Below are 220,629 nucleotides of genomic sequence, written 5' to 3'. Positions count from 1 at the left end.
AAAGGATTCGGCGGAATCGAAACAGCGGACTCTGTAGTCCTTGCCTTCGAGCAGCCATTGCAGCGAATCGCGTACGGCTTCGTCATCGTCGACGACGTAGACCGTGCCCTTCTTCGGAATCAAACTCATGCAGGTACCTTTGCCTCGTCGCTAGCTACGGAACTGATAGCGTCCAACACCGGAATCCAGAAGGAAAAACGGCATCCGATCACATCCGGACCATTGTAGATGTTCTCCGCCTGCATCCGGCCGCGGTGCGACTCGACGATGGTGCGGCACAGATTCAGCCCGATGCCCATGCCTTCGGGCTTGGTCGAGAAGAAAGCTTCGTAGAGCCGGTCCATCACCTCCGGCGCCAGGCCCTTGCCCGTGTCCTGCACCGAGAACTCGATGGCGTTGTGCCCCTCGATGACCTTGGGCAGCACGCGCAGCTCGACGCTGCGGCGCGCCAGCGGCCGGTCGGCGATGTCGATGGATTCGGCCGCGTTCTTCAGCAGGTTGACCATCACCTGCTCGATCAGGATCGGGTCGACCCGCACCACCGGCAGCCGCGCGGCCACGTAGTGGTTCAGGCGCACGTTGCGCCGGCGCAGCTCGATGCCCGCCAGCTCGACGGCCTCGCTCACCATGGTCGCCACGTCGGCCGGCGTGCGGTTGGGCTCGCTGCGCTTCACGAAGGAGCGGATGCGCTGGATGATCTGGCCCGCGCGCTGCGCCTGCTTCGAGGTCTTCTCCAGCGCCGCGAGCAGGGCGTCGTTGTCGATCGACTGGCCCTTGATGCGCGACATCATCCCGTTGCAGTAGTTGGTGATGGCGGTCAGCGGCTGGTTGAGTTCGTGCGCCACGCTGGAGGCCATCTCGCCCATGGTGATGAGGCGGCTCGCGGCCTGCGCCTTGTCGGCCTGCGCGGCGGCCTGCTCTTCGGCGTCGCGGCGCGGCGTGATGTCGGTGGCGATCACCAGCTGCGCGAGGCGGCCGTCGACCCAGGTCAGGTAGCGCGAGCGCACTTCGAGCCACTTGCCCAGGTGCGGCACGAAGATTTCGTTGTTGGCGGTCTGCGCGGCGGTGAGCGTGTCGATCGGCAGGCCGGCGTAGGGGTCGACGTCGTCCAGGCCCTCGTCGTGCGCGTTCGAGGCCGGTACGCCGGCCTGCGCCACCATGCCCAGGTGGCCCACGGTGTCCGAGCCGAACCACAGGCGGTACAGCTTGTTGGCGAACAGCAGTTCCTCGCTGCCGATGGGCGCCACCGACACGGCCGCGTCGAGCGCTTCCAGCACGGTGGTGAAGCGTTCGTACGAGGCCGACAGCTGTTCGCGGATGCGCGTGGGCTCGGTGATGTCGGTCATCGAGGTCATCCACCCGGTCTGGTGGCCGCGCGCATCGATCAGCGGCGACACGTACAGGCGCGCATTGAACACGCTGCCGTTCTTGCGCTTCACGCGCACCTGGAAACCGCCGGGCAGGGCGCGGCCGTGCAGTTCCTCTTCGAGCCGCTCGTTCATCACCTCGCGGTCGGACTCGAGCCAGTAGGGGAAGGGCGGCGACTGGCCGACCAGTTCTTCCTCGCTCCAGCCGGTCATCGCGCAGAAGGCCGCGTTCACGTAAGTGATGCGCCCTTGCAGGTCGAGCACGCGCATGCCGGTCAGCATGGAGTTTTCCATCGCGCGGCGGAAGTTGGTCTCGGCCACCAGCCGCTGCTGGGCCTGCAGGCGGCGGCGCGTGTGGCGCCAGGTGCCGATCAGCATCCAGCTCGTGAGCACGCTGAGCGCGCACACCAGCCAGAAGAGGCCGTTGCCGACCACGCCTTGCGAGGTGCGGTAGGCCTGGGCGCGCAGCACCAGCGCATTGCCCACTGGCGACACCGGCACTTCGTATTCGTTGGTCCGCTCGGTCCAGGGCAGCAGGCGCGTGCCGCTGTCCTTCAGGTTGGTGGTGTTGCCGGCAATCACGTGGCCCTTGGCGTCGAGCAGCGACACCGCGTAGCGCGCCTGCACCTCGGAAGGCATGCCGTAGCGCAGCAGCCCGTCGACCGAGAACTCGCCGAGCACCACGCCCGCGAACAGGCCCTGGTCGAACAGAGGAATGTGCAGCTGCAGCATCGCCGCCGGGTCGCCGCCGGCCACGGGCTGCGAATACACCGGCTGGCGCAGTTCGCGCGCCAGGGCGTAGTTGCTTTCGATGTCGCCGGGGCGCAGCACGTCGCCGATGAGGTGCTGCTGCGCCGGGTGCACGCTGGGCGCCGCATAGCCGGCCTTGAAACGGCGGCGGTCGTCGATCCAGGTGATGGTCTGCAGCTCGGGGAACTGGCTGACCAGCGACTCGGCGCGGCTGGTGAACTCGACCGGGTCGATCTCGCGATTGGAGGCATCGCGCGCGATGCGCATCAGCTGCTCCTGGCGTTCCAGCAGGCGCAGGCGCATGCGCTGCTGCGCGTATTCGACGTCGCGGCGCACCGACTCCTGCTCGCGCTCGACTTCCTCGGTGCGCAGGTACCAGAAGGCCGAGACGATGGCGGCAAGAAAGAGAAGCACGGCCGCCATCGGCGCGAGCATGGCGACGGCGTCCTGCAGCACCGGCGTCTGCCGGCGCCACCACTTGCGCCACCAGGACAGGGGCGACGCTTTCACGGCACTGCGGGCAACCGCCAGCGGGGAGGAGAGGGGCATGGTCCGAGTTTAGGTGAAGCCCCTACGCAGACAACGCGAAAAGCTGCAGTGGCACCGGCCCTGGCATGGTTGCAGTCTGGAAACATTTAAGCATTGAAATATCACATTAAGAAATGAATGCGCACTATTTGAAATCGCGATGTTTCTATGAGAAACTCCGCCGCGCTGATCGCATAGCGCACTAAATTACCGCCACAGCCCTAAAAGGAGAGACAAGCATGTCGGCAAATCCCGAGAACCTGTTCGGCTCGGCCGCGAATGACGCGGACGCCCAGGAGACCCGTGAATGGATGGATGCACTGTCCTCCGTCATCCAGAGCGAAGGGCCCGAGCGGGCGCACTTCCTTCTCGAGCAGCTGCTCGAGCATGCCCGCCAGAACACGGTCGACATGCCGTTCTCGGCCAACACCGGCTATGTCAACACCATCGAACCCTCGCAGGAAGCCCGCAGTCCCGGCAACCTGGAGATCGAACAGCGCCTGCGCGCCTACATGCGCTGGAACGCCATGGCGATGGTGGTCAAGGCCAACCGCCATCACCCCGCCGAAGGCGGTGACCTGGGCGGCCACATCGGCTCGTTCGCCTCGCTGGCCAGCATGTTCGGCGCGGGCTTCAACCACTTCTGGCGCGCCGAGAGCGAAAGCCACGGCGGCGACCTGCTCTACATCCAGGGCCACGTCTCGCCCGGCATCTACGCCCGCGCCTACCTCGAAGGCCGTCTCTCCGAAGAGCAACTGCTGAACTTCCGCCAGGAAGTGGACGGCAAGGGCTTGTCGAGCTACCCGCATCCGAAGTTGATGCCCGAGTTCTGGCAGTTCCCCACCGTCTCGATGGGCCTGGGCCCGCTGATGGCGATCTACCAGGCGCGCTTTCTCAAGTACCTGCACGCACGCGGCATCGCCAACACCGAGAACCGCAAGGTGTGGGTGTTCTGCGGCGACGGCGAAATGGACGAAGTGGAATCGCTGGGCGCCATCGGCCTGGCGGCGCGCGAGAACCTCGACAACCTGATCTTCGTCATCAACTGCAACCTGCAGCGCCTGGACGGCCCGGTGCGCGGCAACGGCAAGATCATCCAGGAGCTCGAAGGCGAGTTCCGCGGCGCCGGCTGGAACGTCGTCAAGCTGGTCTGGGGCAAGGGCTGGGACGCCCTGCTCGAGAAGGACCATGACGGCGCGCTGCGCAAGATCATGATGGAGTGCAACGACGGCGACTACCAGTCGTTCAAGGCCAACGACGGCGCCTACGTGCGCAAGAACTTCTTCGGCCGCGATCCGCGCACGCTGAAGATGGTCGAGCACATGACCGACGACGAGGTCTGGGGCCTGCAGCGCGGCGGCCACGACTCGCAGAAGGTGTACGCCGCCTTCCATTCCGCGCAAGAGCACAAGGGCCAGCCCACGGTGCTGCTCGTGAAGACCGTCAAGGGCTTCGGCATGGGCAAGATCGGCGAGGGCAAGAACAACGTGCACCAGACCAAGAAGCTCAGCGACGAGGACATCATGACCTTCCGCGACCGCTTCAACATCCCGATTCCCGACAGCCAGATCGCCGAGCTGCCGTTCTACAAGCCGGCCGACGACACGCCTGAAATGAAGTACCTGCACGAGCGCCGCAAGGCCCTCGGCGGCTACTTGCCGCATCGCCGCACCAAGGCCGACGAGAGCTTCACGGTGCCCTCGCTGGACACCTTCAAGTCGGTGATGGAGCCCACGGCCGAAGGCCGCGAGATATCGACCACGCAGGCCTACGTGCGCTTCCTCACGCAGCTGCTGCGCGACAAGGCGCTGGGTCCGCGCGTCGTGCCCATCCTGGTGGACGAAGCCCGCACTTTCGGCATGGAAGGCCTGTTCCGCCAGATCGGCATCTACAACCCGCACGGTCAGCAGTACACCCCGGTCGACAAGGACCAGGTCATGTACTACAAGGAAGACAAGGCTGGCCAGATCCTGCAGGAAGGCATCAACGAGGCCGGCGGCATGTCGAGCTGGATCGCTGCGGCCACGTCGTACAGCACGAACAACCGCATCATGGTGCCGTTCTACGTGTACTACTCGATGTTTGGCTTCCAGCGCATCGGCGACCTGGCCTGGGCGGCCGGCGACATGCAGGCCCGCGGCTTCCTGCTGGGCGGCACGTCGGGGCGTACCACGCTGAACGGCGAAGGCCTGCAGCACGAAGACGGTCACAGCCACATCCTGGCCAACACCATCCCGAACTGCGTGAGCTACGACCCGACCTTCGCGCACGAAGTCGGCGTCATCCTTCACCACGGCCTGAAGCGCATGGTCGAGAAGCAGGACAACGTCTACTACTACCTGACGCTGCTCAACGAGAACTACCCGATGCCCGGCCTGCAGCCCGGCACCGAAGAGCAGATCATCAAGGGCATGTACCTGTCCAGGCAGGGCCCGGCGCTCAAGGCCAAGGCCCCCACGGTGCAACTGCTGGGCAGCGGCACCATCCTGCGCGAGAGCTTCGCCGCGCAAGAGCTGCTCGAGAAGGACTGGGGCGTGTCGGCTTCCGTGTGGAGCTGCCCGAGCTTCAACGAACTCACGCGTGACGGCCAGGACGCCGACCGCTGGAACCTGCTGCACCCCGACCAGACGCCGCGCGTGCCCTTCGTGGCCGAGCAGCTAGGCGCCTCGAGCGGCCCGGTGGTCGCCTCGACCGACTACATGAAGGCCTACGCCGAGCAGATCCGTCCCTTCATCCCGAAGGGCCGCACCTACAAGGTCCTGGGCACCGACGGCTTCGGCCGCAGCGACTTCCGCAACAAGCTGCGCGAGCACTTCGAGATCAACCGCCACTACATCGTGGTGGCCGCGCTCAAGGCGCTGAGCGAAGATGGCACGGTGCCGGTCGCCAAGGTGGTGGAAGCCATCAAGAAGTACGGCATCAACGTCGACAAGGTCAACCCGCTCTACGCCTGAGCCTCGCCAGGCAATCAACAACCAACGAACGAAACGGCGCCTCACGGCGGGAGACAAACGATATGGCAGCAGTGGAAGTGAAAGTGCCCGACATCGGCGATTTCGATGAAGTCGCGGTGATCGAGGTGCTCGTGAAGGTGGGCGACACGGTCAAGGCCGAGCAGTCGCTCATCACGGTCGAATCGGACAAGGCGTCGATGGAAATCCCGTCGTCGACCGCCGGTGTGGTCAAGGAACTGAAGGTCGAGATCGGCGCCAAGGTGAAGCAGGGCTCGGTGGTGCTCGTGCTCGAGGCCGAAGGTGCCGGTGCTGCGGCAGCGCCTGCCCCGGCGCCCGCTGCGGCTCCCGCGGCCGCCGCATCGGCCCCGGCCGCGCCTGCACCCGCTGCAGCACCTGCCGCCTCGGGCCCGATCGACGTCAAGGTGCCGGACATCGGCGACTTCAAGGACGTCGCGGTCATCGAACTGCTGGTGAAGGTGGGCGACACGATCGCGGCCGAGCAGTCGCTGATCACGGTCGAGTCGGACAAGGCCTCGATGGAAATCCCGTCGTCGGCCGCCGGCGTGTTGAAGGAACTGAAGGTCAAGGTTGGCGACACCGTCAACATCGGCGACCTGATCGCGGTGCTCGAAGGCTCCGTGGCTGCTGCGGCCGCACCGGCTGCGGCCCCCGCGCCTGCACAGGCAGCGGCCGCAGCGCCCGCGACGGCATCGGCCAGCGCGCCGGCGCCCGCGCCCGCAGCGGCTGCCGCCGCACCGGCCGCGGCCCACCAGCCCACGGCCGCCCCCAGCGGCAACCTGCCGCACGCCTCGCCCTCGGTGCGCAAGTTCGCCCGCGAACTCGGCGTGCCGCTCGAAGAGGTCAAGGGCTCGGGCCCCAAGGGCCGCATCACGCAGGACGACATCCAGAACTTCACCAAGGCCGTGATGAGCGGCCAGGCCAGCACCAAGGCGTCCGCAGCCAAGGCCCCGGCCGGTGGCGGCGATGGCGCGGCGCTGGGCCTCATTCCGTGGCCCAAGGTCGACTTCACGAAGTTCGGCGCGGTCGAGCGCAAGGACCTGTCGCGCATCAAGAAGCTCAGCGGCGCCAACCTGCACCGCAACTGGGTGATGATTCCGCACGTCACCAACAACGACGACGCCGACATCACCGAGCTCGAGGCCTTCCGCGTCTCCACCAACAAGGAGAACGAGAAGTCGGGCGTGAAGGTCACGATGCTGGCCTTCGTGATCAAGGCGGTGGTCGCGGCGCTGAAGAAGTTCCCAGAGTTCAACACCAGCCTGGACGGCGACCAGCTCGTCTACAAGCAGTACTACAACGTCGGCTTCGCGGCGGACACGCCCAACGGCCTCGTGGTGCCGGTGCTCAAGGATGCCGACAAGAAGGGCATCCTGCAGATCAGCGCCGAGATGGGCGAACTCGCCAAGAAGGCGCGCGACGGCAAGCTCGGCTCGGCCGACATGCAGGGCGGCTGCTTCTCGATCAGCTCGCTCGGCGGCATCGGCGGCACGCACTTCACGCCCATCATCAACGCACCCGAAGTGGCCATCCTCGGCCTGTCGAAGAGCGCGATGAAGCCGGTGTGGGACGGCAAGCAATTCGTGCCGCGTCTCACGCTGCCGATGTCGCTGTCCTACGACCACCGCGTGATCGACGGCGCCCTGGCTGCGCGTTTCAACGCCTACCTGGGCCAGGTGCTCGCGGACTATCGCCGTATTCTTCTATGACCCCCCGAGCACCTTCGGTGCTCCCCCCCGAGGGGGGCGGCTGCCTTGGGGCGGCCCGGCGGGAGCAGCTATGACCACGGTGGTGGCCGTCCGCAAGGGCGGCCAGGTCACGATGGCAGCCGATTCTCTGGTGACCTTCGGCGACACGCGCCTGTCGCACAACGCCGAAGCGAACCAGAAGATCTTCACCGTCGAGGACGCGGCGGGCAGCAGTCTGTTCGCCATGGCCGGTGCCGCCGCGCACTTCCTGGTGCTGCAGCACGCGCTGGCCGTGCAGCCGCGCGAGCAGCTGCTGTTCGGCAGCAAGCACGAGATCTTCCGCACCTTCACGATGCTGCATCCGGTGCTGAAGGACTCGTTCTTCATGCAGACCAAGGAAGACGACCACGAGCCCTACGAGTCGAGCCAGTTCACGATGCTGATGGCCAACCGCAGCGGCATCTACGGCATCTACAGCTACCGCGAGGTGTTCGAGTTCAAGCAGTTCTGGGCCATCGGCTCGGGGCGCGGCTTTGCACTCGGCGCCATGCACGCGGCCTATGACATCAAGTCGCGCAGCGCGCGCGACGTGGCGCAGGCCGGCATTGCCGCCGCCTGCGAATTCGATCGCAATTCGGCCCTACCGGTCGACGTTCTCACACTCAAACTGAAAGTGTCCAAATGAGCGAACAACAAATCAAGGTGCCCGACATCGGCGACTTCGACGAAGTGGCAGTGATCGAGGTGCTGGTCAACGTCGGAGACACGGTCAAGGCCGAGCAGTCGCTGATCACGGTCGAATCGGACAAGGCCTCGATGGAAATCCCGTCGTCGGCCGGCGGCGTGGTGAAGGCCATTGCCGTGAAGGTGGGCGACAACGTCAAGCAAGGCTCGGTGGTCCTGACGCTCGAGGTGGACGGTGCCGCGGCATCCGCGCCCGCAGCGGCTGCACCGGCGCCTGCCGCCACGGCAGCCCCGGCACCGGCCACGCCGAAGGCCGCGCCTGCACCGGCCCCCGCTTCGGCGGCAGTGGCCGTGTCGAGCTACGGCGGCAAGGTCGACGTCGAATGCGACGTGATCGTGATCGGCGCGGGCCCCGGCGGCTACTCGGCGGCGTTCCGCGCGGCCGACCTCGGCCTGAAGGTCGTGCTGATCGAGCGCTACGCCACCCTGGGCGGCGTGTGCCTGAACGTCGGCTGCATCCCGTCGAAGGCGCTGCTGCACGTGGCCTCCGTGATGGACGAGGTGAAGCATTTCGCCGACCTCGGCGTGAGCTTTGCCGCACCCACGGTCGACCGCGCCAAGCTGCTCGGCCACAAGAACAAGGTGGTGGGCAAGCTCACCGGCGGCCTCACGGCCATGGCCAAGATGCGCAAGGTGACGGTGCTGCGCGGCGTCGGCAACTTCGTCGATCCGTACCACGTCGAGGTGGAAGAAACCTCGGGTACCAGCTGGGACACCACGGGCAAGAAGCAGACCGTGAAGTTCCGCAACGCCATCATCGCGGCCGGCTCGCAGGCCGTGAGCCTGCCCTTCATGCCCAAGGACCCGCGCGTGGTCGATTCGACCGGCGCGCTGGAAATGGGCACCGACCCCAAGCGCATGCTGATCCTGGGCGGCGGCATCATCGGCCTCGAAATGGGCACGGTGTATTCCACGCTGGGCGCGCGCCTGGACGTGGTCGAGATGCTCGACGGCCTGATGCAGGGCGCCGACCGCGACCTGGTGAAGGTCTGGCAGAAGATGAACACGCCGCGCTTCGACAACATCATGTTGAAGACCAAGACGGTGGGCGCCGAGGCGACCAAGGAAGGCATCAAGGTCACCTTCGAGGGCGAGAACGCGCCGAAGGAACCGCAGGTGTACGACCTGGTGCTGCAGGCCGTGGGCCGCAGCCCGAACGGCAAGAAGATCGGTGCCGAGAAGGCCGGCGTTGCCGTGACCGACCGCGGGTTCATCAACGTCGACATCCAGATGCGCACCAACGTGCCGCACATCTTCGCCATCGGCGACATCGTGGGCCAGCCGATGCTGGCGCACAAGGCGGTGCACGAGGCACACGTGGCGGCCGAAGTCATCGCCGGCGAGCAGAAGGGCGACAAGGAGCTGTCCAGCGCCGCCTTCAACGCCCGCGTGATCCCCAGCGTGGCCTACACCGACCCCGAGGTGGCGTGGGTCGGCCTGACGGAAGACCAGGCCAAGGCCGAAGGCATCAAGGTCAAGAAGGGGCACTTCCCCTGGACGGCCTCGGGCCGCGCCATTGCCAACGGCCGCGACGAAGGCTTCACCAAGCTGCTGTTCGACGCCGAGACGCACCGCATCCTGGGCGGCGGCATCGTCGGCACGCATGCCGGCGACATGATCGGCGAGATCGCGCTGGCCATCGAGATGGGTGCGGACGAGATCGACATCGGCAAGACCATCCACCCGCACCCGACGCTGGGCGAAAGCATCGGCATGGCGGCGGAAGTGGCGCACGGCACCTGCACCGACCTGCCGCCTGCGAAGAAGAGCTGATAAGCCGAGGAGGGCGCTCGCCGAGCGCCCATGAAAAAATCCCGCCGAGGCGGGATTTTTTTCGTTCCGGGGGCGGTGCCCCCAGGAGAGATCAGTTGCCGGTGACGGGCAGGTTGGCGACGGCTGCGGCCTTGACTTCGTCCGTCGGGCCGCCGAGCACGCGGCGGGCGCCGTCGAAGCGGCGTTGCCAGTAGCTGCCGTTCATGTCTTCCACGCGAACCTGGGCGCCGGTGCGGGGGGAGTGGATGAACTTGCCTTCGCCGACATAGATGCCGACATGGCTGAAGGCGCGGCGCATGGTGTTGAAGAACACGAGGTCGCCGGGCTTGAGCTGGCTGGCGTCGATCTTCTCGGTGGCGGCTGCCTGCTCTTCGGCGCGGCGGGGGAGCATGTGGCCGACCGTCTGGTTGTACATGGCGCGGACGAAGCCGCTGCAGTCGAAACCCGATTCGGCGGTGTTGCCGCCGCGGCGGTAAGGCACGCCGAGGAACCCGATGGCCGTGACCACGAGGTCGGACGTGCGCTCGGTCACGGTCTGGCGAACTTGCTTGAGCTGCCCGATCAGGCCCTTGTCGGCCAGCAGGCGTGCCAACTCGTCATCGGTTTTTTCCTGTTGAGGGGCTGCATGGACAGCGACGGCAAATAGGAGGGACGCGGGTAGGACGAAAAAACGCATGCCGCGTAGGATATTGATGACGCGCGGTTATGTCAATTTAAAAAGAATTAGCAAATGTCTTTGTAAGTCATTGATTTACATCGAGATTTTCGATTCGGCCGAAGAAAAAATGTAACGGCGAACGTTTATTGACCATAAGTGGTTGACCGTCAGTGAGCCTTTGGCGCGCGGGTGGATTGGTGGTGAAGCGGACCCGGGTCGTTATCTTTCGTCAAGATCGCGTCAACTCTCCGGAAAAGTTATGAACTTTCAAAAACAACCGCTTCTCAACTGTCTCGGCGCACTTTTTGCGCTCTTGGGAACCGGTTTCTGCAGCGTCGCGCTGGCCGAAGCCGCGCCGCAAACGGTGGCGTCGGGTCTCCAGAACCCGTGGGGCGTCAGCTTCTTGCCGGATGGGCGCTTCGTGGTCACCGAGAAGCCGGGCCGGTTGCGCCTGGTCGACGCGAGCGGCAAGGTGGGCGCGCCCATCGCGGGCCTGCCGGCCGTTGCGGCCAGCGGGCAGGGCGGCCTGCTCGACGTGCTGGCCGACTCGGGGTTCGAAAAAAACCGCACGCTCTACTTCTGCTTTTCCGAACCAGCCGCCAGCGGCGCGGCCAACAGCACGGCGCTGGCACGCGCCAGCCTGTCGGCGGACGGCACGAAGCTCGAGGCGCTCAAGATCATCTTCAGCCAGCAGCCCAAGGTGGCGAGCAGCGCGCATTTCGGCTGCCGCATCGTCGAGGCGCGCGACGGCACCTTGTTCCTCACGCTGGGCGACCGCTTCAGCCGCAAGGAAGACGCGCAGAAGCTGGACAACCACCTCGGCAAGGTGATCCGCATCGCCAAGGACGGCACGGTGCCCAAGGACAACCCCTTCGTCGGCAAGGCGAGTGCGCTGCCCGAGATCTGGAGCTACGGCCACCGCAACGCGCAGGGCGCCACGCTCGCGCCCGATGGCCGCTTCTGGATGCACGAGCACGGGCCGCAAGGCGGCGATGAAATCAACATGCCGCTGGCCGGCCGCAACCATGGCTGGCCCGTCATCACCTATGGCGAGAACTACGGCGGCGGGAAGATCGGCGACGGCATCACCGCCAAGGACGGCATGGAGCAGCCGCTGCACTACTGGGTGCCGTCGATCGCGCCGTCGGGCATGGCCTTCCTGACCAGCGACCGCTACGGCGCGGCGTGGAAGGGCAACCTGTTCGTCGGCTCGCTCAAGTTCGGCTACCTCGACCGCATCGAACTGAAAGACGGCAAGGTCGTGGCCGAGCACAAGCTGCTGGCCGACGGCCGCGCGCGCATCCGCGACGTGAAGCAGGGGCCCGACGGGCTGCTCTACGTGCTGACCGACGAGGGCGACGGCAAGCTGCTGCGCCTGAAGCCGAACTGATCTGGGTCCGCTTCAACCCGTCTCAGCCCGTCTCAGCCCGTTTCAGCCCGGGGTCGCCGGGCAAGTGGGCAGCGGCAGCGTCGGCAGCATGCGCAGCCACAGGCGCGTCCACTCGGGCCAGTCGTGGCCGCCTTCGGTCATGAAGACGCGTTCGGCCGGCAAGGCCGCGGCCAGCAGGCGATGGCTGAACGCGAAGCGGTCGTCCACGCCGTAGCCCAGGTAAAGCGGCGGCCGCGCGGCCGCCGTCTGCGTGAAACCCACGTAGCCGCGCAGCCATTGCCAGAGCTGGGTTTCGTTCGGCGTGCGCGGGTTGCTGCCGGGCGGGTCTTCCAGCGGCCCGTTCCATCTGGCGAGCCCGCCCGCATTGGCGATGTCGGTGCTGAGCACGCGCTCGCCGAGGTACGGCGCGATCGTCACCACGCCGGCCAGTTCGCCGGGATGCGTTTGCGCATACAGCAGGCTGCCGAAGCCGCCGACGGAAATGCCGACCAGCCAGATGTGGCGGTAGCCGTGGCTGCGCGCCGGGGCGACCACGTCGGCGCTCAGGCGCTCGAGGATGGTCTTGTCGTTGTAGTAGCCGAGGTGCGCGTCGACCAGCATCACGTCGGCCGCGACGCGGTTGTCCTGCACCGCGCGCACGAAGCCCTCGCGCTCGAACTCGCCGGGCGCCGAGTACGCGCCGGGCAGCATCACCAGCAGCGTGTCGGCATTGCGCGTGCATCTGCTTTTCTCGAGCGAGGTCGCCAGCGGTGCCGTGGTCTTGCGCACGCCGCCGCACGCGGCGACGAGGAGCGCGGCGGCGCCCACGCCCAGCGCCGCCAAGCACACCCGTTTCGAGAAGAAGAGCTTCATGTGCCGCAGTCTAGGTGCGCCGCGTCGCCGGCAGGTCGACCATCACGGGCTGGCCCGGCGTGGTGCAGCCCGTGTCGCAGCACTTGCCGGGCTGGCGGTTGCGGGTGATGGCGCGGCCCGGGTCGTGCGGCGCGGCGGCGGGCGAGCCGTCGGCCACAATGCCGCGTTCGAGAATGCGCTCGACCAGTTCCACTTTCGAGCCGACCGGGTAGTTGCGCCAGATTTCCTGCTTCATGGCTGCCGGCGAGCCGCCGCCGTGCAGGCTGATCACGCTGTACCAGCCGCCCTGGTAGCCGGCCGTCAGGTCCTCGATGAAGCGGGCCGTCTCGATGCGCTGTTCGTACGGAATGGCCGGGTTGGCGCGCAGCACGTCCGACAGGCGCGCGGCGGTCTCGGGGTTGTGGTCTTCGTCGGGGCCGGGCAGGGTGACGATGAGGCCGCCGCTCACGTAGTGCGCGATGCGGTGCATGTCGTAGATCTTGGTGGCCAGCAGCAGCTTGCCGATGTTGCTGAACACGGGGTCGGGCATGAAGATGCCGCAGTGTTCATCGGCCTTGCCGTACACGCTGGCCGCCACGCCGCAGGCGAAGAAGCTTTCGGTGATGGTGATGAGCTCGACCATCTGCTCGCGCAGGTGGCTTTCCTTGCCCGGGTCGAAGCCGTTGGCCTCGCACATCAATGCGCCAGCGCCGATCAGCAAATCACCGAAGCCGGCGCGCGCGCCGATGCAGCTGTGGCGGTGGTGCGTGGCGTAGCTGTAGGTCAGGTGGCCGGAGTGCTCCCAGGTGCCGTTGTCGCCGGCGTAGAACACGCGCTCCCACGGCACGAACACCTTGTCGAACATGCACACGCCGGTGCTCTGGCCGTACTTGCGGCTGAACAGCGCGTCGCCGTGTTCGAGCTTCTCGCCGGGCCGGCCCGCCGGGCGCGCGACGATGGTGAGGCCCGGCGCGTCCAGCGGCACGGCGCAGCACACGGCGAAGTCGGCGTCTTCCTTGCCCATGTTGCGGCAGGGCATGACCAGCAGCTCGTGCACGTAGGGCGCGCCGGTCACGATCGCCTTGGTGCCCGAGATGACGATGCCGCGCGCGTTGCGCTCCACCACGTGCAGGTAGCTGTCGATGTTGGCCTGCTCGTGCGGGCGCCGGCTGCGGTCGCCCTTGGCGTCGGTCATGGCCACGCCGAGCGTCAGGTCCTGGTCCTGCACGCGGTGCAGGTACTCGTGGAAGCGCGCGGTGTGCTCGGTGCTGCCGCGCGCGTCGTCGATGCGCGCCGACACCTGGCCGATGGCGTTGAGCGCGTCGTGCGTCAGGTAGCGCTGGGCGCAGCCGGTTTCCTGGCACACCAGCCGCACGGCCTCGAGCTTGTTGAGCAGGTCGCCCGCGCCGGTGTTGAGGTGCGACAGCCGGTTCACCCGCTTGCCGCTGGTGTGCTGCACCGCGGTCATGAGCGGCTCGTATTCCTTCTTCAGCGCGTGGTCGTAGGTGAGCGCGATGGCATTGATGCCGGGCTGGAACGCGGGCTCGTCGGCCACGCTGTCGACGCGGCGGCCGTCCACGAACACCGTGGGGCGGTAGCGGCGCAGGGATTCGCGGTAATCGGCGCCGGACATGAGGGCTGCGGCGGGCAGTGGGGCATTCATCGGGCTGTCTCCGTGGGTGTTTTGTGCTGGAATTTAAACACTGTTCAATTTTTAGATCAATGATCAAAAAATTGCATCGGCGATCAATTCAAGGGCTATAGTGCCGCCCATGCAAGCCAATCTCCAGCGCCGCCAGGCGCTCACCGACGCCCGTCGCGCGCTCGTGCTCGACGCCGCGCGCGCGGTCTTCCTGGAGGCCGGCATCGAGGGCGCGAGCATTCGCGAGATCGCCCGCAAGGCCGGCTACACGCCGGGCGCCATCTATTCGTACTTCGAGAGCAAGGAGGCGATCTACGCGGCCTTGCTCGACGAATCCATCCAGCGGCTGCAGGCCGCGGTGACCGACGCACCGGTGTTCGACGGCCACCCCGAGCGCACGCTCGCCGCCAAGGCGCAGGCATGGTTCGACTTCTATGCCGCGAACCCGCGCGAGCTCGACCTGGGCTTCTACCTGGTGCAAGGGATGCGCCCGCGCGGCCTGACCAGCGAGCTCGACAACGAACTCAACGACCACCTGCGCCAGGCGCTACGCCCCTGCGAAGACGCGCTGCAGGCCATGGGGCTCGACGCCGACGGCGCTCTGCAGGAGAACACCTCGCTGTTCGCGCACGGCGTGGGCCTGCTGCTGATGCAGCACACCGGGCGCATCCGCATGTTCAGGCAGTCGGCCGACGCGCTGTTCAAGACCTACGTGGCGCAACTCGTTCAGCGCGTTGCGGCCCATGCGGGCCAACTCGGTCTTTTCGGTGGTACGGTTTAGCCCAATCCAAACCTCCAGAAGAAAGAAACTGTTCATGCTGCTCGACGCCTCGCAATCCCAACTCGTGCTGGTCGACTACCAGGCCCGCCTGATGCCGGCCATCTTCGAGAACGAGGCCGTGGCAGCGAACGCGGTGCGCCTCGGCAAGATGGCGGCAATGGTCGACGTGCCCGTCTGGGGCACCGAACAGAACCCGTCCAAGCTCGGCGAAAACCTGCCCGACATTCGTGCGCTGTGTCGCAAGACGCTCGCGAAGATGCACTTCAGCGGCGTGGAAGAGGGGCTCGGCGAATGGCTGCGCGCACCGGCCAAGGCCGCGCCGCAAGGCAACGCCCGCAGCCTGCCCAAGCACCTGCAGAAGCCCCAGGCCGCGGCCGAAGAGCGCAACACCATCGTCATTGCCGGCTGCGAAGCCCATGTCTGCCTGATGCAGACGGCGCTCGACCTGCTGGAAGACGAGTTCGACGTCTGGGTGGTCACCGATGCCTGCGGCTCGCGCACCGAGCGCAACCGCGACGCCGCCTTCGACCGCCTGGCGGGTGCCGGCGCCGAACTCGTGACGACCGAGATGGTCGGTTTCGAGTGGCTGCGCACCGCGGAGCACCCGGCCTTTCGTGATTTGCAAGCGCTGATTCGCTGAGCCGGAAGCGGCGCGGCGTGGCGTGGCGCCGGGATGAAGCTGGGATGGGCTGGCCCGGGTTGTCCCGGTCGTCAGCTTCCTGCAAGATCGGTCTCCATAATTATGAATTCAGTTTTGGCGCTGCCGCCGGAACCGAATACATCACAGGAGACAAGCCCAGATGAGCCGCTACGAAGAGTTCCATCGCCAGTCCGTCGACGCGCCCGAAGCCTTCTGGGCCGAACAGGCGAAGCTGATCGATTGGCAGACGCCCGCGCAGCAGATCCTCGACGCCGGCAACCCGCCCTTTGCGCGCTGGTTCGTCGGCGGCACGACCAACCTGTGCCACAACGCCGTCGACCGGCACCTGGCGGCGCGCGGCGACCAGCCCGCGCTGATCTTCGTTTCCACCGAGACCGGCGTGGAGAAGAGCTACAGCTTCGCCGAGCTGCATGCCGAGGTGCAGCGCACCGCGGCCAGCCTGCTGGAACTGGGCGTGGGCAAGGGCGACTGCGTGCTCATCTACATGCCGATGATTCCCGAGGCCGCGTTCGCCATGCTGGCTTGCGCGCGCATCGGCGCGATCCATTGCGTGGTGTTCGGCGGCTTCGCCAGCGGCTCGCTGGCCACGCGCATCGAGGACGCCGCGCCGAAGGTGATCGTGAGCGCCGACGCTGGCGCGCGCGCGGGCAAGGTCATCGCGTACAAGCCGCTGCTGGACGAGGCGATCAGGCTGTCGGCGCACAAGCCCTCGGCCGTGCTGCTGACCGACCGAGGTCTTGCTGCTATGAATATGGTAGCGGGACGCGACCATCTGGCGGCCGAGTTGCGCCAGAAACACCTGGACGCCGAGGTGCCCTGCACCTGGCTGGCCTCGACCGACATCAGCTACACCATCTACACCAGTGGCACCACCGGCAAGCCCAAGGGCGTGCAGCGCGACGTGGGCGGCTATGCGGTGGCGCTGGCGGCCAGCATGAAGCACATCTTTGACGGCCGGCCCGGCGAAACCTACTTCTCGACCAGCGACATCGGCTGGGTGGTGGGCCACAGCTACATCGTCTACGGCCCGTTGATCGCCGGCATGGCGACGATCATGTACGAGGGCCTGCCCACGCAGGGCATCGACGGGCAGCCCGACGGCGGCATCTGGTGGCGGCTGGTGGAGAAGTACAAGGTGACGGTGATGTTCAGCGCGCCCACGGCGGTGCGCGTGCTCAAGAAGCAGGACCCGGCGCTGCTGAAGAAATACGACCTGTCGACCCTGCGCGCGCTGTTCCTGGCCGGTGAGCCGCTGGACGAACCCACGGCGCGATGGATCAGCGAAGGGCTGGGCGTGCCGATCATCGACAACTACTGGCAGACCGAATCGGGCTGGCCGATGATCACCATCGCCAACGGCGTGGAGGCCAAGGCCAGCAAGTTCGGCAGCCCGGGCGTGCCGATGTACGGCTACCGCATCAAGATCCTGCACGAGTCGACTGGTGAGGAATTGACCGGCGCGAACGAGAAGGGCGTCGTCGTGGTCGAGGGGCCGACCCCGCCGGGCTTCATGCAGACCGTGTGGAAGGACGACGCGCGCTTCGTGAACACCTACTGGAAGAGCGTGCCCGGCAAGATGGTCTATTCGACCTTCGACTGGGGCATTCGCGATGAAGACGGGTACTTCTACATCCTCGGGCGCACCGACGACGTAATCAATGTGGCGGGCCACCGGCTGGGCACGCGCGAGATCGAGGAGAGCATCTCTGGCCACGCCAACGTGGCCGAGGTGGCGGTGGTCGGCGTGGCCGATGCGCTGAAGGGCCAGGTCGCGATGGCCTTCGTCGTGCCCAAGGACGGCAAGGCCGCGGGCGATGCCGACGTGGCGCTCGAGCTCGAAGGCGAGATCATGAAGCTGGTGGCCGACCAACTCGGCGCGCTGGCGCGGCCGGCCCGCGTGCGCTTTGTAAGTGGCCTGCCCAAGACCCGCAGCGGCAAGCTGCTGCGCCGCGCCATCCAGGCCGTGTGCGAGCAGCGCGACCCGGGCGACCTGACCACCATCGACGACCCGTCGACGCTGGAGCAGATCAAACAGTTACTAAGTCACGGCTGAGATCTCCCCGATGGGGGTTGCACAGGCCCTTCGAACCGTCATATGGTTGACGTGGCACAATGCCAAGGTACTCAGGCCCTTCCCCAGCCACAGTCGCATCCGCCAACCGGTTCAGCCGTGTCGCGGAAGGTTTCTTAACCAGCTAGTGCTTCCTTCAGGGAAGCGAAGGTCAGCGGATCATGAGCGATTCATCGACGCCCTCGGCGTATACCGCCTATCAAGGCAACACGTACCTCTTCGGCGGCAATGCGCCCTATGTCGAAGAGATGTATGAAAACTACCTCTCCAACCCCGGCAGCGTGCCTGACAACTGGCGTTCGTATTTCGACGCCCTGCAGAACGTTCCCGCTGGCGACGGCACGAACACCCGCGACGTTCCCCACCTGCCCGTCATCAATGCCTTCGCCGAACGCGCGAAGCAGGGCACGACCAAGGTCGTGGTGGCCAGCGGCGCCGACTCCGAACTCGGCCGCAAGCGCACCGCCGTCCAGCAGCTGATTGCCGCTTACCGCAACGTCGGTGCCCGCTGGGCCGACCTCGACCCGCTCAAGCGCGCCGAGCGTCCTTCCATTCCGGAACTCGAACCCTCGTTCTACGGCTTCACCGACGCCGACCTCGAGACGGTGTTCAACACCAGCAACACATTCTTCGGCAAGGACACCATGTCCTTGCGCGACCTGCTCAACGCACTGCGTGAAACGTACTGCGGCACGATGGGTGCCGAGTACATGTACACCACCGACCAGAACCACAAGCGCTGGTGGCAGCAGCGGCTCGAAAGCGCCCGCACCAACCCCAAGCTGAGCGCCGAGCAGAAGAAGCACGTGCTCAACCGCCTCACGGCCGCCGAAGGCCTCGAGCGCTTCCTGCACACCAAGTACGTCGGCCAGAAGCGCTTCTCGCTCGAAGGCGGCGAGAGCTTCATCGTCTCGATGGACGAGCTGATCAACCAGGCCGGCGCCAAGGGCGTGCAGGAAATCGTGATCGGCATGGCCCACCGCGGCCGCCTGAACGTGCTGGTGAACTCGCTGGGCAAGATGCCCGCTGACCTGTTCGCCGAGTTCGACCACACCGCGCCCGAAGACCTGCCCAGCGGCGACGTCAAGTACCACCAGGGCTTCAGCTCGGACGTGACCACCCCCGGCGGCCCGGTGCACCTGAGCCTCGCGTTCAACCCCTCGCACCTTGAAATCGTGAACCCCGTGGTCGAAGGCTCGGTGCGCGCGCGCATGGACCGCCGCGGCGACCCGCTGGGCAAGCAGGTGCTGCCCGTGATCGTTCACGGCGACGCCGCCTTCGCAGGCCAGGGCGTCGTGATGGAAACGCTGGCACTGGCCGAGACCCGTGGCTATTCCACCGGCGGCACGGTGCACATCGTCATCAACAACCAGATCGGCTTCACCACCAGCGACCCGCGCGACAGCCGCTCGACGCTGTACTGCTCGGACATCGTCAAGATGATCGAGGCACCGGTGCTGCACGTGAACGGCGACGACCCCGAAGCCGTGGTGCTCGCCACCCAGCTCGCGCTGGACTTCCGCATGGAATTCCAGAAGGACGTGGTCGTGGACATCATCTGCTTCCGCAAGCTGGGCCACAACGAGCAGGACACGCCTTCGCTCACCCAGCCGCTGATGTACAAGAAGATTGCCCAACACCCCGGCACGCGCAAGCTGTACGCCGACAAGCTGGCCACGCAGGGCCTGGGCGAAACGCTCGGCGACGACATGGTCAAGGCGCAGCGCGCCGCCTTCGACGAAGGCAAGAACACCGTCGACCCCGTGCTCACCAACTTCAAGAGCAAGTACGCCGTCGACTGGAGCCCGTACCTCAACAAGAAGTGGACCGACGCCGGCGACACCGCCATTCCGTCCACCGAATGGAAGCGCCTGGCCGAGAAGATCACCACCGTGCCGCAAGGCTTCACGGTGCACCCGCTGGTGAAGAAGGTGCTGGACGACCGCGCCAACATGGGCCGCGGCGACGTCAACGTCGACTGGGGCATGGGCGAGCACATGGCCTTCGCCTCGCTGGTGGCCAGCGGCTATCCGATCCGCCTGTCGGGCGAAGACTCGGGCCGCGGCACGTTCACGCACCGCCACGCCGTGCTGCACGACCAGAACCGCGAGAAGTTCGACACCGGCACCTATACGCCGCTGCAGAACGTCGCCGAGAACCAGGCTCCGTTCGTCGTGATCGACTCGATCCTGTCGGAAGAAGCCGTGCTCGCGTTCGAATACGGCTACGCCTCGAACGACCCGAACACGCTCGTGATCTGGGAAGCCCAGTTCGGCGACTTCGTGAACGGCGCGCAAGTGGTGATCGACCAGTTCATCGCCTCGGGCGAAGTGAAGTGGGGCCGCGTCAACGGCCTGACCATGATGCTGCCGCACGGCTACGAAGGCCAGGGCCCCGAGCACAGCTCGGCACGCCTGGAGCGCTTCATGCAGCTGAGCGCGGACACCAACATGCAGGTGGTCCAGCCCACCACGGCCAGCCAGATCTTCCACGTGCTGCGCCGCCAGATGGTGCGCAACCTGCGCAAGCCGCTGATCATCCTCACGCCCAAGTCGCTGCTGCGCAACAAGGACGCGACGTCCCCGTTGGCCGAGTTCACCAAGGGCAGTTTCCAGACGGTGATTCCGGACAGCAAGGGCCTGAAGGCCGAGAAGGTCAAGCGCCTGATCGCCTGCTCGGGCAAGGTCTACTACGACCTGGCCAAGAAGCGCGAGGAGCAGGGCAACGACGACGTGGCGATCATCCGCGTCGAGCAGCTCTATCCGTTCCCGCACAAGGCGTTTGCCGCGGAAATCAAGAAGTACCCGAACCTCGTGGACGTGGTGTGGTGTCAGGACGAGCCGCAGAACCAGGGCGCCTGGTTCTTCGTGCAGCACTACATCCACGAAAACATGCAGGACGGCCAGAAGCTCGGCTACTCCGGCCGCGCCGCTTCGGCATCGCCGGCGGTGGGCTACTCGCACCTGCACCAGGAACAGCAGAAGGCGCTCGTCGATGGCGCGTTTGGCAAGCTCAAGGGCTTCGTGCTGACCAAGTAAAACCTGTCCCTTTCACACGAATACCTCAAGAACAAATCGGAGCTCACTCCAAATGTCTATCGTAGAAGTCAAAGTCCCCCAGCTTTCCGAATCCGTGGCCGAAGCCACCATGCTCACGTGGAAGAAGAAGGCCGGCGAAGCCGTCGCCGTCGATGAAATCCTGATCGAGATCGAGACCGACAAGGTCGTGCTCGAAGTGCCCGCGCCTTCGGCTGGCGTGCTGGTCGAAATCGTGCAGCCCGACGGCGCCACCGTGATCGCCGAACAGCTGATCGCCAGGATCGACACCGAAGGCAAGGCTTCGGCCGCCGCGCCCGCCGCCGCCGCCCCGGCAGCTGCCGCGCCTGCCCCGGCAGCCGCTGCCGCCGCCACCGGCGGTTCGAAGGCCGACGTGGCCATGCCCGCCGCCGCCAAGCTGCTGGCCGACAACAACCTGAAGACCGGCGACGTGGCCGGTACCGGCAAGGACGGCCGCGTCACCAAGGGCGACGTGCTCGGCGCCGTGGCCTCGGGTGCCAAGCCCGCAGCCGCTGCCACCGTGGCCGCACCGGCCGCCAAGCCCGCGCTGCCGCAGGTGAGCGCACCGGCCGGCGCGCCCGACCTGGGCGAGCGTCCGGAACAGCGCGTGCCGATGAGCCGCCTGCGCGCGCGCATCGCCGAGCGCCTGCTGCAATCGCAGTCGACCAACGCCATCCTGACGACGTTCAACGAAGTCAACATGGCGCCGGTCATGGACCTGCGCAAGCGCTTCCAGGACAGCTTCACCAAGGAACACGGCGTGAAGCTCGGCTTCATGTCCTTCTTCGTGAAGGCCGCCGTGCACGCGCTGAAGAAGTACCCGGTGATCAACGCCTCGGTCGACGGCAACGACATCCTGTACCACGGCTACTTCGACATCGGCATCGCTGTCGGTTCGCCGCGTGGCCTGGTGGTGCCGATCCTGCGCAACGCCGACCAGATGAGCTTTGCCGACATCGAGAAGAAGATCGCCGAGTTCGGCAAGAAGGCGCAAGACGGCAAGCTGGGCATCGAAGACATGACCGGCGGCACGTTCTCCATCTCGAACGGCGGCACCTTCGGCTCGATGCTCTCGACCCCGATCATCAACCCGCCCCAGTCGGCCATTCTTGGCGTGCACGCCACGAAGGACCGCGCGGTGGTGGAAAACGGCCAGATCGTGATCCGCCCGATGAACTACCTGGCCATGAGCTACGACCACCGCATCATCGACGGCCGCGAAGCCGTGCTGGGCCTGGTCGCCATGAAGGAAGCGCTGGAAGATCCGTCGCGCCTGCTGTTCGACATCTGACCCACCCCCGTTGCTTGCTCACTTCGTACAGCCGCCTGCCCCTTTGAGACCACTTGAGCCGTCTTGAGGGGGCGCACCCGGCGGCCCGGCAAAGCCGGTTGCCCGGGTGCTCGCCGACGGGCCTTGCCTCGAACGCCCTCGACCGACAGGGTCCGGCTGTACGAAACCTTAGAAAGAATCCATGTCCAAACAATTCGACGTGATCGTCATCGGCGGCGGCCCCGGCGGCTACATTGCCGCCATCCGCGCCGCTCAACTCGGCTTCAACGTGGCCTGCATCGACGAGTGGAAGAACGCCAAGGGCGGTCCCGCACTCGGCGGCACCTGCACCAACGTCGGCTGCATCCCCTCGAAGGCACTGCTGCAATCGTCGGAGCACTTCGACCACGCCGGCCACGGCTTTGCGGACCACGGCATCAACGTGTCGGGCCTGTCGCTCGACATCGGCAAGATGCTGGCCCGCAAGGACCAGGTCGTGAAGCAGAACAACGACGGCATCACCTACCTGTTCAAGAAGAACAAGATTTCGTCGTTCCACGGCCGTGGCTCGTTCGTGAAGGCCGCTGAAGGCGGCTACGAGATCAAGGTGGCTGGCGCCGCCGAGGAAACCATCGTCGGCAAGCACATCATCGTGGCCACGGGCTCCAACGCCCGCGCGCTGCCCGGTGCGGCCTTCGACGAGGAAAACATCCTCTCCAACGACGGCGCGCTGCGCATGGGCGCCGTGCCGAAGAAGCTGGCGCTGATCGGCTCGGGCGTCATCGGCCTCGAAATGGGTTCGGTGTGGCGCCGCCTCGGCTCGGAAGTCACGGTGCTGGAAGCACTGCCGACCTTCCTGGGCGCGGTGGACGAGCAGATCGCCAAGGAAGCCAAGAAGGCTTTCGACAAGCAAGGCCTGAAGATCGAACTCGGCGTGAAGGTCGGCGAGATCAAGTCGGGCAAGAAGGGCGTGTCGATCGCCTGGACCAACGCCAAGGGCGAAGCGCAGACGCTGGACGTGGACAAGCTGATCGTGTCGATCGGCCGCGTGCCCAACACCATCGGCCTGAACCCCGAAGCCGTGGGCCTCGCGCTCGACGAGCGCGGTGCGATCAACGTCGACGGCGACTGCAAGACCAACCTGCCCAACGTGTGGGCGATCGGTGACGTGGTGCGCGGCCCGATGCTGGCGCACAAGGCCGAGGAAGAGGGCGTTGCCGTGGCCGAGCGCATTGCCGGCCAGCACGGTCACGTCAACTTCAACACGGTTCCGTGGGTGATCTACACGCACCCCGAAATCGCGTGGGTCGGCCAGACCGAACAGCAGCTCAAGGCCGAAGGCCGCGCCTACAAGGCCGGCACCTTCCCGTTCCTGGCGAACGGCCGCGCGCGCGCGTTGGGCGACACGACCGGCATGGTCAAGTTCCTGGCCGACGCCACGACCGACGAGATCCTGGGCGTGCACATGGTGGGCCCGCAGGTCAGCGAGCTGATCTCCGAAGCCGTGGTGGCGATGGAGTTCAAGGCCAGCGCCGAGGACATCGCACGCATCTGCCACGCGCACCCGTCGCTGTCGGAAGCCACGAAGGAAGCGGCACTCGCCGTGGACAAGCGCACGCTGAACTTCTGAGCTCCCGTTTCTCTTGACCAGCGTCAAACAGGCCTATGAGGCGGAACTCGCTGCGCGCGGGTTCCATGCCGATCCCGCGCAGCTGCACGCCGTGGAGGCGCTGGATCGCTGCGCCAACGAATGGGCCGCATACAAGGCCCAGCGTTCGAATGCGCTGAAGAAGTTCATCAACCGGCCGGAGCTTCCGCGCGGCGTCTACATGTACGGTGGCGTCGGGCGGGGCAAGAGCTTCCTGATGGACCTCTTCTTCAACGCCGTGCCGCTGCGGCGCAAGACGCGCCTGCACTTCCACGAGTTCATGCGCGAGGTGCACCGCGAACTGCGCGAACTGCAGGGCACGGTCAATCCGCTCGACGAGCTCGGCCTGCGCATTTCCAAGCGCTACAAGCTGATCTGCTTCGACGAGTTCCACGTGGCGGACATCACCGACGCGATGATTCTTCATCGGCTGCTGGTGTCGCTGTTCGAGAACGGCGTGGGTTTCGTCACCACCTCGAACTTCAAGCCCGACGATCTTTACCCGGGTGGGCTGCACCGCGACCGCATCCTGCCCGCCATCGCGCTTCTGAACGAGAAGCTCGAGGTACTGAGCGTGGACAACGGCACCGACTACCGGCGCCGCACGCTCGAGCAACTGCGCATGTACCTCACGCCGAACGACGCGTCGGCCGAGAAGGAAATGCGCAAGGCCTTCGACAAGCTGGCCGAGACGGCCGACGAAAGCCCCATTCTTCACATCGAGCAGCGCGAGATCCGCGCGCTGCGCAAGGCCGGCGGCGTGGTCTGGTTCGACTTCAAGACGCTGTGCGGCGGCCCTCGCTCGCAGAATGACTACCTGGAGATCGCCAGCCAGTACCACACGGTGCTGCTGTCCGACGTGCCGCACATGCCGGTGCGCATGGCCTCCGAAGCACGCCGTTTCACCTGGCTGGTGGACGTCTTGTACGACCGGCGCTGCAAGCTCATCATGTCGGCCGAGGTTCCGCCCGAGGCGTTGTACACCGAGGGGCCGCTGTCGCACGAGTTTCCGCGCACGGTCTCCCGGCTCACTGAAATGCAGTCGAGCGAGTTTCTTGCCCTGGAACGCCGCATCGTCGACACCCGACTCACATGAAAAAATTCGCCCTTGCCCTGCTCATGACGCTGGCCAGCCTGCCGTTGTGGGCGCAGTCCAACGCCGCGACGGGCAATGCCGATCTCGAGGGGGAGAAGCGCAGGCTCTCCACCGAGCGCGAGACCATCGAGAAGCGTTTCGTCGAAGAGCGGGCCGCCTGCTACAAGAAGTTCGCGGTGGAAGACTGCCTGCGCGAAAGCCGCAGCCGCCGCCGCAAGGAAACAGACAACATCAAGCGGCAGGAAACCGCGATCAATGACATCCAGCGCCAGCGCAGCGGCGCGGCGGAACTGCAGAAGCTCGACCAGAAGGCCGGCACGCAACGCTCGGTCGACGTGCCCGAAAAGCAGGAGCAATCGGCGCAGAACCAGAAGGAACGCGAACAGCGCGCCGCCGACCATGCCACCAGCCGTGCCGCCACCGCGGCCGAAGGGGCCGAGCGCGAGCGCCAGTTCCAGTCCAAGCAGCAGACCCATGCCACCGAGCAGGCCAAGGCGGCGCAACGCCAGGCCGATGCGCCGGCGGTCGCCAATCGCTTCGAGGAAAAACAGCGGCGCGCCGAGGAGCACAGGGCCAGCCGCGAGCGCCAGAACGCGAACCGCGACAAGCCGCGTGGGGCGCCCCTGCCGCCACCGCCGCCGGCATCGGCGGCATCCGCACCCGCCCGCTGATCGCGCTGATGGGGTGACGCCGAACGGGTGGGGCGGCGGGCTTTCGCCGTTCAGGCGGGGGCGGGGATCGCGTCCAGTTTCAGGATGGCAATCGAGAGGTTGTCGCCGGTGCCGCGGGCCCGTCGCCGCGCTTCACCCACCAGGATTTCGGCCGCATCGCGCGGCGGCTGCGAATACAGCACGCTGGCCATCTCTTCCGGGCTGAAGTAGTGCCAAAGGCCGTCGCTGCAGGCCATCAGCAGGTCGCCGGCCTGCAGTTTCGGGATGTAGTACGGGTCGACGGGCGGCGGCGTGGTCGCCATGCCCAGGCAGCCGAGCAGGATGTTGCCCTGCGGATGGATGTTGGCCTCGGCCTCGGTGATCTCGCCGCGGTCGATCAGCACCTGCACGTACGAATGGTCGCGCGTGCGCATGACGAGCTGCCCGTCATGGAAGTGGTAGATGCGCGAGTCGCCCGCGTGGATCCAGGCGCAGTCGCCCTTCGGGGTCATCAGGAAGGCCGCCAGCGTGCTGTGCGGCTCCTGCTCGCTGGAGACGGCGGTGAGCTTGATGACCGTGTGCGAGTCTTCCAGGATCTGCCGGAGCACGGCCTGCGGGTCGTCGCGGCCAGGCTGGTAGCGGGTGAAGAGCTGGCGCGCCGTCATCAGCACCTGGTCGGACGCCTTGCGCCCGCCGCTGCGGCCGCCCATGCCGTCGGCCACGAGGCCGAGCACGCAGCCAGGCACGCGCGGGTGGCTCATCATGAGCACCTGGTCCTGTTGGTAGGGGCGGTCTCCCTTGTGGAGTCCGGTGGCCGCTGCAAGTCGAAAGCCTTGAGTCATGAGGCATGGGCGCCTGAAGCGCGTGTTTCTGTCTTCTCGGGGATTCGTGTCAGGACGTATTATCGAATGAACAAGCGCCGCGAAAACACAGCGTGCGCGCCCCACCGTTGGACTCCAATCTTCACTCCCTCTCCCGCCAGCTGATCGAGCTGCGCATCGAGCATGCCGACCTCGACGCCACCATCGACCGGCTGTCCGAAGGCTCGCCGCAAGACGAGCTGCTGCTGCGGCGCCTGAAAAAGCGCCGCCTCGCGCTGCGCGACCAGATCACGCGCCTCGAAAACGACCTCGACCCGAAAGAACCGGCCTGATGGGCGCGCTCGAAGACAAGGTGCGCGACGCTTTCGCGCAAGACGGTGTGCTGTCGCGCGCCGCCGAACAATTCCGTGAACGCTCGGGCCAGACCGAAATGGCCATCGCCGTGGCCCGCACCATCGACCAGGGCGGTGTGCTCGTGGTCGAGGCGGGCACCGGGGTGGGCAAGACCTTCTCGTACCTCGTGCCGGCCCTGCTGAGCGGCGAACGCGTGCTGCTGTCGACCGCCACCAAGACCTTGCAGGACCAGCTGTTTGGCCGTGACCTGCCGCGGCTGGTGGAGGCCTTCGGCCTGCCGGTGCGCACGGCCCTCCTCAAGGGGCGCGGCAGCTACCTGTGCCTGCACCGGCTCGACATGGCGCGCCACGACGCCTCGCTGCCCGAGCGCGGCAGCCTGCGCACGCTGGCCAAGATCGAGCAGTGGTCGAAGGCCACGCGCACCGGCGACCTGGCCGAGCTGCCGGGGCTGGACGAACGCTCGCCGCTGATTCCGCTGATCACCTCCACGCGCGAGAACTGCCTGGGCGCGCAGTGCCCGCAATTCAAGTCGTGCCACGTCAACCTGGCGCGGCGAGAAGCGCTGGCGGCCGACATCGTCGTCATCAACCACCACCTGTTCTTTGCCGACCTCGCGGTGCGCGAGACCGGCATGGCGGAACTGCTGCCGACCGTGAGCGTGGTCGTCTTCGACGAAGCGCACCAGCTCAACGAGACCGGCGTGCAGTTCCTGGGCGCGCAACTCGGCAGCGGCCAGGCGCTCGATTTCGCGCGCGACATGCTCGGCGCGGGCCTGCAGCACGCGCGCGGGCTGGTCGACTGGCAGCAACTGGTGGGCGGCGTCGAACGCGCCGCGCGCGAGCTGCGCCTGGTGGTCGGCAAGCAATGGCCCGGGGCCAAGCTGCGCTGGCTCGGCGCATCGCCGGAAGGTGTCGATGCCGACGCCTGGCAGCGCGCGCTCGACGACCTGCAGCATTCGTTCGAGCTGGCGGCCGAAGGGATTGCCACCGTCAGCGAGATCTCGCCCGACTTCGTGCGCCTGCACGAGCGGGCGCGGCAGCTCGCAAAACGCGCCGCGCGTTTCGCCTTGCCCTGCGAGGTCGATTCGGTGCGCTGGGTCGACGTGGGTTCGCAGCTGCGGCTGATCGAATCGCCGCTGGACATTGCCGATGCCATGCGCAAGCGCGTGCTCAAGATCGTCGAGGCTGGGGCCGATGACGGCGATGGCATGGACGACGACCTCGACGCCTATGGCGAGCGGCAGGAACAGGGCCTGGACCAGGGCCAGGGCCGTTCAGCAGGCCAGGAAGTGCCATCGCACGAAAACGGTGGGCGCGCCTGGGTCTTCACTTCCGCCACGCTGGGCGACGAGCCCACGCTGCGCTGGTTCACCGAGCCCTGCGGCCTGCACGACGCGGAAGTGCTGCGCGTGCAGAGTCCGTTCGACTACGCCTCGCAGGCCGCGCTCTATGTGCCGCGCGCTTTTCCGAAGCCCAACGATCCCTCGCACAGTCAAAAGGTCGCCCAACTGGCGGCACGCGGCGCCACCGAGCTTGGCGGACGCACGCTGGTGCTGACCACCACGCTGCGCGCGTTGCGCACCATCGGCGACACCATGAAGCAGCACTTCGAGCTGCTCGATGCCGCATCGAGGCCCGAGGTGCTGGTGCAGGGCGAGCTGCCCAAGCGCGTGTTGATGGACCGCTTCCGCGAGGGTGCGAGCGCCGGGCGCGCGGGCTGCGTGCTCGTGGCGTCGGCATCGTTCTGGGAGGGGTTCGACGCGCCGGGCGACGCGCTGCAGCTGGTGGTGATCGACAAGCTGCCGTTCCCGCCGCCGAACGATCCGCTGGTCGAGGCACGCTCGCAGCGGCTCGAATCGCAAGGCAGGAGTTCGTTTGCCGACTACTCGCTGCCGGAGGCGGCGGTTGCGCTCAAGCAGGGGGCGGGGCGTTTGATTCGCCGGGAAACCGACAGCGGCGTACTCGCCATCTGCGACACGCGCCTGGTCGCCATGGGCTATGGCCGCCGGTTGCTGGCGGCGCTGCCGCCGATGCGGCGGCTCGAGAGCGAAGCGGACTTCGACGCCGCGCTGGACGCGCTCAGGAACTGAGCGGCGCGCGCCGAGCGCGCCGCGCGGGTTCTGGACTTACCAGAGCTTCCACCAAGGGTCGTCCTTGCCCTTGAAGCCGTTGGCGAGGTAGGTGCTCTGCGGGTAGTTCGTGGTCAGCACGCGTTGCGTGTCGTCGCGCAGGTCCTTCATGCCGAGCGCGTCGTACGACTTGACCATGATGAACAGCGCTTCTTCGAGTGCGGGCACTTCGCGGTAGTCGGACAGTGCAACCTGCGCGCGGTTGATGGCGGCCAGGTAGGCGCCGCGCGAGTAGTAGTAGCGAGCCACGTGAACTTCGTACTGCGCGAGCGAGTTCACGATGTAGTTCATGCGCTGGCGCGCGTCGGGGGCGTAGCGCGAATCGGGGAAGCGCGTCACGAGTTCCTTGAAGGACTCGAACGATTCCTTGGCGGCCTTCTGGTCGCGCTCGGACAGGTCCTGGCGCGTCATGAAGGCGAACATGCCGAGGTCGTCGTTGAAGTTGATCACGCCCTTCAGGTAGAGCGCATAGTCGAGCGCGGGGCTTGCCGGGTGCAACTTCAGGAAGCGGTCGATGGTGGAAATGGCGCTGGCCTTTTCACCCGACTTGTACTGGGCATAGGCCTTTTCGAGCTGGGCCTGCTGGGCGAGCGGCGTGCCGGCGGCGCGGCCTTCGAGCTTCTCGTAGAGCGGCACGGCCTTGTCGTAGGCGCCCGAGCCGGCTTCGTCCTTGGCTTCCGCGTAGATGCGGTTGGGGCTCCAGTTCGCGGTCTTGTCGACGGAGGTCGACGAGCAGCCAGCTGCTAGCAGAGCCGCCGCGCTGAGCGCGATCCAGGTGGGGACCGATAATTTGGCGCGAAACATCACATACGGCTTTCGTGAAACAGTTACCCTCAATTATATCGACCGACCCTTCGGGCCCGATCCCCGAAGGCCCCGAGTCCGCCGAGACGGCCGAACTCGAGGAGGGCGCCGACCCCATCGAGCCCAGCGAACTGCGCCCCTTCACCATTGACGCGGCGCAGCATGGCCAGCGGCTGGACCGCGCGCTCGCCGCGCTGGTGCCCGAATTTTCCCGCAGCTACCTGCAGCAGTTGATCGAGGCCGGAGCGGTCGAGCTCCAGGGCCGCACGCTCAAGAAGGTCTCCGCCGCGGTGAAAGCTGGGCAGGCCGGCCGCATCGAATTGCGCCCCACGCCCCAGAGCCAGGCCTTCCGGCCCGAGGCGATGGACATCGTCACCGTGCATGAGGACGAGCACCTGCGCATCATCGACAAGCCCGCGGGGCTGGTCGTGCATCCCGCGCCGGGGCACTGGAGCGGCACGCTGCTCAACGGCCTGCTGGCGCTGGACCCGAAGGCCGTGCTGCTGCCGCGCGCCGGCATCGTGCACCGGCTCGACCGCGACACCAGCGGGCTGATGGTGGTGGCGCGCACCCGGGCGGCCATGGATGCGATGGTGGGGCTCATTGCCGCGCGCGAGGTCAAGCGCCAGTACCTTGCAATCGGTCACAAGCCCTGGGAGGGCGCCGCCGCACGGCAGGTCGACGCGCCCATCGGCCGCGATCCGCGCAACCGGCTGCGCATGGCCGTGGTCGATCTGGAGCGCCATGCGGGCAAGACGGCACGCACCCTGATCGAGCGGCTGGACAGCCATTCCGAAGGCTGCGCCGTGCGCTGCACGCTCGAAACGGGCCGCACCCACCAGATCCGCGTGCACATGGCGTCGATCGGTCATCCGCTGGTTGGCGACGCGCTGTATGGCGGCGCCCCGGCCGTCGGCCTGTCACGCCAGGCGCTGCATGCCTTCAGGCTGGCTTTCGTGCACCCCGTCACGCAAGCGCCGATGGAGTTCCGCTCGGCGCCGCCGGCCGACCTGGCCCAGGCTTTGCAGACCTGGGGGCTGGATTACAATCGCGCCTGACGGCCCGAGAGCCGCGCTGGTCACCCAAGACCGGCCTTGCGTTGCATTTGCCGCGTGCCTGCAACGCCTACTCCTTTCATCCTTCTGAACAAGCGCCCCCGAGGCGCCTTTTCCCGGATAACGCGAACCATGAATACGGCGGATGCCAAGCGCATTCTCGAAACCGCCTTGATCTGTTCGAGCCAGCCGCTGCCGGTGCGCGACATGCGCGTGCTGTTCGACGACGAACTGGGTGTGGACACCATCAAGGTGCTGTTGCTTGAATTGCAGGAAGACTGGGCGCAGCGCGGCCTGGAGCTTGTGAGCGTCGGCAGCGGCTGGCGCTTTCAGAGCCGGCCCGAGATGCGCGACCACCTCGATCGCCTGCACCCCGAGAAGCCGCCGCGCTACACGCGCGCCGCGCTCGAGACGCTGGCCATCATTGCGTACCGCCAGCCGGCGACGCGCGGCGACATGGAAGACATCCGCGGCGTCACGATCAACTCGATGATCCTGAAGCAGCTCGAGGACCGCGGCTGGGTCGAGGTCATCGGGCACCGTGAAACGGTGGGCCGACCGGCGCTGTTCGCGACCACGCGCCAGTTCCTGGACGACCTGGGCCTGGCCTCGCTCGACCAGTTGCCGCTGATCGAGACGCCCGCGCAGCAGGCGGCCCTGGTCGATGCGCTGGAGCGGGCCTCTGGCGAGCAGCAGGGGCTGCCGATGGACGCCGCGCCGCAAGCCGAGGCGGTCGCCATCGAAGGCGATGCGGACGCCACGGGGCAGGACGCTTCGGATCCGGGCGCGCTGCTGGGTGAAGAGGCCGCCGTCGCCGAGGTCCTGCCGGAATCCGCCCAGGCCGCTGAAGCAGCGGAAGTGGCTGAAGCAGCGGAAGTGGCTGAAGCAGCGGAAGTGGCTGAACCGGCCGAAGCAGCTGAAGCGGCCGAGGCCGTCGAAGCCGCGCAAGCGCAATTTGCCGAGGATGCCGCCGCCGAAGACGACGTGCCGCAAGCCTCGCCCACCGTTGACATTGAAGGCGCCGCCGAACCCGCCGCCGAGCCGGAACCCGATTCCGCGCAGGCCCCGGCCCCGGCGCCAGAACCCGATGCCCCGTCCCCGGACGAGGCCGACCCTCACGCTCCTTCCTCCGGAAAAACCTCATGAGCACAACCGACACCGAAGACGCGGCAATGCTGCCTGCCGAGCCCGAAGTCAAAAAGAAGAAAAGGGCGACCACGCCCAAGAAGGCTGCGGGTGCTGCTACTGAATCGGTAGCGCCGGAGGCCGTGGAGCCAGCGCCGGAAGTCGTTGCGCCCGTCGAGGCCGAAGCGCCGAAGAAACCGCGTGCGCCACGCAAGAAGAAGGTGGTGGTCGATGAGGCCGCTGCAGCGGCCGAAGCGCCTGAAGCCCCAGCGGTGGTGGATGCTCCTGAAGCTGCAGAACCCGTGGTGGCCGCGGCCGCTGCTGTCGAGGTGCAAGCGCCCGTCGCCGAAGAGCCCGCGCAAGAGCCGGCACCCGCGCCGGTGGCTCCGCAAGCCCGCCAGGAGCAGCGCGCCGAGCAAGCCGGTCGCGACGACGAGGACGACGAAGAGGACGAAGAAGACGAAGAGGAGCCCGACGAGGAAGAGGACGACCTCGACCGTGCCCGCCGTGCCGCCGAGCGCGAGCAGCGCAATGCGCTGCCGCCCGAGCCGATCCGCTTCGCCGACGTCATCTCCGGCCAGTTCGACGCCGACGAGGAAAGCCCCGAGGTCCCGCCGCTCAAGCGCGTGCTGCTGCCCGAGGCCGATTCGCCCAAGCTGCACAAGGTGCTGGCGCAGGCCGGCCTCGGCTCGCGGCTCGAAATGGAGCAGCTGATCCTCCAGGGCCGCATCTCCGTCAACAACGAGCCGGCCCACATCGGCCAGCGCATCCAGTTCGGCGATCAGGTCAAGATCAACGGCAAGCCGATCCGCTTCCGTATCGCGCCCCCGCCGCCGCGCGTCATCGCGTACCACAAGCCGGTGGGCGAAGTCGTCACGCACGACGACCCGCAGAACCGGCCGACGGTGTTCCGCAAGCTGCCGCGCCTGCAACAGGGCAAGTGGCAGTCGGTCGGTCGCCTCGACCTGAACACCGAAGGCCTGCTGCTGTTCAGCAGCTCGGGCGACCTGGCCAACCAGCTCATGCACCCGCGCTTCGGCCTGGAGCGTGAGTACGCGGTGCGCGTGCTGGGCGCGCTCACCAGCGAGGAAAAGCAGAAGCTGCTCGACGGCGTGCGCCTGGACGACGGCATGGCGCAGTTTGGCGCCATCGAAGACGGTGGCGGCGAAGGCTCCAACTGCTGGTACCGCGTGACCATTTCCGAAGGCCGCAACCGCGAGGTGCGCCGCCTGTTCGAGTCGGTGGGCCATGCGGTCAGCCGGCTGATCCGCATCCGCTACGGCGCGATGGTGCTGCCGCGCGGCCTGAAGCGCGGCGCCTGGATGGAGCTCGACGAGCGCGACATCCGCGCGCTGTTCCAGGCCTCGGGCGGTGCCGCGGCGCGTCCGGCCCCGCAGCAGCGCGGTCCAGGACAGGACGGTGGCGGCAACAACGGCCGCAACGGACGCAACAAGAAGCGCCGCGGCAACCGCAACGCCGGCGGCGGCCAGGCGCCGCGCGAGATGCGCGACGACGGCGGGCGCGAGGCGCCGATCCCGAATCCGCTGGGCGACGGTCGTCCGCCGCGCGGCGATCGGGGCGGGCGCGCCAATCGCGGTGGCGGCAACGGCGGTCCGCCGCAAGGCCAGGGCCGCCGCGGCAATGCCGGCAACAGCGGTGGTGGTGGTGGCGGTGGTGGCGGCAATCGCCAAGGGCAGGGCGGTGGCAATCGCCAGGGCGAAGACCGCCAGCCCACCGGCGCCAACCAGCCCGATCCGATGAAGACCTCGCTGGGCTACATCGGCGCCGACAGCTTCTCGCGTCAGCGCAAGGAGCAGCGCGGAGGCCCGGGTGGGCGCCGCGGTGGCGGCGGCGGTGGTGGCGGCTACGGTGGTCCGGCCGGGCAGGGTGGCGGACGGCGCCGCGGGCGCTGAAAGCCTGCCGCCACAGCGCGGCCTTTCGCGGGGTTTTCACCAATCCGCAAGGCCGCGCCGGTTAAAATCAGAGGCTTTGTCGACATGCGACGCAACAAGAGTGTTGCGGTTGTGACAAAACACTTCAAAATCAAGCTCCAGGAAGCACTCAATGGCTATCGAACGTACCCTCTCCATCATCAAGCCCGACGCAGTTGCCAAGAACGTGATCGGCAAGATCGTTTCCCGTTTTGAAGCCGCCGGCCTCAAGGTCGTGGCCGCCAAGCTGGTGCACCTGTCGCGCAACGAAGCCGAACAGTTCTACGCCGTGCACAAGGAACGTCCCTTCTTCAAGGACCTGGTCGAGTTCATGATCTCGGGCCCGGTGTTCGTGCAAGCGCTCGAAGGCGACAACGCCATCGCCAAGAACCGTGACCTGATGGGCGCGACCGATCCCAAGAAGGCAGCCGCCGGCACCATCCGCGCCGACTTCGCCGACAGCATCGACGCCAACGCCGTTCACGGTTCGGACGCTCCCGAAACCGCAGCGAACGAAATCGCTTTCTTCTTCGCCGGCCTCAACGTCTACGCACGCTGAAGCCGCATCTCGACCGATTCCATGACCACGGCCAATCTGCTCGAATTCGATCTCGAGGGGTTGGCTGCGTTCTGCGAAAAACTCGGCGAGAAGAAATTCCGCGCCACGCAGCTGTTCCGCTGGATCCACCAGCGTGGCGCCAGCGACTTCACCCAGATGACCGATCTGGCGAAGTCGCTTCGCGAGAAGCTCGCGACCACCGCGCGCGTGGAGGCCTTGCAGGTCCTCACGCAGCACGAATCCAAGGACGGCACGATCAAGTGGCTGTTCGACGTCGGTGACGGCAATGCCGTCGAAGCCGTATTCATTCCCGAGGACGACCGCGGCACGTTGTGCGTGTCGTCCCAAGCCGGCTGTGCGGTCGGTTGCCGCTTCTGCTCCACGGGGCACCAGGGCTTCAGCCGCAACCTCAGCACGGGCGAAATCGTCGCCCAGCTGTGGTTTGCCGAACACTTCCTTCGCAAGCACCTCAAGCGCAGCGAGCGCGTCATCTCCAACGTGGTGATGATGGGCATGGGCGAGCCGCTGCAGAACTACTCGGCGCTCGTGCCCGCGCTGCGCACCATGCTCGACGACAACGCCTACGGGCTGTCGCGCCGCCGCGTGACGGTGTCGACCTCCGGCGTGGTGCCCATGATCGACCGCCTGGGCACCGATTGCGCCGTGGCCATGGCCGTCTCGCTGCACGCGCCCAACGACGCGCTGCGCGACGACCTGGTGCCGCTCAACCGCAAGTACCCCATTGCCGAGCTGCTCGAGGCCTGCAAGCGCTACCTGGTGCATGCGCCGCGCGACTTCATCACCTTCGAGTACTGCATGCTCGACGGCGTCAACGACCAGCCCGAACACGCCCGCCAGCTCATCGAGCTGGTGCGCAAGCACGACGTGTCGTGCAAGTTCAACCTGATTCCGTTCAATCCGTTTCCGGCGTCGGGCCTGCTGCGCTCGCCGCAACCGCGCGTGCTGGCGTTCGCCAAGACGCTGAGCGAAGCCGGACTCGTGACCACCGTGCGCAAGACGCGCGGCGACGACATCGATGCCGCCTGCGGCCAGCTCGCCGGCGACGTCAAGGACCGCACCCGCGCGGCCGAACGCATGGCCCAGCGCCGCGCCACGGAGCGCCCCATCGTTTTGCATCCCGTTCGCAAGACCACCCCCCAGGAGCACTGAAACAATGAGCATGGCCTTTCCGATGACGACCGTGAATGCGCAGCGGCTGCTTGCCGTGGGCCTTGCCGGTGTCGCCGTGGCGTTACTGCTCTCGGGCTGCGTGAATACGCGGACCACCACCACCAGCCTTGCCGACAACAGCTCGAGCAAGGGCAATGAAATCGTGACCGAGTCCGACGAGAGTTCCCGCCAGCGCCGTGCGCGCCTGCGCATGGAGCTCGCTTCGGGCTACTTCGAGCAGGGCCAGACGACCGTGGCGCTCGACGAGATCAAGCAGGCGCTGGTCGCCGACCCGAACAACGCCGACGCCTACAACCTGCGCGGCCTGGTCTACATGCGGCTGGATGACGCCGGCATGGCCGAAGACAGCTTCCGCCGCGCCATCGCCATCAGTCCGCGCGACGCGAATGCACGCCACAACTACGGCTGGCTGCTGTGCCAGCAGAACCGTTTCGGCGACGCGGCCGCGCAGTTCAACGAAGCGCTTGCCGTGCCCAGCTACGCCGACCGCGCCAAGACGCTGATGACGCAGGGCGTGTGCGAGCTCAAGGCCGGCCAGCGGGTGCAGGCCGAGCGCAGCCTCATGCAGGCCTACGAGATCGACGCCGGCAACCCGGTGGTCGGCTTCAACCTGGCTTCGGTGCTGGCGCAGCGCGAAGAGTGGACGCGCGCGCAGTTCTACATTCGCCGGGTCAACAACAGCGCAGCGGCCAGTTCGGAAACGCTCTGGCTCGGCATCAGGGTCGAACGAAAGCTCAACAACCGCGAGGCCGCAGCGCAGTTGGGAGGCCAACTGCAACGACGTTTCCCCCAATCGCGGGAGGCATCAGCGTACGAGCGCGGGAATTTCAATGATTGATCGGGTTTCGGAGTTCGGCACTTCCGTGGCACAGCCGCTGGCGGAAGGCGACAACACGCACAAGACGGCCGGCGACCTGCTTCGCGAGGCACGCGAGGCCCATGGCCTGCACATCGAAATGGTGGCGGCCGCGCTGAAGGTGCCGCCGCAAAAACTGCTGGCGCTCGAGGCGGACGACATCGGGTCGCTGCCCGACCCGGTCTTTGCACGCGCGCTGGCCAGCAGCGTGTGCCGCGCGTTGCGCATCGACCCGGCGCCGGTGCTGGCGAAGCTGCCCACCACGCAGCGGGTGTCGTTGGCCGAAGCCGACCGCACGCTCAAGACCAATATCTCGTCGGGCACGCCGCGCTGGAGCAGCAACAGCAGCCGTTCGAGCGGCCTGCCGTCGCGCGCGCTGCTCACCGTCGTGTTGCTGCTGCTGATCGGCGCGGGCGCTTTGTTCTGGCTGCCTCAGTCGGTGTTCGACCAGATCGGCGCCACCGTGGCGCGTCTGACGGCGCACAGCGGCTCCGACAACACCAATTCGACCGGCGAAGCGCCGGCGGGCGGCTCCGCTGCGCCGAGCGCTCCCGGCACCGTTGCGGAAAGCGTTCCCGCGCAGATCGTGGCGCCGAGCGGGCCCGTGGGCGCTGCGGGTGCCGCTGCGCCCGCAACTGCACCCGGGGCCGTCGGCGCGGGCGCTGCCGCGGCGCCGCTGGCCGCAGCTTCTGCACCCGCGGCAGCCGCCGCGAACAGCAGCCAGCAACTCGTCTTCGTGGCACGCGAGGAATGCTGGGTCACCGTGAGCGAAGCCGGCGGCAAGCAACTGCTTCGCCGCAGCCTCAAGGCCGGCGAGACGCTCGGCCTGTCGGGCACGTTGCCGCTCTCGGTCGTGATCGGCCGCGCGTCGAGCGTCGATGTGCAGGTTCGCGGCCAGCCGTTCGACCTGAAGCCCGTCACCAAGGGCGGTGGCGTGGCGCGTTTCGAGGTGAAGTGATGACCAACGAGAGCCTTCCCGTGCCCATCGAATCGGCCGCGCCCAAGGCGCGCCGCTCGCGCCAGGCCAACGTGGTCTGGGGCCCGCGCGTGGTCACGGTGGGTGGCGACGCGCCGGTGCGCGTGCAGTCCATGACCAACACCGACACGGTCGATGCCATCGGCACCGCCATCCAGGTGAAGGAACTGGCCATTGCCGGCTCGGAAATGGTCCGCATCACGGTCAACACGCCGGAGGCCGCCGCGCAGGTGCCCTACATCCGCGAGCAGCTCGACCGCATGGGCATCGACGTGCCGCTGGTCGGCGACTTCCACTACAACGGCCACCGCCTGCTCACCGATTTCCCGGCCTGCGCCGAGGCGCTGAGCAAGTACCGCATCAACCCCGGCAACGTGGGCAAGGGCGACAAGAAGGACAAGCAGTTCGGCCAGATGATCGAGGCGGCCATGCGCTGGAACAAGCCGGTGCGCATCGGCGTGAACTGGGGCAGCCTCGACCAGGAGCTGCTCGCCAGCCTGATGGACGTCAACAGTGGGCGCGCCCAGCCCTGGGACGCCAAGCAGGTGATGTACGAGGCGCTCATCACCTCGGCCATCGAGTCCGCCAAACTGGCCGAGTCGATGGGCATGGACGGCAACCAGATCATCCTGTCGTGCAAGGTGAGCGGCGTGCAGGACCTGATCTCGGTCTACCGCGAACTGGCCCGCCGCTGCGACTACGCGCTGCACCTGGGCCTGACCGAAGCCGGCATGGCCACCAAGGGCACGGTGGCGTCGGCCACGGCGCTGTCGATCCTGCTGCAGGAGGGCATCGGCGACACCATTCGCGTGTCGCTCACGCCGCAGCCGGGCGAGTCGCGCACGCAGGAGGTGGTCATCGCCTCAGAGATCCTGCAGGCGCTGGGCCTGCGCGTGTTCGTGCCGAGCGTCACCGCCTGCCCGGGCTGCGGCCGCACCACCAGCACCACCTTCCAGGAACTGGCCAAGCAGATCGACGACTACCTGCGCATGCAGATGCCGGTCTGGCGCAAGAAATACCCCGGCGTCGAGACGATGAAGGTGGCCGTCATGGGCTGCATCGTCAACGGCCCCGGCGAGAGCAAGCATGCCGACATCGGCATCAGCCTGCCCGGCACCGGCGAATCGCCTGCCGCGCCGGTCTTCATCGACGGCGAAAAGGCCCTCACGCTGCGCGGCGACAATATCGCCAACGAGTTCCACCAGCTCGTCGAAACCTACATCGAAAAGCGCTTCGGCGGCGAACACGCTGTCGCGGCCTGACACCTCCGCAGATCCATGGCTGAAAAATTGAATGCCGTCAAAGGCATGAACGACATATTGCCGCCCGAATCGGCGCGCTGGGAGTGGCTCGAGGCCACCGTGCGCGACCTGATGGGGCGCTTCGCGTACCGCAACGTCCGCACGCCCATCCTGGAGCACACGGCGCTCTTCGTGCGTGGCATCGGCGAGGTGACCGACATCGTCGAGAAGGAGATGTACTCCTTCCAGGACCGCTCGGACAAGTACGGTGACAACGACCACTTGACGTTGCGGCCCGAGAACACGGCCGGCCTCGTGCGTGCAGTGATCGAGCACAACATGCTGTACGACGGCGGCAAGCGCCTCTGGTACACGGGCCCGATGTTCCGTCGCGAGAAGCCGCAGCGCGGACGCTTCCGCCAGTTCCACCAGATCGGTGCCGAGGCGCTGGGCTTTGCCGGTCCCGACGTCGACGCCGAACTGATCCTGCTGGCCAACGCGCTCTGGAAGACCATCGGCCTGACCGACGTGCGCCTCGAACTCAACAGCCTGGGCCAGCCCGCCGAGCGGGCGCTGCACCGCGCCGAGCTCATCGCGCACTTCGAGAAGCACGCCGACAAGCTCGACGAGGACGGCAAGCGCCGCCTGCACAGCAACCCGCTGCGCATCCTCGACACGAAGAACCCGGCCATGAAGGACGTGGTCGAGTCGGCGCCGAAGCTGATCGACTTCCTCGGTGCCGAGTCGCTCGCGCACTTCGAAGGGCTGCAGGCCATCCTCAAGGCCAACAACGTCGCCTACACGATCAATCCGCGTCTGGTGCGCGGGTTGGACTACTACAACCTCTCGGTGTTCGAGTTCGTGACCGACCGCCTGGGCTCGCAGGGCACGGTGTGCGCAGGGGGCCGCTACGACGACCTGATCGCGCAGATCGGCGGCAAGCCCGCTCCGGCCGTGGGTTGGGCCATGGGCGTGGAGCGTGTGCTCGACCTGATGAAAGAGCAGGGCACCGACATTCCATTGCCGACACCCGATGTCTATGCCGTCGTGCCCGACGCCGCTGCCATGCCCGTGGTGCTGCGCACGCTGCAGGAGTTGCGCGACGCTGGCGTGCGAGTGCAGATGCATGCGGCCACCGCGGACGGGCTCGGCAGCTTCAAGTCGCAATTCAAGCGGGCCGACAACAGCGGCGCCACGTTCGCTCTGATCTTCGGCGCCGATGAACTTGCGCGCGGCGAAGTGACTCTCAAGGCCCTGCGCGACGCCAACGTCCCGCAGACCGCACGGCCTCTCGCAGAAGTGGCCGCCTGGGCCGCCACCCTACAATCGCCGGCTCCCAACACCTGACAGCGCATGGCAACCCATCTCGACCTCGAAGAACAGGAACAGCTCGACCAGCTCAAGCATTTCTGGAACACCTACGGCACCCTGATCACCTGGGTCGTGCTGCTTGTCGCCGGCGCCTTCGTGGCCTGGAACGGCTGGCAGTACTACCAGCGCAGCCAGGCAGCCCAGGCAGCGGCCCTTTACGACGAGGTCGAACGCAGCACGCAGTCCGGCGACGTCGAGCGCATCCAGCGTGTGATGGGCGACATGAAGGAGCGCTTCGCCCGCACCACCTACGCGCAACAGGCCGGCCTGCTGGTCGCCAAGACGCTGTATGAAAAGGGCAATGCCGACGGCTCGCGCGCCGCGCTCACGTGGGTGGCGCAAAGTGCCGTCGACCCGGGGTACCAGGCGGTCGCGAAGCTGCGCCTCTCGGCCGAACTGCTCGAGAGCAAGTCTTATGACGACGCGCTCAAACAGCTCGACGGCAGCGTGCCCAAGGAATTCGAACCGCTGGTGGCCGACCGCAAGGGCGACATCTACCTGGCCCAGGGCAAGCGCGCCGAAGCGCAGGCCGAATACCGCAAGGCCTGGACCGGCCTCGGCGCCACCTCCGACTACCGCCGCCTGATCGAGATCAAGCTCAACGCGGTCGGCGTCGACCCGAAGAGCCTGGCGCCTGTCGTCACCGTCACACCCGCAGCCCCCAAAACTCCCTGACCGCATCATGAATTTCAAGCGTCTCATGCCTGAATCGACCGCCCTGCGTGCGGGATCAGCTCTTGTTTTGGTCGCGTTGCTTGCCGCCTGCTCTGGCAGCGGCAAGCCGAAGCCCGAAGAACTCGCGGCCAACCCGTCCTTGCTCGGCGTGCGCCAAGCCTGGACCGTGCGCATTCCCGATGTCAAGTTCCCGCTCACCACCGACGTCAGCGGCGACACGGTCACCGTGGCCGGCAGCGACGGCACGGTGGTGGCCATCGACGCCCGCGCCGGCCGTGAAACCTGGCGCGTCAGCGCCGGCGCTCCGCTGGCGGCAGGTGTAGGCAGCGACGGCTCCATGGCCGCCGTCGTCACCACCAACAACGAACTGGTCGCGATCGAGAAGGGCAAGGTCCTGTGGAAGCAGAAGCTGTCCGCGCAAGCCTTCACCGCACCGCTGGTGGCGGGCCGCCGCGTGTTCGTGCAGACCGCCGACCGCAGCATCAGCGCATGGGACGGCCAGAGCGGCCGCCGCCTCTGGATCCAGCAGCGCACGGGTGAAAACCTGGTGCTGCGCAAGTCGGGCGTGCTGCTCGCCGTGGGCGACACGCTGGTAGCCGGCATCGGCGGCCGGCTGGTCGGCATCAATCCGGCCAATGGCACGTCGCGCTGGGAGTCTCCCATTGCGGCACCGCGCGGCACCAACGATGTCGAACGCCTGGTCGACCTGACCGGCAGCGTGAGCCGCTTCGGCGACACGCTCTGCGCCCGTGCGTACTACGCCAGCGTGGGCTGCGTCGAAACCGTTCGCGGTTCGCTGGTCTGGAGCAAGCCCGCTTCGGGCGCCGACGGCGTCAGTGGCGACGAGCGCTTCGTCTATGGCACCGAGTCCGACGGCAGCGTCACCGCATGGCGCCGCGCCGACGGCGAACGCGCCTGGCAGATGAGCCGCCTGAAGAACCGCAACCTGACCGCGCCGCTGGCCGTGGGCCGCTCGCTGGTCATCGGCGAGGACACCGGCACGCTGCACTTCGTGTCGCGCGAAGACGGTGCGCTGCTCAACCGCGTCGCGCCCGATGGCTCGGCGATCACCGTCACGCCGGTGCTGGCGGGCAACACCGTCGTTGTCGTGACCGCCAAGGGTGGTGTGTTTGGCTACCGTCCTGAATAATTCTTTCTTTTTCCTCCAAGGCCCGACCATGAAAACCGTGCCATCGAAAGGCCGGCCATGAAGCCGGTCGTGGCCCTGGTCGGGCGGCCCAACGTCGGCAAGTCGACGCTCTTCAACCGCCTGACCCAGACGCGTGACGCCATCGTCGCGGACTTTGCCGGACTCACCCGCGACCGCCACTACGGCAACGGCCGCCTGGGCAAGCACGAGTTCATCGTCATCGACACCGGCGGCTTCGAGCCCGACGCGGGCAGCGGCATCTACAAGGAGATGGCCAAGCAGACGCGCCAGGCCGTGGCCGAGGCCGATGTGGTGATCTTCGTGGTCGACGCCCGCGAGGGCCTGTCGGCGCAGGACCATGACATCGCCAACGAGCTGCGCCGTCTGGGCAAGCCCTGCGTGCTGGCGGCCAACAAGGCCGAAGGCATGCACGACGGCACCAAGCTCGTGGACTTCTACGAACTCGGCTTCGGCGACGTGCACGGCGTGTCGGCGGCGCACGGGCAGGGCATGCGTGACCTGGTCGAGCTCGCGCTCGCCCCGCTGAACCTGCCCGACCCCGACGACGAGGCCGAAGAAGACGACGTCAACAAGCCGATCAAGCTGGCCGTGGCCGGCCGCCCCAACGTGGGCAAGTCGACGCTGATCAACACCTGGCTGGGTGAAGAGCGCCTCGTGGCCTTCGACATGCCGGGCACCACGCGCGACGCCATCTCGGTGCCGTTCGAGCGCAACGGGCAACGTTTCGAGCTGATCGACACGGCCGGGTTGCGCCGCAAGGGCAAGGTGTTCGAGGCGATCGAGAAGTTCTCGGTGGTCAAGACGCTGCAGGCCATCGAGTCGGCCAACGTCGTGCTGCTGCTGCTGGACGCCACGCAGGGCGTGACCGACCAGGACGCGCACATTGCGGGCTACATCCTCGAAAGCGGACGGGCCGTGGTGATCGCCATCAACAAGTGGGACGCGGTCGACAGCTACCAGCGCGAACAGATCCAGCGCCAGATCGAGACCCGGCTGCCGTTCCTGAAGTTCGCGGCGCTGCATTTCATCTCGGCCATCAAGCGCCAGGGCCTGGGCCCCGTGTGGCAGGCGATTGCGCAGGCCCACAAGTCGGCCACGCGCAAGATGTCGACGCCAGTGCTGACCCGGCTGCTGCTGGAGGCAGTGCAGTTCCAGGCGCCCAAGCGCGGTGGCATGTACCGGCCCAAGCTGCGCTACGCGCACCAGGGCGGCATGAACCCGCCGGTGATCGTGATCCACGGCAATTCGCTGGAGCACGTGACCGAGGCGTACAAGCGCTTCCTCGAAGGGCGCTTCCGCAAGGAGTTCGACCTGGTGGGCACGCCGTTGCGCATCCAGTTCAAGAGCTCCGCGAATCCGTTCGCCGACAAGGACGACTGAGGGCAGGGCGGGTCTTGGCTGCCGATGGCGGCTGTTGACTTGCTCCTGTCATGGAAGTTCCGTCTTTTGAGAGCCGTTATTTTCTCAAGGCTTTTGACCCCGGTTGCTGCAGCGCGGAAACCCTGTGTTAAGGTCATCTCTCCAACAACTACTCTTGAACACGGAGAATATCGTGAGCAATAAAGGGCAACTTCTGCAAGACCCGTTTCTGAACACCTTGCGTCGCGAGCATGTGCCGGTTTCCATTTATTTGGTGAACGGTATCAAGCTGCAAGGCCAGATCGAGTCTTTTGACCAGTACGTCGTGTTGCTTCGCAACACGGTGACACAAATGGTCTACAAGCACGCCATTTCCACCATCGTGCCGGGTCGCGCCGTCAACTTCTCGGCTGCCGAGAACGACGACACCGCCGCCTGATCGCGCGGAGCGCGGCGGCCCCGGCTGCCGCGCTTTTTCCCTATTCTGATCCCGCTTGTCTGAACTGATCCCCCGCCAGGAAGGCGCCGCCGTTCTCGTCGGCGTAGATTTCGGGCTGCCCCATTTCGACAACGAACTCGAGGAACTCGGCCTGCTCGCGCAGACCGCGGGCCTGACGCCCGTCGCCCGGCTTGCGTGCAAGCGCAAGGCGCCCGACGCGGCACTGTTCGTTGGCAGTGGCAAGGCCGAAGAAATCAAGGAACTGGCTGCCCTGTACAGGGCGAGCGAAGTCATCTTCGACCAGTCCCTGAGCCCCGCGCAGCAGCGCAACCTCGAGCGCCAGCTCGACGTCGCCGTCTACGACCGCACCTTTCTCATCCTCGAGATCTTTGCCCAGCGCGCGCGTTCGCACGAAGGCAAGCTGCAGGTCGAGCTCGCTCGCCTGCAGTACCTCAGCACGCGGCTGGTCCGCCGCTGGTCGCACCTGGAGCGCCAGACCGGCGGTGCAGGTGTGCGCGGCGGCCCGGGCGAGAAGCAGATCGAGCTCGACCGCCGGATGATCAACGAGTCGATCAAGCGCACGCGCGAACGGCTTGCCAAGGTGCAGAAGCAGCGCGGCACGCAACGCCGCCAGCGCGAGCGCCGCGAGACCTTCAACATCTCGCTGGTGGGCTACACCAATGCGGGCAAGTCGTCGCTGTTCAACGCCATGGTCAAGGCCCGCGCGTATGCGGCCGACCAGCTGTTCGCCACGCTCGACACCACCACGCGCAACCTCTACCTGGGCGACGCGCGGCGGCAGGTGTCCATCTCCGACACGGTCGGTTTCATCCGCGATCTGCCGCACGGGCTGGTCGACGCCTTCAAGGCCACGCTGCAGGAGGCGGTCGATGCCGACTTGCTGCTGCACGTGATCGACGCCTCCAACCCCCACTACCCCGAGCAGATGGCCGAGGTGCAGTCGGTGCTGCGCGACATCGGCGCCGAGGCCGTGCCGCAGTTGTTGGTGTTCAACAAGCTCGACGCTCTTGAAAGCACGCAACGTCCGCTGCATCTGCAGGACGAGATGGAAATCGACGGCGTGCAGGTTCCCCGTATCTTCCTCAGCGCCAAGAGCGGCGAGGGAGTGCCGTTGCTGCGCGCGGAGCTCGCCCGGCAGTCGGGCTCCGTAGCCGATACGATGACCCCTGAGGCAGACGCTGAATTGCACGATGCCGCCGATGGATTGGGCACAATCCCGCCACTGACAAGAGAACGAAGCGAATGAATTCAAAGCCAGCGCGGAGAGGGTTTCTGGGCATGTTCAATCTGAACGACGGCCGATGGGGTCGCGGCGACGAGCCGTCCTCCAACGGCGACCGCCCGGCCGGCAACCGGCCACCCGACGCCAATCCTCCAGGCGCACCGACACCCCCGCCCTCGGGCAACAACAACGACAACCGCCCCCGCGGCCAAGGCCCCAACCAGGGTCCTCCCGACCTCGATGAACTCTGGCGCGACCTCAATCGCAAGCTCGGCGGTTTCTTCGGCGGCAAGGGTGGCGGCAACCGTCCCAACGGCGGAAGCAGCGGCGGCGGCAACGGCTACAGACCCGACATGAAAAACGCAGGATTCGGCCTCGGCCTCGTGGCTGCCGTGGCGATCCTCATCTGGCTCGGCACCGGTTTCTTCATCGTGAATGAAGGCCAGCAGGCCGTGGTCACGCAATTCGGCCGTTACAAGACGACCGTGGGCGCCGGTTTCAACTGGCGCCTGCCGTACCCCATTCAGCGCCACGAGCTGGTGGTGGTCACGCAGATCCGCTCCACCGACGTGGGCCGTGACGCCATCGTGCGTTCCACTGGCCTGCGCGAGTCGGCCATGCTGACCGAAGACGAGAACATCGTCGAGATCAAGTTCGCCGTGCAGTACCGCCTGAGCGATGCGCGCGCCTGGCTCTACGAGAGCAAGTCGCCCGCCGAGACGGTGGTGCAGGTGGCCGAGACCTCGGTGCGCGAGGTCGTGGGCAAGATGAAGATGGACGCCGCGCTCGCTGAAGAGCGCGACCAGATCGCACCGCGCGTGCGCACGCTGATGCAGACCATCCTGGACCGCTACAAGATCGGCGTCGAAGTCGTGGGCATCAACCTGCAGCAGGGCGGCGTGCGTCCGCCCGAGCAGGTGCAGGCCGCGTTCGACGACGTGCTCAAGGCCGGCCAGGAACGCGAGCGCACCAAGAACGATGCGCAGGCCTACGCCAACAACGTGGTGCCGCTGGCCACCGGTACGGCGTCGCGCCTGAAGGAAGAGTCCGAGGCCTACAAGGCGCGGATCGTCGCCCAGGCACAAGGTGATGCCGGCCGTTTCGCCGCGGTGCTCGCCGAGTACCAGAAGGCGCCGCAGGTCACGCGTGACCGCATGTACACCGACGCCATGCAGCAGATCTACGCCAGCACCACCAAGGTGCTGGTCGACAGCAAGCAGGGCTCCAACCTGCTGTACCTGCCGCTGGACAAGCTCATGCAGGCAACCGGCAACAACGCGGCCACGCCGGTCGACGCAGCCAGCCCGAGCGTTGCCGGCACCGCGCCGGCCCAGTCCTCGGTGATCCCGGTGGCGCCCACGACCAGCGACGTGCGTGCACGCGACGGCCGTTCGCGCGACCGCGACGTGCGTTGATGAAAAAGGCCTAGAAGAACATGAACAGAATCGGATTCATCGCCTCGTCGATCCTCGTCTTGCTCGTGCTGTTGAGCTCGACCCTCTTCGTGGTCGACCAGCGCCAGTTCGGCGTGGTCTATGCCCTCGGCCAGATCAAGCAGGTCATCACCGAGCCCGGCCTGAACTTCAAGCTGCCGCCGCCGTTCCAGAACGTGTCGTACATCGACAAGCGCCTGCTGACGCTCTCGAGCGTCGACACCGAGCCGATGCTCACCGCCGAAAAGCAGCGCGTGGTCATCGACTGGTACGTGCGCTGGCGCATCAGCGACCCGCAGGCCTACATCCGCAACGTCGGCCTCGATGAGAACGCCGGTGCCATGCAGCTCAACCGCGTGGTGCGCAATGCGTTCCAGGAAAACATCAACAAGCGCACCGTGCGCGACCTGATCTCGGTGCGCCGCGAAGCCCTGATGGCCGACGTGCAGCGCGAAGTGCTGTCGGTGGTGAAGGGTGCCAAGCCCTGGGGCGTGGACGTCGTCGACGTGCGCATCACCCGCGTCGACTACGTCGAGGCGATCACCGAATCGGTCTACCGCCGCATGGAAGCCGAGCGCAAGCGCGTGGCCAACGAACTGCGCTCGACCGGTACCGCCGAAGGTGAAAAGATCCGCGCCGACGCCGACCGCCAGCGCGAAGTGATCGTGGCGAATGCCTACCGCGACGCGCAGAAGATCAAGGGCGAGGGCGATGCCCAGGCCGCCGCCGCGTATTCCGAGTCGTTCGGCCGCGATCCGCAGTTCGCCCAGTTCTATCGCAGCCTCGAGGCCTACAAGCAGAGCTTCAACAAGAAGAGCGACGTGATGGTGCTCGACCCGTCGTCGGACTTCTTCCGCGCCATGCAGGGCTCGGGATCGAACACCAGCGCGCCTCGCCGCTGATTCGTCTTCCGGAGCCGTGAGCGCCGACACCTTCTGGAGCGCCTTGGCGCTCGTCCTGGTCATCGAAGGCATCCTGCCTTTCGTCTCGCCAGGAGGGTGGCGGCGCGGCTTCGGGCAGCTCATGCAGTTGCGCGACGGCCAGCTCCGTTTCTTTGGACTTTGCAGCATCCTGCTGGGTTTGGCACTGCTCTGGATCTTGGGGTAGCGCGGTCCCGGTAGAATCCCGGTTTAACCACGCCCCCGATCCCCATGTCCGCCTGGGTCCTCCCGGATCACATTGCCGATGTGCTGCCTTCCGAGGCGCGCCACATCGAAGAACTTCGACGCCAGCTGCTCGATACCGCCCGTGGCTATGGCTACGAGCTGGTGATGCCGCCGCTGCTCGAGCACCTCGAGTCGTTGCTTTCGGGCACCGGCGAGGCACTCGACCTCCAAACCTTCAAGCTCGTCGACCAGCTCTCCGGCCGCAGCATGGGCCTTCGTGCCGACACCACCCCCCAGGTGGCGCGCATCGATGCCCACCTGCTCAACCGCGACGGCGTGGCCCGCCTGTGCTACTGCGGCCCGGTGCTTCACACCCGGCCCGACCGGCCGCACGCCACGCGCGAGCCGCTGCAGTTCGGCGCCGAGATCTACGGCCATGCCGGCCTCGAGGCCGACACCGAAACCCTGCTGTTGGCGCTCGACTGCCTCCAGGCCGCCGGCCTGGAAGAGGGCGTGATCGTCGACCTGGCCGATGCCCGCATCGTGCGTGCCCTGTTCGCCGACGTGCCGATCGACGCCGCCGGGCTGGCCCGTGTGCATGCCGCGCTGGCCGCCAAGGATGCGAGCGAGCTCGACGCGCTCACCAAGGACTTTCCTGCCGCCTCCCGTGACGGGTTGCGCGCGCTGGTCGGGCTGTACGGCGACGCGTCGGTGCTCGACGAGGCCGCCAAGGCGCTCAAGGGCACGCCCGCCGTGGCCGCGGCGCTGGCCGACCTGAAGCAGCTGGCCGCCGGCCTGCAGGGCGTGCCGGGCCGCCAGATCAGCTTCGACCTGGCCGACCTGCGCGGCTACGCCTACTACAGCGGCATGCGCTTCGGCATCTACGTGCCCGGCGCGGCCGATTCGCTGGTGCGCGGCGGCCGCTACGACGAGGTGGGGGCCGTGTTCGGCCGCAACCGCCCGGCCGTCGGCTTCAGCCTGGACGTGCGCGAGCTGGTCGGCGTGCTGCCGGCCCGCCCGCTGCGCGCCGCCATCCGCGCGCCCTGGAGCGACGCGGCGGGGCTGCGTCAGGCAATTGCCCAATTGCGCAAGGCCGGCGAAACGGTAGTCTGCGTGCTGCCGGGCCATGGCAGCGAAATCGATGAATTCCATTGCGACCGCGAGCTCGTCGAGCAAGCGGGCCAGTGGAATGTCCGAGCGATCTGAATTTTTGAAGTAATGGAACGAGCATGAGCGTAACCACCGGAAGAAACGTGGTCGTCGTCGGTACCCAGTGGGGCGACGAAGGCAAAGGCAAGCTGGTCGACTGGCTGACGGAAAGCGCCCAGGGCGTGGTCCGTTTCCAGGGCGGCCACAACGCGGGCCACACGCTGGTCATCAACGGCGTGAAAACCGCGTTGCACCTGATCCCGAGCGGCATCATGCGCCCCGGCGTCAAGTGCTACATCGGCAACGGCGTGGTGCTGTCCGCCGCCAAGCTGTTCGAGGAAATCGAAGGGCTGGAGAAGGCCGGCGTGGAAGTGCTTTCGCGCCTGCGCATCAGCGAGGCCTGCCCGCTGATCCTGCCGTTCCACGCCGCGCTGGACATCGCCCGCGAGGCCTACCGCGAAAAGGGTGGCATCGAGAAGATCGGCACCACCGGCCGCGGCATCGGCCCGGCCTACGAAGACAAGATCGCCCGCCGCGCGCTGCGCGTGCAGGACCTGAAGCACCCCGAGCGCTTTGCGGCCAAGCTGCGCGTGCTGCTCGACCTGCACAACCACGTGCTGACGCAGGTGCTGAACGCGCCGGCCATCGACTACGACGAAGTCTTCGACGAAGCGATGAAGCATGCCGAGCTGCTCAAGCCCATGATGGCCGACGTTTCGCGCGAGCTGAACGACGCCCACAGGAACGGCGCCAACCTGCTGTTCGAAGGCGCGCAGGGCACGCTGCTCGACGTGGACCACGGCACCTACCCGTACGTCACCTCCAGCAACTGCGTGGCCGGCAATGCCGCCGCCGGTTCGGGCGTGGGCCCGGGCATGCTGCATTACATCCTGGGCATCACCAAGGCCTACTGCACGCGCGTGGGCGGCGGTCCGTTCCCGACCGAGCTCGAGTGGGAAAAGCCAGGCACCCCCGGCTACCACATGAGCACCGTGGGCGCCGAAAAGGGCGTGACCACCGGCCGCAGCCGCCGTTGCGGCTGGTTCGACGCCGCGCTGCTCAAGCGCTCGGCGCAGGTCAACGGCCTGTCGGGCCTGTGCATCACCAAGCTCGACGTGCTGGACGGCCTCGAGACGCTCGAGCTGTGCACCGGCTACGAGCTCGACGGCGAGATCACCGACATCCTGCCGATGGGCGCGGACGAGATCGAGCGCTGCACGCCGATCTACGAAACCCTCGAAGGCTGGACCGAAAGCACCGTGGGCGTGACGCAATACGAGAAGCTGCCGGTCAACGCGCGCCTGTACCTGCAGCGCATCGAACAGGTCACCGGCGTGCCGATCCACATGGTGTCGACCAGCCCCGACCGCGATCACACGATCATGATGCGCCACCCCTACCTGGCCGACTGAAGAGGAAAAGAAGAACCATGTTGACCGAAGACGGCAAGCATCTCTACGTCAGCTACGACGAGTACCACAACCTGATCGAGAAGCTCGCGATCAAGGTGCACCAGTCGGGTTGGGAGTTCGACACGATCCTGTGCCTGGCGCGTGGCGGCATGCGCCCCGGCGACGTGCTCTCGCGCATCTTCGACAAGCCGCTGGCCATCATGTCGACCAGCTCGTACCGCGCCGACGCCGGCACGGTGCAGGGCCACCTCGACATTGCCCGCTTCATCACCACGCCCAAGGGCGAGATCGCGGGCAAGGTGCTGCTGGTCGACGACCTGGCCGACTCGGGCCACACGCTGCACGCGGTGATGGACATGCTGCGCAACAACTACCCGCCCATCACCGAGCTGCGCAGCGCGGTGATCTGGACCAAGGCGCTGTCGACCTTCACGCCCGACTACCAGGTGGAGTTCCTGGCCACGAACCCGTGGATTCACCAGCCCTTCGAAGGCTACGACTCGATGGGCGCCGAGAAGCTCATCGAGAAGTGGTCGGTCTGAGCCTTCGCGCCTGAAGGCCCCCCGGCCGGCTCACTCTGCCGGTCAACTTTGCCGGTTCACTCGGCGGGGTTCAGCAGCATCGCGGTGTAGCGCCGCTGCATTTCCTCCGGCGTCAGCTTCTCGATGCTGTGCCCCACGTTCCAGCGATGGCCGAAGGGGTCGCGAAAGACGCCGGAGCGTTCCCCATAGAACTGGTCCTGCGGCGCCATGTCGAGCGTGGCGCCCGCCGCCACGGCGCGCGCCACCACCGCATCGGCATCGTCCACATGCAGGTGCAGCGAGACAGGCGTGCCGCCCAGCGTCTTCGCGCTGTGGATGTTGAACTCGGCGAACTCGTCCGAAATCATCAGGATGGCGCCGTTGTGGAAGTCCAGCTCCGCGTGGCCGATGCGCCCGCTGGGCTCGGTGAGCCGAAAGATCTCCTTCACCTCGAAGACCTCGCAATAGAAGCCGATGGCTGCGCCGGCATCGTGCACGCAGAGGTAGGGAAACAGTTCGTGGATGGCCATGGTCTTGTCCGTTCGTGGTTGGAATGGGCGCGATTCTGGTGTCGGCGGCGCTTCAGGTCTTGGACAAATTTGACCTGTGGGAAGGGGCGCGCATCGGGACGTGCCGCGAGGCTGTCGGTGCCGCGCGCCGGTAGGCTTGCGGCGACATGCCGGCTATCGCCAGGAAGTCCCGGTTGAAGTGCGCCTGGTCGCTGTAGCCGGCCTGCAGCGCCAGCTCAACCCAGGGCTGGTGGGGTTCGAGCGCGAACTGCGACAGCACCCGGTCGAAGCGCAGCATGCGCGTGTACTGCTTGGGCGCCAGGCCCGTCATGCCGCGAAAGAGCGCAATGAAGCGCCGGTGGCTGTAGCCGCTGTGCTTCACCAGTTCGCCGATGACGCTGCCGCCCGACAGCCCGGCCAGCGCATGGGCCACCGCCGGGTGCAGGCCGTGCAGCGCGCGCAGTGCCAGGCGCGCCGTCAGCAGGGCCTCGACGACGGCCAGCTGTGCGGCCAGCGAGCCGGCGCCGTGGAGCTGTTCGAGCGCGAAGCCCGCGTCGGCGCCCCAGAGCGCGTCGAGCGGCGTGTGGCAATCGGCCAGCGCGCCTTCAGGCGCGCCGAGCAGCGCCCGGGCCGCGCCCGGCTGCAGCATGACGCCGACCGAAGGCGTTTCCACCGACACGTCGCGCACGAAGAAGGCCGGGCGCGTCCCGCCCACCATCGCGTAGCCCACCGTGAAGCCTTGCGCATCGGCGTCGTCGCGAAACAGCCGCAGCGGCGGACCGCCGAGCCGGAACACGAGGTGCATGCCACCCGTGGGCAGCACGTGCTCGCGCGCGCCGGGCTGCGGCGTGGGCGCGTCGTCGGGCGTGGAGGCCCACAGCAGCCGCACGAAGGGCCGCAGGTGGTGAGCGGGGGGGCGCGTCAGCTGCATCGGCGCATTCTGCGCGGCCGCCGGCCAATGATCAGAAGCTGTGGTTTTGCTGCAGCCAGCGGGCCACGGCCAGCGGCGTCCGGTCCTCGAAGCGAGGCCCGATGATCTGGAGCCCGATCGGCAGCCCTTGCGCAGTCTTTCCGGCAGGCGCGACGGTAGCCGGCAGGCCCGCGACCGTGGCGAGGCCGGACCAGGCGAGCTGGTCGCGATACAGCGAAGCATCACCGTCGATGGTCAACGTCGTGTGGCCCCAGTCGGGCGCGTCCATGTGCGCGAAGGCGGCCGAGCCGAAGGCCGGCGCGATGACGATGTCGAAGCTCCGAAAGAGGCGGCCCCAGTCTCGCTGCAGTCCCATGCGCCGGTCCAGCAGGCGCAGCCACTCGTGCGCCGAGATCGACGGCGGGGAACTCGGACCGCCGCGCGTCGTGATCGTGCGCAGGATGTTCACATAGTCGACCTGGATGGCGGCCAGATCGGGCAGCAGCACGCTGGTGCGCTCGACGCGGGCACCAGCCGCGACAAGGGTGCGTGTAACCGCATCGACCGCATGACGTACCTCCGCGCTGGCGCATGCCGAGGGGTGCTCGCTGAGCGCCAGGGCACGCAGCTCGCGGATGTGGGCATGCCGCGCGCGCGGCAATGTGAGCTGGAAGGCCGTGGCCTCGTCGCCATCGGGGCCGGCCAGTACGTCCAGCGCCAGTTCGAGGTCGCTGGCGCTGCGCGCCATCGGGCCGATGACTGACAGCACGTCCGGAGCCGCTTGGTAGCCACCTGGGAAGTCGTGGCCACGCGCAGGCAGCAGCCCATGCGTCGGCTTGTGGCCGTAGACCCCGCAGAAATGGGCCGGTACCCGGAGCGAGCCGCCGACGTCCGAGCCCAGCTCCAGCGTCACCATGCCGGCCGCCAGGGCCGCTGCCGAGCCGCCCGAGGAGCCACCGGGTGTGCGCTCCGGGTCCAGCGGATGAAGTGTGCGGCCGTAGACGGGGTTGTTGCTTTCGTAGTCCCCGAGCCCGAGCGCGAGGTTGGTCTTGCCCAGGATCACCGCGCCCGCGGCCTTCAGGCGGCGCACAGCCACCGCATCCTCGGCCGCCGGCGGTAGCGAGCGCGCGAACTCGAAGCCCCAGGTTGTGGGCAAGCCCGCCACGTTGAACGATTCTTTCACTGTCATGGGCAGCCCGAGCAGAGGACGGCGTTCGCCTCGGGCCAGGGCGGCGTCCGCGGTGCGCGCCTGCTCGCGTGCGCGCTCGAAGTCGCGTACGACGACGGCGTTGATCTTCGGGTCGCAAGCCTCGATGCGCGCGATGGCGGCGTCGCAAGCCTCAAGCGCGCCGATCCGTCGCGCGGCGAGTGCTTCGATCAGCAGGCCGGCCGTCTGGCGTTCAGGGGAGGATGGATTCATGGCTCTATTGCAGTGGGAGGTAGAGATGCGTGCGCCAACCGTCGCCCAGCGGCTCGCGCGGATCGTTGGCGTAGTGGATGAAGCAGGGCGCATCGCGCAGCACGTAGCCAGTGGCCGGCAGCCAGTCGCGATAGATGGCGGTCCAGACGGTGTGCAGCAGCGTGTGCGCTCCTCGGTGCGTGAACACGGCATGGCGGCCCGCCGGCAGATGGCTCCAGGCGAGCGTGCCGCTGAGCGGTGCGGCCGGTTGTCCAGGCGCGCCGGTGCGTTCGGCCAGCGAATGATCGAAGACGACGCCACAGAGCATGCGCGCCTCCTGGTCGTCGGGTCCCTGCGGCTCGTCGGGGAAAACAGCGACCCAACTGCGCGTGCGTGGCAGCAGGCCGGCCGCACGCACGACGGGGACCAGCTCGGCAAATGCGCGTTGCGCGGCTCCGGTGCGCACGCCATCCACCATGCCGCGCCCGGTGGCCGTCAGCACCGCGAGTGCGGGCACGTCGAGCATTTGCGGGCGCAGCATCGGGTTCTGGCGTGCCGTCTCGGGATCGGGCGCCGACCGGCGATCGAACAATTGCTGCCAGCGAGGCGCCTGGCCGCCGCGCACAGCCGCTGGCGTGGTGTCGAGCTCGCGCCTCATGGCCTTGGCCAGTGCCTGCGCCGACTCGTAGCCGACTTTCAGGGCCACGTCGTTCACGGAGGCCGGGTTGTCCGTCAGCAGCTCGCAGGCGCGCTGCATGCGCCGCCACGTGATGTAGCCGCCGACCGTGATGCCGAAGTAGGCTCGAAAGATGCGGTGGAAGTGGTAGCGCGACATGGCCGCCATGTCCGCCAGCAGGGCACCATCGAGAGGCTTGCCGAGGTGTCCGTCGATGTAGGCGGCCGCGCGCGACAGCAGGTCAAGGTAGCGCACGGTCTGCGTGCGAGTGCTGGCAAAGGCATCGATGGTCATGAGCCGTCGATTGTTTCGCACATGGTCCGCAAGGGCGTGTCCGGGCTTGCTCGATCGTGCCGCGCTAGCATCTCCCCCATGAGCAAGCCCTCCACCAACCTGATCCACCACCCCTACACCCCGCCCGCCACCTTCGCCGCGCCGCAGCCCGGCGTGTTCAAGGCATCGACCGTGTTCTTCGCCGACGTGGCGGCCATGCGCGCGCGCGACTGGAAGACCAAGGCCGGCTACACCTACGGCCTGCATGGCACGCCGACCACCTTCACGCTCGAGGAGCGGCTGGCCACGCTCGAGGGCGGCACCGAATGCCTGCTGGTGCCCAGCGGCCTCGCGGCCATCGCGCTGGTGTCCTTCGCCTTCCTGAAGACGGGCGACGAGGTGCTCATCCCCGACAACGCCTACGGCCCCAACAAGGCGCTGGCCACCGGCGAGCTCGCGAACTTCGGCATCACGCACCGCATGTACGACGCGATGAACCCCGCCGACCTCGCGGCCAAGCTGTCGGACCGCACCAAGCTGGTATGGGTCGAGGCGGCCGGCTCGGTGACGATGGAGTTCCCCGACCTGCCGGCCCTGGTGGACATCTGCCGCGCGCGCGGCGTGATGACCGCACTCGACAACACCTGGGGCGCGGGCCTGGCCTTCGCGCCCTTCGACTTCAACGGCACGGGGCAGGGCGTCGACATCTCCGTGCACGCGCTCACCAAGTACCCCAGCGGCGGCGGCGACGTGCTCATGGGCAGCGTGGTCACGCGCGACGAGCGCCTGCATCGCGCGCTCAAGCTCACGCACATGCGCATGGGCTTCGGCATTGGCGTGGGCGACGTCGAGACGCTGCTGCGTTCGCTGCCCAGCATCGCGCTGCGCTACGCCGCGCACGACCGCGCGGCGCGCGAACTGGCGGGCTGGCTCAACGGCTGCGACGAGATCGCTCAGGTGCTGCACCCCGCGCTCGAGGATTCGCCCGGCCACGTGCACTGGCGCGCGCTGTGCGGCCAGGCCGACCTGGCGGCGGGACTGTTCTCGGTGGTGTTCGACGAGCGCTTCAGCACCGAGCAGGTCGACCGCTTCTGCGACAGCCTGAAGCTCTTCCGTCTCGGCTATTCGTGGGGCGGGCCCATCAGCCTCGTGGTGCCCTACGACATCGGCCTGATGCGCGACGCCAGCGTGGCGCGCTGGCCCTACAAGGGCACGCTCGTTCGTTTTTCGATCGGGCTCGAGGACGTCGGGGACCTGCGCGCCGATCTGCAGCAGGCGCTGGGGCGGTTGTAAAAAATCGCTTCCCGCTCCTTGGGAGCACCGCGGGGTACCGTCTTGAGAGTGCGGCGTTATCGCTTACAGTAGGCGACGCGCAGTCACCCTGACTGCCTCGCCCAAGGAGAAGCAGTGGCAACACCAAATTACGGCTACGAGAAGCGCCAGAAAGAGCTGGCCAAGAAGAAGAAAAAGGAAGAGAAGCTCCGGGAAAAGGCGAATCGCAAACTCTCACCGAGCAGCGATGGCCTGGCCCCCGGGGACCCGGAAACCGATGTGGCCTCGCTCGAACACGATGCCCCCACGGTGCCCGAGTTGCCCACCAAGAACGGTTGATCCGCTCCTGGCGTACCCATCAAGAAGCCGCCGCAGGCCCGCGCCTGCGGCGGTTTTTTTTTATTTCGGCAGCAGCTTGCGCAGCTCGGGCCAGACGTTGTCCAGCAACTGGGGCTGCGCCGCGGCGGTCGGGTGGATGCGGTCGGCCTGGAACAGCGTCAGCGCATCGGGCGCGTCGGCCACGCCCTTGAGCAGGAAGGGCACGAGCGCCGACCTGGTCTCGCCCGCCACTTTCGAGAACACGGCCTCGAAGCGCCGCGTGTAGTCGCCGCCGTAGTTGGGCGGCACCTGGATGCCGACGATCAGCACCTTCGCGCCCGCGGCCTGCGCGGCCTTGGTGATCTGCAGCAGGTTGCTCTCGGTGTCCGCCAGCGGCAGGCCGCGCAGCGCGTCGTTGGCGCCGAGCTCCACCACCACGTGCGTGGGTTTGTGCTGCGTGAGCAGCGAGGCGAAGCGCGAGCGTCCGCCCGAGCTGGTGTCGCCGCTGATGCTGGCGTTGACGACGCTGGCCGCGACCTTCTGCTGCGCAAGCCTTTTCTCCAGCAAGGGTACCCAGCCTTCGCCGCGCTTCAGCCCGTACTCTGCGCTCAGCGAATCGCCCAGCACCAGGATCACCGGCTTGCCGGCCTGGGCTTGCGCCGCGGTCGTCCATATCCCCGCGCTGCCGAGCGCGGCGGTGGTCAAGATAAAGTCACGTCGATTCAAAACCAAAGCCTTTCCATGTCCCAACCCCCGTCCGATGTAATTGTTGCCGTCGAGCATGTCTTCAAGTCCGTCACCGACTCGACCGGTACGCTGGACATTCTGCAGGACATCGATTTCACCCTCGGGGCACGGGAGACCGCCGCCATCGTCGGTGCCTCGGGCTCCGGCAAGAGCACCTTGCTGTCGATCATTGCCGGGCTGGACACCCCCACGCGTGGGACGGTGCGCATTGCCGGCGAGGACATCTTCGCCATCGACGAGGACGAACGCGCCGCGGTGCGCGCCCAGCGCGTGGGCTTCGTGTTCCAGAGCTTCCAGCTGCTGGGCAACCTCAGCGCGCTGGAGAACGTGATGCTCCCGCTGGAGCTGGCCAACCGCAAGGACGCGCGCAAGGCCGCCACCGAGATGCTCGCTCGCGTGGGCCTCGGGCAGCGGCTGGGCCACTACCCGAAGGTGCTCTCGGGCGGCGAGCAGCAGCGCGTGGCGCTGGCCCGTGCCTTCGTGGTGCAGCCGGCCCTGCTGCTGGCCGACGAGCCCACCGGCAGCCTCGACTTCGCCACCGGCGAGCAGGTCATGCGGCTGATGTTCGACCTCAACCGCGAACTGGGCACCACGCTCGTGCTGGTCACCCACGACCGCGGCATTGCGGCGCAGTGCGAACGGCGCATCACCATCGAGGCCGGCCGCGTGGCTTTTAATGAAAAAGCTGCCGTAGCGCCCGTCTGACAAGCGCGATAAGCTATTAAATAAATAGCAAACCAATCCGAGGAGCCTGAATGGAAGAACTTCCCCCCGACGCTGTCCGCGCGCTCCAGAGCGGCAGGCTGATCGAGGCCATCAAGATCGTGCGCGACCGCACCGGCCTGGACCTCAAGTCGGCCAAGGAAGCCGTCGAGCGGTATGCCGCGCGCATGGACGAGGGGGACGAAGACACCGCCACCGGGCGCAGCGCGCCCGATGTCGCCATGCAGGACCGCGGCTTCGCGTCGATGCCGTCCACCGCGCTGAAGGCGCTGGCGCAGGGCAACAAGGTCGAGGCGGTCCGCCTCACGCGCGAGGCCACCGGCCTGAGCCTGGCCGCCGCCAAGCGGCTGGTCGAGAAGCACGACGACCCGTCGGTGGGCGACTTCGCTGCCTTGCCTTCGCACATGCCGCGCCGGCCCATGGACGAGCCCGGCCGTGTGCACGGCGGCGGCTACAAGTGGCTGCCGGCGGTCATCGTCGTGCTGGCCGCGCTGATGGTCTGGCTGTATTTCGGCGGGACGTTCTGACCCGATGATCGTTCCGCAGTTCTGGGCCGAAGGCCGCATCCAGGAGCGCGTGGCCGGCAAGCAGGTGACCGTGCGCCGCTACGGCTGGTCCGACGACAGCCCGCTGGCCGCGCAGGCCCACGCCGACCAGCGCACGCGCGAGGCCTTCGAGCGCATCGTGCAGGGCGAGAAGCTAGAGCGCCGCGAGCGCAAGCTGGCCTACAACGGCGCCAATGGCGTGCCCATCCGCGAGGAGATCGTCGAGCGCCAGGGCGACACCGTCATCACCCGCAACGGCTACGGCGCGCGCTGCCTCAACACGCCCGACGTTCTGTTCGTCGACATCGACTTCGAGGAGCCGCTGCGCGGCAGCGTGTTCGCTTTTGCGCTGGTGCCGGCGCTCATTGCCGGCGTGGTCGGCGGCTGGGCCGCCAAGACCTGGCTGGGCGGGCTGATCGCGTTCTTCGTGGTGTTCGCCGTGGCCTGGGTCATCGGCCAGCGCAAGAAGCGCGGCCAGCCCAGCGGCAACCCCGCGCCCGAGAAGCTCGCGGCGGAGCGCATCGGCCGCTTCATGCACCAGCACCCCGACTGGCACCTGCGCATCTACCGCACGCCCGCGGGCTTTCGCGTGCTGGCCATGCACGACGTGTTCAGCCCCGGCGACATGAGCGTGGCCGACTGCTTCCAGGCCATGGGCGTGGACAAGGTCTACGCGCGCATGTGCCGCAACCAGAACTGCTTTCGCGCCCGCGTGAGCGCCAAGCCATGGCGCGTGGGCATCGGCGAGCACATGCGCCCGCAACCCGGCGTGTGGCCGGTGTCGCCCGACAAGCTGCCCGTGCGCGACGCCTGGATCGCCCGCTACGAAAAGGCCGCCGAAGGCCACGCCGCCTGCCAGTACCTGGAGAGCGTGGGCAACAGCGAGCGGGTGCATCCGAATGCGCGCGCGGTGCAGGAGCTGCACGACGAACGCACCCGCGCATTGAGCGGCCTGCCCCTGGCCTGAGCACCCAAAGCGGGCAGGGGCCCCGGCGGTGGGGATAATCGGGGGATGTCTTCTCCTAAAGTGATCTTCGGCTTCCATGCCGTGGGCGTGCGCATCAAGACCGCGCCGAAATCGGTGCTCGAAGTGATGTTCGACGCCAGCCGGCGCGATGCGCGCATGAAACAGTTCATTGCGCGTGCGCAGGAAGCCGGTGTGCGGCTGGTCGAGGCCGACGGCCTGCGGCTGTCCAAGCTCAGCGGCAGCCACGGCCACCAGGGCGTGGTGGCGCGCGTGGAACCCGCCGCGCAGATCCATTCGCTCGACGAATTGCTCGAAGGCCTCGAAGAGGCCGGCACCGTGCCCCTGCTGCTGGTGCTCGACGGCGTCACCGACCCGCACAACCTCGGCGCCTGCCTGCGCGTGGCCGACGGTTCCGGTGCGCACGCGGTCATCGCGCCCAAGGACCATGCGGCCGGCATCAACGCCACCGTGGCCAAGGTGGCCAGCGGCGCGGCGGAGACCGTGCCGTACTTCATGGTCACCAACCTTGCGCGCACGCTCAACGAGCTCAAGGAGCGCAGCATCTGGTGCGTGGGCACCAGCGACGACGCGCCAGGCACCATCTACCAGAGCGACTTCAAGCGCCCGCTGGCGCTGGTGCTGGGCGCCGAGGGCGAAGGCATGCGGCAACTCACGCGCAAGACCTGCGACGAGCTGGTGAGCATTCCGATGGCCGGCGCGGTCGAGAGCCTGAACGTGTCGGTGGCCAGCGGCGTGTGCCTGTACGAGGCGATGCGCCAACGCGGCGCCTGAGCGAGGGCGCGTTTTTCGCGTCTTCGCTTTTTCGCTTCTTCGTCGTTCAGTCCTGCCGGGCGGGCAAGGCCGTGCCCTTGCGGTGAAAGTAGACCAGCTCCGCCATGCGCCGCATCTGCGGTGTGCCCAGCAGGCGGTTGAACATCCAATCGCTCTGGAAGTGGTCGAAGGCCCAGCGCAGCGTGCGCTTGAGGCGAAAGCCCGGGTAGCCGCGCACGAACCAGGTGGCCGGGTCGCCGACCTCGCGGCGAACGAAGCGCGCCACGGCCTCGCCCGCGCGCTGGCCGTGCAGCAGGGCGGTGTGGATGCCGCCGGCCGTCACCGGCGAAACCATGCCGGCCGCATCGCCCACCAGCAACGCCCGCTCCCTTGAAACCCGCGGCAGCACGCCGCCGCAAGGGATCATGCCGGCGCGCACCGCAACCGGCGGTGCATTGCCAGGCGTCACCACCGGCGCGATCTTGCGCAGCAGCGGGTCGAGCTTCAGCGCAGCGGCATCGTGGCGCCCCATGCGGCGCGCCAGCCCGATCTGGCTCACGCCCACGCCCTCGAGTGCCCAGCCGATGTAGCCGGACGCGAGCTGCCGGTCGACGAAGCAATGCAGCAGGTCGGGCGCCATGCGTGCGCCCTGGTATTCATGCTCGACGCCGTACAGAAAGCGCGTGTTGCGCGAGAGGCCCAGCGCCTTCGCCACGCGCGAATGCGGGCCATCGGCGCCGACCAGGTAAGTGGCGGTGATGCAGGGGCCCTGCGTCACCGGCACCTCCCAGCGCCCATTGATCCACAGCGCCTGCTCGAACAGCGTGCCCAGCCGCACGTCGACGCCGCATGCGCGCGCCGAATCCGTCATCCAGTCGAGCAGCGCCGGCGCGTCGGTGGCCCAGAACCAGTAGCCCGGCGCGTGCAGGTCGACACTGCGCATGTTGGGCGCGTAGAGCCGAACCCCTTCGATGCGGCGCACCAGCGAGGGCGGCACTTCTGCAAGCCAGGGCACGGTGTCCACCGCGTCCTTGACGATGATGCCGGTGGTGTGGAGCTTGGCTCCGGCGCTGGTCTTCTTCTCCAGCACCATCACGCTGAGGCCCGCCAGGGCCGCGGCGCGCGCGCAGGCGAGACCGGCAAAGCTGGCGCCCACGACAAGCAAATCGACCTTGATGCTGCCCAAGCCGTTGCCGGCCGATGCAGCCGGGGCTGGCTCCGGTGCGGCGCAGGAAGCGGAGGAAGAAGAAGCGAGGGGAGTGAAGAAACTGGAAGAAGGGGTGTGCATGGGCGCCAACGGTTCGATGCGCACTGCGTCGTGCAGTGCGCATGCGAAGTTAGCTAGCGCCTGTGCGGGCGGCGTGAAGCCTGTGTGAACTCAATGAACTCAGGACGGGTCCTTGCCGCGCGTGCGGCCCACCGCGCTGAAGATGCCGATGCCCAGCAGGATCACCGCACCGATGCCGATGTACAGCGTGGGCACGCCGGCCACCGAGGCGCCCCAGATGAGGCCGCCCAGGAAAATCACGAAACCGATCATGTAGAGCGCAAAGGACATCGTCGTTCCTCCGGAAGCTGAGATGCCTTGCAGTATCCCGAGCGGTGCCGGCCGCCGCACCGGCGCGTGCCGCCTGTGCATGTGGGAGCCTGCCTACCCTTCGCAGCCGTTCACGGCGGGCACATTCACTCGGGGCTGGCCACCAGCAGGTAGCGGCAGCCGGTGCGCCCCAGTGCCTTGAAGACCAGCGGCCGGTCGACGCCGAAGTCCAGGCAGTCGCCGGGTGCGAGCTCGAAGCGCTCGTCGCCGTAGTCCACCCGCAGCGCGCCTTCCAGCATCCACAGGCATTGCCGGTAGGGCTTGCCGCTCCATCGCGGGTAGCCGACCTGGGCCGAGCGCGGCAGCTCCACCTCGACCAGCTCCACCCCGCTGCCCGCCTGGCGCTCGGCGACCTGGCGCCGAAGGTAGCCCGCCTCGGGGTCGCGCCACACTTCCTGCGCGGCGCGCGGGCGCAGCCGTTGCGGTTGCGTCTTCTCCTCGGTCAGCAGCTGCGCCAGCGGCACGCCGAGCCCGGCGGCCAGCCGGCCCAGCAGCACGGCGGTGGGGCTGCTCTGCGCCCGCTCGACCTTCGAGATCATCGCCTTGCTGACACCCGAGCGTTCGGCCAGCTCGCTCAGGCTGAGCTCTTGCGCCTGCCGCAGCGCCAGCAGCCGCGAGGCGATGAGCGTGTCGATGTTCTCGCCGGGCGCTTCGGCAACGGGAGGCGGCAGAGAACGTGAAGCAAGAGAACGTGAAGGGCGAGAATGTGAAGGGGATGAATCGTTTCTCATATGAGATTATTATTCTCCTATATTGAACAGCATTCCGATGAGGAACACCATGCGTCTGATCCCTTGCACCGAAGAAGCGCACGCCGCCGCGATCCTTGCCATCCTCAACGAAGCCATCGCCACGTCCACCGCGCTGTACGACTACAAGCCGCGCACGGCCGAGAACATGGTGGCGTGGTTCGCCACCAAGCGCGCCAACGGCTTCCCGGTGATCGGCGCCGTGGACGACGCCGGCAAGCTGCTCGGCTTCGCGAGCTACGGTGCGTTCCGCGCCTTTCCCGCCTACAAGTACACGGTGGAGCACTCGGTGTATGTCGACAGCGCGCACCGCGGCGAAGGCCTGGGCCGCACGCTGATGGAGGCGATCGTTGCCGAAGCCGTTGCGCGCGACGTGCACGTGATGGTCGGCGCCATCGACGCGGCCAACGCCGGCAGCATCGCGCTGCATGAGCGCCTGGGCTTCGAGCACTCGGGCACCGTGCGCCAGGCCGGCTTCAAGTTCGGCCGCTGGCTCGACGTGGCCTTCTACCAGCGCATTCTGGCGACGCCGCTGCAGCCGGTCGACGGCTGAAGAAGGCTTTTCAGGCCAGCAGGTAGAACCGCATCACCACCTCGGCGGGGTGGCGCATGCCGGCGCCGACGAACATGCGCTCGGTGATCCACTTCAGCGAGGCCGACGCGGTCTCGAAGCGCGGGCTGCAGCGAAAGTACACCTGCGACGGATCGACCGGCTCGCCGCGCAGCAGCCGGCCCATGACCTCGGGCGAGGCCGAGCGCACGGCGCGGTTCTGCACGTACAGCAGGTCGCCCGCGTCCGTCTCGAGCCCGTAGCGCGCGTCGAGCTCGGAGAGCGTGTCGCTCACGATCAGCTGGAAGTCGCTGCCGCCCGGCAGCACGCGCGCCCGCCAGCCGTGGCCGACGGCCTCGCCGCCCGTGATCGGCACGGTGCGGCGCAACCCGCGCGTGCTGTTGCCCAGCACCTGCGGCACGCCCACCTCGACCCGCAGGTCGGCGAAGTGCTCGAGGGTGGGCGCGGCGATGGAATCGAAGAGGCTCATCGCCGGCTTCCGCTTCAGGCCGCGGCGTTCTCGGCGCTGGCGCGGTCGAGCATCTCGATCGTGCCCGTGTCCAGCTTCAGCTGCGTCGCAACCACGAGCTCCTCGAGCTGCGCGATGGAGGTGGCGCTGGCAATCGGCGCCGTCACGCCCGGGCGCGCGATCTGCCAGGCGATGGCGACCTGGCCCGGCTTGGCGTTGTACTGCTGGGCCACCTTGTCGAGCGCGTCGAGGATGCGCAGGCCGCGCTCGTTCAGGTACTTCTTGGTGGTGTTGGCGCCGCGCGCGCTCTTGGCCGCATCGGCCTCGGTGCGGTACTTGCCGGTAAGGAAGCCGGCGGCCAGCGCGTAGAAGTTGATCACGCCCACCTCGCGCTTCACGCACAGCGGCTCCAGCGCGTCCTCGAACACCGCGCGGTCGTACAGGTTGTACAGCGGCTGCAGGCTTTCGTAGCGCGCAATGCCCAGGCGCTCCGACACGTCGAGCGCTTCCTCCAGCCGCGGTGCCGTGTAGTTCGACGCACCGATGGCGCGCACCTTGCCCTCCTTGATCAGCTCGTCGAACGCGCCCAGCGATTCCTCCAGCGGCGTGCCGGCGTCGTCGTCGTGCGACTGGTACAGGTCGATGTAGTCCGACTGCAGGCGCTTGAGCGAGGCCTCGACAGCCTCGCGGATGTACTTGGGCGACAGGCCCACCTTGCCTTCACCCATCGGCTTGCCGACCTTGGTGGCCAGCACCACGCGGTTGCGCTTGCCGCTCTGCTTGAGCCACTTGCCGATGATGGTTTCCGACTCGCCGCCCGTGTGGCCCGGCACCCAGGCCGAGTAGACGTCGGCCGTGTCCACGAAGTTGAAGCCCGCGTCCAGCCAGGCGTCGAGCAGCTTGAACGAGGCCGCCTCGTCCACGGTCCAGCCGAACACGTTGCCGCCGAAGGCGAGCGGGGAAACCAGGAGGCCGGAGCGGCCCAGCGGGCGAAGTTGCGACATGTCGATGCGTCCCTGAAGGTGAAGGAGAAAAAAGTGAGGTACTGAAGATTAGACGAAGCCCACGGCGCCGAGCACCGCGCCGGCACCGAGCAGCCAGAGCAGGTGGATGCGCGTGCGCCAGACGACCAGCGCGGCCACGCCGCTGAGCAGCCACAGGTGCCATGCGGGCGCATCGCCGGCATGGTTGCCCGCCGCCAGCACCCAGCCGGTGGCGATCAGCAGGCCCACCACCACCGGTGCCATGCCCTGCTTGAAGGCGCGCACCCCACGCCGCGTGCGGTTGCGGTGGCCCCAGCGCGTGGCGAAGTAGGTGAGGGTGGTGCTGGGCAGCATGATGCCCACCATGGTGACCAGCAGGCCGAAGAGCCCGAGCAGCCAGGCGCCCGGCCCGGCGCCGATGCCGCCGCCCGCGTTGAGCCCGACGTTCCAGCCCATCAGCGCCACGAACAGCACGTTGGGCCCCGGCGCGGCCTGGGCAATGGCCACCGAGGAACTGAACTGCGCGTCGGTGAGCCAGCCGTGCTGGGCGACCAGGTAGCGGTGCATGTCGGGCACCGTGGTGATGGCGCCGCTGATCGACAGCAGCGACAGCAGCATGTACTGCCCGAGCAGGGCCAGCCAGTCGTGCCATTGCATCGCGATGGTCATGCGGGAATCCTCTTCCAGGTCCAAACGCAGGCGACGCCGCCGACCACCAGCAGCACCCAGCCCAGCGGTATCTTGAACACCGCGATGGCCAGGAACACCAGCGCCATGAAGACCAGGCAGGTGGCAAAGCCCAGCGGGTGCTTGCGCAGCTGCGGCACCAGCTTGATGCCGGTCGCGGCAATCAGCCCGCCAGAGACTGCGCCCATGCCGCGCAGCGCGGCGGCCACCTGCGGGTTGCCCGCGTAGTGGGCGTAGAGCACGGCCAGCGCCAGGATCACCACCAGCGGAACGGTCAGCATGCCCGCCACCGCGGCCACCGCGCCGCGCAGGCCGAAGTAGCGGTCGCCGATCATCAGGGCCAGGTTGATCACGTTGGGGCCGGGCATCACCTGGGCCACGGCCCAGTCTTCGAGGAACTGCTCGGGGGTGAGCCATTTCTTCTTCTCGACCATCTCGCGCTGGACGATGGCGAGGACCCCGCCGAAGCCCTGCAGTGCCAGAAAGGTGAACGAGACGAACAGGTCGCGCGGCGACTGCGGGTGCGCAACGGCAGGCGCGGCAGCTGCAGCGGTTGCCGCGGGCGCGGCAGGTGCATCGGGCGGCTGGGACGGCGCCGCCGCGCCGGTGGCAGGGGGAGACGGGTGCATGTGATGCGATTATCGTAGGCAGGCCTGCAACGTGCCGGGCGCCGCGCTGACAAGATGCGGCCCGGCCCCGCACCGACACTTCAGCACAGGGAACACTTCAGCATGCTCTTGAAACTGCGCGCACTCTTCGACCTCTGCCAAAGGGCCTTCAACTCCTGGTCGAACGACTACGCGCCGAGCATGGGCGCGGCGCTGGCCTACTACACGGTGTTCTCGATCGCGCCGCTGCTGCTGATCGTGATCGCGGTGGCGGGCCTGGTGTTCGGCCAGGAGGCCGCGCGCGGCGAGATCTTCGCGCAGCTCTCGGGCCTCATGGGCGACCAGGGGGCGGCGGCGGTGCAGGGCATGCTGCAGGCCGTGAACAAGCCGGCCGAGGGCATCGTGGCCACGGTGGTCGGCATCGGGCTGCTGGTGGTGGGCGCCACCACCGTCTTCGGCGAGCTGCAGGACGCGCTCGACCGCATCTGGCGCGCGCCCGCGCGCATCAAGAACAAAGGCCTGTTCAACATGCTGCGGGTGCGCCTGCTGTCGTTCAGCATGATCATGGGCATCGGCTTCCTGCTGATGGTGTCGCTGGTGGCCAGCGCGGCGCTGGCGGCGCTGGGCAAGTGGTGGTCGCCGATGTTCGGCGCCTGGGAGACCACGGCGCAGGTGGTGAACTTCGTCTTCAGCTTCGCGATGGTCACCGTGATCTTCGCGATGATCTACAAGATCATGCCGCGCGCCAGGGTGCAGTGGCGCGACGTGTGGGTGGGCGCGGCGGTGACGGCGCTGCTGTTCACCGTGGGCAAGCACCTCATCGGGCTGTACATCGGCAAGAGCAGCGTGGCCTCGGGCTACGGCGCGGCGGGCTCGCTGGTGGTGGTGCTGGTGTGGGTCTACTACTCGGCGCAGATCTTCCTGCTGGGGGCCGAGTTCACATGGGTCTATGCGCGCACCTACGGTTCCATGAAGGACACGAAGGGCATCGCCGACCTGAACCCCTCGCCGACGCGCGAGGTGCCGCTGCCGGAGAACGACAGCTGAGCGCCGGGGCGGGCCGAGCGGCTGGCGGCGAAACCGTCAGCCCGTGAAGCCGCCTTCGTCGAGGTACTTCTGTTCCTCGGCGCTCGATTCGCGCCCCAGCAGCGTGTTGCGGTGCGGAAAGCGCCCGAAGCGCGCCACGAGGTCGCGGTGCATCACGGCAAAGCGCTGCGTGTTGGCGTCCACCGCCGCATTGAGCGCCACCGAGCGTTCCTGCTCGGCCAGCACCTCCGAGTGCATGAAGGGCATGTAGAAGAAGGGGCGCAGCACCGCTTCCAGCTGCCGGTCGAAGCCTGCCTCGACGGCCTGCTTCGCCACCGCGAGCGCCTTGCCGTCGGTGGCCAGCATGTGCGGGTTGTTGCGCCAGGCGTTGCGCGGGAACTGGTCGAGCAGCACCAAGAGGGCGAGCGTGCCTTCGGCGTCGGCCAGCCAGTGGTCGAGTTCGCCGCGGGCGGCCGCCTGGTGGGCCTGCGCGAAGCGGGCGATGAAATCGGCGTCGAAGGCGTCGTTCTTGGCGAACCAGCGCTTGGGGCCGGCCTGGCGCCAGAAATCGACGACGTCGCGGGCCGACGCAAGTGCTTGGGAGGTCATCGGCGCATTCTCTTTCAGCACGCGTTTTCACCCATGCCCGAGGGCCGAAGTCGGGGCGATGGCCGACAAGACAACTTTCCCCGCGCTGCCTATGCTGTGGACGCTTCCACAACTCAGGAGATCAAGCTCATGACCAAATATGGCACCTTTTTGCGCGCAGCCCTCATCACCGGGGTGGCCAGTGCCGCGCTGGTCGGCTGCGGAATGATGTCGAAGTCGAACGTCGCCACCTTCAGCGGCGCGATGAACGCGGCCAGCGAAGTCCCGCCGAACATGACGCGCGGCAGCGGCATGGCCGAAGCCTGGTTGAACCGCGACACCAACGTGCTTAAGTACAAGATCACCTACAGCGGCCTGAGCGGCCCGGCCACCATGGCGCACTTCCACGGCCCCGCGGCCGCAGGCGCCAATGCCGGCGTGGTGCTGCCCTTCGCCAACCCGGCGAGCCCGATCGAAGGCCAGGCCACGCTCACGCCGGCGCAGGCCGCCGACCTGTCCGCGGGCAAGTGGTACGCCAACGTGCACACGGCCGCCAACCCCGGCGGCGAGATCCGCGGACAGATGCTGCCGAAGATGTGACCACGGTGTGACCTTGTACCGGGAGCCCGCGCGGTTGCGGGCGCCCGGTAATTCCCTGGTCAGGTTGGATGTCGCACGGCTGGTGTCAAATGAACGCATGACGACACCTTCGAAGAAGAAACCCCGTGCCGCCGCCCAACCCCTCAACCCTTTTGCTTCGCGACGCGAAGACATGCGCAGTGCCCGCAAGGCACTGGTGCTGCAGGGTGGAGGCGCGCTTGGCGCTTACCAGGCCGGCGTGTATGCCGCACTCAGCGAGACCGAACTCGAGCCGCACTGGATTGCCGGTGTGTCCATCGGTGCCATCAACGCGGCATTGATCGCGGGCAATGCGCGCGAGCACCGGGTCGACCGGCTGCGCGAGTTCTGGCACCTGGTGTCTTCCGGCCCTTCGCAGCGCCTGCCTTCCTGGATGGGCGACCGCGCCACGCAGAACCAGTACAGCGCGACGATGGCCTCTCTGGTGGGTATTCCGGGCTTCTTCGAGCCGCGTTACTCGCCGGCCTTTCTCATGGGCGGCGCCGCGCCGCTGCTGAGCTACTACGACACCTCGGCGCTGAAGGCCACGCTTGAACGGCTGGTGGACTTCGACCGCATCAACGCGTGCGAGGCCCGCTTCAGCGTGGGCGCGGTGAACGTGCGCACCGGCAACTCGGTGTACTTCGACAACACGCGCCAGCGCATCGGCCCCGAGCACATCATGGCCAGCGGCGCGCTGCCGCCGGGCTTCGCGCCCATCGGCATCGACGGCGACGACTACTGGGACGGCGGCATCGTGTCGAACACGCCGCTGCAGTACGTGCTGGACATGCACCCGCGCAACGAGCCGCTGGTGGTGCTGCAGGTCGACCTGTTCAACGCGCGCGGCGAAATGCCGCGCACCATGGCGGGCGTGCTGGAGCGGCAGAAGGACATCACCTACTCGAGCCGCACCCGCGCGAACACCGACGCCCTGGCCGCCAACATGAACCTGCAGCAGGCCATTGCCGACCTCATCACCAAGCTGCCGGCCAGCCTGCGCAACGACCCGAGCGTGCTCGCGGTGCAGTCGCAGCTCACGCACGAGCCCATCGACATCTTTCACCTGATCTACCGCGACAAGCCCTACGAACTCGAATCGAAAGACTACGAGTTCTCGCGCGCCGCGGTGGAAGAGCACTGGGATTCGGGCGCGCGCGACATGCGCGTGACGCTCGCGCATCCGGAGACGCTGCGCGCCGATGCCACCGTGAACGGCGTGACCACCTTCGACCTTGGCGAGCATGGCTCGGGGCGCGTCAAGCGGCCTGGCCTGTCCCGGTAGCCGGGGATTCAGCTTCGACTAAGAAACCAGCGCCAGACTGGGCCATCACTTCAACAGGAGGAAATGTTCATGAACATTGAAGATGTGCGCCGAACGGCATTCGCGATGCCGCTGACCAGTCCCGCGTTTCCGCCCGGCCCGTACCGGTTCGTGCGGCGCGAATTTCTCATCGTCACCTACCGCACCGACATGGACGCCCTGCGCGCCGTGGTGCCCGCGCCGCTCGAGGTCGTCGAGCCGCTCGTGAAGTACGAATTCATCCGCATGCCCGACTCCACCGGCTTCGGCGACTACACCGAGTCGGGACAGGTCATTCCGGTGCAGCTGCGCACCGCCAAGGGCGTGGAGAAGGGCGCGTACGTGCACGCGATGTACCTCAACGACCATCCGCCCATTGCCGGCGGGCGCGAGCTCTGGGGCTTTCCGAAGAAGCTGGCCTCGCCGGTGCTCGACTACGAGACCGACGTGGTGGTCGGCACGCTCGACTACGGCAAGGTGCGCGTGGCCAAGGCCACCATGGGCTTCAAGCACCGCGCGCTCGACCCCGAGCCCATCCTCGCGGGCATCGCGCAGCCCAACTTTCTGCTGAAGATCATTCCGCACGTCGACGGCACGGCGCGCATCTGCGAGCTGGTGCGCTATCACATGGTCGACGTGACGCTGCATGGCGCGTGGGGCGGACCGGCATCGCTCGAGCTGCATCCGCATGCGCTGGCGCCGGTGGCCGACCTGCCGGTGCTGAAGGTCGAATCGGCGGTGCACTACATCGCCGACATGACGCTGGCGCTGGGCACCGTCGAGCACGACTACCTCGCCTGATTCCCGCGGCCTCCATTCACCCCTGACTTTCACCCAACCCTCACCCAAGGAACATCACCATGCAACTCAAGGACAAGGTCGCCTACATCACCGGCTCGGCCAGCGGCATCGGCAAGGAGATCGCCATCCTGTTCGCGCAGGAAGGCGCGAAGATCATCATTGCCGACCTGAACAAGGAAGCCGCCGACGCCACCGCGGCCGAGCTCAAGGCCACGGGCGCGCAAGCCATCGGCGTGGCGGTCGACGTGACGAACGAAGACCAGGTCAATGCCTCGGTGGAAGAGGGCGCCGCGGCCTTCGGCGGCATCGACATCCTGATCAGCAACGCCGGCATCCAGATCGTTCACCCGGTCGAAGAGTTCAGCTTCGCCGACTGGAAGAAGATGCTCGCCATTCACCTGGACGGCGCCTTCCTCACCACCAAGGCCTGCCTGAAGCACATGTACGCGCAGGGCCGCGGCGGCAGCGTGATCTACATGGGCTCGGTGCATTCGAAGGAAGCGTCGCTGCTGAAGGCGCCCTACGTGACGGCCAAGCACGGCCTCATCGGGCTGGCCAAGACCGTGGCCAAGGAAGGCGCCAAGCACGGCGTGCGCGCCAACGTGATCTGCCCGGGCTTCGTTCGCACGCCGCTGGTCGAGAAGCAGATTCCCGAGCAGGCCAAGACGCTGGGCATCAGCGAAGAGGAAGTCATCAAGAACGTGATGCTGAAGGAAACCGTCGACGGCGAGTTCACCACCACCGAAGACGTGGCGCGCGTGGCGCTGCTGTTCGCGGGCTTCCCGACGAACGCGCTGACGGGCCAGTCGCTGGTGGTGAGCCACGGCTGGTTCATGCAGTAACGGTCTCTGGTTTTTCTCCCTCCCCTCCGGGGGGAGGGCAAGGGTGGGGGCACGACGGCCTCGACCCCACGCGGACGCTGGTTGGGCGCCGCCCCCATCTCAACCTTCCCCCAAAAGGGGGAAGGAGCCAGGCGCCGGCTACAGCTTCAGCTCCCACGTCTCCCCTACAAGCGACTTGCCGTAGCCCTCGTGCGGCTGCGACTCCATCAGCTTGAAGCCCCGCTTGGCGTAGATGCCGCGCGCGGCCAGCAGGCAGCTGTTGGTCCACAGCACCATCTTCTTGTAGCCCTTCAGGCGCGCGAAGGCGATGCATTCTTCCACCAGCTTGCCGCCCAGGCCCAGCCCGCGCGCACCGGACGCCAGGATCAGCATGCGCAGCTGCGCCACAGTGGCCGACTTGCGCACCACGAAGATCGCGCCGACCCGCTCGCCGTTGAGCTCGGCGATCCAGCAGCGCTCCCATTCGGGCTGGAACTTGAGCAGGAACTCGCTCGCAATGCCGGCCACCAGCGCCTCGAACTGGCTGTTCCAGCCGTATTCGCGCGCATAGATCTCGCCGTGCTGCTGCACCACCCAGCCGATGTCGCCGGGCGCCGGGTCGCGCAGCACCGCGGCCTGGGGCCTGGCCGGCGGCGCTTCGGGGTCGAGCAGCGACTGCATCGTGCCCATGGCCTGCACCAGCTGCTCGCGCTGCGCCGGCGCGAGCGGGGCGAGCAGCGCGGCGGCTTCCTCGCGCGATTTCTGTTGCAGCGGCGCAAATGCGGCATGGCCGGATCCGGTCAGGCGCAGCACGCTCTGGCGCGCGTCGCGCGGGTGCGGCTCGCGCGTGAGCCAGCCTTCGGTTTCGAAGCGCCGCAGGATGCGGCTCATGTAGCCCGCGTCGAGCCCGAGGTCGCGCCCGATCTCGCTGGCAACCGCCGTCTCGCGGTGCGCCAGCTCGTACAGCACGCGCACGTCGGTCAGCGACATGGGGCTGCCGAGGTAGGGGTCGAGCGCCCCGATGCGGCTCGTGTAGAAGCGGTTGAACTGCCGGATCGCCTTGACGGCGGCGGGGTCGACGGGGGGCGTGGGCGTGGACATGGTTGCCATTGTCATCAAGTTGTTTGACTTTGGCAATCAATTGAAGTCCTGCTGCGCGTGCGGTCACAGGATGTTTGTCGCGACAGGGATGGTGGAAAACCCTAAAATCGAGGGTTGCCCACAACGGCGCCGGCATGGCGCTGTCAACTCCCACCGATGAACGCCCCCGTCGACGTCTCCTTTTTCGCTCGTGCCGCCAAGCCGCTGACCAGCTACCGCAAGTACTGGGCCGCCCGCTTCGGCACGGCCAAGTTCCTGCCGACCTCGCGCAAGGAAATGGAAGCGCTCGGCTGGGACAGCTGCGACATCATCGTGGTCACGGGCGACGCCTACGTCGACCACCCCAGCTTCGGCATGTCGGTGATCGGCCGCATGCTCGAGGCGCAGGGCTTTCGCGTGGGCATCATCGCGCAGCCCGACTGGCAGAGCGCCGAGCCCTTCAAGGCGCTGGGCAAGCCGAACCTGTTCTTCGGCGTGACCGCCGGCAACATGGATTCGATGATCAACCGCTACACCGCGGACCGCAAGATCCGCAGCGACGACGCCTACACCCCCGGCGACATCGGCGGCTCGCGCCCCGACCGCGCGGCCATCGTGTATTCGCAGCGCTGCAAGGAAGCCTGGAACGACGTGCCGATCATCCTCGGCGGCATCGAAGGCAGCCTGCGCCGCATCGCCCACTACGACTACTGGTCGGACAAGGTGCGCCGCTCGGTGGTCGTCGACTCCAAGTGCGACCTGCTGCTGTACGGCAACGCCGAGCGCGCCATCGTCGAGATCGCGCACCGCCTGGCCGCCAAGGAGCCGGTGCAGCAGATCACCGACGTGCGCGGCACCGCCTATGTGCGGCGCGAAACGCCCGAAGGCTGGTTCGAGATCAACTCCACCAGCGTGGACGAACCCGGCCGCGTCGAGGCGCACGTCAACCCGTACCTGATGGTGTCGGACCAGGCCAAGGCCAACGGCGCCACCTGCGCGAAGGAAGACGAGGCGAAGGACGTGGCCAAGGCGGCGGAAGCCGCTGGCTCGCCGGTGCTCCAGTCGGTGGTCAATCCGGCGATCAAGCCGCTGACCTTCATGCCCAACCCCGCGCTGGTTTCGCGCACCAAGATCAAGGTGCCGCCGCGCGACCACTCGGTGATCCGCCTGCCTTCGTACGAACAGGTGCGCAGCGACCCGGTGCTCTACGCCCACGCCAACCGCGTGCTGCACCTGGAAACCAACCCCGGCAACGCCCGCGCGCTCGTGCAGGCGCACGGCGAGGGCACCACGGCGCGCGACGTGTGGATCAACCCGCCGCCGATTCCGCTCACCACGGCCGAGATGGACCTGGTGTTCGACCTGCCGTATGCCCGCAGCCCGCATCCGAGCTACGCCGACGAGAACGGCAGCCACGACGGCGCCACCAAGATCCCCGCGTGGGAAATGATCCGCTTCAGCGTGAACATCATGCGCGGCTGTTTCGGCGGCTGCACCTTCTGCTCGATCACCGAGCACGAGGGCCGCATCATCCAGAGCCGCTCGGAAGAATCGATCATCAAGGAGGTCGAGGCCATCCGCGACTCGGTGAAGGGCTTCACCGGCACCATCTCCGACCTGGGCGGCCCCACGGCCAACATGTACCGCGTGGGCTGCAAGTCGCCCGAGATCGAGTCGGCCTGCCGCAAGCCCAGCTGCGTGTACCCGGGCATCTGCCCGAACCTGAACACCAGCCACGACCCGCTCATCAAGATCTACCGCCGGGCGCGTGCGCTGAAGGGCATCAAGAAGATCCTGATCAGCTCCGGCCTGCGCTACGACCTGGCCGTGCAGTCGCCCGAGTACGTGAAGGAGCTGGTGCAGCACCACGTGGGCGGCTACCTGAAGATCGCGCCCGAGCACACCGAGCAGGGCCCGCTCACCAAGATGATGAAGCCGGGCATCGGCAGCTATGACAAGTTCAAGCAGATGTTCGAGAAGTTCTCGGCCGAGGCGGGCAAGAAGCAGTACCTCATTCCGTACTTCATTGCCGCGCACCCGGGCACCAGCGACGAGGACATGATGAACCTCGCGATCTGGCTCAAGAAGAACGGTTTCCGCGCCGACCAGGTGCAGACCTTCTACCCGAGCCCGATGGCCACGGCCACGACGATGTACCACACCAACAAGAACCCGCTGCGCAAGATCACGCGCGAGAGCGAGACGGTGGACATCGTGCGCGGCGACAAGCGCCGCCGCCTGCACAAGGCCTTCCTGCGCTACCACGACGCCAACAACTGGCCGCTGCTGCGCGAGGCACTGAAGAGCATGGGCCGCGCCGACCTCATCGGCAACGGCAAGCACCACCTCATTCCGACGTGGCAGCCACTGACCGACGGTGGCTACACCAGCGCGCGGCGCAAGAACTCGACGGTTGCACCGGCCGCCAAGGCCGCGCCGGTCAAGCTGACGCCGGTGAAGCCGTCGAAGGGCCGCATCCTCACGCAGCACACCGGCCTGCCGCCGCGCGACAACGGTTCGGCACCGGCATCGCGCAAGGCCGCCGGCCCCGTGCGCGGCAGCATCCGCAAGCCGCGCTGAGGCCTCGGCACCTCAAGAAGCGAACGCCAGCAGGTCCGCTGGCAGCAGCTTGCCCACCCAGGCGCCCACGGCCGCCATGTGGGCCAGCACCGTCGCCCAGTAAGCCGCCATGAAGCTCGCCTTGCGCACCTTGTGGCGGAACAGCCGCTGCGCCGCCCAGGCGCCCGGCCATCCTCCGACCAGAGAGAGCATGTGCAGCGTGTTCTCCGGCGTGCGCCAGCGGCCCGCCTCGGCGGCGTTCTTGTCGAAGCCGTAGGCGAAGAAGGTCAGCAGGCTCAGCAGCAGCAACACGCCGAGCGCGATGGCCGGCAGGCGCGCCGTCCACACGCCGTAGCCGAGCAGCGCGGCATACACGGCGAGCAGCAGCACCATCGCTTGCGGGAACGAGGCGTCCCGGCCGCCGCTACCGCCACCGCGGTTACCGCCGCCACCCCGACTACCGCTCGCGCGAACGGGCCGCTGGCGAGGCGCCGCGGCAATGCGCCGCTGCCGACGCTGCTGCGGCGCTTCCGCCTGGCGCGCTTCCACCTGGCGCGCTGCGCCCACGGCCTGCACCGCCACGGCGCGCGGCCCCTTGCCGCCCACGTGGATCTCCTCGAACGTCAGCTTCATGCCGACCTGCGGCGTGCTGCCGCGGTCGGCGAAGTCGCGCAGGTGCACGAACACGTCGGCGGAAATCTCCGCGCAGCGGATGAAGCCGAAGCCCCGGTCTTTTTCCCATCGAACGAGCGTGCCCTGGCGTTTCATCGGCGGGATTCTCGCCGCTGGGCTAGGCGTACTGCATTTCCCCGTTGCCGAACGACCAGTTCTCCTTGGCCACCTCGACGAGGTTGATGAACACGTCCTCGCGCCGGATGCCCAGCTGGCCGTGCAGGTCGTCGGCCACGCGCCGGTAGAACGCCTTCTTCAGCTCGACCGAGCGCCCGTGGTTCAGCGTGACCTGGAGCATCACCAGGCCCGGCGAATACGCGATGCCGAGGTAGCTTGCCGGGCGCACCAGCTCGCGCACGTCGTGCCGCGTGACGATCTGGAACTTGTCGTCTTCCGGCACGTTGATGGTGTCGCGCATGGCCTGGTAGACGAGGTCGCCGATGGCGTGGCCCAGGCTGTCGGGGCTGTCGCTGGAAATGTCGATTCGAACGAGTGGCATGGGTGTTCCTTGGTTTGCTGCGATGGGGCGCCTGCGAAAGATAAGCGACGGGGCGTTCCCGCGCTGGTGCGGCGCAGCAGGCGCGAGCCGACCGACCGGCACCACGGGCAGGGCGCTCCGTTGTATCGTGTGGTCCCATGAGCAGTTCGCCCCATCCGTCGGTTTCATGGACGCGCATCCTGGCGGGCGCGTTGCTGCTCGCGGCCTCGGTGCAGGGGCTGGCCGCGCCGGCGGACGGTGCCGCCGCACCGCCCGCGCCAGCACCCATATCGACACCAACACCGGTCCCGGCTGCATCCGCCCCCTCGACCTCCGCCGCCCAGGCGCTGCGCGCCACCCACCAGCGGCTGAGCGCCAGGCTCGACCACAGCAGTTTCGGGCGGCCCGTGCAGCTCGATTCCATGGAAACGCCCGACGGCCTGCAGGGCGACGTGTACGCGGTGGTCGAGCATCCGCTCTCCGAAATCAGCGCCACGCTCAAAGGCTCGGCCCACTGGTGCGACGTGCTGACGCTGCACATCAACAACCGGCGCTGCGTGGTGGCCGGCGGCGCGCAGGGCCGCGAGACGCTCACGCTGTACGTGGTGCGGCGCTACGACAAGCCGCTGGACGATGCCTTCGAGCTGCCCTTCGCCTACCGCGTGGCCAGCGCCACGCCCGAGCACCTGTCGGTCGAGCTGACCGCGGAGAGCGGGCCGCTGGGCACCAGCAACTACCGCGTCACGCTGGAGGCCGTGGCGCTCGACGAGCGCAAGAGCTTCCTGCACTTCAGCTACAGCTACGACCACAACGCGATGGTGCGGCTGGGCACCATGGCCTACCTGGCCACCTTCGGCAGCGACAAGGTGGGCTTCACCGTGATGGGCAAGACACCGGAAGGCCAGCCCGACTACATCCGCGGCCTGCGCGGGCTGGTCGAGCGCAACGCGATGCGCTACTTCCTGACGCTGGACGCCTACCTGGCCGCGCCGGGCGCGGACCAGGCCGAGCGCCGGCAGCGCCGCTGGTTCGCCGGGGCCGAGCAGTATCCGCGGCAGCTGCACGAGGTCGACCTCGACACCTACCTGGCGCTCAAGCGCGAAGACAAGCAGCGCAACAGCGCCACCAGGTAGCGCCTTACCCAGGTCGCCACCGGTGCGATCAATCCCTCGGTGCGATCAATCGGCCAGCGTGAGCAGCGGCACGTCGCGTTCGCGTGCCATGGCGTCGAGCTCGGCGCGCGTGCGGGCCGCGATCCATGCGGCCAGCGCCTCGTGCGTGGCGGGTGCCATCATGTCGCGCGATGCGAGTTCGGCCGCCTCGCACAGGCGCGCCGCGAAATGCGGCTCCAGCGCGGCCACGGCCACGCGGCCGTCTGCGCACGGGTACACGCGGTAGCCGGCATGCGCGCCGCCCACCGCGCCCGCGGGCTGCGTCAGGCCCCAGGTGCGGGGCAGGGCGAGCCAGTCGGCCGACGCGTTCAGCGCCACCTCGAGGTACACGCCGCCCGCCTTGCGCGACTGCAGCAGCACGGCCTTCAGCACCGCTTCGCTCGCGAGCAGCGCGCCGCCCATGTCGGCGTACAGCGTCGGCGGCAGGTCGGTGCCGGTGACGAGGCCGCTTTCGGCGAGGTAGGTCAGGTCGTGGCCCGGCTCCTCGGCGCGCGCGCCCGGCGCGCCGACGATGGCGACCTGCGACAGCGACGGGTAGCGCGCATGCAACGTGGCCCAGTCGAGCCGCAGCTTGTCGAGCGCGGAAGGGCGGAAGGAGGTGAGCAGCACGTCGGTGGTCGCGAGCTCGGCGTGCAGTTGCTGCTGGCCGGCGTCGCTCTTGAGGTCGACCGCGCGAACCTCGACGCCCTCGTGCAGCGCGGCGTAGGCGGGCCGGTTGTACAGCGCCATCGGGTCGCCGCCCGGCGGCTCGAGCTTGAGGCAGGTGGCGCCCATCGCGCGGCAGCGCAGCAGCGCGGCGGGGCCGGGCAGGTTGAGTGCGAGGCTCACGACGCGCACGCCCTCGAGCGGCGCGGCTTGGTCGTCGACAGCGTTTGCGGCGGTTGCTGGGCTGGCGGAACTCGGCATGGGTCTGGTCTCCAGGGAACTTGTTTCGAACATTCTGCCCCGCGGCGCGAAGCCAGTTCCCGCAAGCCGCCGGCGCGCCGCGCGCGTAGCATGCGCCGGTGGCAGCCACCACCTTGGCGCTGCCCGCACAGACAAGGAGACCCCCATGTTCGACACTTCCCTGATGCGCGGCCAGCGCATCCTCGTGACCGGCGGCGGCACCGGCCTGGGCCGCGCGATGGCCGAGCGCTTCCTGGGCCTGGGCGCCGACGTTGCCATCTGCGGGCGGCGCCAGGCGGTCTGCGAAGAAACGGCCGCCGGGTGGCGCCAGCAGTTTCCGGCGCGGCGCATCGACACCTTCGGCGTTGACATCCGCATCGCGCAGCAGGTCGACGAGATGGTCGAGAGCCTGTTCCAGAGCGGTGGCCTCACGGGCCTGGTCAACAACGCGGCGGGCAACTTCGTCTCGCCCACCGAGAACCTGTCGCCGCGCGCCTTCGACGCCGTCGCCAACATCGTGTTCCACGGCAGCTTCTACGTGACGCAGGCGGTGGGCAAGCGCTGGGTCGCGCAGTCGAAGGCGGGCGAGTGGAAGGGCGGCGACGCGTTTCGCAGCGTCATGAGCATCATCACCACCTGGGTCGACAACGGCAGCCCCTATGTGGTGCCCTCGGCCATGAGCAAGGCCGGCATCGACGTGATGACCAAGTCGCTCGCGGTCGAGTGGGCGCGCCACGGCATCCGCCTGAATGCGGTGGGCCCCGGCGAGATTCCCACCGAAGGCATGAGCAAGCGCCTGAACCCCGGCGAGGAGCCCGGCGCGCGCAGCAAGCTGAACAACCCGATGGCGCGCACCGGCCGCATGAGCGAGCTGCAGAACCTCGCGGCCTTCCTGATGGCGCCGGGCCAATGCGACTGGCTCACGGGCCAGAGCATCATGATGGACGGCGGCAACGCGCTGGCCACCGGCGGCAACTTCTACGAACTGCGCCAGTGGAGCGACGCCGACTGGCTGGCCGCGCGCGAACGCATCGAGGCGCAGAACCAGAAGGACAAGGCGCAGCGCTGACCGGGCCGGGCTGTCGCGGGCCTGCGGCTACTTCTTTGGAGCCTTCGCCGCGTGTACCGTGACGTGCTTGTTCACGGGGCTCGACAACACCAGCGACGTGGTCACCGCGCCGTCGACCGCCAGCGCATCCACCACGCGCTCCAGGTCCGAAGGCTCGGGGATCGCGCAGCGCACGAAGAAGCAGTCTTCGCCGGTCACGCGGTCGGCGCTCAGCACCTCGGGCATGGCCTCGAACAGCTTCAGGTACCTGGCGATGCCCGCGTGCGTGGTGTCGATGCGGATGATGGCCTGCAGGCCCACGCCCAGCGCGCGCAGGTTCACGCGCGCGCCGTAGCCCTCGATCACGCCGGCCTCCTCGAGCTTGCGCACGCGCTCGCTCATGGCCGGCTGCGACAGGCCGATGCGCTTGCCGATGGCGGCCAGGCTCTGGCGCGCATCGGTCTGCAGCGCTTCGAGGATCAGGCGGTCTTTCTTGTCGATGTTCATGGTGCGCAGGCAGGGCTGTCAGGGCCTTCAGGGCCGATGGTTGATCGGTTTGCGGCCGTGATTTTCAATGGATTGCACTTCAGCGCGCGCCGCGCGGCCGCTATCGTGGGCGCCCATCTTCCGGAGAAACAGCCAATGCAACTCGTCGGCATGCTCGATTCACCCTTCGTGCGGCGCACCGCCATTTCGCTGCGCCTGCTCGGCGTTCCCTTCGAGCACCGCTCGCTCTCGGTGTTCAGCACCTTCGAGCAGTTCCGCGCCATCAACCCGGTGGTGAAGGCGCCCACGCTGGTCTGCGACGACGGCCATGTGCTGATGGACTCGACGCTGATCGTCGACTACGCCGAAGCGCTGAGCGGGCGCAGCCTGATGCCGGCCGACCGCACCGAACGGCTGCGCGCGCTGCGCCTCACGGGGCTCGCGCTGGCGGCCTGCGAGAAGACCGTGCAGATCGCCTACGAGCACAACCTGCGCCCGGCCGACAAGCGCCACCCGCCGTGGCTGGACCGCGTGCGCGGCCAGCTTGCCGCGGCCTGTTCGGCACTCGAGCAAGAGGTCGTCGCCGCGCCGCTGGCGGCCGACGAAAAGACGATGACGCAGGCCGGCGTATCGGCCGCCGTGGCCTGGGCCTTCACGCAACTGATGGCGCCCGACGCCATCTCGCCGGCCGACCATCCCGCGCTGGCGGCGTACTCGGCGAAGGCGGAGCGCCTGCCGGTGTTCGTCGGCGCGCCGATGGTCTGAGCGGCATTCGCCGATCGGCTGGTCAGTCCGAGATCTTCGCGCCGCGCTCGGCCAGCAGGCTGCGCAGCACCGAGCGGTGGCAGCGCGACTCGTCCTCGCAGTAGCAGCCGACGGCCAGCGCCGTGCCGTGCGACAGCGCGGCCAGCAGGTCGAGGCTGCGGCTCGCGTCGGGCTCGGCCATCTCCGACTTGAACTTGCGCACGAAGGCGTTCCACTGCGTGGCCGATTGCGTCTTCTGCGCTTCCTGCGCCTCCTTCATCGCCTCGACCGAGGGCGCCAGGTTCGGGTACCACACGTCGTACCAGTCCTGCGAGGCGAACTCGGCCTTCGGCACGCCGCGCGGCGGACGGCGCACGGTGCCCACGCGCAGGCCTTCGCCGGGTGCGCGGGGTGTGCCGAGGCGGACGATGCGGATGCTCATGGGGTCTGCCTTTCTCTTTCTTCGAACGCGTTCTTGCGTGCGTTTCAGGTGCCGACGATGCCGCCGTCGCGCCGCCTGATCGCCAGCGTGGCGGAGCGCGGCCGCGCGCTGCCCGGCGCGCCGGCGTCGGGCCAGGCGCTGTTGTGCCCGCCGTCGCCGTCGTCGCGCGCCTCGCCCGGATGCTGGATGTTCACGAACAGCGTGCGCCGGTCGGGCGTGACCACGCAGCCCGTGATCTCGCAGCCGTTCGGCCCGGTGAGAAAGCGCTTGATGCGCCCCGACGCCGGGTCGGCGCACAGCATCTGGTTGTTGCCCAGCGAGGTGTAGGGCGGCCGGCCGATGACCTGGCCGCTCATGTCGGTCTGGATCCACAGCAGGCCGCCGCGGTCGAAATGCAGGCCGTCCGGCGCGCCGAACATGTCGGCGTCGGCGCACGGGTAGCGCGCGCCGCTGCCGGGCTGCGCCGGGTCGCCGGCCATGGCGAAATGGTCCCAGCCGAAGCCGGTGGCCGCGGCGTCCCCTGCGTCCTCGCGCCAGCGCAGGATGCCGCCGAAGAAATTGTTCGCGCGCGGATTGGCCGCGTCGGTGCCGGGCTTGCCCGCGTCGCCGCGCTGGCTGTTGTTGGTGAGCGTGACGTACACCTCGCCCGTTTGCGGGTGCACCGCGATCCACTCGGGCCGGTCCATCTTCGTGCCGCCGACGACGTCGCCCGCCAGGCGCGCGTGGATCAGCACGTCCGCCTGGTCCTCGAAGCCGGCGGCCGCGTCGAGCCCGTCGCGGCCGTGCACCAGGGGCAGCCAGCGGCCGCGGCCGCCCGTGTCGTAGCGCGCCACGTGGAGCGTGCCTTCGTCCAGCAGGTGGCGGTTGGCGGTGCGCGCGGTGGCGTCGGTGCCGGGGTGCACCTTGTCGCGGCTCACGAACTTGTAGATGTATTCGAAGCGCGAGTCGTCGCCCATGTAGACCACCAGCCGCCCGTCCTTCGCGACGGTGCAGGTCGCGCTTTCCTGGCGCTTGCGGCCCAGCGCGGTGCGCTTGACGGGCGTGGCGCTGGGATCGAACGGGTCGATCTCGACCACCCAGCCGAAGCGGTGCGGCTCGTTGGGGTGGCGGCTCAGGTCGAAGCGCTCGTCGAAGCGCCAGTACTCGACCCACTGCGAGCCCGCCACCGTGCCGTAGCGGCGCTGCGCGGCTGTTACGGCCTGTGCGGCCTCCTTCGGGCCGCCGAAGTAGCCGTGAAAATTCTCCTCACAGGTCAGGTATGTGCCCCAGGGCGTCACGCCCATGGCGCAGTTGGCGAAGGTGCCGAACACCGCGTCGCCCGCCGGGTTGGCCGCGGTGCGCATGCGCGGCGTGCCAGCGGCCGGGCCCGAGATGCGCATCGGCGTGTGGCCGTGCACGCGCCGCGCGAACGGGGAGGGCTGCACCTGCTGCCAGCCTTCGGGCGTGCGGCGGATCTCGATGACCGAGACGCCCATCGCGTGCAGCGACTTGCGCACCTTCTCGGCGGTCCAGCCGGAGGGCTTGATGCCGTCGGTGTGCAGCAGCTCCTCGTCGGTGTATTCGTGGTTCATGACCAGCAGGCCGCGCTCGCCGCTTGCGTCCAGCGCGAAGAAGTGCATGCCGTCATGGTGCATGCCGGCCTGCACGGCCTGGTCTTCGGCGCTGTTGCCGGCGTCCGGCGCAAAGGCCGGCATGCGGCCCGCCACGCCGGTGGGCGTGCCCCAGGGGTAGAGCAGCTGCCATTGGTATTCGGGCGGAATCACCACGCCGTCGCGCAGCGAGGCCGGCACGCCCGTGAAGCCGAGCGCCTGGCCTTGCCCGGCGGGCACGGACGCCGGCGCTGCGCAGCCCTGGCCGAACAGCGCCACCACGGCCGCGGCCGAACCCGATTGAAGAAGAAACTGGCGGCGGTCCAAAGGCATGGCGAAGAGGCTCGAGCGGTGTTGTGTAGGCGACAGCCGCGATCATCGCCGAGCGCCGCCGCGCGCGATACTGCCGCGAACAACGCCACGACCCCGCCCAGGAGACACCGAATGAACGACCGCATCGAATCGATCCGCCATGCCGACGGCGTGGTGGAACTGCAGCTCGCCCGCGCCGACAAGATGAACGCGCTCGACCCCGCGATGTTCGACGCGCTCATTGCCGCCGGCGAGGCGCTGCGCGACGACAAGACCGTGCGCGCCGTGGTCATCGCGGGCCGCGGCAAGGCCTTTTGCGCGGGGCTCGACATGGCCTCGTTCCAGCGCATGCAGGAAGGCGCCGGCTCCGGCGTGCTGGGCGAGGGCGCGGCGGGCGCCGACCTGGTCGCGCGCACGCACGGCATCTCGAACGCGGCGCAGCAGGTCGCCATGGTCTGGCGCGAAGTGCCGGTGCCGGTGATTGCCGCGGTGCACGGCGTGGCCTTCGGCGGCGGCCTGCAGGTGGCGCTGGGTGCGGACATCCGCCTGGTGGCGCCGGACACGCGCATGTCGGTCATGGAGATCAAGTGGGGCCTGGTGCCCGACATGGCCGGCATGGTGCTCATGCGCGAGCTGGCCCGTGACGACGTGGTGCGCGAGCTCACCTACACGGGCCGCATCTTCTCGGGCGAGGAGGCGCTGCAGATCGGCTTTGCCACCCGCGTGTGCGCCGACCCGCTGGCCGAGGCCCTGCAGATGGCGCACGACATCGCCCAGAAGAGCCCCGACGCCATCCGCGCGGGCAAGCGGCTGCTCAACGGCTCGGCCTCTCAAACAGCGGCCGAACTGCTCATGGCCGAGTCGGTGGAGCAGAAGGCGCTGATCGGCAGCGCGAACCAGGCCGAGGCAGTGAAGGCCAACATGGAGCGCCGCGCGCCCCGTTTTTCAGCGCCGGCCTGAGGTTTTTCCGGCTCGGCCCTGTGGCCCCGTGGCCCTGTGTCGCCGCGTGTGGCGGCGGGCCGACGTTTCCGGGTAATCCTGCGGTCCGCTGACGCCGGATTCCGCGCAATCTCGCCCCCTGTCTGTCTCTTTTAAGCCAAGGCGCCGGTGCGCGCCGGCTTCCCCGTGTCCGGGCGAATTGCACCCGTCTGCAACATCCAAAACGATTCAAAGTGCTTTTTGGATGTTGTTGTGTAAGAATAAAGTAGTTGTTTTATGGGGAAGATCCATGAGTTTGGAGACAATTTGTGTGCAGAACGTCACGTCTTCCTCTCCGATGACACCTGGGGAGGATGGCTCCTGAAGCCGCACTCATCAACAATTGGATGCTTTCGTTTCGCGACGGCGATCCTGCATGTCGACCACCACGTTTTTTTGTAACCTCAGCGTGCCCATCCTGGTGGGCGAGGATCGCTACAAGTACATCCCCATCGTCGGGGTCTTTCGCAGCATTCCGTTCGACCAGGTCGACGAGTGGGTGATGGACGCCGACGGTGCGCCACGCAGCGACCGCGAGCTCGCGGCCGAAGTCCTTGTCGAGATCCGCAAGCCGCTCGGCGCGAGCGGACGCACGGCGCCGCACGCTTTCGACGTGGCGGACATCCTGCAGCTCGATCGCGCCGCAGCCATCGTCGTGTCCACGTTCCTGGCCGCACTGCCGCGCGTCTGAGCGCGCGCCACGCTGGCGGGCGGGTTCAACCGCCCAGGCTCAACAGGCTCAATCGCACCTGAACAGCACGCCGCTGCCCGGCGTGGTGGGCGCATCGGACTGTTCCAGGAAGCGGATCGGATTCCCGTCCTTGCGGCAATACGCCTCGGCCTCCTGCGGGCTGGCCGCGCGGAAGATGCCGTCGTTGAGCCGCAGCACGCCCGTCAGGGGAACGGCACAGGCGGCGATGGCGAAGGGAACGAGGGCGAGCAGCAGTCGGCGCATGAAAGTAGAGGTCCGGTCGGAAGACCCGAGACTTTAAGCGCTCCGCTCCCGCCCGGCCTGTCAGCCGCCCGCAGCTTCAGGACGCGATCGCGCCCACCGCCCAATAGAAGGTCGGCTTCGCCCCGTTCAGCAGGTGGTCGCCCACCACGCGGCCCTTGTAGATCGTCGGGTTGTGCGACGCCAGCGTGCGCGCATTGCGCCAGTGCCGGTCGAGCCGGCGGTCTTCCTGCAGCGCCGACGCGCCGCCGATGTCGAACAGCCGCGTGCCCGCCTGCAGCACCGCATCGACGATGCCGGCCTGCGCCTTGGCGGCGTTCAGTTCCACTTCGAACAACAGGCTTTCCGGTGCCGCTTCGCCGCGTGCGCGGTAGCGGTCGATGTCGCCCAGCCCGCGCGCCACCGCCTGCACCGTCGACGCCGCGATGAACGCCGTGCTCGCGAGCTGCCCGATGACCTGCTGCACCAGCGGATCCTCGCGCGGCGTGCTGCCGCTGCCGTGGCTGTAGACGCGCTTGCGCGGCTGCACGAAGGCCACCGCGTCGCGCACGATGGCGCGCGCAATGCCCGCCAGCGTGGCCAGGTGCGTGAGCTGGAAGTGCGCGGTCAGCGGCGTGGGCTGGTCGCGCACATAGAGCAGCACGTTCTCGGCCTTCACCCGCACGTTGCGAAAGCGCGTGGTGCCCGAGGCGGTCAGCCGCTGGCCGAAGCCGGCCCAGTCGTCCACGCGCTCCACGCCCTGTGCCTCGGCGGGCACGAGCGCGATCACGCGCTCGCTGCTGCCGTCGTTGTTCAGGCGCTGGGCCGACACCGAGATCCAGTCGGCGTACAGCGTGCCGGTGCTGTAGTACTTGTCGCCGTCGAGCCGCCATGCATCGCCTTGGGCGGCATCGTCACGCTTGAGCGTCGTTTGCATTGTGGTGAGCGAGCCGTCGCCCAGCTCGGTGGTGGCATTGCCGAACACCACGCCTTCGGCGGCCAGCCGCATCCACGGGCCGTGCAGCGCGGGGTCGATCTCGGCGAGCAGCCGCTCGATGAAGCCGAAGTGCGCGCGCAAGATCTGCGGCAGGTTGGAGTCGGCCTCGCCGAGCTCGATCAGCAGGTCGTACAGCTGCTCGACCGAGGCGCCGATGCCGCCGTGCGCGAGCGGCACGCGCAGCGCGCCGAAGCGCTCGGCGTTGAGCCAGGCCACGGGTTCGTAGGCCAGCTCGCGTTCGATCTCGCGGCGCGTCGCACGCTCGGCGATGCGCTGGAACACGGGGCGAAAACGCTCGAAGAGCTGTTGCGAGGAGGGCGCGTGAACGCCCGCGACATGCGCCGCGGGGCGCGTCGTTTCTTGGATGGATGACATGGGGCGGGGCGGCGTCGGAACGCGCGCTGAAAGAAGAGGGACAGGCACAGACAGGCGCTGACTGTCCCCCGCGCTCCCGCTCTTGTGAAATACGCTTTTCGCGTTTTCTTATGCCGTGCGCGAGGAGCGCCGGCGGCGCCGGTGCGTGCGAACCTGCGCGTTCAGCGCAGTCCGCGCAGTCCGCGCAGTCCACGCGGTCCGCGCGTTCGGCCCATTCAACGCTTGCCGCGCGCGTCCACCGGCCAGATCGCCACCAGCGTACCGCCCTCGACCACGTGGTACGCGTCGTGCAGGTTCACGGTCGGGTCGCAGTGCGGCGTCACGAACTCCACGCGCGCGCCCAGTGCGGGGCGGCTGCCCTGCACGGGCATCAGCTTGCCGTGCTCGTCGCCGAAGAAGGCGTAGCGGCTCGCCGTGTCGGCGCCCTTGGCCACCAGCGGCACGCCGCTGTCGGTCGAGAAGCACTTGGTGCCGCCGTCCACCGTGACCCAGTCGGCGGCGTTGGTGCTGACCACCGCCGTCTGCACGAACAGCGAGACCTCGAAGGGCGAGGGCTGGCCGCCGCTGGCCAGCACGTTCGTGTACTCGGCGTCCATGAACACATACGAGCCGGCCTGCAGCTCGGTGAACGCGTTCTCCTGCGCGTCGAGGTCGTGCGTGCCGGTGCCCGCACCCGTCACGATGTCGAAGTTCAGGCCCTGCCGGCGCGCCGCCGCCACGATGCCCGCCACCGTCTCGCGCAGCCCGGCCGCCGCGGCGCTGCGCTCGTCGCGCGCCACGATGTGCTGCAGGTTGCCCGCGTACGACTGCAGCCCGCGCAGCCGCAGGCGCGGCTCGGCCGCCACCAGCGCCGCGAGCTCGAGCACCTTGGCCTGCGTGGCGGCGCCGGTGCGGTTGTAGCCCGCGCCGTAGTCGACCAGCACGTCCAGCGGGTGCGTGAGCTGGCTGGCGGCGCGCGCCAGCTCGGCCACGTTCTGCGGGTTGTCGACCACCACCATCACGTCGCCGGGGCGCGCGCGCTGTGCCAGCTTGATGAGCCGCGCGATCTTGCTCGGCGTGACCGCCGGCGAGGTGATGAGCACGCCCGGAATGCCGCCTTGCACCATCACCTCGGCCTCGCCCATCGTCACGCAGCTCACGCCGATGGCGCCGGCGGCCACCTGGCGCCGCGCGATCTCGACCGACTTGTGCGTCTTCACGTGCGGGCGCAGGTTGATGCCGCGCGCCTTGGCAAAGGCCGCCATGCGTTCGATGTTGCGCGCCATGGCGGGCAGGTCGATCAGCAGGGCGGGCGTGTCGAGCAGGTGGCGGCCGCCGGGAACGCCGATCAGTGGCGCGTTGACTTGCTGCAGGTCTTGGGGCATCGGGAAAAAGCCTTTGTGGGGGAGGGTGGGCCTGGGGTGAGGCGATGCAGGAACGAAATCGCGCGAGATGATCGCATCGAAATGTTCGCCAGACCCTCGTAGTTTCCCAAATGGCCCCGCCGCGGCCCCCACGGCAACGCCTCAGCGCTCGGCCGGCGGATTCGCCTTCAGCGAAGCCATCAGGAGCCGCCCGGTGGTCCGCAGGTGCTCCGAAATCAAGGTCTGCGCGGCCAGGATGTCGCGGTTGAGCACCGCGTCCAGCAGCGCCTGGTGCTCGGCGCCCACGTCGCGCGATTCCTTCGACAGCGGCGCCGACAGCTGCCGGTAGCGCTCGCTCTGCTGGTACAGCATCTGGTGCATGCGCAGCAGCCAGCCGTTGGGGCAACCCGCGACCAGCGCGTTGTGGAACTCCGCATGGCTGTCGGTCCATTCGGTGCTCAGCACCGTGGGCATGGCCGCGTCGCGCTCGGCCAGCCGCGACAGGCGGTGGTGCGCCGACACCACGCTGCCTTCCCATGCCAGGTCGCCGTGGCGGATGGCCTCGGCCAGGCACAGCTTCTCGATCTCGATGCGCGCCTTCACCAGGTCCTCGAGGTCGGTCTGCGAAATCGGGCTCACGCGAAAACCGCGCGCCGGCTCCGACACCACCAGCGCCTCGGCCTCCAGCATGGCCAGGCCTTCTCGCACCGCGCCGGCGCTCACGTCCAGCTCCTCGGCCAGCGCGGCGATGTTGAGCTTCGACCCCGGCAGCAGCCGCCCGCCCACGATGGCCGTGCGCAGCTCCGTGAACACCTGGCGCGTCTGGCTCATGCCTTTTGTTTTTTCGTTCATTGCACTCCCGTCTCACCGCGAAAAACGGCTGATGTTACTTGTTAACCCTAATGATGGATAAACCGGCGAACAATAGACTAACAACAAAAGAATATATTATTTGTTCGAACGTGGATAGCCGATTGGAGACACACGACATGGCCGAGACCCAGCTTCGCACCCGAAAAGATCCGCATCGCGCGGCGCTGCACAGCGTCCATTCGCTCGATGCCTTCGTCTTCACCGTGCCCGACCTCGACGAGGCCGCGCGCTTCTACGAGGCCTTCGGGCTCGAACCGAAGCGGGAGGGCGACCGGCTCGACCTGTACACCGTGGGCCATCCGCATGCCTGGGGTTCGCTCTACCAGGGTCACCAAGGTCAGGGCCAGGGCAGCGGCGTGAAGAAGAAGCTGCAGTACCTGCGCTTCGCCTGCTTCGCGGAAGACTTCGACGCCATTGCCGCGCGCATCGAACGCCTGGGCGTGCCGCGCTGCTCGCCGCACGCGCTCGGCGACGGCAACGGTTTGTGGGTGCTGCACCCCGACGGCTTTCCGGTGCAGATCGTGGTGGCCGCCAAGAGCGCGCCCGACGCGGGCAGCGAGCCCGTCGTGGCGCCGCGCCCCCCCGTGGGCACCGGCGCGTCGCCCAACCGCGCGCGCATTCCCAAGGTGCATCCGCGCCGGCTCTCGCACATCCTGATGTTCTGCGCCAAGGTGCCCGAGGCCGTGCGCTTCTACGAAGACGCGCTGGGCCTGCGCATCACCGACCGCTCGGGCGACCTCATCGTCTTCATGCACGGCGTGCACGGCAGCGACCACCACCTGATCGCCATGGCGAAGTCCAACGGCCCGGGCCTGCACCACCTGAGCTGGGACGTGGCCAACATCGACGAGGTCGGCCGCGGCATGGAGCAGATGTACGCCGCCGGCCACGTGCGCGGCTGGGGCGTGGGGCGCCACGTGCTGGGCTCCAATTACTTCCACTACGTGCGCGACCCGTGGGGCAGCTACTCGGAGTACTCCTGCGACATGGACTTCGTGCCCGGCGACTTCGACTGGGCCAGTGCAGACCACCCGCCCGAGGACTCCTTCTACGCCTGGGGCCCCAAGGTGCCCGAAGACTTCGTCACCAATTTCGAGGTCGAGGTCGAGGCCGAGGCGCAAGCCAAGGCCTGAGGCCGATTTTTTCTTTCTACCCAATCCGCATCACAAGGAACTCCCATGCGACTTCTCGCCTTTCAACACAACGGCCAGCCGGCCCTCGGCCTGCGCCTCGGCCAGGAGGTGGTCAACCTCAGCGCCGAAGGCCTGCCCGCCACGCTCGACGAACTGCTGCGCGCCGGCCCCGACGCCATGGCTGCTGCCAAGAAGGCGGGCGACAGCGCGCGCACGCGGCTGCCGCTGTCCGGCATCGACTGGCTGCCGCCCGTGCAGTCGCCCTCCAAGGCCATTGCGGTGGGCCTCAACTACATCGACCATGCGGCCGAAAGCAAGTTCGACCCGCCGACCTACCCGGTGCTGTTCCATCGCTTCCCGTCGTCGTGGGTCGGCCACAACCAGCCGATCGTGCGACCGCACGTGTCCACGCAGTTCGACTACGAGGGCGAGCTGCTGGTGGTCATCGGCAAGGCCGGGCGCTACATCAGGAAGGGCGACGCGCTGAACCACGTGGCGGGCTACTCGGTGTTCAACGACGGCTCCATCCGCGACTACCAGTTCAAGTCGGCGCAATGGATGATGGGCAAGAACTTCGACCGCTCGGGCTCCTTCGGCCCCGAGTTCGTCACCGCCGACGAGCTGCCCGCGGGCGCCACCGGCCTCAAGCTGCAGACGCGCCTGAACGGAGTCGTGCTGCAGGACGCCAACACGCGCGACATGATCTTCGACGTGGCCACGCTGGTGTCGGTGTGCTCCGAGCCGTTCGCGCTGCAGCCGGGCGACATCATCATCGCCGGCACGCCCTCGGGCGTGGGCCTGGCGCGCAAGCCGCAGGTCTTCATGAAGGCCGGCGACGTGTGCGAGGTCGAGATCGAAGGCGTGGGCCTGCTGTCGAACCCCGTGGTCGACGGCGAATAAGGAAAGCGACGGGCCGCAGAGCCCGCGCCGGTTCGATAACTATCAGGAGACAAGACATGAGCATCGATCGTCGTTCTTTCGTCGCGGCTGCGGGCGCCCTGGGCGCGCTCGGCAGCGGCACGCTGTTCAGCACCGCGGCCCGGGCGCAGCAGCCCGCGGGCCAGCCGATCCGCGTGGGTGGCACGCTGGCGTTGACGGGGCCGCTGTCGGCCACGGGCCTCGTGCACAAGCTCACCGGAGAGATCTACGTGGACGGCCTCAACAAGCGCGGCGGCCTGCTGGGCCGCCCCGTGGAGTGGGTGCTGAAGGACGACCAGTCCAAGCCCGACCTCGCGCGCACGCTGTACGAGCAACTGGTCACGGCCGACAAGGTCGACCTGCTCATCGGCCCGTATGCCACGGGCAACATCCTGTCCGCCATGGGCGTGGCCCAGCGCTACAACAAGACGCTGGTGCACCACACCTTCGGCATTCCGAGCCTGGCCAAGTACGAGCAGCAGTTTCCCGCGTGGTCGCTCGGCCCCGACCCCGAGAAGACCATGCCCGCCATGGTGCTCGACGCACTCGCCACTTCGCCCAAGCCGCCCAAGACCATCGCCATCGTCACCAGCAAGTTCCCGTCGGTGCACTTCGTGGCGCTGGGCGCGCGCGAGGTGGCCAAGCAGCGCGGCCTGAAGGAGGTGCTGTTCCTCGAGTGGGACTTCGGCAACCGTGACTTCGGCCCCATTGCGGGCCGGCTGAAAGAGGCCAACCCCGACTTCATCTGGAACGGCGCCATCGGCCTCGAAGGCAACCAGCTGCTCGATGCGATGAAGAAGATCGACTACGCGCCGCTGCACCACTTCTATCACGTGCCCGCGCCCGCGCCGATGCTCAAGGCGCCCGAGGCCAACGGTGCGCTGGCCACCACCATCTTCGAAGACCATCCGCCGTTCACCGACAACCCCGTGGCCGCCGAGTTCGTGAAGGTCTACCGCGAGCGCGCGGCCAAGGCCGGCCTGCCCGACACCGCGGTGGAAACGCAGGCCGCCGCCTCGTATTCCGCATGGCAGATCATCGAGGCCGCCGTGGTCGCCACCAAGGGCCTGGACGACAAGGCCATGGCCACCTGGCTGCGCGCCAACAAGGTCGACACCATCCAGGGCAAGCTGCGCTTCAACGAGCGCGGCAACTTCGGCGACGACCTGGGCAAGGTCAAGCAGGTGCAGAACGGCAAGTGGGTGGTGGTGTGGCCCAAGGAATGGGCCGCCCCCGGCGCCAGGCTGCAAACGCGCGGGGTGGCCAGCTGATGAGCTTCCCCAGTGCCACGCTGCTGGCCCAGTCCGTTCTGGCGGGCCTGTTCACCGGGGCACTCTACGGCTTGCTGGGGCTCGGCCTCAGCCTGTCGTGGGGGATGCTGCGGCAGATCAACCTTGCGCATTTCGCGCTCGCCTTCCTGGGCGCCTACCTCACCTACGAACTGTCGAGCCACCGCGGCGTCGACCCGCTGCTCACGCTGGTGGTGATCGTGCCGCTGTTCTTCGTGCTGGGCGTGGCCCTGCACTGGGTGCTCACGCGCTTTCGGGTGAGCCCGTTCAACTCGCTGCTGGTCACCTTCGGCATCACCGTGATCATCGAGGCGCTGCTGCAGTGGACCTGGACGGCCGACTACCGCAAGCTGGAGTCGAGCTACGCGGAGCACAAGCTGCAGATCGGTCCGCTCTACCTGCCGGTGCCCGAGCTCATCACGCTGGGGCTGGGCGTGGGCATTTCGCTGGCGGTGTGGCTCGCGCTGCGCCGCACCGACCTGGGCAAGGCCATGCGCGCCGCTGCTGAAGACGCACCCATTGCCGCCGCCTTCGGCGTGAACCAGCACGCGCTGGCGCTGATGCTCTCGGGCCTCAACGCGGCGCTGGCCGGCGTGGCGGGCGTGTGCATTGCACTGGCCTACACGCTGTCGCCCTCGCAGATCTACGCGTGGATCGGCGTGGTGTTCGCGGCCGTGATGCTGGGCGGCCTGGGCCGCCCGCTCGGCCCGCTCATTGCGGGCTGCATCATCGGCGTGACCGAGGCCGTGACCATGACGGTGACCGCGCCTTCGTGGGCACCGCTGGTGTCGTTCTCGCTGCTGATGTTCGTGCTGCTGGTGCGGCCGGGGAGGGTGGCATGAAGCGCTCGTTCCTGCTGATTCTTGCGGCCGGCGCGGGGCTGGCCGTGGTGCCGTGGCTCGGGCTGCCGGCGTTCTACGAATCCATCCTGTACCTGGTGCTGCACTGGGTGGCGCTGGCCACCTCGTGGAACCTGCTGTCGGGCTACTCGGGGTACTTCTCGTTCGGGCACGGAGCGTTCTTCGGCATCGGCATGTACACCACGGCCACGCTGGCAACGCGCTTGGACATCCCGTTCCTCTGGACGCTGCCGGCCGCCGCCGCGGTGGCCGCGCTGGTCGGCACGCTGCTGGGCGCGGTGGCGTTTCGCGTGCAGGCGGTGCGCGCCGAGCTGTTCTCGCTGCTCACGCTGGCCGCCACCTTCGTGGTGGCGACCATCATCCTCAACACGCCCATCGACGGCGGGCCGGGCGTGTACATGAGCGCGGTGGCGGTGCCGCAGATCGGGCCCTCCGCCTCGGGCACCTTCTACCTGTTGGCGCTGGGCGTGGCGGTGCTCACGGTGCTGGCCGCGCTGGCGGTGTACCACTCGCGCTTCGGCACGGGGCTGTTCGCGATCCATGACGACGAGGACGTGGCCGAGGTCATGGGCGTGCCCACCTACCGCTACAAGCTCGGCGCCTTCGCGCTCTCGTGCGGGCTGGCGGGCGTGGTCGGCGGCGTGCATGCGCTGTTCATCTCGTACGTGACCACGGGCGACACCTTCACCATCGCGATGCCGCTCACCGTGGTGCTGATGGCGGTGCTCGGCGGCACGCGGCACTGGGCCGGGCCGATCGTCGGTGCGACGGCCATCACGCTGCTGCTCTATGCCTTCACGGGCGGCGACAGCGCGATCATCGGCAAGGGCATGACGGGGCTGGTGCTGATCGTGGTGATCCTGTTCATGCCCGAAGGGCTGCTGGGGCAGGTGCTGAAGTGGTGGAAAGCACGGCGCGGTGCGCCGGCGGCTTCGACGGCACCGGTGCCGGCGCATGTGGCCGTGGGTGCGGGTGCGGGTGCGGGTGCGGGTGCGACGGCGCCCGCCGCCATCACCGGCGAAGTGCTGCTGCGTGCCGAAGGCGTGCGCAAGTCCTTCAAGGGCGTGCATGCGCTGCGCGGCGTGAGCCTGGAAGTGCGGCGCGGCGAGATCCTCGGCCTGCTCGGGCCCAACGGCTCGGGCAAGTCGACCTTCATCAATGTGGCGAGCGGCCATTACGCGGTGACGGCCGGCCGCATCGAGTTCGCGGGCCGCCGCATCTCGGGCATTCCGGCGCACCGCATCGCGCAGGGCGGCATCGCGCGCACGTACCAGATCCCGCGGCCCTTCGCGCACCTCACGGTGCTGGAGAACGTGGCGCTGCCCGCGATGTTCGGCGCCGCCGCGCTCGACCGGCAGACCGCCGAGGCCGAAGCCTGGCAGTGGCTCGCCTTCACCGGCCTCACCGAGCGCGCGCAAGCGTTGCCGGCCGACCTGAACCTGCACCAGCGCAAGTTCCTGGAGTTCGCGCGCGCGCTGGCGTCGCGCCCGCAGGTGCTGATGCTCGACGAGGTGCTCTCGGGCCTCACGCCGTCGGAAATCGACGAGGCCGTGGCGCTCATCCGCCGCATTCGCGACCAGGGCGCGACCATCGTCTTCGTCGAGCACGTGATGCGCGCGGTGATGGCGCTGTGCGACCGCATCGTGGTGTTCAACCGCGGCGAGGTGCTGGCCGAAGGCGCGCCGCACGACGTGATGCAGCGGCCCGAAGTGGTGTCGGCCTACCTGGGCCAGGCCATGGAACCGGAGGCGCCCGCCGCGCCGGCCGCGGCGGTGTCCGTGGCGGCAGACAGGGAGCTGGCCCATGCTTGAACTCGAATCGATCCGCGTCGCCTACGGGCAGGCCACCGCGCTGTGGGACGTGTCGCTGTCCATCGGCAAGGGCGAGCTGCTGTGCATCGTCGGGCCCAACAGCGCGGGCAAGAGCACGCTCATCAACGCCGTGGCCGGGCTGCACCGCATCAGCGCGGGCCGCATGCGCTTCGAGGGGCAGGACATCTCGCGCCTGGCGCCGCACCGCTTCTGCGCGCAGGGCATTGCGCTGGTGCCCGAGGGGCGGCGCCTGTTCACCGAGATGACGGTGCGCGAGAACCTCGAGCTCGGCAGCTACCTGCGCGCGGCGCGGCTGGAGCGCGCGCGCTCGATGGAGCATGTGTGCACGCTGTTCCCCGCGCTGAAGGAAAAGCTGGAGCAGCCGGCCGGCTCGCTCTCGGGCGGCCAGCAGCAGATGGTGGCCATCGGCCGCGCGCTCATGGCGCGGCCCAAGCTGCTGCTGCTCGACGAGCCTTCGCTGGGGCTGGCGCCGAGCATCGTGCTGGACATGTTCACCGCCATCCGCCGCATCCATGCCGACGGCATCGCGGTGCTGCTGGTGGAGCAGAACGTGGGCATGGCGCTGGACGTGGCCGAGCGTGCGGCGGTGCTGGAAGAAGGGCGCATCGTGGCGCTGGGCCGGCCTGAAGAGCTGATGGCGCGGCCGGAGTTGCGGCGCGCCTACCTGGGGCTGGACGCGGAGCTTGGGGAAGAGGGCGAAGAAGGCGAAGACGGCGAAGAGGGCGGCCCTACGCCGGGTGCGACGGCTCGCGGCGCTCCTGCAGCGCCATCGGCTTCGGCCGCCGCAGCGCCAGCCACCACAGCAGCGCGGCATTGACCGCCCAGCTGCCCGCCAGCAACAGCAGCGCGGTGGTCGCGACGCCCGGCGAGAGGCCCAGCGTGAGCAGGCTCAGCGACCACGGCAGCCCGCCCGCAATGGCGACCAGCATGCCGACCTCGCTGTCGGGCACCACGGCGCTGGCCAGGATGCACACCACCCCGCCGATCGTGTAGATCAGCGCGGCGGTGCGCCATCCGGCGCGCGGTCCGGGGCGTTTTTGCAAATGTGAATTCGCAATGGGCATGCACCGAGCATCGCCGATCCCGCACCCCGGCGTGAAGGCCTGTTACGCGAAGGGTCGTAGTGTTTTGGCGACGCTGTCAGCCGCCGTTTGCCAACTTCTGCACGAAGGGCGCAACTGGTGCTAGCGGCAGCGCTTTTTCAGCGCCAAGCGCCAACGCGAGCAAGGCCGTGTCGCTGCCTTCCGCGCCCGTCAACTCCAGCCCGGCCGGCAGGCCGTTCGACGCCAGTCCCATCGGCAGGCTCACGGCCGGCAGCCCCGCCATGCCGGCCGGGCCGGTGTTGCGGATGTAGGCCGAGAAGGCCGACACACGGCGCCCGCACAGCGTCACCTCGACGTCGTCGCCGATGCGCGCGGCGGTCAGTGGGCTGGTGGGAAAGACCAGCGCGGCCAGCTGGTGCCGCGCAAAGCACTCGCGGTACGCCGCCTGCATGCGCGGGCGCAGCGTGTGCCGTGCGTGGGCATAGGCCTCGGGCGTGACGGCGGTGTCGCCGAACAGCCGCTCGAACAGTGGGCGCACGTCGGGGCTGACCACGGCCGCGGTGAGCGCGCGGGCGTCGAAGGGGCGGCCGTGGCGCGCGAAGTAGGCGGCCAGCGCCGGCAGGATCTCGTGCAGCGAGATCGACATCGACGCTTCCTGGAACAGCGCACCGGCTTCGGCCAGGTCGCAAGGCACCAGCACCGCGCCCGCCGCGCGCAGCCGTTCCATGCTGTCGCGCGCCAGCTCGGCCACGGGCGGATCGACGTCTTCCCAGAAATAAGCCGCCGGCACACCCAGCCGCACGCCCGCGAGCGGCGTGGCGGCCAGGTGCGCGGGGCTGCCGGTCACGGCATGGTCGACCAGCACGCAGTCGTCCACGCAGCGCGCCATCACGCCGGCCGTGTCGAAGGTCGGCGAGATCGGTACCAGCCCGTCGTCCGGCCAGCGGTGCACCGTGGGCCGAAAGCCCACCAGTCCGCACAGCGCGGCCGGCACCCGCACCGAGCCGCCCGTGTCGGTGCCGATGGCCGCCGGCGCGGCGCGCAGGCCGAGCAGCGCCGCATTGCCGCCGCTGGAGCCGCCCGTGACGTGCGCGGCATCGAACGGGTTGCGCGACGGCCCGAAGGCATGGTTGTGGCCGGTGACGCCTTGGGACCACTCGTGCAGGTTGGTCTTGCCGAGCACGAGCGCGCCCGCATCGAGCAGGCGCTGCGTCACGCCGGCATGCATGCGTGGCGTGTGGTCCGCCATCCACGGGCTGCCGGCGGTGGTCGGCATGCCGGCCACGTCGATGTTGTCCTTGAAGGCCAGCGGCACGCCATGCAGGGGACGCGTGCCGGCGGCGGGCCTGGGTCCGGCATCGAGCGCGGCGGCGGCCGAAAGAAGCTGTTCGGGGTCGAGGTGGCGCAGGGCGCCGAAGGGCGCGATGGCTTCGGCGCGGGCTAGCAGGGCGCGTGCGTAGTCGGTGGCGCGAAGGTCGCCGCTGGCCATCCGGTGCGCGGCGTCGCGGGCGGAAAGGTCGGTGAGCGTGGTGAGCGTGGTGGGGGCGGCGGGTGCGGAGGGAACGGCAGGGGCGGCGGAATCGGTCAGCGCATGCATTCGGTTCATGAGGGGCTCGAGCAGGTTCGAAATTGGGGCAGAAGCTGCACTCGGGTGCATGTTCCGGGCCAATTCACGCTTCCGAAGGCGGAAAACACATGAAAAAAAGGCTGGCATGGATACTGCTTAAAGAGTTTTTTGTATTCAAGAGGCTTTCAACATGTCTTTCAAGTCCTTGCGTCTCCTGGCTGCCGTCGCCGCGTCGATGGCCCTTCTGCAGGCGCTGCCCGCATCCGCCGCTGAAAAGGTGTCCTTGCGCCTGAAGTGGCTGGCGCAGGCGCAGTTCGCCGGCTTCTACGTGGCCAAGGCCAAGGGCTTCTACGACCAGGCCGGCCTCGACCTCACCATCAACCCCGGCGGCCCCAACCTCAACGTCGAGACGCTCGTGGCCTCGGGCAACGACACCTTCGGCCTGGCCGGCGGCACCGAGACCGTGCTGCTCGCCCGCGAAAAGGGCCTGCCGCTGGTGTGCATCGGCGTGACCGTGCAGAAGACGCCGTTCACCTATGTGGCCTACAAGGACTCCGGCATCACCAAGGTGCAGGACTTCGCGGGCAAGAAGGTCGCCACCTGGTTCACCGGCACGCAGTACACGCTGTACTCCATGCTCGCCTCGGGCGGCGTGAAGCAGAGCGACCTCACCATCGTTCCGCAGTCGGGCTCGATGGCGCCCTTCGTCGAGAAGCAGTTCGACGTGGCCGCCGCCACCTACTACAACGAACTCAACACGCTGAAAGAGCAGGGCCTGGGCGACAAGCTCACGCTCATCAAGCCCGACGACTACGGCGTGGTCGTGCAGCAGGACACCGTGCTGGTGTCCGAGAAGTACCGCAACGAGAAGCCGCAGCAGGTGCAGGCCTTCATGAACGCCACCATCAAGGGCTGGAAGTACGCGCTGCAGAACAAGAAGGAAGCCATCGACATCGTCATGGCCGCTTCGCCCAGCCTGAACCGTCCGCACCAGGAAGCCATGCTGGAGGAGTTCGAGAAGCTCGTGAAGGCCGGCAAGGGCGGCACCGACGGCATCCTGGCCATCGACCTGCCCACCGTCGAGAAGATGCAGACCCAGCTCGTGGGCTACAAGGCGCTGAAGGCACCGGCCGACCTGTCCAAGGCGTACGACGCCAGCTTCTGGACGCAGGTGCCCGCCGCCGACAAGAAGTTCTGAGCCGCATCACTGCCAAGACCATGAAATTCATGCCTCACGAAGTGATGCCGCCCGCCGTGGCCCCAGCGGGCGACGCGGCGCCGCCCATGCTCGAACTGGTCAACGTGTGGAAGCGCTTCGGTGAAGCGCAGGCACAGACCGTCGCGGTGTCGGGCGTCAACCTGCGGATCGCGAAGAGCGAGTTCGTCACGCTCGTGGGCCCTTCGGGTTGCGGCAAGTCGACGCTCTTCAACATGATCGCGGGCCTGCTGCCGCCCGACGACGACGGCTCGCTGCTGTTCGGCGGCGCGCCGCAGCGCGACGGCCAGCTGCTGGGCAAGGTGTCGTTCATGCCGCAGCGCGACCTGCTGTTTCCGTGGCGCACCGTGCTGGACAACGCCATCCTCGCGCTCGAGGTGGAAGGCGTGCCCCGCAAGGAAGCGCGCGAGCGTGCCCGCAGCATGCTGCCCGAGTTCGGCCTGGCCGGCTTCGCCAACCACTATCCGCACCAGCTCTCCGGCGGCATGCGCCAGCGCGTGGCGCTGATGCGCACCTTCTTGTTCGAGCGCGACCTGATGCTGCTCGACGAACCCTTCGGCGCGCTCGACGCGCTCACCCGCACCCGCATGCAGCACTGGCTGCTGGAGCTGTGGGCCAGGCACCGCCGCACGGTGCTCTTCATCACGCACGACATCGACGAAGCCATCCTGCTGGGCGACAAGGTGCTGGTGATGACGGCGCGCCCCGGCACCGTGAAGAGCGAGACCGTGATCGACCTGCCGCGCCCGCGCGACCCGTCGGTGGTGCTCACGCCCGAGTTCATCGGCCTCAAGCAGCGCCTGCTGGCCGAGATCGAGGAAGAAAGCCAGAAGACCTTCGCGCAGGAGGGCACCGCCTCGTGAACGCTCTCTTGCAGCGCGCCGTGCGCTCGCCCGCGTTGGCCTTCATCGGGCTGGCGCTGGTGTGGGAGCTCTGCGTGCACGCCTTCGCGCCGTCGCCGCGCTATCTGCCGGCGCTCAGCGCCATCGCGCAGGACGCCTGGTCGGTGTGGCCGCAACTGGCGCGCGGCTTCGGCCGCACGCTGCTCGAAACCGTGCTCGGCTTTGCCATGGGCGCGCTCTTCGGCTGCTTCTGCGGCACGGTGTTCACCTACTCGCGCTGGATGGAGCGCTCGGTGTTCCCGCTGTTCGTGGTCTCGCAGACCGTGCCGGTGGTGGCCTTCGGCGCGCTCATCGTCATCTGGTTCGGCAACTCGCTGCTGGCCAAGGTGATGACCGCGTTCTTCCTGACTTTCTTCCCGGTCACGGTGAACACGTTGCGCGGGCTGAAGTCGTGCGATCCGCAACGCATGGCGCTGATGCGCAGCTTCGGCGCCAACCGCCTCGTGATGTTCTTCAAGCTGGCCGTGCCGTCAGCGCTGCCGCAGATCATGGTGGGGCTGCGCGTGGCCATCGGCCTGAGCCTCATCGGCTCGGTGGTGGGCGAGTGGTTCGGCGAAACCGTGGGCCTGGGCGTGATGCTGATGGAGGCGATGAACGCCGACCTGGTGGTGCGCCTGTGGGTGGTGATGTTTGCCTGCGGGCTGATGGGTGCGCTGCTCTACGGGCTGCTCACCTTCGTGGAAAGGAGGCTCGTATGGTGGCGCAGCGAAAGTTGATTGCTTCTCCGGTGGTGCCGGTGGTGCTGAGCATCGTCGTGCTGCTGGTGGTGTGGGAAGGCGCGATCCTTCTCTTCAAGATTCCGCCGTTCGTGCTGCCCAGCCTGGGCGCGATCGTGCAGCACGCGTTCACCGACACCGGCCGCCTCATGGCCGCGTTGCTGGCCACGCTGGGCGAGGCGCTCGGCGGCTATGCGCTGGGCAGCGTGCTCGGCCTGCTGCTGGCCGTGGTGCTGCTGCTGGCACCGCCGCTGGAGCGCATCGTGATGCCGCTGGCCGTGGCGGTGAACGCGGTGCCCACCGTGGCCTATGCGCCGCTGTTCCTCATCTGGTTCGGGCTTGGCGCCGCATCGAAGATCGCGCTGGTGGCCTTGGCCGTGGGCTTCACGATGCTGGTCAACGCACTGCACGGCCTGAAGCAGGCCGACCTTGCCGCGGTGAACCTCATGCGCAGCTTCGGCGCCGGGCAGATGAAGATCGTGTGGTGCCTGCGCCTGCCGGTGGCCATGCCCTCGGTGGTGACGGCGCTGCGCATCGGCGTGCCGCGCAGCATGATCGTCGCGATCGTCGGCGAGATGCTGGGCGCCTACGCGGGGCTCGGGCGAATGATCTATGAATCGACGCAGCAGGTCGACCTGCTGAGCGTGTGGTCGGCGGTGCTGGTTGCGTCGCTCGCGAGCATGGTCTTCTACGGCCTGCTGATCTGGATCGACCAGAAACTGGTGTGGTGGCGCTGATGACGAGCAAGAGCAATCCCGCGGCGTACCCGCAGACCGAAGCCGAGCTGCGCGTGCAGCTTGCCGCCTGCTACCGGCTGGTGGCGCACTTCGGCATGGACGACCTCATCTACAACCACATCTCGGCGCGCGTGCCGGGGCCGGAGCACCACTTCCTCATCAACCCCTACGGGCTGCTGTTCTCGGAAGTGACGGCTTCGTCGCTGGTGAAGATCGACCTCGAAGGCCACAAGGTGGACGCCACCGAGGCAGAGGTGAACCGCGCGGGCTTCGTGATCCACAGCGCCATTCATGCGGGCCGGCCCGACGCGCTGTGCGTGCTGCACACGCACTCCGAAGCCGGCACCGCCATCGCGGCCATGCCCCACGGCCTCTCGCCGCTGAGCCAGTTCGCCATGCGCTACCAGGGCCACACCGCGTTCCACGACTACGAAGGCGTGGCGCTGGAAACCGGCGAGCGCGAGCGGCTGGTGCGCGACCTGGGGCCGCACCACACGCTGGTGCTGCGCAACCACGGCATCCTGACGGTGGGGCGCACCATTCCCGAGGCCTTCATCCTCATGTACTACTTCGAGAAGGCCGCCAAGGTGCAGCTGCTCGCGCAGGGCGGCATCGCGTCCGGCCAGTCGCTGGTATACCCGCAGCCCGAAGTGAGCGACCTGGCCGCGCGCCAGTTCACCGAATTTGCCGGCGACATCCTGCCGCCCGGCACGCGCGAATGGCCCGCGTTCCTGCGCATGCTGGAGCGCACCCAGCCCGACTACCGGCTCTGACAGCGGTTCCCTTCATCTTTCCCCTGAGTCACGTTCTACACGTCCTACACATTCCGACCATGCAACTCGAGAACCTCACCTCCTTCATCGGCACCGAAGTCAAGGGCATCGACCTGCGCGAACCCGTGAGCGACGCCGACTTCGCCGTGCTGCGCGACACGCTCAACCAGCGCTCCGTGCTGCTGTTTCGCGGCCAGCACATCGACGAGTCGCAGCACGTGGCGTTCTCGCGCCGCTTCGGCACGCTGCTGGGCCACGTGCTCACGCAGTTCCTGAAGAAGGAGCACCCCGAGGTCTACGTGCTGTCGAACGTGTCGGAAAACGGCAAGCCCATCGGCAACCACAAGGAAGGCTGGAACTGGCACTCCGACCTGTCGTACAAGGCCGAGCCCTCGATGGGCGCGCTGCTCTACGCACTCGAAGTGCCGCCGGTGGAAGGCGACACCTTCTTCGCCTCGATGCATGCGGCCTACGACGCACTCGACGAAGAAACCAAGGCGCGCATCCGCCCCATGACCGCCACGCACAGCTATGCCAACTACTACGGCAAGGCCTTCGCCGACCGCAACCCGCTCACGCCGGAGCAGCTGGCCGCCACGCCCGACGTGGTGCACCCGCTGGTGCGCACGCACCCCGAGACCGGCCGCCTCTCGCTCTACGTGGGCGAAGACGTGGTGAAGGAAATCGACGGGCTGCCCGCCGAAGAAAGCGTGGCGCTGCTGGCCGAGCTGAACGCGCACGCCATCTCGCCCGCGTTCAGCTACCGCCACAAGTGGCTCGCGGGCGACCTGCTGGTGTGGGACAACCGCTGCACCATGCACCGCGCCACGCCGTACGACGACAACGTGTACCGCCGCGTGATGCACCGCACCACCGTGGCCGGCGACCGCCCGTTCTGACACCGCGCCAGGAACCGCCCGAGCCCGCCGAACAGGCCCCGCGTTTGAAGACCGACAAAGACAAGCACAACAAGGAAGGCAAGCACATGGAACCGAACGAACCCGAGATGGCGGCAGAACCGTCGGCCCTGCGCGGACGAGATCGCCAGCGCGGCAAGGGCGCCACGCTGTCCGACGAGCTGAAGGACACGCTCGAAGACCTCATCGTCAGCGGCGTGATGAAGCCCGGCGCGCGGCTCGACGAGGCCGAGCTGGCCGAGCGCTTCAAGGTGTCGCGCACGCCGGTGCGGGAGGCGCTGAAGGCGCTGGCCGCCACCGGCCTGGTCGACCTGCGCAGCCGCCAGGGCGGCGTGTGCGTGGCGCGCATCTCGCTGCCCATGCTCATCGAGATGTTCCAGATGATGGCCGTCATGGAAGGCCTGTGCGCCAAGTTCGCGGCGCGCCGCGCCACCGAGGCGCAGAAGCTGCGCATGAGCACGCTGCACGACGAGCTCACCCGCATCCTGGCCTCGGGCGACCACTCGCGCTTCTACGACGTGAACCAGGACTTCCACGACGCGCTGTACGAGGCCTCCAACACGCACTACCTGGCCGAGCAGACGCGCGCGCTGCGCAAGCGGGTGCGCGTGTACCGCCGCTACGTCACCTTCCAGCCCGGGCGCATGACCGCCACCATCGGCGAGCACGGCGCCATCCTGGACGCCATCCGGCGCAACGACCCGGCGGCTGCGTTCTCTTCCGCCATCGACCACGTGAGCCTGCTCGAGGACGACATCGTCGACCTGATCGCGGCGCTGTCCGAGCAGGACGGCGGCGCGCCCTGAGCCTCTCTTTCAAGCATTCCAATTTTTTCCGACCGAATTTTTCGACCGTATTCCAGGACATCACTTCATCATGAAACTCGAACTCGAAGGCAAGACCGTTCTCATCACCGGCGCCTCCAAAGGCATCGGCCTTGCAGCCGCCCACTCGTTCGCGGCCGAAGGCTGCCACCTGCAACTGGCCGCGCGCGACGGCGTGGCGCTGGCCGCGGCCAAGGAAGAGATCGAGAAGATCTACCCCATCAGCGTGCGCATCCACCCGATGGACCTGGCCGCGCCGGGCGCCATGCAGCAACTGGCCGAAGCGGCCGGGCACGTCGACATCTTGGTGAACAACGCGGGCGACATTCCGGCCGGCCCCATCGAGTCGCTCGACTTCGCCGTGGTGCGCCGCGGCTTCCAGCTCAAGGTGCTGGGCTACATGGAACTCACGCAGATCTACTACGCGCGCATGAAGGCCGCGGGCGGCGGCGTGATCGTGAACGACATCGGCAACTCCGGCGAGAACTGGGACGCCAACTACATCGCCGGCTCCACCGGCAACGCGGCCGTGATGGCCTTCACGCGCGCCCTGGGCGGCGTGAGCCTGGACGACGGCATTCGCGTGGTGGGCGTGAACCCCGGCCCCGTGGCCACCGACCGCATGGTCAAGCTCATGAAGCGCCGGGCGCTCGACACCCACGGCGACGAAGGCCGCTGGGAAGAGCTGTTCGACAACTACCCCGGCGGCCGCCCAGCCACGCCGGAAGAAGTGGCCGAGCTGATGGTGTTCCTGGCCTCGCCGCGCGCGGGCTACATCACCGGCACCGTGGTGACCATCGACGGCGGCATTGCCGCACGCGGCTCGATCATCAAGACCAGCAAGAAGGCCATGGCCGCCGAACAGCAAAGGCTCGCGGCATGAGCGCGGTACTCAAGCCCGTCGAGGCACCCAAGGCCGCGGCCTCGTCGGTGACCGCCGACGCCGAAACCCGCAACCAGTATTTCGACCGCCTGTTCACCAACCCCGAGCTGATGTGGCTCGGCCAGAACACCAACCATTACCCGCTGCACCCCGCGGTGAAGAAGGCGCTGCACGACGCCATCGACGACGAGAGCTTTCACGCCTACGCGCCGCCGCTGGGCATGGAAGCGCTGCGCTCGGCCATCGTGGCCGACCTGGGCGTGGCCGGCCAGTCGGCCGTGGTGACCGACGGTGCGGTGTCCGCGCTGGCGTTGGCCTGCCGTGCCTTCTGCGTGGCGGGCAAGGGCTTCGTCACCACCGATCCGGGCTGGAAGTGGCCGCTGCAGTTCGCGGCCAAGGCCGGCTCGGTGATCACCGAGATTCCGATCTACGGGCCCGAGTACGGCTTCAAGCTCTCGGCCGAGGCGCTGGCCGCGTCGACCGACGAGAACACCGCCGTCATCTACCTGGTCGACCCCAACAACCCGCTGGGCACCACCTACACCGAAGACGAGATTCGCGCTTTTGCCGACCGCGCCCGCGAGATCGGCGCCGTGCTGATCCACGACTGCACCTACCGCGACTTTGCCGACAGCCACACGCTGGCCTCGCGCTTCTACCCGGAAGGCACCGTGACCATCGTGAGCTTCTCGAAGTGGCTCGGCCTGGCCGGCCTGCGCCTGGGCGCGCTCGTGGCCTCGCCCGAGCTGCTCGCGCGCATCCTGCCGCATTCGCAGGCCCCGCTGGGCGCCAGCGTGCTGGCACAGCGCGCCGCCATTGCGGGCCTGGCCGTGAAGGACGAGTGGATGGCCGAGGTCATCACGCAGCAGCGCGCCAACCAGCAGATGATCGTCGACGCCTTCGCGAAGCTGCCGGGCTTCGAGGTGCCGGTGTTCCCCTCGCAGGCCAACTTCATCGTGGTCGAGTGCAGCAAGGCGGGCGTGACGCCCGAGGCGCTGGTCACCGCGCTGGGCGAGCACGACATCATGGTGCGGCAGGGCACGTACCACACGCCGCGCTTCGGCCACCGCTTCATCAAGATCTCGACCACCGTGCCCAAGGCCTGGGCGCAAGCCCTGTGCGACGTGCTGCCGCAGGCCGTGGAACGCGCACGCAGCCTGCCGGCCACGGCGGCCCTGTTCTGAGGAAGGACGAACGATGAGCTTCGCCACCACCCCCGACGGCACCCGCCTGTACTACGAGAGCGCCGGCAGCGGCACGCCGATCGTGTTCGTGCACGAGTTCGGCGGCGACCACCGCAGCTGGGAGCCGCAGATGCGCTACTTCGCGCGGCGCCACCAGTGCGTGACCTTCGGCGCGCGCGGCTATCCGCCGTCGGACGTGCCGCAGGACCTGGAGCGCTATTCGCAGGCCACCGCGGCCGACGACATCGTTGCCGTGATGGACGCGCTGGAGCTGGAGCGCGCGCACATCGTGGGCCTGTCGATGGGCGGCTTCGCCACGCTGCATTTCGGCCTGCGCCACGCGAAGCGCGCGGCCTCGCTGGTGATTGCCGGCGCCGGCTACGGCGCGGAGAAGGAACACGAAGACTACTTTCGCGGTGTCTCGCTCGAAGTGGCCAGGCAGTTCGAGGCGCAAGGCGCCGAGAAATTCGCGCGCACCTATTCGCTGGGCGCGAGCCGCGTGCAGTTCCAGAACAAGGACCCGCGCGGCTGGCAGGAGTTTGCGGCCTGGCTCGGCGAGCACGACGCCGTGGGCGCGGCCAACACGATGCGCGGCGTGCAGGTTCGCCGCCCGTCGATCTACGACCTGGAGAGCGACCTGAGCGCGATGGCCGTGCCTTCGCTGGTGGTGGTCGGCGACGAGGACGACCACTGCCTGCAGCCCGGCATCTTCCTGAAGAAGACCGTGCCCGCCTGCGGCCTTGCCGTGATGCCCAAGACCGGCCACACGCTCAACCTGGAAGAGCCCGCCGCGTTCAACGCCTTGCTGGCCGAGTTCTTCGCGCAGGTCGAGGCCGGCCAGTGGAAGCCGCGCGATCCGCGTGCGCTGCCCAGCCAGATCATGAAGACCGACTGATGAACGCCGAAGCAGCCACCGATCAGACCGCGCGGACCGAGAAGCCAGAGCAGGCCGGGCACGGCACCGCGGGCGAGAAGGGCATCTGGCGCATCGACGCCGACCGCCTGTGGGACCGCCTCATGACGCTCGCGCGCATCGGCGCCACGCCCGGCGGCGGTGTCGACCGGCAGGCGCTGAGCGCGGAAGAAATCGCCTCGTGGCACACGATGATCGACTGGGCGCTGTCGGCGGGGCTGGAGCCTTCGACCGACGCGGTGGGCAACCTCTTCATCGCGCTGCCCGGCATCGACCGCAACGCGCCGCCCGTGCTGGCCGGCAGCCACCTCGACAGCCAGCCCGGCGGCGGGCGCTTCGACGGCGCGTACGGCGTGGCGGCTGCGCTGGAGGTGCTCACCACCATGGCCGCGCGCGGCGTGCGCCCGCCGGTGGACATCGTCTGCGTGGCGTGGATGAACGAGGAGGGCTCGCGCTTCGCGCCCGGCATGATGGGCTCCGAAGCCTTTGCCGGCGTGCGCAGCCTGGAAGACGTGCGCGCGGTGCGCGACGCCAAGGGCGTGTCGGTGGCCGACGCACTCGACGCCTTGCATGCCGCGTTCCCCGCGCTGCGCAGGCGCCCGCTGGGCTTTGCGCTGGCGGCGTATGTCGAGGCGCACATCGAGCAGGGGCCCATCCTGGAGGCGCAGGACCACGTGATCGGCGTGGTCACCGGCATCCAGGGCAAGAAGACATTCGACATCGTCATCGAGGGCGAGCGCGGCCACGCCGGCACGCTGGCCATGGCCGACAGGCGCGATGCGCTCGCAGCCTTCTCGCGCATCGCCGTGGCGCTGTATGCGCAGGTCGGCGGGCATGACGACATCGTGAAGTTCACCATCGGCCGCCTGCAGGTCGAGCCCAACGCGCCGTCGGTGGTGCCCGAGCGCGCCACGCTGCGCATCGACCTGCGCCACCCCGACAACGCCGTGCTCGAGCTGCTGGGCCAGCGCCTGGTGACGCTGTGCGAGACGCTGGCCGCGCCGTGCCACGTGAGCGTGACGCCGCTGGTCGACGCGCCTTCCAACGTGTTCGACCCCGCGTTGCAGCAAGCCATTGCGCAGGCCGCCGAGCGCATCGGCGAGCCGCACATGCCCATTCTTTCGGCCGCCGGCCACGACGCGCGCCACATGGCGCCGCTGTGCCCGAGCGCGATGATCTTCATTCCCTGCCGCGACGGCGTGAGCCATGCGGAACACGAGTGGGCCGAGCCCACGCACGTGGCGGCCGGGGCGAACGTGCTGCTGCGCGTGTTGCTGCCGTATGCAGGAGAGGGCGCACAGCCATGAACTCGACAGCCACCGCCGCAGTGCATGACGAGGCCGCCATGCCCGCCATGCCCGCCACGCTCGACATGGCAGACCTGCCCATGCAGCACCCGCGCGCGCCCGCCAGCGCCGCGCAGGCGCGGGCGCGCTTCTTCAACTCGGGCAACGCCTTCAACGTGAAGCTGCCCGTGGTGCCCGCGCAGATGTTCGCGCCGCCGCAGGAAGGCCGCTTCGGCGTGTTCGACTGCGACCAGTCGCGCGCCTTGGGCTGCGGCTTCGCGGCCACCACGCCGCTGATGCTCGCGCGCTATGTGCGCGTTGCGGCGCGCGATGCGCTGCTGCCGCTCGACGTGAACGCCACCGGCTCGGTCTGGTACGTGATTGCCGGCAGCGGCCGCCTGGCCGGCGGTGCCGACAGCTTCGCCTTCGGCACGGGCGATGTGTTCCTGCTGCCCGGCGCCGCGGGCTACCGGCTGGAGGCCGGCCCTGAAGATCTCCTGCTGTGGACCGTGGGCAACGAGCCGCAGCTGGCCTTCGAGCGCGCGCAGCCCGCACCGCTGGCCAAGGCGACCATCGACGCGGTGCACTACACGGCCGAGGAAATCGAGCGCCAGTTCGCGCTGATCTTCTCCACCGCCACGCGCGACGAAACCTCGGGCCGCGCGCTGATCTTCTCGTCGGACCGCCAATCGGCCGCGCGCAACCTCACGCCCACGCTCACCCTGAGCTTCAACACGCTCCAGCCGCACACCCACCAGCGCACCCACCGCCACAACTCCGCCGCCATCACGCTGGTGGTGCAGGGCGAGGGCTGCCATTCGATGGTGGGCGATGCCAGGTGCCCGTGGGCGCCGTGGTCCACGCTGGTCACGCCGCCGGGCGCGCCGCACTCGCACCACAACGCGGGCGTGCAAGGCGCTCGCTTTCTCATCGTGCAGGACGGTGGCCTGCACTACCACGCACGCACCATGGGGTTCGAGTTTCTGGAGTCCGTGGCTTCCGTGGAGTCCCTCGAATAGAGGAGTCGGGAGATCGCGACATGGGCCTTGCACCTGCGCGTCTTCGATCTGTAATTTGAGCGGGCCACCATGCGCGCATGTCTGGTCAACTTATCTCCATCGCCCTGACCGTCGATCAACACGACGGCGGCGATTACTTCTGGGTGCTGCTCGAGTCCTTCGACAACTCGATGGAGTTCGAGTCGCTCATGGAAGCCGCCAAGGGCTTCCACACCTATGCCGAAGCGCTGCAGGCGGGCTACGCCGTGCTGCGCGGCCTGTCGGAAGACCTGAACGTCGGCCCGCGCGAGGAGGCCGACGAATCGGCCTTCACGGAAGACAGCGCGGTCGGCGAGTTCGACTGAGCGCACGCCGGCATTGGTGGGCCGCGCAGCCGCGCGGCCTGCTGCATCGCGCCGCCGGAGCCCGCCGAGGCATGCCGACCCATCGCTGCATGCTGCGCGCCTATGCCGATTGGCGGAAGCCACAAACATGGGGTGCGTCCGCCAAATGGCGGATGTCCAATGGCTGTCACCAAGCGTAGGCTCTGACCGACACGCCTCCCCATGGCGGACCGGAGACATTGCACCTGCACAGGCGGCCACACCCGGTGTGGGCCGCTTCTGTGCGTTGCGGCCTGTGCACATGCACACCATGGCCGTGCTCACAAGATGTCGGGGAGTTTCGATGGTCGAGTATTTCCGTGTAGGCCTGCCCTACATCCGAGTGCGTTTCAAGGTTCCCGCGCGGCGCGGCGGGCGGGTCGAACTGCAAGGCAAATTCGGTGTGATCACCGGTGCCAGCGGTGAGTACCTGCTCGTGAAGTTCGACGGCGAGTTTGCCGCGGTGATCATTCACCCGGTCGAACTCAACTACGTGGAGGCGGGCGAGGCTGTCGAGCCTGCGCCGCCTGTTCAGATGCCGGGCACGAGGCCTTGCACCGAGTAGCACTCGCACATCTCTCCTGCTTTCTTCGACGCGGTTTCGAATCGATCAACCACGGTTTCGAATTGCCGCCTTCCCGGGGCTATGCTCGTGCGAGTTATTTGCGCGATAGAAACGACATGAAGAAACCAAAACCCCCGGCCAAGTCTTCAGCCAAGGGCACCTACGACCTCAAGAAGCAATGGCATTGGGGCCGCGCCATGCGCGAACTGCGCATTGCCGATTTCCAGAAAGACGGCCGCGTGCTGGTGCCTGGCGAATACACCGGCGAGGGCCCGGCCACCGACGACGGCACGGGCGCGTTGCGCACCGTGGGCGGCATCCAGGTGGGCGCGGCCAACTACGAGACCGGAATGATGTGGGTGGGCCGCAAGCTGCGCGAAGGCGATCTGCCTACAAAAGCCGCCTGATCGCACGGCCGATCGGCCGAATTTCTTCAGGGTAAATCCCGGCGATTTTTGTCTGCGGCAGGTCTATCTTGGGCTTGTGACCAACTGCTGGAGACGATCATGTTGATGGTTGCGAAGGTGATGGTTGTCGGCGCAACGGCCCTTGTCATGGGCGGCGTGCCTTCACCGGGCAGCGACCCTGCCGACCTTTCTGTCTCGGCCTCACCCGTGGTGGCTGCCGCGAACACCAGCCAGACAACCCCTGCATGCCCGAGCGGCTGCAATGTCTGGCGGATGATCTACGACGGCCGCTGAACGCGCGGTGCAAAGGCTTCGAGCCGCGGCCTCGCGGGCCGCAGGGGCGCTTCGCGCTCTTTCTTTCGTCACGCCGCCGAACACCTTTCGCACTCTCCGCGAGCGCCTTGTGGGCTTCATGCCGAAGCCCATGCATCGAGGGCTGGTTTACTGTTCTTAAAAACTGTATATTCATACAGTCTTTTTTGGCAACTGGCCTTTGATGAGCGCGCTACGCGCGTGGGGGCGATGAACCATGAATCAATCTGAGCTTTTCTTTCCGCGGGCTGCCGCAGCGGCGATGCCCATGGCAATGCCGATGCAGGTGCCTGTATCACCAGCCGTGCGGCACATGCCCGCGCCCTCGCTCGCGTCGACGCCAGCACCCGCGCGCGCGGTGCAGCGCGACGAGCCGTTCCGGTTCGAGAACGTCGAGGTCGAGGCGCGCGTCACCTACACCGTTCGGCTGGCCGACTACCCGCACCCCGCCGCGGACGCGGTGAAGGTCGCGGAGCAGCGCTTTCGCCGCGAGATCGACAAGCAACTGGGCGGCGATGTGGTCGCTGCGCTGCGCGCGTTCCAGAACGCGAGCGAGTCGAGCGAGAGCGATCTGTCGAAGGCCGAGATCGCGATGGCCAAGCGCTGGGCCAAGGCCTACGACGCGGCGCGCACCGCGGGCTTTCGCGACCTGGGCGACACCGACGAAGCGTTCTTCGACGTGCGGCCGATCTGAAGCTGGAGCGCGCCGTTTCAGCGGCGCGCCAGGTGCGGTGGCAGTGGTTGCCGTCGCCGCTATGGGCGAGGGCGCCAGAGCTGGCCCTCGAGGATCAGGTGCTGCACCGACTGCAGCGCGTCGCCCGACGCGCTCATCATCATCGCGTTGAGCTGCTCCAGCCGCGGCAGCATGCCGAGCACCAGATGCGGGAGGCCTTCGGCGTTTTCTTCCGCGGCGTGACGCATGGCAAGCAGCAACTGCTCGACCTGGTAAGTGGCGTGAAGCGTCACGTCGAGCCTGGCCGGTGCGCCCAGCGCGTTCGAGGTGGAGCGGGCAGGGCGCTGCGATACATTTCTGGTAGCCATGATGTGCGGTTCTTTCTACAGGGGTGCACGTTGTGGTCAGACGGCTGCAGGGGTCCTACCCCCTGTGGCCGTCGCCTTTTGTGCCTCACTGCGGACAACGCGGCTTGCGTTGTCCCCGCCATGAGGCGCGGCGGTGGTGGCTCATGGCTTTGGCTTGGGCAACCCCGCCTTGGCAATGCAGGCCCGAACCCAACGGGCACCGCGCAGCAAAGCGAACTTCTCCTTCTGCGCCGGCGTCATGCGAACCGTGATGGGGATGGACGCGACGCCCTCCTGGAGCGGAGCACGACCGGGTCTTGCCTTGGGGGATTTCTTGAGGGCCATGAACCTCGATGATCAGCGAGCGAGTGCTGTTGCGGGCGCGCGGGGTGTGCGGCTTGCGCAAGGAAATGGCGCAAGGCGTGCGCTATTTCATGAGCTTCCAATTGGTTTGAAAAGTGTCTTGTCGCGAGACAATTTCAGCTCGAAGAAATCGCGTGAAGACGCTGCATGCAACGTGTGAGAGGCAGGAAGAAATGAGCGTCGAGACTGACTACAAGGGCTTGCTGGACACGTCGTTCGACCCGACCTTCGCTTCGCTCGCATTGCCTTCGCTGCCGTGGGTGGGAAGCCGCTACGCGAGCTCGCAGAAGAAGACCATCGTGCTCGGAGAAAGCGTGTACGCCTTCGGCAAGAACGACGCGCATGCCGCCAGCCTGGCCTACGTGGCGAGCAGCGGCGCGCTGCGCAAGATGCACCTGAATCGCGCGCTTGCGTTGAACTCGAAGAAGGTGGGGCGCGCGACCTATGTTCGCAACTTCGAACGGGCCGTTTACCTGAAGCGCAAGACATCGCCGGCGGAGCGGCAGCGCCTGTGGTCGGAGCTTGCGTTTTTCAACCTGGTTCATCGCCCGATGAAGACGCGCAAGCATCGCCCGGACGACACCGACTACCTGCACGGGTGGGCGTCGTTCTTCACCGTGGCGGCTGCCCTGGGCGCCGAGCGTTGCGTTGTCTACGGCACCGAGGGGCCGAAGATCGACGCGCTGCGCGGCCTGTGCGGCGCCGAGAACGTGACCCGCCGAAAGTGCGACCCCATCGCGGGCGTTCAGCCGTCGGAGCTCACCGCGACGCACGAGGGTCGCTCGATGGCGTTCCTGTTCATTCGCCACCCCAGCGCCTTCTTTCCGTGGAGCGACTGGGGCGCGTGGATGCGCAGCAAGAACTGGCACCTGGCGCCGGCTGCCTAAGGCCATGGCCCGGCGCGGCCGTTCTGGGCATAGTCGGGTTTTCGAAGGAGATGCCATGTCCATCCAGCAGGACGAATTCTTCGCGGCCTTCCAGGCCCTGGAGGCCAAGCGCGAGTCCCACCGCAACCTGATGGCCCAGATTGCTGCCGGCGAGCCTTACGACCGGCAGGCGCTGAAGCGGGAGCTGGAAGAGCTCGACGTTCTGTACAAGGTCTTCCAGGAGAAAGCCAAGCCGTTCGTGCACTAAACGGCGAAAAAGGCAAAAAAAGCAAAAAAAGTGAATCTGTTTGTGAGGTTGCTGCGTAGAGCCGTCGGATGGCCCGAATTTTTCAGCGGGGCCACGCCGTTTTCCCACTTGGCGCAGGAGAAAAGCCATGGCGACCTACGAAAGAGTGATCCGCGAAACCGGCAGGTTCAACGTGGTGGACGCAGAAGACCGTCAGAGCACGGTCATCGAGTACACGACGTTCTTCCTGCGCGTGAGCCTGCACAAGGAGTACAGCCCGAAGAAGGGGGATGTGTCCTATCGGCTGGCGGACGGTCGGGCGGTGAACCGCACGCAGGGCGGGCACTTCGATGTGGGCAATGGGCTGTGCAGGTTCTTTGCGGTGGGGGACGGGGCGGGCGATGCCCGGCTGGGGTGGGCGACGCGGGGGATGGCGTCGGACGCGGGCGTGCAGTGCGGCTTGCACTAGGGGCAGCGTTCCACCGGGCACGGCCCTTTTGACGGGGCATTGAAGAGACTTGCCGGGACTTGCCGAGGCTTGTCGAGAACCGGGCATTGCGCGCCGCGGTTCTCGACTGCCTGGGGTCGAAACAATGTCCGCATGAGACGGCTGAGGCTGGCCTGTGCGCGAGTTGCTGGTGCGGGGCGCTCACGCTCGAGTGAGGTCTCGACGCGGTGCATCATTCGTTTCCTGACTATTTGGGGGAAGCGAGATGGGGAAGCCCGAACCGAAGGTGATCCGACTGCAGATGCAGCGGGATGCGCAAAGCGCTTTTGCCGTGATGCATCAAGATGGTCAAGCCGTGTCGATCCATGCGATCGAGGGCCCTGGTCTCGAGTCTCTTCCTGGTGACGGTGAGACATATCGCAGCATCACCGAGGCGCACAACCGGGCCTGGTGGCTGTGGGTGGATGCGCTGAGGTCTTAGGTGAAACAGATGACAAAGCCGACACGCACCGCCGCCCAGCTTCGGTCCCTGCTGCTCGAGCGCATCGAGACGATTCCCGACCTGCGCGGCGTGCCGACCGATGTGCACGGCGCTGGCGTCGTGTGGGCAGACCCGGGCGGCGAGGGCGGCGCGAACTGGACGGTGCCGGTGCGCACCGACCGGGGCACGCACCGCGTCGACATCGCGCGCATCGTGCGCGAGCTGCAGATGCGCTTCGACCTGGAGGATTGATCGGCGCGATACTCCGCGCTCCAAAGAATGGAGGCGGCGATGAACGGACTCGTGGTGCTCGGTCTGTGGACGCTGGTCGGTGCGGTCATTGCGCTGCTTGCGGGTTGGTCTCCTGCCTTGAAATGGGCAAACGAAAACGCGGGGTTTTCCTCTTGGGTACAGGCCGTTGGTTCGGTCGCTGCAATCGGTCTCGCCGTCTGGGTTGTACAGCGCCAGCATCGGCTGGAACTCCGGCGGAAAGCAATTGCAGACTGGCAAACCAAGCGCGCAGCTCTGCAGGGCGCGTTGCAGGTGATGAGCGGCGTGTACAGCGTCGCCGAGAAGATCGCAAGCATCGGGTGCGTTCGACCTCCCGTGCTGATGGACCTCTTCCATCTTGCGATTGAGCTTGAGGTGTTGGTGAGTGCGCTGTCACGCACTGACTACCTCCGATTCGAAACGCACAGCGCTATCGAAGGGCTCTCTGTTTCTGAAAGTTTGGGCAAAGCACTTCTTCACAGTGCCAAGAAGGGGCATGAGCGTATGAGGCAAGCCGATGCGCCCGATCATTGGCCGGCGATCATTGCGCGTGCAAACGAGTGCGCCGCAGGCATCAAGGTGCGAACGGATCGTCTCTATGCGGATATCGTCGCACTGGAGCCGCCGCCCAAGAGCACACACTCGCAGGCTCCTTGGGCACGCTAGGCAGCTTGGGGTTCAATCCGCCGATGCGTTGTTGTGCGCATCGATCTTCGAGGCCACCAATTCAACACTTGCCGCACGGCCCGGCAGATGCTCAAGGCGGCGAACTGGCGCACATCGCAGATGAGCGCCGCGCCGGCAGCGCCACATGTGAGTGGCACGCCGGCGCGTTGACACGCGATTGGCTTTGACTCGCTCGCGACTCAGGGCGCGGCGACGGGTTCGATCTTGCGGATTCGGTGGTTCAAGCTGTCGGCCACGTAGATCGTGCCGTCGGCGGCGATCGCGATGCCGTACGGCTGAGAGAACCTCGCAGCCTCGCGGATGCCGTTCTGGCTGCCCATCACCCCAGCCTTGCCTGCAACCGTGGACACCACGCCCGCCGGCGTGATCTTGCGCAGGACGTTGTTGTCGGTGTCAGCCACGTAGAGGTTGCCGAGGGCGTCGAAGGCCAGGCCGCCAGGGCGCTGGAAGGTCGCGATATCTTTTGCGCCGTCCAAGGAGCCGGGCGTTCCCGTGCCCGCGAAGGTCGTGACCACGCCACCTTGCGTCACCTTGCGGATCCTGTGGTTTTCGCTGTCGGCCACGAAGAGATTGCCGGCGGCATCGGCCACGATGCCATAGGGCCGGGCGAACTGTGCCGCAGTGCCGGTGCCGTCGGCAAAGCCGAGGGGCGACGAGCCGGCCAGTGTGCTGACATCTCCGGCAGGCGTGATCTTGCGGATGAGAGAGACGTGGAGCTCGGCCAGGAAGATGTTGCCCGCACCGTCGATCGTCATTGCGATGGGGCCGTTGAACGTCGCGGTGGCGGCGTTGCCGTCCCCTGAACCAGGGCTGCCAGCGCCCGCGAAGACGCTCACGTCAGCCGTCTGGGTGATCTTGCGGATCACGTTCCCGCCGAATTCCGCGCCGTAGAAATCGCCCGACGGCGCAAGGGCCATGGCGATCAGGCCGTTGAAAGAGGCCGCGGTTGCGTTGCCGTCGATCGTGCCAGCCGTGTTGTTGCCGGCAAAGGTGCTGACGTCGCCGTTGGCCGCGACCTTGCGCATGCGGTTGCTGCCCGGTTCCGACACGAACAGCTCGCCGTTCTTGCCGACGATGACGCCCATGGGGTTGTCGAACGTCGCCGTGTCGCGGTTGCCGTCGAGCGAAGCGGGGCTGCCGGTTCCGACGAATGTCGAGACCTGTGCGGCCGCCTCCGCGCACGTGACGGCCACGTCGCCGACCTCGGCCGTGACCGTGCCGCTGCCCTTGGTCACGGTGCAGAACTGCCAGTAGGGCTGGTTGCGCACGCTGACCGCGTAGTCTGATCCTGTGGCGACGGTGCCGGCAAAGCTGAACTTGCCGTCGGCCGTCAGCGTGAGGTCGTCGCCCGCGTTGTTCTGCAGCACGAGTTTGCCGACCATGCCGGTCACGGTGCCGCCGATCGCACGTTGTTCGGCGACCGGGGTCACGGGCTGCGCCGGGGCCGCCGTTGGAAAAAAGAAGCCCCCGCCGTTGCTTCCGCCTCCGCCACCACCACAAGACGCCAGCAGCGCGATCGCACCGGCCACGGCGCCGCAGCGCCCGTAGAAACTCGCTTGACTAAACAGCATCCTCTGCCCCTCGTTAAATTTATTGATCCACGAAAAAGAAGCAGGTCAGGCTGGAAGTCTGAGAAGTTTCTAATTGTTGATTTTTGTAAATGAAGTGTTTCCTGCCCATCCCCAGGATTGGGTATTTCTGGAAATGGATGGGCGGTAGAGGAGGGGCTGTAGAGCCGAGCAAGCGAAGGCTGACAGCGCACAGGAAAAGCGAACTGCCGACGCCATGGCGCAGTTGGCCAAGCGCAAAGCCGCAGCCAAAACTGGTGGGGACGTCGTCGACAAGTAGTTTTGCCGCGTATCGCGTTCCGAGAGATCACCTGCGAGGCCGCGAATACGGTCAGAAGGCCCTACGCTGTCTTTGTCACCAAGGGTGGCAGTCGTGCTTGGCGCGGCCAGGATCCTGCATGAAGGCCACTAGACATGCCGGTTCGATTCCGGTCCCGGGCATGAGAAAGCCCGCGCGAGGCGGGCTCCCGTGGTGAGGCCGCTGCGCCGAGTGCGACGTCGAGCGGTGCCGGAAGGTGCACTCAGCCGCGGGGTATCGGGCTTTCGCTGAGGGGTTTGCCAAACCGTTTTACGCATTCTTCATACTGGCCGATCTCGGCGCCCGTAGGGATCATCCCAGCGGCAGGCCCCTCGACCAACTGCGTGCGGCCATCCTCGAGTATGTCCGCGCTGAGCAGGATGTACTTGTCGGTCCTCAGGTCAACGCGGTAGCCGTTGACCCGCCTTGTCTGGTAGACCATGGCGTTGATGTGCCGCTGTTCAGCGGTGAGCCCGTCTTGAACACATTCCAAGAACGCCAGAACTTTTTCCGATGGGATTGCGCCTGCAGCGCGGAATTTGAAGCGATCCTCATGCTCCCCACGAAGCGTGGGTGCGACGCAGCCGGTCAAGAGCGCGAGAAGAATGACGCAGGCCAATCGCGAAGCAGGCATTTTTAGAGCTAATCCGGTTTTGAAGCATCTGATGATGCCAAAGAATCGCAACCGCAAAGCCCGTGTTCAGGCTTTCTGAGGGCCGCGCTGGAAACGCGCGTGCCTCAAGATCGCGGCCTTCACCCCCCTGTTTCTCCAGCTGCTCAAAGCCGATGGATCCCGTCTACCCCAATGCAGTGAAGCCGTATTGCGGATGCTGGCGAATGGTCAAGTAGCCCAGTTCCCCCAATTTCGACGAATCTCAACGGTTCATCGTGATTGCTCATGGAGCAAAAAATCCCGCTCGACAGAGGAGAAATGGCTGCTCTTGGTGCTTTGTGGGGCTTCGTGGAACACTAAATTGGCCTGCCCGGAGGGGATCGAACCCCCGACAACCTGCTTAGAAGGCAGGTGCTCTATCCAACTGAGCTACGGGCAGATTTGCGGCCTGAGAGAAGCCTGAAGAATCAATGACTTAGGCGTCATTCTTTCCAGGCTGGCCGCGGCGAATTCTACCCAGTTCCGCATTGGCCTCGCGCCTGTGAGCTCGGGCTGCGGCGGCTCCCGCTTCCGGTGAATGGCCCCAGCAAGCACGGTGCGCCGAGGCCGGATTCCGGCAGGTGTTCTGTCAACGGTTGCAGGCTGCTGTCGCGTTCTATATGATGCACGTCATGCGAAAAGAGAAGACCAGCGCCAGGGCCGCCGCGAAAGATGCCACGCACGAGCGCATCGTGTCCGTGGCCGCCCGCGCGATCCGTCGCAGTGGCTACGACGGCACGGGCGTCGCGGACATCATGAAGGAGGCCGGCCTGACGCACGGCGCCTTCTATGCCCACTTCGCCTCGCGCGAGGCCATGCTGGCCGAAGCTGCGGGCAGGGCGTGCGCGGAGTCCGCTTCCGCGGCCGCACAGGTCGTGGCCACCACGCCCACCGACAAGGCGCTGGCATCCATGCTGGGCGCCTATCTCTCCAAGGAGCATCTGGAGCACATCGACGTGGGGTGCCCATTGGCCGCGCTGGGCTGCGAAACTTCGCGCCAGGTGCCTGAAGTGCGCCGGGTGACCACGCTGCACATCAAGGAAATGATCGACCTCATGGCCCGCCAGTTGCCGGACTGGGGACAACCGGGCGCCCATGAACGGGCGCTCGTGACCATCTCGACGATGGTGGGCGCCTTGCTGCTGGCGCGCGCAGTCGACGAGCCTGCGCTGTCCGATGCCTTGCGCCAGGCCGCGCTCAAGCACCTGAGCCCCACGGGCAGCTGAATCCGCCGATGGACGAAGCGGCCCATTTTTTCGCCTTTACATATGACGAACATCATGCGAAATGAAGAGATCGACAAGACCTGGCGTGCCGGGAACAAGGAAGAACGATGAAGGCATTCGTGCTGGAGCGCTATGGAAAAAAGCGCGCATTGCGATTGACGGACATGCCGACGCCGGAACTGCGCGACGACGAGGTCCTGGTCGAGGTGCATGCCGCGGGCGTGAACCTGCTGGACGCCAAGATCCGTGACGGCGAGTTCAAGCTGATCCTGCCTTATCGGCTGCCGCTGGTGCTGGGGCACGACGTGGCCGGCGTCGTGGTGCAGGTGGGCCGGCGCGTGCAGCAGTTCAGGCTGGGCGACGAGGTGTTCGCGCGGCCGGACGACTTCCGCATCGGCACCTTCGCCGAGTTCGTCGCGGTCAAGGAGGCGTCGCTGGCGCTCAAGCCCAAGGGCCTCAAGATGGCCGAAGCCGCGTCGATCCCCCTGGTGGGCCTGACGGCTTGGCAGGCACTGGTCGAGAAGGCGAAGCTGAAGAAGGGGCAGAAGGTCTTCATCCAGGCAGGCTCGGGCGGCGTGGGCACCTTTGCCATTCAGCTGGCCAAGCACCTGGGCGCCACCGTCGCCACGACGACGAGCACGGCCAATGTCGAACTGGTGAAGAGCCTGGGTGCGGACGTGGTCATCGACTACAAGACGCAGGACTTCGAGGCGCTCTTGCGCGACTACGACGTGGTCCTGAACAGCCAGGACGGCACGACGCTCGAGAAATCGCTTCGCGTGCTCAAGCCCGGCGGAAAGCTGATTTCCATCTCCGGGCCGCCGGACCCCGACTTCGGCAAGGAAATCGCAGCCCCCGGGTTCGTGAAGCTGGCCATGCGCCTGCTGAGCCTGGGCGTCAGGCGAAGGGCGAAGGCCCGGAGCGTCGACTACGCCTTTCTGTTCATGAGGGCGAACGGCGCGCAACTGCACGAGATTGCACGGCTCATCGACGCCGGCGCCATCCGCCCCGTGATCGACCGGATCTTTCCGTTTGCCGCCACCAACGAGGCCCTGGCCTATGTCGAGGCCGGCCGCGCGAAGGGGAAGGTCGTCGTGCAGGTCAAGTGAACCCGATTCCTCAGCCGCCAACCCGCCAACCCATCAACCCACCCATCCGTTTTTTTGGAGCCTCTCATGAAGATTGAAAACGCCGTCGCCCTCGTCACCGGGGCCAATCGCGGCATCGGCCTGGCTTTTGCGCGCGAACTGCTCGCCCGAGGCGCCCGCAAGGTCTACGCCGGCGCACGTGACCCCGTCACTGTCACGCAGGCCGGGGTGACGCCCCTGCGGCTCGACGTCAACCAGCCTGAAGACGTGGCCGCTGCCGCAGCGCAAGCGCCGGACGTCACGCTGGTGATCAACAACGCCGGCATCGCCCAGCCCGGCGGCTTTCTTGCAGCGGACAGCGAAGACGTCGCCCGGCGCATTTTCGAAACCAACTTCTTCGCCGTGCTGCGCATGAGCAAGGCCTTTGCGCCGATCCTCAAAGCCAACCACGGCGGCGCGCTGCTCAACGTGCTGTCGGTCGCCTCGTGGGTGAATGGCGGCGAGCTGGCCGCGTACTCGGCGAGCAAGTCGGCTGCCTGGTCGCTCACCAACGCGCTGCGCAACGAGCTCGCGGCGCAGAAGACGCAGGTGCTGGGGTTGCACATGGCCTATGTGGATACCGACCTGACGCGTGGGTTCGAGGTGCCGAAGTCCAGCCCCGAGGAAATCGTCCGGCGCGCGCTCGACGGCCTCGAATCGGGCCTCGACGAGGTGCTGGCCGATGCGCTCACGCTGCAGGTCAAGCAAGGAATGACGGCGGCACGGCCGAGCTATCTGCCGCAGCTGGCCTGAGCTGGCTCCGGCCAGCTGCCAGCGACCCGATTCTTTCGTCTCTTCCAGGAATGACCATGCTTTTCGAACCTCTCGCCACGCCTGCGTTTCAACTTGCCAACCGCGCCGTGATGGCGCCCATGACGCGCAGCCGCGCCGTCGATGCCAACACGCCCAACGACCTGATGGCCGAGTACTACGGCCAGCGTGCAACCGCCGGCCTGATCGTCACCGAAGGCACTTCGCCGTCGCCCAACGGCCTGGGTTACGCACGCATCCCCGGGCTCTTCAACGACGCGCAGGTGCGCGGCTGGAAAGCAGTCACCGGCGCGGTCCATGCCAAGGGCGGCAAGATCTTCGTGCAGCTCATGCACACCGGCCGTGTGAGCCACGCGGCCAACCTGCCGGTGGGGGCGGAGGTGATCGGGCCGGCGGCCGATGTCTGCCCCGGCGAGATGTACACCGACACGCAGGGCATGCAGCCGCACGGCACGCCGCGCGCGATGACAGCCGCCGACATTGCCCACGCCGTGGGCGAGTACGCGAAGTCGGCGCAACTCGCCATCGAGGCGGGATTCGACGGTGTCGAGCTGCATGCCGCGAACGGCTACCTGATCGAGCAGTTCCTGAACGCCAATGTGAACCAGCGCACCGATGCCTACGGCGGCGGCATTGAAGGCCGCAACCGCTTCGCGCTCGAGGTGGCCCGCGCCACGGCCGACGTCATCGGTGCCGATCGCGTCGGCGTGCGGCTGTCGCCTCATGGCGTGTTCAACAGCACGGGCGCCTTTCCCGATGTCGAATCGCAGTACCTGGCGCTCGTGCAGGCGCTGTCGGCGCTTGGCCTGCGGTACGTGCACCTGCTGGACCATTCGGCCATGGGCGCGCCGCCCGTGCCTGGCGAGTTGAAGTCCCGGCTTCGCGCTGCGTTCAAGGGCTTGTTCATCCTGGCCGGAGGCTTCGATCGCGCCGGTGCCGATGCAGCGCTCAAGGCCGGCCAGGCGGATCTCATCGCCTTTGCGCGCCCGTTTCTCGCCAATCCCGACCTGGTGGAGCGCATGCGGACCGATGCGGCGCTGAACGCCTTGGACATGGCGACGTTCTATACGCCGGGTGCCAAGGGCTACACCGACTATCCGGCCCTCGCGGCCTGATCGAGATACCTCGAAGGCCGAACACCATGGGTGCGACGCAAAGGCCGAACGTGACCTGGAAGGACGTTCCGACGCGGACGCTCACCGCGGGCGGCGTGGAGTTCGCCTACCGCGAACTCGGAACGCAGAACACGGGCACGCCGGTGATCTTTCTCATCCACCTGGCGGCCGTCCTGGACAACTGGGACCCGCGGGTTGTCGACGGCTTCGCGGCAAAGCATCGCGTCGTGACCTTCGACAACCGGGGCGTCGGCGCGTCCAGCGGCAAGCCGGTGTCGTCGATCGAGGAGATGGCCCGGGACGCCATCACCTTCATCGAGGCCATGGGGTTCGAACAGGTCGACCTGTTCGGCTTTTCGATGGGCGGGATGATTGCGCAGGAAATTGTCCTGATGGCACCGCAACTCGTGCGCCGGATGATCGTCACGGGGACAGGTCCCGCGGGCGGCGAAGGCATCGGCAAGGTGGCGCGGGTGACGTACCTCGACATGGTCCGGGGTTTGCTCACCCGCCAGGATCCGAAGCAGTTTTTGTTTTTCACCAGGACGCCCGCCGGCATTCAAGCGGGAAAGGCGTTTCTGCTGCGCTTGAAGGAACGCTCAGGAAATCGCGACAAGGAGATCACGGTGACCGCGCTGCAGGCGCAGCTGAAAGCGCTGCGCCGGTGGGGCGCGAAGAAACCGGTGGATCTGTCGGGGGTTCGGCACCCGGTTCTCGTTGCCAACGGCGACAGCGATCGGATGGTTCCGAGTCAGAACACGCGGGATCTGGCGCTGCGGCTTCCGAACAGCGAACTTGTCATCTATCCCGACTCCGGGCACGGCGCGGTGTTCCAGTTTCACGCCGACTTCGTGAGCAGGGCGCTCGCGTTTCTCGCCTGACTTCGCGGGGCAGGGCCACAAAGCAAAACGGTGACAGCAACCTGAGTTGCTGTCACCATTCACATTTTTTGGTCGGGGCGAAAGGATTCGAACCTTCGACCCTCTGGTCCCAAACCAGATGCGCTACCAGGCTGCGCTACACCCCGACAAGCCTTCTATTCTAGCCCGGATATTGGCCGGTTCCAGAATTTCTCTTCAACGCTTCACATACTGCGTCTTGCCGAAGAGAACTTCGCGCTCCTTGTCGCCGGTGAGGGGCTGGCGCAGGTCGGCCAGCACCTTCACGCCGCGCTGCACCGCGGGGCGGGCGGCGACGCCGTCGAACCAGGCCTTCAGGTGCGGGAAGTCGGTGAGGGTGATGCCCTGGTTCTCCCAGCTGCGCAGCCACGGGAAGATGGCGATGTCGGCAATCGAATAGGTCTTGCCGGCAATGAACTTGTTCTTCGACAGCTGCCTGTCGATCACGCCGTACAGACGCTTGGCTTCGTTGCTGTAGCGGTCGATGGCATAGGCGATCTTCTCGGGCGCGTACAGGCGGAAGTGGTGCGCCTGGCCCAGCATGGGGCCGACGCCGCCCATCTGGAACATGAGCCACTGCAGCACGTCGTAGCGCTCGCGGTCGCCGGTGGGCAGAAACTTGCCGGTCTTGCCCGCCAGGTACACGAGGATGGCGCCCGACTCGAACAGCGAGATGGGCTTGCCGTCCGGACCGTCGGGGTCGGTGATGGCGGGGATCTTGTTGTTCGGGCTGATCTGCAAGAACTCGGGCGCGAACTGGTCGCCCTTGCCGATGTTCACCGGGTGCGCGTGGTACGGCAGGCCGCACTCCTCGAGCATGACGTGAACCTTGTGGCCGTTGGGCGTGGGCCAGGAATAGACCTCGATGGGCGATGCAGCAGGCATGTCTCGGACTCCGGTGAATGTGATGCGCGTGGACGCGTGTGACGGGAGCCCGGCAGCATATACGCGGCCTCCGCAACGCGTGCAGGCGCGGGAATTCAGCCGACCTGGCGCTGGTGCGCGTTGCACCACATCCAGTCTTCGCCGGGCTCGCGCGACTGGATGACAGGATGGTTTTCGGCGCGTGAATGCTTCGTGGCATGCCGGTTCAGCGACGAATCGCAGCAGCCGACGTGGCCGCAGTGCACGCACAGGCGAAGGTGAACCCAGGTGTCGCCGGTCTTCAGGCACTCTTCGCAGCCGCGCAGGGTGTGGGGTTGCGCAATGTCGGCTGGCACGTGGTCGCAAGGTTTGATTTGCAAGTGAAGGCTCCTCGGTCTTTGTGTTGTGTGTGTGTGTCGTGTTGCCGTGTTCGGCGGTGTGCCTCGGCGTCACGCCACGGCGGTCGACTGTGACAGGTGCTGATGAATGAGCGCAACGGCCGCGGCGCCTTCGCCGATGGCGCCGCCCACGCGCTTGACGGAGCCCGAGCGCACGTCGCCCACGGCAAACACGCCCGACACGCTGGACTCGAGCTGCGTGGCCGGCCGCGCCGGAAAGCCGCTGCTCGCGGCGCTGCCGGTGAGCACGAAGCCGTTCTTGTCGACGCCCACGCCGCAGCCTTCGAGCCACGAGGTTTCAGGCTCGGCGCCGACGAACAGGAAGATGTTGCGCGCCGGGCAGTCATGTTCGGCGCCGGTGGTGTGACAGCGCCATGTCGCGCCGGTCAGGCCTTCGTCGGAGCCGCCGTGCAGGCGCACGAGCTCCGTGTACGGCTGCAGCGAGATGTTGGGCGTGGCCTCGATGCGGTCGATGAGGTAGCGCGACATGCTGGCCGCCAGCGACGGCCCGCGCACCAGCACGTTGACCTTGGCCGCATGGCGCGACAGGAACACGGCGGCCTGGCCGGCCGAGTTGCCGCCGCCGACCAGCGCCACCTCTTGCTGCGAGCAGATCTTGGCTTCGATGGCCGAGGCCCAGTACCAGACGCCGCGGCCTTCGAACTCGGCAAGGCGCGGCACGTTCGGGCGGCGGTAGCGCGCGCCGCTGGCAATGACGACGGTGCGCGCGTTGATGGTGCGGCCGTCGGCCAGCGCAATGCGCAGGCAGTCGAGTGCGTTGTTGCGCGAGCAGTCGAGCGACGTCACCTTGGCCGGAATGAGCATCTCCACGCCGAACTTCTGCGCCTGCACGAAGGCCCGGCCCGCCAGCGCCTGGCCCGAGATGCCGGTGGGAAAACCCAGGTAGTTCTCGATGCGCGCGCTGGCGCCGGCCTGGCCGCCGAAGGCGCGGCAGTCGAGCACGATGACGCGCAGGCCCTCGGAAGCCGCATAGACGGCGGTGGCGAGCCCGGCCGGCCCGGCGCCGACCACGGCCACGTCGAACAGCTCGTCGCGCTCGGCGGTGTCGACCATGCCCAGGCAGCGCGCGAGCGCGTCGTCGCCGGGGTTGACGAGCACGGAGCCGTCGGGGCACACGGCCAGCAGCTTGCTGGCGCCGTATTGCGCGAGGAGGGCGGCGGCGTCGGGGTCGTGCTCGGCGTCGACCAGGTGATAGGGATAGCCGTTGCGGCGAAGAAAGTTCTCCAGCCGCGCCATGTCGGGCGACTGCGGCGCGCCAATGAGCACCGGGCCGCTGGCGCCGGACTCGATGAGCGCCACGCGCCGCAGGATGAGTGCGCGGGTGATGCGCTCGCCCAGGTCGGCCTCGGCCACCAGCAGGGCGCGCAGTTGCGCGGGCGAGACAAGCAGGGCTTCGACGTCTTCGTCGGCATGGCCGTCGACCAGTGCCGGGCGGCCGCTCAACTGGCCGACTTCGGCCAGGAATTCGCCCGGCCCCTGCCGCACGATGGGCACGACGTGGCCGAGGCCGTCGCGCTGTGTCACGGCCACCACACCCTTGAGCAGCACGAACATGCCGGGGGCGGTTTCGCCGGCGGTGAAGAGCCGGCTGCCGCGCGCGAACTGCTGCACGCTGCCGAAGCGCGCAATGCGCGCAATCTCGGTGTCACTGAGAACGGGGAAAGTCTGGTGAAGGCGGCTGGTGTCGGTGCCGTTTGCGTCGAGGGCCATGTCTGAAAACTCCATGTCGCGAATCCATCGCATTAAACGACGAACCTGGTGCCCGAGCGGCGCGCATGCAATGCCAGAGCGGGTTTGCCGGGGTTTTGACGCGCTGTAACACCGTCATGCACCTGCAATCTTCCTGACATGCACGCTTCATGGCAGGTGCGGAGACTCCCTCGGCAGAAAGGGTTCCCCATGAAAGAACTGCCCAACCCGACGTTTCCGCTTTCGCAGATCGGGCTGCGCGCGGCCTTGTGGCCCGCTCCCGCAACCGGCGTTTCGACGGTTGCCCAGACATCGATGCCTTCGGTTTCCTCGGTTGTCTCCATTCCGGCCCCGGCCCCGGCCGCCATCCTGCCGCCGGCCGTCGAATCCAGGCAAGGCATCACGGTGGGCTGGGCCCGCCACCTCGACGACGTGCGCGCCGCCCAGCGCCTGCGCTACGACGTGTTCGTCGGTGAAATGGGCGCCCGCGTGTCCTCGCCGCTGGCCGGCCACGACATCGACCTGTTCGACGATTTCTGCGAGCACCTGCTGGTGCGCGACGAACTGACCCAGCAAGTCATCGGCACCTACCGCGTGCTGACGCCGGCCCAGGCCCGCCGCGTGGGCAGCACCTACAGCGACACCGAATTCGACCTGACCCGCCTGCGCGACCTGCGCGAGCGCATGGTCGAGCTGGGCCGCAGCTGCGTGCACCACGAGCACCGCCAGGGCGGGGTGATCCTCGCGCTGTGGGGTGCGCTGGCCGGTTTCATGCACCGCAACAAGCTGGACACGATGATCGGCTGCGCCAGCATCCCGATGTCGCACAACGGCGTGACCAACGGTGACGCGGCCGCCAGCATCTGGCGCCAGGTGTCGGCCAAGCACATGGCCCCGATTCAATATCAGGTGCAGCCGCGCCTGCCGCTGCCGGTTGAACGGCTGGACAGCACGCTCGAGGTGGAGCCGCCGGCGCTCATCAAGGGTTACCTGCGCCTGGGCGCCAAGGTGCTGGGCGCACCGGCCTGGGATCCAGACTTCAACGCCGCCGACCTGCCGATGCTGATGCGCATCGACGATTTGCCGGCGCGCTACCGCAAGCACTTCCTGGGCGCATGAAAGCAGCGGCCGTCCTGTCACAAACAGGGGCGGCCGCTCCGTCAGACACCGCAGCGGCCGCCTCGCCGCACAGCGGGCCGCCCGCCCTGCCTCCAGGCATGATGGAGCCGCGCAAGACCCATGCAACGGGGCTTTTGAAGGCGTCACGGGAATGTCATGAGAACGTCACAAACGACGTCGACACTGTCATATTTCCGCCTACGTGTGCTCCCGTGCCGCTTGCTCCAGAATCAGTCCCCATGCCAATCGCCTCCGCAGACCGGTTGCCCGCCGTCGCGGCGCCCACGTTCACGCTGCTCGACCGCGACCACAGCATCCTGTCGTTCAATGAACGGGTGCTCGACTGGGCCCATCGCCCCGAGGTGCCGCTGATCGAGCGGCTGCGCTACCTTTGCATCGTGTCTTCCAACCTCGACGAGTTCTTCGAGGTTCGCGCCGCGCCGCACCTGATCGCGGGCAGCGCCGGCGACCACAAGGGCACCTACACGGTCGAGTCGTTCGAGCGGCTGGCCGAGGCGGCCCACAAGCTCGTGGCGCGCCAGTACGCGCTGTACAACGACGAGCTGATGCCGACCTTTGCCACCCACGGCATCCACATCATTTCGCACGGCGAGCGCAACCCGGCGCAGCGCAAGTGGGTCAGCGAGTATTTCGAGCGCGAAGTGCGCCCGCTGCTGATTCCGGTCGGCCTCGACCCGGCGCACCCGTTCCCGCAGGTGGCCAACAAGTCGCTGAACTTCATCGTGCGCCTGGGCGGCAAGGACGCCTTCGGCCGCGAGAACCCGATCCAGATCGTCAAGGTGCCGCGCGTGCTGCCGCGCCTGATCCGCATGCCGGCCAAGGTGTCGGACGGCAAGACGCTGTTCGTGGCGCTGTCGAGCGTGGTGCGCGCGCACCTGGCGAGCATGTTCGTCGGGCGCGAGGTGGGCGATTTCTCGCAGTTCCGCGTCACGCGGCATTCCGACCTGGCGGTGGACGAGGAAGACGTGAAGAACCTGCGCACCGCGTTGCGCCAGGGCCTGCAGCACCGCCACTACGGCCAGGCCGTGCGGCTGGAGGTGTCGGCGAGCTGCGCCGAGTCGCTCGCGAGCTTCCTGCTGGCGCAGTTCAACCTGCCGCCCGAGGCGCTGTACCGCGTGCACGGGCCGGTGAACCTGGCCCGCCTCACGCAGCTGGCCGACCTGCTCGAAGAGCCGCAGCTGCGCTTTCCGCCGTACCCGGCCTCTTACCCGGTCACGCTGTCGCCCTCGCAGTCGTTCTTCGAGCGGCTGCAGCGCGGCGACGTGCTGATTCACCAGCCCTTCGAGAGCTTCGAGGGCGTGCTCGCGTTCCTGCGCGAAGCGGTGCTCGACCCGCAGGTGCTGGCGATCAAGCAGACCATCTATCGCACGGGCGCCGACTCGGAACTGATGGACCTGCTGCGCGAAGCCGTGCGCCGCGGAAAGGAAGTGACGGTGGTGGTGGAGCTGAAGGCACGTTTCGACGAAGAGGCCAACATCAACTGGGCCGAAATGCTCGAGTCGATCGGCGCGCAGGTGGTGTACGGCGTGGTCGGCCTGAAGACGCACGCCAAGATGCTGCTGGTGACGCGCCGCGAGGGCAAGCAGATGCGCCGCTACGGCCATCTCTCCACCGGCAACTACAACCCGCGCACGGCGCGGCTGTACACCGACATCAGCCACCTCACGGCCGACCCGCTGCTGACCGCCGACATGGAAGCGGTGTTCGTGCACCTGGCCAGCCAGAGCCGGCTGCCCAAGCTCAACCGCATGTGGCTGGCGCCGTTCGACCTGCACAAGAACATCGTGGCGCAGATCGATGCGCTGGGCCTGGCCGCCGCGGCGGGGCAGACCACGCGCATCGTCGCCAAGATGAACGCGCTGACCGACGAGGAAATCATCGGTGCGCTGATCCGTGCCGGGCAGAAGGGCGTGAAGATCGACCTGATCGTGCGCGGCGCCTGCACGCTGCCCGCGCAGGTGCCGGGGCTGACCGACAACATCCGCGTGCGCTCGGTCATCGGGCGCTTCCTGGAGCACTCGCGCGTCTTCTATTTCCGCAACGGCGAGGACGAGTCGCTGTACCTGTCGAGCGCCGACTGGATGAACCGCAACATGATGCGGCGCATCGAGCTGGCCTGGCCGGTGACCGACCCCGGCCTGCGCCAGCGCCTGATCGACGAATGCCTGGTGGCCTACCTGCACGACGGACGCGACGCCTGGGACCTGGGCGCCGACGGCATCTACACGCGCATCGACCACGACACGCACCCGGGCGAGGAGGGCGCGTCGCGCGCCATCGAGGCCCACGGTGCGCAGGCCGCGCTCATGAACCGCTACGCATCAAGAGGGCATCTCAGAGATGCATCCAGCAACTGACGACCGAAAGACGATGACCATGGACTTGATCTTCTGGCGCCACGCCGAAGCCGAGGACTGGACCGAGGGTTGCGACGACATGCAGCGCTCGCTCACCGCACGCGGCGAAAAACAGGCCAAGCGGATGGCCAGCTGGCTCGACCGGCAATTGCCCGACGGTACGCGCATCATCTGCAGCCCCGCGCGGCGCTGCGAGCAGACGGCCCTGGCGCTGGGCCGCAAGTACAAGCTGCGCTCCGAGCTGGCACCCGAAACCACGGCCGAAGCCATGCTCGGCGCGGCCGGCTGGCCCAACGGCAAGTCGGTGGTGCTGATGATCGGCCACCAGCCGTCGGTGGGGCAGGCGATTTCGCTGCTGCTGGGCCTCAAGCAGGACAGCTGCCCGGTGCGCAAGGGCGCGCTGTGGTGGATCCGCACGCGCGAGCGCGACGGCGACGTGCAGACCGTCGTGGTGACGGTGCAGTCGCCGGAGCTGCTCTGACGCTTTCGGTCCTGGCTCTTGCCTCTTGGCTCTTGGGTTTTAGGAGGCGGGTGGCTCAGCAGCCGCTGAGTTCCACGCGCCAGTTGCTGGTCTTCTGCCAGGCCAGCACTTCCTCGCGCAGCAGGTGCGCGGATTGCGGATAGGCATCGGCCCAGTCCGGCGCACAGGCAATCGTGAAGGCCCGCACGCCCAGTGCCGCGACATGCAGCGCCTGCGGATCGGGGTCGCGTCGCGCATGGCACAGGATGATGGCGAGCCGCAGCGACAGCAGCTGCATGACGAAGGTTTCGTCGTCCAGCGCCAATTCGAGCTTGCGCAGCTTGCCGCGCTGGCCCAGCACCAGCTGGCCGAGCGCATGCATCTCGTTCACCGCGAAGCCCGGAGCGTCGGTGTTGTCGAGGATGTAGGCGCCATGCTTGTGATAGTCGCTGTGCGAAATCTGCGTGCCTATTTCATGCAGCTGCGCGGCCCAGCCCAGCTTGCGCAGCGCGCGGCCGGCGCGGCTCGACGTGCTGCCGCCACGCGCGGCCGGCGAGAGCTGCACGAACAACGCGGCGGCGATGTCGCCCACGCGCTTGGCCTGCGCCGTGTCCACGGCGAAGCGGTTGGCCAGCCGCGCGACCGTGGCGGTGCGCATGTCGGCCACGCTCTCGTCGCGTTCCAGCAGTTCGTAGAGCACGCCGTGGCGCAGCGCGCCCTGGGCGACCTTCATTTCCTCGATGCCGAGCAGGTCGAACACCGCGCGCAGCACGCTCACGCCGCCGCCGATGACGGCCTTGCGGTCTTCGCGCATGCCGTCGATGCGCAGCTTGTCGGCGCTGCCGGCCTTCAGCAGCCGGTCGAGCAGCCAGTCGAGGCCTTCGCGCGTGACCATGCCGGGTTCGGCGCCCGAGGCGGCCAGCACGTCGCCGACCGCGCCGATGGTGCCGGAGGCGCCGTACGCCACGTCCCACTGGTCGCGGGTGTAGCTGGCAAGCGCGTCGTCGAGCACGGCCTTGGCCGCCACCTCGGCGGCGCGGAAGGCGGCGGGGGTGAACAGGCCTTCGCCGAAATGCTTCATCGACCAGGCGACGCTGCCCACGCGGTACGACTCCATGCGGTCGGCCACCAGCGCCTGGCCGATGATCATCTCGGTGGAGCGCCCGCCGATGTCGACCACCAGCCGCCGTTCGGAGTCGGATGCGTCGGTGTGCGGCAGCATGTGCGCCACGCCTTGGTAGATAAGGCGGGCTTCTTCCCGGCCCGGGATCACGTCGATGCCGAAGCCCAGGATGGTGCGCGCGCGCAACAGGAACTCTTCGCGGTTGCGCGCTTCGCGCAGCGTTTGCGTGGCCACGGCACGCACCTGCGAGCGCTTGAAGCCGGCCAGCCGCTCGCCGAAACGGGCAAGGGCGTCCCAGCCGCGCTGCATGGCCTCGGTGGTCAGGTTGCGGGCGCTGTCCAGGCCGTTGCCCTGGCGCACGGTTTCCTTGAGGTATTCGGTGCGGTGGATCTGGCCGTGGTCGACCTGGCCGATTTCGAGCCGGAAGCTGTTCGAGCCGAGGTCGACTGCTGCGAGGCGGGTGCCGTTTTGCATGTAATTCCGAAGAAGAAGCGGGGTTGTCTTTGTTGTGTTTGATCGTAGCGCCAGGACCGGCCCGTGATGGACCGTGATCGGCCCTGATCGGCTGTATCCGGGCGCGCCGCCTCCCCAATCGCGCAGTGGCGAGGGTCGCAAGGCTAGGCGCGGCGCATGACGGTTATGTGACAGCGTCACATGAAGCACCGGGCAAAGAAAGGCATTTTCCCTCGACAGAGGGGTGTCACACCGATGTCACAGAAGCTTTTTAGAGTCCGTGCCAAGCCCGAAAGGGACTACTTCTTACCTCTAAAAGGAAGCTTCATGAAAACGACGTTCAAATTTGCAACAGCCGGCCTGCTGGCCGCGATGTTCACCATTCCCGCCTTCGCACAAGACGTGACCGGCGCTGGCGCCAGCTTCCCGGCACCGCTGTACGCCAAGTGGGCTTCGGACTTCAACAAGGCCACCGGCGTCAAGATCAACTACCAGTCGGTCGGTTCGGGCGCCGGCATCAAGCAGATCGAAGCCAAGACCGTCGATTTCGGCGCTTCGGACGCTCCCCTGAAAGACGATGAACTGCAAGCCAAGGGCCTGATGCAGTTCCCCACCGTCATCGGCGGCGTGATCCCCGTGGTGAACATCACCGGCATCAAGCCCGGCGAACTGAAGCTCAACGGCCAGGTCCTGGGCGACATCTACCTGGGCAAGATCACCAAGTGGAACGACCCCGCCATCAAGGCCCTGAACGGTTCGCTGAACCTGCCTGACGCTGCCATCGCCCCGGTTCGCCGCGCCGACGGTTCGGGCACCAGCTTCCTGTTCACCAACTACCTGAGCAAGGTCAACGCCGAGTGGAAGAGCAAGGTCGGCGAAGGCACGGCCGTGAACTGGCCCACCGGTGCGGGTGGCAAGGGCAATGAAGGCGTCGCCGCTTTCGTGAACCGCCTGCCCAACTCGATCGGCTACGTCGAATACGCCTACGTCAAGCAGAACAAGATGACGTACGCCCAGATGCAGAACGCCGCCGGCACCTTCGTGTCGCCCGACGATTCGGCCTTCAAGGCTGCCGCTTCCGGCGCCGACTGGAGCAAGACGTTCTACCAGGTGCTGACCAACCAGGCCGACAAGGGCGCATGGCCCATCACCGGCGCGACCTTCATCCTGATGCACAAGGTGCAGGACAAGCCCGCCAACGCGACCACCGTGCTGAAGTTCTTCGACTGGGCCTACAAGAGCGGCGACAAGACGGCTGACGACCTCGACTACGTGCCGATGCCTGACGCCGTGAAGGCCACCATTGCCAAGGCATGGGGCGATGTGAAGGACGCGTCGGGCAAGGCCGTCGCGTTCAAGTAAATCCAACCTTCAGTCCAGAACGGCGCGACCATGAGCATTCCTTCGCTCAAGGACGCGCCGCTTTCGTCTTTGCCGGAGCGACCTGTGTCATCCACCTTTCCCGCTGCAGCCACCTCCCTCGACCTCTCGGCCGAGCGCGGTCGCGCCACTGCCTCTCCGCCGCCTGCAAAGGCTCCCCGCTCCGGCCCCATGGCCGACCGCCTGTTCGGCTGGGCCGCCAAGGGCGCCGCGCTGCTGACGCTGGCGATGCTCATCGGCATCCTGCTGTCGCTCATCGCAGGTGCCTGGCCCGCCATTTCGAAGTACGGCCTGAGCTTCCTCACCAGCAGCGTGTGGGACCCCGTCAAGGAAGAGTACGGCGGCCTGGTCATGATCTACGGCACGCTGGCCACCTCGTTCATCGCACTGGTGATCGCCGTGCCGGTGAGCTTCGGCATCGCGCTTTTCCTTACCGAACTTTCGCCCAACTGGCTCAAGCGCCCGTTGGGTACCGCCATTGAACTGCTGGCGGCCGTGCCCTCCATCGTGTACGGCATGTGGGGCCTGCTGGTGTTCGGCCCGATCCTGTCGGCCTGGGTGCAGCAGCCGCTGCAGAAGCTGCTGGGCGGCATCCCGTACCTTGGCGCGCTGGTCTCCGGCCCGCCGGTGGGCATCGGCATCCTGTCGGCCGGCATCATCCTGGCGATCATGATCATTCCGTTCATCGCCTCGGTGATGCGCGACGTGTTCGAAGTGACGCCGCCGCTGCTGAAGGAATCGGCCTACGGTCTGGGCTCGACCACCTGGGAAGTCGTCTCCAAGGTGGTGCTGCCGTACACCAAGGCCGGCGTCGTCGGCGGCATCATGCTCGGCCTGGGCCGCGCGCTGGGTGAAACGATGGCGGTCACGTTCGTGATCGGCAACATGAACCAGCTCAACTCCCTCTCCGTGTTCGAGGCCGCGAACAGCATCACCTCGGCACTCGCCAACGAATTCGCCGAAGCCGGCGCCGGCCTGCACCAGGCCGCGCTGATGTACCTCGGCCTCGTGCTGTTCTTCATCACCTTCGTCGTGCTGTCGCTGTCCAAGATGCTGCTGGCCCAGATGAAGAAGAGCGAAGGAACCAAGTCGTGAGTACAGCCCAAAACCTCCTGAGCGCGCAGGCGCTCGCCGACATGCGCCAGGCGAAGTTCGCCTCGCGCAACCGAGTCAACAAGATCGCGCTGACGTTGTCGCTCGCCGCGATGGCGTTCGGCGTGTTCTGGCTGGTGTGGATCCTCTGGGAAACGCTGCGCCAGGGCATCGGCGGCCTGGCCATTGCCACCTTCACCGAAATGACGCCGCCGCCGAACGAAGCGGGCGGCATTGCCAACGCGATCTTCGGTTCGTTCGTGATGGTGGCGCTGGCCACTTTCGTGGGCACGCCCATCGGCATCATGGCCGGCATCTACCTGGCCGAGTACAACCCCAAGGGCTGGCTCTCTTCCGTCACGCGCTTCGTCAACGACATCCTGCTGTCGGCGCCGTCGATCGTGATCGGCCTGTTCGTGTACGCCGTCGTGGTGGCCTACTTCAAGAGCTTCTCGGGCCTGGCCGGCGCGCTGGCGCTGGCGCTGATCGTGATCCCGGTGGTGATTCGCACCACCGAGAACATGCTGCAGCTGGTGCCGCCCGGCCTGCGCGAAGCAGCCTATGCACTGGGCACGCCGAAGTGGAAGGTCATCCTGAGCATCACGCTGCGCGCCGCACGCGCCGGTGTGGTCACGGGCATCCTGCTGGCCGTGGCCCGCATCGCCGGTGAAACCGCGCCGCTGCTCTTCACTGCGCTGAACAACCAGTTCTGGACCGCCGACGTGAGCCAGCCGATGGCCAGCCTGCCGGTCACGATCTTCAAGTTCGCGATGAGCCCGTACGAGAACTGGCAACAACTGGCATGGGCCGGCGTGTTCCTGATCACCGTCGCCGTGCTTGCACTCAACATCCTGGCGCGTGTGCTGACGCGCACCAAACACTAATCAAAGAAGACGCCAACATGCCAAACACCGTTGCACAACAACCGTCGCGCTCGAAGATCTCGGTCAAGGACCTGAACTTCTACTACGGCAAGTTCCACGCGCTCAAGAGCATCAACCTCGAGATTCCCGAGAACAAGGTCACGGCCTTCATCGGCCCGTCGGGCTGCGGCAAGTCGACCCTGCTGCGCACCTTCAACCGCATGTTCGAGCTCTACCCGGAGCAACGCGCCGAAGGCACGATTGCACTGGACGGCGAGAACCTGCTCACGTCCAAGCAGGACGTGGCGCTGATCCGCGCCAAGGTCGGCATGGTGTTCCAGAAGCCCACGCCGTTCCCGATGTCGATCTACGACAACATCGCCTTCGGCGTGAAGCTGTTCGAGAACCTCTCGGCCAGCGAAATGGACGACCGCGTCGAATGGGCGCTGAAGAAGGCGGCCCTGTGGACCGAAGTGCGCGACAAGCTGCAGCAAAGCGGCTCGGGCCTGTCCGGCGGCCAGCAGCAACGCCTGTGCATCGCACGCGGCATCGCGATCAAGCCCGAAGTGCTGCTGCTCGACGAACCCTGCTCGGCCCTGGACCCGATCTCCACCGCGAAGATCGAGGAACTGATCGCCGAACTGAAGAATGAATACACGGTGGTCATCGTGACGCATAACATGCAGCAGGCCGCCCGCTGCAGCGACTACACCGCGTACATGTACCTCGGCGACCTGATCGAGTTCGGTGCCACCGAACAGATGTTCTTCAAGCCGCAGCGCAAGGAGACCGAGGACTACATCACCGGCCGTTTCGGTTGAAGTCAAAGGAGACAACATGACCGAGAAACACCTTTCCAGCCAGTTCGACAGCGAACTCAATGGCGTCTCGTCGCGCGTGATGGAGCTCGGCGGCATGGTCGAATCGCAGATTCACCAGGCCGTGTACGCGCTGCTGCAGTTCGACGCCGACGCAGCCGACCGCGTGATGGAGACCGAGCATCGCGTGAACGCGATGGAGATCGACATCGACCGCGAGCTGTCGTCCATCATCGCGCGCCGCCAGCCGACCGCACGCGACCTGCGCCTGCTGATCGCCATCAGCAAGACCACCGCCAACCTCGAGCGCGTGGGCGACGAGGCCAACAAGATCGCGCGCATGGTCAAGTCGATCATCGAGAGCGGATCGGCGCGCCAACTGCCCACGACCGAGCTGCGCATCGCGGCCGACCTGGCTTCGGGCCTGCTGCGCACGGCGCTGGACGCGTTCGCGCGCCTGGACACCGCCGCGGCGCTGTCGATCCTGAAAGACGACGACCTGATCGACAAGGAGTTCGACGGTTTCGTGCGCAAGCTGGTCACCTACATGATGGAAGACCCGCGCACCATCTCCGCCAGCCTGGACCTGCTGTTCCTGGCAAAGGCGATCGAACGCATCGGCGATCACGCGAAGAACATCGCCGAGTTCATCATCTACATCGTCAAGGGTGCCGATGTGCGGCACACTTCGATGCAAGAAATCGAGTCCGCGCTGCAGTGAAGATGGCGGCAAGACTCCCCAAAAAAGCATGAAGAAACCCCGAGTCCTGATCGTCGAAGACGAGTCCTCGATCGCCGAGCTGATCGCCGTCAACCTGCGCCACAACGGCTTCGAGCCGATCTGGTCGGAGGATGGCGCGGCAGCCCAGCGCGAGATCGACGCCTTCCTGCCGGATCTGATCCTGCTCGACTGGATGCTGCCCGGCCAGAGCGGCCTGCAGCTCGCGCGCCAGTGGCGCAAGGACCCGCGCACCAAGGCCATTCCGATCCTGATGCTGACCGCGCGCGGCGACGAACCCGACAAGGTGGCCGGCCTGGACGCCGGTGCCGACGACTACATCACCAAGCCTTTTTCCACCCAGGAAATGCTGGCCCGCATCCGTGCGGTGCTGCGCCGCCGGGCGCCGGAAGTGGTGACGGAGCGCGTGGAAATCGGCGAGCTCGCGCTCGACACCTCCACGCACCGCGTGACCTGGCAGGGCGGCGCGCTGAAGGTCGGCCCGACCGAGTTCAAGCTGCTGGCCTACCTGATGCAGCACGCCGAACGCGTGCACAGCCGCGCGCAGCTGCTGGACAAGGTGTGGGGCGACCACGTCTACATCGAAGAGCGCACGGTCGACGTGCACGTCAAGCGCCTGCGCGAGTCGCTGGGTGCGGCCGCGCCGATGGTGGAAACCGTCCGCGGTGCCGGCTATCGCCTGACGGCCCAAGTGACGGTTTGAACGCTGTGGTGTCCGCCGGTGGCGGGCGCGGATAATCGCCCGCCATGCCTTTTCGCATTGCTACATTTTTAATAGCGTCCCTCGTCATCGGAGCGGGCGCTGTTGCTGCTTTCGGCTTGAAGTTCATATGGCTGGGCGCCTGGGTGGGTGCCGTGGTCTGGCTGGTGCTGGACGCCTGGCGCGCCGAACGGCTGCTTCAGGTGCTGCGCAACGACGCGGCCGGCCTGCCGACGCGCGGACCGGGCGTGTGGGGCGAGCTGTCGGAGCGCATCCGCAAGCTGCTGCGCGAACGTGAACAACAGACCCGGCAAGCGGAAGACCGGCTGCAGGAGTTCCTGGCGGCCATCCAGGCTTCGCCCAACGGTGTGGTGCTGCTCGACGAGCACGGCCGCATCGAGTGGTGCAACCAGACGGCGGCCGCGCAGTTCGGCATCGACGCCGAGCGCGACCTGGCCCAGCACCTGGCGAACCTGGTGCGCGACCCGGCCTTCGTGGCCTACCTGGCGTCCTGGAACTACAGCCGCGACGTGGTCATCGACGCGCCCGGCATCGGCAGCCACGCCCACCAGCGCGGCCACGTGGTGCGGCTGTCGGTGCAGGTGCATCCCTACGCCGGCAACCGCCGCATGCTGCTCACGCGCGACATCACCGCGCTGGAACAGGCCGAGGCGATGCGGCGCGACTTCGTGGCGAACGTGTCGCACGAGATCCGCACGCCGCTGACCGTGCTGGCCGGCTTTGTCGAGACGCTGCAGAACCTGCCGCTGGACGTGGACGAGCGCACGCGCTACCTGTCGTTGATGGGGCAGCAGTCGCACCGCATGGAAACGCTGGTGAATGACCTGCTCACGCTGTCGCGGCTCGAAGGCAGCGCGGCGCCTTCGGGCAACCAGTGGATCCGCATTCGCGCGCTGCTCGCGCAGTGCGAGGACGAAGGGCGCGGGCTCTCGGGGCGCCTGGCGCCGCTGGGGCACAAGCTGTCCTTCACCATCGATGCCGAGTCGGAGGTGTCGGGCGCGCCGACCGAGCTGCAGAGCGCCATGTCGAACCTGCTGAGCAACGCCATCCGCTACACGCCAGGCGGCGGCGAGGTGGCCGTGAGCTGGCGCGTGCTGCCCGACGGCCGCGGCGAATATGCCGTGAAGGACACGGGCCCGGGCATTGCCGCCGAGCACATTCCGCGGCTGACCGAGCGCTTCTACCGCATCGACCGCAGCCGCTCGCGCGAGACGGGCGGCACGGGGCTGGGGCTGGCGATCGTGAAGCACATTGCGCAGCGGCACGGCGCCGAGCTGCGCATCGAGAGCTCGGTGGGCAAGGGCTCGCGCTTTGCGCTGGTGTTCCCGGCGACGCGCGTGCACGAAGCACGCGTGCTGGTTACCAAGTAAACCTTCTTTCGCGGTCTTCGGCTTATCTGGCGCGCTGGGCCATGGTCCAGCGCAGCAGCGTGCCGAACAGCAGCGCCGCCAATGCCAGCGCGCCGGCACTCATGATCCAGAACGCCAGCGGCGACTGCATCGCGGGCCATGGCCCCAGGCCTCGGTAGGCCAGCAGGTAGCTGCCGCCCAGGCCGATACCCCAGAGCATCGTGCAGTAGATGACCAGCGGCGCCAGCGTGACGCGGTAGCAGCGCAGCACGAACACGCACAGCGTCTGCAGCGCGTCGGCGAGGTGGTAGGCCGCCACCACCAGCAGCAGCGTGGCGGCCAGCGCGATCACCGCCGGGTTGTCGGAATACACGTTGGCCAGCTGGAAGCGCAGCGTGAGCATGGCCGCCGCGAAGAGCAGGGCGCACAGCACCGTCAGCTCGAAGCCGAGCCTGCAGGCGTGGCGCGCCTTGGCGGCGTCGCGCGCCCCGAGCCAGAAGCTCACGCGGGCGCTGGTCGCAATGGCCAGTGACAGCGGCACCATATAGGCCACGGCCAGCAGGTTGGCGGCGATCTGGTGCGCCGCGGCGGCCACCGTGCCCAGGCGCGCGATGAACAGCGCCATCAGCGTGAACGAGGTCACCTCGACCAGCACGGCAAGGCCGCCGGGCACGCCCATGCGCGCGAACTGGCGGATGGTGTGCCAGTCGGGCGGCTCGATGCGTTGCCACAGCCGGTAGCCGCGGTAAAACGGGCTGCTGCGCAGCAGCCAGACGGCGCAACCCAGCATGGCCCAGTTGACGCACAGCGTGGCCCAGCCGCAGCCCACGAGGCCCATCGCCGGAAGGCCCGCGCCGCCGAAGGTGAACCAGATCGACAGCGGCAGCTTCACGAACAGCGAACCCAGCTGCAGCCAGGTGACGAGCTGCGGCTTCCCCAGGCTCTGGTTGAGCGTGCTGAACAGGCGGAACAGCAGCGCGGGCGCGAGGCCGAAGGCCAGCACGACCAGGTAGGCCTCGACCTCGCCGCGCATCTCGGGCGGCACCTGCGTGAACCGCAGCACGGCGCCCGGCGACAGCAGCACCGCCATGCCGGCCACCACGGCGATGCCCGCCAGGTACAGGGACTGCCGCACCGAGCGGCCCACCTCGGCGCCGCGGCCGCCGCCGTGCAGCTCGGCCCAGACCGGCAGCAGCGCCTGCAGCACGCCCATGAGCGAAACATACACGCTCACGAAGACGGCGGCACCGACCGAAAGGGCGGCGAGCGCGTGCTCGGAATAGCGGCCCGCGATGATGGTGTCGGTGACGCCGAACGCCATCACGGCCAGCTGGCCGACCAGCACCGTGCCTGCGTGCCGCGCGATCAGGCTGCGTTCGCCGGCCACGTGCTAGGGCGCGATCTTCTGGTAGAGCAGCAGGTCGTCCGCGGGGCTGCTGGGACGGCGCAGCGTGCCGGCAAAGCGCCACTGGTCGAACGGGATGATGGTGTGCAGCCGCTCGATGGTCTCGGGGCTGGCCAGCAGCCAGGTGCAGCTGTTGTCGAGCAGCAGCGGCTTCATGTCGAGCTGGCCGTGGTGGCGCAGTGCCGCGATGTGCGCGCGGCTCAGAGCCAGCTCGGCGATGCAGCCCGGCTGCTTGCCCACGCGCTCGACCACCGCGTTGACCTGCGGCACGTAGCTGCGCGCGTAGTCGATGGGCGGCAGCCACAGCGTCATGAGCAGCATCCAGCACAGGGCCGTGCCGCCCGCGGGCAGCACCAGCGTCTTCCAGAGCGCGGCGCGGTGGCGCCCGGTGCGCCAACGCACCAGCCAGCACCACGCGAGGGTCGCGGCGGCGGCCAGCACCACGGCGATGGGCGAGAACTCGGGCACGAAGCCGGGCACCAGGCGGGCCACGCTGGCCGCGGGCTTGGGCGGTGCGCCGGTCTGCATGGCGATCCAGTAGACCCAGCCCAGCACGGCCAGGCCGCTGAAGAACAGCACGTTGAACCAGTCGATCAGCGCCGAGGCACTGCGCCGGAAGGTGGGCAGCGCGAAGGCGGCCAGCGTGGCGAAGGCGGGCAGGGCCAGCAGCAGAGAGCGGTCGGAGAAGTCGGTGCTCCAGGTGGCGGCCAGCGGCACCAGCGCGAACCAGAAAGGCAGCGCGACATGGCGCGCGGTGAGCTGCCGCCGCCAGCGCCAGAGCGTCCAGAGGGCGAGCGGCCAGACCGGCCAGGTGAACCACAGCAGCAGCTTGGCCTGGCTGCGCACGTCGACGAGCAGCGAGCCGCCGGTCATCGTGATCTTCCATTGCGGCAGCTTCAGGCCGAACACCAGCACGGCGGCGAGCACGGTGACGCCGACCGTCGTGAGCAGGGCGCCGCGCGTGTAGCCGGGGCCGCTGTCTTCGTCGTAGAGGGCGTCGGCCTGGGCGCGCGCGGCGAGCCGGCGTTCGTAGGCGATGTACAGCGCGCTGCCGATGGCCAGCGCCAGACCCACGGTGGGCGCGCCGCTCAGCGTGATGCCGAGGGTGCCCACCACCAGCGCCGTGACCGGCCCGGCGCGGCGGTAGGGCAAGGCGGCGACGCCGTAGAACAGGTGCGAGGCGAAGAACAGCTGCGCCAGCGCGGGCGTGGTTTCATGGCCGAGCTGGGCCAGGCCCAGGCAGGCGATCAGCGCGAGCAGGCCGCCGTCGGCAATGGCGCGCGCGTAGTCGGTCGGGCGGGCCTCGCCGCCGAAGGCGAACGCCACGGGCTGGGCGCGCGCGGTGCGGGCCAGGTAGTACACGGCGTACCAGGTGGCGGTGAACGTACCCCACAGCAGGAACGCGAACACGATGCGCACGGCCAGGTCGGGGTTCAGCCACGACGGGGCGATCTTGATGGCCAGCGCACCGATCCAGTAGGGAATGAGCGCAGGCGTTTCGGGGCGCAGGCCCAGCAGCATCGGGTCGAACCAGCGTGCGATGCCTTCGGTGCTGCGGGCCAGTTCGGCCATGTAGCCGAAGGCGGTGATGTCCGCGCTCTTCCAGGGACCCCGGCCGACCAGGCCCGGCAGCAGGTAGGCCGCGCACAACAGCAGCAACGCGATGCGCGGCAAGCGGCGCACGGCATTCTGGGCAACGATCGCGGGGGTGGGCTGGTTCAAGTGGCGAAGAGCTGGATTCGGAAACAAAAAGGGCAGCGCGGTAAACCGGGCTGCCCTCGACGCAAAAGCGCGTGCCTTACTTCGAAGCAGCGCCGGTGGTCTTGCCGAAGCGGTTGCGGAACTTCTCGACGCGGCCGCCCATGTTGTCGACCGACTTCTGCGTGCCGGTGTAGAACGGGTGCGATTCGCTCGTGGTGTCGAGCTTGAACAGCGGCAGTTCACGGCCGTCTTCGGTCTTGCCCATTTCCTTGGTGTTCGCGCACGAACGGGTCACGAACTTGAAGCCGTTCGACATGTCGACGAACAGAACGTCGCGGTAATTCGGGTGGATGCCTTCTTTTGCCATGGTGTTTCCTTTTGCGCTGTTGGAATCAATGCGCGGTCGATGCGAGAGCCACCAGCGGCCAGTGGTCTGGCGCGCTGCCTTCTAGGGAAGCCGGACGACGTGCCCAGCCGCACTTTTCGCGGAGCCCATGATTATCGCATACTGCCGCTTTTCCCAGCAAACCAGCCCATCCCATGACCGCTACACCCCTTCGCGCCGGCCTTGTCGGCTATGGTTTTGCCGGCCAGACCTTCCATGCGCCGGTGCTGTCCGCCGTGCCCGGTCTCGAACTGGCGGCCGTGGCCAGCTCGCAGCCGCACAAGGTCCACGCGGACTGGCCCGGCGTGGCCGTGGTGCCCGATGTGGCCGCGCTGGTCGCCCGGCCGGACATCGACCTGGTCGTGGTCGCCACGCCCAACGCCCAGCACCACCCGGTTGCCAAGGCGGCGCTGGAGGCCGGCAAGCACGTGGTGGTGGACAAGCCTTTCACGCTCGACGTCTCGGAGGCGAGGGAGCTCGAATTGTTGTCGAAGCGCAACAATCGTGTCTTGGCTGTCTACCAGAACCGGCGTTTCGACGCCGATTTTTTGACGCTGAAAGACCTGCTGGCCAGTGGCGAACTGGGCCGCCCGGTGTACGTGGAGTCGCATTTCGACCGTTTCCGGCCTGAAGTGAAGGTGCGCTGGCGCGAGCAGGCCGTGCCGGGTTCGGGCCTCTGGGTCGACCTGGGCGCCCACCTGGTCGACCAGGCGGTGCAGCTTTTCGGCCGGCCCGACATGCTGCAACTCGACACCGCCGTGCTGCGCGACGGCGCGCTGGTCGAGGACTACTTTCATGCCGTGCTGCGCTACGAGCAAGGCCCGCACGCACCGCTGCGCGTGGTGCTGCACTCGACGACGCTGGCGGCCCATGCCGCGCCGCGCTACATCGTGCACGGCACGCGCGGCAGCTACGTCAAGCACGGCGTGGACACGCAGGAAGACGCGTTGCGCGCCGGCCAGCGGCCGCCGGCTGAAGGGTGGGGCGCCGATCCGCTGGACGGCGAGCTCACGCTGGTCGACGGCAAGGGGGTGTCCATTTGTCGCAGCGTGCCCACGCGCCCCGGCAACTACGTCGACTACTACGCTGCGGTGCGCGATGCGATCCTGGGGGGCGGCCCGAATCCCGTGCCGCCCGATCAGGCTGTCGCGCTGATGGAGTTGCTCGACATCGGCCGCCAGAGCGCCCTCGAGGGCCGCGCCATCAAGACCTGAGGCCCATGAAAAAAGCGCGTCGACCCGTGAGGGCCGACGCGCTTTTGCGGAAGAGCGTGGTGCTCAGCCGCCGCGACGCATCATGTCGAAGAACTCGACATTGGTCTTGGTCGCCTTCATGTTCTTGAGCATCAGCTCCATCGACTCGATCTCGTCCATGTTGTACATGAGCTGGCGCAGGATGCGGGTCTTCTGCAGGATCTCGGGAGCCAGCAGCAACTCTTCGCGGCGCGTGCCGCTGCGGTTGAGCTGGATCGACGGGAACACGCGCTTTTCGTACAGGCGGCGGTCGAGGTGGATTTCGGAGTTGCCGGTGCCCTTGAACTCTTCGAAGATCACTTCGTCCATGCGGCTGCCGGTGTCGATCAGCGCGGTGCCGATGATGGTCAGCGAGCCGCCTTCTTCCACGTTGCGCGCGGCGCCCAGGAAGCGCTTGGGACGCTGCAGCGCGTTGGAATCGACACCGCCGGTCAGCACCTTGCCCGACGAGGGCACGACGTTGTTGTAGGCGCGGGCGAGGCGGGTGATCGAGTCGAGCAGGATCACGACGTCCTTCTTGAGCTCGACCAGGCGCTTGGCGCGTTCGATCACCATTTCGGCCACGTGCACGTGGCGTGCAGCGGGCTCGTCGAAGGTCGAAGCAATGACTTCGCCCTTCACGGTGCGCTGCATTTCGGTCACTTCTTCAGGGCGCTCGTCCACCAGCAGCACCATCATGTGCACGTCGGGGTAGTTGGCGCTGATCGCGTGGGCGATGTGCTGCATCATCACCGTCTTGCCGCTCTTGGGCGGCGCCACGAGCAGGGCGCGCTGGCCCTTGCCGATGGGGGCGATGATGTCGATGATGCGGCCCGTGATGTTCTCTTCGCCCTTGATGCCGTCGCGCTCGAGCTTCATCTGCTCCTTGGGGAACAGCGGCGTCAGGTTTTCGAACATCACCTTGTGCTTGTTCTGCTCGGGCGGACCGTCGTTGACCTTGTCGAGCTTGGTCAGCGCGAAGTAGCGCTCGCCGTCCTTGGGCGTGCGCACTTCACCTTCGATCATGTCGCCGGTGTGCAGGTTGAAGCGGCGCACCTGGCTGGGCGAGATGTAGATGTCGTCCGTGCTGGCCGTGAAGCTGGTGTCGGGGCTGCGCAGGAAGCCGAAGCCGTCCGGCAGGATTTCGAGCACGCCGTCGGCGAAGACCTGCTCGCCGGCCTTGGCGCGCTTCTTGATGATCGCGAACATCAGCTCCTGCTTGCGCATGCGGCCGACGTTTTCGATCTCAAGCGCTTCAGCTTGCTTGAGGACTTCAGACACGTGGAGTGCCTTGAGTTCGTTTAAGTGCATGGAATGACCCCTCGCGGGGTAATCGAACGGAAAACGGGGGGAGGTTGAATGTGAAGCGAGAAGTGCTTCACTAACCGGGGAACTCGAACCGGTTGCCTGAAAGGGCCGGTGATCTGTGGGAGATTATGACAGGAAAAACGCGCCGGCCAACGCATTGCGCGCTGGCCGGCTGAAATCGCTCAGGCGAGTTGCTGGTCGATGAAGGCCGTGAGTTGCGCCTTGCTCATGGCGCCGACCTTGGTGGCGGCCAGCTGGCCGTCCTTGAACAGCATCAGGGTGGGGATGCCGCGAATGCCGAACTTGGCGGGGATGTCGCGGTTCTCGTCCACGTTCAGCTTGGCGATCTGCAGCTTGCCTTCGTAGGTGGCCGACACTTCGTCGAGGATCGGGGCGATCATCTTGCAGGGGCCGCACCATTCGGCCCAGTAGTCGACCAGAACGGGCTGGCTGGACTTGAGCACGTCGGCCTCGAAAGAGGAATCGGAGATGTGTTTGATGAGTTCGCTGGCCATGTGATGGGTCCTTGTGCGCAGAGAGTTTCGGTGCAGCTAAAGTGCTGGTCATTGTGACAGAAACCAAGGGGTGGCGTGCCATGCGGGGACGCTATGGCGACGATAGCCAAAGCCCTTGCGCACAACGCTCCGACGCTCGCACCCACGCTCTCAAACCCCTCGATAGAACATGAACGAAGGCCACCCCGTCCAGGCCCTGTGGTGCGATCCCGCCGACGGCGTCGTCGCGCGGATCGTCCGCGCGCTGGCCGAACGCGAGCTGCATGCCGCCCGCACCGTGGTGCTGGTGCCCTACGCGCAACTCATGGGCGTGGCGCGTGCCATGTGGACCCGCTGCGGCAGCGCGGGCTTCGTGCCGCGCTTCGAAACCACCCACAACTGGGCCCGCAGCGCGGGCGGTTTCGTGCCCACCGGCTACGACATCGCGCACGACATGGCCCGCGATCTCGTGACCGCGCAGGCGCTGCTGTCGCAGGCCGGCTTCCATGCCGAGCGCTTCGCCATGGCCGGGCGCGTGGTCGAGCTGGCCTATCAGCTGGCACCGCTCGCTGCGGCAGTGACACCTGAAGAGCGCGTCGGCGACTGGGCCCTGCGCGCCGCGGGCGTGGCGGAGGCGGGCAGCGAATCGGAGTGGTTTCGCATGGAAAGCGCGCTGATCCGCATTGCCGTCGCGTGGGTGTCGACCTCGGGCTATGCGACCGACGTGCTGATGCGCGCGTCCACGCGCGCGCAGGTTGATGCGCTGATCGTGCTCGAGGGCTTCCAGACCGACCCGTTGACGCAGTCCCTGTGCGGCATCTGGGGCGGCGATGCGTTGCGTTTCTCGCTCGTGCCCGCTGGCGCCGCACCGGCACCCGCGGCCTCCCATGTCGCGCTCGACCCCGAGGACGAAGCCCAGCTCGCCGCCGCCTGCGTGCTGCGCCACCTGGCCGAAGAGCGTGCCCCGGTCGCGCTGATTGCCACCGACCGCGCACTGACCCGCCGCATCAGCGCCCAGCTTGCGGCGCAAGGCATCGTCACGCACGACGAGACCGGCTGGAAGCTGTCGACCACGCGCGCCGCCGCCACGCTGATGACCGCGTTGCGCGCCTGCGCGCACGACGCCAGCAGCGACCAGGTGCTCGAATGGCTCAAGGGCGGCGCCGACGGCGACGCGCCCACCGTACAGTCGCTCGAGGCGCGCCTGCGCCGCGAAGGCCTGCGCGACTGGTCCGTGTGGTGCGCGCTGGTGGCGCGCAGCGAGAAGCCGCAAGACGTCGCGCTGCTGCCTTTCACCGAAGCCATCGAGGCCCGCCGCATGCCGATGGCCCGCTCGCGCCCGCTGGCCGAATGGCTCGGCGCACTGCGTGAATTGCTCGAAGCCGGTGGGCAATGGCAACTGCTGGTCGACGACTTCGCTGGCGGCAAGGTCATCGGTGCACTGTGGCTCGATGCCGGCGCGCACGGCGATGACGACGAATTCCCCGGCGGGCGCCACACGCTGGCCGAGTTCACCGCCTGGGCGCGCGACGTGCTCGAGGACGCGAGCTTCGTGCCGCCCGCGGGCGACCAGGCCCCGCGCGTCGTCGTGCTTCCGCTGTATCAATTGCTCGGCCGTGCCTTCGGCGCCGTGGTCATCCCGGGTTGCGACGACCGGCGCCTGCCTGCATCGCCCGAGCCGCCGGGCAACTGGAGCGCAGCCCAGCGCCAAGAGCTCGGGCTGCCGCTGCGCGAAACGCTCGAGGCCGCGCAACGCGCCGCATGGGCCGCGGCCTTGCGCAACCCGTGTTGCGAGCTGCTCTGGCGCCAGTCCGACGTCACTGGCGAACCCGTGAGCCCGAGCCCGCTGGTGCAGGCGCTGCGGCTCGACCACCTCTTGCAGCCGTCCGCCGATCCGCGCCTGCCGCGCGAGGTGGCCGTGCAGCCGACCGCGTACCCGCAGCCCTGCGGTGCGCTGCTGCCGCTGGAGAACATCTCGACCAGCGTCTACGAGGACCTGCGCCGCTGCCCCTACCGCTTCTTCGCGCTGCGCCAGTTGGGTCTGCGCAGCGCCGACGAGCTCGACGCCGAAGTCGACAAGCGCGACTTCGGCAACTGGCTGCACGCCGTGCTGGGTCACTTCCACGAAGCGCTGGTCGAAACCCCGACGCAGGACGCGCAGCAACGCCTGGCATTCATCGAAGATGCGGCCCGACGCACCACGCGCGAAATGGCGTTGTCCGACGCCGAGTTCCTGCCGTTCGCCGCGGCATGGCCGGCGGTGCGCGACGGCTACCTGCTCTGGCTCGCGGGCCACGAGGCCAATGGCGCCGTCTTCGTCGAGGCCGAGCCCTGGAAGGAGCAGGCGCTGGGCAACCTGCGGCTCGTCGGCCGGCTCGACCGCATCGACCGCATGCCCGACGGCCAGGCCTTCGTGATCGACTACAAGACCGAGTCGTCGTCGGTGACCAAGGAACGCGTGAAGGACCCGACCGAAGACACGCAGCTTGCCTTTTACGCGGCGCTGGTGGCCGACGACACCTTGCGCGCGGCCTACGTGAACGTCGGCGAGAAGTCGTCGGGCACGCAGACCGTCGAGCAGCCAGCCGTGGTCGAGGCGCGCGACGCCCTGGTGGCCGGCATCATCGAAGACTTCACGCGCATCGCGAAGGGCGCGGCGCTGCCGCCGCTGGGCGAGGGCGCCGTGTGCGACTACTGCGCGGCCCGCGGCCTGTGCCGCAAGGATTTCTGGGAACTGTCGAAATGAGCGGCGCCGCCTACGAACACAACGGCCGCCACGTCGAGCGCGAGGCCTTCTATACCGTCGCCTGCGACCCGCGCCGTTCGGTCGCCGTGGAGGCTTGCGCCGGCGCGGGCAAGACCTGGATGCTGGTCTCTCGCATTCTTCGCGCGCTGCTGGAAGAGGGCGAATCGGCCTGCGAGCCGCACGAGATCCTGGCCATCACCTTCACCAAGAAGGCCGCCGGCGAGATGCGCGAGCGCCTCGACATGTGGCTCGAAGACTTCGCCGAGCGCCCGCCCGAAGAACTGGTCCACGAACTCGTGGTCCGTGGTGTCGAGCCCGCCGCAGCGCAGGCCGCCGTGCCGCGCCTGAAGGGCCTGTACCGGCGCCTGCTCGAAGGCGGCCGGCCGGTGCAGTTCCGCACCTTCCACGCGTGGTTTGCCGGCCTGCTGCGCAATGCGCCGCTGGCGGTGCTGCGCGAACTGGGCCTGCCGTCGAACTACGAACTGCTCGAGGACGATGCCGAGGCGCGCGGCCACACGTGGCGCCCGTTCTTCGAGGCCGTCACGGCCGACAAGGGCGCGCTGGCCGACTACTACGCGGTGGTTGCCACGCACGGCCGCTCGCAGACCGCCAAGGCGCTGGGCGAGGCACTGTCCAAGCGGGTCGAGTTCTCGTTGGCCGATGCGGAAAACGCCGTGCAGCACTTCAGCGCGTTCTATCCCTCGCTCGACGGGCTGGAAGAGCCGACCGACGCGCTGCGCGGCGAGCACGTGCGCCGCCGCTGGCTCGACCGCGCGGCCGCGCTGGGCCGCGAGACCAACAAGACGCCGCAGAAGGCGGCCGAAGCCATCATCGACATCTTCGGCACCGGCGAGCCCGATGCCGCTTCGCTGCCGGCCGCGCTCGCGCACCTGCGCAAGAACTTCTTCGTTGCCACCGAAGACCGGCTCAACAAGAACCTGCTGAAGTTCGCCGCGGCCGTGGAGGCCGAGACCGAGCTGCAGGTGCTGTGCGGCGCGCAGGCGCAGCACGCGGCGTGGCTCTACCAGCAGCGCATGACGCGCCTCACTCGCTTGCTGATCGCCGCCTTCGCCGAGGTCAAGCGCGCGCACGGCTGGGTCGACATGAACGACGTGGAGCAGGCCGCGCAGCTGCTGCTCGGCCAGTCGGCGCTGTCGGGCTGGGTGCAGGAGCGGCTCGACGCGCGCATCGCGCACCTGCTGATCGACGAGTTCCAGGACACCAACCCGCTGCAGTGGCAGGCGCTGTACGGCTGGCTCAGCGCCTACGTCGGCGCGGGCAGCAGCGCGCCGCGCGTGTTCATCGTGGGCGACCCCAAGCAGAGCATCTACCGCTTCCGCCGCGCCGAGCCGCAGGTGTTCATCGCGGCCAAGAAGTTCGTGCGCGAAGGGCTGGGCGGCGAGCTGCTCAACTGCGACCACACGCACCGCAACGCACGCAACGTGGTCGGGCTGGTCAATGCGGCCATGCTGGCCGCGCAGGACGCTGGCGAGTTCGACGGTTACCGCGCCCACACCACCGAGCGCGCCGACGAAGGCGAACTGCTGAAGCTGCCGGCCATCGACCGCGATGCGCTCGGCGACGCCACCGAGGCGGCGCCTGCGGACGACGGCATGCTGCACTGGCGCGACAGCCTCGTCACGCCGCGCGTGCTGCCCGAGGAGCAGCTGCTGCAGAAGGAATGCGAGCAGGCCGCGCAATGGGTGGCGCAGCGCATCGCCGACGGCACGCCGCCGCGGCAGATCATGGTGCTGGCGCGCCGCCGCAGCCGCCTGTCGGCCATGCAGGACGCGCTGCGCCAGCGCCACATTCCCGTGCAGCAGCCCGAGAAGAACGAGCTGTACGACGCGCCCGAGGTGCAGGACGTGGTCGCGCTGATCGACGTGCTGGTGTCGCCCGCGCACGACCTGTCGCTGGCGCGCGCGCTCAAGTCGCCGGTGTTCGGCGTCGACGACGAGGCCCTGGTGCAGCTCGCGCTGCGCCAGCGCGAGCGCGGCATGGTCAGCTGGTTCGCGCTGGTGCAGAAGGACGAGACCCTGCCGCCGGTGCTGATCGAGGCGGGTGTGAAGCTCAAGAAGTGGCAGCGCTGGCTGATGACGCTGCCGCCGCACGACGCGCTCGACGCGATCTTTCACGACGGCGACCTGCTCGCCAAATTCGGCGCCGCCGTGCCGGCCACCATGCGCGCCAGCGCGCTGGCCAACCTGCGCGGCGTGCTGACCGCGTCGCTGGAGATCGACGGTGCGCGCTTCGTCACACCTTACGCGCTGGTGCGTGCATTGCGCGCAGGCGGCGTGCGTGCGCCGACCGTGGCCGCGCCCGACGCGGTGCAACTGCTGACCGTGCACGGCGCGAAGGGCCTCGAGGCCAACACCGTCCTGATGCTGGACTGCGACGCCGCACCGCCGCGCGCGCAGACCATGGGCGTGCTGGTCGAATGGAAGGGCAGCGACAGCGCGCCCACGCGCTTCGTGTTCCTCGCGAGCGAGAAGACGCCGCCTGCCTGCGCGGCCTCGCTGCTGGAGGAAGAACAGCGCGCGCGGCATCGCGAGGAACTCAACGGGCTCTACGTCGCGACCACGCGGGCGCGCGAGCGGCTGGTGCTGTCGTCGGTGCGTCCGGCGCGCGCCAATGAAAGCAGCTGGTGGAGCCGGCTGGAGCCGCTGTGCGAGCCCACGGAGGCGGGCGAGCCGCTCGTCGAGCTGGCTGTTGCGGGCGGTGCAGCGAGCTTCTCGATGAAGCGGATGCCCGAGGTGCCGCCGTCGGCCGAGGCGCCCATCGCCAAGGATGCAAAGGACGCGCAGGGCGCGCAGGGCGCGAAGGACGCCAAGAAGAAGGCCGCGGACACCACCGTCGACGCGCGGGCCGCCGCGTTCGGTCAGGCGATGCACCGGCTGCTCGAATGGGCCGTGCCGGGCGAGGCGCTGCCGGCGGCGCATGTGCGTGCCGCGGCCCGCGAATTCATGCTCGATGCCCAGCAGGCGCGCGGCGCCGCGGCGCTGGCCCAGCGCATCCGCGCGGGCGAGGGTGCCTGGGTGTGGGACGATCGCAGGGTCGACTGGCATGGCAATGAAGTCACGCTGGTGCATGAAGGCGAGACCTTGCGCATCGACCGTCTGGTGCGCGAGCGCGACGGCGGCGCCTGGTGGATCCTCGACTACAAATCCGCGGCGCGCCCCGAACGGGACGCCGCGCTGATCGCACAGATGCAGCGCTACCGCGCCGCAGTGCAACATGCCTACCCCGGTGCCACGGTGCGCGTCGCGTTCCTCACCGGGCAGGGCGAACTGGTAAATCTCGAATGACTGTTTCTCCTACCGTTGCCGTGATCGGCGGCGGACCCGCCGGGCTGATGGCGGCCGAAGTACTGAGCGCGTCCGGCGCGCAGGTGCACGTGTATGACGCCATGCCCTCGGTGGGCCGCAAGTTCCTGCTGGCCGGTCGCGGGGGGCTCAACCTCACGCATTCCGAGCCTTTCGACGTGTTCATGGGGCGCTTCGGCGAACGGCGCGCCGAGCTCGAGCCGATGCTCGCGCAGTTCGGCCCGCAGCAGGTGCGCGACTGGGCGACGGGCCTGGGCGTCGAGACTTTCGTCGGCACCTCGGGACGCGTGTTTCCGAAGGACATGAAGGCCGCGCCGCTGCTGCGTGCATGGCTGCAGCGGCTGCGTGCGGCGGGCGTGCAATTTCACATGCGGCATCGCTGGCTCGGCGAAGGCGCGGTGGATCTGGCGGCCCTGCGATTTGCAACGTCCGCAGGCGAGGCCACGGCGAAGGCCGATGCGGTGGTGCTGGCGCTGGGCGGTGCGAGCTGGGCGCGGCTGGGGTCGGACGGCGCCTGGGCCCCGTGGCTGCAGGCGTGCGGTGTGGACATCGCGCCGCTGCTGCCCGCCAATTGCGGCTTCGACGGCAGCGGCTGGACCGAGCATTTCTCCAGCCGCTTTGCGGGGCAGCCCTTCAAGTCGGTGGCAATCTCGTTCACCGAAAGCCAGGGGCGGCACTTTGCGCGCAAGGGCGAGTTCGTGGCGACGGCGACGGGCATCGAGGGCAGCCTGGTCTATGCGGCCTCGGCCTTGCTGCGCGACGAGATCGCCGCGAACGGCAGCGCCACGTTGTTGCTCGACCTGCTGCCCGACCGCAGCGCCGAACAGGTGCTGGCGGCCGTCAAGCATCCGCGCGGCGCGCGTTCGCTGAGCAGCCATTTGAAGAGCCGGCTCGGGCTGGAAGGCATCAAGACCGGCGTGCTGCACGAGGTGCTGAGCCGCGAGGCGATGGCGGATGCGGCCCAATTGGCCGCCACGATCAAGGCCGTGCCGTTGAAGCTGGTCGCGACGCGGCCCGTGGACGAGGCGATCAGCACGGCCGGCGGCGTGCGCTTCGATGCGCTCGATGCGCAACTCATGGCCAAGGCGCTGCCCGGCGTGTTCGCGGCAGGGGAGATGCTCGACTGGGAGGCGCCGACTGGCGGCTATCTGCTGACGGCGTCGATGGCCAGCGGTGCTGCGGCGGCGCGCGGCGCCATCCAGCGGCTGGGCCTGTGAAGGCCTCTTGCCGTTGGAGTTTCGTTTTTCGCTGAGAGTTTTTGCAAGCCCCGTTTCATTTCGCATGGAATGAAACGAAGCTTTGAAGAGGTTGACGAGCCTTACCCCTGGCACTGACTACGCAGTTAGGGCTGCTTGGTTCCCCACCTGACCCGGTTGGCCACTTCACCATGCAGGGAGGCCCGTCAACCTGCATTCTAACCCCGAGTTTTCGGGCACTTCGTGCCGCTTCACTAACCCCCTTCAGGGGGCGGGGCGGTTGCCGCGGACGGCCGTGCGCGGCGGCCCTGTGGAAAGAGAACAGAAGCACCGCGTTTCTTGCGGACCCGGCCGGATCGGCGCCTTGTGCCTTTTAGAATGCCCGCAATGTCTTATCTCGTGCTCGCTCGCAAGTTCCGCCCGAAAACCTTCGCTGAGATGGTCGGCCAGGGGCATGTGGTGCAGGCGCTCGAGAACGCGCTGACCACGCAACGCCTGCATCACGCCTACCTTTTCACCGGTACGCGGGGCGTGGGCAAGACCACGGTGTCGCGCATCCTGGCGAAGTCGCTGAACTGCCAGGGCCCGGACGGGCAGGGCGGCATCACGGCCACGCCGTGCGGCGTGTGCCAGGCCTGCCGCGACATCGACTCCGGCCGCTTCGTGGACTACACCGAACTCGACGCGGCCTCCAACCGCGGCGTGGACGAGGTCCAGTCGCTGCTCGAGCAAGCCGTCTACAAGCCAGTGCAGGGGCGCTTCAAGGTCTTCATGATCGACGAAGTGCACATGCTCACCAACACCGCGTTCAACGCGATGCTGAAGACGCTCGAGGAGCCGCCCGAATACCTCAAGTTCGTGCTGGCCACCACCGATCCGCAGAAGGTGCCGGTGACGGTGCTGTCGCGCTGCCTGCAGTTCAACCTGCGGCCGATGGCGCCTGAGACGGTGCTCGAACACCTCACGAGCGTGTTGCAGACCGAGCAGGTGCCGGCCGAGCAGCAGGCGCTGCGCCTGCTGGCGCGTGCCGCGCGCGGTTCGATGCGCGATGCGCTGTCGCTGACCGACCAGGCCATTGCCTTCGGCAACGGCGAACTGCTCGAAGCCGGTGTGCGCCAGATGCTGGGCAGCGTGGACCGCGGCCATGTCTTCAAGCTGATCGAGGCGCTGGCGCAAGGCGACGGCAAGACAGTGGTCGAGACCTCGGAGGCGCTGCGCGTCGACGGCATGTCCGCTGCCTCCACGCTCGAGGAAATGACGGCGGTGCTGCAGGCCATGGCCGTGCTGCAGGCCGTGCCCTCGCGCGCCGAGTCGGCCGATGCGGCCACCGATCCCGATGCTGCCGACACCGCGCGCCTGGCCGCGCTGATGCCCGCCGACGAAACGCAACTGCTCTACAGCCTGTGCCTGCACGGCCGCGGCGAGCTGGGCCTGGCGCCCGACGAGTACGCCGCACTGACCATGGTGCTGTTGCGGCTATTGGCCTTCAAGCCCTCCAACGCGGCTGCTTCGACGGCCTCCACGGAAAAAAAAACTCTGAATGAAGCCGCGGCGGCCCCGCCGCAGGCGCCTGTGCGTGCCGCGCCACCCGCGCCGACGCCCCAGCCACCAGCACCCACGCCAGCGCCAGCGCCAGCGCCTCAGGCGCAGCCGTTACCGGTGCCACCACCGGCAATGGCGCGGCCGCCCGTCGAAGCACCACCGGCCCCCGCGCCCGTTCATGCCGCTTCGCCGGTTCCGGCAGGCCACCGCCTTGCCGTGGTCGACGAACCCCGCCACGCCGATCCCCGCCAGGCACCTGCCTCGCAGGACGCTCCCGCCAAGGTGGTCGGCATGCCCATCCGCGTGCAGCCCCCGCCCGGTGCGCGCGACGAGCCCAACGCCGACCGGCCGCGCGCCTTCGTCCCCATTCCGACCAGCGAAGACGGCGATTTCTGGTACGCCACCGTCACCCAACTGGTCGCGGCCGAGGCCATCACGGCGCTGGCACGCGAGCTGGCGCTGCAGTCGCAACTGGTTGGGCGCGACACCGACCAGTGGATGCTGCGCATCGAGCGCGAGACACTCAACCAGCCGTCGAGCCGCGAAAAGCTGACGGTCGCGATCAATTCGATGGGCCACGACGTCAAGCTGGCCATCGAGATCGGCGGCGTGGTCGACAGCCCCGCGCGCCGCAACAAGCAGGCAGCCGAAGAGCGCCAGCGCGTGGCCGAAGACGCCATCCTGAGCGACCCCGAGGTACAGGCGCTGATGCGCGACTTCGACGCGAAGATCGTTCCCGGCACGCTGAAGCCGGTCTGATCGCGCCACTGGCTGGCCCGACTCTCTTATCCTTCCCCTTTTTCAACCCATCTCAACCGATCAGGACCACACGATGTTCAACAAAGGACAACTCGCCGGCCTCATGAAGCAGGCGCAGGCAATGCAGGACAACCTCAAGAAGGCCCAGGAAGAACTGGCGCACATCGAGGTCGAAGGCGAGTCCGGCGCCGGCCTCGTCAAGGTCGTCATGACCTGCAAGCACGACGTGAAGCGCATCACCATCGATCCCAGCCTGCTGGCGGACGACAAGGACATGCTCGAAGACCTGGTGGCCGCAGCCTTCAACGCCGCCGTGCGCAAGGCCGAGGAAACCAGCGAGCAGAAGATGGGCAAGCTCACGGCCGGCATGCCCGGCCTGCCGCCCGGCATGAAGCTGCCGTTTTAAGCGGCACATGGCCGACGCCAGTTCGCTCGACGCCTTGGTCGATGCGCTGCGCCGCCTGCCCGGTGTCGGCGTCAAGTCGGCCTCGCGCATGGCGTTCCACCTGCTGCAGCACGACCGCGACGGCGCACAGCTGCTCGCGCGCGCGCTGCAACAGGCCGCGGGCAATGTGCGCCATTGCGAACTCTGCAACACCTTCACCGAAGCGCCGATCTGCAGTGTCTGCATGGACTCGCGGCGCGACGTGACCAAGCTCTGCGTGGTCGAGACGCCGGCCGACCAGGCCGCGCTCGAGCGCACCGGTGCGTTCCGCGGCTACTACTTCGTGCTGATGGGCAAGCTCAGTCCGCTCGACGGCATCGGGCCCAACGACATCGGCCTGCAGAAGCTCTTCAACCGCGCGCTCGACGGCACGGTGAGCGAGGTGATCCTTGCCACCAACTTCACGGCCGAAGGCGAAGCCACCGCGCACGTGATCGGCGAAGGGCTCAAGCAGCGCGGCCTCAATGTGACGCGGCTCGCGCGCGGCGTGCCCGCCGGCAGCGAACTCGAATACGTCGACCTCGGCACCATCGCGCACGCGCTGGTCGATCGCCGCTGACACCTCATCACCCATGACCTTCTCGTTGCTCACCATCGCCTACTGGTGCGTGTTCATTGCCTGCGGCCTGCCGTACCTTGCGGCATGGGTCGCCAAGGCCGGCAGCTTCGGCCCGCGCGACAACCAGCATCCGCGCGACTGGGCCGCCAAGCAGAGCGGCTGGCGCGCGCGTGCCAACAGTGCGCAGGCGAACAGCTTCGAAGGCCTGCCGTTCTTCATCGGCGCGGTGGTCATCGCCCACCAGCTCGGCGCATCGCAGCCGCACCTGGACATGCTCGCCGCGGCCTACGTGGTGCTGCGCATGGTCTACATCGCGCTCTACATCAAGGGCATCGGCAGCGCGCGCAGTGCCGTGTGGGCTCTCGCTTTTCTGGTCAACATCGCGATACTTTTTCTGGCGCGATGAGCCTTCGGCGAAGGCTTCTCGGCGAGGCCTTCGTGTTTACGTAAAAACCCGCACGGGATGACCCCGATGCAGCGGCGTGGTGCGGCCCCTAAGCTCGATTCAGTCCACAAGAATCACAGAGCCCACAGGCACAGCTTCAGGCACCGTTTCATGCTCCATCGCCGCACCCTCATTTCCGCTTCCGCCGTCGCTGCCGCAACCATCGCGCTGCCGCGTGTCTTTGCGCAACAGGCAAAGCTGGAGAAGACGAAGATCTCCATCGCGGTCGGCGGCAAGGCGGCGTTCTACTACCTGCCGCTCACCATCTCCGAACAGCTCGGCTACTTCAAGGCCGAAGGGCTCGACGTGGAGATCTCCGACTTCGCGGGCGGCGCGCGTGCGCTGCAGGCGGTGGTCGGCGGCTCGGCCGACGTGTGCTCGGGCGCCTACGAACACACCATCAACCTGCAGGCCAAGAACCAGTTCTTCCAGGCCTTCGTGCTGCAAGGCCGCGCGCCGCAGATCGCGGTGGGCGTGTCGACCAAGAACATGGCCGGCTACACCGGCATCGCCGACCTCAAGGGCAAGAAGATCGGCGTCTCGGCGCCGGGCTCGTCGACCAACATGGTCGCCAACCTCGTGCTGTCGCGCGGCGGCCTGAAGGCCAGCGACGTGAGCTTCATCGGCGTGGGTGTCGCGGCTGGCGCGCTCACCGCACTGCGCTCGGGCCAGATCGACGCCATCAGCAACACCGACCCGGTGATGACCATGCTCGAGCAGAAGGGCGACGTGAAGATCATCAGCGACACGCGCACGCTCAAGGGCACGCAGCAGGTGTTCGGCGGCACGATGCCGGCGGCCTGCCTGTACGCGTCGAGCGAGTTCATCCAGAAGAACCCCAACACCTGCCAGGCGCTGGCCAATGCCATCGTGCACGGGCTCAAGTGGCTGCAGACGGCGGGCCCCGGCGACATCATCAAGACGGTGCCCGAGACCTACCTGCTCGGCGACCGCGCGCTGTACCTCGCGTCTTTCGACAAGGTGCGCGAGTCGATCGCCACCGACGGCCTCGTGCCGACCGACGGCCCCAAGACCGCGCTCACCGCGATCGCGAGCTTCGACACCAGCGTGAAGGCCGAGAAGATCGACCTCGCGAAAACCTACACCAACGATTTTGCCCGGCGCGCGAAAGACAGGTTCAAAGCCTGATTCCGAACGTCCCCGCGACCCGGCCTCGGCCGGGTTTTTTCTGCCCCGTCCGACCCGGCGCGACCATGTCCGACCACGCACTCGAACTCCTCTCCATCAGCTGCACCTTCCATTCGAAGGACAACCCCGGCCAGCGCTACACGGCGGTGGCGGACACCACGCTGCGCATCAAGGCCGGTGAGTTCGTCTCGGTGGTCGGCCCCACGGGCTGCGGCAAGTCGACGCTGCTGAACGTGGGGGCAGGGCTGCTGGAGCCGTCGTCGGGCACCGTGAAGGTGTTCGGCCAGACGCTCGCGGGCATCAACACGCGCGCCGGCTACATGTTCCAGACCGAGGCGCTGATGCCCTGGCGCAGCGCCATCGACAACGTGATGGTGGGCCTGCAGTACCGCGGCGTGCCGGATGCGCGGGCGCGCGAGCAGGCCGAGGCCTGGTTGTCGCGCGTGGGCCTCTCGGGCTTCGGCGACCGTTATCCGCACCAGCTCTCCGGCGGCATGCGCAAGCGCGTGGCGCTGGCGCAGACCTTGGTGCTCGACCCCGACATCATCCTCATGGACGAGCCCTTCAGCGCGCTCGACATCCAGACGCGCCAGCTGATGGAAAACGAAGTGCTCGACCTCTGGAGCGCGAAGAAGAAGGCGGTGCTCTTCATCACGCACGACCTCGACGAGGCCATTGCCATGAGCGACCGCGTGGTGGTGCTGTCGGCCGGCCCGGCCACGCACCCGATCGGCGAATTCGCGATCGACCTGGCACGGCCGCGCGACGTGGCCGAGGTGCGCACGCAGCCGCGCTTCGTCGAGCTGCACACCCAGATCTGGGAGGTGCTGCGCGACGAGGTGCTCAAGGGCTACGCGCAGCAACTGAAGAAGGCCGCGTGATGGCCCGCCCCGGAAGCTTCGGCCTCAACGAGCGCAACGCGCGCTTCTGGCAGCTGGCGCTGCTGGCGGTCATCCTGGTGGCGTGGCACCTTGCCTCGCGCAACCAGCAGTTCGCCTTCTTCGTGGGCGAGCCGATCCAGGTGGCGGGGCGCATCTGGAGCTGGTTCCTGCCGTTCGAGGTGCCGCCCAACGCGCTCTTTCCCGACGGGCTCAAGGGGAACGCCGACATCTACCTGCACCTGGGCACCACGCTGCTGGAGACGGTGCTGGCCTTCGGCATCGGCACGGTGCTGGGGCTGGCCTGCGGGCTCTGGCTGGCGCTCGCGCCCACGGCCAGCCTGATCCTCGACCCCTACATCAAGGCCGCCAACTCGATGCCGCGCGTGATCCTCGCGCCCATCTTCGCGCTGTGGTTCGGCCTGGGCATCTGGAGCAAGGTGGCGCTGGCCGTGACGCTGGTGTTCTTCATCGTGTTCTTCAACGTCTACCAGGGCGTGCGCGAGGTGAGCCCGGTGGTGCTGGCCAACGCGAAGATGCTGGGCGCCAACCAGCGGCAGCTGCTGCGCACCGTGTACCTGCCGAGCGCGACGAGCTGGGTGTTCTCCAGCCTGCACACGTCGGTCGGGCTGGCCTTCGTGGGCGCGGTGGTGGGCGAGTACCTGGGGTCGGCGCGCGGCGTGGGCTACCTGATCCTGCAGGCCGAGGGCACCTTCGACGTCAACACCGTGTTCGCCGGCATCGTGGTGCTCACGGCCTTCGCGCTGGTGCTCGACGGCATCGTGGGGCTCATCGAGCGGCGCCTCATGAAGTGGCAGCCCAGGACCGGCGAAACCGAGAAGCTGTAGCAGGTGTGGCGCTTGCGGCACGTGCGGCACGTGCAGTGCATGCATCGCATGCAGCGCGTTCCTCCATGCGATGATCCCGCGCGGCGCCGAGGGCGCCGCAACGATTCATGGGGGTAACAATGAGCCACGACCACCGACGGGCCACGACCTTGCGCTCGCGCGACCAGGCGGCCAGAGTGTCGAACGAAGAACTGTTCTTCGACCTGGTCTACGCGTTTTCCGTCACGCAGCTGTCCCACTACCTGCTGGACCACCTCACGCTGATGGGGGCGCTGCAGACGCTGGTGATGTGGTTCGCGGTCTGGCTGGGCTGGCAGTACACGGCCTGGACCACCAACTGGTTCGACCCCGGCACGCTGCGCGTTCGCGGCGTGCTGTTCGGCATCATGCTGCTGGCCATGGTGATGGCCTCGGCGCTGCCGGGCGCGTTCGCCGAGCGCGGGCTGGTGTTCGCGCTGTGCTTCGTCGGCATCCAGGCGGGACGCACGCTGTGCATGCTGGTGGCCATCGGCCCGAACGACCCGCTCACGCCCAACTTCCGCCGGCTGCTGGCCTGGAACTGCCTGGCGGGGGCGTTCTGGATCGCGGGCGGCTTCGCCGAGGGGCCGGTGCGGCTGGGACTGTGGTTCGGCGGCGTGCTGTGCGAGTACATCGCGCCGATGATCGGCCTGCGCTTTCCGGGCCTGGGCCGCTCGCTCACCAGCGACTGGACCATCGACGGCGGCAACTTGGCAGAGCGTTGCCAGCTGTTCGTGATCGTCGCGCTGGGCGAGTCGGTGCTGGCCACGGGCATCGCCTTCGGGCACCACGCCGAATGGCATGCCGTCGACCTGTTCGCGCTGCTGGTGGGCTTCGCGGGCAGCCTGGCGATGTGGTGGATGTACTTCGACACCAGCGCCAAGGAGGCGACCCACGTCATCGAGCATGCGGCGGACCCGGGCGGCATCGGCGCCAAGTTCCACTACACGCACGTGATTTTGGTGGCCGGCATCATCGTTTGCGCGGTGGCGGACGAGCTCACCATCGGCGAAGGCTCGCATCACGCCGAGCTCAAGTACCTCGGCGCGCTGATCGGCGGGCCCGCCATCTACCTGTTCGGCAATGCGCTGTTCAAGCGCGTGGTGCGCGGCTTCCTGCCGCAGTCGCACCTCTATGGGCTGGGCCTGCTGGCGGTGCTCGCGGTCTTCGCGTCGCACATGACGGTGATGGCGGTGGGCGCGGTGACCACGGTCATCATGATTGGCGTGGCCGCGCTGGAAGCGGTGGTGCGCCGCAGGGCACTGGCCGCAAAGACCCACTGAAAAAGCCGGAAGCATCCGGGAGGGCCGGCGAGAGCCAAGAGCCGCCCCGGCTGCTGCTTCCCGGCGCCTCAGCGCTTCTTCTTGGACGGCGTGCCGCCGCGCTTCTCGCGCACGACCTGCTGCTTGCTGCTGGCAGGCACCTTGGCCACGTTGGCGCCGCGCGGCGCCGACGCCTTGGAGGGTGCGCCGCCACGGCGCGGTGCCGCGGCCACCGTGTGCGACACGGGCCGCACGCCGGTGCCCACGCGCGCCGCGACCGACGCGCGGATGGGCAGGTACACCACCACGCTGTAGCCGCGCTTGAATGCGTGGTTCTGCTGCACGTCGTTCCACTCGGCCACGGCGGCGGGCTTGAGGTTGTAGCGGCGCGCGATGCTGGCGACGTTGTCCGAACGGCCGGCCTTCACCGTCGTGCGGCGCGTGACGATCTCGGGCTGGAAGGCCAGGTGGCCCTCGTCGGCCACCACGGCGGCCACGTCTTCCTTCACGCGCGCGCCGCGCGGCACGATCAGCGTGGAGCCGGCCTTGATGAGCATGCGCGGCGGCACGTTGTTCAGCGCGCGCAGGTCGTTCTCGCTCATGCCCGAGCGCTGAGCCGCGTCGGCCACCGTCATGGTGGTGGGAATGACCCAGGCCGTCCAGCTGGCGTACTGGCCTTGCGAGTAGGCGTCGAAGTTGCGCTGGAACACGGCCGCGTTGTCCCACGGCAGCAGGATCTGCGGCGTGCCCGCGGCAAGCAGCACCGGCTTGTGCGCGGCGGGGTTGAGCGCGCGGAAGTCTTCCAGGCGCACGTCGGCCAGCTTGGCGGCCAGTTCGACGTCGAGGTCGCGCGAGAGCGTGACGGTCTGGAAGTACGGGTGGTTGGCGATCACCGGCAGCTCGGTGTTGAACGCCTGGGGGTTGGCCACGATGTTCTTCACCGCCTGCAGCTTGGGCACGTACAGGCGTGTCTCGGCGGGCATGGTGAGGTCGCTGTAGGTGGTGGGCAGGCCCAGCCGCTGGTTCTTGGCGATGGCGCGGCTCACGCTGCCTTCGCCCCAGTTGTAGGCAGCCAGCGCGAGCTGCCAGTCGCCGAACATGCCGTAGAGCTTCTGCAGGTAGTCGAGCGCGGCGCGGGTGGAGGCGACCACGTCGCGGCGGTCGTCGCGGAAGATGTTCTGCTTCAGGTCGAAGTCGTTGCCGGTGGCCGGCATGAACTGCCACATGCCCGCGGCGCGCGCGCTGGACACGGCCTGCGGATTGAACGCGCTCTCGATGTAGGGCAGCAGCGCCAGCTCGGTCGGCATGTTGCGGCGCTCGAGTTCCTCGACGATGTGGAAGATGTACTTGTCCGAGCGCGCGGTCATGCGCTGGATGTAGTCGGGCCGGCTCGAATACCACTGCTCGCGGTCGCGCACCAGGTCGCTTTCGAGGTTGGGCATCTTGAAGCCGCGGCGAATGCGGTCCCACATGTCCACCGGCGGGGCGAGGGTGACGACGCTCGTCGAGCGGGCCTGGCCGTTGCCGAGCGGGCTGAGGGCGTCACGCGGGTAGACCGGTGCCGCGCTGCCGGCGACCTTGGCGCCGGTGCCGCCGGCCTGGGATGACGAAGAGGAGGAGCTGTTGGTGTTCGTGCCCGCGCAGCCCGCGAGCACCAGTGAACCTGCAAGGCAGGTGGCAGCGAAAAATTTCATCGGAAGTCGTTTTTCCATTGGCGCAGTGCGGCGAACACGTCGGCATCGGCTGCATCTGCAGCCAGCTCGGCGTGGGCACGCACCGCTCGAAGGACAGTGGCTTCGCGGCTGCGAAGAAAAGGGTTGACCTGGCGCTCGGTGGCCAGTTGCGATGGCAGCGTGGGCTGCCCCTGTGCGCGCAGGCTTTCGCAGCGCGCGTTGTACTGAGTCAGTTCGCCGTTACCGGGTTCCACCGCGAGGGCGAAACGCAGGTTAGCAAGTGTGTATTCGTGGGCGCAGCACACCCGCGTGTCGCCGGGCAGTGCGGCCAGCGCGTCGAGCGAAGCCAGCATCTGCGCGGGCGTGCCCTCGAAGAGCCGGCCGCAGCCGCCCGAGAACAGCGTGTCGCCGCAGAAAAGGAGCGGCGCCTGTGAAGGCGCCGCAGGAAGAAAGTAGGCGATGTGGCCGGCCGTGTGGCCCGGCACGTCGATCACCTGGAAGCGCATGCCCAGCACCTCGGCCACGTCGCCTTGCGCCAGCGGCGTGAACGGCTCGGGAATGCGCTCGCGCGCGGGGCCCCACACCGGCGCGCCGGTGGCCGCGTGCAATGCCGCCACGCCGCCGGTGTGATCGGCATGGTGGTGCGTGACTAGAATCGCGGCGAGCTGCAGCTTGTGGCGCGCCAGCGCGTCGAACACCGGTTGGGCATCGCCCGGATCCACCACGATGGCGTGGGACCCGTCGTGCAGCATCCAGATGTAGTTGTCGGCGAAGGCGGGCAGCGGAACAAGGGTCATGAGCGGTCAAATTATAGGTTTGCACGATTGGTTCGCGACCCCCCCGGGCCGCTACTTGCTGGCTTGGGAGCAGGCCCAGTTCGACCAGGCGGTGGCCGACGTGTTCGGCTATCACGCGCTGCAGCTGGGCGCGGCCGAGGTCGACGGCCTGCGCGCCAACCGCATGCCGCACCGCTGGCTGGCGCTGGACGACCCGGCGCGCGCCGGCAAGGCGACGCTGCTGGCCGACTTTGCCGCGCTGCCGTTCGCGGCCAACAGCCTCGACCTGGTGGTGCTGCCCCATGCGCTGGAACTCAGCCCCGACCCGCACGCCACGCTGCGCGAGGTCGAGCGGGTGCTGGTGCCCGAGGGCCGGGTGGTGATCTGCGGGCTCAACCCGACCAGCCTCTGGGGCATGCGGCAGCGCCGCGCGCACATCTACCGGCGCCTGGGCCTCGGCGACCTCTACCTGCCCGAGGGCGGCGAGTTCATCGGCTACTGGCGCATGCGCGACTGGCTGCGGCTGCTGAGCTTCGAGGTGGAGTCGGGCCGCTTCGGCATCTACCGGCCGGCCGTGCGCAGTGAGGCCTGGCTGGAGCGCGCGCGCTGGATGGACGCCGCCGGCGAGCGCTGGTGGCCGATCTTCGGTGCCGCCTACTTCCTGGTGGCGGTGAAGCGCGTGCGCGGCATGCGCATGCTGAGCGCCGACTGGCGGCGTGCCGGGGCCCGCGCCACGGCGCCGGTGCCCATTGCGGGCAAGGTGCACCGCAACGACGCCGGCAAGAACTGAAAGAACAAGAGCGCAACGAAAATGAACGAACGAATGAAGAAGGAAAAGCCAGTTTGACCGAAGTCGTGATCTACACCGATGGTGCGTGCAAGGGCAATCCCGGACCGGGCGGCTGGGGCGCGTGGCTCAAGTCCGGCGCCACCGAGAAGGACCTGTTCGGCGGTGAACTCAACACCACCAACAACCGCATGGAGCTGACCGCCGTCATCGAAGGCCTGGCCGCGCTCAAGCGGCCCTGCAAGGTGCTGCTGTACCTCGACAGCCAGTACGTGCGCAAGGGCATCACCGAATGGATCCGCGGCTGGAAGGCCAAGGGCTGGGTCACGGCCAGCAAGCAGCCGGTGAAGAACGTCGAGCTCTGGCAGCGGCTGGACAAGCTGGTGGCAGAGGGCGGCCACCAGATCGAATGGCGTTGGGTCAAGGGCCACTCGGGCGACCCGGGCAACGAGCGCGCCGACATGCTGGCCAACAAGGGCGTGGACAAGGCGCTCGGGCGGATCTGAACGAGGGTTGGCACGCTCCGCAAGGGGCATGAATGTTGCTAGAGTGTTTTAGGGCAACTGCGGGTATCCGCAGGCGCTCGGGGGCGGTTCCCGTCCCACGGCCACTCATTCGTTCGCAGCATGAACCTCGACTACTCCACCGATGCGGTCGACCCCAGCCAGCGCTTCGACTACTGGAGCGACGTGGTCTGCAGGCACTTCATTCCCGCCAAGAGCCTGGTGCCCGACCGCGAACATTTCAACGCCCGCTTCTCGGTGCGTTCGCTGGGCAGCCTCACGCTCGCCGAAATGTCGTCCCCGCGCCACCTGTGGGAGCGCGACGAACAGCACCTGCGCAGCGGCCCCAACGAAGACTTCATGCTCAACCTGATGGTGTCGGGGCACGGCGTGCTCTCGCAGTCGGGCCGGCGCGTGGTGCAGCGCAACGGCGACATCGTGCTGTACGACGCCGCGCGCCCCTTCACCTTCGACCTTGCGCCCGAATCGGCGCTGCTGGTGCGCATTCCGCGCCGGCAGTTGCTGTGCCGGGTGCCCGAGGCGCACCATCTCACGGCCATGCACCTGGCGGAAGGCCACCCCGTCGCCAGGCTGCTGGGCAGCATGATCCGCGAGGCCGCGGTGCTCGAACTGTCGGGGCGTGACGCCATGCAGGCCAGCATCGCGAGCTCGCTGCTCGACATGCTCTCGGCCACGCTGCAGGTGCAGGTAGCGGGCACCGACTCGGCGCGCTCCGCGCACGACGCGCTGTTCCAGAAAACGCGCGACTACATCGTGGCGCACCTGGACGACTGCGAACTCGACGTCGAGCAGATCGCCCGTGCGCACAACGTCTCGGCCCGCACGCTGGCGCGGGTGTTCGCGCAGCAGGGCACCACGCCCATCCAGTGGCTGTGGAAGCAGCGGCTCGAGGCCAGCCACCGCGCGTTGCTGGAAGGCCGTGTGCGGCAGGTCACGCAGGCAGCGTTCCAGTACGGCTTCAGCGACATGTCGCACTTCTGCCGGGTCTTCAAGAAAGCGTATGGCGTGACGCCGCAGACGCTGCTGCGCCGGCACTAGAAGCAAGCCGGTCGAGATCGCCATATCGCCATATCGCCGGACCGGGATAACGCGATGACGCGATAACGATGACGCGATAGCGTGGCTGGCGGTCCCAGCCCACCCGATTGGCTCTGGCAGCCAAGTCTTCCTTGCCGTTGCTCCCTATCGTGAAGCCAGCCCTTCACGCATGGAGACGACGATGCAAACCCCGCCCCCCACACGGCCTGTGGATGTCGCCGCGCTGGCCCGCTGCGCGGCCTTGGACCTGAGCGCCGAGCGCCTGGCCGCTGTCGAAGCGATCCTGTCCGCCTGGATTCCCGCGGCCAACGAGCTCAGCCGCAAGATGAGCGAGCCCGCGCACCAGTCGCTGCTGCCCGTTACCACGTTCACGCACGCGCATGAACAGCCCGAGGAGGGTGCATGAGCGACATCCTCGAACTCACGCTCTCGCAGGCCGCGCGCATGGTGCGGGAGCGCAAGCTGTCGCCGGTGGAGCTGGTCGAGGCCTCGCTGGCGCGCATCCGCGCGCACGACGGCGTGCTCAAGTCCTTCATCACCGTGTTCGAGGAGCAGGCGATGCAGGTGGCGCGCGCGGCCGAGTTGCTGTCCGGCGCGGGTCACGAGCTGGGTCCGCTGCAGGGCATTCCGATTGCGCTGAAAGACAACATCGCCGTGCGCGGCACGCGCACCACGGCGGGCAGCAAGGTGCTGTCCGATTGGCTGCCGGAGGCCGATGCCACCGTTGCGACGCGGCTGCGGCAGGCCGGTGCCGTGTTCATCGGCAAGACCAACATGCACGAGTTCGCCTGGGGCGGCACCTCGGCCAATCCGCACTATGGCGCGGTGCGCAACCCTTGGGACCCATCGCGCTTTCCCGCGGGCTCCAGCGGCGGCTCGGCCGTGGCGGTGGCGGCGCGTTTCTGCTTCGGTGCCGTCGGCACCGACACGGGCGGCTCCATCCGGCTGCCTTCGGCCGTCAACGGCATCGTGGGCCTGCGCCCCACCTATGGCCGTGTGAGCAACCACGGCGTGGTGCCGCTCGCCTGGAGCATGGACACGGTCGGCCCCATGACGCGCACCGTGGAAGACTGCGCGCTGATGTTCGGTGCCATCGCCGGCTTCGACGCGAAGGACGCCGGCAGCGCACAACGCGGCACCGATGACTGCCTGAGGGACATGGCCGGCGGCTGCAGGCATTTGCGCATCGGCGTGGTGCCGGGCTACTTCTTCGAGCACCTGCAGGCGCCGGTGCATGACGCGGTGAAGGAGGCGCTCGCCACCTTCGTCGACATGGGCGCTAGGCTGGTGGATGTCGACATCCGCAACATCCACGGCAACATCTCCGCGCAGCTCACCATCGAGTCGGCCGAGCCCAGCACCTACCACCAGCGCACCTTGCGCGAGCGGCCCGACGACTACGGCGACGACGTGCGCACGCTGCTGGAGGCCGGCGAGCTGCTGCTGGCCACGCAGTACCTGCAGGCGCAACGCTATCGCGCGCTGCTGCGCAATGAATTCCTGGAAGCATTTGGTCAGGTCGATGTGTTCATCTGCCCCTCGCTTCCTTTCGTGGCCACGCGGGTGGGCGAGACCCGCGTCGAGATCGAACCCGGCAAGCCCGAGGACATGCTCTCGGCCATCATGCAGTTCACCGGCGTGGCCAGCCTCACGGGCTTGCCTTCATTGAATGTGCCCTGCGGCTTCGACCCCTGCGGCCTGCCCATCGGCATGCAGATCATCGGACGGCCCTTTGCGGAAGCCACGCTGCTGCGTGCCGGCCACGCCTTCCAGCTTGCGACCGCTTTCCATCGACGCGCCCCTGTGCTTTGACGAAAGTCGCCGGCTGACAGAACCAGCACATCGCAATGGCGCTGTGAGCAAAGCGCCCCGGGCCTCGGGCCGATAACTTCGGTCACAGCTTCCAACGTCTTTCTTCCCCAACGACCGGAGTCCTCCCGCCATGTCGAACAACGATCTGCCCGATCTTCACTATCTCGAACTTCTTGAAGTCGGCCGCCTCATCCAGTCCCGCGAGCTGTCCTCGGTGGAGGTGACGAAGGCGCAATTCGCGCGCATCGACAAGGTCGACGGCGCGCTGAAGAGCTATGTGCGCGTGATGACCGATTCGGCCTTGGCCGAGGCCGCGCGCGCCGATGCAGAAATTGCCTCGGGCCAACTGCGCGGCCCGCTGCACGGCGTGCCGGTGGGCGTGAAGGACCTGTGCTGGACCGCGGGCGTGCCCACCGCCGCCGGCATGACGCTCTACCAGGACTTCGTGCCCGCCGAAGACGGCACCGTGGTGCGCAAGCTGCGCGAGGCCGGCGCGGTCATCCTCGGCAAGCTGCAGCTCACCGAGAGCGCGTATGCCGACCATCATCCCTCGGTGTCGCCACCGGTCAATCCGTGGAACGCGGCGCACTGGCCGGGCGTGTCGTCCAGCGGCTCGGGCGTGGCCACGGCGGCGGGGCTCTGCTATGGCTCGCTGGGCACCGACACGGGCGGCTCCATTCGCTTTCCGTCGGCCGCCAACGGCCTCACGGGCCTGAAGCCCACCTGGGGCCGCGTGAGCCGCTACGGCGCCTTCGAGCTGGCCGCCACGCTCGACCACATCGGCCCCATGACCCGCAGCGCGGCCGATGCGGGTGCAATGCTCGGCGCCATTGCCGGCGCCGACCCGAAAGACCCGACCGCCAGCCTGCTGCCCGTGCCCGACTACCTGGCCGGCATCGGCAAGGGCCTGGCCGGCCTGTGCGTGGGCATCGACACCCGTTGGACCACCGACGGCGTCGACGCGCCCACGCGCGCGGTGCTCGACGCGGCCATTGCAACGGTGAAGACGCTGGGCGGCGAGATCCGCGAGGTGAGCTTTCCCGACCCCACGCAGGCCATCGACGACTGGTTCCCGCTGTGCGGCATGGAGGCCGCCGTGGTGCACGAGAAGACCTACCCGTCGCGCAAGGACATGTACGGCCCCGCAGTGGCCGGCCTGGTCGAGCTGGGCCTGGCGCAACGCGGTGTCGACTACCAGAAGATCGTGCTGCGACGCCACGACTTCAGCGGCAAGGTGAGGGCGATGTTCGAGGGCATCGACCTGCTGCTGATTCCCGCCACCGGCATCGCCTCGCCCACCATGGCGCGCATGGCGCAGATGGGTGTGGATGCGGAGCTGATGGCCGCGATGCTGCGCTACACCTGCCCCTTCGACATGACCGGCAGCCCGACCCTCACGCTGCCCGGCGGCTTCACGCCCGCGGGCATGCCGGTGGCCTTCCAGTTCGTGGCGCGCCACTTCGACGAAGCCCTGCTGGTGCGTGCCGGCGCGGCCTTCCAGCAGGCGACCGACTGGCACCGCCGGCACCCGGCGCTCTGAAACCCCATTCTTCTTCTCATCACATCCCTCGAAAGCATCACCATGAAACTACGTCGCGCGCTTTTCTCCCTGGGTTGCACCGTGGCCCTGGCCACCTCCACCTTGGTCACATCCGCATGGGCGGCCGACCCGCTGAAGGTCGGCCTGATGGAAGACGTCTCGGGCGACCTCGCCTTCATGGGCAAGCCCAAGCTCAACGGCTCGCTGCTGGCCGTGGAAGAGATCAACAAGGCCGGCGGCATCATGGGCCGTCAGGTGGAGCTGATTCATCTCGACCCGCAGGGCGACAACGCGCGCTACCAGGAGTTCACGCGCCGCCTGCTGAGCAAGGACAAGGTCGACGTGCTCATCGGCGGCATCACCTCGGCTTCGCGCGAGGCCGTGCGCCCCATTGTCGACCGCACGCAGACGCCGTACTTCTATACCAACCAGTACGAAGGCGGCGTGTGCGACGCCAACATGATCAGCATGGGCGCGGTGCCCGAGCAGCAGTTCTCCACGCTCATTCCCTACATGGTCGAGAAGTTCGGCAAGAAGGTCTACGTGGTGGCGGCCGACTACAACTTCGGCCAGATCAGCGCCGAGTGGAACCGTTCGATACTGAAGGACATCGGCGGCACGGTGGTGGGCGAGGAGTTCATTCCGCTGGGTGTGTCGCAGTTCGCGCAGACCATCCAGAACATCCAGAAGGCCAAGCCCGACTGGCTGCTGATGCTCAACGTGGGCGCCGCGCAAGACTCCTTCTTCGAGCAGGCCGCGGCCGCCAAGCTGAACCTGCCCATGGGCTCGTCGGTGAAGGTGATGCTGGGCTTCGAGCACAAGCGCTTTGCGCCGCCCGCGCTCAACCGCATGCACGCCACGGCCAACTGGTTCGAGGAAATCGATTCGCCCGCGGCCACCGACTTCAAGAAGCGCTGGCACGCCAAGTTCCCCAGCGAACCGTACATCAACGACATGGGCTACAACGCCTACAACACGCTGTACATGTACAAGACCCTGGTGGAGAAGGCCAAGTCGACCAAGCTGGCCGATTTGCGCAAGGTGATCGCGGCGGGCGAGGCCTGCATCGACGCGGGAGAAGGCAAGGTCTGCATCGACCCCAAGAGCCAGCACGCCTCGCACCAGATGCGGCTGATCGCCGTGGACGACAAGCACAAGGTCAACGTGCTGAAAGACTACGGAACCATCCAGCCGTACTGGCTGGGCAAGATCGGTTGCGACCTGACGAAGAACAACGACAAGAAGCAGTACACGCCGTCCGACCTGCCCAAGAAGTCCTGACACCCGAGCGCCGAGGACCTTGCGGTGTTCGCCGAAATCTTCTCTTTCTTCTACCAGTTCGCGGACGTGTTCGCGTTCCTCATCCTGTCGGCCGCCGGCCTGGCGATCGTGTTCGGGATGATGGGCGTGATCAACATGGCGCACGGCGAGTTCATCATGTGCGGGGCCTACGTGACGGTGGGCCTGGTGCATGCGGGCTTTCCGCTGCCGCTCGCCCAGCTGTGCGGCACGCTGGCTGCCGGGCTCATCGGCGTGGTGCTGGAGTGGAGCCTGGTGCGCAAGCTCTACAAGCGCCCGCTCGACTCTTTGCTGGCCACCTGGGGCCTGAGCCTGATCGTCACGCAGGGCATGCTGCTCACGGTGGGCTCGTCGGTCACCGGCATCGGCACGCCCGAAGGCAGCTTCGTGGTGGGGGGCTACACCTTCTCCGTGTACCGCATGGTGCTGTTCGCGGCGGCCGTGGCGGTGCTGGGCGGCATCTACTTCATCTTCATGCGCACCCGCTTCGGCGTGCATGCGCGCGCAACGATGCAGAACGCCAGCATCGCGCAGGCCACCGGCGTGCGCACCGGGCGGGTGTATGCGCTGAGCTTCGGCATCGGCGCGGCGCTGGCCGGGCTGTGCGGCGCGCTCTATGCGCCCACCATGACGCTGATTCCCACCATGGGCGCGGCCTTTCTGGTGGAGAGCTTCGTCACGGTGGTGGTGGGCGGTGCCAACGTGCTGCTGGGCACGGCGCCGGCGGGTATTTTGCTGGCGGTGATCCGCACCGGGCTGAACGGCTGGGGTGGGCAGATCGTGGGGCAGATCGGCATGTTGCTGGCCGTGATCGTCGTCATTCGCATCCTGCCCGAAGGGGTGTCGGGCTGGCTGGCCCGGCGCACCCGCTGACCTCGTTGAAGTTGCCGAAGTTGTCGAAGTTCTTGAATTGACGGAGTCACCTCGCATGTTCCAACTCATCAACGGCCCGCAGACGCTCGGCACCACGCGCGTCTTCTGGCTTCCTTTTCTGGCGGTGCTGGCCGCGGTGCTGCTGTACCCGGCGTTCGCCGACGCCTACGACGTGGGCAACATGGCCTACCTGCTGACCTGGGTCTTCATGGCCATGGGCCTGTGCCTGGTGTGGGGCTACGGCGGCATGCTGTCGTTCGGGCAGACGCTGTTCTTCGGCATTGCGGGCTATGGGTACGGCGTGCTCGCCATCAACCTGGGCGGCGAGGCGGGCACGACCTTCCTGGCGCTGCTGGTGGCCTTGCTGCTCGCGGCGCTGGCCGCGGCGGTGCTGGGTTATTTCATGATCTGGGGGCGCGTGGGTGGTGTGTTCTTCGGCATCGTCACGCTGTCGGCCACGCTGGTGCTGGCCTTCTTCCTGGGGCAGACGGCGGGGCCTGAATGGCACATCGGCAGCGCGCGGCTCAACGGCTTCAACGGCATGAAGGACATGGCGCCGCTGAACGTGCCGTGGCTGGGCGGCGACACGCTGTACTTCGACGGCATGGCGCTCTACTACCTGGTGGTGGGGCTGATCCTGGTGGTTTACCTCGGCCTGCGCATGCTGTTGAACTCCCGTTTCGGCAACGTGATCGTCGCGGTGCGCGAAGACCCGCAGCGTGCCGAGCTGCTGGGCTACGACGTGCGCAAGTACCAGCTGGCGACCTTCGTCATCGGCTCGGCGCTGGCGGGCGTGAGCGGCGTGCTCTACACCTCGTGGGGGCAGTTCATCACGCCGGCGAGCATCGGCCTGCCAGCGGCGGCGATGCCCATCGTGTGGGTGGCGTTCTCGGGGCGCGGGGACATCACGGCCACGCTGGTGGGTTCGTTCCTGGTGCTGTGGGCGTTCCAGACGATCACGGTGTACAGCCAGCAAGCCGCGTTGCTGTTGATGGGCGCAATGCTGCTGTGCACGGTGATGGTGGCGCCGCAGGGGTTCGTCATCGGGGTGGTGCAGGCGGTGCGGCGGTTGTTCGCGCGGCGTGGCACCGGCGCGGCCGTTGCCGCGGCGCCGGTGCGTGAAGTGCCCGACGCGCAGGAGGTTCGCGCATGAGCCCCTTGCTGGAAACCCGTTCGCTGACCAAGCATTTCGGCGGCCACGCGGCGGTGTCCGATGTGGACCTGTCGGTGACGCAGGGCGAAATCCATTGCCTGATCGGCCCCAACGGCGCGGGCAAGAGCACGCTGTTCAAGCTGATCGTGGGCACGCACGAGGCCACCTCGGGCCATATCGCCTTCCAGGGCGCGGACGTGACGCGCCAGCGCCCGTTCCAGCGCGTGCAGCAGGGCATGAGCATCAAGATGCAGGCGCCCAGCGTGTTCAAGGAACTGCCGGTGCGCCAGAACATCCACATCGCGCTGCAGCACCACGTGGCCGGCCGAGCCGAACTGACGCGCGAGGAAGACCGTCTGCTGGCGCTGCTCGACCTCTCGGCCGATGCGAAGAAGCCGGCGGGCGAACTGGCGCACGGCCAGCAGCAGTGGCTGGAGATCGGCATGGCGCTTGCCCTCAAGCCGGTGCTGCTGCTGATGGACGAGCCCACGGCAGGCCTGTCGCCCGAAGAGACCTTCAAGACGGGAGAGCTCATCCAGAAGCTCAACGCCGAGGGCATGACGGTGCTGGTGGTGGAGCACGACATGGCCTTCATTCGCCAGATCGCGCAGCGCGTGACGGTGTTGCATTTCGGCAAGGTGTTCGCCGAAGGTTCCATTGGCGAGGTCATTGCCGATCCGCGGGTGGCTGAGATTTACCTTGGGAAAACGCATGACTGATTGGATGAGGCGCTGCTTTTCGAATTCGCTCGGTCGCTGTTCGGGGCGCGCTCACGCCGACGGGGTACCTTGCTCCGCGAATGTCCTGCGCCCTTCGGGCTCCCCCTTTATTTCGCTGCGCAAGGCACCCCCCGGAACAAAAGCACTGCAAACGCAAACAACGCAAGACGGAGCACTGACATGGTCCTGGAAGTGAAAGGCCTGCAGGCCAGCTACGGCGCCACGCCCATCCTGCAAGGCGTCGACCTGCAGGTCCGCAAAGGCGAGATCGTCAGCCTCATCGGACGCAACGGCGTCGGCAAGACAACCACCATGCGCTGCCTCATGGGCCTGCTGCGCACACGCGGCGGCACCGTGCGATTCCTGGGGCAGGACATCGCGACCTTGCCGAGCGATGCACGTGCGCGCTTGGGCATCGGCTACGTGCCACAAGGGCGCGAGGTGTTCGCCCGCATGACGGTGGCAGAGAACCTCATGGTCGGCGAACTCGTCGGCGGGCCGCAGGGCAAGAAACTGCCCGACCTCGTCTACCAGTACTTCCCGCGCCTGGCGGAACGTCGCAACCAGCTGGCCGGCACCATGTCGGGCGGAGAACAGCAACAGCTGGCCATCGGCCGCGCGCTCGTGGGCAACCCCGCGCTCATGCTGCTCGACGAGCCCTCCGAAGGTATCCAGCCCTCCATCGTGCAGCTCATCTGCGACGTGCTGCGCGCCATTCGCCGAGACCTGGGCACGACGATTCTTTTCGTCGAACAGAACCTGGACACCATCCTCGACGTCGGCGAACGCGCCTACGTGATGGAGAAGGGCCGTGTGGTGGGCCGCATCGAGGCGGGCCACATGAACGCGCAGACCGTGCGCAACCACCTGATGATCTGACAACGCAAGGGACACCCCATGAGCTGGCTCGACCAATCGATCATGCACACCCGCGGCATCGGCCGCGAACGCAGCACCGTCACGCACGAACTCACCGAGGCGAAGCAGGGCACCTTTCACTTCACCATCGGGCCGTACTCCAGCGCCGTGATGACCGTGAAGCCCGGCGACCGCATCGTCGTGGAAACGCGCGACGCCTTCAACGGCAAGGTGAAGACCGAGCAAGACCTGCCCTCCAAGGTGCTCACCATGCCCTTCGTCAACCCGCAAAACGGCCCGGTCATGGTCGAAGGCGCGGAGCCTGGCGACACGCTGGCGGTGCACATCGAATCGATGGCACCGCGCGGGCCCAACCCGCGCGGCACCTGCTGCATGATTCCGGAGTTCGGCGCGCTCAGCGGCACCGCCTTTACCGCGCTGCTGAACGAGCCGCTGCCCGAGCGCGTGCGCAAGATCGACGTGGACGAGCAGGGCGTGTACTGGAGCAAGCGCGTCACGCTGCCCTACAAGCCGCACATCGGCACGCTGAGCACCTCGCCGGAAATCGACTCCATCAACAGCCTCACGCCCGACCAGCACGGCGGCAACATGGACCTGCCCGACATGGGGCCGGGCAGCATCACCTACCTGCCGGTGCGCACGCCGGGCGCGCGGCTGTTCATTGGCGACGCGCATGCCTGCCAGGGCGACGGCGAGGTGTGCGGCACGGCGGTGGAGTACCCGAGCCTCACGACCATTCGCGTCGACCTCATCAAGGGCTGGAAGCTCGAATGGCCGCGGCTGGAGACGGCCGAGATGATCATGGCCATCGGCAGTGCCCGGCCGCTCGAGGACGCCACCCGCATCGCCTACAAGGAACTGGTGCTCTGGATGGAGGCCGAATACGGCTACGACCGCTGGGATGCCTACATGATGCTGAGCCAGTGCGGCAAGGTGCGCCTGGGCAACTTTGTCGACCCGAAGTACACGGTGGGGGCGGGCATTTCAAAGACCTATCTCGCGCCCTGACAAGGCCTCAGATGGTTTTTTGACATGGCTCTGACATGGCCGGCGAGGCTTCGCGCAACAGCAAAAGATGCCGGCCAGCCGCCGATAATCGGGGCATGACCGAACTCTCACGCTTGGCGGAACTGCGCCGCGTGGCCATCCTCGACACGAGCGAAGAGGCCGCCTACGACGAAATCACCCGGCTGGCGGCGCAGATGTGCGGCACCCCCATCGCGCTCATTTCGTTGATCGACGAGCGGCGCCAGTGGTTCAAGTCGCGCGTGGGGCTCAAGGCGACCGAAACGCCCCGGGAGCATGCGTTCTGCGCGCATGCCATCCAGATGCCCGGCCAGGTGATGGTCGTGGCCGACGCATTGGCGGACGACCGGTTCAGGGCGAACCCGCTGGTCACCGGCGACCCGAGCATCCGCTTCTACGCGGGCGCGCCGCTGGTGATGAGCAACGGCGAGGCACTGGGCACGGTGTGCGTGATCGACACGCAGCCGCGCACGGTCAGCGCGGAAGACCTGGAGCAACTGCGCTTCCTCGCGCAGCAGGTGGTGACCATGCTCGAGGAACGCGGGCACGAGAGCCCTTCCCAGGCTTAGATCGCGCCGTCGAACATCATCACGTCGACCTCGTCGCCCGGCGCGACGCTGCCTTGGGCGTGGTGCAGCACCACGAGGCCATTGGCCTCGACCATCGAACTCAGCACGCCCGAACCCTGATTGCCGTTCACGGTCACTTCAGGCAAGGCGCCCGTCACGGGCTTGACAAAGCCGCGCTGGTACTCGGTGCGGCCCGGCTTCTTGCGGATCGGCCCCGTGCTGCGCGCGCGCAGCAGCGGCGGCGGTGCGCAAGCCGCCTCGTGGCAGCCCATCATGCGCAGCAGCGCGGGGCGCACGAAGGCCAGGAAGGTCACCATCACCGCCACCGGATTGCCCGGCAGGCCGAACAGCACGGCCGGCTGGAGCGGTGTCGGCGCGCCGGCTTCGCGCGGGATCAGCCCGACCGCCAGCGGGCGGCCGGGGCGCATCGCCACGCGCCAGAACGCCATGTCGCCCAGCTGCTGCATCACGTCGCGTGTGTGGTCCGCCGCACCCGCGCTGACGCCGCCGCTGGTGACGATGGCGTCGGCCTCGCGCGCGGCGCGTTGCAGCGCGGCGGCCAGGCTGGCGGGGTCGTCGCGCACCAGGCCGAGGTCGATCACTTCGCAGCCGAGCTTCGTGAGCAGGCCGAACACGGTGTAGCGGTTGCTGTCGTACACGGCGCCTTCGCGCGGCGTCTCGCCCAGGCTCAGGATCTCGTCGCCGGTCGAGAAGTACGCCACCCGCAGGCGCCGCAGCGCGGGCACGCTCGGCAGGCCCAGGCTCGCGACCATGCCGAGTGCGGCCGGCGACAACCGCTCGCCGCGGCGCAGCGCGGGCTGGCCCTGCATGAGGTCTTCGCCGGCCAGGCGGCGGTTGTCGCCGCGGCGCAGCACGCGCGCCGGAAAGCTCACGCGGTCGCCGTCGACCTTGCAGAACTCCTGCGCAATCACCGTGTCCAGGCCGGCCGGCATCATCGCGCCGGTCATGATGCGCACCGCGTCGCCGGCGCCCAGCGCACCGCGCCAGGCCGCACCGGCGAGCGCCGTGCCGGCCACGCGCAGGGTCACCGGCGCGTCGATGGGCGCGTCGGCCGGCAGCACGGCACCGTCGAAGGCATAGCCGTCCATGGCCGAGTTGTCGTGCGGCGGCACGCTGATGGGCGAGACGATGTCCTCGGCCAGCACGCGGCCGAGCGCGTCGAACAGCGCAACGCTTTCGCGCTGCGTGACCACGGCGCCCGCCGCCAGTCGCGCGAGAAAGGCGTGGACGGCCTCGACGCTCAGGTCGGCGTCGTTGTAGCCCGGGAGGGCAGCTGCGATGTCTGCAATGCGGCTCATGGGCTCATCGGTTCTCGAGGGCGTGCAGTTCGGCAAGGGTGTTGGCGTTGAAGAAGGCGTCGGGTGCGTCGCCGGGGCGGTCGAAGGGCACGAGCACCCTGCGGTGCTGCGCGGTCCACGCCTGCACCTTGCGCCCACCGGCTTCGGTGTAGCGGCGCAGGCTCTCGCGCAGATCGGCGCGCAGCAGGCAGAAGACGGGTTGGGGGCGCAGCGCCACGGCGCCGTCGAGGGCTTCGGGCGCGCTGGCGATGGCGATCTCTGCGTCGCCGGCAGCAGCGGCTTCGGCGAGCCGGGTGGCCAGGTCGAGCGGGAACAGCGGCGTGTCGCACGGCACGGTCAGCAGCCAGGGCGTGGTGCAGTGCGCGAGGCCGCTCAGGAACCCCGCGAGCGGGCCCGGGTAGTCGGCCAGGCTGTCGGGCCACACCGGCGCGCCGAGCGCCTCGTAGTCGCCCAGGTTGCGGTTGGCGTTGACCATCAGCGTGCCGACCTGCGGCCCCAGCCGGCGCACCGCGTGCAGCGCCAGCGGTTCGCCGTTGAAAGGCTGCAGCCCCTTGTCGACGCCGCCCATGCGCGAGCCGCGGCCGCCGGCCAGCAGCAGTCCCGTGATGTCGGCAGGCGCGATGGCGTGCGCGGGCATGGCGGCCGCCTGCGTCATCCGCCGATGTAGCTCATCTCGACGCGGCGCGGCGCCTTGTCGCTGCCATTGCCTTGGGCGCTACCGCTGCCGTCATCTGGGCCCTGCAGGGCGCGCAGTTCGGAGTAGCGGTCGGCGCGGCCCTGCCAGATGTGGCCGATGGCCGAGGCGATGTCGTCGTCGCTCGCGGCGCCGCGCAGCAGCGGGCGCAGGTCGTGGCCCGCGGTGGCGAAGAGGCACAGGTACAGCTTGCCTTCGGTCGACAGGCGCGCGCGGCTGCAGTCGTGGCAGAAGGCCTGGGTCACGCTGCTGATGACGCCGATCTCGCCGCCGCCGTCCGCATATGCCCAGCGCTGCGCGGTCTCGCCGGGCGTGGCGGCTTCGAGCGGCACCAGCGGAAATTCGGCATGGATGCGCGCGATGACGTCGGCCGACGGCAGCACCTCGTCCATGCGCCAGCCGTTGGTGGCGCCCACGTCCATGTATTCGATGAAGCGCAGCACCACCTTGGCGCCGTGGTGCGCGCGGAAATAGCGCGCCATCGGCAGGATCTCCTGCTCGTTGGTGCCGCGCTTGACCACCATGTTGACCTTGATGGGCCCGAGGCCCGCGGCCAGCGCCGCGTCGATGCCGGCCAGCACGTCGGCCACCGGAAAGTCGACGTCGTTCATGTGGCGGAACACGGCGTCGTCGAGGCTGTCGAGGCTCACCGTCACGCGCTGCAGCCCGGCGGCCTTCAGTGCGGCGGCCTTGCGCGCGAGCAGTGAACCGTTGGTGGTGAGCGTGAGCGCCAGCGCTTCGCCGCCGGGCGTGCGGATCTCGGCGAGCTGTTCGATCAGCCCCTCGATGTTCTTGCGCAGCAGCGGCTCGCCGCCGGTCAGGCGGATCTTGCGCACGCCGTGACCCGCGAACAGGCGGGCCAGCCGCGTCATTTCCTCGAAGCTCAGCAGCGCGCTGTGCGGCAGGTACTTGTAGTCCTTGTCGAACACGTCCTTCGGCATGCAGTAGCTGCAGCGGAAGTTGCAGCGGTCGGTCACGCTGATGCGCAGGTCGGTCAGGGGCCGGCCCAGCCGGTCGTGCAGCACGCCGGTGGCGGGCACGGCCGTCTCCGGCACGGCGACGGCGGGACGCGCGTGGCCGACTGCGGAGATCGGGATGACAGTGCTGCTGCTGTTCTTCATGGCTTCACGGGGAGGCGCCGATTTTGCGCCATCCCCCATGGACCCACTGGCCGCAGGCTACTTCAGCACCGCCGCATAGACCATGTTGCGCGCGAGGCTGCGGTAGTGGGTGCGGTACTTGGGCGACTGCAGCATGAGCACCACGAACATCTCGTTCTTCGGGTCGACCCACATGTAGGTGCCACCCGCGCCGCCCCAGTTGTATTCGCCACCGGCCGCCGGGTAGGGCGCCTCGCCGTCGTTGCGCCGCACCGCGAAGCCCAGGCCGAAGCCGTAGCCCGGGCCCGGCAGGTACAACGGGCCGGGCACGATGCCGGCGCCCGCGTTGGCGTGGTCGGAGGTCATCAGCGCCAGGGTGCGCGGGCCCAGGTAGCGCTTGCCGTCGAGCGTGCCGCCGTTGAGCAGCATCTGCAGGAAGCGCGCGTAGTCGTTCGCGGTCGACACCAGCCCGCCGCCGCCCGACTCGTAGTTGCGCACGGTGCGCGGGTCGTTGAAGTCGGCCCCCACGCCGAAGCTGCGGTCGCTGGGCAGCGGCTCGGCAATGCGGGGCTGGCGCGCCGGCTCGGGCACGTAGTAGCTGGTGTCCTTCATGCCCAGCGGGTCGAGCAGGCGGGTCTTCTCGAACTGGTAGAGCGACTGGCCCGAGGCCACCTCGATCACGCGCCCCAGGATGTCGGTCGACTGGCTGTACTCCCAGGTCGTGCCGGGCTGGTAGGCCAGCGGCAGCCTGGCCAGCCGCTGGGAGAACTCGGCCAGCGTCGGGTCGCCGGCGCCCAGGTTGGCGGCGTTGTAGGCCTGCTTCACGAGGCCGGGACCGAAGAAGCCGTAGGTCAGGCCCGAGGTGTGGCGCATCAGGTCCTGCACGGTGATGGGGCGGCGCGCGGGCACGGTGTCGAGCACCGGCTTGCCGTCGGCGCCGGGCTTCTCGACGCCCACCGTCATGCTGGCGAACTCGGGCAGGTAGGCGGCGACGGGGTCGTCCAGCTTCAGGCGGCCGTCTTCGACCAGCATCATCGCGGCGACCGTGGTGATGGGCTTGCTCATCGAGTAGATGCGGAAGATGCCGTCGCGCGGCATCGGCGCGCCGCTGGCGGGGTCGAGCTTGCCGACCGGCTCGAACCACGCCACCTTGCCCTGGCGCGCCACCAGCAGCACCGCGCCGGGGATCTTGCCGGCGGCCACGTCGGCCTTGAGCACGTCGGTGAGCATCTGCAGCCGCTCGCTCGACAGGCCGACCTGCTCGGGCCGGGCCGTGGGCAGCGGCTGCGCCGCCGCCAGCAGGGGAAGCTGGGCAAGGGTAAGGCCAAGGGAAAGGGCCAGCCCGAAGCCCCGCACGGCCGCGCTCAGGTTGCGCTTGAGCAATCTCATGGTCTTGTCTCCGTCTTGTGGTGAATGGAAAACCGGGCAGGGCGGTCTTGGCGCCGCCTGTATCTCGAGTCCCTGGCGAGCCTTGGCGGCCCCTGGGCTATCCGCGGCAGAGCTTCAGGTTCGTGCGGGTGGCGCGCACCACGGGCAGGAAGATCTCGGCGTCGGCCGGCGGGTAGTTTTCCTTCACGCCGTCGTCGCTCAGGGCGGCGTCTTCGGCCAGCGGCTGCAGCGTCTTCAGGCAGGCGGCGCGGTCGTCGAGCTTGTACTGCGTGAGCGCAAGGTCGTTGCGGATCCAGCCCTGGGTGATCCAGTCGAGCGTGGCGTCGCAGTCCGACAGCACGGGCGCCAGCGTGGTGCGGGCGGCGGCGTAGTTCTTGGCGTCGTACTGGCGCTTGAAGGTCTTGCGCGCGCCGGCCACGGCCTTGTCGGTGCAGCCCGGGGCAGGGCGCGTGTAGGTGCCCTCGAACATGGCGCGCGCGCCGCAGCTGTCGCGGCACTGGTCGGCGCCATTGGTCGTGACCTTCACCTTGTCGGCATCGACCGAGAAGTTCACCACGCAGGTGGTGTCGTCGATCCTGGCCTTGCCGCGCACGATGGCGCCGTCGAGCGCGCAGGTGTGGGCGTTGGCGCCGATGGTGGTGATGTCGAAGTGCCCGTCGGCCTTGACGCGCAACTGGCCGCTGCCGCGCTCGTAGATGTAGTCGCCGGCGGGTGGGGTGGCGCTCTGGGCGGCGGCGATGCCGGCGCCGAGGGCCAGGGAGAGGGCGAGGGCGAGGGCAAAGCTCGGGGCAAGGGGAAGGATGCGCTTGAAACTCATCGTTGGAATCTCCCGGAAGGCTACCCAGGGCAGTGTATCGAGCGTTGCCAAACGCGTCCTGGTACTGGCCGGTTTGCGCCATCGTTGGCTGCGATGTCTTGACGTGGACAATGAGAATTCCTATCATTTGGGTGCCTGAGTACGCAACACGTCGACAACGCAAAGGGCTCTTCCAACCAAGGAGCTTTTCGACCGTGCCGTACACCCTGCCAGCCCTGCCTTATGCCTTCGACGCGCTCGAGCCTCACATCGACGCGCAGACGATGGAAATCCACCATGGCAAGCACCACCAGGCCTATGTGAACAACCTCAATGCCGCGTTGAAAGACACGCCGCACGGGGAAACGCCGGTGGAACAACTGATCGCCGGCGTCGAGCAGTTGCCCGACGCCCTGCGCGCGCCGGTGCGCAACAACGGCGGCGGCCACGCCAACCACAGCCTGTTCTGGCAGGTGATGGCGCCGGTCGGCCAGGGCGGCGGCGGTGCCCCCGCGGGCGCGCTGGCCAAGGCCATCGACACCGACCTGGGCGGCCTCGATGCCTTCAAGGACGCCTTCACCAAGGCCGCGCTCACGCGCTTCGGCAGCGGCTGGGCCTGGCTGTCGGTTGGCGCCGGCGGCAAGCTCGCCGTGGAAAGCAGCGGCAACCAGGACAGCCCGCTCATGAAGGGCGTCGGCTCCGGCAACACGCCCATCCTGGGGCTGGACGTGTGGGAGCACGCCTATTACCTCCAGTACCAGAACCGCCGCCCGGAATACATCGCGGCCTTCTACAACGTGGTGAACTGGGCCGAAGTGGCCCGGCGCTACGCCGCCGCAACCGGCGGCTGAGGAGCAGCCCCATGAACGATCCGCGGCAGGTCACGGTGGCAGGTGAGCGGCCCAGGCCTGCGCGCTGGATGCGTTCGACGCGCGAACGCCTCGGCTTCGCGATCGTCGCGGCGGGCGTGCTCGTGCTGGCCGCGCAGTTCTGGCAGTTCGTGCGCGCCGACCCGCTGGTGTGGAGCGCCTTGCTCGGCGGCTCGGTGGCCGCGCTGGCCACAGCGCTCGGCACCTTGCCAGTGCTGTTCTCGCAGAAGCTGCCCGACCGCGTGCAGGACACGCTGTTCGGCTTCGGCGCCGGCGTGATGCTGGCGGCCAGCGCCTTCTCGCTGATCATTCCGGGGCTGGAAGCGGCCAGGCACGTGGGCGTGTTCGGCGGCGGCAGCTGGGCCGCGGGCGGCGTGATCGGCTCGGCCATCCTGCTGGGCGCCGCCGTGCTGATGCTGATGGACCGCGTGCTGCCGCACGAGCACTTCATCAAGGGCCGCGAAGGGCAGACGGCCAGGCAGTTGCGCCGCACCTGGCTCTTCGTGTTCGCGATTGCGCTGCACAACGTGCCCGAGGGCCTGGCGATCGGCGTGGGCTACGCGGCCAACAACGGGCTGCGCGCGGACGCGCTGGCCACGGGTATCGCCATCCAGGACGTGCCCGAAGGCCTGGTGGTCGCGGTGGCGCTGCTGGCCGCCGGCTACAGCCGCCTGTTCGCGGTGCTGATCGGCATGGCGTCAGGGCTGGTGGAGCCGCTGGGCGCCGTGCTGGGCGCGGCCGTGGTCGGCCATTCGGCGATGCTGCTGCCCTGGGGGCTGGGCTTTGCGGCGGGGGCGATGCTGTTCGTGATCAGCCACGAGATCATTCCCGAATCGCACCGCAAGGGGCACGAAGCCTTTGCCACCAGCGGGCTGATGATCGGCTTCGTGCTGATGATGCTGCTGGACACCGCGCTGGGCTGAGGCAGCCCGGCGCAGGCCGAAGAGCTTCAGGGCCTCGCAGGCCTCAGCCGTGCTTGACGGCGACGGTCTTCAGCGTCGTGAAGCCGTACAGCGCCTCGAAACCCTTCTCGCGCCCGTAGCCCGAGGACTTCACGCCGCCGAAGGGCAGCTCGACGCCGCCGCCCGCGCCGTAGTTGTTGATGAACACCTGGCCACTCTTCACGCGCTTGGCCATGCGGAACTGGCGCGCGCCGTCGGTGGTCCACACGCCGGCCACCAGGCCGAACTGCGTGGCGTTGGCGAGCGCCACGGCCTCTTCCTCGTCGGTGAACGACATGGCGGCCAGCACCGGGCCGAACACTTCTTCCTGCGCCAGCCGGTGGCCCACCGGCACGTCGCGCAGCAGCGTGGGCGCCTGGTAGAAGCCGGTCTCGGGCGCTTCGTCGACCACGATGCCCTGCGCCACCATCGGGATGCCGGCATGCTGCGCGTCGCTCAGGAAGTCCCACACGCGCTGCTGCTGCGTCTGGCGGATCAGCGGGCCCACGTCGAGGTCCATCGCGGCGGGGCCGACGCGCAGGGCTTCGAAGGCATGGCCCAGGCGCTCGAGCAGGGGCTCGTAGATGTCGCGCTGGACCAGCAGGCGCGAGCCGGCCGAGCAGGTCTGGCCGGCGTTCTGCACGATGGCGTTGATCACCACCGGAATCACCGCGTCCAGGTCGGCGTCCGCAAAGACGATCTGCGGGCTCTTGCCACCCAGCTCCAGCGTGACCGGGCAATGGCGCTCGGCCGCCACCTGCTGGATCAGCGTGCCGATCTTCGGGCTGCCGGTGAAGCTGATGTGGTCGATGCCCTCGTGCCGCGCCAGCGCGTCGCCCACCTCGTGGCCGTAGCCCGTCACGATGTTGAGCGCGCCGGCCGGAAAGCCGACCTCGGCCGCCAGCTGCGCCACGCGGATCAGCGAGAGGCAGGCATCTTCGGCCGGCTTCACCACGCACACGTTGCCCGCCGCCAGGGCGCCGCCCACGCTGCGCCCGAAGATCTGCATCGGGTAGTTCCAGGGAATGACGTGGCCGGTGACGCCGTGCGGCTCGCGCCAGGTGAACACGCTGTAGCCGTCCTGGTAGGGGATGGTCTCGCCATGCAGCTTGTCGCAGGCGCCGGCGTAGAACTCGAAGTAGCGCACCAGCGCCACCGCGTCGGCGCGGGCCTGCTTGACGGGCTTGCCGCAGTCGCGCTGCTCGATCAGCGCGAGCTCGTCGACATGCTCGGCGATCTTCTGCGAGAGCTTGTAGAGCAGGCGGCCGCGGTCGGCGGCGCTGACCTTGTGCCACACGCCTTCGAAGCAGTCGCGCGCGGCGCGCACGGCCGAGTCGATGTCGGCGGCGTTGCTGCGCTGGATTTCGTCGAAGACCTGGCCGTCGGAGGGGTCGATGACCGGCAGGGTGCGGCCGGAAGAGGACGGAACGTCCGCGTTGGCGATGTAGTTGAGCTGCATGGGGTCGGATTTTGCGCGAAGCGCGCGAAATCCGTGGCCGGGCGGGCCGCTGTCCCTCGAGTCCCGGGCTTCGGCTTACTTCGCCGCGGTCGCCTTCGGCAGCGCCCGCACCGCATTCAGCGTGCGCTCCACGTGCTTGTCCGGATTCAGGTTCTGGTAGTAGTACGCGACCTTGCCGTCCGGCGCGATCACGTAAGACAGGCGGTTGGCGAAGTCGGGCCGCGTCTGCATCACCGCGTCGAAGCCCTGGATCACCGACTTGCCTTCGTCCGACGCCACCGGGAACCGGCTCTGGCACGACTTGACCGAGAACTTCGACAGGGTGTCGATGTCGTCCGCCGAGACGCCGATCACCGTGGCGCCGAGCGCGGCGAACTTGTCGATGGCCTCGGCGAAGGCATGGGCTTCGATCGAGCAGTCATTGGAGTCGGCGGCCGGAAAGAAGTACAACACCACCGGCCCCTTGGCGAGCGCGTCGGCCAGCGAGTAGCGGAAGGTCTTGCCGCCCAGCGCGGCATTGGCGGTGAACTTGGGCGCGGGGTCGCCGATGTCCAGGGCAGCCCAGGCGGCGTGGGTCGAGGCTGCAAGAACCGTCATCAGGGCGATGCGAGAAAAAAGCGAACGGACCATGATGTAACTCCTGAGCGGGATGGGCAGAATTCTAGGCCTGCGCACCCGCGGGACGGCCCCCTGAAACCGGCACCGGCCGGCTGGCGTACTGAATACAACAACTGAAAAACCACGCAATGGACGCACCATCATGAACGCCTGGCTTTCCCTTCTGCGCATCGCGCTGGCGGGCGCGCTGCTCGCGGCGCTCGGCGCCTGCGGCTCGCTGCCGCCGGCGCGGGAGCGGCCCGCGGAATTCTCCGCCGCCGTCGATCCCACCACCACGCTCGCCAAGATCGCCACCGCCTCCACGCCGCCCGACGAGCACTCGGGCTTCCGGCTCATGCCGCTGGGCGTGTACTCGCTGGACGCGCGCATCCAGCTGGCCCAGCGGGCCCAGCGCACGCTGGAGGTGCAGTACTACCAGCTCGAGAACGACGCTGTCGGCCGGCTGCTGCTGCGCACGCTGCGCGAAGCCGCCCACCGCGGCGTGAAGGTGCGCGTGCTGGTGGACGACCTGTACACCGTGAAGAGCCAGCAACTGCTGCTGGCGCTGTCCGAAACGCCCAATGTGGACGTGCGCCTGTTCAACCCGTTCTGCTGCGGGCGCAACGGCTTCCTGTCGCGCTTCGCGGCGTCGCCCTGGGAGATTGGGCGCCTGAACCACCGCATGCACAACAAGCTCTTCATTGCCGACGGCGTGATGGCGGTGGTGGGCGGGCGCAACATCGCCGACGAATATTTCGTGCTGAGCGAGGCGCAGAACTTCATCGACATGGACGCGCTGGTGGTCGGCAAGGTGGTGCCGCAGCTCGAGAACATCTTCGACGCCTACTGGAACAGCGTGCAGGTCTGGCCGATTGCCGACATCGTGACGGGCGAGGGCGGGCGCAAGCCCGGCGGCGCCGACTTCGACAACTGGGTGGGCATGGCCGCGCCGCCGCCCAAGATCGTGCTGCCGCCGTCCGACATCCTGGGCTACGGCCCGATCGCCGAAGAGCTCGACGCCGGGCGCATGGGCCTGCTGTGGGGCGAGGCCCGCGCCATCGCCGATCCGCCCACCAAGCCCGCCACCATGACGGCCGACGAGGCCATCGCCACCAGCGTGACGATGAAGGTCTGGGGCCTGCTGATGGACGCCAAGACCGAGGTCGACCTGACTTCGCCGTACCTGGTGCCGGGCGAGCGCGGCATGGCCGCCTTCGAGGACCTGGCCAAGCGCAAGGTCAAGCTCACGCTGCTGACCAACTCGCTGGCGGCCAACGACGAGCCGCTGGTGCACACCGGCTACGCGCGCTACCGCCAGCGGCTGCTGGAAAGCGGCGCCGACCTGTACGAGCTGAGCCCGCAGCGCACCAGCGCGGGCGAGCGCTTCGGCATGTTCGGCAAGTCGCTCGGCCGGCTGCATGCCAAGACGGCGGCGATCGACAAGACGCGCATCTTCATCGGCTCGATGAACCTCGACCCGCGCTCGGCGAGCCAGAACACCGAGATGGGCGTGGTGGTCGACAGCCCGCAGCTGGCGCGCGAGATGCTGCGCATCATCAACATCAGCAAGCTGCAGAACTCCTACCGGCTGCGGCTGGCCAAGGACACCGGCACGCTGCAGTGGCTCACCAACGACGGCGAGAAGGAAATGATCCTGACCTCGGAGCCGGAGTCGGGATTCTTCCAGCGCTTCTACAACATGCTCATTGCGCCGATCGTTCCCGAGATGCTGTTGTAGCCTCGGGGGATGGCGCAGACTTTCACCTCGTTGTCCGCCCCCCAGGTCATGCTGTGGGGCGTGCTTTTTTTTGGCGGTATCTACCTTGGTTTCGGCGGCCTCACGTGGCTGCTGACCAAGCGCGTGCTGCCGGCACTGGGCATCGGGCGCGTGCTCGACCCGCGGCCGCTTCAGCCGGGCCAGCTGCGGCGCGAACTGGGGCAGTCGGGCGTGTCGGTGCTGATCTTCGGGCTGGGCATGGTGTTTCCGTGGGGCTTGCTGCAGCTGGGCTGGGCGCGGCTCGACGGCGAAGCGGGCTGGCGGCAGGTCGCGCTTGAAATTCTCGTGCTCGCGGTCTGGAACGACGTGCATTTCTGGGTCAACCACCGCCTGTTGCACACGCGCTGGCTGCGGCGCTTTCACGGGCCGCACCACCGCTCGTTCGTGACCACGCCCTGGGCCACCTACAGCTTCCACCCGATCGAGGCGCTGATGCTGGGCAACGTGATCCTGCTGCCGATGGTGGTGCACGACTTCAGCTTCTGGGCGCTGGCGGCGGTGCCGGTGTTCAGCCTGTTCTTCAATTGCGTCGGGCATTCGAACTACGACTTCTTCACGGGCGTGTCGTACAGCCACTGGTTCGCGGCGAGCCGGCGGCACCACCTGCACCACGCCGTGCACAACGGGAACTACGGCTTCCAGTTCACGTTCATGGACCGGCTGTTCCGCACCCGCATCGCGGCCGACGCCGCCGAGCCGCTTTTCCAGGCCTTTCGCAAGAAGCATGGCGCCACGACCACCGCCTGACGCACGACCTCGCTGGCCGAGGCTGCGCCACTGGCGGGACTGGCAGAGCCTGGCCTATCTCGCGGCGCTGCCCGCGCTGGCGGCGTGGCAGTGGGTGCACGGCTTCCATGCCGTGCTCTATGCGCTGATGCTGTTCCTCACGCTGGGCGTGGGCGTGATCCACCACAACCACGTGCACCTGCGCATGTGGCGCGGGCGGCGCATGAACCGGCTGACCGACTCGTGGATCACGCTGCTGCAGGGCCACCCGACCTTCGTGTTCTGGCCCGCGCACGTGGCCAACCACCATCGCCACCGGCATGGCCCGAAGGACGTGGCGCGCACCTACCGTTTCGGCGGCGACACCAACCACCTGCGGGGCTACCTGCTGCACCCGTTCCAGGCGGTGTGGGTGCTGATGCCGGTGTTCTTCGCGTGGCTCGGGCGGCTCAGGCGGCACCGGCGCGGCGCGTGGCGCTACTGCATCGCGCAGTACGTGCTGTGGCTGGGCAGCTGGGCGGTGCTGCTGGCGCTCGACTGGCGCAAGGCGCTGGTCTTCGTGATCGTGCCGCAGCTGCACGGCCTGCACTGGCTGCTGGCGACCAACTACCTGCAGCACGCGCACGCCGATGGCCGAAAGACGCGGCCCGCGGCCTCCTCGAAGGAGGCGCCCGGCGATACCCCAGGTACCCGGCTGAACTACGCCCGCAATTTCGAGGGGCTGGTGAACCCCTTGCTGTTCAACATCGGCCTGCACACCGCACACCACGAGAACCCGCATGCCCATTGGTCCGAGCTCACCCGCCTGCACGACACGCGCTACCGCGCGCAGGTGGACCCGGTGCTCAACGAGGGCGGGCTGGTGCCGTACATGGTGCGCGTGTTCGTGCTGGGGCCCGTGTGGCCGCGTTTTCGCAGCCGCCCGCTGATGCCTCCCGATTCATCCATCACCTGAACCCATGCCCGTTTCATTCCAACGCGTCTACCTCGAAAGCGCCGGCTATTTCATGCCGGGCGAGCCCGTTCCCAACGACCGCATGGACGCGTACATCGCGCCGCTCAACCGCATGTCGGAGCGCATCAAGCGGCGCATCCTGGCGGAGAACGGCATCCTCACGCGGCACTACGCCATCGACGCGGAAGGCGTGACGCAGCACACCAACGCCCAGCTTGCGGCCGGCGCCATTCGCGACTGCCTGCGGCGCGGCGGGGCGGAGCTGTCGCGCGTGTCGCTGCTGGCCAGCGGCTCGTCGGGCGGCGACACGCTGATGCCGGGTTTCGCCAACATGATCCAGGGCGAACTGGCCGCGCAGCCGATGGAAACGCACTCGGTGCACGGCATCTGCGCGGCGGGCGTGTCGGCGATCCAGACGGCGGCGCAGGGCATCGAACTGGGCGCGCACCGCTCGGCCATGGCGGTGGCCAGCGAGATGCCGTCGCGCCTGTTCAAGCGCTCGCGCTTCGCGGCGCGCGGCTACGAGACCGACTTCGACTCGCACTTCCTGCGCTGGATGCTGTCCGATGGCGCGGGCGCCTTGCTGCTGTCCGACGGCACGCCCGCACTGGCCGGCGTGCCGGGGCTGCGCCTGAAGCTGAAGTGGGTGCACCAGCGCGCCTTCTCGGGCGACTACCCGGTCTGCATGCAGCTGGGCCTGACCGAAGACCGCGCGCGCGGGCACCTCGACTTCGGCTCGTGGGCCGAGGCGGAAGCGGCGGGCGCCTTGTCGCTGCGGCAGGACATTCGCCTGCTGCCGCACCTGTTCGACATCGGCATCCACGAGTACGCGGGTCTCGTGCGCGACGGCTGGGTCGATCCGAAGCGGGTCGATCACTTCCTGTGCCACTACTCGTCGGAAAAATTCATCCCGGTGGTCGAGGACCTGATGGCCAAGGCCGACCTGTCGATTCCGCGCGAACGCTGGTGGAGCAACCTGGCCTGGCGCGGCAACACCGGGGCGGCGTCGATCCTGGTGATGCTGGCCGAGTTTCTGCACACGAAGACGCTGAAGCCCGGCGAGCAGATCTTCTGTTACGTGCCGGAGTCGGGGCGCTTCATGGCCGCGTACATGCTGCTCGAGGTGGAGGCGGTGGAACCGGTGGGGGCCGCGCCCGTGGCGGTTGCGCCCCGCGCCGCGGCAGTGCCCGACGACGACCTGGTCATCGCGCCCCCGCACGACCCGGCCGCCGCGCCCGAAGGCCTGGGCGCCTTGCTCACCGAGCTGGCAGCCATCTGGCACGACTACCGCTCGCGCGTCTGGCGCACGCCGCTGGTGCGCCAGATCCGCGAGCGCCGCTTCGCCGTGCCCGACTACCTGAACTGGATGGCGCAATGGGTGCCGCAGGTGCGTGAAGGCAGCCTGTGGATGCGCGAAGGCGCGGCCTCGCTGAGCGAGCCGTACCAGATGCTGGCCTCGCTGATCGGCGTGCATGCGGGCGAGGAACAGAACGACTTCAATATCCTCTTCAGCGACTACCGCAAGGCGGGCGGCACGGTCGAGCGCATCGAAGACCTGCGCCGCAACCCCGGCGGCGAAGCGCTCAACGCCTACCTGCACGGGCTGGCGGCCACGCGCGACCCGATCGGGCTGCTGGGCGCGATCTACATCATCGAGGGCACGGGCCAGCGCATCGTGCCGGCGCTGCTGCCGCTGCTGAAGGCCAGCCTGAAGCTGCCGCCCGACGCCTTCCGCTTCCTCGAGTACCACGGCCACAACGACGAACATCACCTGAGCCGCTGGCTCACGGCGGTCGAGATGGTGATGGCCGTGGAAGGGCAGGCACGTGCCGCGCGCCAGATTGCCGACACCGCGCGCCACACGGCCGCGCTGTACCTGATGCAGTTCCAGCACATCACCGAAAACCGCACCGAACGAGTCTCCGAATGAATCACCGAGCACAGGCCCCATGGACCGAACCCCTGATTTCCTGACCCAGGCGCACGACGAGCGCGACCCCAGCCCCTGGCTGGCGCTGTACCTCGACCAGAGCACGCCGCTGCCCGACAACGTGAAGTCGGCGTGGCTGGCCGACTCGAGCTCGGGCTCGCGGCAGTACCTGCTGCCGTTCCTGCGGCCGCTGGCGCGGCTGACGATCATCCTGATCCAGATCGTGAAAGTGTTTGTTCCGCGCAACTGGTCGCATTCGATGCTGCTGCACCGGTTTTTGGCGTGGGGGCTCAAGCGCTTCGTGTCGCCGGAGGCCAACTGGCTGATCCTGCGGCACTTCCACCTGGGCTCGCAGGTGCTGGCCTTCATCGGGCGGAACTCGCCGGCGCCGGTGGCCACGAACCCGCTGGAACCGGCCGACATCGACGCGCTGAAGGACGAGATGTTCCTCAAGCACGACCTGAACCTGTTCAATTTCGTGATCCGCCTGAACACGGCCCTGCGCGACAAGGGCCTGACGCTGTGCAAGGCCGAGAACGTCGATTTCTCGATGATCAAGGAGCCCGGGCTGCGGCTGGAGGACATGCCCCAGGGCAGGCTCAACTTCCTCGACCTGCAAAGCGCCATCGAGCTGTTCACGCCGCTCTACCAGCTGATGCTCACGGACAACGATTTCTGGCGGGCGGCGAATTCCTTGCAACTGGACGAAACCATCGGCATCTACACGGCAACCCTGCTGGACGCGCCGGAACACCTCATTCTGGTCAACAACAAGCACCCGCTGGTGCCGCTGTCGACCCTGCGGGCCGGGCACCGGCTGGTGATCCACGGTTTGTCGACCGAAATGCTCCACAGCCTGCTCCAGCGGATGCAGGCGGCGCAGCGCGCGGGGGAGTCGGAGACATCCCTGTACGAGCAGCCACTTGCATAGGCGTATGCTGCCCCCAGATGGAAAATCATGAACACCACCGATAATCCGTCTCCCAAGACCGATCTGGCAGTGACCCACGTGCTGGCGCAACTGCTGGAAAAGCTCGAGCACAGCCCGGTGCCCGTCGGCGCAGAGCAATACCGCTCCGTCGTCGAGCACCTTGTGCACGAGTTCGAAGATGTCGAACAAGGCGCCGAACTCGGCCGCCTGCTCGATGCCTATCCGGCCGCGGCCGAGGTTTATGAGAACCTCAACTACCAGCACGCCGGGCTTTGCCGCTCGGCGCTCGACGCTTCCCTGGCTGCTGAAGTCAGCGCCCGGGAAGCCATTGCACGCGCCATGCGCCGTGCCGAACCGAACAGCAAGGACAAGATGCATGGCGAAGGGTGAAGTGAAAACGGCGGTGGTGGCGGACGGCCTGCGTTACAAGTCCAAGGCGCCGGGTTCGCCGTTCCGCGCTTCGGCGTCTTTCAGCGGCGCGACCATGTCGTGCTTCATGTGCGGCAAGCACCGCGTGCGCTCGCAGCTGCGCACCCGCCAGGTGCTGGGCAAGTCCCAGACCGTTTGCGCGCCTTCGTGCAAGGCGCTCGACGAATCCCTGGAATAGGGGCCAGAATCGGGCGGCCGACAGGGTACCCTGTTAGCACGCCCGCGAGACGTTTTGGCGACATTCCCACGTGCATAAGTCACGGATTGGCTTCCACATCGGCCCCAATCGCTATACAGTTGGAAACAAATGATGCAGCTAATTGCATTTATTCCTAAGTTCTAATTTGTAGTCGATTTCCAATGAATTGCAGCCACGCCATCGACGCCCCGGGCGGGACCACATGGAATTCAATGCTTGCAAAGGGTTTGAGCCATGGCTAAACCGCGCGCCGTCATCATGCAGGTGGTCAAGCGCTCCTCGGGCAGCGCGACCCACCATGTCGAGTTCCTGATGGACGACAACTTCGCCGAGCGCCTGCGTCAGCTGCGTTCGCTGGTGCCGCCCCTGGGAAGCCTCAACCGGCAACGCGACCTGGTGATCGACAAGGTCCGCGTGCGCCTGCCCAACGCCATCTGGCGCTCGGGCAACGAGATCGACATGGACGGGGGCGTGGACGGCTCCTGCATCGTCATCGCGGCCGAAGGCTCGTTCAACTGCGGTGGCAAGGACCGCAAGACGCGCGAGAAGCTCGTGACGTACAACTTCTCGATCGCCCGCCTGCTCGAACTGCACGCCGAACGCTCGGAAGGCGAGACCTTCTACATCCGCGACGGTGTGTTCGCCAACGACGAACCGGCCGAGTCGCCGGCCGGCCGCTGGGTCATCTCTATGCACGAGCTCGAAACCGTGATGCGCGTGCCCGATGCACCCTCCGATTTCGACACGCTGCATGACCTCACGCTGCGCCCCGAGCACCAGCAGATCGCCACCGGCGTGCCGCAGCGCTCCAGCTACAACTGATTCGGCTTCAAGCAGCGGTAGGGGTAGCCGCGGCCTCCGAGGCTGCGGCGCCAGCGCCTACCGGCGTGTACTGCGCGCGGTTGTCCGCCAGCCAACGCTCCGACAGGCTGCTGTCCTGCTGCGCCGGATGGAAGTCCGCGCGCAGGTAGCTGCGCCAGCCGGCCAGGTTGCCGCGCAGCAGCCCGTCGCGGCTCAGCAGGATGCGCGCGGCGCTCTTCCAGGTCGACCACTTCCACAGCTGCTTCTCGTGGCGCAGGTTGTCGATGGTCTGGCGCATCAGGTCGCCGAGAAACATCATCGTCACGCGGCGGAACCAGCGGTTGCGCCATTCGTCGGAGCCGCCTGCGGCCTTGTAGACGTCGAAGGCCACGCTCTTGTGCTCCAGCTCTTCGGCGCTGTGCCACAGCCACATGGTGCGCAGGCGGGGCTCGGCGCCGTCGAGGATCTGCGGGTGCGCCAGCAGCCACTCGGCGAACATCGCCGTGAAGTGCTCGGTGGCCGCCGTCACCGCCAAGGCATGGCGCGGATCGGCTTGCTCCATCAGGGTCAAGCGCTTGCTGGCGCGCGCGGTCCAGCCGTCGACCAGGCCCTGGCTCTCGAGGTGGTTGTTGAACAGCGAATGGATGCGCCGGTGCGTCGCTTCCTGCCCGATGAAGCCGCGCACGTCGGCGCGGTGCTTGTCCTGCGCCTCGGGCGGCAGCGTGGCCACGGCGTCGCGCACCGCGTCGATGAAGAACTGCTCGCCGAAGGGAAAACTCATCGACAGGGCGTTGAAAAAGGCGCTCGAGAAGGCGTCGCCGCCACACCAGTTGCGGGCGAAGGGCGACTGCAGGTCGATCAGGAGACGGCGGACGACGAGTTCGGTCATGGGGAGCGGGCCTCGGGAAAACACGGCATGCGTGGAGTGGAAAACCGGCGCAACGTTGGTACAACGTCGTACCGCATGCCGTCATGGTGCAATTGTGAACTGGTACTGTCAAGTACCGGGCCGTAGGAAAATGTACCTTCCATGAGCGAAACCATCGATAAAGCAGCCCCCTCCAAGTCCGCCGAGGGCCCGGGCAGCGAGCACTACACGCGTCTTCTCCAGGGCATGGCGCAAGCCGTGGCCGCCAAGGGCTATGCCGAGACCACCATTGCCGACATCGTGCGCGAGGCCGCCGTGTCGCGCCGCACCTTCTACGAACACTTCAGCACCAAGACCGAGTGCCTGATCGCGCTCTATGAAACCGCCAGCCGCCTCGCGCTGCAGGCCGTGAGCGAGGCCTTCGACCCGGTGCAGCCCTGGCACGCGCAGGTCGAGCAGGCGATGACCGCGTACTTCGATTACCTGGCGCAAGACCCCGTGCTGCTGCGCACGCTCTTCGTCGAGATCCTCGGCCTGGGCATGCCCGGCCTGGTGGTGCGGCGCCGCGTGAACGACGAGATCGCCAACTTCATCCAGGTGGCAATCAACAGCAGCGGCAGTGCCGAAGGCCCTCCCGCGCACCTGACCGGCGAAATGGCCATGACCGTGGTCGGTGGCATCAACGAACTGGTGCTGCAGGCCATCGAGCAGGACCGTGCGGGCGACCTGCGCGAGCTGGTGGCGCCCGCCACGCGGCTGGTGCGCGCGGTGGCCGCCGAGAGCCGACGCTAGGCTGATTGAACGGGTTTCGCGCCGGCGGCGCGCGGCGTGGCCGCGAGCCACAGCGTCAAGAGGCCTGAGAAGATCAGGGCGGCCAGCACGCCGAGGCAGGGCAGCACGTCATGCAACGGCGCGCCCATCTGGTTCAGCCGCAGCGAGGCCTGGATGCCCGAGGTGCTCGGGAAGACCCAGCGCAGCGCCTGCAGCGGCCCCGGCAAGGCCTCCACGGGCCACGAGAAGCCCGAGAGAAAGGCCATCGGCAGGGCAGTGAACAGCAGCACCTGCAGGGCCCGCTCGCGGTCGCGGAACCAGCAGCCCAGCAGCAGGCCGAGCGTGCAGATCGCCGGCACGTAGAACGCCAGCAGCACCAGCGCGCCCCACGGGTTGCCGCCGCGCGGATAGTCCTGCAGGAAGAACACCCAGCCGAAGTAGAAAAGCCCGCTCAGGTAGCCGAACACCGAGAGCGCCCCCAGCCGTCCCAGCCACGCACCCATCGAGGCCCGCAGCCGCCCGGCCTCGGCCCAGGTGCCCGCGAGCATTGCGGCGCCCATCAGCAGCGTCTGCTGCAGGATCAGCAGCGCCACCGCCGGCACCACGTAGCTGCCGTAGCCTTCGGTCGGGTTGAACAGCGCGACCAGTTGCGTGTTGAGCGGGCTGCGGCTGCGTGCGGCCTGGACCGCGCTCTGGCCGCCGGCCTGCAGCTTGCGGATTTCCACGCCCGCCGACACCGTGCCCACGGCCTCGGAGAAGCCGTACAGCACCGCCTTGTTGAGCAAGGCATACGCGCCGTTGCCCTCGATGGTGACAACCGCCGGCGTGCCGCGCAGCACGTCGCGCTTGAGGTCCGCCGGCAGCAGCGCGTAGCCCTCGATCTCGCCGCGCCACAGCGCCTGCTGCGCCTCGTGCACGTCGCCCGTGACCATGCGCACGTCGAGCCGCGGGTTGGCCATCGCAAAGCGCGCGATCTGCCGCGACAGCGAGCTGTGGTCCTGGTCGACCACCGCCACCGGCACGCGCGTCACGGCCTGCGTGCCGTAGGGCCACGGGTAGAAGAAGCCGTAGATGATGGGCGCGAGCAGCATGATCAGCACCACGCCCTTGTCGCGCAGCACGGCCAGCGCGGTGTCGCGCCATGCGGCGCCGAGGTGGGTGCGTTCGTTGGTCGCCATCAGCGTGCGCCCCAGCTCTCGGGTGCCCTGGCGGCCCGCGCCAGCGCCCCGGCGCACAGCGCCAGCAGCACGGCCGTGCCCAGCACCATCCACAGCGGCGTCGCCGCCGAGTGCGCCAGCGGCGCGCCCATCTGCAGCTGCTCCATCTGCACGCGGATGTAGTGCGTGTAGGGCAGCAGGCTGGCCCATGCGTGCGCGAAGAAGGGCATTGCCACCAGCGGAAAGCCCACGCCGCCGAACGCGAAGGCCGGCGCGGTGATGAAGCCCGTGGCCGACAGCGCGGTGCGCAGCGAGCGCGTGAGACCCGACACGAAAGCGCCGAGCGCGATCGACAGCGCCAGGAACACCACCAGCGCGAACAGCGTCCAGCCGAGCGAGCCGGGTGGATGCCATCCGCGTCCCGCCGTGATCCACAGCATGGCCGCGACCGCCACCGTCGAAAGGCTCGCGAACGGCAGCGCGAGCTTGCCCGCCAGCGCGGCCAGCGCCTCGTGCCAGCGCGGCGCCGCGCCCAGCCATTCGCCGATGCTGCGGTCGCGCAGCTCGCGCCCCACGGCCCACGCGCCCGCCGTCATCGCAAGGATGTGCAGCAGCGCCGGGATCAGCGCGGCACCCAGAAACTGTTCGTAGTCGGTCGAGGTGTTGAACAGCGCCACCATGCTGGCCTTGATCGGCTCCATGCTCACGCGCGCGGCCCGCATCGACTCGCCGCGCTTGTTGCGCACCGTGAGCTCCACGCCGCCCGACACGGTGGCCACCGCGGTGCGCACGTCGCGCTGGATCAGGCTCGAATGCGTGCCCAGCTGCGCGTTGTGCAGCAGCACGACCTGGCCGACGCGGCCTTGCTTCACGTCGCGGCTCAGGTCGCGCGGCAACTGCACCGCCGCATCGACCGCGCCGTTGGTCAGCGCGCGCGCCATCTCGCCTTCGTCGCCGTATTGCTGCACCACGCGCAGGCCCGGCGTGGCGTCGAGAAATCGCACCAGCTGGCGCGAGAGGGACGAGTGGTCCTGGTCGAGCACGCCGATCGGCAGTCGCTCGGGCAGGCCGGCCGAGAAGATCCACCAGATCAGCCACACCGCGAGCAGCGGCACCCACGAGATCATGGCGAGGTCCCACGGGCGCGTGCGCAGCAGCGCGAATTCGCGCCGTGCGCTGGCGGTGGAGAAGCCGCGCAGGCTCATCGAAGAAGTCCGTGCGGGCTCAGTCGACCAGCACGCTCATGCCGGGCCGCGCGCCTTCGATCGGCTTCACGGGCCGCGCGCGAACCTCGAAGGTGCGCACATCGAAGCCGTTGCCGCCGCGCGTGGCGCGCCACGTCGCGAAATCGGGCAGCACGGCGCTGTAGTAGACCTTGAAGCGCGCCGTGCGTTTGCCTTCCGCCAGCGCGGGCAGGCGCGCATCGAATTCGCTGCCGAGCGCGAAGCGCGCGAGACGGTCTTCGCGCACGTTCAGCACCAGCCACTGGTCGGCCAGGTCGACCACGGTGACCACCGCCACGCCTTGCGGCGACAGCTCGCCGACCTTGGCCAGCACCTTCGCCACCTCGCCGCCGACGGGGCTGCGCAGCTCGGTCTCGGCCTTGGCGGCTTCGGCCTCGGCGACCACGCCGGCCACCTGGCGGGCCTGCGCGCTGGCCGCGGCCTTGTCTTCCGGCCGTGCGCCGCTGCGGGCCATGTCGTACTGCGCCCTGGCCGCGATGGCGGCGTCGCGCGAGGCCTTCCAGTTGGCTTCGGCCTCGTCGCGCTTCTGGTCGGCCACCAGGCCTTCGCGCGCCAGCCCGTCGACACGGCGCAACGAGGTCTGCGCAAGCTGCGCCGCGGTTTCGGCGCGCTGCCACTGCATGCGCGCCATCTCGATTTCCTGCGGCCGCGCGCCGTTCTGCGCCTTCTCGGCCACGGCCTGCGCGGCCTGTTCGGCGGCGGTGGCCTGGGCCAGCTTGGCGCGCACCTCGGGGCTGTCCATGCGCACCAGCACCGCGCCGGCGGCGATGCGGTCGCCTTCCTTCACCAGCACTTCGGCCACGCGCGCCGTCACCTTGCCGGCCACGTCGGTCTCGCGCGCCTCCATCTGGCCCTGGAACACCTCGGGTGCGGGCTGCGACGCGCGCCAGAAGCCCCACACCAGCACCGCCAGCACCAGCAGGGCGGCGAGTATCGCGATCAGTTTGCGGGTCTTGGCACTCATCATCAATTCACCCTTACGTCGGCACGCGCGACGTAGTCGGAAAACCTGTCGGAAAGGCCGGCGCTCTCGAGCAGTTGCGCGAGCGCCTGCACGTAGTCGTTGGCGGCCTGCGCGCGTTCGGTCAGCACCTTGGCCTGGTTGGTCTCGGCGTCGATCAGGTCGAGCGTGGTGCTCGTGCCTTCGCGCAGGCCCGAGGTGCGCAGCTTGACGACCTCTTGCGCCAGCGCGACCGAGGCCTTCATTTCCATGTACTGGCGCCGCGCGTTCTCCAGCGCGCGCCAGTTGCGCTCCACCAGCAGCGAGATGTCGCTGCGCGCCTGCGCGTCGGTGCGCTCGGCCTGCTCGATCTGCTTGAGCGAGGCGGCCGACAGGGCGCTGCGGTCGACCGAGTCGTACAGCGTCCAGCGCACGCCGACGCCGGCCACCCAGTCGGCATTGCCGCTCTTGAGTTCGCGCGTGCCGAAGGCAATGATCTGCGGGCGGCGCAGTGCCTCCTCGCCTTCGTGCAGTTGCTCGGCCTGCGACTTCTTGGCGGCGACCTTGCCCAGGCCGGGGTGCCGCGTGAGCGCCGAATCGATGAAGTAGCCCAGCGGCTCGACCGGCGTGCTGATGATGAACAGCGGCGTCTGCGGTGCCACGCTGCCGTCGGCGCGCACCGTGCGCGCCAGCGCCACGGCCGCCAGCGCGGCGTCGTCTTCCGCCTTGCGCGCATTGCGGCGGGCTTCCTCGTACGCCGCGCTGGCCTGCAGCCGCTCGACGCGCGAGATCACGCCGGCCGCGAGCATCTTCTGCGCCGCCGAATCGTGTTGCGCGATGGTGCGCTCGGCCTGCGCGCGCAGCGTGGCCGCGCGCTGCGCGAGCTGGGCGCCGAAGTAGCGCTGCACCAGCAGCGTGTCGACCTCGTGGCCGGCCTGCTCGGCATCGGCCTGCGCCTCGCGCGTCTGCGCCGACACGAAGCCGCGCACCGCGTCGGTGGCGCCGCCCACGTACAGCGGCCACACCGCCGAGATCGAGGTGTTGGTCCCGGTGTCGTGGCGGTTCAGCGTGTAGCTGTTGGGCAGTTGCGGAATCGGCACGCGCGAGATGAAGCTCTGGATCGACGAGGGCAGCGAGGAGCCGATCTGCCCGAGCTTCTGGTTGAGCGGATCGAGGTCGAGGTTCAGGTTGGCGTTGTAGGCATAGGCCAGGCCAGAGATGCTGACCACCGGGCCGCCCAGGCGCTTGACGCCTTCGCCCTGCAGCTCTTTGGACTCGACCGCGGCGCGGGCGGCGGCCAGCTTGTCGGAGCGGTCGATCATGCGGGCGCGAGCGGCGTCGAAGCTCAGCGACAGGGCGTCGCCCCGGGGCTGGGCCTGCGTTTGCACCTGCGTCTGCGCCTGCGCCTGCGCCTGCGCGAAGGCCGCGGCGCCAAGCCCGAGCATGGCCGGCAGCAGAAGCAGGGAGGGCAGAAGGGCGGGGCGAGGTCGTGTCATCGTTTCAGGCGGCCTTGCGCAGCAGGGCGTCGAGCTCCTGCTGCAGGATCACGGGGAACGCGGCCTGCACCGCGCCGGTAGCGAGCGGGCGCGCCTTCTCGAGCAGCTGGGCGGTGCGCTCGGGGTCGATGGGGTTGCCGCTCAGCAGGCTGTCGGCCAGCGTGCGCAGCCAGTGGCGTGCCACGGTCCGCAAGGTGCGGGCCATGGTTTCCTGCATGCCGATCGCGGCTTCCAGGGGCAGCCCGAGCGCGGCCAGCTGTTCGGCGACCTGGCCGAGCGCGGGGCTGAGCATCTGCACCTGGCCGTCGGGCAGCTCGCGCATCAGGCCGGCCTTGGTGGCCCGCGCGAGCAGGGCGGGCGTCATCTGGCCCTGCCACTTGGCGGCCAGCGCCTTGGCCGAGACCACCACCGGTTGCTCTTCGGCGAACAGGCTGCCCGAGACGGAGCGCGCCACGGCCACCAGGTCGGGCCAGGACGAGGCCGGCGCGCGCGCGAAGATGCGGCGGATGGCCTCGATGCCGAAGCCCTGGTCGCGCAACGCGCGGATCAGCCCGAGGCGTTGGGCATGCTCGTCGCCGTACAGCCCCAGGCGTCCGCGCAGGCGGGGCGGCGGCAGCAGCCCGGCCGTGGTGTAGGCGCGGATGTTGCGCACCGTGACGCCCGTGCGCGCGGCCAGTTCCTCGATGGAAAGGGCTTGATCGGCGTCGGGAGCGGCGGTGGTGTTCATGTGACGGATTGAATGTTACATCGTAAACGTCACATAGATCGGTTCTAGATCTGGATGGTCGGCTTGTAGTCGGCGAGCAGCACTTCCTTCCACTTGCCGAAGAGTGCCATCAACCCGACCGCCACCGCGCCCGACAGCACCACCACGCCGCAGGCGTGCGCCCAGCCGTTGTCGAAGGCGCCGAACATCACGGCGCGGAAGGCCTGCACCACCCAGCTGAAGGGCAGCCAGCTGTGCACGTCGCGGAAGAAGCCGGCCGACAGCTCCACCGGCAGCACGCCGCCGCCGGCCGACAGCTGCAGCGTGAGCAGCAGCACGGTCAGGATGCGCCCGAAGTCGCCGAACACATGCAGGATGGCGAACAGCACCACCAGGAACACCAGCGAGGCCAGCGCCATCGTGAGCGCCAGCGCCGCCACCCGCGGCGCCTGCACCTGCAGCACGCCCAGCAGCGTGGCCAGCACCAGCGCCACCTGCAGCAGCACGATGAGCGCCGGCATGGTGATCTTGCCGAGCGTCTTCGCCAGCCTCGGGTAGTGGGTGTGGTCGGCCAGCACGATGCGGATGTTGAACAGGTAGCCGGCCATCACCGCGCCGATCCACAGCGCCACCGACACCATGTTGGGCACGAAGGCGCTGCCGTTGTTGGCCACCGGCGCCACCACCTCGACCTTGGGCTCGACCGAGTCGGCCAGGCCCGAGGCGCTGCCCTGGATGCGCGTGATCGAAGCGGGCAGGGCGGCCTCGATGGTGCGCACGCCCGTCAGCAGCCGCTGCGCGCCTTGCGAGAGTTGCGCGCCGCCCTGCATGAATTCGTCGAGCTTGCGGTCTTCGGGCAGCTTGCCGGCCATGGTGCGGATGCCGGCGGACAGCGCCCCCATGCCGTCGGTGAGCTTGCCGACGCCGCCTTCCAGCGCCGAGGCGCCGGCCACGAGCTTCTGGTTGCCTTCCTCGGCCTTGGCCATGGCGGCCTGCGCCTGGCCGAGGCCGCCGCGCAGCTTGTCGGCGCCGGCCGCGAGCTCGCCGGCGCCCCGGGCGAGGCGGTCGCCCACGAAGGGAATGTCGGCCGACTCCTTCTGCATCCGTCGCGCGCCGTCGCCGAGCTGGCTGGCGCCGCCGGTCAGCTGGTCGAGGCCGTCGTCGATCTGCGCGAGCCCGCTGCCGAGCTCGCGCTGGCCCGCCGTGAGCTGCTGTGCACCGGACTTGATCGCGCGCAGGTCGGCATCGGCCGGCAGTTTCGACTGGATGGTGCGGATGCCGCCGTTGACCTGCTTGAAGCCGCTGCCCACCTGCTGGGCCGCGGCGCTGTACTGGATGGCGCCGTTGGCCAGCGTCTGGCTGCCGTCGCGCAGCTGCAGCAGCGCCTGCTTGAGCTGCTCCAGCCGCTGTTGCGAGCCCGAGGCGGCGTTCAGCACCAGCTCCCAGCGCTGCTCGTTGAGCATCTCGTTGACCTGGTGCCCGAGCTCGCCCGCGAAGCGGCGGGCCAGGCCGGCCGAGCTGTAGTTGTTGCCCTCCGAGGTGTAGACCACCAGCTGGCCGGCACCGCGGTGCGTGCCTGGCACGGCATTGGCGCTGAAGTCGGCCGGAATCAGCAGCGCGAAGGCCAGGGTGCCGCGCCGCACCTCGGCGCGCGCGGCCTCGGGGTCGGTCATGGTGCGAAAGCCGAAGGCGCGCTTCTCGAGCAGGGAGCGGGTGAGCTCGTCGCCCACGTTCACCGAGTGCGCCATGTAGGTCACGCCGCTGTCCTGGTTCACGATGGCCGCGGGCAGGTCGGCCGTGTGGCCGGCCGGGTCCCACACGCTCGTGAGGTAGATCAGCGCGTAGATCGCCGGCACCACGCCCACCGCCACCACCGCCAGCAGGATGCGCGGAAAGCGCCGCACGATCGCCAGCTCGGCCCGGGCGATGGCCCAGGTGCCGGCAAACAGTGCGTGGAGGTACTGCATGGCGCTAGTGTGTCTCAAGCGCCATGACGGTCTGTTGCAAGCGAGGCCCGTTCAGGACTGTTCAGGCCGGCTTTCGCTGCGCGGGGTCGTAGAAGAACTGTTCCTCCGCGATGCGCTCGCCTTCCCAGCGCTGCCAGGCGATTTCTTCCATGCGCATGGCGCTGCCCCCCTTGAAGGTGAAGTCGAAGACCCAGTGGATCGCCACGTGGTCGCCGTTCACCAGCACCGGCCGCACGCAGGTGGACGCCACCGACTCGGTGCGTGCGAGCACGGCGCTTTCCTGTGCCACCAGCGTGGCGCGGCCGCGCCGCGGCTCGGCCTGGTTCTCGCGCATGGTGGCGTCCTCGGTGTAGTAGTCCACGATGGCCTTGGCATGCGCGCCGCCTTCGACGGCGGCAATGAAGGCTTCGAGCCGCTCGGGCGTGGGCATGTCAGGACTTGACCTTGACCTCCACCCGCCGCGCCTCGGAGGGCGGGCCGTCGGCCTGCGACTGCTCGGGCTTGGCCAGCTCGATCTTGTCTTCGGGCGCACCGGCCGCCTTGAGCGCGTCGCTCACGGCCATGGCGCGCTGCTTGGCCAGCTCGGCATTCTTGGCCGCGTCGCCGCTGGCGTCGTGGTAGCCGCTCACCAGCACGGTGCTGCCGCTCTGCACGGCCTTGATGACGTCGGCCAGCGCCTCCTTGGCGTTGGGCGCCACCTCGGCGCTGGCGCTCGCGAAGTAGAACTTCACGACGCCGTTCTCGACCTTCACCGCCGCGGCTTCCGCGGCCGACACGGCGCCCGCCGCCACCACGGCAGCGGGTGTCGATGGCGCCATCGCGGCCGGTGCCATGGCCGCAGGCGGCGTCTCGACCTTGGCCGGCACGGCCGCGGCCGCATCGCCGGCATGGAACTTCACCACCAGCGGCACGATGAGCAGCGCCACGATGTTGATGATCTTGATCAGCGGGTTCACGGCCGGGCCGGCGGTGTCCTTGTAGGGGTCGCCCACGGTGTCGCCGGTGACGGCGGCCTTGTGCGTCTCGCTGCCCTTGCCGCCGAAGTGGCCGTCCTCGATGTACTTCTTGGCGTTGTCCCACGCGCCGCCGCCCGTGCACATGCTGATGGCGACGAACAGGCCCGTGACGATGGTGCCCATCAGCAACCCGCCCAGCGCCTTCGGCCCGAGCACCAGGCCCACCACGATCGGCACCAGCACCGGCAGCAGCGACGGGATCATCATTTCCTTGATGGCCGCGCCGGTCAGCATGCCCACGGCCTTGCCGTACTCGGGCTTGCCGGTGCCTTCCATGATGCCGGGGATGTCGCGGAACTGGCGGCGCACTTCTTCCACCACCGCACCGGCCGCGCGGCCCACGGCTTCCATGGCCATCGCGCCGAAGAGGTAGGGAATCAGCCCGCCGATGAACAGGCCGACGATCACCATCGGGTCGCTCAAGTTGAAGCTGATGGCCTGGCCGAAGCTCTCGAGCTTGTGGGTGTAGTCGGCAAAGAGCACCAGCGAGGCGAGGCCGGCCGAGCCGATGGCATAGCCCTTGGTCACGGCCTTGGTGGTGTTGCCCACGGCGTCGAGCGGGTCGGTCACGGCGCGCACGCTGGCGGGCAGGTCGCTCATCTCGGCAATGCCGCCGGCGTTGTCGGTGATAGGGCCGTAGGCGTCCAGCGCGACCACGATGCCGGCCATGCTCAGCATCGACGTGGCGGCCACCGCGATGCCGAACAGGCCCGCCAGCGTGTATGAGGCCAGGATGGCGATGCACACGAAGATCACCGGCCAGGCCGTGGAGCGCATCGACACGCCCAGGCCCGCGATGATGTTGGTGCCGTGCCCGGTGGTCGACGCCTGCGCGATGTGCTGCACGGGCTTGTACTGCGTGCCGGTGTAGTACTCGGTGATCCACACCAGCGCCGCCGTGAGCGCCAGGCCCACGAAGCAGGCGCCGAACAGCTTCAGCTGGCTGCCGCTGGGCGCAATGGCGTTGTCGGGAATCAGCCAGCTCGTGATGAACCAGAACGCGATCAGCGACAGCACGCCCGCCACCGCCAGGCCCTTGTAGAGCGCCGGCATCACGTTGACCATGCCCGGCGAGGCCTTCACGAAGAAGCAGCCGATGATCGACGCGATGATCGACACGCCGCCCAGCGCCAGCGGGTACAGCACCGCGTTGGTGGGCGCGGCCGTGACCATCAGCGCGCCCAGCACCATGGTGGCGATGAGCGTCACGGCGTAGGTCTCGAACAGGTCGGCCGCCATGCCGGCGCAGTCGCCGACGTTGTCGCCCACGTTGTCGGCAATGACGGCGGGGTTGCGCGGGTCGTCTTCGGGGATGCCGGCCTCGACCTTGCCCACCAGGTCGGCGCCCACGTCGGCGCCCTTGGTGAAGATGCCGCCGCCCAGCCGCGCGAAGATCGAGATCAGCGAGGAGCCGAAGGCAAAGCCGATCAGCGGGTTGAGCAGGGCCGAGAGGCCGTGCGGCCCGGCGGGAATGCCGCCGGCGGCCAGCACCCAGTAGAAGACCGACACGCCCAGCAGGCCCAGGCCCACCACCAGCATGCCGGTGATGGCGCCGCCGCGGAACGCGACGTCGAGTGCCGGGCCGATGCCGTGCGTGGCCGCCTGCGCCGTGCGCACATTGGCGCGCACCGACACGTTCATGCCGATGAAGCCGCAGGCCCCCGAGAGCACCGCGCCCACCACGAAGCCGACCGCGGTGGTCAGGTCGAGGAAGAGGGCGATGAGCACGGCGAGCACCACGCCGACGATGGCAATGGTGCTGTACTGCTTGGCAAGGTAGGCGGAGGCGCCGGCCTGGATGGCCGCTGCAATCTCCTGCATGCGGGCGTTGCCGGGGTCCTTCGCGAGAATCCAACTTCGGGCCCAGAAACCGTAGGCCACGGCCACGAGGCCACAGACGACGGCCAGTATCAGGGGGGTGTTGCCGATCATGCTTTGCTTCTCCATTCGTTCGTTTAAGACTTGTGGAGACGGACGCCATGAACCCTGCGTGCAACGCGTACGGGAGCATGATTTCCGCCGCGTTGCTTCCTCGAAGCTCACTGCACTTTGGGTGCGGAGCCGATTGGCCAACGGTTGCAATTTACAGGCAAAAACGAGCGCGTGTGCGACCGTGCGGTGACGCGGAAAGTAAACTCCGGGTTTGTCCCCATCCTTCTCATACTTTTCAACTACTCGAAAAACGTCATGTCCTTCGACAAAGTTTCCCCCGGCAAGAACGTCCCCGATGCCTTCAACGTCGTGATCGAAATCCCGATGAACGCCGACCCGATCAAGTACGAAGTCGACAAGGAATCGGGCGCGATCTTCGTCGACCGCTTCATGACGACGGCCATGTACTACCCCGCCAACTACGGCTACGTGCCGCAGACGCTGTCGGGCGACGGCGACCCGGTCGACGTGCTGGTGATCGCACCGTACCCGCTGCTGCCGGGCGTGGTGGTGCCGTGCCGCCCCCTGGGCATCCTGATGATGGAAGACGAAGCCGGCGTCGACGGCAAGGTGCTGGCCGTGCCCACCGACAAGGTGCTGCCGATCTACAGCCACTGGAAGTCGGTCGACGACGTGAACCCGATGCGCCTGAAGGCCATCAGCCACTTCTTCGAGCACTACAAGGACCTGGAAGCCGGCAAGTGGGTCAAGGTGCTGGGCTGGGAAGGCATCGACTCCGCCAAGAAGGAAATCCTGGACGGCATCGCCGCTTACAAGAAGTAAGTTGTTGCCGCCGCAAGGCGGCGTCCGAGGGGCCGCATGCGCATGCGGCCGCTTGGACCAGCGGCTTCAGGCCCGGAGCCTGTTCGAGGCTTCCGAGGCCAGCCGCATCCACTCGCGATTGACCGTTCGCGCGTGGGAGTTCCAGTGGCGTGCCGCCTGCTGGAGCTCATCCCACTGGCGTTGCGCGCCGGTGGCATCCCCTTGTTCAGCCAGCCATGCGATGTAGCGGGCGCGGGTCTCGACCGTGTTGTGCTGGCGCAGCGCGCTTTCGAAGGCCTCGCGTGCCTCCTGTTGCCGCCCGTCGGCGGCCAGGGCGCGGGCGGTGAGCACGGCGACCTCGTCGCGGCGGTAGTCGTCGCGCGTGGCGCGCAGGGACTGGAGCGCCTGCAGCGCCTCGCGCCCGGCGGCGGGGCCGCCCGCGGCCAGCAGCGCGCTGGCCAGGCCGAACTGCAGTTCGGGGTCGGAGGCGAGGGGGCCTTTGAGCGCGTCGCGGTAGTGGCCCACGGCATCGGCGGCCTGGCCGCGGTCGAGTGCGGCCTTGGCCAGGCGCAGCTTGTTCTGCGCGGTGGGCGCGAGGTCGTAGGCCTCGGCGGCGGCGCGGTATTCGCGCTCGGGATCGATGAAGCCGATGGCCGCGCTGGCCACCTTGCCGGCGGTGCGCTGCATGCGCGAGGCGGGCAGGTACTCGACCACGAAGTACACGATGCTGCCGAGCAGCGGGAAGCTGAAAAGAATGATGAGCCAGTACATCTGCTTGCCGTGGCGCATCGCATGCACGGCGAAGAACAGCGCGATGAAGATGTGCAGCCCCAGTCCGACGAATGGCATCGGGTTTCCCTCTGTGTTGTTGTGGATGTCGGGCGCGTTTATAGCAGCCCCGCATGGCCGGGCGGGGGCAGTTCTGGCGGCCGTGGCCCCGCTCAGGCGGCCTTGAACGGGCTGCGCTCGCCCAAGTGGTCCATGTAGTTCTCGATGCCCTCGCCCTCGCGCTCCAGGAAGCGCTCGACCGCGTCGGCGAACGACGGATGCGCCAGCCAGTGCGCGCTGGTGGTCTTCACCGGCATGAGTGCGCGGGCCATCTTGTGCTCGCCCTGGGCGCCGCCCTCGAAGCGCGTCGCCCCGTGCGCGATGCACCAGGCCAGCGGCTGGTAGTAGCAGGCCTCGAAGTGCAGGCAGTCGACGCGCTCCAGCGCACCCCAGTAGCGGCCGTAGGCGACCGGTGGCTCGCCGGGCTGCGTCGACAGCGCGATCAGGCTGGCGGCCATGGGCTTGCCGTTGCGCTCGGCGATGAACAGCAGCCAGGCCTCGGGCATCGTGTCGGCCATGCGCCGGAAGAAGTCGCGTGTGAGGTAGGGCGGGTTGCCATGCTCGCGGTAGGTGCGCTCGTAGCAGCGGTAGAAGAAGTCCCAGTCGGCCTTCGAGATGTCGGCCCCGCGCGACCAGCGAAAGCTCACGCCCGCGTCGGCCACCTTGCGGCGCTCCTGGCGGATCTTCTTGCGCTTGTCGTGCGAGAGGCTGGCGAGGAAGGCGTCGAAATCCGCGTACTGCGCGTTGGTCCAGTGGAACTGCACCGTGTTGCGCAGCATGAGGCCGGCCTCGGTGCAGGCCGCGATGTCGGCGTCGGACCCGAACAGCAGGTGCAGCGACGACAGCGCCTCCTGCTTGCACAGCGCGATGAGCCCCTGCACCAGCAGCGTGCGGCTCTGGGCGTCGCGCGCCAGCAGCCGTGCACCGGGCACGGGCGTGAAGGGCACCGCGACCACGGCCTTCGGGTAGTAGGCGAGGCCGTGCTGTTCGTAGGCGTTGGCCCAGGCCCAGTCGAACACGTACTCGCCGTACGAATGGTCCTTGATGTAGAACGGGCACGCCGCCTGCAAGGTGTCGCCTTGCCACAGCGTGACGAACTGGGGCATCCACCCGCTGTCGGGCGTGGCGCTGCGGCTGTCGTTCAGCGCCGCGAGGTATTCGTGGCGCATGAAAGGCGAGGGCTCGGCCTCGGCGGCGAGCAGCGCGTTCCATGCTTCCGGGCTCACGTCCGACGGCGACGACAGAACCCGAATGACATAATCGTTCAAGCCTTTTTCTTCCTTCTGTATGACGCTCAAGCTCGCCATCGCGCAACTCAATTTTGTGGTGGGCGACCTCGCCGGCAACGCAAAAAAGATCGTCGACGCCGCGCGCCGGGCCCATGCACAGGGCGCGCGCCTGCTGTTGACGCCCGAACTCTCGATTGCCGGCTACGCAGCGGAGGACCTGTTCCTCCGTCCCGCCTTCACCGAAGCCTGTGATGATGCCGTGAAAGGCATTGCCGCCGCTCTGGCCGACCTCAAAGACATGGTCGTGGTGGTGGGGCATCCGACCGGTGGCAGCCTGCGCAGCCGTTCGGTGGCCGTTCAGATGCGCCATAACGCGGCCAGCGTCATCAAGGAAGGCCGCATCCTAGAGACCTATGCCAAGCGCGAGCTGCCCAACTACCAGGTGTTCGACGAGCGCCGCTACTTCACGCCGGGGCAGGGCACCTGCGTGTTCGAGGCGGGCGGTGTGTCGGTCGGCCTCCTGATCTGCGAAGACGCGTGGTTCGACCAGCCGGCCGACTTGGCCCGCGAAAGCGGCGCCGAGGTGCTGGCGGTGATCAATGCCTCGCCGTACCACGTGGGCAAGGAAGGCGAGCGCGTCGCGCGCATGGCCGACCGCGCGCGAGCCGTGGGACTGCCGCTGGTGTACGCGCACCTGGTCGGCGGGCAGGACGAGGTGGTGTTCGACGGCGCTTCCTTCGCCTTGCAGGCCGATGGCGACGTCGCCATGCAGGCCGAGAGCTTCCGGGAGAAGCTGCTGTTTGTGCAGCTGGAGCGCACGGCACACGGCGGCGTGGGCTTCACGGCGGAACCGGCAGCCATTGCGCCGGTGCGCGACGCCGAGGCGCAGCTGTGGGACGCCCTGGTGCTGGGCGTGCGCGACTACATCGGCAAGAACGGCTTTCCGGGCGCCATCCTGGGGCTCTCGGGCGGGATCGACTCCGCATTGGTGCTTGCCATCGCGGTCGATGCACTGGGCAAGGACAAGGTCCGCGCGTTGATGATGCCTTCGCCCTATACCGCCGACATCAGCTGGATCGACGCGCGCGACATGGCCGAGCGCCTGGGCGTGCGCTACGACGAGATTTCCATCAAGCACACCTTCGAGTCGTTCAAGGGCGCGCTGGCCGAGGAGTTCAAGGGCCGGCCCGACGACACGGCCGAGGAGAACATCCAGGCCCGCATCCGCGGCACGCTGCTCATGGGGCTGTCGAACAAGTTCGGCTCGATCGTGCTCACCACCGGCAACAAGAGCGAGATGGCCACCGGCTACTGCACGCTGTATGGCGACATGGCGGGCGGTTTCGCGGTCATCAAGGACCTGCTGAAGACCACGGTGTTCGCGCTGGCGCGCTGGCGTAACGCCCACGACCCGTACGGAACCGGCACGCAGCCGATTCCCGAGCGGATCATCACGCGCCCCCCCAGCGCCGAGCTGCGGCCCGACCAGACCGACCAGGACAGCCTGCCGCCCTACGACATCCTCGATGGAATCCTGGCACGCTACATGCAGGACGACGAGGGCATCGACGAGATCATTGCCGCGGGCTACGACCGCGCGGTGGTCGAGCGTGTTGCACGGCTGATCAAGATCAACGAATACAAGCGGCGCCAGGCGCCGGTAGGCATCCGGGTGACCCATCGAAGCTTCGGCAAGGATTGGCGTTACCCTATCACCAGCAAATTCAACGAAACCGCCGGAGCACAAATCCCATGAAGCAGATCACCGCCATCGTCAAACCCTTCAAGCTCGAGGACGTGCGCGAGGCCTTGGCCGAAGTGGGCGTCACCGGCCTGACCGTCACCGAGGTCAAGGGCTTCGGCCGGCAGAAGGGGCACACCGAGCTCTACCGCGGCGCGGAGTACGTGGTCGACTTCCTGCCCAAGATGAAGGTCGAAGTGGTCGTGAACGAGGCCGATGTGGAGCGCTGCATCGAGGCCATCGTCAATTCGGCGCGCACCGGCAAGATCGGCGACGGCAAGATCTTCGTCACCAGCGTGGACCGCATCGTGCGCATCCGCACCGGTGAAGAGAACGAAAACGCCGTCTGAAACAAGAAAGCCCCCGGTGACGGGGGCTTTTTGCTGGCGATGGCGAGAGGGAGGCGGGTCAGAGGTTTTCCGACAGCCTGTCTTCGCGCGGATGCAGCGGCACTTCGGCACGCAGCGCCGTCAGCAGCTCGGGCACCTCGGTGCCGGTGCGGATCAGGTTCATCTGCCATTCGCCCATGAACCCCTCGCGCACGCTGTGCGCCAGGAAGCCCAGCAGGCCGTCGTAATAGCCGGCGGTGTTCAGGATGCCGGTCGGCTTGTCGTGGTAGCCGAGCTGGCGCCAGGTCCAGATCTCGAACAGTTCCTCGAAGGTGCCGATGCCGCCCGGCAGGGCAACGAAGGCGTCGGCGCGCTCGCCCATCATGGCCTTGCGCTCGTGCATGGTGTCGACCACGTGCAGTTCGTCGCACAGGGGGTTGGCCAGTTCCTTGTCGACCAGCGCCTTGGGAATGACGCCGACCACGCGGCCGCCGGCCTGGCGGGTGGCCTCGGCCACCGTGCCCATCAGGCCGGTGCGCCCGCCACCGTAGACCAGTTGGCCGCGGTGCTGTCCGATCCATTGGCCGACCGCTTGGGCGGCCTGGGAAAACTCGGGGCGCTCGCCGGGGCGCGAGCCGCAATACACACAGATCGAAAATTCAGGATTCATGTTGCCATCATGCCGCAGCCGGCGGGCCGGCTCATGACACGAAGCGTTGCCACAGCGCGGCGGCCCAGATGCCGCCGCACAGCGTGAGCGACAGCAGCACGGCGGCGCTGCCCATGTCCTTGGCGCGCTTGGAGAGGTCGTGCCATTCGGGTCCGATGCGGTCGATGGCCGCTTCCACGGCGGTGTTGAGCAGCTCGACGATCATCACCAGGATGGCGCTGCCCGCGAGCAGCGCCACTTCGACCCAGCTGCGGCCCAGCCAGAAGGCCACCGGGATCATGACGATCGACAGGATGGCTTCCTGGCGGAAGGCGGGCTCGCTCCAGCCGGCGCGCAGGCCTTGCAGGGAAATCAGCGTGGCGTGGAACACGCGCTCGAACCCCTTGCGCGCCTTCTGCGGGTTGACGGCGGGATCGGGCAGTTTGGGCAAGGCACTCATTGGCGACTCATCGGTTTGGAGGTGATGAGCCGCGTACCGGCCCAGGCGTCGTGCCAGAACTGGCGCTCGGGGTGAAAACGTGCAAGCAAGGCCCAGACGGCGACCCAGCCGAAGATCAGCACGGCCGATTCGCCGCCCGACAGCTTGAAGGGTGCAATGGCGGCCAGCGGCGGCAGGAACCAGATCCAGCCCAGCAGGTAGCGCGCAAGGGCGCGGCGCTGGCTGACGGGGCGGCCGTGCGTGTCGACGATGCGGATGTTCCAGGTCTTCATGGCGAGGGTCTGGCCCTTGGTCCAGAACCACACGAAGTACACGCCGAATACGACGAAAAGAAAAGCCTGCAGCAGGTGGCGCCGCGAATCCATGGCGTCGCGCATCTGGCCGAGCGTGCTGAAGAGCCACCCCGACACGAACACCACCGCGAACAGCAGCATGCCTTCGTAGAGCCAACAGGCCATCCGGCGCCAGAGACCGGGAGTGCCGGAAGCGCGGGGAGCTATCGAAACAGGAGCGGTGGTTGCAGGCGCGACGGGCGCAAGGGGCGAGCCGGGCTGGTCTGACCCCGACGCCTCGGGAGGGCTGGAAACCATCGAAGCCTTGTGTCGGAAATCAGGGAGCGGAGGAGGGGGCGTCGGCCGCCGCTGGTGCGGGCACCTGGGCTTCGGCAGGAACCGGCGGCGATGCCGCGCTGGACGGCGCGGGCGCGGCGGGTGCCGCCGGGGTGACGACGACCGCGGACGTCGCTGTTGCGCCAGACGCGCGTTCGGGTGGTGACGCCACCATGATCGTTGCGGGAGCGGTCGCCGGGGCAGGCGGGGCGAGCAGGATCCTCGGCGTGTGCTGGCCGCCGGGCGTGACCGCCGGCACCGGCACGAGCCGCTGCGACGACACCGGGCGCACCGGAATGGCCGCGCCGCGAGGCTTGATCGGCGCGCTCTCGGCGAGCTTGCGCCTTTCTTCTTCGCTCAGGGCCTGGTACTGCTCCCACTTGGCCTTGCGCTCGTCCGGCGGAATGCGCTTGACCTCGGCGAAGTTCAACCGGGCCTGGCTGCGCTGCTGGTTGCTGAGCGCGGCCCATTCGATCATCCGGCTGTGCAGCGTGCTCTGGTCGTCGGCCGACATGCTCGCGAAGTTGCGCGAGAGGGCCAGCCACTTTCTCTTCTGGCCGATGTTGAGCGTGTTCCAGTGCACGCTCAGCGGCTTCAGGGCCTGCTGCTGCTCGGCGGTGAGTTCGCTCCACAGCGGCTTGGTCGTCGAGACGGCCTTGGGGCTGCTCGCGGCCGCGGAGGTGGCAGAGGCCGAGCCCGCGTGCGGCTGGGCGTTGGCAAGCGTCAGGCCGAAGGCGGCGACTGCAAGCGCGCCTGCCCAAACGACGGCGCCCGCCGGGAGCGGGCGCGTCGGGCGTGGCGTGTTCGCGCTGGAGGAGGAACGGCGTCGCATTCGGTCGGTCGGGAATTTCTGTCTGTAGAGGTTCAGTCGGAGGCGCTGTCGGCCTTCAGGAATTGGGCAAAGCCGGGGTCGGTGTAGGCGGCCGGCGGCAGGTCGCCGGTGAGCAGCGCGGAGTCCACTTCGGCCAGCTCGCTGGCGCGGTCGTCGTCCTGCATCACGCTGATGGTGATCAGGCCGGCCACGAGTGCGATCAGGGGCACCACCGAACCGATGCGCGTCCACCAGCCGCCACCCAGCGCGACCGTGTGGCCCGATTGCACCACCACGGGGGCGGTTCGCAATTGCGGTGCCAGCTTGCGCGCGGCCACGGCCTGCGCACGCGCCACGCGCAGCCGCTCGCCGATGTCGTGCGGCAACTCGCGATTGCCGGCCGAAAGGCGGGCAGTCAGGCGCTGGCCGAACTCGTCCTCGGCAGCGGTGGATGATGTGGTTGGAACCTTAGTGTTCATAGCGATATTCCCTTGGCCTTGAGCGCCTTGCTCAGAGCGTGAACGGCTCGCGAACAATGGGTTTTGACACTGCCTTCGGAGCAGCCCATTGCGGCGGCCGTCTCTGCGACGTCCATTTCCTCCCAGTAACGCATCAGGAAAGCCTCGCGTTGACGGCCCGGCAATGCCGCGATCTGTTCCTCGATTTCGTGGAAGACCTGGGCGCGGCGGGTCGTGTCTTCGGCGCTCTCCGATTCCCTAGAGTCGGTCGGCGAGACGAAGTTCTCAAGGAGGTCGAAATCTCCGTCGTCGTCGACGGAATCGAAGTCGCTGAGGTTGGAGAAAAGGGCGCGGCGGGTCTTCTGGCGGCGAAACCAGTCGAGCGTGCAGTTCGAGAGGATGCGCTGGAACAGCATCGGCAGCTCGGCGGCGGGCTTGTCGCCGTAGTGCTGCGCGAGCTTCATCATGCTGTCCTGCACGATATCGAGCGCCGCTTCTTCATCCCGCACGTGATAGACCGAGCGCTTGAAAGCGCGTCGTTCGACGCTTTTCAGGAAATCGGAGAGTTCTTGTTCAGTGGCCAAGCGAGAGGGGGCGCGCAGGGCGCGCCGCATGGGAAGCGTGGGAAAAGGGGCTAGCGATCGCTTATGTGTCTTATGGCCGCGAATTATGCCTTTATAGGTTTACAAGTCAGATGAAGCGAATCTGAACGCGCGGAAGTGCCATAATCGCCGTTGCAAGTCAAAAGGCAAACGGGTCACGGTCCGGCGGAACATCAGTCCGCTCATGGCTTTGGCCTCAAGTCCTGGCGCGACCTCACAAGGGTTGGCAAGGGGCACCCAAGGTATTTCGTTCCCGAAATAAACAAAGGTTGATCATGGAAATCTCCAAGGCGGAAATCGCTTCCGCAGCAGCCGCGTCTTCAGGCGCCGGCAACTCCACGCAAGAACTCATGGGTGCCGAAGTGCTGGTCAAGGCACTGCAGGCCGAAGGCGTCCAGTACATCTGGGGCTACCCAGGCGGCGCGGTTCTGTACATCTACGACGCGTTCTACAAGCAGGACACCATCCAGCACGTGCTGGTGCGCCACGAACAGGCGGCAGTCCATGCGGCGGACGGCTATGCGCGCGCGACCGGCGAAGTCGGCGTGGCGCTGGTCACTTCCGGTCCCGGCCTGACCAATGCGGTCACCGGCATCGCAACGGCGTACATGGACTCGATCCCGATGGTGATCATCTCGGGCCAGGTGCCGACGGCGGCCATCGGCCTCGACGCCTTCCAGGAATGCGACACGGTCGGCATCACCCGCCCCATCGTCAAGCACAACTTCCTCGTCAAGGATCCCAAGGATCTGGCCATGACGATGAAGAAGGCCTTCCACATCGCACGCAGCGGCCGTCCGGGCCCGGTGGTGGTGGACGTGCCCAAGGACGTTTCGTTCAAGAAAACCCCGTACGCCGGCTATCCCGACAAGGTCGAGATGCGCTCGTACAACCCCGTGCGCAAGGGCCACGGCGGCCAGATCCGCAAGGCGCTGCAGCTGCTGCTGGCCGCCAAGCGCCCGTACATCTACACCGGCGGCGGCGTGCTGCTGGGCAATGCCACCAACGAACTGCGCACGCTGGTCGACATGCTCGGCTATCCGGTCACCAACACGCTGATGGGCCTGGGCGCCTACCCGGCGAGCGACCGCAAGTTCCTGGGCATGCTGGGCATGCACGGCACCATCGAAGCCAACAACGCGATGCAGAACTGCGACGTGCTGCTGGCCGTGGGCGCGCGCTTCGACGACCGCGTCATCGGCAACCCCAAGCACTTCGCGCAGAACGAACGCAAGATCATCCACGTCGACATCGACCCGTCGAGCATCTCCAAGCGCGTGAAGGTCGACATTCCGATCGTCGGCGACGTGAAGGACGTGCTCACCGAGCTGATCTCGATGATTCGCGAGAGCACCGCCAAGCCCGACGCCGGCGCGCTGGCCGACTGGTGGAAGACCATCGAGGCTTGGCGCTCGCGCGATTGCCTGAAGTACGACCGCGGCAACACGGACGTCATCAAGCCCCAGTACGTGGTCGAGACGCTCTGGAACATGACCAAGGACGCCGACGCGTACATCACGTCGGACGTGGGCCAGCACCAGATGTGGGCCGCCCAGTACTACCGCTTCGACGAGCCGCGCCGCTGGATCAACTCCGGCGGCCTGGGCACCATGGGCGTGGGCATTCCCTACGCCATGGGCATCAAGCTCGCGAAGCCCGACTCGGAAGTGTTCACCATCACCGGCGAAGGCTCGGTGCAGATGTGCATCCAGGAACTCTCCACCTGCCTGCAATACAACACGCCGATCAAGATCTGCTCGCTCAACAACCGCTACCTGGGCATGGTGCGCCAGTGGCAGGAGATCGAATACTCCGGCCGCTACAGCCACAGCTACATGGATGCACTGCCGAACTTCGTGAAGCTCGCCGAGGCCTACGGCCACGTCGGCATGCTGATCGAACGTCCACAAGACGTGGAGCCCGCGCTGCGCGAAGCACGCAAGCTCAAGGACCGCACGGTGTTCATGGACTTCCGCACCGACCCCACCGAGAACGTGTTCCCGATGGTGAAGGCAGGCATGGGCATCACCGAGATGCTGATGGGTTCCGAAGATCTCTGAACGATCCTCGGGCATTTCTTTCTCGCAACTTTCACTGACGAATCTATTGCCCGCCGAGCCCGCGCATTACCGTGCGCGGGGGAGGGCGGCGAAAAGAGGAGTCACGCAAACATGAAACACATCATTGCAGTGCTGCTGGAAAACGAGCCGGGTGCTCTTTCCCGCGTGGTGGGCCTGTTCTCGGCCCGTGGCTACAACATCGAGTCGCTGACGGTGGCGCCCACGGAGGACGCCAGCCTCTCGCGCATGACCATCGTCACGAACGGTTCGGACGACGTGATCGAGCAGATCACCAAGCACCTGAACCGCCTCATCGAAGTGGTGAAGGTCGTCGACCTGACCGAAGGTGCCTACACCGAGCGCGAGCTCATGATGGTGAAGGTGCGCGCGGTCGGCAAGGAGCGCGAGGAAATGATGCGCATGGCGGAAATCTTCCGCGGCCGCATCATCGACGTGACCGACAAGAGCTACACCATCGAACTCACCGGCGACCACGGCAAGAACGACGCTTTCTTGGAAGCGATCGAACGTAGCGCTATCCTCGAGACTGTCCGCACCGGTGCCAGCGGCATCGGGCGCGGCGAGCGCATTCTGCGCGTGTAGGGGGTGCAGATCCCCTCAGTTTCAATATCTATCAACACATGAGGAGAAGGTGAATGCAAGACTTGCTAGGTTTCGACAAGATGGTGACCCCCATCATCATTCGGATTCTGTATTTCCTTGGACTGCTGGGTGTGCTCGTGATGACCGTCGTGTCATTGTTCCAGGGGAACATCCTGCCGGCCATCGGCATCCTGGTCTTCGGCGCGATCATGGTTCGCGTCTATAGCGAATTGCTGATCCTGCTGTTCCGCATTCACGACAACCTCGTGTCCATCAACCAGCAAATGAAGGACCGGAATTCTTCCGGCCAACTGTGAGTGAATGCACCCCCGCACATGGGGGTGCATCGAGACTAAATAGGAAAGACGCATCATGAAGGTTTACTACGACAAGGACGCCGACCTCAGCCTCATCAAGGGCAAGACGGTCGCAATCATCGGTTACGGGTCGCAAGGTCACGCGCATGCGCAGAACCTGAACGACAGCGGCGTCAAGGTCGTGGTCGGCCTGCGCAAGGGCGGTGCTTCGTGGGACAAGGTCGGCAAGGCCGGCCTGCAGGTCGCCGAAGTGGCCGATGCCGTGAAGTCGGCCGACGTGGTCATGATCCTGCTGCCCGACGAGCAGATCGCCAACGTCTACAAGAACGACGTGGCCCCGCACATCAAGGAAGGCGCTTCGCTCGTCTTCGCGCACGGCTTCAACGTGCACTACGGCTTCGTGCAGCCACGCGCCGACCTCGACGTGTGGATGGTCGCTCCCAAGGCCCCGGGCCACACCGTGCGCAGCACGTACACCCAAGGCGGCGGCGTGCCCCACCTCGTGGCCGTGCACCAGGACAAGACCGGCAAGGCGCGTGACCTCGCGCTGAGCTACGCCACCGCCAACGGCGGCGGCAAGGCCGGCATCATCGAGACCAACTTCCGCGAAGAAACCGAGACCGACCTGTTCGGCGAACAAGCGGTTCTGTGCGGCGGCACGGTCGAGCTGATCAAGGCTGGTTTCGAAACGCTGGTGGAAGCCGGCTACGCGCCCGAAATGGCGTACTTCGAATGCCTGCATGAGCTCAAGCTCATCGTCGACCTGATCTATGAAGGCGGCATCGCCAACATGAACTACTCGATCTCGAACAACGCTGAGTACGGCGAGTACGTCACGGGCCCGCGCATCGTGACCGACGAGACCAAGAAGGTCATGAAGCAAGTGCTCAAGGACATCCAGACCGGCGAATACGCCAAGAGCTTCGTGCTCGAAGCCGCCGCTGGCCAGCCGGCCCTCATCAGCCGTCGCCGCCTGAATTCGGAGCACCAGATCGAAGTCGTCGGCGAAAAGCTGCGCGCGATGATGCCCTGGATCAAGAAGAACAAGCTGGTCGACCAGACCCGCAACTGATCTTCCTGGCGAGAGGGTGCTTCGGCACCCGTTTCCCAAGGGCCACCCGTCGCGGTGGCCCTTTTGTTTGCAGGGGCCGAAGAGGTCCCCTGAACTACACTGCAGGCCATGCGATTTACAGACCAAGATGCTATCGATTGGATAGCTGACCGCGCAGTGCCCATGAGGGACGGAGGCAAATTCAATGCATGACGATACGGTTCCCGACGAGGTGCCGCCGCGCAAGCGCCGCAAGGGCATCTACATCCTGCCGAACCTGTTCACGCTCGCAGCGTTGTTCGGCGGTTTCTATTCGGTCGTGATGGCCATGAACGCGCGCTTCGACCTCGCGGCGCTCGGCGTGTTCGCCGCGATGATTCTCGACAGCCTCGACGGGCGCGTGGCCCGCATGACCAACACGCAGAGCGCGTTCGGCGAGCAGATGGATTCGCTGTCCGACATGGTGTCGTTCGGCGCCGCGCCGGCGCTCATCGCCTACGAGTGGTCGCTCAAGGGGCTGGGCCGCTGGGGCTGGATCGCGGCCTTTGTGTACTGCGCCTGCGCGGCACTGCGTCTCGCGCGTTTCAACGTCAACACCGGCGTGGTCGACAAGCGCTGGTTCCAGGGCCTGCCGTCGCCGGCGGCCGCGGCCCTCGTGGCGGGCTTCATCTGGCTCGTGGACGAATGGGGCAAGCGTGGCGGCGAGGTGCTGTACCTGTCGTGGACGCAGATCACCTGGGTCACCTTCGCGTTCACGCTGTATGCGGGCCTCACGATGGTCACCAACGCGCCGTTCTACAGCTTCAAGGACATCCAGATGAAGAAGAGCGTGCCCTTCGCCGCGATCGTTCTGATCGCGCTGGGCATCGCGGTCATCAACATCCATCCGCCGACCGTGCTGTTCGGCCTGTTCGTCATCTACGGCCTGAGCGGCTATGTGGTCTATGCGTGGCGCAAGGCCAAGGGCCAGCCGGTGAGCGTGATCAGCACCTCGACCGAAGAGCCCGACGAGCGGGGGCTGCACAACTGAGATTCGCGGGCCTTCACAGGCCCGCGGAGGCTGTGCTACATTCGCAACCCTCATGACCAAGATTTCGCTGCTGGCCCTACTAGCCCTCCCTCACGGGCGGAGACGGTAGCGCACGCGCTAATCCCTCACCACGGCCCGTTCGCACCAGCAACGGGCCGTTTGTTTTTGGGGTTGCTGGTTGAATTCCAACCACTCAGAGAAATCGACATGCTCAAGCAACCTCAAAGCAAATACCGCGCATTCGCCCCGATCGGCCTCAAGGACCGTACCTGGCCCGATGCCGTGCTGACCAAGGCGCCCATCTGGCTGTCGACGGACCTGCGTGACGGCAACCAGGCGCTGGTCGAGCCGATGGACATCGCGCGCAAGATGCGCATGTTCGAAACCCTCGTGGCCATCGGCTTCAAGGAAATCGAAGTCGGCTTTCCCTCGGCGTCGCAGGTCGAATTCGACTTCGTGCGCAAGCTCATCGAGGAAGACCGCATTCCCGACGACGTGACGATCCAGGTGTTGACGCAGGCACGCGACCACCTCATCGCCCGCACCTTCGAAGCCTTGCAAGGCGTGCCGCGCGCCATCGTGCACCTCTACAACGCCGTGGCGCCCGTCATGCGCCGCGTGGTGCTCGGCATGGACGAAGACCAGATCGTCGAGCTCGCCAGCACCCATGCGCGCATGTTCAACGAATTCGCCGCCAAGCAGCCGAACACGCAGTGGACCTTCCAGTACTCGCCCGAAATGTTCTCGGGCACCGACGTCGTGTTCTCCAAGCGCGTGGTCGACTCGGTCACCGAAGTGTGGGCGCCGACGCCGCAGCGCAAGTGCATCGTCAACCTGCCGACCACGGTCGAGCATTCCACGCCGAACATCTTCGCGGACATGATCGAATGGATGCACCGCAACCTCGCGCGCCGCGACTCGATCGTGCTGTGCGTGCACCCGCACAACGACCGCGGCACCGGCACCGCGGCAGGCGAGCTGGCCTTGATGGCCGGCGCCGAGCGCATCGAAGGCTGCCTCTTCGGCAACGGCGAACGCACCGGCAACCTCGACCTCGTGAACGTTGCGCTCAACCTCTACACGCAAGGCGTGTCGCCCGAACTCGACTTCTCCAACATCGACGAGATCCGCGCCACGGTGGAGCACTGCAATCAGATTCCCGTGCACCCGCGCCACCCGTACGTGGGCGACCTGGTCTACACCTCGTTCTCGGGCTCGCACCAGGACGCGATCAAGAAGGCTTTCGCCGCACGCAAGGAAGGCGACATCTGGGACATGCCGTACCTCCCGATCGACCCGAAGGACGTGGGCCGCAGCTACGAAGCCGTGATCCGCGTGAACAGCCAGTCGGGCAAGGGCGGCATGGCCTACCTGCTCGAAAGCGAATACGGCATCGAGATGCCGCGCCGCCTGCAGATGGAGTTCATGCAGACCGTGCAGCGCGTGATGGACGTCGCCGGCAAGGAACTCACCGCCGCCGACCTCTGGCAGCTGTTCGTGCGCGAGTACGGCATCGAGACCGCGCAGTCGCTGCAGCACCGCGTGATCGAGGAAGAAGGCGAGGGCGCCGAAGCCTCCGTCATGCTGCGCGGCGACCTGCCATGGGACGGTGAAGTGCGCGCCATCGAAGGCCGCGGCAACGGCCCCATCGATGCCTTCACGCAGGCGCTGAGCAAGGCCACCGGCCACACGGTGCGCGTGATGGACTACCACCAGCACGCCATCGGCGCCGGCGCCGATGCGAAGTCGGTGGCCTACCTCGAACTGCGCGTCGACGAAAGCCAGACGCTGTTCGGCGTGGGCATCGATGCGAACGTGATCACGGCGTCGCTGAAGGCCATCGTTTCGGGCGTGCAGCGCGCAAGAGGCCGCGGCGCGCACAGCGCACAATCGGCGGTTGAAGCCGCCTGACGCTGCAGCGCTCGCTTGAGCCGGATGCGCAAGGTGGGAACGAACAAAGGAGATCCACGATGACCGACCAACTCATTATTTTCGACACCACCTTGCGCGACGGCGAACAGTCGCCCGGCGCCTCGATGACGCGCGACGAAAAGATGCGCATCGCCAAGCTGCTGGAGCGGCTGAAGGTCGACGTCATCGAAGCCGGCTTTCCCGCCAGCTCGAACGGCGACTTCGAGGCCGTGAAGGCCATTGCCAATGCGATCAAGGATTCGACGGTGTGCGGCCTTTCGCGCGCCAACGACCGCGACATCGCGCGTGCCGCCGAAGCCCTGAAGGGTGCGGCCCGCGGACGCATCCACACCTTCATTGCGACCTCGCCGCTTCACATGGAAAAGAAGCTGCGCATGTCGCCCGACGAAGTGCACGAGCAGGCAAAGCTCGCCGTGCGCTTTGCGCGCAACCAGCTGGGCGACGTCGAATTCAGCCCCGAAGACGGCTACCGCAGCGACCCGGATTTCCTGTGCCGCGTGCTCGAGAGCGTCATCAACGAGGGCGCCACCACCATCAACGTGCCCGACACCGTGGGCTACGCCGTTCCCGAGCTCTACGGGAACTTCATCAAGATGCTGCGCGAGCGCATTCCCAACAGCGACAAGGCGATCTGGTCGGTGCATTGCCACAACGACCTTGGCATGGCCGTGGCCAATTCGCTGGCCGGCGTGAAGATCGGCGGCGCGCGCCAGGTGGAGTGCACCATCAACGGCCTGGGCGAGCGTGCCGGCAACTGCTCGCTCGAGGAAGTGGTCATGGCGGTGAAGACCCGCAGGGACTACTTCGGGCTCGACCTCAACATCGACACACAGCACATCCTGGCCGCGAGCCGCATGGTGAGCCAGACCACCGGCTTCGTCGTGCAGCCGAACAAGGCGGTGGTGGGCGCCAATGCCTTCGCGCATGCCTCCGGCATCCACCAGGACGGCGTGCTCAAGGCGCGCGACACCTACGAGATCATGCGTGCCGAGGACGTGGGCTGGGCCGCCAACAAGATCGTGCTGGGCAAGCTCAGCGGCCGAAATGCCTTCAAGCAGCGCCTGCTCGAGCTTGGCGTGACAATGGACAGCGAGGGCGAGATCAATGCCGCCTTCCTCCGCTTCAAGGAACTCGCGGACCGAAAGTCCGAAATATTCGACGAAGACATCCTCGCGCTCGTCAGCGCGGAAGAGGTGTCGAACGTTGGTGAGCAGTTTGCTTTCGTCTCTCTCTCCCAACACAGCGAAACCGGCGAACGTCCCCAGGCGAAAGTCGTCTTCACGGTCCAAGGCAAGGAAGTCACGGGCGAATCCGACGGGAACGGCCCGGTCGATGCTTCCCTGAAGGCGATCGAGTCCCACGTCAAGAGCGGCGCTGAGATGGTTCTTTACTCTGTAAATGCCATCAGCGGCTCGACGGAAAGCCAGGGAGAAGTTACAGTCCGGTTACAAAACGCAGGGCGGGTGGTGAACGGTGTGGGTGCAGACCCAGACATCGTGGTTGCTTCGGCAAAGGCTTATTTGAGTGCCCTCAATAAGTTACAGAGCCAAGCTGAGAGAGTTGCGGCACAGGGTTAGGTTATCGGGCGTTCCTTGGTATTCGATTGAAGAAGGGGATGCAAGTAACTGATATTGCGTGCCTTTTTTGATTTCGATACACTGCGGTCCTCGTTTGTCGCCGCTGGAGATTTATTAATGCCTGAAGCCCGTCTCCGCCGAGTTTCCAGCCAGCGGTTCCTACCCGCATTCCGATTCCTCGCCGTCGCGCTGTGCGCCACGGCGTTTTTGCTGCCTGGCGCCCAGGCCGCGAAGAAAGAAAAGCCCGCTGCCACCAAGACCGCCGTCGCCAAGAAGGCGAAGGGTCCCGTGCCGGTCGAAGTCAAGCGCAGCGCGTCGTCCAAGACGGCACGCGCCGGCCGGGCCGAAAAGCCCGAAAAAGCCGAGAAGGTCGTTCGTGGTGGCCGCAACGTGGTTGCGACCTTGCACAAGAAGAACGGCAAGACCGTGGTGGCCGTGCAGCGCCGCTCGGTGGTGCGCGTCGAAACCCCGCCGCGCCAGTCCTTCGGCCAGATGGCCGGCCTGCATGGCACCGAAGATGTGCTCGACCTGAAGTCGAGCGTCGCCCTGGTCATCGACCAGGACACGCACGAAGTGCTGTTCAGCAAGAACGACCATGCGGTGCTGCCCATCGCGTCGCTCACCAAGCTCATGACCGGCCTGCTCATCAGCGAGGCGCATCTGCCCAATGAAGAGCTGATCACCATCACGCAGGACGACGTCGACACCGAAAAGCGCAGCAGCTCGCGCCTGACGGTCGGCACCACGCTGTCGCGCGGCGAACTGCTGCACCTGGCGCTGATGTCGAGCGAAAACCGCGCAGCGCACGCGCTGGGCCGCACCTACCCGGGTGGCCTGTCGACCTTCGTGAGCATCATGAACGCCAAGGCCAAGATGCTCGGCATGAAGGACACGCGCTACGTCGAGCCCACGGGCCTGTCGAGCCGCAACCAGTCGAGCGCGCAAGACCTGGCGCTGCTGGTCAATGCCGCGTATGCCGACGCCACGGTGCGCTCGCTGTCCACCTCGCCTGAATACCAGGTCGAAGTCGGCAACCGCATGCTGCAGTTCAACACCACCAACCGCCTCGTGAAGAGCCCGGATTGGGAAATTGGCGTGCAGAAGACCGGCTACATCTCCGAAGCCGGCCAATGCCTCGTGCTGCAGGCCCGCGTGGCCGGCCGCAAGCTGATCATGGTGTTCCTGGATTCGGCAGGCAAGTTCAGTCGCATCGCCGATGCGGAACGCGTGCGCCGCTGGGTCGAGGCGACGCATGCCGCCGGTTCGCCGGCCGCGTCGCGCAACATCGCGGCTTATCAGGCCGGCTGATTCAGAGTCTCGGAGTCGACCGACCCGCAACGAAAAACAGGCCCTTCTCAGGGCCTGTTTGCTTTTCGGGGCAGGGCGCGAGCGCCAGCGACTCAGGCGCCCGTGGCAGATGCGCTGGATGCCCCAGTGCCCGGCGCAGGCGTTGCAGCCATGCCGTCCTTGAACCCCAGCGCCCCCGAGATTTCATTCGCCGTCGCCTGCAGCTTGGGCAGCCAGCCTTCGTCGAGACGGTCGGCCGGTGCCGAGATCGACAGGCCGGCCACCAGCTTGCCCTGGTCGTCGTAGATGCCGGCGGCCATGCAGCGCACGCCCAGTTCCAGCTCTTCGTTGTCGCGTGCGATGCCGTACTGGCGCGCCTTCGACAGCTCG

Annotated in this window: 215 protein-coding genes, 2 tRNA genes and 1 other RNA gene (2 of these 218 only partly in view); 143 read left to right on the top strand and 75 right to left on the bottom strand. The window is 67.6% G+C overall.

Features of this window, described 5'->3' with window-relative positions; genetic code table 11:
* Both BM013_RS04205 and BM013_RS04200 read right to left on the bottom strand, forming a co-directional pair.
* Nucleotides 1-129: the beginning of a response regulator transcription factor gene (locus tag BM013_RS04205; protein WP_012747279.1), read on the bottom strand. 504 nt of this gene lie to the left of the window's left edge; the window shows 129 of its 633 coding nt (coding positions 1-129); it begins with the start codon at nucleotides 127-129; the stop codon falls past the left edge of the window.
* Nucleotides 126-2,666, bottom strand: coding sequence for a PAS domain-containing sensor histidine kinase (locus BM013_RS04200; RefSeq protein ID WP_093123139.1), 2,541 nt, complete (start codon nucleotides 2,664-2,666; stop codon nucleotides 126-128). The genes BM013_RS04205 and BM013_RS04200 overlap by 4 nt, the downstream gene beginning before the upstream one ends.
* Before the next feature lie 218 nt (nucleotides 2,667-2,884).
* Here BM013_RS04200 and aceE point away from each other — a divergent pair, with 218 nt between their 5' ends.
* The 4 genes from aceE (at nucleotide 2,885) to lpdA (BM013_RS04180) (ending at nucleotide 9,822) form a co-directional block, all read left to right on the top strand.
* Nucleotides 2,885-5,599, top strand: coding sequence for a pyruvate dehydrogenase (acetyl-transferring), homodimeric type (gene aceE, locus BM013_RS04195; protein WP_093123137.1), 2,715 nt, complete (start codon nucleotides 2,885-2,887; stop codon nucleotides 5,597-5,599).
* A gap of 62 nt (nucleotides 5,600-5,661) precedes the next feature.
* Nucleotides 5,662-7,326 (top strand): dihydrolipoyllysine-residue acetyltransferase, encoded by a 1,665-nt coding sequence (aceF, locus tag BM013_RS04190; RefSeq protein ID WP_093123135.1) that lies wholly within the window; start codon nucleotides 5,662-5,664, stop codon nucleotides 7,324-7,326.
* A 70-nt stretch (nucleotides 7,327-7,396) separates the two neighbouring features.
* Entirely contained in the window at nucleotides 7,397-7,990 is a 594-nt protein-coding gene (locus BM013_RS04185; protein ID WP_093123131.1) for an Ntn hydrolase family protein, read from the top strand.
* Entirely contained in the window at nucleotides 7,987-9,822 is a 1,836-nt protein-coding gene (lpdA, locus tag BM013_RS04180) for a dihydrolipoyl dehydrogenase (protein WP_093123129.1), read from the top strand. The genes BM013_RS04185 and lpdA (BM013_RS04180) overlap by 4 nt, the downstream gene beginning before the upstream one ends.
* A 91-nt stretch (nucleotides 9,823-9,913) precedes the next feature.
* On the opposite strand, the gene BM013_RS04175 is transcribed toward lpdA (BM013_RS04180), so the two are convergent.
* A complete protein-coding gene (locus BM013_RS04175) occupies nucleotides 9,914-10,498 on the bottom strand; it encodes a C40 family peptidase (protein WP_093123127.1) in 585 nt (194 codons plus the stop codon).
* Nucleotides 10,499-10,739: 241 nt separating this feature from the next.
* On the opposite strand from BM013_RS04175, the gene BM013_RS04170 reads away from it, so the two are divergent.
* The gene (locus BM013_RS04170) at nucleotides 10,740-11,870 is read left to right on the top strand and encodes a PQQ-dependent sugar dehydrogenase (protein WP_093123124.1); all 1,131 of its coding nucleotides are present in this window, start codon (nucleotides 10,740-10,742) and stop codon (nucleotides 11,868-11,870) included.
* 42 nt (nucleotides 11,871-11,912) lie between these two features.
* Here BM013_RS04170 and BM013_RS04165 read toward each other — a convergent pair whose 3' ends face one another.
* Nucleotides 11,913-12,722 (bottom strand): alpha/beta fold hydrolase, encoded by an 810-nt coding sequence (locus BM013_RS04165; protein WP_093123122.1) that lies wholly within the window; start codon nucleotides 12,720-12,722, stop codon nucleotides 11,913-11,915.
* Nucleotides 12,723-12,732: 10 nt separating this feature from the next.
* On the bottom strand, nucleotides 12,733-14,364 hold the full coding sequence (locus BM013_RS04160) for a 4-hydroxyphenylacetate 3-hydroxylase family protein (protein WP_093123119.1): 1,632 nt from the start codon (nucleotides 14,362-14,364) through the stop codon (nucleotides 12,733-12,735).
* A gap of 109 nt (nucleotides 14,365-14,473) precedes the next feature.
* Here BM013_RS04160 and BM013_RS04155 point away from each other — a divergent pair, with 109 nt between their 5' ends.
* From BM013_RS04155 to BM013_RS04120, 8 genes are all read left to right on the top strand, one after another.
* Nucleotides 14,474-15,124 carry a TetR/AcrR family transcriptional regulator gene (locus BM013_RS04155; RefSeq protein WP_093123117.1) on the top strand — a complete coding sequence of 217 codons (651 nt, stop codon included), beginning with the start codon at nucleotides 14,474-14,476 and terminating at the stop codon, nucleotides 15,122-15,124.
* Between the two features lie 34 nt (nucleotides 15,125-15,158).
* A complete protein-coding gene (locus BM013_RS04150) occupies nucleotides 15,159-15,764 on the top strand; it encodes an isochorismatase family protein (RefSeq protein ID WP_093123114.1) in 606 nt (201 codons plus the stop codon).
* Between the two features lie 136 nt (nucleotides 15,765-15,900).
* Nucleotides 15,901-17,838 carry a propionate--CoA ligase gene (locus BM013_RS04145; protein WP_305728009.1) on the top strand — a complete coding sequence of 646 codons (1,938 nt, stop codon included), beginning with the start codon at nucleotides 15,901-15,903 and terminating at the stop codon, nucleotides 17,836-17,838.
* 179 nt (nucleotides 17,839-18,017) lie between these two features.
* Nucleotides 18,018-20,894 carry a 2-oxoglutarate dehydrogenase E1 component gene (locus BM013_RS04140; protein ID WP_093123110.1) on the top strand — a complete coding sequence of 959 codons (2,877 nt, stop codon included), beginning with the start codon at nucleotides 18,018-18,020 and terminating at the stop codon, nucleotides 20,892-20,894.
* A 52-nt stretch (nucleotides 20,895-20,946) separates the two neighbouring features.
* Nucleotides 20,947-22,203: a 2-oxoglutarate dehydrogenase complex dihydrolipoyllysine-residue succinyltransferase gene (odhB, locus tag BM013_RS04135; RefSeq protein ID WP_093123108.1), complete on the top strand. Its 1,257-nt coding sequence runs from the start codon at nucleotides 20,947-20,949 to the stop codon at nucleotides 22,201-22,203.
* Nucleotides 22,204-22,384: 181 nt separating this feature from the next.
* Nucleotides 22,385-23,812, top strand: a complete 1,428-nt coding sequence (lpdA, locus tag BM013_RS04130) for a dihydrolipoyl dehydrogenase (protein ID WP_093123106.1) — start codon at nucleotides 22,385-22,387, stop codon at nucleotides 23,810-23,812.
* Between the two features lie 13 nt (nucleotides 23,813-23,825).
* Nucleotides 23,826-24,926, top strand: coding sequence for a cell division protein ZapE (gene zapE, locus BM013_RS04125; RefSeq protein WP_093123103.1), 1,101 nt, complete (start codon nucleotides 23,826-23,828; stop codon nucleotides 24,924-24,926).
* A complete protein-coding gene (locus tag BM013_RS04120; protein WP_093123100.1) occupies nucleotides 24,923-25,597 on the top strand; it encodes a hypothetical protein in 675 nt (224 codons plus the stop codon). The genes zapE and BM013_RS04120 overlap by 4 nt, the downstream gene beginning before the upstream one ends.
* A gap of 50 nt (nucleotides 25,598-25,647) precedes the next feature.
* Here the strand turns inward: BM013_RS04120 and BM013_RS04115 are convergent, their stop codons facing one another.
* On the bottom strand, nucleotides 25,648-26,418 hold the full coding sequence (locus tag BM013_RS04115; RefSeq protein ID WP_093123098.1) for a PP2C family protein-serine/threonine phosphatase: 771 nt from the start codon (nucleotides 26,416-26,418) through the stop codon (nucleotides 25,648-25,650).
* Between the two features lie 107 nt (nucleotides 26,419-26,525).
* On the opposite strand from BM013_RS04115, the gene BM013_RS04110 reads away from it, so the two are divergent.
* Nucleotides 26,526-26,729, top strand: coding sequence for a YdcH family protein (locus tag BM013_RS04110; protein WP_093123096.1), 204 nt, complete (start codon nucleotides 26,526-26,528; stop codon nucleotides 26,727-26,729).
* Nucleotides 26,726-28,840, top strand: coding sequence for an ATP-dependent DNA helicase (locus tag BM013_RS04105; RefSeq protein ID WP_093123093.1), 2,115 nt, complete (start codon nucleotides 26,726-26,728; stop codon nucleotides 28,838-28,840). The genes BM013_RS04110 and BM013_RS04105 overlap by 4 nt, the downstream gene beginning before the upstream one ends.
* 36 nt (nucleotides 28,841-28,876) lie before the next feature.
* Here the strand turns inward: BM013_RS04105 and BM013_RS04100 are convergent, their stop codons facing one another.
* On the bottom strand, nucleotides 28,877-29,683 hold the full coding sequence (locus BM013_RS04100; protein WP_093123090.1) for an outer membrane protein assembly factor BamD: 807 nt from the start codon (nucleotides 29,681-29,683) through the stop codon (nucleotides 28,877-28,879).
* 35 nt (nucleotides 29,684-29,718) lie between these two features.
* Between BM013_RS04100 and BM013_RS04095 the strand changes: the two genes are divergently transcribed.
* The 20 genes from BM013_RS04095 to BM013_RS04000 all read left to right on the top strand — a co-directional run bounded on the left by BM013_RS04095 (nucleotide 29,719) and on the right by BM013_RS04000 (nucleotide 50,517).
* On the top strand, nucleotides 29,719-30,741 hold the full coding sequence (locus BM013_RS04095) for an RluA family pseudouridine synthase (RefSeq protein WP_371279628.1): 1,023 nt from the start codon (nucleotides 29,719-29,721) through the stop codon (nucleotides 30,739-30,741).
* Between the two features lie 129 nt (nucleotides 30,742-30,870).
* Nucleotides 30,871-31,884: an SMC-Scp complex subunit ScpB gene (scpB, locus tag BM013_RS04090; protein ID WP_093123086.1), complete on the top strand. Its 1,014-nt coding sequence runs from the start codon at nucleotides 30,871-30,873 to the stop codon at nucleotides 31,882-31,884.
* Nucleotides 31,881-33,776, top strand: a complete 1,896-nt coding sequence (locus tag BM013_RS04085; RefSeq protein WP_093123082.1) for a pseudouridine synthase — start codon at nucleotides 31,881-31,883, stop codon at nucleotides 33,774-33,776. The genes scpB and BM013_RS04085 overlap by 4 nt, the downstream gene beginning before the upstream one ends.
* A gap of 151 nt (nucleotides 33,777-33,927) precedes the next feature.
* Entirely contained in the window at nucleotides 33,928-34,353 is a 426-nt protein-coding gene (gene ndk / locus BM013_RS04080; RefSeq protein WP_056521682.1) for a nucleoside-diphosphate kinase, read from the top strand.
* A gap of 21 nt (nucleotides 34,354-34,374) precedes the next feature.
* Nucleotides 34,375-35,523 carry a dual-specificity RNA methyltransferase RlmN gene (gene rlmN, locus BM013_RS04075; protein WP_093123079.1) on the top strand — a complete coding sequence of 383 codons (1,149 nt, stop codon included), beginning with the start codon at nucleotides 34,375-34,377 and terminating at the stop codon, nucleotides 35,521-35,523.
* A 4-nt stretch (nucleotides 35,524-35,527) separates the two neighbouring features.
* Entirely contained in the window at nucleotides 35,528-36,382 is an 855-nt protein-coding gene (pilW, locus tag BM013_RS04070; RefSeq protein WP_093123076.1) for a type IV pilus biogenesis/stability protein PilW, read from the top strand.
* The gene (locus tag BM013_RS04065; RefSeq protein ID WP_093123073.1) at nucleotides 36,375-37,358 is read left to right on the top strand and encodes a helix-turn-helix domain-containing protein; all 984 of its coding nucleotides are present in this window, start codon (nucleotides 36,375-36,377) and stop codon (nucleotides 37,356-37,358) included. The genes pilW and BM013_RS04065 overlap by 8 nt, the downstream gene beginning before the upstream one ends.
* A complete protein-coding gene (gene ispG, locus BM013_RS04060) occupies nucleotides 37,358-38,638 on the top strand; it encodes a flavodoxin-dependent (E)-4-hydroxy-3-methylbut-2-enyl-diphosphate synthase (RefSeq protein ID WP_093123070.1) in 1,281 nt (426 codons plus the stop codon). The genes BM013_RS04065 and ispG overlap by 1 nt, the downstream gene beginning before the upstream one ends.
* A gap of 15 nt (nucleotides 38,639-38,653) precedes the next feature.
* The gene (hisS, locus tag BM013_RS04055) at nucleotides 38,654-39,964 is read left to right on the top strand and encodes a histidine--tRNA ligase (RefSeq protein WP_093123067.1); all 1,311 of its coding nucleotides are present in this window, start codon (nucleotides 38,654-38,656) and stop codon (nucleotides 39,962-39,964) included.
* Between the two features lie 6 nt (nucleotides 39,965-39,970).
* Complete coding sequence (locus BM013_RS04050) at nucleotides 39,971-40,663, top strand: YfgM family protein (protein WP_093123065.1); 693 nt, start codon at nucleotides 39,971-39,973, stop codon at nucleotides 40,661-40,663.
* A 7-nt stretch (nucleotides 40,664-40,670) separates the two neighbouring features.
* Nucleotides 40,671-41,813, top strand: coding sequence for an outer membrane protein assembly factor BamB (bamB, locus tag BM013_RS04045; RefSeq protein WP_093123062.1), 1,143 nt, complete (start codon nucleotides 40,671-40,673; stop codon nucleotides 41,811-41,813).
* 57 nt (nucleotides 41,814-41,870) lie between these two features.
* Nucleotides 41,871-43,214: a ribosome biogenesis GTPase Der gene (der, locus tag BM013_RS04040; protein ID WP_093123060.1), complete on the top strand. Its 1,344-nt coding sequence runs from the start codon at nucleotides 41,871-41,873 to the stop codon at nucleotides 43,212-43,214.
* 172 nt (nucleotides 43,215-43,386) lie between these two features.
* A complete protein-coding gene (gene hfq, locus BM013_RS04035; protein WP_093123058.1) occupies nucleotides 43,387-43,632 on the top strand; it encodes an RNA chaperone Hfq in 246 nt (81 codons plus the stop codon).
* A gap of 55 nt (nucleotides 43,633-43,687) precedes the next feature.
* A complete protein-coding gene (hflX, locus tag BM013_RS04030; RefSeq protein WP_093123056.1) occupies nucleotides 43,688-44,899 on the top strand; it encodes a GTPase HflX in 1,212 nt (403 codons plus the stop codon).
* 32 nt (nucleotides 44,900-44,931) lie between these two features.
* Complete coding sequence (gene hflK / locus BM013_RS04025) at nucleotides 44,932-46,290, top strand: FtsH protease activity modulator HflK (protein ID WP_093123053.1); 1,359 nt, start codon at nucleotides 44,932-44,934, stop codon at nucleotides 46,288-46,290.
* Nucleotides 46,291-46,310: 20 nt separating this feature from the next.
* Nucleotides 46,311-47,210: a protease modulator HflC gene (hflC, locus tag BM013_RS04020; protein ID WP_093123050.1), complete on the top strand. Its 900-nt coding sequence runs from the start codon at nucleotides 46,311-46,313 to the stop codon at nucleotides 47,208-47,210.
* 16 nt (nucleotides 47,211-47,226) lie between these two features.
* Nucleotides 47,227-47,415: a DUF2065 domain-containing protein gene (locus BM013_RS04015; RefSeq protein ID WP_093123048.1), complete on the top strand. Its 189-nt coding sequence runs from the start codon at nucleotides 47,227-47,229 to the stop codon at nucleotides 47,413-47,415.
* A 44-nt stretch (nucleotides 47,416-47,459) separates the two neighbouring features.
* On the top strand, nucleotides 47,460-48,620 hold the full coding sequence (locus BM013_RS04010) for an ATP phosphoribosyltransferase regulatory subunit (RefSeq protein WP_093123042.1): 1,161 nt from the start codon (nucleotides 47,460-47,462) through the stop codon (nucleotides 48,618-48,620).
* A gap of 23 nt (nucleotides 48,621-48,643) precedes the next feature.
* A complete protein-coding gene (locus BM013_RS04005) occupies nucleotides 48,644-49,975 on the top strand; it encodes an adenylosuccinate synthase (RefSeq protein WP_093123039.1) in 1,332 nt (443 codons plus the stop codon).
* A gap of 17 nt (nucleotides 49,976-49,992) precedes the next feature.
* Complete coding sequence (locus BM013_RS04000; RefSeq protein ID WP_093123037.1) at nucleotides 49,993-50,517, top strand: phosphoribosyltransferase; 525 nt, start codon at nucleotides 49,993-49,995, stop codon at nucleotides 50,515-50,517.
* Between the two features lie 56 nt (nucleotides 50,518-50,573).
* Here the strand turns inward: BM013_RS04000 and BM013_RS03995 are convergent, their stop codons facing one another.
* From BM013_RS03995 to BM013_RS03980, 4 genes are read right to left on the bottom strand one after another with little or no spacing between them, the layout of a single operon-like run.
* The gene (locus BM013_RS03995; protein WP_093123034.1) at nucleotides 50,574-51,026 is read right to left on the bottom strand and encodes a VOC family protein; all 453 of its coding nucleotides are present in this window, start codon (nucleotides 51,024-51,026) and stop codon (nucleotides 50,574-50,576) included.
* Nucleotides 51,027-51,078: 52 nt separating this feature from the next.
* Nucleotides 51,079-51,936, bottom strand: a complete 858-nt coding sequence (locus BM013_RS03990; RefSeq protein ID WP_093123032.1) for a helix-turn-helix domain-containing protein — start codon at nucleotides 51,934-51,936, stop codon at nucleotides 51,079-51,081.
* Between the two features lie 31 nt (nucleotides 51,937-51,967).
* Nucleotides 51,968-53,335 (bottom strand): amidase family protein, encoded by a 1,368-nt coding sequence (locus BM013_RS03985; RefSeq protein ID WP_218153630.1) that lies wholly within the window; start codon nucleotides 53,333-53,335, stop codon nucleotides 51,968-51,970.
* 4 nt (nucleotides 53,336-53,339) lie between these two features.
* On the bottom strand, nucleotides 53,340-54,284 hold the full coding sequence (locus BM013_RS03980) for an AraC family transcriptional regulator (protein WP_093123026.1): 945 nt from the start codon (nucleotides 54,282-54,284) through the stop codon (nucleotides 53,340-53,342).
* A gap of 78 nt (nucleotides 54,285-54,362) precedes the next feature.
* Between BM013_RS03980 and BM013_RS03975 the strand changes: the two genes are divergently transcribed.
* Both BM013_RS03975 and BM013_RS03970 read left to right on the top strand, forming a co-directional pair.
* Nucleotides 54,363-55,556 carry a PLP-dependent transferase gene (locus BM013_RS03975; RefSeq protein ID WP_093123024.1) on the top strand — a complete coding sequence of 398 codons (1,194 nt, stop codon included), beginning with the start codon at nucleotides 54,363-54,365 and terminating at the stop codon, nucleotides 55,554-55,556.
* 114 nt (nucleotides 55,557-55,670) lie between these two features.
* Entirely contained in the window at nucleotides 55,671-55,874 is a 204-nt protein-coding gene (locus BM013_RS03970) for a hypothetical protein (RefSeq protein ID WP_093123021.1), read from the top strand.
* A 60-nt stretch (nucleotides 55,875-55,934) separates the two neighbouring features.
* Here the strand turns inward: BM013_RS03970 and BM013_RS03965 are convergent, their stop codons facing one another.
* Nucleotides 55,935-56,558 carry an arylesterase gene (locus BM013_RS03965; protein ID WP_177206562.1) on the bottom strand — a complete coding sequence of 208 codons (624 nt, stop codon included), beginning with the start codon at nucleotides 56,556-56,558 and terminating at the stop codon, nucleotides 55,935-55,937.
* Between the two features lie 36 nt (nucleotides 56,559-56,594).
* Between BM013_RS03965 and BM013_RS03960 the strand changes: the two genes are divergently transcribed.
* The 4 genes from BM013_RS03960 to rlmB are packed head-to-tail and all read left to right on the top strand — an operon-like array spanning nucleotide 56,595 to nucleotide 59,627.
* Nucleotides 56,595-57,305, top strand: a complete 711-nt coding sequence (locus BM013_RS03960; protein ID WP_093123018.1) for an ABC transporter ATP-binding protein — start codon at nucleotides 56,595-56,597, stop codon at nucleotides 57,303-57,305.
* Nucleotides 57,306-57,355: 50 nt separating this feature from the next.
* Complete coding sequence (locus tag BM013_RS03955; protein ID WP_093123016.1) at nucleotides 57,356-57,850, top strand: hypothetical protein; 495 nt, start codon at nucleotides 57,356-57,358, stop codon at nucleotides 57,848-57,850.
* A 4-nt stretch (nucleotides 57,851-57,854) separates the two neighbouring features.
* Nucleotides 57,855-58,835 (top strand): hypothetical protein, encoded by a 981-nt coding sequence (locus tag BM013_RS03950; RefSeq protein ID WP_093123013.1) that lies wholly within the window; start codon nucleotides 57,855-57,857, stop codon nucleotides 58,833-58,835.
* Nucleotides 58,836-58,880: 45 nt separating this feature from the next.
* On the top strand, nucleotides 58,881-59,627 hold the full coding sequence (rlmB, locus tag BM013_RS03945; protein ID WP_093123011.1) for a 23S rRNA (guanosine(2251)-2'-O)-methyltransferase RlmB: 747 nt from the start codon (nucleotides 58,881-58,883) through the stop codon (nucleotides 59,625-59,627).
* A 46-nt stretch (nucleotides 59,628-59,673) separates the two neighbouring features.
* Here rlmB and BM013_RS03940 read toward each other — a convergent pair whose 3' ends face one another.
* From BM013_RS03940 to BM013_RS03935, 3 genes are all read right to left on the bottom strand, one after another.
* The gene (locus BM013_RS03940) at nucleotides 59,674-60,894 is read right to left on the bottom strand and encodes an NAD(P)/FAD-dependent oxidoreductase (RefSeq protein ID WP_093123383.1); all 1,221 of its coding nucleotides are present in this window, start codon (nucleotides 60,892-60,894) and stop codon (nucleotides 59,674-59,676) included.
* 99 nt (nucleotides 60,895-60,993) lie between these two features.
* The gene (locus tag BM013_RS41150; RefSeq protein ID WP_177206563.1) at nucleotides 60,994-61,164 is read right to left on the bottom strand and encodes a hypothetical protein; all 171 of its coding nucleotides are present in this window, start codon (nucleotides 61,162-61,164) and stop codon (nucleotides 60,994-60,996) included.
* Nucleotides 61,165-61,289: 125 nt separating this feature from the next.
* Nucleotides 61,290-61,934 carry a helix-turn-helix domain-containing protein gene (locus BM013_RS03935; protein WP_093123008.1) on the bottom strand — a complete coding sequence of 215 codons (645 nt, stop codon included), beginning with the start codon at nucleotides 61,932-61,934 and terminating at the stop codon, nucleotides 61,290-61,292.
* Between the two features lie 49 nt (nucleotides 61,935-61,983).
* On the opposite strand from BM013_RS03935, the gene BM013_RS03930 reads away from it, so the two are divergent.
* The gene (locus BM013_RS03930) at nucleotides 61,984-62,505 is read left to right on the top strand and encodes a GNAT family N-acetyltransferase (protein ID WP_093123380.1); all 522 of its coding nucleotides are present in this window, start codon (nucleotides 61,984-61,986) and stop codon (nucleotides 62,503-62,505) included.
* 10 nt (nucleotides 62,506-62,515) lie between these two features.
* Here the strand turns inward: BM013_RS03930 and BM013_RS03925 are convergent, their stop codons facing one another.
* From BM013_RS03925 to BM013_RS03910, 4 genes are read right to left on the bottom strand one after another with little or no spacing between them, the layout of a single operon-like run.
* Nucleotides 62,516-62,992 carry a DUF3237 domain-containing protein gene (locus BM013_RS03925; protein WP_093123005.1) on the bottom strand — a complete coding sequence of 159 codons (477 nt, stop codon included), beginning with the start codon at nucleotides 62,990-62,992 and terminating at the stop codon, nucleotides 62,516-62,518.
* 14 nt (nucleotides 62,993-63,006) lie between these two features.
* Nucleotides 63,007-63,975 (bottom strand): aldo/keto reductase, encoded by a 969-nt coding sequence (locus BM013_RS03920; RefSeq protein ID WP_093123002.1) that lies wholly within the window; start codon nucleotides 63,973-63,975, stop codon nucleotides 63,007-63,009.
* A gap of 48 nt (nucleotides 63,976-64,023) precedes the next feature.
* Nucleotides 64,024-64,623, bottom strand: coding sequence for a chromate transporter (locus tag BM013_RS03915; RefSeq protein WP_093122999.1), 600 nt, complete (start codon nucleotides 64,621-64,623; stop codon nucleotides 64,024-64,026).
* A complete protein-coding gene (locus tag BM013_RS03910) occupies nucleotides 64,620-65,270 on the bottom strand; it encodes a chromate transporter (protein ID WP_093122996.1) in 651 nt (216 codons plus the stop codon). Before BM013_RS03910 ends, BM013_RS03915 begins: the two co-directional genes overlap by 4 nt.
* A 102-nt stretch (nucleotides 65,271-65,372) precedes the next feature.
* Here BM013_RS03910 and BM013_RS03905 point away from each other — a divergent pair, with 102 nt between their 5' ends.
* A complete protein-coding gene (locus BM013_RS03905; protein ID WP_177206564.1) occupies nucleotides 65,373-66,296 on the top strand; it encodes a YihY/virulence factor BrkB family protein in 924 nt (307 codons plus the stop codon).
* 36 nt (nucleotides 66,297-66,332) lie between these two features.
* Here the strand turns inward: BM013_RS03905 and BM013_RS03900 are convergent, their stop codons facing one another.
* Nucleotides 66,333-66,884, bottom strand: a complete 552-nt coding sequence (locus tag BM013_RS03900) for a DUF924 family protein (RefSeq protein ID WP_093122993.1) — start codon at nucleotides 66,882-66,884, stop codon at nucleotides 66,333-66,335.
* Nucleotides 66,885-67,013: 129 nt separating this feature from the next.
* On the opposite strand from BM013_RS03900, the gene BM013_RS03895 reads away from it, so the two are divergent.
* From BM013_RS03895 to BM013_RS03880, 4 genes are all read left to right on the top strand, one after another.
* Nucleotides 67,014-67,463, top strand: a complete 450-nt coding sequence (locus tag BM013_RS03895; RefSeq protein WP_093122991.1) for a CHRD domain-containing protein — start codon at nucleotides 67,014-67,016, stop codon at nucleotides 67,461-67,463.
* A gap of 97 nt (nucleotides 67,464-67,560) precedes the next feature.
* Nucleotides 67,561-68,766 carry a patatin-like phospholipase family protein gene (locus tag BM013_RS03890; RefSeq protein ID WP_093122988.1) on the top strand — a complete coding sequence of 402 codons (1,206 nt, stop codon included), beginning with the start codon at nucleotides 67,561-67,563 and terminating at the stop codon, nucleotides 68,764-68,766.
* 69 nt (nucleotides 68,767-68,835) lie between these two features.
* Entirely contained in the window at nucleotides 68,836-69,585 is a 750-nt protein-coding gene (locus tag BM013_RS03885; protein ID WP_093123375.1) for an acetoacetate decarboxylase, read from the top strand.
* A 59-nt stretch (nucleotides 69,586-69,644) separates the two neighbouring features.
* Nucleotides 69,645-70,427, top strand: coding sequence for a 3-hydroxybutyrate dehydrogenase (locus BM013_RS03880; protein ID WP_093122986.1), 783 nt, complete (start codon nucleotides 69,645-69,647; stop codon nucleotides 70,425-70,427).
* 138 nt (nucleotides 70,428-70,565) lie between these two features.
* On the opposite strand, the gene BM013_RS03875 is transcribed toward BM013_RS03880, so the two are convergent.
* Nucleotides 70,566-71,522, bottom strand: a complete 957-nt coding sequence (locus BM013_RS03875) for a bifunctional helix-turn-helix transcriptional regulator/GNAT family N-acetyltransferase (protein WP_093122983.1) — start codon at nucleotides 71,520-71,522, stop codon at nucleotides 70,566-70,568.
* A 141-nt stretch (nucleotides 71,523-71,663) separates the two neighbouring features.
* On the opposite strand from BM013_RS03875, the gene BM013_RS03870 reads away from it, so the two are divergent.
* Nucleotides 71,664-74,066: a YgiQ family radical SAM protein gene (locus BM013_RS03870; RefSeq protein ID WP_093122981.1), complete on the top strand. Its 2,403-nt coding sequence runs from the start codon at nucleotides 71,664-71,666 to the stop codon at nucleotides 74,064-74,066.
* A 12-nt stretch (nucleotides 74,067-74,078) separates the two neighbouring features.
* On the opposite strand, the gene BM013_RS03865 is transcribed toward BM013_RS03870, so the two are convergent.
* Nucleotides 74,079-74,813 (bottom strand): DUF1294 domain-containing protein, encoded by a 735-nt coding sequence (locus BM013_RS03865; protein WP_093122978.1) that lies wholly within the window; start codon nucleotides 74,811-74,813, stop codon nucleotides 74,079-74,081.
* Between the two features lie 22 nt (nucleotides 74,814-74,835).
* The gene (locus BM013_RS03860) at nucleotides 74,836-75,216 is read right to left on the bottom strand and encodes a tautomerase family protein (protein ID WP_093122975.1); all 381 of its coding nucleotides are present in this window, start codon (nucleotides 75,214-75,216) and stop codon (nucleotides 74,836-74,838) included.
* A gap of 137 nt (nucleotides 75,217-75,353) precedes the next feature.
* Between BM013_RS03860 and BM013_RS03855 the strand changes: the two genes are divergently transcribed.
* Nucleotides 75,354-76,328 (top strand): hypothetical protein, encoded by a 975-nt coding sequence (locus BM013_RS03855; RefSeq protein WP_093122973.1) that lies wholly within the window; start codon nucleotides 75,354-75,356, stop codon nucleotides 76,326-76,328.
* Nucleotides 76,329-76,373: 45 nt separating this feature from the next.
* On the opposite strand, the gene BM013_RS03850 is transcribed toward BM013_RS03855, so the two are convergent.
* Complete coding sequence (locus tag BM013_RS03850; RefSeq protein ID WP_093122970.1) at nucleotides 76,374-77,273, bottom strand: CoA transferase; 900 nt, start codon at nucleotides 77,271-77,273, stop codon at nucleotides 76,374-76,376.
* A 145-nt stretch (nucleotides 77,274-77,418) separates the two neighbouring features.
* Between BM013_RS03850 and BM013_RS03845 the strand changes: the two genes are divergently transcribed.
* The gene (locus BM013_RS03845) at nucleotides 77,419-78,321 is read left to right on the top strand and encodes an SDR family oxidoreductase (protein ID WP_093122968.1); all 903 of its coding nucleotides are present in this window, start codon (nucleotides 77,419-77,421) and stop codon (nucleotides 78,319-78,321) included.
* Between the two features lie 27 nt (nucleotides 78,322-78,348).
* Here the strand turns inward: BM013_RS03845 and BM013_RS03840 are convergent, their stop codons facing one another.
* A complete protein-coding gene (locus BM013_RS03840) occupies nucleotides 78,349-78,807 on the bottom strand; it encodes an Lrp/AsnC family transcriptional regulator (RefSeq protein ID WP_093122965.1) in 459 nt (152 codons plus the stop codon).
* 135 nt (nucleotides 78,808-78,942) lie between these two features.
* Between BM013_RS03840 and BM013_RS03835 the strand changes: the two genes are divergently transcribed.
* Entirely contained in the window at nucleotides 78,943-79,551 is a 609-nt protein-coding gene (locus tag BM013_RS03835; RefSeq protein ID WP_093122962.1) for a glutathione S-transferase, read from the top strand.
* Between the two features lie 22 nt (nucleotides 79,552-79,573).
* Here the strand turns inward: BM013_RS03835 and BM013_RS03830 are convergent, their stop codons facing one another.
* Together BM013_RS03830 and BM013_RS03825 are read right to left on the bottom strand one after the other, a co-directional pair.
* Nucleotides 79,574-79,972 (bottom strand): DUF488 domain-containing protein, encoded by a 399-nt coding sequence (locus BM013_RS03830; protein WP_093122960.1) that lies wholly within the window; start codon nucleotides 79,970-79,972, stop codon nucleotides 79,574-79,576.
* Nucleotides 79,973-80,016: 44 nt separating this feature from the next.
* Nucleotides 80,017-81,894, bottom strand: a complete 1,878-nt coding sequence (locus BM013_RS03825; protein WP_093122957.1) for a PhoX family protein — start codon at nucleotides 81,892-81,894, stop codon at nucleotides 80,017-80,019.
* A 111-nt stretch (nucleotides 81,895-82,005) separates the two neighbouring features.
* On the opposite strand from BM013_RS03825, the gene BM013_RS03820 reads away from it, so the two are divergent.
* Together BM013_RS03820 and BM013_RS03815 are read left to right on the top strand one after the other, a co-directional pair.
* Nucleotides 82,006-82,833 (top strand): crotonase/enoyl-CoA hydratase family protein, encoded by an 828-nt coding sequence (locus tag BM013_RS03820; RefSeq protein WP_093122955.1) that lies wholly within the window; start codon nucleotides 82,006-82,008, stop codon nucleotides 82,831-82,833.
* Nucleotides 82,834-83,227: 394 nt separating this feature from the next.
* Nucleotides 83,228-83,542, top strand: coding sequence for a hypothetical protein (locus tag BM013_RS03815; protein ID WP_093122952.1), 315 nt, complete (start codon nucleotides 83,228-83,230; stop codon nucleotides 83,540-83,542).
* Nucleotides 83,543-83,590: 48 nt separating this feature from the next.
* Here the strand turns inward: BM013_RS03815 and BM013_RS03810 are convergent, their stop codons facing one another.
* The 4 genes from BM013_RS03810 to BM013_RS03795 all read right to left on the bottom strand — a co-directional run bounded on the left by BM013_RS03810 (nucleotide 83,591) and on the right by BM013_RS03795 (nucleotide 87,328).
* Nucleotides 83,591-83,806 (bottom strand): hypothetical protein, encoded by a 216-nt coding sequence (locus BM013_RS03810; RefSeq protein WP_093122949.1) that lies wholly within the window; start codon nucleotides 83,804-83,806, stop codon nucleotides 83,591-83,593.
* Between the two features lie 76 nt (nucleotides 83,807-83,882).
* Nucleotides 83,883-85,154, bottom strand: a complete 1,272-nt coding sequence (locus tag BM013_RS03805) for an acyl-CoA dehydrogenase family protein (protein WP_093122946.1) — start codon at nucleotides 85,152-85,154, stop codon at nucleotides 83,883-83,885.
* 215 nt (nucleotides 85,155-85,369) lie between these two features.
* Nucleotides 85,370-86,518 (bottom strand): DSD1 family PLP-dependent enzyme, encoded by a 1,149-nt coding sequence (locus tag BM013_RS03800; RefSeq protein ID WP_093122944.1) that lies wholly within the window; start codon nucleotides 86,516-86,518, stop codon nucleotides 85,370-85,372.
* 141 nt (nucleotides 86,519-86,659) lie between these two features.
* Complete coding sequence (locus BM013_RS03795; RefSeq protein WP_177225415.1) at nucleotides 86,660-87,328, bottom strand: GntR family transcriptional regulator; 669 nt, start codon at nucleotides 87,326-87,328, stop codon at nucleotides 86,660-86,662.
* Nucleotides 87,329-87,486: 158 nt separating this feature from the next.
* Between BM013_RS03795 and BM013_RS03790 the strand changes: the two genes are divergently transcribed.
* From BM013_RS03790 to BM013_RS03765, 6 genes are read left to right on the top strand one after another with little or no spacing between them, the layout of a single operon-like run.
* Nucleotides 87,487-88,503 (top strand): VOC family protein, encoded by a 1,017-nt coding sequence (locus BM013_RS03790; RefSeq protein WP_093123373.1) that lies wholly within the window; start codon nucleotides 87,487-87,489, stop codon nucleotides 88,501-88,503.
* Between the two features lie 45 nt (nucleotides 88,504-88,548).
* Complete coding sequence (locus tag BM013_RS03785) at nucleotides 88,549-89,403, top strand: fumarylacetoacetate hydrolase family protein (protein ID WP_093122939.1); 855 nt, start codon at nucleotides 88,549-88,551, stop codon at nucleotides 89,401-89,403.
* Nucleotides 89,404-89,459: 56 nt separating this feature from the next.
* Nucleotides 89,460-90,692 carry an amino acid ABC transporter substrate-binding protein gene (locus BM013_RS03780; protein ID WP_093122936.1) on the top strand — a complete coding sequence of 411 codons (1,233 nt, stop codon included), beginning with the start codon at nucleotides 89,460-89,462 and terminating at the stop codon, nucleotides 90,690-90,692.
* Nucleotides 90,692-91,552, top strand: a complete 861-nt coding sequence (locus BM013_RS03775) for a branched-chain amino acid ABC transporter permease (protein ID WP_177225414.1) — start codon at nucleotides 90,692-90,694, stop codon at nucleotides 91,550-91,552. Before BM013_RS03780 ends, BM013_RS03775 begins: the two co-directional genes overlap by 1 nt.
* Nucleotides 91,549-93,381: a branched-chain amino acid ABC transporter ATP-binding protein/permease gene (locus BM013_RS03770; protein ID WP_093122934.1), complete on the top strand. Its 1,833-nt coding sequence runs from the start codon at nucleotides 91,549-91,551 to the stop codon at nucleotides 93,379-93,381. Before BM013_RS03775 ends, BM013_RS03770 begins: the two co-directional genes overlap by 4 nt.
* Nucleotides 93,374-94,219: an ABC transporter ATP-binding protein gene (locus BM013_RS03765; RefSeq protein ID WP_093122931.1), complete on the top strand. Its 846-nt coding sequence runs from the start codon at nucleotides 93,374-93,376 to the stop codon at nucleotides 94,217-94,219. The genes BM013_RS03770 and BM013_RS03765 overlap by 8 nt, the downstream gene beginning before the upstream one ends.
* On the opposite strand, the gene BM013_RS03760 is transcribed toward BM013_RS03765, so the two are convergent.
* Together BM013_RS03760 and iaaH are read right to left on the bottom strand one after the other, a co-directional pair.
* Nucleotides 94,131-94,445 (bottom strand): hypothetical protein, encoded by a 315-nt coding sequence (locus BM013_RS03760; RefSeq protein ID WP_256219984.1) that lies wholly within the window; start codon nucleotides 94,443-94,445, stop codon nucleotides 94,131-94,133. The two genes, BM013_RS03765 and BM013_RS03760, sit on opposite strands and share 89 nt — an antisense overlap.
* Nucleotides 94,446-94,542: 97 nt before the next feature.
* A complete protein-coding gene (gene iaaH, locus BM013_RS03755) occupies nucleotides 94,543-96,051 on the bottom strand; it encodes an indoleacetamide hydrolase (protein WP_177225413.1) in 1,509 nt (502 codons plus the stop codon).
* A 151-nt stretch (nucleotides 96,052-96,202) separates the two neighbouring features.
* On the opposite strand from iaaH, the gene BM013_RS03750 reads away from it, so the two are divergent.
* The 17 genes from BM013_RS03750 to BM013_RS03670 all read left to right on the top strand — a co-directional run bounded on the left by BM013_RS03750 (nucleotide 96,203) and on the right by BM013_RS03670 (nucleotide 109,722).
* On the top strand, nucleotides 96,203-97,210 hold the full coding sequence (locus BM013_RS03750; RefSeq protein WP_093122924.1) for an ABC transporter substrate-binding protein: 1,008 nt from the start codon (nucleotides 96,203-96,205) through the stop codon (nucleotides 97,208-97,210).
* A 20-nt stretch (nucleotides 97,211-97,230) separates the two neighbouring features.
* A complete protein-coding gene (locus tag BM013_RS03745) occupies nucleotides 97,231-98,091 on the top strand; it encodes an ABC transporter ATP-binding protein (protein WP_093122923.1) in 861 nt (286 codons plus the stop codon).
* Nucleotides 98,088-98,846, top strand: a complete 759-nt coding sequence (locus tag BM013_RS03740) for an ABC transporter permease (protein WP_093122921.1) — start codon at nucleotides 98,088-98,090, stop codon at nucleotides 98,844-98,846. Before BM013_RS03745 ends, BM013_RS03740 begins: the two co-directional genes overlap by 4 nt.
* Nucleotides 98,843-99,583 (top strand): ABC transporter permease, encoded by a 741-nt coding sequence (locus BM013_RS03735; RefSeq protein WP_256221372.1) that lies wholly within the window; start codon nucleotides 98,843-98,845, stop codon nucleotides 99,581-99,583. The genes BM013_RS03740 and BM013_RS03735 overlap by 4 nt, the downstream gene beginning before the upstream one ends.
* Nucleotides 99,583-100,356 carry a class II aldolase/adducin family protein gene (locus BM013_RS03730; protein WP_093123367.1) on the top strand — a complete coding sequence of 258 codons (774 nt, stop codon included), beginning with the start codon at nucleotides 99,583-99,585 and terminating at the stop codon, nucleotides 100,354-100,356. Before BM013_RS03735 ends, BM013_RS03730 begins: the two co-directional genes overlap by 1 nt.
* A gap of 59 nt (nucleotides 100,357-100,415) precedes the next feature.
* Nucleotides 100,416-101,255 (top strand): TauD/TfdA dioxygenase family protein, encoded by an 840-nt coding sequence (locus BM013_RS03725; protein ID WP_093122918.1) that lies wholly within the window; start codon nucleotides 100,416-100,418, stop codon nucleotides 101,253-101,255.
* 86 nt (nucleotides 101,256-101,341) lie between these two features.
* Complete coding sequence (locus tag BM013_RS03720) at nucleotides 101,342-102,079, top strand: GntR family transcriptional regulator (protein WP_093123364.1); 738 nt, start codon at nucleotides 101,342-101,344, stop codon at nucleotides 102,077-102,079.
* 70 nt (nucleotides 102,080-102,149) lie between these two features.
* Complete coding sequence (locus BM013_RS03715; RefSeq protein ID WP_093122915.1) at nucleotides 102,150-102,980, top strand: SDR family oxidoreductase; 831 nt, start codon at nucleotides 102,150-102,152, stop codon at nucleotides 102,978-102,980.
* A complete protein-coding gene (locus BM013_RS03710) occupies nucleotides 102,977-104,164 on the top strand; it encodes a pyridoxal phosphate-dependent aminotransferase (protein ID WP_093122913.1) in 1,188 nt (395 codons plus the stop codon). The genes BM013_RS03715 and BM013_RS03710 overlap by 4 nt, the downstream gene beginning before the upstream one ends.
* A 13-nt stretch (nucleotides 104,165-104,177) precedes the next feature.
* Complete coding sequence (locus BM013_RS03705) at nucleotides 104,178-105,059, top strand: alpha/beta fold hydrolase (protein ID WP_093122910.1); 882 nt, start codon at nucleotides 104,178-104,180, stop codon at nucleotides 105,057-105,059.
* Complete coding sequence (locus BM013_RS03700; protein WP_093122907.1) at nucleotides 105,059-106,384, top strand: Zn-dependent hydrolase; 1,326 nt, start codon at nucleotides 105,059-105,061, stop codon at nucleotides 106,382-106,384. The genes BM013_RS03705 and BM013_RS03700 overlap by 1 nt, the downstream gene beginning before the upstream one ends.
* Nucleotides 106,381-107,382, top strand: coding sequence for a cupin domain-containing protein (locus BM013_RS03695; RefSeq protein WP_093122905.1), 1,002 nt, complete (start codon nucleotides 106,381-106,383; stop codon nucleotides 107,380-107,382). The genes BM013_RS03700 and BM013_RS03695 overlap by 4 nt, the downstream gene beginning before the upstream one ends.
* A 77-nt stretch (nucleotides 107,383-107,459) precedes the next feature.
* Complete coding sequence (locus BM013_RS03690; RefSeq protein ID WP_093122902.1) at nucleotides 107,460-107,726, top strand: hypothetical protein; 267 nt, start codon at nucleotides 107,460-107,462, stop codon at nucleotides 107,724-107,726.
* A gap of 289 nt (nucleotides 107,727-108,015) precedes the next feature.
* Complete coding sequence (locus BM013_RS03685) at nucleotides 108,016-108,309, top strand: hypothetical protein (protein WP_256219986.1); 294 nt, start codon at nucleotides 108,016-108,018, stop codon at nucleotides 108,307-108,309.
* Nucleotides 108,310-108,425: 116 nt separating this feature from the next.
* Nucleotides 108,426-108,716: a hypothetical protein gene (locus BM013_RS03680; RefSeq protein WP_093122897.1), complete on the top strand. Its 291-nt coding sequence runs from the start codon at nucleotides 108,426-108,428 to the stop codon at nucleotides 108,714-108,716.
* Nucleotides 108,717-108,815: 99 nt separating this feature from the next.
* Nucleotides 108,816-109,010 (top strand): hypothetical protein, encoded by a 195-nt coding sequence (locus BM013_RS03675; protein ID WP_093122894.1) that lies wholly within the window; start codon nucleotides 108,816-108,818, stop codon nucleotides 109,008-109,010.
* 331 nt (nucleotides 109,011-109,341) lie between these two features.
* Entirely contained in the window at nucleotides 109,342-109,722 is a 381-nt protein-coding gene (locus tag BM013_RS03670) for a hypothetical protein (protein ID WP_371279627.1), read from the top strand.
* Nucleotides 109,723-109,781: 59 nt separating this feature from the next.
* On the opposite strand, the gene BM013_RS03665 is transcribed toward BM013_RS03670, so the two are convergent.
* Complete coding sequence (locus tag BM013_RS03665; RefSeq protein WP_143072471.1) at nucleotides 109,782-110,069, bottom strand: hypothetical protein; 288 nt, start codon at nucleotides 110,067-110,069, stop codon at nucleotides 109,782-109,784.
* Nucleotides 110,070-110,584: 515 nt separating this feature from the next.
* Between BM013_RS03665 and BM013_RS03660 the strand changes: the two genes are divergently transcribed.
* The 5 genes from BM013_RS03660 (at nucleotide 110,585) to BM013_RS03635 (ending at nucleotide 113,389) form a co-directional block, all read left to right on the top strand.
* On the top strand, nucleotides 110,585-111,298 hold the full coding sequence (locus BM013_RS03660; RefSeq protein ID WP_093122884.1) for a hypothetical protein: 714 nt from the start codon (nucleotides 110,585-110,587) through the stop codon (nucleotides 111,296-111,298).
* A gap of 55 nt (nucleotides 111,299-111,353) precedes the next feature.
* Nucleotides 111,354-111,545 (top strand): hypothetical protein, encoded by a 192-nt coding sequence (locus tag BM013_RS03655; protein WP_093122882.1) that lies wholly within the window; start codon nucleotides 111,354-111,356, stop codon nucleotides 111,543-111,545.
* Between the two features lie 127 nt (nucleotides 111,546-111,672).
* Entirely contained in the window at nucleotides 111,673-111,993 is a 321-nt protein-coding gene (locus BM013_RS03650) for a hypothetical protein (protein ID WP_093122879.1), read from the top strand.
* A gap of 469 nt (nucleotides 111,994-112,462) precedes the next feature.
* A complete protein-coding gene (locus BM013_RS03640; RefSeq protein ID WP_093122874.1) occupies nucleotides 112,463-112,705 on the top strand; it encodes a hypothetical protein in 243 nt (80 codons plus the stop codon).
* Nucleotides 112,706-112,744: 39 nt separating this feature from the next.
* Nucleotides 112,745-113,389: a hypothetical protein gene (locus tag BM013_RS03635; protein WP_143098227.1), complete on the top strand. Its 645-nt coding sequence runs from the start codon at nucleotides 112,745-112,747 to the stop codon at nucleotides 113,387-113,389.
* A gap of 200 nt (nucleotides 113,390-113,589) precedes the next feature.
* Here BM013_RS03635 and BM013_RS03630 read toward each other — a convergent pair whose 3' ends face one another.
* The 3 genes from BM013_RS03630 to BM013_RS03620 all read right to left on the bottom strand — a co-directional run bounded on the left by BM013_RS03630 (nucleotide 113,590) and on the right by BM013_RS03620 (nucleotide 116,328).
* Nucleotides 113,590-114,840 carry an NHL repeat-containing protein gene (locus BM013_RS03630; protein ID WP_177225412.1) on the bottom strand — a complete coding sequence of 417 codons (1,251 nt, stop codon included), beginning with the start codon at nucleotides 114,838-114,840 and terminating at the stop codon, nucleotides 113,590-113,592.
* A gap of 659 nt (nucleotides 114,841-115,499) precedes the next feature.
* Nucleotides 115,500-115,910 (bottom strand): hypothetical protein, encoded by a 411-nt coding sequence (locus BM013_RS03625; protein ID WP_143098226.1) that lies wholly within the window; start codon nucleotides 115,908-115,910, stop codon nucleotides 115,500-115,502.
* A gap of 341 nt (nucleotides 115,911-116,251) precedes the next feature.
* Nucleotides 116,252-116,328 (bottom strand) — tRNA-Arg (locus BM013_RS03620).
* A gap of 220 nt (nucleotides 116,329-116,548) precedes the next feature.
* Between BM013_RS03620 and BM013_RS03615 the strand changes: the two genes are divergently transcribed.
* The 5 genes from BM013_RS03615 (at nucleotide 116,549) to BM013_RS03595 (ending at nucleotide 121,048) form a co-directional block, all read left to right on the top strand.
* On the top strand, nucleotides 116,549-117,154 hold the full coding sequence (locus BM013_RS03615; protein WP_093122863.1) for a TetR/AcrR family transcriptional regulator: 606 nt from the start codon (nucleotides 116,549-116,551) through the stop codon (nucleotides 117,152-117,154).
* 107 nt (nucleotides 117,155-117,261) lie between these two features.
* Nucleotides 117,262-118,263 carry an NADP-dependent oxidoreductase gene (locus BM013_RS03610; RefSeq protein ID WP_093122861.1) on the top strand — a complete coding sequence of 334 codons (1,002 nt, stop codon included), beginning with the start codon at nucleotides 117,262-117,264 and terminating at the stop codon, nucleotides 118,261-118,263.
* A 66-nt stretch (nucleotides 118,264-118,329) separates the two neighbouring features.
* Complete coding sequence (locus BM013_RS03605) at nucleotides 118,330-119,034, top strand: SDR family oxidoreductase (protein ID WP_093122858.1); 705 nt, start codon at nucleotides 118,330-118,332, stop codon at nucleotides 119,032-119,034.
* Nucleotides 119,035-119,090: 56 nt separating this feature from the next.
* The gene (locus BM013_RS03600) at nucleotides 119,091-120,167 is read left to right on the top strand and encodes an alkene reductase (RefSeq protein ID WP_093122855.1); all 1,077 of its coding nucleotides are present in this window, start codon (nucleotides 119,091-119,093) and stop codon (nucleotides 120,165-120,167) included.
* Between the two features lie 26 nt (nucleotides 120,168-120,193).
* On the top strand, nucleotides 120,194-121,048 hold the full coding sequence (locus BM013_RS03595) for an alpha/beta fold hydrolase (protein WP_093122852.1): 855 nt from the start codon (nucleotides 120,194-120,196) through the stop codon (nucleotides 121,046-121,048).
* Between the two features lie 69 nt (nucleotides 121,049-121,117).
* On the opposite strand, the gene BM013_RS03590 is transcribed toward BM013_RS03595, so the two are convergent.
* The 4 genes from BM013_RS03590 to BM013_RS03575 all read right to left on the bottom strand — a co-directional run bounded on the left by BM013_RS03590 (nucleotide 121,118) and on the right by BM013_RS03575 (nucleotide 124,059).
* Nucleotides 121,118-121,194 (bottom strand) — tRNA-Pro (locus BM013_RS03590).
* A gap of 49 nt (nucleotides 121,195-121,243) precedes the next feature.
* A complete protein-coding gene (locus tag BM013_RS03585) occupies nucleotides 121,244-121,951 on the bottom strand; it encodes a glutathione binding-like protein (RefSeq protein WP_093122849.1) in 708 nt (235 codons plus the stop codon).
* Nucleotides 121,952-122,046: 95 nt separating this feature from the next.
* Nucleotides 122,047-122,310: a UBP-type zinc finger domain-containing protein gene (locus BM013_RS03580; protein WP_093122846.1), complete on the bottom strand. Its 264-nt coding sequence runs from the start codon at nucleotides 122,308-122,310 to the stop codon at nucleotides 122,047-122,049.
* Nucleotides 122,311-122,379: 69 nt separating this feature from the next.
* Complete coding sequence (locus BM013_RS03575) at nucleotides 122,380-124,059, bottom strand: FAD-dependent oxidoreductase (protein ID WP_177206480.1); 1,680 nt, start codon at nucleotides 124,057-124,059, stop codon at nucleotides 122,380-122,382.
* A 189-nt stretch (nucleotides 124,060-124,248) separates the two neighbouring features.
* On the opposite strand from BM013_RS03575, the gene BM013_RS03570 reads away from it, so the two are divergent.
* The 3 genes from BM013_RS03570 to BM013_RS03560 all read left to right on the top strand — a co-directional run bounded on the left by BM013_RS03570 (nucleotide 124,249) and on the right by BM013_RS03560 (nucleotide 128,016).
* Nucleotides 124,249-125,157 (top strand): GNAT family N-acetyltransferase, encoded by a 909-nt coding sequence (locus BM013_RS03570; protein WP_093122840.1) that lies wholly within the window; start codon nucleotides 124,249-124,251, stop codon nucleotides 125,155-125,157.
* Nucleotides 125,158-125,396: 239 nt separating this feature from the next.
* The gene (ppk1, locus tag BM013_RS03565) at nucleotides 125,397-127,535 is read left to right on the top strand and encodes a polyphosphate kinase 1 (RefSeq protein ID WP_256219852.1); all 2,139 of its coding nucleotides are present in this window, start codon (nucleotides 125,397-125,399) and stop codon (nucleotides 127,533-127,535) included.
* Nucleotides 127,536-127,554: 19 nt separating this feature from the next.
* Nucleotides 127,555-128,016 (top strand): SixA phosphatase family protein, encoded by a 462-nt coding sequence (locus tag BM013_RS03560; RefSeq protein ID WP_177206482.1) that lies wholly within the window; start codon nucleotides 127,555-127,557, stop codon nucleotides 128,014-128,016.
* A gap of 55 nt (nucleotides 128,017-128,071) precedes the next feature.
* Here the strand turns inward: BM013_RS03560 and BM013_RS03555 are convergent, their stop codons facing one another.
* Nucleotides 128,072-129,592: a Ppx/GppA phosphatase family protein gene (locus BM013_RS03555; RefSeq protein ID WP_093122831.1), complete on the bottom strand. Its 1,521-nt coding sequence runs from the start codon at nucleotides 129,590-129,592 to the stop codon at nucleotides 128,072-128,074.
* Nucleotides 129,593-129,898: 306 nt separating this feature from the next.
* Here BM013_RS03555 and pstS point away from each other — a divergent pair, with 306 nt between their 5' ends.
* From pstS to phoR, 7 genes are read left to right on the top strand one after another with little or no spacing between them, the layout of a single operon-like run.
* Complete coding sequence (pstS, locus tag BM013_RS03550) at nucleotides 129,899-130,933, top strand: phosphate ABC transporter substrate-binding protein PstS (protein ID WP_093122828.1); 1,035 nt, start codon at nucleotides 129,899-129,901, stop codon at nucleotides 130,931-130,933.
* Between the two features lie 30 nt (nucleotides 130,934-130,963).
* On the top strand, nucleotides 130,964-132,046 hold the full coding sequence (gene pstC, locus BM013_RS03545; protein WP_093122825.1) for a phosphate ABC transporter permease subunit PstC: 1,083 nt from the start codon (nucleotides 130,964-130,966) through the stop codon (nucleotides 132,044-132,046).
* Nucleotides 132,043-132,927: a phosphate ABC transporter permease PstA gene (gene pstA / locus BM013_RS03540; RefSeq protein WP_093122822.1), complete on the top strand. Its 885-nt coding sequence runs from the start codon at nucleotides 132,043-132,045 to the stop codon at nucleotides 132,925-132,927. Before pstC ends, pstA begins: the two co-directional genes overlap by 4 nt.
* A gap of 17 nt (nucleotides 132,928-132,944) precedes the next feature.
* Nucleotides 132,945-133,727, top strand: a complete 783-nt coding sequence (gene pstB, locus BM013_RS03535) for a phosphate ABC transporter ATP-binding protein PstB (protein WP_093122819.1) — start codon at nucleotides 132,945-132,947, stop codon at nucleotides 133,725-133,727.
* A 16-nt stretch (nucleotides 133,728-133,743) separates the two neighbouring features.
* Nucleotides 133,744-134,445, top strand: coding sequence for a phosphate signaling complex protein PhoU (gene phoU / locus BM013_RS03530; protein ID WP_093122816.1), 702 nt, complete (start codon nucleotides 133,744-133,746; stop codon nucleotides 134,443-134,445).
* Between the two features lie 28 nt (nucleotides 134,446-134,473).
* On the top strand, nucleotides 134,474-135,166 hold the full coding sequence (phoB, locus tag BM013_RS03525) for a phosphate regulon transcriptional regulator PhoB (protein WP_007836652.1): 693 nt from the start codon (nucleotides 134,474-134,476) through the stop codon (nucleotides 135,164-135,166).
* A 44-nt stretch (nucleotides 135,167-135,210) separates the two neighbouring features.
* Entirely contained in the window at nucleotides 135,211-136,554 is a 1,344-nt protein-coding gene (gene phoR / locus BM013_RS03520) for a phosphate regulon sensor histidine kinase PhoR (RefSeq protein WP_093122814.1), read from the top strand.
* A gap of 22 nt (nucleotides 136,555-136,576) precedes the next feature.
* Here the strand turns inward: phoR and BM013_RS03515 are convergent, their stop codons facing one another.
* From BM013_RS03515 to BM013_RS03505, 3 genes are all read right to left on the bottom strand, one after another.
* Nucleotides 136,577-137,920: an MATE family efflux transporter gene (locus BM013_RS03515; RefSeq protein ID WP_093122812.1), complete on the bottom strand. Its 1,344-nt coding sequence runs from the start codon at nucleotides 137,918-137,920 to the stop codon at nucleotides 136,577-136,579.
* Between the two features lie 3 nt (nucleotides 137,921-137,923).
* Entirely contained in the window at nucleotides 137,924-139,660 is a 1,737-nt protein-coding gene (locus BM013_RS03510) for a hypothetical protein (protein ID WP_093122809.1), read from the bottom strand.
* Nucleotides 139,661-139,736: 76 nt separating this feature from the next.
* Entirely contained in the window at nucleotides 139,737-140,006 is a 270-nt protein-coding gene (locus BM013_RS03505; protein ID WP_093122806.1) for a type B 50S ribosomal protein L31, read from the bottom strand.
* Between the two features lie 173 nt (nucleotides 140,007-140,179).
* Here BM013_RS03505 and BM013_RS03500 point away from each other — a divergent pair, with 173 nt between their 5' ends.
* Entirely contained in the window at nucleotides 140,180-141,238 is a 1,059-nt protein-coding gene (locus tag BM013_RS03500) for an oxidoreductase (RefSeq protein WP_093122804.1), read from the top strand.
* Between the two features lie 63 nt (nucleotides 141,239-141,301).
* Here BM013_RS03500 and rho read toward each other — a convergent pair whose 3' ends face one another.
* Complete coding sequence (gene rho, locus BM013_RS03495) at nucleotides 141,302-142,567, bottom strand: transcription termination factor Rho (RefSeq protein ID WP_081266259.1); 1,266 nt, start codon at nucleotides 142,565-142,567, stop codon at nucleotides 141,302-141,304.
* 179 nt (nucleotides 142,568-142,746) lie between these two features.
* Nucleotides 142,747-143,079, bottom strand: a complete 333-nt coding sequence (gene trxA, locus BM013_RS03490; protein ID WP_042578306.1) for a thioredoxin TrxA — start codon at nucleotides 143,077-143,079, stop codon at nucleotides 142,747-142,749.
* Nucleotides 143,080-143,248: 169 nt separating this feature from the next.
* Here trxA and BM013_RS03485 point away from each other — a divergent pair, with 169 nt between their 5' ends.
* Genes BM013_RS03485 through BM013_RS03475 form a run of 3 tightly spaced genes read left to right on the top strand, consistent with a single transcriptional unit; the run spans nucleotide 143,249 to nucleotide 150,344 of the window.
* Entirely contained in the window at nucleotides 143,249-145,804 is a 2,556-nt protein-coding gene (locus tag BM013_RS03485; protein ID WP_093122801.1) for a PD-(D/E)XK nuclease family protein, read from the top strand.
* Nucleotides 145,801-149,109 carry a UvrD-helicase domain-containing protein gene (locus tag BM013_RS03480; protein WP_093122799.1) on the top strand — a complete coding sequence of 1,103 codons (3,309 nt, stop codon included), beginning with the start codon at nucleotides 145,801-145,803 and terminating at the stop codon, nucleotides 149,107-149,109. The genes BM013_RS03485 and BM013_RS03480 overlap by 4 nt, the downstream gene beginning before the upstream one ends.
* Complete coding sequence (locus tag BM013_RS03475; RefSeq protein WP_093122796.1) at nucleotides 149,106-150,344, top strand: TIGR03862 family flavoprotein; 1,239 nt, start codon at nucleotides 149,106-149,108, stop codon at nucleotides 150,342-150,344. The genes BM013_RS03480 and BM013_RS03475 overlap by 4 nt, the downstream gene beginning before the upstream one ends.
* 90 nt (nucleotides 150,345-150,434) lie before the next feature.
* On the opposite strand, the gene ffs is transcribed toward BM013_RS03475, so the two are convergent.
* An RNA gene (gene ffs / locus BM013_RS03470) (signal recognition particle sRNA small type) lies at nucleotides 150,435-150,531 on the bottom strand.
* Nucleotides 150,532-150,710: 179 nt separating this feature from the next.
* Here ffs and dnaX point away from each other — a divergent pair.
* The 8 genes from dnaX (at nucleotide 150,711) to BM013_RS03430 (ending at nucleotide 158,249) form a co-directional block, all read left to right on the top strand.
* Nucleotides 150,711-152,624, top strand: coding sequence for a DNA polymerase III subunit gamma/tau (gene dnaX, locus BM013_RS03465; RefSeq protein ID WP_093122793.1), 1,914 nt, complete (start codon nucleotides 150,711-150,713; stop codon nucleotides 152,622-152,624).
* A 73-nt stretch (nucleotides 152,625-152,697) separates the two neighbouring features.
* Nucleotides 152,698-153,030: a YbaB/EbfC family nucleoid-associated protein gene (locus BM013_RS03460; RefSeq protein WP_007836669.1), complete on the top strand. Its 333-nt coding sequence runs from the start codon at nucleotides 152,698-152,700 to the stop codon at nucleotides 153,028-153,030.
* A 7-nt stretch (nucleotides 153,031-153,037) separates the two neighbouring features.
* Nucleotides 153,038-153,628 (top strand): recombination mediator RecR, encoded by a 591-nt coding sequence (recR, locus tag BM013_RS03455; RefSeq protein WP_093122790.1) that lies wholly within the window; start codon nucleotides 153,038-153,040, stop codon nucleotides 153,626-153,628.
* Nucleotides 153,629-153,641: 13 nt separating this feature from the next.
* Entirely contained in the window at nucleotides 153,642-154,034 is a 393-nt protein-coding gene (locus BM013_RS03450) for an MAPEG family protein (protein WP_093122788.1), read from the top strand.
* A 150-nt stretch (nucleotides 154,035-154,184) separates the two neighbouring features.
* The gene (locus BM013_RS03445) at nucleotides 154,185-155,222 is read left to right on the top strand and encodes an ABC transporter substrate-binding protein (RefSeq protein WP_093122785.1); all 1,038 of its coding nucleotides are present in this window, start codon (nucleotides 154,185-154,187) and stop codon (nucleotides 155,220-155,222) included.
* 65 nt (nucleotides 155,223-155,287) lie between these two features.
* The gene (locus BM013_RS03440) at nucleotides 155,288-156,103 is read left to right on the top strand and encodes an ABC transporter ATP-binding protein (protein ID WP_093122783.1); all 816 of its coding nucleotides are present in this window, start codon (nucleotides 155,288-155,290) and stop codon (nucleotides 156,101-156,103) included.
* Nucleotides 156,103-156,948: an ABC transporter permease gene (locus tag BM013_RS03435; protein ID WP_093122780.1), complete on the top strand. Its 846-nt coding sequence runs from the start codon at nucleotides 156,103-156,105 to the stop codon at nucleotides 156,946-156,948. Before BM013_RS03440 ends, BM013_RS03435 begins: the two co-directional genes overlap by 1 nt.
* A gap of 119 nt (nucleotides 156,949-157,067) precedes the next feature.
* Nucleotides 157,068-158,249, top strand: coding sequence for a low temperature requirement protein A (locus BM013_RS03430; RefSeq protein ID WP_093122778.1), 1,182 nt, complete (start codon nucleotides 157,068-157,070; stop codon nucleotides 158,247-158,249).
* 68 nt (nucleotides 158,250-158,317) lie between these two features.
* Here the strand turns inward: BM013_RS03430 and BM013_RS03425 are convergent, their stop codons facing one another.
* Nucleotides 158,318-159,922, bottom strand: coding sequence for a transglycosylase SLT domain-containing protein (locus BM013_RS03425; protein ID WP_093122775.1), 1,605 nt, complete (start codon nucleotides 159,920-159,922; stop codon nucleotides 158,318-158,320).
* Nucleotides 159,919-160,698: a hydroxyacylglutathione hydrolase gene (gene gloB, locus BM013_RS03420; protein ID WP_093122772.1), complete on the bottom strand. Its 780-nt coding sequence runs from the start codon at nucleotides 160,696-160,698 to the stop codon at nucleotides 159,919-159,921. Before gloB ends, BM013_RS03425 begins: the two co-directional genes overlap by 4 nt.
* Between gloB and BM013_RS03415 the strand changes: the two genes are divergently transcribed.
* The 13 genes from BM013_RS03415 (at nucleotide 160,697) to BM013_RS03355 (ending at nucleotide 172,896) form a co-directional block, all read left to right on the top strand.
* Nucleotides 160,697-161,467 carry a class I SAM-dependent methyltransferase gene (locus BM013_RS03415; protein WP_256219853.1) on the top strand — a complete coding sequence of 257 codons (771 nt, stop codon included), beginning with the start codon at nucleotides 160,697-160,699 and terminating at the stop codon, nucleotides 161,465-161,467. The two genes, gloB and BM013_RS03415, sit on opposite strands and share 2 nt — an antisense overlap.
* A gap of 53 nt (nucleotides 161,468-161,520) precedes the next feature.
* A complete protein-coding gene (gene rnhA / locus BM013_RS03410) occupies nucleotides 161,521-161,970 on the top strand; it encodes a ribonuclease HI (protein ID WP_093122767.1) in 450 nt (149 codons plus the stop codon).
* A 120-nt stretch (nucleotides 161,971-162,090) separates the two neighbouring features.
* Complete coding sequence (locus tag BM013_RS03405; RefSeq protein ID WP_093122765.1) at nucleotides 162,091-163,026, top strand: helix-turn-helix domain-containing protein; 936 nt, start codon at nucleotides 162,091-162,093, stop codon at nucleotides 163,024-163,026.
* Between the two features lie 181 nt (nucleotides 163,027-163,207).
* Entirely contained in the window at nucleotides 163,208-163,432 is a 225-nt protein-coding gene (locus BM013_RS03400; RefSeq protein WP_143098225.1) for a hypothetical protein, read from the top strand.
* Entirely contained in the window at nucleotides 163,429-164,838 is a 1,410-nt protein-coding gene (locus BM013_RS03395; RefSeq protein WP_093122760.1) for an amidase, read from the top strand. The genes BM013_RS03400 and BM013_RS03395 overlap by 4 nt, the downstream gene beginning before the upstream one ends.
* 130 nt (nucleotides 164,839-164,968) lie before the next feature.
* Nucleotides 164,969-166,378: an amidase gene (locus BM013_RS03390; RefSeq protein ID WP_093122757.1), complete on the top strand. Its 1,410-nt coding sequence runs from the start codon at nucleotides 164,969-164,971 to the stop codon at nucleotides 166,376-166,378.
* 42 nt (nucleotides 166,379-166,420) lie between these two features.
* Nucleotides 166,421-167,659, top strand: a complete 1,239-nt coding sequence (locus tag BM013_RS03385) for an urea ABC transporter substrate-binding protein (RefSeq protein WP_093122755.1) — start codon at nucleotides 166,421-166,423, stop codon at nucleotides 167,657-167,659.
* Between the two features lie 24 nt (nucleotides 167,660-167,683).
* A complete protein-coding gene (locus tag BM013_RS03380; protein ID WP_093122752.1) occupies nucleotides 167,684-168,550 on the top strand; it encodes an ABC transporter permease subunit in 867 nt (288 codons plus the stop codon).
* A 55-nt stretch (nucleotides 168,551-168,605) separates the two neighbouring features.
* Nucleotides 168,606-169,703, top strand: a complete 1,098-nt coding sequence (locus BM013_RS03375) for a branched-chain amino acid ABC transporter permease (RefSeq protein WP_093122750.1) — start codon at nucleotides 168,606-168,608, stop codon at nucleotides 169,701-169,703.
* Nucleotides 169,700-170,422, top strand: a complete 723-nt coding sequence (locus BM013_RS03370) for an ABC transporter ATP-binding protein (protein ID WP_093122747.1) — start codon at nucleotides 169,700-169,702, stop codon at nucleotides 170,420-170,422. The genes BM013_RS03375 and BM013_RS03370 overlap by 4 nt, the downstream gene beginning before the upstream one ends.
* Before the next feature lie 180 nt (nucleotides 170,423-170,602).
* On the top strand, nucleotides 170,603-171,301 hold the full coding sequence (locus BM013_RS03365; RefSeq protein WP_093122745.1) for an ABC transporter ATP-binding protein: 699 nt from the start codon (nucleotides 170,603-170,605) through the stop codon (nucleotides 171,299-171,301).
* A gap of 18 nt (nucleotides 171,302-171,319) precedes the next feature.
* Nucleotides 171,320-172,309, top strand: coding sequence for an acetamidase/formamidase family protein (locus BM013_RS03360; RefSeq protein ID WP_093122742.1), 990 nt, complete (start codon nucleotides 171,320-171,322; stop codon nucleotides 172,307-172,309).
* 95 nt (nucleotides 172,310-172,404) lie between these two features.
* Nucleotides 172,405-172,896 (top strand): GAF domain-containing protein, encoded by a 492-nt coding sequence (locus tag BM013_RS03355; protein ID WP_093122739.1) that lies wholly within the window; start codon nucleotides 172,405-172,407, stop codon nucleotides 172,894-172,896.
* Here the strand turns inward: BM013_RS03355 and glp are convergent.
* From glp to BM013_RS03330, 5 genes are all read right to left on the bottom strand, one after another.
* Nucleotides 172,893-174,215: a molybdopterin molybdotransferase MoeA gene (gene glp, locus BM013_RS03350; RefSeq protein ID WP_093122736.1), complete on the bottom strand. Its 1,323-nt coding sequence runs from the start codon at nucleotides 174,213-174,215 to the stop codon at nucleotides 172,893-172,895. The genes BM013_RS03355 and glp overlap by 4 nt on opposite strands.
* 4 nt (nucleotides 174,216-174,219) lie before the next feature.
* Nucleotides 174,220-174,870, bottom strand: a complete 651-nt coding sequence (mobA, locus tag BM013_RS03345) for a molybdenum cofactor guanylyltransferase MobA (RefSeq protein WP_093122733.1) — start codon at nucleotides 174,868-174,870, stop codon at nucleotides 174,220-174,222.
* Nucleotides 174,867-176,030, bottom strand: a complete 1,164-nt coding sequence (moaA, locus tag BM013_RS03340) for a GTP 3',8-cyclase MoaA (protein ID WP_093122731.1) — start codon at nucleotides 176,028-176,030, stop codon at nucleotides 174,867-174,869. Before moaA ends, mobA begins: the two co-directional genes overlap by 4 nt.
* Before the next feature lie 57 nt (nucleotides 176,031-176,087).
* Nucleotides 176,088-177,398, bottom strand: coding sequence for a serine hydrolase domain-containing protein (locus BM013_RS03335; RefSeq protein WP_093122728.1), 1,311 nt, complete (start codon nucleotides 177,396-177,398; stop codon nucleotides 176,088-176,090).
* Between the two features lie 97 nt (nucleotides 177,399-177,495).
* Nucleotides 177,496-178,215: a hypothetical protein gene (locus BM013_RS03330; RefSeq protein ID WP_177225411.1), complete on the bottom strand. Its 720-nt coding sequence runs from the start codon at nucleotides 178,213-178,215 to the stop codon at nucleotides 177,496-177,498.
* Nucleotides 178,216-178,409: 194 nt separating this feature from the next.
* Here BM013_RS03330 and BM013_RS03325 point away from each other — a divergent pair, with 194 nt between their 5' ends.
* Together BM013_RS03325 and BM013_RS03320 are read left to right on the top strand one after the other, a co-directional pair.
* Nucleotides 178,410-179,045, top strand: a complete 636-nt coding sequence (locus tag BM013_RS03325; RefSeq protein ID WP_218153629.1) for a superoxide dismutase — start codon at nucleotides 178,410-178,412, stop codon at nucleotides 179,043-179,045.
* Between the two features lie 68 nt (nucleotides 179,046-179,113).
* Nucleotides 179,114-179,986, top strand: coding sequence for a ZIP family metal transporter (locus BM013_RS03320; RefSeq protein WP_093123358.1), 873 nt, complete (start codon nucleotides 179,114-179,116; stop codon nucleotides 179,984-179,986).
* A gap of 43 nt (nucleotides 179,987-180,029) precedes the next feature.
* Here BM013_RS03320 and BM013_RS03315 read toward each other — a convergent pair whose 3' ends face one another.
* Together BM013_RS03315 and BM013_RS03310 are read right to left on the bottom strand one after the other, a co-directional pair.
* Nucleotides 180,030-181,463: an aldehyde dehydrogenase family protein gene (locus BM013_RS03315; RefSeq protein ID WP_093122723.1), complete on the bottom strand. Its 1,434-nt coding sequence runs from the start codon at nucleotides 181,461-181,463 to the stop codon at nucleotides 180,030-180,032.
* A gap of 75 nt (nucleotides 181,464-181,538) precedes the next feature.
* On the bottom strand, nucleotides 181,539-182,093 hold the full coding sequence (locus tag BM013_RS03310) for a peroxiredoxin (RefSeq protein ID WP_093122721.1): 555 nt from the start codon (nucleotides 182,091-182,093) through the stop codon (nucleotides 181,539-181,541).
* Between the two features lie 130 nt (nucleotides 182,094-182,223).
* On the opposite strand from BM013_RS03310, the gene BM013_RS03305 reads away from it, so the two are divergent.
* The 8 genes from BM013_RS03305 to BM013_RS03270 all read left to right on the top strand — a co-directional run bounded on the left by BM013_RS03305 (nucleotide 182,224) and on the right by BM013_RS03270 (nucleotide 189,829).
* Nucleotides 182,224-183,798, top strand: coding sequence for a phospholipase D family protein (locus BM013_RS03305; protein ID WP_093122718.1), 1,575 nt, complete (start codon nucleotides 182,224-182,226; stop codon nucleotides 183,796-183,798).
* A gap of 9 nt (nucleotides 183,799-183,807) precedes the next feature.
* Nucleotides 183,808-184,584, top strand: a complete 777-nt coding sequence (locus BM013_RS03300; protein ID WP_093122715.1) for a sterol desaturase family protein — start codon at nucleotides 183,808-183,810, stop codon at nucleotides 184,582-184,584.
* On the top strand, nucleotides 184,562-185,518 hold the full coding sequence (locus BM013_RS03295) for a fatty acid desaturase (RefSeq protein ID WP_093122712.1): 957 nt from the start codon (nucleotides 184,562-184,564) through the stop codon (nucleotides 185,516-185,518). The genes BM013_RS03300 and BM013_RS03295 overlap by 23 nt, the downstream gene beginning before the upstream one ends.
* A gap of 4 nt (nucleotides 185,519-185,522) precedes the next feature.
* Entirely contained in the window at nucleotides 185,523-187,448 is a 1,926-nt protein-coding gene (locus BM013_RS03290; RefSeq protein ID WP_093122709.1) for a StlD/DarB family beta-ketosynthase, read from the top strand.
* A 19-nt stretch (nucleotides 187,449-187,467) separates the two neighbouring features.
* Nucleotides 187,468-188,379 (top strand): DUF6999 family protein, encoded by a 912-nt coding sequence (locus tag BM013_RS03285; protein WP_093122706.1) that lies wholly within the window; start codon nucleotides 187,468-187,470, stop codon nucleotides 188,377-188,379.
* Between the two features lie 27 nt (nucleotides 188,380-188,406).
* Nucleotides 188,407-188,769, top strand: a complete 363-nt coding sequence (locus tag BM013_RS03280) for a hypothetical protein (protein WP_093122705.1) — start codon at nucleotides 188,407-188,409, stop codon at nucleotides 188,767-188,769.
* A complete protein-coding gene (locus BM013_RS03275; RefSeq protein ID WP_093122703.1) occupies nucleotides 188,756-188,986 on the top strand; it encodes a hypothetical protein in 231 nt (76 codons plus the stop codon). Before BM013_RS03280 ends, BM013_RS03275 begins: the two co-directional genes overlap by 14 nt.
* A 255-nt stretch (nucleotides 188,987-189,241) precedes the next feature.
* Nucleotides 189,242-189,829: a hypothetical protein gene (locus tag BM013_RS03270; RefSeq protein WP_093122701.1), complete on the top strand. Its 588-nt coding sequence runs from the start codon at nucleotides 189,242-189,244 to the stop codon at nucleotides 189,827-189,829.
* Between the two features lie 7 nt (nucleotides 189,830-189,836).
* Here the strand turns inward: BM013_RS03270 and BM013_RS03265 are convergent, their stop codons facing one another.
* Nucleotides 189,837-190,697 (bottom strand): metal-dependent hydrolase, encoded by an 861-nt coding sequence (locus BM013_RS03265; RefSeq protein ID WP_093122699.1) that lies wholly within the window; start codon nucleotides 190,695-190,697, stop codon nucleotides 189,837-189,839.
* A 141-nt stretch (nucleotides 190,698-190,838) separates the two neighbouring features.
* On the opposite strand from BM013_RS03265, the gene BM013_RS03260 reads away from it, so the two are divergent.
* On the top strand, nucleotides 190,839-191,468 hold the full coding sequence (locus BM013_RS03260) for a TetR/AcrR family transcriptional regulator (RefSeq protein WP_093122697.1): 630 nt from the start codon (nucleotides 190,839-190,841) through the stop codon (nucleotides 191,466-191,468).
* Here the strand turns inward: BM013_RS03260 and BM013_RS03255 are convergent.
* The 8 genes from BM013_RS03255 to BM013_RS03220 form a co-directional block, all read right to left on the bottom strand.
* On the bottom strand, nucleotides 191,465-192,625 hold the full coding sequence (locus BM013_RS03255) for an ABC transporter permease (protein WP_093123356.1): 1,161 nt from the start codon (nucleotides 192,623-192,625) through the stop codon (nucleotides 191,465-191,467). The two genes, BM013_RS03260 and BM013_RS03255, sit on opposite strands and share 4 nt — an antisense overlap.
* Complete coding sequence (locus BM013_RS03250) at nucleotides 192,625-193,809, bottom strand: ABC transporter permease (protein ID WP_093122695.1); 1,185 nt, start codon at nucleotides 193,807-193,809, stop codon at nucleotides 192,625-192,627. Before BM013_RS03250 ends, BM013_RS03255 begins: the two co-directional genes overlap by 1 nt.
* Nucleotides 193,810-193,828: 19 nt before the next feature.
* Entirely contained in the window at nucleotides 193,829-194,815 is a 987-nt protein-coding gene (locus BM013_RS03245; RefSeq protein ID WP_093122693.1) for an HlyD family secretion protein, read from the bottom strand.
* A complete protein-coding gene (locus BM013_RS03240) occupies nucleotides 194,815-196,284 on the bottom strand; it encodes a TolC family protein (RefSeq protein WP_256221368.1) in 1,470 nt (489 codons plus the stop codon). The genes BM013_RS03245 and BM013_RS03240 overlap by 1 nt, the downstream gene beginning before the upstream one ends.
* A 4-nt stretch (nucleotides 196,285-196,288) precedes the next feature.
* Entirely contained in the window at nucleotides 196,289-197,011 is a 723-nt protein-coding gene (locus BM013_RS03235) for a MerR family transcriptional regulator (protein ID WP_093122689.1), read from the bottom strand.
* Nucleotides 197,012-197,055: 44 nt separating this feature from the next.
* Nucleotides 197,056-198,957 (bottom strand): YhgE/Pip domain-containing protein, encoded by a 1,902-nt coding sequence (locus tag BM013_RS03230; RefSeq protein ID WP_093122687.1) that lies wholly within the window; start codon nucleotides 198,955-198,957, stop codon nucleotides 197,056-197,058.
* A gap of 61 nt (nucleotides 198,958-199,018) precedes the next feature.
* On the bottom strand, nucleotides 199,019-199,387 hold the full coding sequence (locus tag BM013_RS03225; RefSeq protein ID WP_093122685.1) for a nuclear transport factor 2 family protein: 369 nt from the start codon (nucleotides 199,385-199,387) through the stop codon (nucleotides 199,019-199,021).
* A 1-nt stretch (nucleotide 199,388) separates the two neighbouring features.
* The gene (locus BM013_RS03220) at nucleotides 199,389-201,905 is read right to left on the bottom strand and encodes a sodium-translocating pyrophosphatase (RefSeq protein ID WP_093123353.1); all 2,517 of its coding nucleotides are present in this window, start codon (nucleotides 201,903-201,905) and stop codon (nucleotides 199,389-199,391) included.
* Between the two features lie 255 nt (nucleotides 201,906-202,160).
* Between BM013_RS03220 and ppa the strand changes: the two genes are divergently transcribed.
* Nucleotides 202,161-202,688 carry an inorganic diphosphatase gene (ppa, locus tag BM013_RS03215; RefSeq protein WP_093122682.1) on the top strand — a complete coding sequence of 176 codons (528 nt, stop codon included), beginning with the start codon at nucleotides 202,161-202,163 and terminating at the stop codon, nucleotides 202,686-202,688.
* Between the two features lie 66 nt (nucleotides 202,689-202,754).
* Here ppa and BM013_RS03210 read toward each other — a convergent pair whose 3' ends face one another.
* Nucleotides 202,755-203,516: a hypothetical protein gene (locus BM013_RS03210; RefSeq protein ID WP_093122679.1), complete on the bottom strand. Its 762-nt coding sequence runs from the start codon at nucleotides 203,514-203,516 to the stop codon at nucleotides 202,755-202,757.
* 92 nt (nucleotides 203,517-203,608) lie between these two features.
* Nucleotides 203,609-204,763 carry a GNAT family N-acetyltransferase gene (locus tag BM013_RS03205; RefSeq protein WP_093122676.1) on the bottom strand — a complete coding sequence of 385 codons (1,155 nt, stop codon included), beginning with the start codon at nucleotides 204,761-204,763 and terminating at the stop codon, nucleotides 203,609-203,611.
* A 19-nt stretch (nucleotides 204,764-204,782) separates the two neighbouring features.
* Between BM013_RS03205 and BM013_RS03200 the strand changes: the two genes are divergently transcribed.
* Nucleotides 204,783-206,480: an NAD+ synthase gene (locus BM013_RS03200; protein ID WP_093122673.1), complete on the top strand. Its 1,698-nt coding sequence runs from the start codon at nucleotides 204,783-204,785 to the stop codon at nucleotides 206,478-206,480.
* The gene (locus BM013_RS03195) at nucleotides 206,477-206,815 is read left to right on the top strand and encodes a P-II family nitrogen regulator (protein WP_093122670.1); all 339 of its coding nucleotides are present in this window, start codon (nucleotides 206,477-206,479) and stop codon (nucleotides 206,813-206,815) included. Before BM013_RS03200 ends, BM013_RS03195 begins: the two co-directional genes overlap by 4 nt.
* Nucleotides 206,816-206,873: 58 nt before the next feature.
* Here the strand turns inward: BM013_RS03195 and BM013_RS03190 are convergent, their stop codons facing one another.
* Genes BM013_RS03190 through BM013_RS03165 form a run of 6 tightly spaced genes read right to left on the bottom strand, consistent with a single transcriptional unit; the run spans nucleotide 206,874 to nucleotide 210,364 of the window.
* Nucleotides 206,874-207,464: an LOG family protein gene (locus tag BM013_RS03190; protein ID WP_093122667.1), complete on the bottom strand. Its 591-nt coding sequence runs from the start codon at nucleotides 207,462-207,464 to the stop codon at nucleotides 206,874-206,876.
* Nucleotides 207,465-207,495: 31 nt separating this feature from the next.
* Nucleotides 207,496-207,903: a diacylglycerol kinase gene (locus BM013_RS03185; protein ID WP_093122665.1), complete on the bottom strand. Its 408-nt coding sequence runs from the start codon at nucleotides 207,901-207,903 to the stop codon at nucleotides 207,496-207,498.
* Complete coding sequence (locus tag BM013_RS03180) at nucleotides 207,900-208,493, bottom strand: RDD family protein (RefSeq protein WP_093122662.1); 594 nt, start codon at nucleotides 208,491-208,493, stop codon at nucleotides 207,900-207,902. The genes BM013_RS03185 and BM013_RS03180 overlap by 4 nt, the downstream gene beginning before the upstream one ends.
* A gap of 19 nt (nucleotides 208,494-208,512) precedes the next feature.
* Nucleotides 208,513-209,343, bottom strand: coding sequence for a DUF3106 domain-containing protein (locus tag BM013_RS03175; RefSeq protein ID WP_093122659.1), 831 nt, complete (start codon nucleotides 209,341-209,343; stop codon nucleotides 208,513-208,515).
* A 32-nt stretch (nucleotides 209,344-209,375) separates the two neighbouring features.
* Nucleotides 209,376-209,801, bottom strand: a complete 426-nt coding sequence (locus tag BM013_RS03170) for a DUF3619 family protein (RefSeq protein WP_093122656.1) — start codon at nucleotides 209,799-209,801, stop codon at nucleotides 209,376-209,378.
* Nucleotides 209,798-210,364 carry an RNA polymerase sigma factor gene (locus BM013_RS03165; RefSeq protein ID WP_093054421.1) on the bottom strand — a complete coding sequence of 189 codons (567 nt, stop codon included), beginning with the start codon at nucleotides 210,362-210,364 and terminating at the stop codon, nucleotides 209,798-209,800. The genes BM013_RS03170 and BM013_RS03165 overlap by 4 nt, the downstream gene beginning before the upstream one ends.
* Before the next feature lie 293 nt (nucleotides 210,365-210,657).
* Here BM013_RS03165 and BM013_RS03160 point away from each other — a divergent pair, with 293 nt between their 5' ends.
* The 8 genes from BM013_RS03160 (at nucleotide 210,658) to BM013_RS03125 (ending at nucleotide 220,260) form a co-directional block, all read left to right on the top strand.
* A complete protein-coding gene (locus BM013_RS03160; RefSeq protein WP_093123350.1) occupies nucleotides 210,658-212,442 on the top strand; it encodes an acetolactate synthase 3 catalytic subunit in 1,785 nt (594 codons plus the stop codon).
* Nucleotides 212,443-212,553: 111 nt separating this feature from the next.
* Entirely contained in the window at nucleotides 212,554-213,045 is a 492-nt protein-coding gene (gene ilvN, locus BM013_RS03155; RefSeq protein WP_093122653.1) for an acetolactate synthase small subunit, read from the top strand.
* A gap of 53 nt (nucleotides 213,046-213,098) precedes the next feature.
* Complete coding sequence (locus BM013_RS03150) at nucleotides 213,099-213,362, top strand: DUF4282 domain-containing protein (RefSeq protein WP_093122651.1); 264 nt, start codon at nucleotides 213,099-213,101, stop codon at nucleotides 213,360-213,362.
* Nucleotides 213,363-213,417: 55 nt separating this feature from the next.
* Entirely contained in the window at nucleotides 213,418-214,434 is a 1,017-nt protein-coding gene (ilvC, locus tag BM013_RS03145) for a ketol-acid reductoisomerase (protein ID WP_093122648.1), read from the top strand.
* 184 nt (nucleotides 214,435-214,618) lie between these two features.
* A complete protein-coding gene (gene pssA / locus BM013_RS03140) occupies nucleotides 214,619-215,443 on the top strand; it encodes a CDP-diacylglycerol--serine O-phosphatidyltransferase (RefSeq protein ID WP_093122643.1) in 825 nt (274 codons plus the stop codon).
* Between the two features lie 207 nt (nucleotides 215,444-215,650).
* Nucleotides 215,651-217,354, top strand: a complete 1,704-nt coding sequence (leuA, locus tag BM013_RS03135) for a 2-isopropylmalate synthase (protein WP_093122640.1) — start codon at nucleotides 215,651-215,653, stop codon at nucleotides 217,352-217,354.
* 59 nt (nucleotides 217,355-217,413) lie between these two features.
* The gene (locus BM013_RS03130) at nucleotides 217,414-218,952 is read left to right on the top strand and encodes a 2-isopropylmalate synthase (protein ID WP_093122637.1); all 1,539 of its coding nucleotides are present in this window, start codon (nucleotides 217,414-217,416) and stop codon (nucleotides 218,950-218,952) included.
* A 117-nt stretch (nucleotides 218,953-219,069) separates the two neighbouring features.
* Nucleotides 219,070-220,260 (top strand): serine hydrolase, encoded by a 1,191-nt coding sequence (locus BM013_RS03125; protein ID WP_093122635.1) that lies wholly within the window; start codon nucleotides 219,070-219,072, stop codon nucleotides 220,258-220,260.
* A gap of 92 nt (nucleotides 220,261-220,352) precedes the next feature.
* Here BM013_RS03125 and BM013_RS03120 read toward each other — a convergent pair whose 3' ends face one another.
* On the bottom strand, nucleotides 220,353-220,629 hold the 3' end of the coding sequence (locus BM013_RS03120) for an IclR family transcriptional regulator (protein ID WP_093122632.1). 560 nt of this gene lie beyond the right edge of the window; 277 of the gene's 837 nt are visible here — the last part of the coding sequence; the start codon falls outside the window, past its right edge — the gene reads right to left on this strand; its stop codon occupies nucleotides 220,353-220,355.

This window comes from Variovorax sp. OK605 (genome assembly GCF_900115445.1).
Classification (GTDB): Bacteria; Pseudomonadota; Gammaproteobacteria; order Burkholderiales; family Burkholderiaceae_C; genus Variovorax.
The sequence above is the reverse complement of the archived record's forward strand: the minus strand, read 5'-3'. Positions and strand labels throughout refer to the sequence as shown.

What these genes read in the sequence shown, in the direction of transcription:
- BM013_RS04200 (WP_093123139.1), bottom strand. Translation starts at nt 2,666, where the DNA reads ATGCCCCTCTCCTCCCCGCTGGCGGTTGCCCGCAGTGCCGTGAAAGCG.
- aceE (WP_093123137.1), top strand. Translation starts at nt 2,885, where the DNA reads ATGTCGGCAAATCCCGAGAACCTGTTCGGCTCGGCCGCGAATGACGCG.
- aceF (WP_093123135.1), top strand. Translation starts at nt 5,662, where the DNA reads ATGGCAGCAGTGGAAGTGAAAGTGCCCGACATCGGCGATTTCGATGAA.
- BM013_RS04185 (WP_093123131.1), top strand. Translation starts at nt 7,397, where the DNA reads ATGACCACGGTGGTGGCCGTCCGCAAGGGCGGCCAGGTCACGATGGCA.
- lpdA (WP_093123129.1), top strand. Translation starts at nt 7,987, where the DNA reads ATGAGCGAACAACAAATCAAGGTGCCCGACATCGGCGACTTCGACGAA.
- BM013_RS04175 (WP_093123127.1), bottom strand. Translation starts at nt 10,498, where the DNA reads ATGCGTTTTTTCGTCCTACCCGCGTCCCTCCTATTTGCCGTCGCTGTC.
- BM013_RS04170 (WP_093123124.1), top strand. Translation starts at nt 10,740, where the DNA reads ATGAACTTTCAAAAACAACCGCTTCTCAACTGTCTCGGCGCACTTTTT.
- BM013_RS04165 (WP_093123122.1), bottom strand. Translation starts at nt 12,722, where the DNA reads ATGAAGCTCTTCTTCTCGAAACGGGTGTGCTTGGCGGCGCTGGGCGTG.
- BM013_RS04160 (WP_093123119.1), bottom strand. Translation starts at nt 14,364, where the DNA reads ATGAATGCCCCACTGCCCGCCGCAGCCCTCATGTCCGGCGCCGATTAC.
- BM013_RS04155 (WP_093123117.1), top strand. Translation starts at nt 14,474, where the DNA reads ATGCAAGCCAATCTCCAGCGCCGCCAGGCGCTCACCGACGCCCGTCGC.
- BM013_RS04150 (WP_093123114.1), top strand. Translation starts at nt 15,159, where the DNA reads ATGCTGCTCGACGCCTCGCAATCCCAACTCGTGCTGGTCGACTACCAG.
- BM013_RS04140 (WP_093123110.1), top strand. Translation starts at nt 18,018, where the DNA reads ATGAGCGATTCATCGACGCCCTCGGCGTATACCGCCTATCAAGGCAAC.
- odhB (WP_093123108.1), top strand. Translation starts at nt 20,947, where the DNA reads ATGTCTATCGTAGAAGTCAAAGTCCCCCAGCTTTCCGAATCCGTGGCC.
- lpdA (WP_093123106.1), top strand. Translation starts at nt 22,385, where the DNA reads ATGTCCAAACAATTCGACGTGATCGTCATCGGCGGCGGCCCCGGCGGC.
- BM013_RS04120 (WP_093123100.1), top strand. Translation starts at nt 24,923, where the DNA reads ATGAAAAAATTCGCCCTTGCCCTGCTCATGACGCTGGCCAGCCTGCCG.
- BM013_RS04115 (WP_093123098.1), bottom strand. Translation starts at nt 26,418, where the DNA reads ATGACTCAAGGCTTTCGACTTGCAGCGGCCACCGGACTCCACAAGGGA.
- BM013_RS04100 (WP_093123090.1), bottom strand. Translation starts at nt 29,683, where the DNA reads ATGTTTCGCGCCAAATTATCGGTCCCCACCTGGATCGCGCTCAGCGCG.
- scpB (WP_093123086.1), top strand. Translation starts at nt 30,871, where the DNA reads ATGAATACGGCGGATGCCAAGCGCATTCTCGAAACCGCCTTGATCTGT.
- BM013_RS04085 (WP_093123082.1), top strand. Translation starts at nt 31,881, where the DNA reads ATGAGCACAACCGACACCGAAGACGCGGCAATGCTGCCTGCCGAGCCC.
- ndk (WP_056521682.1), top strand. Translation starts at nt 33,928, where the DNA reads ATGGCTATCGAACGTACCCTCTCCATCATCAAGCCCGACGCAGTTGCC.
- rlmN (WP_093123079.1), top strand. Translation starts at nt 34,375, where the DNA reads ATGACCACGGCCAATCTGCTCGAATTCGATCTCGAGGGGTTGGCTGCG.
- pilW (WP_093123076.1), top strand. Translation starts at nt 35,528, where the DNA reads ATGAGCATGGCCTTTCCGATGACGACCGTGAATGCGCAGCGGCTGCTT.
- BM013_RS04065 (WP_093123073.1), top strand. Translation starts at nt 36,375, where the DNA reads ATGATTGATCGGGTTTCGGAGTTCGGCACTTCCGTGGCACAGCCGCTG.
- ispG (WP_093123070.1), top strand. Translation starts at nt 37,358, where the DNA reads ATGACCAACGAGAGCCTTCCCGTGCCCATCGAATCGGCCGCGCCCAAG.
- hisS (WP_093123067.1), top strand. Translation starts at nt 38,654, where the DNA reads ATGGCTGAAAAATTGAATGCCGTCAAAGGCATGAACGACATATTGCCG.
- BM013_RS04050 (WP_093123065.1), top strand. Translation starts at nt 39,971, where the DNA reads ATGGCAACCCATCTCGACCTCGAAGAACAGGAACAGCTCGACCAGCTC.
- bamB (WP_093123062.1), top strand. Translation starts at nt 40,671, where the DNA reads ATGAATTTCAAGCGTCTCATGCCTGAATCGACCGCCCTGCGTGCGGGA.
- der (WP_093123060.1), top strand. Translation starts at nt 41,871, where the DNA reads ATGAAGCCGGTCGTGGCCCTGGTCGGGCGGCCCAACGTCGGCAAGTCG.
- hflK (WP_093123053.1), top strand. Translation starts at nt 44,932, where the DNA reads ATGTTCAATCTGAACGACGGCCGATGGGGTCGCGGCGACGAGCCGTCC.
- hflC (WP_093123050.1), top strand. Translation starts at nt 46,311, where the DNA reads ATGAACAGAATCGGATTCATCGCCTCGTCGATCCTCGTCTTGCTCGTG.
- BM013_RS04010 (WP_093123042.1), top strand. Translation starts at nt 47,460, where the DNA reads ATGTCCGCCTGGGTCCTCCCGGATCACATTGCCGATGTGCTGCCTTCC.
- BM013_RS04005 (WP_093123039.1), top strand. Translation starts at nt 48,644, where the DNA reads ATGAGCGTAACCACCGGAAGAAACGTGGTCGTCGTCGGTACCCAGTGG.
- BM013_RS04000 (WP_093123037.1), top strand. Translation starts at nt 49,993, where the DNA reads ATGTTGACCGAAGACGGCAAGCATCTCTACGTCAGCTACGACGAGTAC.
- BM013_RS03995 (WP_093123034.1), bottom strand. Translation starts at nt 51,026, where the DNA reads ATGGCCATCCACGAACTGTTTCCCTACCTCTGCGTGCACGATGCCGGC.
- BM013_RS03990 (WP_093123032.1), bottom strand. Translation starts at nt 51,936, where the DNA reads ATGCAGCTGACGCGCCCCCCCGCTCACCACCTGCGGCCCTTCGTGCGG.
- BM013_RS03985 (WP_218153630.1), bottom strand. Translation starts at nt 53,335, where the DNA reads ATGAATCCATCCTCCCCTGAACGCCAGACGGCCGGCCTGCTGATCGAA.
- BM013_RS03980 (WP_093123026.1), bottom strand. Translation starts at nt 54,284, where the DNA reads ATGACCATCGATGCCTTTGCCAGCACTCGCACGCAGACCGTGCGCTAC.
- BM013_RS03975 (WP_093123024.1), top strand. Translation starts at nt 54,363, where the DNA reads ATGAGCAAGCCCTCCACCAACCTGATCCACCACCCCTACACCCCGCCC.
- BM013_RS03960 (WP_093123018.1), top strand. Translation starts at nt 56,595, where the DNA reads ATGTCCCAACCCCCGTCCGATGTAATTGTTGCCGTCGAGCATGTCTTC.
- BM013_RS03955 (WP_093123016.1), top strand. Translation starts at nt 57,356, where the DNA reads ATGGAAGAACTTCCCCCCGACGCTGTCCGCGCGCTCCAGAGCGGCAGG.
- BM013_RS03950 (WP_093123013.1), top strand. Translation starts at nt 57,855, where the DNA reads ATGATCGTTCCGCAGTTCTGGGCCGAAGGCCGCATCCAGGAGCGCGTG.
- rlmB (WP_093123011.1), top strand. Translation starts at nt 58,881, where the DNA reads ATGTCTTCTCCTAAAGTGATCTTCGGCTTCCATGCCGTGGGCGTGCGC.
- BM013_RS03940 (WP_093123383.1), bottom strand. Translation starts at nt 60,894, where the DNA reads ATGCACACCCCTTCTTCCAGTTTCTTCACTCCCCTCGCTTCTTCTTCC.
- BM013_RS41150 (WP_177206563.1), bottom strand. Translation starts at nt 61,164, where the DNA reads ATGTCCTTTGCGCTCTACATGATCGGTTTCGTGATTTTCCTGGGCGGC.
- BM013_RS03935 (WP_093123008.1), bottom strand. Translation starts at nt 61,934, where the DNA reads ATGAGAAACGATTCATCCCCTTCACATTCTCGCCCTTCACGTTCTCTT.
- BM013_RS03930 (WP_093123380.1), top strand. Translation starts at nt 61,984, where the DNA reads ATGCGTCTGATCCCTTGCACCGAAGAAGCGCACGCCGCCGCGATCCTT.
- BM013_RS03925 (WP_093123005.1), bottom strand. Translation starts at nt 62,992, where the DNA reads ATGAGCCTCTTCGATTCCATCGCCGCGCCCACCCTCGAGCACTTCGCC.
- BM013_RS03920 (WP_093123002.1), bottom strand. Translation starts at nt 63,975, where the DNA reads ATGTCGCAACTTCGCCCGCTGGGCCGCTCCGGCCTCCTGGTTTCCCCG.
- BM013_RS03915 (WP_093122999.1), bottom strand. Translation starts at nt 64,623, where the DNA reads ATGACCATCGCGATGCAATGGCACGACTGGCTGGCCCTGCTCGGGCAG.
- BM013_RS03910 (WP_093122996.1), bottom strand. Translation starts at nt 65,270, where the DNA reads ATGCACCCGTCTCCCCCTGCCACCGGCGCGGCGGCGCCGTCCCAGCCG.
- BM013_RS03905 (WP_177206564.1), top strand. Translation starts at nt 65,373, where the DNA reads ATGCTCTTGAAACTGCGCGCACTCTTCGACCTCTGCCAAAGGGCCTTC.
- BM013_RS03900 (WP_093122993.1), bottom strand. Translation starts at nt 66,884, where the DNA reads ATGACCTCCCAAGCACTTGCGTCGGCCCGCGACGTCGTCGATTTCTGG.
- BM013_RS03895 (WP_093122991.1), top strand. Translation starts at nt 67,014, where the DNA reads ATGACCAAATATGGCACCTTTTTGCGCGCAGCCCTCATCACCGGGGTG.
- BM013_RS03890 (WP_093122988.1), top strand. Translation starts at nt 67,561, where the DNA reads ATGACGACACCTTCGAAGAAGAAACCCCGTGCCGCCGCCCAACCCCTC.
- BM013_RS03885 (WP_093123375.1), top strand. Translation starts at nt 68,836, where the DNA reads ATGAACATTGAAGATGTGCGCCGAACGGCATTCGCGATGCCGCTGACC.
- BM013_RS03880 (WP_093122986.1), top strand. Translation starts at nt 69,645, where the DNA reads ATGCAACTCAAGGACAAGGTCGCCTACATCACCGGCTCGGCCAGCGGC.
- BM013_RS03875 (WP_093122983.1), bottom strand. Translation starts at nt 71,522, where the DNA reads ATGACAATGGCAACCATGTCCACGCCCACGCCCCCCGTCGACCCCGCC.
- BM013_RS03870 (WP_093122981.1), top strand. Translation starts at nt 71,664, where the DNA reads ATGAACGCCCCCGTCGACGTCTCCTTTTTCGCTCGTGCCGCCAAGCCG.
- BM013_RS03865 (WP_093122978.1), bottom strand. Translation starts at nt 74,813, where the DNA reads ATGAAACGCCAGGGCACGCTCGTTCGATGGGAAAAAGACCGGGGCTTC.
- BM013_RS03860 (WP_093122975.1), bottom strand. Translation starts at nt 75,216, where the DNA reads ATGCCACTCGTTCGAATCGACATTTCCAGCGACAGCCCCGACAGCCTG.
- BM013_RS03855 (WP_093122973.1), top strand. Translation starts at nt 75,354, where the DNA reads ATGAGCAGTTCGCCCCATCCGTCGGTTTCATGGACGCGCATCCTGGCG.
- BM013_RS03850 (WP_093122970.1), bottom strand. Translation starts at nt 77,273, where the DNA reads ATGCCGAGTTCCGCCAGCCCAGCAACCGCCGCAAACGCTGTCGACGAC.
- BM013_RS03845 (WP_093122968.1), top strand. Translation starts at nt 77,419, where the DNA reads ATGTTCGACACTTCCCTGATGCGCGGCCAGCGCATCCTCGTGACCGGC.
- BM013_RS03840 (WP_093122965.1), bottom strand. Translation starts at nt 78,807, where the DNA reads ATGAACATCGACAAGAAAGACCGCCTGATCCTCGAAGCGCTGCAGACC.
- BM013_RS03835 (WP_093122962.1), top strand. Translation starts at nt 78,943, where the DNA reads ATGCAACTCGTCGGCATGCTCGATTCACCCTTCGTGCGGCGCACCGCC.
- BM013_RS03830 (WP_093122960.1), bottom strand. Translation starts at nt 79,972, where the DNA reads ATGAGCATCCGCATCGTCCGCCTCGGCACACCCCGCGCACCCGGCGAA.
- BM013_RS03825 (WP_093122957.1), bottom strand. Translation starts at nt 81,894, where the DNA reads ATGCCTTTGGACCGCCGCCAGTTTCTTCTTCAATCGGGTTCGGCCGCG.
- BM013_RS03820 (WP_093122955.1), top strand. Translation starts at nt 82,006, where the DNA reads ATGAACGACCGCATCGAATCGATCCGCCATGCCGACGGCGTGGTGGAA.
- BM013_RS03815 (WP_093122952.1), top strand. Translation starts at nt 83,228, where the DNA reads ATGTCGACCACCACGTTTTTTTGTAACCTCAGCGTGCCCATCCTGGTG.
- BM013_RS03810 (WP_093122949.1), bottom strand. Translation starts at nt 83,806, where the DNA reads ATGCGCCGACTGCTGCTCGCCCTCGTTCCCTTCGCCATCGCCGCCTGT.
- BM013_RS03805 (WP_093122946.1), bottom strand. Translation starts at nt 85,154, where the DNA reads ATGTCATCCATCCAAGAAACGACGCGCCCCGCGGCGCATGTCGCGGGC.
- BM013_RS03800 (WP_093122944.1), bottom strand. Translation starts at nt 86,518, where the DNA reads ATGCCCCAAGACCTGCAGCAAGTCAACGCGCCACTGATCGGCGTTCCC.
- BM013_RS03795 (WP_177225415.1), bottom strand. Translation starts at nt 87,328, where the DNA reads ATGAGCCAGACGCGCCAGGTGTTCACGGAGCTGCGCACGGCCATCGTG.
- BM013_RS03790 (WP_093123373.1), top strand. Translation starts at nt 87,487, where the DNA reads ATGGCCGAGACCCAGCTTCGCACCCGAAAAGATCCGCATCGCGCGGCG.
- BM013_RS03785 (WP_093122939.1), top strand. Translation starts at nt 88,549, where the DNA reads ATGCGACTTCTCGCCTTTCAACACAACGGCCAGCCGGCCCTCGGCCTG.
- BM013_RS03780 (WP_093122936.1), top strand. Translation starts at nt 89,460, where the DNA reads ATGAGCATCGATCGTCGTTCTTTCGTCGCGGCTGCGGGCGCCCTGGGC.
- BM013_RS03775 (WP_177225414.1), top strand. Translation starts at nt 90,692, where the DNA reads ATGAGCTTCCCCAGTGCCACGCTGCTGGCCCAGTCCGTTCTGGCGGGC.
- BM013_RS03770 (WP_093122934.1), top strand. Translation starts at nt 91,549, where the DNA reads ATGAAGCGCTCGTTCCTGCTGATTCTTGCGGCCGGCGCGGGGCTGGCC.
- BM013_RS03765 (WP_093122931.1), top strand. Translation starts at nt 93,374, where the DNA reads ATGCTTGAACTCGAATCGATCCGCGTCGCCTACGGGCAGGCCACCGCG.
- iaaH (WP_177225413.1), bottom strand. Translation starts at nt 96,051, where the DNA reads ATGAACCGAATGCATGCGCTGACCGATTCCGCCGCCCCTGCCGTTCCC.
- BM013_RS03750 (WP_093122924.1), top strand. Translation starts at nt 96,203, where the DNA reads ATGTCTTTCAAGTCCTTGCGTCTCCTGGCTGCCGTCGCCGCGTCGATG.
- BM013_RS03745 (WP_093122923.1), top strand. Translation starts at nt 97,231, where the DNA reads ATGAAATTCATGCCTCACGAAGTGATGCCGCCCGCCGTGGCCCCAGCG.
- BM013_RS03730 (WP_093123367.1), top strand. Translation starts at nt 99,583, where the DNA reads ATGACGAGCAAGAGCAATCCCGCGGCGTACCCGCAGACCGAAGCCGAG.
- BM013_RS03725 (WP_093122918.1), top strand. Translation starts at nt 100,416, where the DNA reads ATGCAACTCGAGAACCTCACCTCCTTCATCGGCACCGAAGTCAAGGGC.
- BM013_RS03720 (WP_093123364.1), top strand. Translation starts at nt 101,342, where the DNA reads ATGGAACCGAACGAACCCGAGATGGCGGCAGAACCGTCGGCCCTGCGC.
- BM013_RS03715 (WP_093122915.1), top strand. Translation starts at nt 102,150, where the DNA reads ATGAAACTCGAACTCGAAGGCAAGACCGTTCTCATCACCGGCGCCTCC.
- BM013_RS03710 (WP_093122913.1), top strand. Translation starts at nt 102,977, where the DNA reads ATGAGCGCGGTACTCAAGCCCGTCGAGGCACCCAAGGCCGCGGCCTCG.
- BM013_RS03705 (WP_093122910.1), top strand. Translation starts at nt 104,178, where the DNA reads ATGAGCTTCGCCACCACCCCCGACGGCACCCGCCTGTACTACGAGAGC.
- BM013_RS03700 (WP_093122907.1), top strand. Translation starts at nt 105,059, where the DNA reads ATGAACGCCGAAGCAGCCACCGATCAGACCGCGCGGACCGAGAAGCCA.
- BM013_RS03695 (WP_093122905.1), top strand. Translation starts at nt 106,381, where the DNA reads ATGAACTCGACAGCCACCGCCGCAGTGCATGACGAGGCCGCCATGCCC.
- BM013_RS03690 (WP_093122902.1), top strand. Translation starts at nt 107,460, where the DNA reads ATGTCTGGTCAACTTATCTCCATCGCCCTGACCGTCGATCAACACGAC.
- BM013_RS03685 (WP_256219986.1), top strand. Translation starts at nt 108,016, where the DNA reads ATGGCCGTGCTCACAAGATGTCGGGGAGTTTCGATGGTCGAGTATTTC.
- BM013_RS03680 (WP_093122897.1), top strand. Translation starts at nt 108,426, where the DNA reads ATGAAGAAACCAAAACCCCCGGCCAAGTCTTCAGCCAAGGGCACCTAC.
- BM013_RS03675 (WP_093122894.1), top strand. Translation starts at nt 108,816, where the DNA reads ATGTTGATGGTTGCGAAGGTGATGGTTGTCGGCGCAACGGCCCTTGTC.
- BM013_RS03670 (WP_371279627.1), top strand. Translation starts at nt 109,342, where the DNA reads ATGCCCGCGCCCTCGCTCGCGTCGACGCCAGCACCCGCGCGCGCGGTG.
- BM013_RS03665 (WP_143072471.1), bottom strand. Translation starts at nt 110,069, where the DNA reads ATGGCTACCAGAAATGTATCGCAGCGCCCTGCCCGCTCCACCTCGAAC.
- BM013_RS03660 (WP_093122884.1), top strand. Translation starts at nt 110,585, where the DNA reads ATGAGCGTCGAGACTGACTACAAGGGCTTGCTGGACACGTCGTTCGAC.
- BM013_RS03655 (WP_093122882.1), top strand. Translation starts at nt 111,354, where the DNA reads ATGTCCATCCAGCAGGACGAATTCTTCGCGGCCTTCCAGGCCCTGGAG.
- BM013_RS03650 (WP_093122879.1), top strand. Translation starts at nt 111,673, where the DNA reads ATGGCGACCTACGAAAGAGTGATCCGCGAAACCGGCAGGTTCAACGTG.
- BM013_RS03640 (WP_093122874.1), top strand. Translation starts at nt 112,463, where the DNA reads ATGACAAAGCCGACACGCACCGCCGCCCAGCTTCGGTCCCTGCTGCTC.
- BM013_RS03635 (WP_143098227.1), top strand. Translation starts at nt 112,745, where the DNA reads ATGAACGGACTCGTGGTGCTCGGTCTGTGGACGCTGGTCGGTGCGGTC.
- BM013_RS03625 (WP_143098226.1), bottom strand. Translation starts at nt 115,910, where the DNA reads ATGCCTGCTTCGCGATTGGCCTGCGTCATTCTTCTCGCGCTCTTGACC.
- BM013_RS03615 (WP_093122863.1), top strand. Translation starts at nt 116,549, where the DNA reads ATGATGCACGTCATGCGAAAAGAGAAGACCAGCGCCAGGGCCGCCGCG.
- BM013_RS03610 (WP_093122861.1), top strand. Translation starts at nt 117,262, where the DNA reads ATGAAGGCATTCGTGCTGGAGCGCTATGGAAAAAAGCGCGCATTGCGA.
- BM013_RS03605 (WP_093122858.1), top strand. Translation starts at nt 118,330, where the DNA reads ATGAAGATTGAAAACGCCGTCGCCCTCGTCACCGGGGCCAATCGCGGC.
- BM013_RS03600 (WP_093122855.1), top strand. Translation starts at nt 119,091, where the DNA reads ATGCTTTTCGAACCTCTCGCCACGCCTGCGTTTCAACTTGCCAACCGC.
- BM013_RS03595 (WP_093122852.1), top strand. Translation starts at nt 120,194, where the DNA reads ATGGGTGCGACGCAAAGGCCGAACGTGACCTGGAAGGACGTTCCGACG.
- BM013_RS03585 (WP_093122849.1), bottom strand. Translation starts at nt 121,951, where the DNA reads ATGCCTGCTGCATCGCCCATCGAGGTCTATTCCTGGCCCACGCCCAAC.
- BM013_RS03575 (WP_177206480.1), bottom strand. Translation starts at nt 124,059, where the DNA reads ATGGCCCTCGACGCAAACGGCACCGACACCAGCCGCCTTCACCAGACT.
- BM013_RS03570 (WP_093122840.1), top strand. Translation starts at nt 124,249, where the DNA reads ATGAAAGAACTGCCCAACCCGACGTTTCCGCTTTCGCAGATCGGGCTG.
- ppk1 (WP_256219852.1), top strand. Translation starts at nt 125,397, where the DNA reads ATGCCAATCGCCTCCGCAGACCGGTTGCCCGCCGTCGCGGCGCCCACG.
- BM013_RS03560 (WP_177206482.1), top strand. Translation starts at nt 127,555, where the DNA reads ATGGACTTGATCTTCTGGCGCCACGCCGAAGCCGAGGACTGGACCGAG.
- BM013_RS03555 (WP_093122831.1), bottom strand. Translation starts at nt 129,592, where the DNA reads ATGCAAAACGGCACCCGCCTCGCAGCAGTCGACCTCGGCTCGAACAGC.
- pstS (WP_093122828.1), top strand. Translation starts at nt 129,899, where the DNA reads ATGAAAACGACGTTCAAATTTGCAACAGCCGGCCTGCTGGCCGCGATG.
- pstC (WP_093122825.1), top strand. Translation starts at nt 130,964, where the DNA reads ATGAGCATTCCTTCGCTCAAGGACGCGCCGCTTTCGTCTTTGCCGGAG.
- pstB (WP_093122819.1), top strand. Translation starts at nt 132,945, where the DNA reads ATGCCAAACACCGTTGCACAACAACCGTCGCGCTCGAAGATCTCGGTC.
- phoU (WP_093122816.1), top strand. Translation starts at nt 133,744, where the DNA reads ATGACCGAGAAACACCTTTCCAGCCAGTTCGACAGCGAACTCAATGGC.
- phoB (WP_007836652.1), top strand. Translation starts at nt 134,474, where the DNA reads ATGAAGAAACCCCGAGTCCTGATCGTCGAAGACGAGTCCTCGATCGCC.
- phoR (WP_093122814.1), top strand. Translation starts at nt 135,211, where the DNA reads ATGCCTTTTCGCATTGCTACATTTTTAATAGCGTCCCTCGTCATCGGA.
- BM013_RS03505 (WP_093122806.1), bottom strand. Translation starts at nt 140,006, where the DNA reads ATGGCAAAAGAAGGCATCCACCCGAATTACCGCGACGTTCTGTTCGTC.
- BM013_RS03500 (WP_093122804.1), top strand. Translation starts at nt 140,180, where the DNA reads ATGACCGCTACACCCCTTCGCGCCGGCCTTGTCGGCTATGGTTTTGCC.
- rho (WP_081266259.1), bottom strand. Translation starts at nt 142,567, where the DNA reads ATGCACTTAAACGAACTCAAGGCACTCCACGTGTCTGAAGTCCTCAAG.
- trxA (WP_042578306.1), bottom strand. Translation starts at nt 143,079, where the DNA reads ATGGCCAGCGAACTCATCAAACACATCTCCGATTCCTCTTTCGAGGCC.
- BM013_RS03485 (WP_093122801.1), top strand. Translation starts at nt 143,249, where the DNA reads ATGAACGAAGGCCACCCCGTCCAGGCCCTGTGGTGCGATCCCGCCGAC.
- BM013_RS03480 (WP_093122799.1), top strand. Translation starts at nt 145,801, where the DNA reads ATGAGCGGCGCCGCCTACGAACACAACGGCCGCCACGTCGAGCGCGAG.
- BM013_RS03475 (WP_093122796.1), top strand. Translation starts at nt 149,106, where the DNA reads ATGACTGTTTCTCCTACCGTTGCCGTGATCGGCGGCGGACCCGCCGGG.
- dnaX (WP_093122793.1), top strand. Translation starts at nt 150,711, where the DNA reads ATGTCTTATCTCGTGCTCGCTCGCAAGTTCCGCCCGAAAACCTTCGCT.
- BM013_RS03460 (WP_007836669.1), top strand. Translation starts at nt 152,698, where the DNA reads ATGTTCAACAAAGGACAACTCGCCGGCCTCATGAAGCAGGCGCAGGCA.
- recR (WP_093122790.1), top strand. Translation starts at nt 153,038, where the DNA reads ATGGCCGACGCCAGTTCGCTCGACGCCTTGGTCGATGCGCTGCGCCGC.
- BM013_RS03450 (WP_093122788.1), top strand. Translation starts at nt 153,642, where the DNA reads ATGACCTTCTCGTTGCTCACCATCGCCTACTGGTGCGTGTTCATTGCC.
- BM013_RS03445 (WP_093122785.1), top strand. Translation starts at nt 154,185, where the DNA reads ATGCTCCATCGCCGCACCCTCATTTCCGCTTCCGCCGTCGCTGCCGCA.
- BM013_RS03440 (WP_093122783.1), top strand. Translation starts at nt 155,288, where the DNA reads ATGTCCGACCACGCACTCGAACTCCTCTCCATCAGCTGCACCTTCCAT.
- BM013_RS03435 (WP_093122780.1), top strand. Translation starts at nt 156,103, where the DNA reads ATGGCCCGCCCCGGAAGCTTCGGCCTCAACGAGCGCAACGCGCGCTTC.
- BM013_RS03430 (WP_093122778.1), top strand. Translation starts at nt 157,068, where the DNA reads ATGAGCCACGACCACCGACGGGCCACGACCTTGCGCTCGCGCGACCAG.
- BM013_RS03425 (WP_093122775.1), bottom strand. Translation starts at nt 159,922, where the DNA reads ATGAAATTTTTCGCTGCCACCTGCCTTGCAGGTTCACTGGTGCTCGCG.
- BM013_RS03415 (WP_256219853.1), top strand. Translation starts at nt 160,697, where the DNA reads ATGAGCGGTCAAATTATAGGTTTGCACGATTGGTTCGCGACCCCCCCG.
- gloB (WP_093122772.1), bottom strand. Translation starts at nt 160,698, where the DNA reads ATGACCCTTGTTCCGCTGCCCGCCTTCGCCGACAACTACATCTGGATG.
- BM013_RS03405 (WP_093122765.1), top strand. Translation starts at nt 162,091, where the DNA reads ATGAACCTCGACTACTCCACCGATGCGGTCGACCCCAGCCAGCGCTTC.
- BM013_RS03400 (WP_143098225.1), top strand. Translation starts at nt 163,208, where the DNA reads ATGCAAACCCCGCCCCCCACACGGCCTGTGGATGTCGCCGCGCTGGCC.
- BM013_RS03395 (WP_093122760.1), top strand. Translation starts at nt 163,429, where the DNA reads ATGAGCGACATCCTCGAACTCACGCTCTCGCAGGCCGCGCGCATGGTG.
- BM013_RS03390 (WP_093122757.1), top strand. Translation starts at nt 164,969, where the DNA reads ATGTCGAACAACGATCTGCCCGATCTTCACTATCTCGAACTTCTTGAA.
- BM013_RS03385 (WP_093122755.1), top strand. Translation starts at nt 166,421, where the DNA reads ATGAAACTACGTCGCGCGCTTTTCTCCCTGGGTTGCACCGTGGCCCTG.
- BM013_RS03375 (WP_093122750.1), top strand. Translation starts at nt 168,606, where the DNA reads ATGTTCCAACTCATCAACGGCCCGCAGACGCTCGGCACCACGCGCGTC.
- BM013_RS03370 (WP_093122747.1), top strand. Translation starts at nt 169,700, where the DNA reads ATGAGCCCCTTGCTGGAAACCCGTTCGCTGACCAAGCATTTCGGCGGC.
- BM013_RS03365 (WP_093122745.1), top strand. Translation starts at nt 170,603, where the DNA reads ATGGTCCTGGAAGTGAAAGGCCTGCAGGCCAGCTACGGCGCCACGCCC.
- BM013_RS03360 (WP_093122742.1), top strand. Translation starts at nt 171,320, where the DNA reads ATGAGCTGGCTCGACCAATCGATCATGCACACCCGCGGCATCGGCCGC.
- BM013_RS03355 (WP_093122739.1), top strand. Translation starts at nt 172,405, where the DNA reads ATGACCGAACTCTCACGCTTGGCGGAACTGCGCCGCGTGGCCATCCTC.
- glp (WP_093122736.1), bottom strand. Translation starts at nt 174,215, where the DNA reads ATGAGCCGCATTGCAGACATCGCAGCTGCCCTCCCGGGCTACAACGAC.
- mobA (WP_093122733.1), bottom strand. Translation starts at nt 174,870, where the DNA reads ATGACGCAGGCGGCCGCCATGCCCGCGCACGCCATCGCGCCTGCCGAC.
- moaA (WP_093122731.1), bottom strand. Translation starts at nt 176,030, where the DNA reads ATGAAGAACAGCAGCAGCACTGTCATCCCGATCTCCGCAGTCGGCCAC.
- BM013_RS03335 (WP_093122728.1), bottom strand. Translation starts at nt 177,398, where the DNA reads ATGAGATTGCTCAAGCGCAACCTGAGCGCGGCCGTGCGGGGCTTCGGG.
- BM013_RS03330 (WP_177225411.1), bottom strand. Translation starts at nt 178,215, where the DNA reads ATGAGTTTCAAGCGCATCCTTCCCCTTGCCCCGAGCTTTGCCCTCGCC.
- BM013_RS03320 (WP_093123358.1), top strand. Translation starts at nt 179,114, where the DNA reads ATGCGTTCGACGCGCGAACGCCTCGGCTTCGCGATCGTCGCGGCGGGC.
- BM013_RS03315 (WP_093122723.1), bottom strand. Translation starts at nt 181,463, where the DNA reads ATGCAGCTCAACTACATCGCCAACGCGGACGTTCCGTCCTCTTCCGGC.
- BM013_RS03310 (WP_093122721.1), bottom strand. Translation starts at nt 182,093, where the DNA reads ATGGTCCGTTCGCTTTTTTCTCGCATCGCCCTGATGACGGTTCTTGCA.
- BM013_RS03305 (WP_093122718.1), top strand. Translation starts at nt 182,224, where the DNA reads ATGAACGCCTGGCTTTCCCTTCTGCGCATCGCGCTGGCGGGCGCGCTG.
- BM013_RS03300 (WP_093122715.1), top strand. Translation starts at nt 183,808, where the DNA reads ATGGCGCAGACTTTCACCTCGTTGTCCGCCCCCCAGGTCATGCTGTGG.
- BM013_RS03295 (WP_093122712.1), top strand. Translation starts at nt 184,562, where the DNA reads ATGGCGCCACGACCACCGCCTGACGCACGACCTCGCTGGCCGAGGCTG.
- BM013_RS03290 (WP_093122709.1), top strand. Translation starts at nt 185,523, where the DNA reads ATGCCCGTTTCATTCCAACGCGTCTACCTCGAAAGCGCCGGCTATTTC.
- BM013_RS03285 (WP_093122706.1), top strand. Translation starts at nt 187,468, where the DNA reads ATGGACCGAACCCCTGATTTCCTGACCCAGGCGCACGACGAGCGCGAC.
- BM013_RS03280 (WP_093122705.1), top strand. Translation starts at nt 188,407, where the DNA reads ATGAACACCACCGATAATCCGTCTCCCAAGACCGATCTGGCAGTGACC.
- BM013_RS03275 (WP_093122703.1), top strand. Translation starts at nt 188,756, where the DNA reads ATGGCGAAGGGTGAAGTGAAAACGGCGGTGGTGGCGGACGGCCTGCGT.
- BM013_RS03270 (WP_093122701.1), top strand. Translation starts at nt 189,242, where the DNA reads ATGGCTAAACCGCGCGCCGTCATCATGCAGGTGGTCAAGCGCTCCTCG.
- BM013_RS03265 (WP_093122699.1), bottom strand. Translation starts at nt 190,697, where the DNA reads ATGACCGAACTCGTCGTCCGCCGTCTCCTGATCGACCTGCAGTCGCCC.
- BM013_RS03260 (WP_093122697.1), top strand. Translation starts at nt 190,839, where the DNA reads ATGAGCGAAACCATCGATAAAGCAGCCCCCTCCAAGTCCGCCGAGGGC.
- BM013_RS03255 (WP_093123356.1), bottom strand. Translation starts at nt 192,625, where the DNA reads ATGGCGACCAACGAACGCACCCACCTCGGCGCCGCATGGCGCGACACC.
- BM013_RS03250 (WP_093122695.1), bottom strand. Translation starts at nt 193,809, where the DNA reads ATGAGCCTGCGCGGCTTCTCCACCGCCAGCGCACGGCGCGAATTCGCG.
- BM013_RS03245 (WP_093122693.1), bottom strand. Translation starts at nt 194,815, where the DNA reads ATGATGAGTGCCAAGACCCGCAAACTGATCGCGATACTCGCCGCCCTG.
- BM013_RS03240 (WP_256221368.1), bottom strand. Translation starts at nt 196,284, where the DNA reads ATGACACGACCTCGCCCCGCCCTTCTGCCCTCCCTGCTTCTGCTGCCG.
- BM013_RS03235 (WP_093122689.1), bottom strand. Translation starts at nt 197,011, where the DNA reads ATGAACACCACCGCCGCTCCCGACGCCGATCAAGCCCTTTCCATCGAG.
- BM013_RS03230 (WP_093122687.1), bottom strand. Translation starts at nt 198,957, where the DNA reads ATGCAGTACCTCCACGCACTGTTTGCCGGCACCTGGGCCATCGCCCGG.
- BM013_RS03225 (WP_093122685.1), bottom strand. Translation starts at nt 199,387, where the DNA reads ATGCCCACGCCCGAGCGGCTCGAAGCCTTCATTGCCGCCGTCGAAGGC.
- BM013_RS03220 (WP_093123353.1), bottom strand. Translation starts at nt 201,905, where the DNA reads ATGATCGGCAACACCCCCCTGATACTGGCCGTCGTCTGTGGCCTCGTG.
- ppa (WP_093122682.1), top strand. Translation starts at nt 202,161, where the DNA reads ATGTCCTTCGACAAAGTTTCCCCCGGCAAGAACGTCCCCGATGCCTTC.
- BM013_RS03210 (WP_093122679.1), bottom strand. Translation starts at nt 203,516, where the DNA reads ATGCCATTCGTCGGACTGGGGCTGCACATCTTCATCGCGCTGTTCTTC.
- BM013_RS03200 (WP_093122673.1), top strand. Translation starts at nt 204,783, where the DNA reads ATGACGCTCAAGCTCGCCATCGCGCAACTCAATTTTGTGGTGGGCGAC.
- BM013_RS03195 (WP_093122670.1), top strand. Translation starts at nt 206,477, where the DNA reads ATGAAGCAGATCACCGCCATCGTCAAACCCTTCAAGCTCGAGGACGTG.
- BM013_RS03190 (WP_093122667.1), bottom strand. Translation starts at nt 207,464, where the DNA reads ATGAATCCTGAATTTTCGATCTGTGTGTATTGCGGCTCGCGCCCCGGC.
- BM013_RS03185 (WP_093122665.1), bottom strand. Translation starts at nt 207,903, where the DNA reads ATGAGTGCCTTGCCCAAACTGCCCGATCCCGCCGTCAACCCGCAGAAG.
- BM013_RS03180 (WP_093122662.1), bottom strand. Translation starts at nt 208,493, where the DNA reads ATGGTTTCCAGCCCTCCCGAGGCGTCGGGGTCAGACCAGCCCGGCTCG.
- BM013_RS03175 (WP_093122659.1), bottom strand. Translation starts at nt 209,343, where the DNA reads ATGCGACGCCGTTCCTCCTCCAGCGCGAACACGCCACGCCCGACGCGC.
- BM013_RS03170 (WP_093122656.1), bottom strand. Translation starts at nt 209,801, where the DNA reads ATGAACACTAAGGTTCCAACCACATCATCCACCGCTGCCGAGGACGAG.
- BM013_RS03160 (WP_093123350.1), top strand. Translation starts at nt 210,658, where the DNA reads ATGGAAATCTCCAAGGCGGAAATCGCTTCCGCAGCAGCCGCGTCTTCA.
- ilvN (WP_093122653.1), top strand. Translation starts at nt 212,554, where the DNA reads ATGAAACACATCATTGCAGTGCTGCTGGAAAACGAGCCGGGTGCTCTT.
- BM013_RS03150 (WP_093122651.1), top strand. Translation starts at nt 213,099, where the DNA reads ATGCAAGACTTGCTAGGTTTCGACAAGATGGTGACCCCCATCATCATT.
- ilvC (WP_093122648.1), top strand. Translation starts at nt 213,418, where the DNA reads ATGAAGGTTTACTACGACAAGGACGCCGACCTCAGCCTCATCAAGGGC.
- pssA (WP_093122643.1), top strand. Translation starts at nt 214,619, where the DNA reads ATGCATGACGATACGGTTCCCGACGAGGTGCCGCCGCGCAAGCGCCGC.
- leuA (WP_093122640.1), top strand. Translation starts at nt 215,651, where the DNA reads ATGCTCAAGCAACCTCAAAGCAAATACCGCGCATTCGCCCCGATCGGC.
- BM013_RS03130 (WP_093122637.1), top strand. Translation starts at nt 217,414, where the DNA reads ATGACCGACCAACTCATTATTTTCGACACCACCTTGCGCGACGGCGAA.
- BM013_RS03125 (WP_093122635.1), top strand. Translation starts at nt 219,070, where the DNA reads ATGCCTGAAGCCCGTCTCCGCCGAGTTTCCAGCCAGCGGTTCCTACCC.